Raw genomic sequence first — 230,686 nt, 5'->3', positions numbered from 1 at the left:
GTCGCCACCACGATGCCCGCCAGCGTAGGGTTCCGGGCTTCAATTGGACGACTGTCGCGTCGGCCCGAAGTAGGCTCCTTTCTCGGCATGATCGCCGTGTTTGTTTTCTTTGCGATTTTCGCAGGAGAAGTCTTTGTTTCGGCGGCGGGCTTTGCGAGCTGGTTGAACGTTGCAGCCGAAATCGGCATCGTTGCGCTTCCGATCGGACTTTTGATGATTGCCGGTGAACTCGACCTGTCCGTCGGCGCCGTCATTCCGGCCTCGTCTCTGACCGTGGCAATCATCTCCGGCTACTATGGCGCACCGGACAGCGTTGGTATCGCTGCGGCGCTGATCATGGGCCTTCTCGTCGGTTTCGTGAACGGCTATCTCGTGTTGCGAACAGGCGTTCCGTCGCTCATCGTCACGATCGGCGTCATGTTCGCCGTTATGGGGCTGACCTTGGGTTTCGCGGTCTTGCTGACCGGCTCCACCAGCACTGCCATCGTTCCCCATGAGTTGTCGAAGGCGTTGTTCGGGCAGTTCATCGCGGGCATGTTCCAGGTCACGATCTTCTGGTGGATTCTCTTCGCGGCGCTTCTGGCCTATCTGCTGCACATTTCGCCCTACGGCAATTGGATTTTTGCCATGGGTGGCGACAGGGTCAGCGCCCGCAATGCCGGCATTCCGACCGAGCGCCTGACGATCTCGCTCTTCATGATCAGCAGCTTCTGCGCAGCCTTTGTCGGTGTAAGCCAGGCAATGGTCTACCAGAGCGCCCAAGTCGCGGCGGGCCAATCCTTCATATTCAACTCCATCATGTGCGTGGTGATCGGCGGCGTTCTCCTGACCGGCGGCTTCGGATCGATCATCGGCGTGGTTTTGGGCACCATCACTTTCGCGATGGTCAACCAGGGCATCTTTTTCACGAGCTTCGACCCCAACATGGGCAGCGTGATCATCGGTGCACTTTTGCTGGTTGCTGTTCTGATGAACGACACCTTCCGCAAGATGGCGTTGTCTTACTCCGCAAAGAAAAAGAACTGAGGGGGAAGCTATGTACAGACCCGATTTCAGAAATCTGGTGCGGCGTCCCGAGGCCGGATCGATTCTCAGCCTTATCGTCGTCATCGCCTTCTATGTGATCTTCGGAGGCGTCCAGCTCGGCAATCTCTTCGGCGCGGCAAGCTGGGTGAACTTTGCGGCCAATCTCGGCATCGTTGCGCTTCCCGTCGGCTTGCTCATGATCGCCGGCGAACTGGACATCTCGATCGGTGCGATGATCCCGGCAGGGTCCATGAGCATTGCGGTCATCTCCGGCTACTATGGATTGCCAATCGTCGTCGGCATCGGGGCAGCGCTGGGGATCGGCATTCTGGTCGGCCTGCTGAACGGTATTCTCGCCGTTCGCACCTCGGTACCTTCGCTCATCATCACCCTCGGTACCCTCGTCGCCATGCAAGGCATCGTGCTGACGGCTTCCGTGCTGATCACGGGCAACGCCAGCGTTCCGTTGAATGCTCCCGAATGGGCCAAGATGATCTTCGGCCAACTGCTCGGCGGCAACTATCAGATCATCATTCTCTGGTGGCTGGCGGTGACTGCGATTTATGCAGTGGTTCTCCATCAAACCCGCTTCGGCAACTGGATCTTCGCCATGGGCGGCGACAAGGAAAGCGCGCGCAACGCCGGTATTCCGACACGCCGCCTGACGGTCTGGCTCTTCGTGCTCTCCTCGACCAGCGCATCGTTCGTCGGCATGTGCGGCGCCATCCTGTTCAATTCGGCCCAGGTCTCCGGCGGGATGAACTACATATTCAACGCGGTCGTCTCGGTCGTGGTGGGCGGCGTGCTTCTGACGGGCGGATTTGGTTCGGCCATCGGGATCTTCTTTGGAACGATCACTTTCGCCATCGTCAACCAGGGCATCTACTTCACCAGCATCGACCGCAATTGGTCGAGCCTCATCATCGGCATCATGCTGCTCGTTGCTGTGCTGATGAACAACACTTTCCGTAACATGGCGCTTACCTACGCGCCGAAAAAGAAGTGAGGTCGGGCCAATGAAAACGCCGATCATGGAACTCGAGAACGTCAACAAGTCGTTCGGTCCTATCGATGTCCTCCATAACATCAATCTGCAAGTTCACTCCGGCGAAGTCCTTTGCCTTCTCGGGGACAATGGTGCGGGCAAGTCGACGCTCATCAAGACCTTTGCCGGCGTCTACAAGCCGACCAGCGGTACCGTGAAATTCGAGGGCCAGCCCTTGTCGTTCAACAATCCGCGTGAAGCCGCCGATATGGGCATCGCCACCGTTCATCAATTTGGCGGCACGTTTCCGCTGATGAGTATCGGTCGATCCTTCTTTGTGGGGCGGGAGCCGACGAAAGGGCTCGGTCCCTTCAAGATCTACGATCGCAAGACCGCCAACGAGATTGCCGTCAAAGCGGTTCGCGAATTCGGCATCACCCGGATTGACGATGGCGATCGCCTCATCGGTGGCCTCTCCGGCGGTGAGCGCCAGTCGCTCGCCATCGCCCGCGCGGTCCATTTCGGCGCCCGCGTGCTGATCCTGGATGAGCCGACGGCCGCGCTCGGGGTCAAGGAAGCAGCGCATGTACTGCGCATCGTGCTTGAGGCACGAAAGCGCGGCCTGGCCGTCATCTTCATTACCCACAATGTCATCCACGCGATGACGGTTGGCGATCATTTCGCGGTCCTGATCAAGGGCGAAAAGGCGGCCGACTTCCGCAAGGGTGAGAAAAGCCGCGAAGAAATTACCGATCTCATGGCGGGCGGCGAGGCGATGGCCGAGCTGGAGGCCGAGATCGAAGCCCATGCAAACAGCGGGCACGCCTCGGTAGCCTGAACGCTACCGACACGAGACACGACGACAAACACGAAACCGGCTCACCCGCCCTCGCGGGTGGGATCTCTAAGTGCAACCTTTTTCGGGTAACCATTCATGAAAATCGCTATCGACCCCTTTATGCACCGCCATCTCTCCCTCGAGGACCTGCCCTCGAAGGTGAAGGAACTTGGCTACGATTGGATTGAACTTTCTCCGCGTGGGGATTTCCTTGAGTGGTTCAAGGCGCCGCGCGTGTTTCCCGAACGCATCAAATCGTTCAAACGCGCGTTGAAGGACGCGGACGTCGGCATTGCATCGCTCCTGCCGATGTATCGCTGGGCCTCGAATGACGAGGTCGAGCGCCAAGCCGCGGTCAAGCACTGGAAGCGCGCCATCCAGATTGCGGTCGAGCTGGAAGTGGATGTCATGAACTCGGAATTCGGGCGTGGCCCGCATCCCGACAAGGGCTCCTGCTATTGCTGCCATACCGGCTCGATGATCGAAGCCTGCGAAGACGCCTGGTGGCGCTCGATGGAAGAGCTTGTGCCGATTTTCGAAAAGGAGGGCATCAACCTCCATGTCGAGCCGCATCCGGAGGATTGGTGCGAGACCCTTCAGCCGGCGCTCGACATCATCCGCACGGTCAATTCCAAGAACGTCAAGTTCCTCTATTGCGCGCCTCACACCTTCTATTTCGGGGACGACACCAAGGCGATGCTGCGCGAAGCCAAGGATGTGCTCGCGCATGTCCATGTCGGCGACACGTTTAACCATAAGGCGTCTTCCGGCCTGCGCTACATCCTCAATCCGCCCGGCACGCAGGCGCGTATACATCAGCATCTGAATATCGGTCAGGGAGAAGTCCCCTGGGATGATTTCTTCAGCACCCTCGCAGACATCGGTTTCGACGGCATCATGACGGCCTGCGTCTTTGCCTGGGAAGACAAGGCCGATCACTCCGGCAAGTTCATGCGTTCCGAAATGCAGCGTTACGTCGACAAGTATTGGAGCGCGAAATGAGCCTCAACGTTGGAGTGATCGGCACCGGCATGATTGGGCAGGATCATATCCGCCGCCTGACGAAGGTGCTCTCCGGCGTCAATGTCGTCGCGGTGAACGATATTGATGCCGCTCGCGCAGCCTTGGTCGCGCCTGATGGAGCGACGGTATTCGATACGGCCCGTGAGCTCATTCGGGCCGAAACAGTCGAGGCGGTCGTCGTCTGCTCCTGGGGGCCGGCGCATGAGGAACAGCTTCTGGAATGCATCGCTGTCGGAAAGCCCGTTTTCTGCGAAAAGCCGTTGGTGACGACGGCGGCGGCGGCCCGCCGTGTGATGGACGCTGAAGTCGCCTTCGGCCGGCGTCTTGTTCAAGTCGGTTTCATGCGGCGGTTCGATGCCGATTATCGCCGCTTGAAAGCAACTCTGGACGACGGCGCGCTCGGCGCCCCGTTGATGTTCCACTCGACGCATCGAAACGCCTCTGTCCCAGAGGGACTATATACGTCGGAGATGCCGCTCAACGACACGCTCGTCCACGACGCCGACATTTCGCGTTGGCTGCTCGATGATGAGGTTGCGGGCGTTGAGGTCCGCGTGCCCCGGCGTTCAAGCCGAGGCAAGGAGCTTCGCGATCCAGTCGTGGTGCTCCTGCACATGGCCTCCGGCGCGCTTGTTGATGTCGAGATCTCCGTGAACATTGCCTATGGCTATGACATCCGCGGAGAGGTCAGTTGCGAAGCCGGTACGGTGAGCCTGCCGCTTCGCCCCGCAAGCATTATCCGGGACATCCACGGCGTTCGTCAGGCCGTGCCGATAGATTGGCGCGAACGCTTCATAGAGGCCTACGATCAGGAATTCCGCGAGTGGATCGTCGCGGCGGGGCAGGGGACTGCGACCGGCCCTTCCACATGGGACGGCTATGCCGCGACGCTGGTTGCCGACGCCGCTCTTCGAGCCGTGGAAAGTGGCGCTCTTGAAAAGGTGGATATGGTCACCCGACCGGCTCTCTACGCTTCCAAAAACGATCGGCCCGATCACGGGCAATTTTCGCAACAGCGAATGAAATCAGCGTCCTGAAAGGTTCATACATGCTGAACGGAGAAAGACTTATCGAACGCCCCCTGCGTTGGGGGATGGTAGGCGGCGGCCGCACCGGGCAGGTGGGATACAAACACCGAACCGGCGCGCTGCGCGACGGCACCTATCGGCTGGTGTGCGGTGCCTTCGACCTCGACGCCGAACGCGGTCGCGATTTCGGCGTGAACCTCGGGGTCGATGCCGAGCGCTGCTATGCCGATTACAAGGAGCTGATCGCCAAGGAGACGGCGCGTGAGGACGGCGTCGACGTCGTCTCGATCGCCACGCCGAACTTCACGCACTATGAGATCACCAAGGCCTGCCTCGAAGCCGGCCTTCACGTGATCTGCGAAAAGCCGCTGTTCTTCAGCGTCGCCGAATGCGAGGAGATCGAAAGGCTTGCCGAGGAAAAGGGCCTGATCGTCGGCGTGACCTATGGCTTCACCGGCCACCCGCTGGTGCATCAGATGGCGGCGATGGTTGTCAAGGGCATGCTGGGTGAGATCCGCATCGTCGATCTGCAATACACGCACGGCTTCAACGCGGGCGATGATGTGAATGCGCCCGAAGCCGTGAAGTGGCGCACCAATCCCGCGACCGCCGGCCCGACCTTCGTTCTCGGCGATATCGGCACGCATCTCTATTACCTGTCCGAGGTCGTGCTGCCGCACCTGAAGATCGAAAAGCTTCTGTGTGACCGCAAGGCGTTCATCCCGAGCCGCGCGCCGCTCGAAGACCATGCCACCGTGCTCATGCACTATGACAACGGCGCGCGCGGCCGGCTATGGGTGTCCTCCGTCAACGCTGGCAACATGGGATCGCAGCGTTACCGCTTCGTCGGTTCCAAGGCTTCCGTGGAATGGTCCGACAGCCATCCCGACCAGTTGCTCTATGACGTGCAGGGCGAGCCGAACCGCATCCTGCATCACGGCATGCCTTATCTCGAAAAGGAAAGCCTGGCAGTTGACCGCATGGGTGCGTTGCATACCGAAGGCCTCGGGGACAGTTGGTCGAATATCTACCTTTGGATTGCCCAGGCCATCGACGCCAAGCGACGCGGCGACGAAGCGTTTCTCAGAGATCACCATTATCCGGGCATCAAGGCCGGCACCGAAGGTGTCCGCTGGCTGGAGAATTGCGTGCGTTCGGCTGACGCTGGCTCTGCCTGGATCGATTTCAAGTGATCAACCGGGGGCGCGCTGATCCCTCCCAACTCCTCCCAAGTGCGCCCCCAACCCTCTCGCAACAAGAAAGACAAGGCCATGAAACTTTCCATTTGCACCGATGTGATGGGGAACCTTTCCTTCACGGAGATGCTCGACAAATGCGTCAAACTCGGTGTCGAGGGTATCGAGATGACCGGCGGCGGCTGGTCGCGCGCACCGCATTTCCGCGCCGACGAGCTCCTCGAGGACAGGCAGCTTCTCAAGACAAAGCTGAAGGAGATCGAGGCGCGTGGCCTCGAAATCGCCGCGCTCAACTGCTCGGCAAACCCGCTTGATCCAGGCGACATGGGCAAGCGCCATCGCAGGGAAATGGAGCAGACCATCCGCCTTGCCGGCGAGATCGGCGTGAAGACCATCGTCACCATGTCGGGCCTGCCGGAAGCGGCTCCCGGCGACAACGTTCCCAATTGGCTCGTCTATACCAAGAGCTGGCCCGACGAGATGCCCGAGCGTGACCGCTATCAGTGGGAAGACCGGGCCTTCCCGCTCTGGCATGATCTGGTGAAGCTGGCCAAAGAAGTTGGCGTCGAAAAATACGCGCTCGAAAACTTCTCGGCTATGCTGGTGTGGAATCCCGAGACCCTTTTCCGCCTTCGCAACGAAGTCGGCCCGACGGTCGGGATGAATCTCGATCCGTCCCATCTGATGTGGATGGGTGCGGACCCGATCGCTTCGGCGCGTGCGCTTGGCGGCGCGATCCATCATTGCCACGGCAAGGATACACGCATCGAACGCGGTTTGGCTGACGTCAATGGGCTGCTTGAGCTCAAGGACGTCACCGACGTCGCGAACCGTAGCTGGAACTATGTCGCCGTCGGTGCCGGCCACGATCTGCAGTGGTGGAAGGAGTTCTTCTCCGTCGTTCGCATGGTCGGCTACAATGGTTGGGTCAGCCTCGAAATGGAGGACTTCACCATGTCGATGGACGCTGGCATCCAATCCTCGATCGACGCGCTCCAGGCCACGATCAGCCGATGAAACGACCGTACAAGTTCATCGTCACGATTGAGCTTGTTCCGGGGACGCGGGACGAAATCCTCGCCCGCGCCCCGGACGTACAGGCGAGGACGAGGGCGGAAACCGGTTGCCTCTCCTACGACTGCTTCACCTGCACCGATGACCCCAACCGCTTGGTTTTCGTCGAGGCCTGGAGAGACGAAACCGCCTATGCGGAGCATCTTTTGCAGGAGCACACGCAACGCTTCCTGGAATTCTACGAACCTTTTCACCGCTCCTTTATCTTCGAGACAATCACGGCTGACACCTGAATGCGCAACCCCATCACCATAACCACCGCGCCCTGCTGTTGGGGTGTCGATGATGTGAAAAATCCGCATCTGCCGCACTGGGAAAAAGTGCTGGACGAGGCGCAACAGGCCGGCTTCGGCGGGCTGGAGCTCGGGCCCTATGGCTATCTGCCTCTCGATCTCGGCCTGATCTCCGAGGCGCTGAACAAGCGCGAGCTAACGGTTGTCGCGGGTACCATATTCGATGACCTTGTTTCGACTGGAAATCGCGAGAACCTTTTGCGGCAGACCGATGAAATCTGCGCGCTGATCAGCCATTTGCCGAGGCCTCAGAACCATACGGGCCAACGTTACGCCGCGCCTTACCTCACCGTCATGGATTGGGGCCACGATGAGCGCGACTATGCTGCAGGTCACAGCGATCGGGCTCCTCGCCTCAAAGAGGCTGCATGGAACGGAATGGTCGAAAATATCCGCGCCATCGCCACGCTCGCCCGTGACCGATATGGCATGCGCGCGACCATTCATCCGCACGCCGGTGGCTACATAGAGTTTGCCGACGAGCTGGAGCGTGTCGTCAATGACATCCCCGCCGACCTGGCCGGTCTTTGCCTTGATACAGGGCACATGGTCTATTCCGGCATGGATCCGGTAGCCACCTTGCGCCGCTACTGGGATCGCGTCGACTACATCCATTTCAAGGATATCGACGCCAAAATCTATCAGGAAGTGATGGGCAAGCGCATCCGGTTCTTCGATGCCTACGCCGAAGGTGTCATGTGCCCGATTGGACGCGGATCCATCGATTACACCGCGGTGCGGGCTCTTCTCACCGAACTCGGTTACGGCGGCTACATCACGATCGAGCAGGAGCGCGACCCGCGCAACGCCGGCAGCATCCTCGATGACCTGGCGGCCAGCCGGACGTTTCTAACACAAGTTGGTTTCTAAACAGCGGGGCGTTTCGACATGAAATCACTCGACGTCATCACGATCGGCCGATCCTCGGTCGACCTCTACGGTCTGCAGGTCGGCGGCCGGCTCGAGGACATGGGCTCGTTCAACAAATACATTGGCGGCTCGCCCACCAATATCGCCTGCGGTGCCGCCCGGCTTGGCCTCAAATCCGGCCTCATCACCCGGGTTGGCGATGAGCATATGGGTCGCTTCATCCGTGAACAGTTGACCCGCGAAGGCGTGGATGTCGGCGGTGTCGTCACCGATCCGGAGCGTCTGACGGCGCTCGTACTGCTCGGCATCCGCGACGAGGACACGTTCCCGCTGATCTTCTACCGCGAGAACTGCGCCGACATGGCGCTTTGCGAAGACGACATACGTCGGGATTACATCGCCTCGGCGCGCGCAGTTGTCGTAACCGGCACGCATCTTTCCAATCCCCGGACCGAAGCGGCCGTCCTCAAGGCGCTCGGCTTTGCGCGCGAAAGTGGCGCCAGGGCTGCCCTCGATATCGACTATCGGCCGAACCTCTGGGGTGTCGCCGGTCATGGCGAAGGGGAGAGCCGGTTTGTCGCAAGCCGGGAGGTTACGGAGAAACTTCAGTCGACGCTACATCTTTTCGATCTGATCGTGGGGACGGAGGAAGAATTCCATATCGCCGGCGGAACCGCGGATACCGTCGCGGCACTGAAGGCCGTTCGTGCCGTCTCGTCTGCAACACTCGTCTGCAAGCGCGGCGCCAAGGGCGCCGTGGCTTTCGAGGGCGCCATTCCGGACAATCTCGATGCCGGCATTTCGGGCGAAGGCTTCCCGATCGAGGTCTTCAATGTGCTCGGCGCCGGAGACGGCTTCTTCTCCGGTCTTCTCAAGGGCTGGCTGGATGGCGAAGATTGGCCGACGTCGCTCAAATACGCCAATGCCTGCGGCGCATTCGCCGTATCCCGCCACGGCTGCACGCCGGCCTACCCCTCGCTTGAGGAGTTGGAATTCTTTCTGAAACGCGGGGTCAAGCGCAGCGATTTGCGAAACGATCAAGCCGTCGAACAGATCCATCGGTCGACCAATCGCCACCGCAATCATGGGCAAGATTGGTCGGACTATCGGATCTTCGCCTTCGACCATCGCATTCAGCTTGAGCAGATGCCGGGCTATACACTCGAAAAAGGCGGCGCCTTCAAGGAGCTTTGCCTGCAGGCGGCCGTGCAGGTCCAGGCCGGCCGTCCCGGCTACGGCATCCTCTGCGACAACCGGATCGGCAGAAAGGCGCTGCACGCAGCCTCCGGCGCCGGTCTGTGGATCGGGCGGCCCTGCGAATGGCCGGGTTCGCGGCCTCTGACACTGGAACCCGAACTCGGCAGCGACTATGGCGGCCTGGCCGAATGGGCGCGCGAAAACGTCGTCAAGGTGCTCTGCTTCTGCCATCCCGATGACGACGCCGCAACGCGCGCCGATCAGGAAGCAACCGTGAAGCGCCTGTTCGAGGCATCGCGCCGCAACAATCTGGAGTTCCTGCTCGAGATCATTCCGTCGAAGGTCGGGCCGGTCAATGACGCGACGACCGCGATCCTGATCCGGCAATTCTACGAGATCGGCGTCTTCCCCGATTGGTGGAAGCTCGAGCCGATGAAAACCGCCATCGGCTGGTCCAACGCCATCGCCGCCATCGAAGAGAATGATCGACATACACGCGGCATCGTCGTGCTCGGCCTCGATGCGCCGGAGGCGGAGCTGGCCGCGAGCTTCGAGGTCGCCGCCGGATTTAGTCTGGTCAGGGGCTTTGCCGTCGGCCGAACCATCTTCGGCGACGTCGCACGCGCCTGGATGAATGGTGAAATCAAAGACGCCGCCGCCGTTGAAGAGATGGCAAGGCGCTATCGACGCTTGTCCTCGATCTGGGACGAAGCACGGACGGCCGCACGGGAGAAGGCAGCATGACAAAGACAATCAAGCTTACAGCCGCACAGGCTCTGGTCAAATGGCTCTCGGTCCAGATGACGGAGGATGGCGAGCGCTTCATCGAAGGTGTCTGGGCGATCTTCGGCCACGGCAATGTTGCGGGGCTCGGCGAAGCCCTGCACGGCATCGGCGATGCCTTGCCGACGTGGCGTGGTCAGAATGAACAGACCATGGCCCATGCGGCGATCGCCTATGCCAAGACAAAAAGGCGCAAACGCGCTCATGCCGTGACTTCCTCCATTGGGCCAGGAGCCACCAACATGGTGACGGCGGCGGCGCTCGCGCATGTCAACCGCCTGCCGGTGCTATTCATCCCAGGTGACATCTTTGCTAACCGGCGGCCCGATCCCGTTCTTCAGCAGATCGAGGACTTCGATGACGGCACGGTTAGCGCCAACGATGCCTTTCGGCCTGTCGTGCGCTATTTCGACCGCATTGCCCGGCCCGAACATTTGTTGACCGCGCTGCCGCGCGCCTTCTCGGTCATGACGGATCCGGCCAATTGCGGGCCGGTATGCCTTGCTTTCTGCCAGGATGTGCAGGCGGATGCCTGTGATTATCCCGAAAGCTTCTTTGAGCCCAAGGTTTGGCGTATCCGGCGGCCGGAGCCTGATCCGCGGGAATTGGAAGAAGTTGCTGTCTTGATCGGCGCTGCCAAGAACCCGGTGATCATTTCGGGCGGCGGCGTGCTTTATTCCGACGCGGAAGATACGCTCGCCGCATTCGCGAAACGCCACAACATCCCGTTCGTGGAGACCCAGGCAGGCAAGGGGGCGAACGCATGGGATAACGCCTTCAATTTCGGCTCGCCCGGCGTTACCGGATCCGAATGCGCCAATCGCCTGTCGGAGAAGGCGGACCTCGTGATCGGGGTCGGTACCCGCTTTCAGGATTTCACCACCGGATCATGGGCGCTGTTCAAGAACGAGGGGCGAAAGCTCATCTCCATCAACCTGCATGGCTACGACGCCACTAAACATGGTGCGGCGCCGGTCGTCGGCGACGCACGTGTGACGCTCGAGAAGCTTTCCGTCCTGCTGGGCAACTATCGGGCTCCGTCGTTCGATGCGGAAAGCAGGGTTCAATGGCACGAGACCGTGAAGGCAGTCACGGCGGCGCCGGAAGCCGACCTGGTCAACCATCTTCCCACCGATGCCCAGGTCATCGGTGCCGTTCAACGCGTGGCCACCGACAAGACCGTGGTGATGTGCGCCGCCGGCACCATGCCGGGTGCGCTGCAGGTTCTGTGGCAGTCCGTCAAGGGTGGCTATCACATGGAGTACGGCTATTCCTGCATGGGTTATGAGGTAGCAGGCGCCATGGGCATCAAGCTTGCGGCGCCCGATAAGGAGGTCATCTGCTTTGTCGGAGACGGCTCCTACATGATGGCCAATTCCGAACTGGCGACCGCAGTGATGCGACGCGTTCCCTTCACCGTCGTTCTTACCGACAACCGTGGCTATGGCTGCATCAACCGCCTGCAAATCGAGTGCGGCGGGGCCGAATTCAACAATATGTACAAGGACTCCAACATAGAGGTCATGCCTGAGCTCGATTTCGTCGGTCATGCGCGCTCGATGGGTGCCCAAGCGGAAAAAGCCGCTGACATCGCCGATTTGGAAAAGAAGATCGCCGACGCACGCTTGCGCTCGATACCGACGGTCATCGTCATCGATACGGATGCGGTCCCCGGCACGGGAGCGGGCGGACATTGGTGGGACGTTGCCGTCCCGCAGGCCGGCGGCCCCGAGCGGCTTGAGCGCGCCCGCGAACACTATAATCGAAACGCCCGCGACCAGCGGACCTTCGACTGAGGGCGATCGAGCATGGCCGATCTTTTGCGCAAACCCTTTGGCAGTCATGGCCAAGTCCATGAGATTACGCCTCAATCGGCAGGCTGGCGGTTCGTCGGCCTCTCGCTGTATCGCCTGCGCGCCGGAGGTCGAGTGGATCATGGAGCGGGATGCAAAATGATCAAGCGTGCACTTCCAGCCGTCGTGTCATGGAGATTCGTCTCATGCCGCTGCTGAAGTTTCATCTCCATAAAGGGCGTACGGCTGACGAAGTAGCCTTGCTGCTGGACGCCGCCCATGACGCGATGGTGCAATCATTTGGCGTGCCTCGGGACGACCGTTACCAGGTCGTGTCGGAATACCAGCATCCCTATATGCAGGCCTGCGACACCGGGCTGGGAATCCCGCGGACTGAAAAATTTGTGCTCGTGGAGGTCATCTCGCGACCCCGCGGCCGAGAAGCGAAAGTCGCCTTCTATCAGAACCTATGTTCGGCACTCGCGGACAAATGCGATGTGCCAGCCTCCGACGTGATGGTCTCATTCATCGAGAATTCCGATGAGGATTGGTCGTTCGGTTATGGCCGTGCGCAGTTCCTGACGGGTGAGCTCTGACACAGGAACCTTCATTTCATGAGATCAGCCAATTTTATTGCTAGAGCGGGAGCAGGGCGCAATGAAATTATTTTTAAAATGGTTTTCCGGACTTAAATTCAGATTCAAGGTTGCAGGCGGCTTTCTTGTCATATTGATTTTGGCTGCGATTGTCGGCTCGGTTGGATATTCCGCAATTGTCGACCTGTCATCGCGCTTCAGCATCGTTGGTCGTTCTGCAGAGGTCACCAACGAGATGCAGTCGACATCGCTTCAGCGAGAGCGATATTTGTTCGATCCTGGCATCGAGAGTGCCAGCGCCACGCGCCAGCGGATCAAGGATCTCAACGCGGCGCTCGAAACGCTTTCTGAAGCGGTAAAGAACGATCCGTTGGTCACGGCCAAGGTCGCGGAAGTCAAGGCGACGGTCGATGAGTTCGCTTCCACATTTGACAGAGTGATTGCACAGACAGATCAGCAGCAACAGCGCCTTGCCACGCTTCAGCGAAGCATTTCGGATCTGGAAGCGCTGGCGGCCTCGATCAATGATGCCGTGGGCAAGGAAGAGAGCCGAATCCGGGTCGCAGCAGACGCGGCGAACAAGGAATTGAGCGCCGCCAATGGGCTGCTCGGCAGCGCGGTCAAACTGCAGCAGGGTGCGAACTCGATCAAAAGCATCCAGCAGGAAAGCGGCGGCGCGTTCCTGGGCGATTTTCTTCAGCAGGCGAAAACTGTCGCTGAAAGCATCGTCGCCGAGACGGAAAAACTCAATGGACAGCAAATAGACGGTTTGGACCCGGCGGTGCTTCCGAAACTCGCCCAGGCAGGCAAACTGCTTGAACAGTCGCTGGACGACATTGGCAGCACCGAGGATTTTAAGAGGAAATTCGACGCGCAAACGATCGTCGGAAAAACGGTCAACGAAATCCTCGCTTTGACCCAAAGCATCCAGGCGCAGACCTTTCCGCTGGTGGATGCCGCCATGAACAAGGCATCAGCATCATCGGCGGAGCTTTCCAAATTCAGGGAACTTGCAGTCCAGGCCGAAACGCTCGGCAGATTGGCGCTCGCTGCCCGCGCCGAAATGCTCAACCTGTTCGGTGGGTTCGGCGATACCGATCCGGCGCCGGTCGAGGGGCAGCTTAAGGGCCTCGTCGCGCTGGAAAAGACCATTGCGACTGCCGCAACCGCACTTCCCTCCATTGCCGACGACGTAAAGCAAATCCCTGTCTCGATTACGATCTTTGACAAGGCGTTCAGGGAAATGCTTGTTGCGCAGGCCGATCTGGCAAGGGAGCGGGAACAGCTTGCGAAGCTGACGACTGAGGTCAGTTTGAAAATCGATACGCTCAATGCCGAGCAAATTAATACCGCTCATACGGCAGCCGGTTCTGCCACATTCAAAATCGGGGTCACAGTTCTGCTTGCAATTGCCGGCGGCATCTGCCTTGCCGTCCTGCTCAACTTCGCCATCAGCCGCCCAATCCAATCCATGACGGACGTCATCCGAAAGCTCGCCAGTGGCGAAAACGACGTCCTCATCCCCGGCATTAATCGTGGGGACGAGATCGGCATCATGGCAAAAGCCGTCCAGGTTCTGCGAGCGACCGCAATCGAAAAACTCTCCCTCGAGGATAGGGCCGAACAAAATCGACGCGAAAGCGAGATCGAGCGTAACAACCGCGAGCGTGAAAAATTACTGGAGGCCACGAAGCTTCAAAAGGCCGTCAATGCCTTGGCTGCCGGTCTTAGACGCCTTGCTTCCGGCGATATCTCCATCGACATTGATGAAAAATTCAGTGATGAACTGGATCGGTTGCGCACAGACTTCAATTCGGAGCAGGCCCATCTTCGCGTCGCCTTGTCTGATGTCGAACGAAGCGCCACTTCCATCCGCTCCAACACGCGCGAACTCGATTTGGCGGTGAATGACCTTTCTCGCCGGACGGAAAAGCAGGCGACGTCTCTTGAGGAGACAGCCGCCGCCTTGGAAGAGATCACGGCCACCGTAAGTGCCTCCGCCGACCGCGCCAACGAAGCCGGGCAGATTGCCGCAAAAACATCCGACGCGACGTCGCATGCGCAGGATGTCGTGCGAAACGCGGTTTCTGCCATGGCCAAGATCGAGCAATCGTCGGAAAAAATCCGACAGATCATCTCCGTCATGGACGATATTGCGTTCCAGACGAACCTGCTCGCGCTCAATGCGGGCGTAGAAGCGGCGCGTGCAGGCGAGGCTGGAAACGGCTTCGCGGTTGTGGCGCAGGAAGTCCGCGAACTGGCGGCAAGATCGGCGACGGCCGCCAAGGAGATCACCTCCCTGATCAACACATCCAACGCGGATGTCACTGCCGGCGTCAGCCTTGTTACGGAAAGCGGCGGGACACTCCAGGAGATCGATCGCTACGTCAACGACATGCACCAGCGCGTCAAGGCAATCGCCAGTTCCTCTCAGGAGCAATTTGCCAGCATCTCGTCGGTAAATTCCGCTGTGCGTTCCATGGATCATATGACGCAGCAAAATGCCGCCATGGTGGAAGAAGCCTCGGCCAGCACGGCGGCTTTGTCAGGGGAAGCCGAACGGCTGCATGACCAGTTTGCACGTTTTGAACTTGGCGGAACTGAAAAGAGGAATCTTGAAGACGGGGTGACGGCTGCGTAGCGATTCAAGTCGAACAAGAGACCACGGTTAGGACCTTCGCCGCGCCTCCAACGTGGTCGATCCGAAGTCGGCGGAAAGGACCGCGTCTTTCAGTGCGCGGGAATAGGGATGCTGCGGATTGTCGAGGACGGCGCGCGCCTGGCCCTGCTCGACGATTTCGCCTTTGCGCATGATGATGATCTTGTCGCTGATGTAGTAGGCCGTCGCGAGATCATGGGTGATGTAGATGATCGAAAGCCCCAGCTCGCTTTTCAACTGCCCGAACAAATTGACGATCGACATGCGCAGCGATGCGTCCACCATGGAAACGGGTTCATCGGCGACGAGAAGGCGCGGCTGGGGGATGAGGGCACGCGCAATGGCGGTGCGCTGTAGCTGGCCGCCGGACAGTTCGTGCGGGAAACGGCCTTTCACCTCCGCAAGGCTAAGGCCGACATGCGCCAATGCGGCATCGGCTATCCGCTCGATCTCTTGACGATCCGGTCGCTGCGAGCCTGCCGAAAAGTTGCGGGCCGTTTCGAAGAGATAGCGGTCGACCCGTTTCAGCGGATTGAATGCCTCGAAAGGATTCTGCAGAACAGGCTGCACCTCTCTCATGAAGGCTCGGCGCTCGGCTGCGCCATGGATGGCGACGGCCTTGCCGCGGAAATCCAGCTCGCCTGCGGACGGTGTCGTCTGTCCGAGGATCATCGCCGCGATCGTCGATTTCCCCGAGCCCGACTCTCCGACGATCGACAGGATTTCCGGCTCTTCGCTGAGCTCGAAGCTGACATCCTTGACCGCCGTGATCTGGCGCCGGCCGAGGATGCCGCCCTGCCGGAAGATCTTTGTGACATGCGAGAGGGTAAGAAGAGCGCTCAAACCTGGTCTCCCGTAACGGCAAAACAAGCCACGCGCCGGCCGGGCTCCACTGTCACCAGCGGCGGAACTTTCTGCGTGCAGATATCCATTCGCTTCGGACAGCGCGGATGAAAGCGGCAGCCCTCCGGCGGCATGGCAAGATTGGGAGGACGTCCTTCCAGTGACGGACGCGTCTGGACGTCGCCGATGCGCGGGAGGCTCCCAACCAGATGCTGCGTATAGGGATGGAGCGGCATGTTGAAGAGCTTGCGGGTCGGCGCTTCCTCGACCAGGCGGCCGGCATAGACGATTCCGATGCGGTCAGAGACGGTCGCGTGCACACCCATATCATGCGTGACGAACAGGAAGGACGAACCCATCTCGTGCTGGATTTCGCGGATCATCGAGAGGACATCGCGCTGGACGATGACGTCGAGCGCGGTCGTCGGCTCGTCCGCGATGATAAATTCCGGGGTCAGGATCGTGGCGAGCGCGATGGTCATACGCTGGCGCATGCCGCCGGAGAGTTCGTGGGGATAGGCGTCGAGCAGATTTGGATCGAGCTTCAGCCGCTGCAGATGAGTGGCAACTTTGTCGAAAAACTGCTCCCTGCTGACTTTCATATGCCGGAGTGCGAAATCCGTGAAGGAATGACGGATGCGGCGCACCGGATTGAGCACGTTCATCGAACCCTGCATGATATAAGACAGATGCAGCCAGCGCAGCGCCATGCGCTGCTCCGGCTTCATGGCATAGATATCTTGCGTGCCACCGGCGAAATGGAACGTCACCTTGCCTGAGACGACCCTGAGCGGCGGCCGGATGGCGCCGGCGATGGTCTTGATCAGGGTCGTCTTGCCGCTGCTCGATTCACCGGCAACGCCATAGATTTCGCCGCGCCCGATCGTCAGACTGATATCGTCGACGGCGCGCACCTCGCGATCGACGCCGTAGAGAAAGGCGCGGTAGTAGGCTTTCAGATTCTCGATTTCGACCAGGGCATCCATGGCTAACCTCCCATCCGATTGAGCCGGCTGCGCGGATCGTTGTATTCGTTCATCGACATGGACAGCAGGAACAGCGCCAGGAAGAGGAGCACGATGACGGCAACGGGCGCCGCTACCCACCACCATGTCCCGGCGATAAGCGCCGAATGGGCATTGGCCCAATAGATCATCATGCCCATGGTCGGCGTCTCGATATCGGTGAAGCCGAGCACCGAGAGCGTGATTTCCATGCCGATCGACCAGATCATATTGTTCATCGTCGTGGCGAAGACGATCGGAAGCACATAGGGAAGGTGCTCCTCCACGAGGATTTTCCGCATGCTCATGCCGGAATAGACGCTCTGGGTGGTAAATGGTCTTGTCTTGAGGCTGATTGCGACGGAGCGAATGAGCCTTGCATCGTAGGACCAGCCGAGCGAGGCCATCACCACGATGAGAACGCTCCAGGTCATGCTGTCCTTTAGCACGAAGTAGAACAGGATCAGCAGCGGAAATTGCGGGATAACCATGACGCTGTCGTTGATCGCCATCAGCACCCGGTCGACCGCGCCGCCGGCATAGCCGGCAACGAGACCGACCACCAGCGATATGATGCGCGAGAGAAAGGCGACGCCGATGCCGAAATAAAGCGTGTTGCGCAGCGCAGTGGCGAGCTGCCAGAAGACGTCCTGGCCGCGCGACGTCGTGCCGAGCCAATATTGGCTATCGGGCGGCATGTCTGGCGGCAGAAGATAGATGTCCGTGGGGCCGTATGGCGAGAAATAGGATACGACTATCAGGCCGACGATGACGGCGAAAAGCAGCAGGCCGCTCAAGAACTCCACGTTTTGCCGCGCGAGGTCGCGGATGATCGTAAACATGCTCTATTCCACCTTGATGCGCGGATCGATAAGCGGGCTCAGGACATCGATGATGAAGACGGCCGCCGCGACACCGACGATCGACAATGCGCTGAGGCCGAGGACGAGGCTGTAATCACCGGCATGCACCGCTGAAATCAGCAGGTTGCCGATGCCGGGATAGCCGAACACGATCTCCGTGATCACCGTGCCGTTGAAGATGGCGCCGAGCGACATCGCAAGGCCGGTGAATTGCGGCACCATGGCATTGCGAGCGATATAGGAGCGGAGAATGCGCCTTTTCTGGACGCCGCCGAGCTCGGCAAAGACCACGTAATCCTCGGTGATGATGTTGGAGACCAAAGCGCGCATGCCGATTAGCCAACTGCCGGTGCCGACGAGGATCAGCGAAAGCGCCGGCAGGATCGAATGCTTCAGAATGTCCAGGATCAGAGCCAGGGACAGGTTGAGATTGGTGTTCATCTCATAACCGCCGTTGATCGGCAGGATCGGCCACACGTAACCGAAGAGGATGATCAGCACGAAAGCGAAGATATAGTAGGGGATCGGTTGCATGGCGATGAAGATGAGGCTCACTGCCGTGAGCGCCATATTTTTCCGATAATACCCAGCCAGCGCTCCGACTATATTGCCAAGAATGAATGTGATCAGCGTCGAAACTGTCATGAGCCCAATCGTCCAGGGCAGGGAGCGCAGGATGATTGTGGAGACGGGCGTCGGGAAGGCCGAGAGCGAGGGGCCGAGATCGCCGGTCGCAAGACGGCCCCAGAAATGCAGGTATTGCTGCCATATGGACCCTTCGAGACCGTAAAGCGCACGAAGGGACTGTCGCATCAATTCGACGGCGCGCGGGTCGGACTGACCCATCTGCTGAATCGAGCCGATGCTTTCCTCGACAGGATCGATCGGTGTCAGATGCGTAACGAAGAAGGTCGCGGAAATGCCGATGAAGACCACGAGCAGGAACTGGCCGAACCGCCTCAATAAGAAAACAGGATAAGACGCCATACCGCGGTGTTCCTTGCTGCTGGCACTTGCTTCAAGAAAGTTCGCCGGACCTGCCTAGTGTCCGGCGACAGGTACCTGACGCGGCGGACACCGCGTCAGGGTCGGGAGGATTATGGCTGCGCCGGCTTCAGCTTGACCATCATCAACCGGGAGTTCGCCCAATTGGGAACCGGATCGGTATAAGGATCAGCAATGGTCGGATAGCCTCTCCAGTAGGTGGTATCCATCGACGTGAAGACGTTGTAGGACATCAGCGGAATGGTCGGCATTTCACGGGCCACCAGTTTCAGATAGTCGTTGCCCAGTTCGATGCCCTTGGGATCGTCGGCGCTGACCTTGCGAATGCTCTCGATGATCTTGTCGAGCTCGGGATTGGACCAACGCTGCCAGTTGCGCGGCGGCTGGTTTTCACCCTTCTTGGCAACGAATTCCGAATGCCAGCTATCGAGGAAGAAGGAGAGGTCGGGATCGCCGCCCCAGGTTTCGACGCTCCAGGCGATCGCCACCTGGAAGTCACCCGGCTGGAGTGACGTCTGCCACAGGCTGGTGGACGGAACGGCCTTGGAATCGATGCCGAAAGCGGCCCATTGCTGGGCAATCAGCGTGCCGGCGCGGGTAAAGACCGAGCGGGTATCGCCTTCGACACTCATGCGGATCTTGAACGGTTGGCCATCCGGCGTCATCCATTTGCCGCCAGTTTTCTTGAAGCCCGCCTTTTCCAGAAGCTCGGCTGCCGCTTGGGGATCCGGCTTCCACCAGCCGTAACCGAATGCGGTGTTGATGGCTGCCGGATCGGTCGGGATCTGGTCCTTGAACTTCGGCTGCTTGCGCAAGATATCGGCGATCTGCTGGCCGACCGTCGGATCATAGGGCTTGATCTTACGCTTGCCGGTATCGATCTCGAAGGTCTTGAGCCAGTCCTGCAATGGCGCCTGGTAATCCTTCATGGCGATGGCCGTTGGCGGAACACCGAGCGCCGAAAGGGTAGCCGCGCCACGGTAGCTCGCCATATCCACGGCCTTGATGTCGATAAGCAGCGCGAGTGCCCAGCGCACATCCGGGTTCTGGAAGGTGGGATCCTGCGTGTTGAAGATCACGGCAGGAAGCGTCGGATCGGGATGAGCGAAGGGGAAGCCGGGGAACCAGCTATCGACGGTCTTGGATTTCTCCTTGAGCGTGAACATGCCCTCGGGCGTGTTGTCATGGATAATATCGAGATTGTGCTCGATCTGAGCGATGGTGCGTTTATCCGGCGGGCCCGGATCGACATAGGTGACATATTTCGGCGCCGGCTCGCCGAAGCGGGCAAGCGAGGTGCGCTGCCAGTCGTCGCGCTTCTCCCAGGTGTACCATTTGCCCTGGGGATCATAGGCCTTCAGCTTATAGGCCCCGAGCGAGATGGGATTGGCGAAGTCATACCGGACCGGATCGGCCACCTTCTCGAAAACATGCTTCGGCATGATCCAGGCGCCGTTCCAACGAACGGTGAAGAGCGCGTGAAAGCGGGAATTGGGCTTCTTGAGTTTGAAGACGACGGTGTAGGGATCGGTCGCCTCGACGCTTGCCACCTGCACCGAGAAGGCCGCGCTCCAGATCATCCCGGGATGGTCCATCTGCGTCTTGACGGTATAGACCACATCGTCGGCGGTGAATTCCACGCCGTCGCTCCAATAAAGCCCCTTACGCAGCTTCACGGTCATTTCGGTGAAGTCGGCATTATATTGCGGCTTGTCGGCGGCCAGGGAATTGTCCCAGGTCGAGCCGCCAAGACCTTGTTCGGGATCGATATACCAGAGCGTATCCATGGTCAGTTGCTGCAGGCCGGTCGAAACGCCGCCGCCGCCATTGACCCAGATATTGAACCAGCCGGGATTCTTGATCGTCCCTTCCGGATTTTCGACGATGAGCGTCTCCTTGCGCGGCAAGGAGGTATAGTCATCGGCCTTCGCTGCCGCCATCAGGCCAAGTGTGGCCAGGGCGACGCCGAATGCAAGCTTCTTCCAATGCTGCATGATCTCCTCCCTTTGAGAGCGACGAGAGAGCGGCCGCAGGGACGCCTGGCACGTCGCAGTTTGTCGGTTCGCAGCCGCGTCGGGACTGAGCAAGTCAGGTCCTGGGCTTCTGCGAACCATTCCTCCGGCTCGGTTGCCTCCTCGCAACGCGCGCCGGATATGCCTCGGTCAGGGCCGATAGCCCTGCCGGCAAATGGTCGTCACACCGACAGCCGGATGACGCTGTAGGACAGCGGCTTCAGCGCCGCCCGCAGCCTGCCATCCTCGATTTTTGCGATTTCGACATGGACCGGGACGACCGTTTCCGGCCGCGCGGCGGTGTTGACCGCCTGCAGGTCGCCGTGGGTCATCTCCACCTGCTCGACAATGCGGGCATTTGCAAAGCCGTCCAGGCGGGCGTCGAAATCGAGCGCGGTCTGCGTGTGGCGGTTGACGGCGAAGAAGGTCAGGGTCTTGCCGTCGTCGGAAAGAACGGCTGACGCATCGAGATAAGGAACGTCGTTTGCCTCGTCGCAATCATAGGTCGGACCGTCGGTGATCAGTTGCAGCGCCGATCCACGCCCATATTTCGAGGCGAAATAGAAGGGATAATAGATCGTCTGGCGCCAGGCCGGGCCGCCATCCTCGGTCATGATCGGGGCAATGACGTTGACGAGCTGGGCGATGCAGGCGATGCGCACGCGATCCGAGCGGCGAATGAAGGTGTTGAGAATGCCGCCCACCTGCAGAACGTCTTCGAAATTATAGACGTCTTCCAGCAAATGCGGCGCATCCGGCCATTCATCACGAGCAAGGATCTCCTTGTCCTGCTGATTGGAATGGTACCAGACATTCCACTCATCGAAGGAAATGCCGATCGTCTTCTTCGACCGCTTCTTCGCCTTGATATAATCGATGACGCCACCGATGGTGACGATGTAGCGGTCGAGCTTTTCGGCCTTGGCCAGATAGTTGAGCGTGTTCTTTTCGCGATTGGCGAAATACATGTGCAATGAGATATGATCGGCGCTGTCATAGCACTGGTCCAGAACCTGCGCTTCCCAATCGGGATAGGTCTTCATGTCAGAATTCGACGAGCCACAGACGACCAGTTCCAGAGATTTGTCGAAGCCGCGCATGGCCTTCGCCGTCTCATCGGCCAGCCGGCCATATTCATAGGCTGATTTGTGGCCGACTTGCCAAGGGCCGTCCATCTCGTTGCCGAGGCACCACAATTTGACATCATGGGGATTTGTCCAGCCATGCTTGCGGCGCAGGTCCGACCAATAGGTGCCGCCGGGATGATTGCAATATTCGAGGAAATTGCGAGCTGCATCCAGGCCGCGCGAGCCGAGATTGACGGCAAGCATCGGCTTGGTATTTGCCTTCTTGCACCAGTCGACGAATTCGTTCACGCCGATCTGGTTGCTTTCGCGGGTGCGCCAGGCAAGGTCGAGACGGACCGGGCGCTCCGAGCGCGGGCCTACTCCATCTTCCCAATTATAGGCCGATACGAAGTTGCCGCCGGGATAACGGCAATAGGGCGTATCGAGCTGGCGAACGAGATCGATGACATCGCGCCGGAACCCGTGCTCATCGGCAGTCGGATGTCCGGGCTCGTAAATGCCGCCGTAAATCGCCCTGCCGAGATGTTCGAGGAACGAGCTGTAAAGTCTGGAATCGATGGTCGCGACCTGGAAATCGCGATGGACAATGACGTTCGCCTTCAACGAACCCTCCCATTTATGCATCAGATTTCTTGTTTTCTTGTATCTATCTTGATAGCGATAAATGGCAGTGTCAATTGTGCCGCGCTTTTGATTTTTCCCGTGCAAATTCCTGAAAAATCTATTTAATTACAAGTAGTTCTCCTTGCGGATGGGTGGCTTGGAACGGGAAGAGAATGCGGTTTAATAATCAGGATTTCCGATATCTATCTTCAAACATACAGCCGCATGACGATGTCTCGGCCATAATTTCCAAAGCCGCGGCCGAAAATATTGACCCCGCCGGTGTTGCTGGCATTTTCGGCGATGCCGATGCGGAGCCGGATGGAGGAATGTTGGGCAAGGGCGAGGTCGCTGACCGTGACATTGGAGGCGGCTACGCCGTCGATGAAGGTGCCGCGCGTGGAAATGCGCCAGGTCTTCAGCTTCCCATATTGCGAACCCTCGAGCTTCCACCATGCGGGCGTGAAGGCGCCACGCTTGTCGCCATAGTCGCCCGGTGAGGTCCAGGTTCCAATCGCCATTCCGTTGACCCAGAGCGTGATGTCGGAGGGCCAGTCGGGATTGGTGCCTGGCACTTCAGAAGACAATTCCATCGAAAATTCGATGGCGCGCACGGTCTTGTTCAAGACCTTGGCATTATTGGGGAATTTATACTCGACATGCCCTCTGCCAAACCAGATGAGACCCGCCTGCATGCGTTGTGGATCCAAGAAATAGTCGGGCACGTCGAGAAGGCCGAGCACAGTTTCGGTGGAGCAGAGACCACAGGGCGCATGAATGTCACAGCTCGTATAGAGACCGACCGGCATCGCAACCTCGATGAAGTCGTCCTTCTGAACGGTCGTGTCCTGGAAACTGATCAGAATTTCATTATAAATCGCGGAGCAAATTTTTTGATTGCCCTTGCGTGCCTTGGCAAGACGGGATTCAACCAGTCCCGCCTCTTCCAAGATCTGAATGCCGGTGGCGACCGTTGACTGAGGCAAAGAGAGCGTTCGCGCCATGTCATTAACGTTCATCGGCCCTTTTGAGCAAAGCAACTTGAGGAGTTGTATGCGTACAGGCGCCGAGAGCGCTCTTATAGCATTCTCGTTCTCGCTGGCGTCGATGGTCAAGAACGAGTGTTCCATTACGCTCCCCAGTATTCTTGAAATTACGTTTTATATCTGAAATCTCGATGTATCAAGACTGACTGGCTAAAATTGACTTCAGTGTCAGTGCCGCCGGCTTTTATTTTTTCCAACTATAGGGGCAGCATCTTCAGAAGCTCAATCGACGATTATCCATTGGAAATCTGTTGCTTGATAGACTGCTGACGTTCACAGGCGCCCGCTAGAGGCGCAGGATAGTGGCTCCGATCAGGATGATGAGGAATGCTGGTGGCAAAAGGACGACTGGCAGGAGCCAGATGCCGAAAAGCGAGTCCGCCTGCGCTTGGTCGGGATGAGCGGGATCGTAAAGGATCGGGAGCTTGGAAAATTTGCATCCGCGATATAGCGCTCTTTGGCTCGCCGATCTCATTGTGTCTGCTAGCAGGGGTGAAGTAAAAATCTGACAGAAGGTGAGCTGGATGGTGAAATGGCAAGCTAAAGATTTCGGCCCGGACAGCGTTGTCCTTGACGCTGACAAGCTGTCGCGACCGGTTACCGCTGAAGAGCTGGGAAATCAGCTAGTTCGTATCAATCGACTCTGCACGATTCTGTCGCATGTTCTCGATGCGGCAGACATAGCAGTGACGGATCGGGAACGCCTTTGGTCGGAGATCGAGGGGTTTCAGGATCAAAACTTCGAGGCGTACAAAAGTTTGCTCGCGAGCGAATCCCCCGAAGGAGGCCGGACCAGCCCGCCCAAATAAGCAAATGGCCCGTTGAGATGGGATGCAGCAACGGCTATCTGCTGCTAGACCCCCAGCGGATACTCCGCGAACAACAAGGCATAGCCCCCGCATGATCCCAGATTTCCTCGTCACCCATTCCGGCGGTTTCCATGCCGACGAACTGTTGTCCAGCGTCATCCTGACCCGGCTTTTTCCGCAGGCGCGTCTCATCCGCAGCCGGATGCCGGAATGGACCACCCCCGGCCCAGACCGTATCATCTACGATGTGGGCGGCAGATATGACGCCGCCGCGCGGATCTTCGATCACCATCAGCGCGGCGCGCCGCTGCGGGAGAGTGGCCAACCATACAGTTCGTTCGGTTTGATCTGGAAGCATTATGGCCGTGATTACCTCGCCGCCTCGGGTCTTCCCGAAGCGCATATCGAGGCGGTACATGCCTCCTTCGATGCTAGTTTTGTGCTGCCGGTCGATCTCGTTGACAATGGTGCGCTCAGCCCCTCCGTTGCGGGAGCGCTGGCTGGGCTCACGTTGCCGGCGCTGCTGGAAACCTTAAAGCCCGTTTTTGACGAGGCAAACCCCGAGGCCGAAGATCGCGGGTTCCAAAACGCTCTTGCCATTGCCCGAAGTTTCGTCGAGGCGAGGATAGCCCAAAGCGCCGCAAAGTTGCGGGCCGAGGCGCTCGTGCACCAGGCAATCATAGACGCAGGCAAGGGGCGCATTCTGGAACTCCCAATGGGAATGCCCTTCCGCCCCGCCATCGTGAAGGCGGGCGCCGATCACCTGCTGTTTGTCGTTCACCCGCGCGAAAATGATTGGTGTCTGACCGGCATCCGCCGTGCGGATGAAGGGTTCGAGCTCAGGGCAGACTTGCCTGCCTCTTGGGCTGGCTTGACCGACCGCGATCTGGAAGCGGCTTGCGGCATAGAGGGCGCGAGCTTTTGCCACAGCGGCCGCTTCATCGCCGCCGCCAGGACCCGCGAGGCTGCACTCGCCATGGCCGAGCTGGCGGTGACGGAGGCTGAAGTCGGCGTGACCGGCTGACGCTTGCCAGGCAGATGATGGAGCGGTGCCTAGTCGGCCCGCTCGTTCTGAAAGCCTTACCTGATCGATCTCGTAATCGACCGGCTCCTTGTCCCGCATTTCGCTTTCGCAATTGCCTATGAATTTGCTTTAAAGGGCGGAATGGTAGACTTGACGCAAAGAGACCAATTGTTCGGAGCCTTGCAAGTTCATCACGCCGAGAACATGGAATGGGCAGCGGCGTGACCGCTGCCCATCCCGGATTTCCCAGACCGAAGTCGTCTCAATGCAGAACCGCTAGTCACCGAGATGGAAGGCCATGATTTCCAGCGTCGTGGCCTGACTGGCGGCTGAAGGTGTTGCTTCGATCAGAAGTCTTCCCATTCCTTTACAGCGGCGGCAGTTGCCGTCTTTCCGCCGAAGACGCGGGAGAGCTTGTTGCTGAGGGCGCGGGCCGGAGAGGCAACAGGCTTGGTCGTTTCGCGGACGGCACGCGGGCCGACGGTGTCTTCAAGCCTGAAGTCGGCGATGAGATCCCGCAGCTTTGCGGCCTCCTGCGTAAGATTGGAAGCCGCGGCGGTCGATTGCTCCACCATGGCGGCATTCTGCTGCGTCGTCTGATCCATCGAATTGATCGCCGTGTTAATCTCGGCAAGACCCGTCGACTGCTCCTTTGCGGACACGGCGATCGCATTCATGTGATTGTTGATCTGGCCAATGAAGCCGCCGATGACGTTTAACGCCTCGCCGGTATCGCGCACCAGCTTGACGCCGCTTTGCACTTCGGTGGTCGACGTCTGGATCAGGCCCTTGATCTCCTTTGCCGCCTGCGCCGAGCGCTGAGCAAGCTCGCGCACTTCCTGTGCGACGACCGCAAAGCCCTTGCCTGCTTCGCCTGCTCGGGCTGCCTCCACTCCGGCGTTGAGCGCCAAAAGGTTGGTCTGGAAAGCGATCTCGTCGATAACGCCGATGATGTTGGAGATTTGCTGCGAGCTCTCCTCGATCCGCCGCATCGCCTCCTCGGCATGAGAAACCACTTCGGCGGATTTCTGCGCGCTCTGATTGGCCTGGCTCGCGACAGTGCGGGCTTCTTCCGTCAGCTTTGTCGACGAACCGACGTTGACGACGATCTCGTCGAGTGCGGCGGCGGTTTCTTCGAGTGAGGCGGCCTGTTGTTCCGTCCGTCTGGAGAGATCCTGTGCACCCGACGAGATTTCGCGCGTGCCATTGTTCATGGCGCCAATGCTGTCCGCGATCGTCGAAAGTGCGGCGCCAAGCTGCTGGACCGACTGATTGAAGTCCCGGCGCAGCGGCTCGAAATCCGGTGCGAAGGCCTCATTGATCTGGAAGGCCAGATCGCCGGCGGCAAGCCGTTTCAGACCTGAGGCGAGATTGTCAGAGGCAAAGCGCAATTGTTCGGCTTCACGCTCCGTGCGGCGCTGGAGTTCGGCGCGTTCGGCTTCCTGATGGCCGCGAGAGGCGGTAGCCTCTTCTTCGAGGCGCCGGTTGGCGACTGCATTCTGTTGGAAGACCTTAACGGCTTCATACATGGCGCCTATTTCGTCTCGACGCGTCACGGAGGCGATATCGACATTCATGTCGCCATCAGCGAGCCGGCGCATTGCTGAGGTCATCAGCTTGATAGGCTTGGCAACGCCGATCATCAACGCGATCGCTGATGCAAACAAGACAAGAACAACGCTTGCGCCGACGATCAAAGAGATCGTTTCCGCTGTTGAAACCGAGGCCGCCAGCGCAGCTCTTGCCTCCTGCGTAAAGTGGCGAGCGTTCTGGATCGAGGCGTCCGTTGCCGTGTGAGTGCGCTCCATAACCTGGTTGATATCCACCTCGGAGACGACGCCCAACGCCGCTTCGACTTCTGCCGGGCTCAACGGCGAGCCATTCTTCTTGGCCATGGCTTCGGTCAAAGCGGAGGCACGTTTTGTTATGAGGCCATCATACTCCCGCAAACCATTGCGGATGTCCTTCAAGACATCAGGCTTCAGAGCGATACTGATGGGCTGCTCAAGGCCATCCCATGCCTGTTGGTCGCTGATTTTGGCCTGGCTGAGCGAAGCTTCAACTTCCTTTGCCGTCGTAGCAGAGCCGATTTCATGAGCGGCTGTCCGCATTTCCGCGAGAGATACCGCGGCAGTCTGAATGCCGTTGAGAATCGTTTGTTCACGAGAAACGGCCGCATTCGCCGAACTGATTTCACCGCTGGCGATCTGCTGATTTATGAGAATGCCGATGATCAGTACAATTCCGATACCCGACGAAAGCGCAAGCTTCGTACCGATCTTGAGGTTTGCCAAGAAAGACATATGAATCCTTTGTGTCTTCACCGCCTGCAGCCTCCTCCCTTGAAGCCGGGCGTATTGAATGATTTTCAGTTAGAGACGAAAGAAGAAGTGAGCCTTCACGCGTTCTGCGTGGGCCGCATGTCAGCGTTAATTGAAAGATGCGGCGCATCAGTCACATCGCCCTTCAGAGACGCGCAAAGAGCCTCCAAATAATATGCCGCGTTGCTCAGCATCTCACGCTTGCGCGCCAGCAACTGTAAGAGGTCAGGTGCTTCGGGCGCCGTGGAAAAGGTATCCGAGGCTTGGAAGTCTGGTCGAGCGCGGTTCTGGGCTGGAAATGGAATGAGGTTAGGCACGACGTTCTCCGGGAACGAAGGAGACAGGGGTGCCGTCATCGGCCCTCTGAAGGTAGTGGAGAAAAGCCGCCACAAATCATTTGCGCAGCGCGAATAGGCTTTCGATTATGCCGGAGAGCAGGAGATTGTCCTTGGAAGACAACCGCGTCTCAGCAACTGCGCCTATGCACCCACGAATTGACGCGAACCCTTAACAAAGATTGGATTTTCGTGGATGCGCCTCGGTTCTCACAACCTCAAGTGAACTTTGCTGCTCAATCTGGATATGTTGGCGGAAACTGGACACGATGGCGCGATCCCATGGTGGTAAGAGCGATCATGAAATAGTGCCGCATTTCGCGGCAGTAAAAACTAAAGGATCGCTATGGCGTGACGAGATTCAGTCCGAACTGTCGCCAGGAAGAACCGCTTAGAGACCGGCCTTAACATTCCGTTCTTTCAAGGAGGCGCTACTGGTACTCGCGGTGCAGATTCTTGGTGTTCCAGAGAGTTGGCCGACACAGAGGCACTCGTCGGGCTTTGACGGCCGTCAGAATATCGGATGCCCCCGTGCCGTTTGCTGCTCGGCGGTTTGTTTGCGCCCACGCAGACTTCCGAAATCTCGACGCCGACCAAATAATATCTGGACGAAGTTGCCATTTGACCTGCCATTGCCTTTCAAGCGGTCCACGCACAAACGAATAATCATATGTCAGACAATATCCTGGTGAAATCCTCGCTGCGATTTCATGGCTCAACCTTCGACGATATGGTCGAAATATACACGAAAAACTTCGGTCCCTTTGAGGCCAGCCAGTTGGGCCGGGGGGCAGATTTCCTTTGGCAGGCCGACTTCCATACCGGAGGGGCAGCAACCTTGGTCACCAGTCACTACCAGGTTGAATGGCAAGCACGTCCTCTGGCCGAAATGCCTGAGTGGCTATCGATTGCGGTACCTCGCATCGGAGGCTGGGGCGTAGCGCTTGGTCGCCGAGTGATTGACGTCAAGCCGGGCCAGGTGCTGCTTGTCAATAACAAGCAGCCGGAACGTTTCTTTCTGCAAGGTGCGCCGAATATGTCCGATGTGCTCCGACTGGACTGGGCGGTCATGAAGCAAACGGTTGCAGCAATGTTTGAGATGCCATTGAATGGCTCACTTGATCTGACGCCGATCCTGGATCTGTCCACGTCAGCCGGTCAATTGGTCGGAAATCTCGTGCAAACGATCATTGCGGGTATGCGCTACAACGGACCGCTCATTCAATCTCCGATGGCGATGTCGTATATGGTCAACGCGCTCGCCGATTTGATATTGCGGACGACGCCACATCAGCTATCTCACCTATTGGCCAAGAAGCCCCACCTGGTTGCTCCCCGGCATGTTCGACGTGCCATCGACTTCATGCACGCAAACATTGACCGGCCAATAACGATGCAAATGGTCGCCGAGGCTGTTGGTGTTTCCATTCGCGCGCTGGAAGGGGGCTTTCGGGCTTTCAGGGAAACAACCCCAATGGCTTATCTGCGGGGGATTCGTCTGCAAGCCGCCCGGGCAGATCTTCTGGATCAGTCCAACCGCACGTCGATCAAAGAAATATGCTTGAAGTGGGGCTTCTTCCATTTCGGAAGATTCGCGGTGACCTATCGGCAGACATTTGGAGAAACTCCATCGGAGACGAGGAAGCGCTCAGGAGCTGAAGGCTGAGTAAGCATATGACAATCCACAAACGTCTTTAGACCCGATCTCCGGGCTGGTTCACTCCAGGGGAAAGTGGCAGGCAACCCCATGGTTCGTCGAGGTTTCAGTCAAAAGCGGGCGGCTTTCATGGCAGATATCTCGGGCAAAGGCACAGCGGGTCGAGAATTTGCAGCCCTTGGGAGGGTTGAGCGGGCTTGGAATTTCGCCCTTGAGCAGGATGCGCTCGCGTCTGCCCCCTTTATGCGGCTGCGGAATGGCTGAAAGCAGCGCCTGGGTATAAGGATGGCGCGGGGCGGCGTAGAGCGTGTCGGTCTCGCCGATTTCCACGATGGAACCGAGATACATGACGGCCACGCGGGTCGAAACCTGGCGAACCACGGGAAGATCGTGAGCGATGAACAAATAGGTGAGGTTCAGCCGCTCACGGAGGTCAGCGAACAGATTGATGATCTGCGCCTGTACCGAAACATCGAGTGCGGAGACCGGTTCATCGGCGACGATCAATTGCGGTTCGACCGCCAGCGCCCGCGCAATGCCGATCCGCTGGCGCTGTCCGCCTGAAAATTCATGCGGATAACGATCGAGATATTCAGGCCTCAGACCCACCAAAGTCATGAGTTCGGCAAGGCGATCCTCGACTTCGGAACCAGTGCGGATCGCGTGGACCTTCAGCACTTCGCCGAGGATATCGCGGACCCTGCGGCGCGGATTAAGCGAGGAGGAAGGATCCTGGAAGATCATCTGCATTTTGCGCCGCACTGGCTTCAGCGCCCGCGCATTCGCCTTGCCGATCTCGATGCCCTCGAAGGCGAGGCTGCCGGAAGTCACGTCGTAAAGCCGGGTCATGCAACGACCCAAGGTGGACTTGCCGGAGCCGGATTCGCCGACCAGGCCGAGCGTCTCGCCCGGAAACACGTCGAGGCTGATCTGGTCTACGGCATGCAATATCCGGCCCGAGCCCGGCATCATGGTCTTACCGACGACGAAATTCTTGGTCAGTTGGTGAGCCGAAAGGAGAGGCTTTCGCATTTGCTCGGTGCTCACGCCGCCACCTCCAGGGAAAGAACGGTCCGGCGCAGGGTTTCCCGCTCGTCGCCGTCGAGCACACAGAGCCCGGCCTGATCCTCAAGCCGTCTGAGCGGCGGACGCGCGTTGCACTCAGCGCGGGCAAATCGACAGCGCGGCGCAAAACCGCAGCCCTCGGGTATGTTTTCGGGTGTGGGCGGCATGCCGCCGATCGAGATCAGCCGCTCGGGTCTTGGGCCGGTCAATGGCGGGATCGAGGCCATCAGGCCCCAGGTATAGGGGTGAAGGGGATGGGAAAAGATAGCTTTCGCCGGACCGCTTTCCACGATGCGGCCGGCATACATGACCGCGACCTGATCGGCCACTTCGGCAACGACACCCATATCGTGGGTAATCAGGATGATCGCCGATCCAAAATCCTTGCGCAACCGCAGCAGAAGATCGAGCACCTGCGCCTGGACGGTCACGTCGAGCGCGGTTGTCGGTTCATCGGCGACGATAAGCGCCGGATTGCAGGAGATCGCCATCGCAATGACGGCGCGCTGGCGCATGCCGCCGGAAAGCTGGTGCGGATAGCGCCCGACGGCCTCCGCCGGATTTGCGAAGCCCACCTCCGCCAAAAGTTCGATCGCGCGTTTGCGTGCTGCCCGAGCGGAGAGTTTTTCATGAGCGCGGATCTGCTCTTCTATCTGCCAGCCGATCGTATAGACCGGGGTCAGCGCGGTCATCGGATCCTGCGAGATCAGGCCGATGCCCTTACCGCGAATGCTTCGCATCCGGCTGGCCGGCAGTTCGAGAATGCGCTCGCCTTGAAAGGCAACCGCGCCGTCGACCCTGGTGGTCTTCGCATCGTGAAGGCCGAGGAGCGACAGAAGCGTCACCGATTTTCCAGAGCCGGACTCGCCGACAATGGAGAGGATTTCGCCTTGGCGAACCGAAAAGGAGACGTCGTCCACGGCCTTGACGAGGCCCTTGTCGGTCGCAAACGATACGGTAAGACCCTTGACGTCTAGGAGCAGAGGCTTGTTGGAACCGGTCATCGTCAGCTCCCCCTCACGCGCGGATCGATCAACACGTAGATGATGTCCACGCACGCATTGGCGAGGACGACGAAGAAGGAGGCATACATCACCGTGCCAAGAATCATCGGCAGATCCAGATTAAGCAGCGCCTGATAGGTCAGCCGTCCGACACCGTTGAGGCCGAAGACGACTTCGGTAAGCAATGCGGCGCCGCCAACCAGTGCGCCGAAATCGAGGCCGAACATGGTAACGAACGGGATCAGCGACGTCCGGAGCGCGTGCCTGAGCATTACCCGCGCCGGGCTCAGCCCCTTGGCACGAGCGGTGCGGATATAATCTTCGTGATAGGCTTCCACCAAGTTGGCGCGCAGGACGCGGCCGTAAATCCCGATATAGAGCGTCGCCAATGTGATCCACGGAATGATCAGCGTCTTGAACCAGCCCAGCGGATCTTCGAAAAGCGGCTTGTAGCCGAGTGCGGGCACCCAGGAAAAAAGCCAGGTATCGTGAAGGCGGCTCTGAGAGATCAGATTCATTACCTCGCCAAGCCAGTAGACCGGCATGGAAACGCCGACGAGCGCAAGCATCATCAGCCCGCGATCGAGTAGGCTGCCCCGTGTCATGGTGGCTACGACGCCGGTCACCACGCCGCCCAGGATCCAGAGAACTGCCGCGCCGAAGACGAGCGACAAGGTCACCGGCGCCGCGACGGCGACTTCCGGCACCACGCGCATGCCGCGATTGACGTAAGAGGCCAGATCCTGCGTCACGAAAAGCCGCTTCATCATGATCGCATATTGCACGGGCAGCGGCCGATCGAAGCCGAATTCGGATCGGATGGCCTGGATAGTTTCCTGAGAGGCATTGCGGCCGGCGATGCGGGCAGCCGGGTCGGAGCCGGGCGTCGCAAAGAAGATCAGGAAGACGAGCGCCGAGATGCCGAACATCACGAAGATCATCTGGGTGAGACGCTGGAAGATTGCGACAAACATCCCGCGCCCTCAGACAATCTTGGTGCGTGGGTCGAGCACGTCACGGATGCTGTCGCCGACCACGTTAAGGGAGAGAACGGTGAGCGCGATGACGATGCCGGGCGCGAGCGCCACGGCCGGGCGCGTATATAGCAGCGTCTGCCCATCCTGAATGATTGTTCCCCAGCTCGCATCCGGCGCCTGCACGCCGATCGAAAGAAACGAAAGCGACGACTCGGTGACGATGTTGAGCGCCATCATCAGCGGTATGAAGACGATGAGCATGGTCGACACGTTCGGCAAAATGTCCTTGAGCAGAATGCGCCAGGCTGGAATACCGAGCCCGACCGCCGCGAGCACGAATTCGCTCTCCTTGAGCGCGAGCACCCGGCCGCGGACGGGTCTTGCGACATAGGGCACGTAGATGATGCCGATGATGCCGATCGGCAGGAGCAGACTGTCGGCAGTGATTTCAATCGGGCCGATCACAACGCCCTTCGAAATCATCACGATCGAAAGCGAGATCGCCAGCAGATAGACGGGAAACGCCCAGAGAATGTCGAGAATGCGCGACAGCACGATATCTGCGAGGCCGCCGAAAAAACCCGCAGATATGCCGATGGCTGCGGCCAGCACGAGACAGACGGCCGTCGCAGCCGACGCGATCAGCAGGGAATTCCTTCCGCCATAGAGGAGGCGGGCGGCAACGTCGCGACCCTGCGTATCGGCACCGAGGAAATATTGCGCTCCCCAGGTCGGCCCGATCGGGGTCACGCCGAGGCCCAGCCCCTCGGTAGAGGCCTGCATGATCTTCACCTTTTTGCCATCGACCGTGACCTTGCCGCTCAGGTTGGAGCGGAACGGATCCGTGCCGGCGATATCGGCGGCGTAGAACGGCGCGGCAAGGCTCGACAACACGATCACGAGGAGCAGGAAAACGGCGGCGATCGTTGGCTTGTCGCGTTTCAGGAGCACCCAGGCCCGCCGCCAGGGACCAGCGCCAGTGCGCATCGCAACGACGTCGAGCCTTTCGATCTCGGAAGATGGGGTATCGGCCAAGGCGTTCATCTCGCTTTCCCGCACGGGTCACACACAACAGGCACGCATGCAGGCGGCGGCTCTGATCGCGCCGCCGCCTGATGGTTACTTCACCCAGGATTGGGAGATGACCCAGCGGTTCTGCTTGTTGAAGGCATAATTTCCGAGGCGGGCGGAGGTGAAATTCACGCTCTTCGGCGTGAACAGCGGCGCCAGCGGCGCTTCAGCCATATAGGCCTTGTCGATCTTGGCCCATTCGGCATTGGCGGCTTTCTCATCGGTCAGCGAAAGGGTCATGGCCGCCTTCATCTTGGCGTCGAGGTCCTTATTGCAATAGCCGGCGATATTGATCGAGGAATCGCTGCCTTTGTTGAAGCTGCTGCAGGAGAGCAGCACATTCAGAAAGTCCGACGCGGCCGGATAGTCCATATACCACTGGGTAACGCTGATCTGGACGTTGTTGTTGGTATTCTGAATGTAGGCAAACTCGATATTGGGTGAGATCGCCTTCATTGAGGCATCATAGCCGAGCTCGTTGAGGACGCTCTGAATATAGGTGCCGATGCCGCGTGCAACCGCGTTGTCTTCGGCGATCACGGTCACCTTTTGACCCTTCGTGCCCGATTCCTCGACCAGTTGCTTGGCCTTGTCCATATCTGCCTCCGACCACTTCGGGCCGGGGTCCTTGGTATAGATGCAATCATCGACATGGCCGGGGAAATCGGGCGGCAGGATCTGGCAAGTCGGCTGTGCCAGCACTTCACCCCCGAAGAGCCCGACGAGTGCGTCACGATCGAGCGCATAGTTCAGGGCCTGTCGCGCTTTGATGTTATTAAAGGGCGGTAGATTGACGTTCATCGGCGCGTACCAAAAGGCCGCGAGCGGATCGATGCGAACCTGCTTGGCGTATTTCGAGCCGATCTCAGGCAGGCGATCCGTCGGCGGCGTGTCGAACATCCAGTCCACCTGACCATTGATCACGGCATTGATGCCGGCTTCCTCGGTCATGCCGAACTTATAGTCGATTTCGTCGGCATAGCCGTCCGGCTGCGCATCGACGCTCCATTCCTTGAAATAGGGATTGCGCTTCAACACCATCTTTTCATTCGGGTTGTAGCTTTCGATCATGTAGGCACCGGTTCCCGGTACGGGGCTCGTGCCGGCATCCTTGGCGGGCGTATCGGCTGGGACGATACTCGCATGCGGTACCGCAAGCTTGGCGAAGAACTCCGAATCCGCCGCGGTGAGATTGATGGTGACTGTGCCAGCCTTCTCGTCGGCAATCACACCGCCATCAAGCGTGCAGGTATCACCATCAGCCATGCATTTATCGGCGCCGACGATGCCATTGTAGAAACTGCCCATGGTTGGACCCTTGACCTTGAAGATCCGCTGAAACGAGGCCACGACATCGGCCGGCGTGACGTCCTTGCCGTTCCAGAACTTGATGCCCTTGCGGATCTTGAAGACATAAGTTTTCCCGTCATTCTTGATCTCGGGCATTTCCTCGGCGATAGCGGGCACGATCTTGAAGCCTTCTGTGCCGCCAGCCTGCTTAAACTTGACGAGGCCGTCATAGCTCATCTGGTAGATCTGCCAATACTGGGCGGTGTAGTTGAGCATCGGATCGATGGTGCCGGCCGCCGAAACGGCCGAGAGCGTCATCGTGCCACCGCGATGCTGAGCCATGAGCGCGGCCCGGTCCTCGGCGTGAGCCACCCCCGAAAGCATGGTCTGGGCGAGCAGAAGGCCGGCGAAAGCTGCCCCCGCGCGGAAAAATGTTGTTGTTCGTGTCATCATGATTGTCTGTTCCCTCTTATTATAAATGGTTCGATACCGCTGCTATTTACGACCGGTCCGTTGACAGTCTCTTGCTTTCACGGCGCTTTCTCATTCAGAAATGCGCCAATCTCGGCCATGCAGGCCGCGCGTTCCTCGACATGCGGCATGTGGCTAGACTGTTCAAAGATCCGCCAGCGCACATCCGGGATTTCATCGGCATAGGGTTGCACACAAGCCTCCGTCGCCTCGTCGTAGCGACCAGAGATCAACAGCGTCGGGACATCGATGGTCGAAAGACGACCGACGATCGACCAATCCTTCATCGTGCCGATGACATGGAATTCGTTGGGGCCGTTCATCGTGTAGTAGACGGTCGGGTCCTCGGCTATGGCATCGAAGGTGCGCTTTACCTCCGGCGGCATGGGGACGACGCGGCAGACATGGCGCTCGTTGAAAACGTCTGTTGCCTTGACGTATTCTGGGCTGCCCGTGGTGCCGGCCAGTTCATGCTTGAGCAGCGTGGCCTGCACGTCGGCCGGCAAGGCTTCGCGAAGGCGATTGGCCTCGGAAATCCAGGTTTTCATTGCCGCGGGCGAATTGGCGATCACGAGCGCCTTGAGACCGGCTGGCCGATCGACGGAGAATTCAGCCGACAACATGCCGCCCCAGGATTGTCCGAGCAGGCAATAGGCGTCCCGGATGCCCAGATGGTCGATCAAGTTATGGAGCTCCGCCTTGAAGAAGGCGACCGTCCAGAAATCACCGCCCTTTTCCGGCAGGTGCGTGGACTTGCCATTGCCCACTTGGTCATAGTGGATGACAGCGCGGCCGGTGGCGGCGATATCCTTGAAACTGTCGACATAATCATGCGTGCAGCCAGGCCCGCCATGCGCGACGATCAGCGGCGGCTTACCGGATGCGAGGTCTCCAGTGATCCGGTACCAGCTCCTGTAACTGCCATAGGGCGCATAGCCTTCGATTACCTCCATATTTCGTCTCCTTCTTGTTCGTCTTCCTAATGTCCGCCGTGGGTACGCCTGTCGTTCTTGCAGATGGCGTCCGCGGCCTCTTCGACCGTCATGCCCCAATCCATCGAGATGCGTCTCAAGCGTTTGAAAGCGGCGGCTTCGCCGGCATATCCCTGCTGCATCAATTGCAATACGGCGCGCACCACGATCGGTCGCTGACGCAATCGGTCCTCAAGCGCACGGATATCATCGGCATGGCTGCGGGCTTTCTGGTAGGCATGCGATGCGATCAGCAGCGCGCTATAGGCGCCTGTCGAGCCGATCGGCTTCAGCATATGCGCGTTCGAGCCCTGGGAGAGCACCCATTCGATCCGCCCCGGCGCTTCCGAGCCGATCAACGCGACGAGCGGCATCGGCGAAAAGCCAGATGGCCAGGGAAATTGCTGGTCGTGTCCCATGTCGGCATCGAAGAACACCACATCGGCCTGAGCATCCTGCTCATCGAGCTGCGGCCAGACGGCTTTGACCTGGATGTGCAGCGACTCCAACTGGCGCGTCAGCGCCTCGACGGACGGATGCGGCCGATGCAGGATCACTGCGCGCCACCTCGAAAACATCGGTCGTTCGAAGCGGCTCATTTGACCACCTTCAGTCCCGCGCCCGGCCCATAAACGCTCGGCTTACCGGGAAAAACGGAGCGCACCAGATAGGGATCTGCTTCGACAACAGGGGTTTCGGTGTCGAAAATCTCGAAACCGCCCTCGCTGTCGGACCTGCCGATATATGGCCGCAAACCGGCGTAATGGGTGCGCGGATCAAACGAAATCGGCCCGATGGGCGTATCGAACCGCCGTTGCGTGACCACTTTGCGGATCAAATCCGGATCGTCCGTGCCGGCATCGGCGATCGCCTGGGCCAGGACGGAAACCGCCATATAGGCGAAGGCAAATGGCCCTGTGACCGGCCGGCCGCCACCGCGGCGAGCTGCCAATCGCGCCTTGAAATGCCGATTTTCCTGAGTGTCGAGCCTGTCCAGATAGATGTTGGTGACGATGTGCCCAGCCTTGGCTTGCGAACTCAGGTCGGTGAGATCGATTTCCGAAAGGTTGCAGGCCACGAGCGGCCGGCGTTCGGCGCTAAAATCGACGTTCTCCTCACGCAGTTCCGCATAGGCACGGATGAACGCATGGGCGGAACGGCCAACAAGGTTGGAGAGGATGAAATCCGGCCGCTTCAGGCGGATTTCGGCAATCAGGTGATCGACCTCTTCCGAACCAAGCGGCACGAAGCGCTCTGCCAGCACCTCGCCACCCGCCGCCTCGGTCAGCTCGCGGGCGATGCGGCCAATTTCCCAGCCCCAGATATAGTTCGAGCCGACGATGAACGGCCGCCGGCCGTAACGCGGCAAGACGTAGTCGAACAGCGGCAACAGATGCTGGTTGGGACAGGCGCCCAGATAGATGACGCTGTCACTCGTCTCATAGCCTTCATGCGGAAAGGCGTACCAAAGCAGCGCGCCATGGCGTTCGACGACTGGAAGCACTTCCTTCCGGCTCCAAGACGTGATCGCACCGACGATGTGCCGACATCCCCTCTGGCGGATGGCGACCTCGGCGAGTTCGGCATAGCGTTCCGCACTCCCGGCTGGGTCATCGACACGTGGGTCGAATTGGAAGAAATAGCTGGAATCACCGTTGACTTCGGCGATTGCCGCCAAGGCTCCATCCACGGCATCACGGCCAAGCGTCGCATAAGTGCCCGTCGTCGAATAAAGAAGTGAGAGAGGGACGGGCTTTCGGATCATAGGATGTTCCGCAACCCACCGAATGGGCAGCGGCCGATTGCGCGCCGCTCGAAAGACAAAGGACTATCCTCGTTGGGGGTATTCTTGATCACGCCAAAATCTCGGTTTGAACGCTTGGCACGACCGACCAAACGGCACGAAAAAAGCCCCGTCCGCAGGGTGTGCGGAAAGCGGGGCTCATTTGCCGTTGGCGATCAATGCCATTTCTTGCTTTAACGCTATGACAAGCTCACTTTATAGTCAATTAGAAATCATGCTCATTTTTCAATCATTCGCCTGCGCCCAATCCGGCAATACCGCGCCGCGGCTGGTTAGGCGCTGGGATATGGGGCGCCATCTTCCCGGGCAATCCTCAAAGCAAGGTTAACTGGGAACATTGAGACGGCGTTAACTTACATGCCATGATGAAAATGGGCCTGTCGCATGTTTTGTTGGCTATAGCATCATTGTTAAGCTTCTGGTGCTACCGCTATCCAGAAGACAAATGTTGGCGTTCAATATGCAAACTATTGATATCGAGGCAATTACTCAAAAAGCAAATTCCAGCCTACAGGAAGCGTGGCATCTTGGATGTACGGGCCGCTCGGTTGAGGCACTTACACTTGCCAGCCAAATTCATGCCGATGCCAAGTCGCGGGGCGACGATCGCATTGCCGCCCAATGCGACACGGATATAGCCTGGTATTGTTTGCAGATTGGCAAGGCCGAACTCGGGATAACGCATGTCCGCAGGGCGGTAGACTTCTGGAAATTGAGTGGGGAGCCCATCCAGGAAGCCTATGCCCGGGCGTATCTCGGATGGTTGTTTCTGGAATTGGGCTTGCCCGAGGAAGCGATCGAAGAGGCTACCCGCGCGTTGGATTTGGCCGACAGGACTGAAGACCTAAAGGTGCAAAGCCTGGCCACCAACGTCATTGGAATTATCTTCTGGTACAACAAGCAACCCGACCGGGCGATTCTGATGAGCGAGAGATCCGTCGAGCTCGCCAGGTCGATCGGTGACAAGACCTATGAATGCTGGTGGCTTATCAATCTTGGCGGTGCCCATTCGGAAGGCGGATATATCGCGCAAGCGCGCGGCGAGCCGGAAGTGGGACACCAGATGCTGATGAGAGCGCTGGAGCTGACGGAAGAGGCGCTCCACATATCAATCGAGATCGGCGATAGCTGGGCCGCTCGCATTTGTCTCGGCAACGAAGCCGATTACTACAGCCATCTGGGCGAGCATGACAAAGCGCTTCAGTGCATGGTCCGCTATGAGGCGTTTCAGGAGAACAGCTATGTTCGCGACCGGCAGCAATATCTCTACACTTTAGGCCAGGTCCATATCAATTGCGGGAACTTTGTAGACGCCCGATCGCTGTTGCTCGAGGCGCTGGATCTGATCGGCGACGGCGGCAGTTTCGATTCCTATATCCAGATCTATCTTTATCTGTCGCAGGCTTATGAAGGGCTGGGGCAGTTTGACCTGGCGCTGGAGACGCATAAGAAGTTCCACCAGGCATATTTGCAAAACAGCGCCGAGAGAACCCAACAGCGCGCGCGTCTCGCCGAAATCTATTATGAAACCAAACGGCTTAAGGAAGTCGCGGAGACAGAGTCGAAGCGCGCCGAAACGCTGGAGGCCTCCTATCAGAAATTGCAGGAGGAAACTGATATCCTTGCCAGCGCCGTTTATCTGGATGGGCTGACTGGGCTCTATAACCGCAAATATCTCGACAGCCGCTTCAAGGAGCTAGCGTCCGAGACGCGCCCATATTCCATCGCGATGCTGGATGTAGACCACTTCAAGTCGATCAATGACAACTTTTCCCATATGATCGGGGACCAGGTGCTTAGCGCCATTGGAACCATATTGCGCAACCAGTTGCGGATCACCGATCAGGCGATCCGCTTTGGCGGCGAGGAGTTCGTTGTTCTGCTGGCGGGCCCTCCCGGAGGGGCGGCCGATGTTTGCGAGAGGCTGCGTTCGACGATTGAACGCTGGGACTGGGCGCAGATCTGCAACGGGCTGTGCGTCACGATCAGCATAGGCGTCGCCGGTAGCCTGTCCGCCAATTCTCCGAACGAGATTTTGGAGATCGCCGATCAGAATCTCTATGCGGCGAAAAAGGGCGGTCGCAACCGGGTTGTTTCGTAGCGAGCGTGCCGTCCAGCGACGTCTCTGTCTGGTAAACGCTGCAAGCATCTAGCTGTGTTGCTGCCCCGTAACCAAAGGCGTACGGGGCAGTTTCTTTGCTCGGCTAACTATTCAAATCCCGCCAAAGCCGCACCGGATTAGAATTCCTCCCAATTGGTAGCCGCGACCGCCAGGTTGCCTTGCGTCGCGTAGGCCTTGGCGAGTTTGGCTCCCAGCGCCCGTGCAGGAGATGCCGTGGGCATGTCGCTTTGCTTAGCTGAGCGAGCCCGGGATACCGATGCCTTGCCGATGTTGAATTCACTGAGCATTGCAGCGATGCGACCGACCTCCAGCGTGAGTGCATGGCTGGCGGCGGTGGATTCCTCTACCATCGCGGCATTCTGCTGCGTGCCCTGATCCATCGAGTTGACGGCTGTATTAATTTCCTGCAGGGCGGTTGCTTGCTCTGTGGATGCTCGAACGATCGCGCCGATATGCCGATCAATCTCCTTGACCTCGTCAGCGATGACCGTAAGCGCTTCTCCGGTTTCTCCAACAAGAGTCACGCCCGCCTTTACCTGCTCGCCCGAATTGTTGATCAGTTCTTTGATCTCCTTTGCGGCCTTGGCCGAGCGCTGGGCGAGTTCGCGAACCTCCTGCGCGACGACGGCAAAACCTTTACCCGCGTCGCCGGCGCGAGCCGCTTCGACACCGGCATTCAGCGCCAGCAAGTTCGTCTGGAAGGCGATTTCGTCGATCACCCCGATAATATTCGAGATTTCCCGCGAAGAGCCGTCGATTGCACCCATTGCGGCGACCGCTTGCCTCACGATGTCACCGGATTTTTCGGCGCCGATACGAGCCTTGGCAACCAGTTGTCCAGCCTCCTCAGCACGCCGGCTGGAATCCTTGACCGTGGTGGTGATTTCCTCAAGCGCAGCAGCGGTCTCCTCGATGGAGGCTGCCTGCTGCTCGGTACGCTTGGAAAGATCATCCGCAGCGGACCGAATTTCCTGTGAACCGGAGTTGATCTGTGAAGCGGCACCATTGATCTGCTCGATCGTCGCCGACAACTGGTCAAGAGCGTTGTTGAAGTTGTCACGCAGAGCGTGATACGCCGCCGGCAGGTCGTCATCGATCCGGTAGCTGATGTCCTTGGCGGCGATCGCTGCCATCGCTTTGCCGAAGCTGTTGCAGACGAGCTGGCGCTCCGCGTCGATCGCCTCGGCCTGAGCCTTCTGCTTCGCGATTTCCGCTTCATCGATGTAGACCGAAATCGCCAAGTCCATGTCCAACATCACGGCCTTGACGAGACTGGCAAGTGCCTTGCCGAAGTCCGCACTCTTCATTGTTTTTCGTGAGAATATCCCGCCTTTGGGGAAGATTTCCTCGACGGCGCTCTTGATCAGATGGTCGATAATGATGGCGTAGCCGCCAATGTACCATTGTGGCTCCAGGCCGATGCGGGCATGTACAGTGCCGATCGTACGAACCTTGCCGACATATTCCTCATTGAAATTGCCATCGGCGATATTGTGCCAATGGCCCATCTGCGCACCCTTCGCCCGGGCGATGTTCTCCTCCGTGGAGAAAAAGCGGCTGACCTCTGGGCTCTTGCGCAATTGCGCATAGAACTTGTCCAGACCATGGGGCAGTTCGCGTTCGATCAAAGTTTTTAGGGATCGGATGCCAGCGCGACCGTCCTGATCGAGCTGCATGAAGTCGAGGCGACGCTCGACGTTCTGACGCCGGGTCTTCGCGCCGGCGGCGTCACCGTTGCCTGCGGAATTGGAGCTGTTGTTGGCATGCATGGAGCGACTCGACATTCTCGACCTCGAAAACAATGGGCTTAAACCGCGATTGGGCACATACCTCAATCACATCGAAACCCGTCGTCATGTCGGCGCTGGCGTCCATCCGCCCTTTCGATAAGCCCCAAATTTGGGCGATTTCCTTTATTTGGCGTTAACCAAAGTCAGATCCTCAAGGCACATCGCTAAAGTCTTCGTATATCGGATATTTTCTGCGCTTTTCGGATGGGATGATTTGGCGAATGCAGGGACGCAGCGGCATATCTCTATGCGGCGCTAAGCGCACTCCGAAGAGGAGGCGGGATCGGGAAGGTCCGTCGCCTCAGTTTATGAGGTTCCGGCGAATCGCTTCGGCGACCGCATGGGCGCGATTGGCCGCACCGAGTTTTTTCGTCGCGCTTTTCAGATAGCTATTGATGGTTTCCGGTCGATAATCCGAAGCATCGGCGATTTCCTCACTCGTCAACCCTTTGCTGGCGAGTTCAAGGCTTCGCAACTCACCGTTCGTCAGACGAAGGACGCCGGCGGCGAAGCGATCCATCAAAGGCTTCGTGATTACCCGATGCAGCGGTTCGGCAAAGAAGAGGAGCAAATCCCGCTCGCTTGCTGTGAATTGTTTTTCTCTTGTGAAGCAGACGCCGCCGTAGACGACGCCATCTCTCGCCAATGGCACCTGCAAGCGTTGCCCGATCCTGTAAGCCCGCAGCAAATATTGAAGGCGTTGCGAGGGGGGCGAGATGTCAAAAGCTTCTTCGTCACTCAGCGGCGTCGTTCGGTTCAGCGACTGGATGACCAGCGGGTCCGACAGACCGAGCTTTTCTCCGAAGTAAGTATCGATAAAAGCAGGCGGCATATCCGTATCGATGGAATGGCCTCGTCCAATTTGATACCCGGCGAGATCCAGCCCGCCGACAGCGATGTGGCGGAAATCGACCGCCTTCCTGAGCTGTTCCAGCAGTTCGCTGTCGCGTAGCTGTCTATGGGCGGGAACCTCGGAGAGATCCTTGAAATCGCCCAGGTATTTTATTGCAACACAACCCATCGTCATCTCGTCTTTTGCGCGCTGCCCAATTTTGACGTCGAGAAGTTAATGTCATGTTAAAGTTTGCAAGTTTAGGCGCTGCCCAGATCGCCGATCACGAACGTCTCTTACGTAAATTCAGCGGCCATGATCTCAAGTTCATGCCACAGACTGTCGGCAAATCCGCGCAGGACGAGGAGTTCGTAGCAATCCTCGCTGGTGCGGGCGAGGTTGGCGCCGATATGGCCGATCAGCGTCATCACGGCATGGTTGATGGGGAATTGATTGTCATGCAGGTCCACGCCCGTACCCTTTGCCAGGAGCTGACGCACCTGCGGACCCCTGATACGGATCCGGCTGCGTCCATGCGTTTGGTCCACCAGATAGGCGACGGTCGCCAGACGATCGGCGATGACATCAACATCAACAGCGCCATCGGCGACCAACAACCATTGTCCGGGACCGGAGTTTCTGAGGCTCAGACCTTCTGTTTGCCCGATTGCCGCCAGAATGCCGACCTCGGCAACTGCGCCGGGGCGGGCCAATAGCTGCAGGATCACACCGTCGGTGACCGCCTCCAGTGCCAGACCCCCGAGCACCTTTGGTTCCCCGGCGGGAAGTGCCGGGCGGCGGATGAGTTCAAATTCGGTCATGGCTGCCTCAGATGCCGCGCGTTCAGACATGGAGTTTCTCGTTTGCAGGATCGACAAAGACCGGGCTGACGAGGCGGCCGGCGGTAAATTCGTTGCGCAGGCCGTTCCAGATCTGCACCTCTTCGCCATGGCGGGATGCGCCGCCCTTGACGAGGGCCAGGCCGATGGTGGAACCGACATGGGGCGAGAAGCAGCTCGAAGACACATAACCTTGGTCGCTTTCGAGCGAGGCCGCTGCGTCCTTCTTCAGAATATGTGCACCCGTCCTGAAGCTGATCGCCGGATCGAGCGGCACGACGCCGACCAGTTGCGGACGATCCGGATTGACTAGCCCCTCGCGCGCGACCATGTGCTTGCCGATGAAATCCGGCTTGGCCATGGACACCATCCTGCCGAAGCCGAGGTCGGCTGGGACCACGGTACCGTTGATCTCGTTATGGGTGACGTGCCCTTTCTCGATGCGCAGGACAGCCAGCGCCTCGATACCATAGGCACAAATTCCGTGGGCAGCGCCTGCCTGCATGACGAGATTGGCAACGCTCTCGCCGAAATCTGCCGGCACGGCCAATTCATAGGCCAGCTCTCCGGAAAACGATATGCGGAACAGCCGGCCTTTCAAGCGTCCGCCAAGCAGCGAAACCTCTTTTGCCGCCAGATATGGGAAGGCTTCATTGGACATGTCGTCATCGACGAGTTGCTGCAGCACGGCCCGCGACTTGGGGCCAGCGACCGCCATCTGCGCCCATTGGTCGGTGACCGACGCCAGCCGCACGTCGAGTTCCGGCCAAAGCGCCTGGGCGCAGAATTCGAGATGGTTCATGACACCTGCGGCATAGGCCGTGGTCGTCGTCATGAAATAGCGGTCCTCGGCAAGTCGGCTGGTCGTTCCGTCATCATATATAAAGCCGTCTTCGCGCAGCATCAGCCCGTACCGAGCCTTACCGACCGGCAGCGTCAGAAAACCGTTGCAATAGACGCGATTAAGGAATTCCGCAGCGTCCGGCCCGCACACTTCGATCTTGCCGAGCATGGAGACATCGCAGATGCCGACATGCAGCCGGATATTTTTCACCTCGCGGTCGACGCTTTCGCGCCAGCCATTTTCCCCCGCCCGCGGGAACCAGGCGGAGCGATACCAAAGACCCGTTTCGACGAAGGTCGCGCCGTTTTTCGCCGCCCAATCGTGCAGTGGCGACTTGCGCACCGGCTGGAAATGCTTCCCGTGCGAGGCCCCCGCCAGGGCGCCGAAGGAAACGGGCGTATAGAAGGGACGGAAGGTCGTGGTGCCGACCTCGGCCGGCGAAACACGCCGCGCCTCGGAGAGGAGGCCGATGGCGTTGATGTTGGAAAGCTTGCCCTGATCGGTCGCCATGCCGTTGGTCGTATAGCGCTTGGCAAGCTCCACGTGACCATAGCCTTCCTGCACCGCAAGGCCGAGATCCTTCAGATGCACGTCGTTCTGATAATCGACGAAAGCCTTGCCGGTGATGCCGGGAATAGACCAGAGCGGTTTGGCCGGCGCTGGCACGGTTTCACGCTCGACGACCGGGATCTCGCTGACAGAATGGGAAAAGCCGAGGTCCGACAGTGCTGCGGCCGCAGCCTTCTGTCCCGACGCCATGGAGGCATGCAGCCCAAAGACACCTGCGGCCGAGCCCGCAAGCGCCAGATCCGCCAAGTCGTCGGGGGCGAGGAGAGCGGAATGGTCGTCGGACCAGCGCGGCTTGCCGCCGCGATGGCAGGCAAGGTGGATGATCGGCGAGAAGCCGCCTGACATGGCGAGACTGTCGATCGCGAGCCGCTCCGACTGCCCTTCGCGCCAGATGTCGATCGCTTCGACTGCCTTGCCGCCATGCACGTTCGAGACGAAGCCGCCCCGCACCAGCCGGGCCTTGCCGGTATAGGCGATATTCGCATCGCGACGGCTGTCGATGACCGCTGCCACCTCCATGCCGGCAGCTTCCAGATCAGCGGCGAGCGCATAGCCGCTGTCATTGCTGGTGAAAACCGCCGTCTTCCTGCCCGGCGCAACGGCATAGTGATTGAGATAGCTGCGCATGGCGCCGGCCATCATGACGCCCGGAATGTCGTTGCCGCCGAAGACCAGCGGGCGCTCTTCGGCACCCGTTGCCAGAATGGCCTTTTTTGCCGCAATGCGCCACAGGCGCTCGACCGGCAGATTTGCCAGAGGCACGGCAACATGTTTCTGCACACGCTCCACGGCCCCGAAAACCTGGCCGTCATACCAGCCGAATACCGTCGTGCGCGGGAGAAGCTGGACATTGGAAAGGCTCTCCAGTTCCGCAACCACGCCTGCGGCAAAGGACGATGCCGGCTGTTCGCCGATCAGCGCCGTTTCGCTCAAGGCGTAGCCGCCAAGCGCCGCATTTTCATCGACCAGGATCACCCGCGCTCCGGCCCGGCCCGCGGCAAGCGCCGCCATAAGGCCCGCGGCCCCAGCGCCGATCACCAGCAGATCGCAATGCGCCCAGCATTTCTCATAGGCATCCGGATCCGCTTCATAGGAGGCCCTGCCGAGACCTGCCGCCTTGCGGATGAAGGGTTCGTAGACCTTCTCCCAGAATTTGCCCGGCCACATGAAGGTCTTGTAGTAGAAGCCGGCAGACAAAAAGGGTGAAAGCAGGCCATTGACCGCACCGATATCATGCTCCAGCGAGGGCCAGCGGTTCTGGCTCTTCGCTTCCAGGCCCTCATAGAGATCCTGCATGGTGGCGCGTGTATTGGGCTCGGTCCGCCCGCCGCGGCCGATGGTCATCAGCGCATTGGGTTCGGCCGCGCCAGCCGTCAGGATGCCGCGCGGGCGGTGATATTTGAAACTGCGCCCAACCAGTTGCCGACCGTTGGCCAGCAAGGCCGAAGCAAGCGTATCCCCCACCAGACCCGTCATCGGCTTGCCGTCAAAGGTGAAGGAAAGCGCCTTCTCCCGTTTGATCAGGCCGCCTTTCGAAAGACGAAAGGAGGTCATGCAAGCACCTCCTTTCGTTCAGCAGCATCACGGCAATCATGGATCTCATGCGTGGCCGTATCGCGCGAAACGACGAGCCAGCGGCGGCACCCGGAGGTGTGGTGCCAATATTCCTGGTAAGCGCCACGCGGATTGTCGCGCAGATAGACATAATCGAACCAGAGGTCCGCTCCGGCGTCGGCGGCAGGGCGCGGCAGGGCGGCGCCTTTCACAGTGAATTCTTCCTTCGGGCGAAGCCCGCAGTGAGGGCAGGGAATACGGCTGGCCATGTCGTGTCGCTTTCGGAAAAATCAGTGAAGGTTCGGCTGGGCGCCCTGGCCCTTTTCATCGATCATGTAGCCGCGCTGGAAGCGGTCGAGGCGGAACGCTCTCGCCGTCTCGTGCGGCTCGTCGCGGGCAATCAGGTGGGCAAAGCAATAGCCCGATGCGGGCGTCGCTTTGAAACCGCCGTAGCACCAGCCGGAGTTCAGATAGAGATTATCGAGATGCACCTTGTCGATGATCGGCGAGCCATCCATCGACATGTCCATGATGCCGCCCCAGGACCGCAGCACGCGGATGCGCGAGAGCGCCGGGATCATGGCCTTGCCGGCTTCCGCGACATGCTCGACTGTGGCCAGGTTGCCGCGTTGCGCATAGGAGTTGTAGCCGTCGATATCGCCGCCGAACACCAGGCCGCCCTTGTCGGATTGCGAGACATAGAAATGTCCGGCGCCGAAGGTGACAACGCCATCGATGAATGGTTTCAGGCCCTCGGAAACGAAGGCCTGCAGCACGTGGCTCTCGATCGGCAGCTTCAGTCCGGCCATCTCCGCCACGCGTGACGAATTGCCGGCAGCAGCAAGCGCGAGCTTGTTGCAGGCGATGAAGCCGCGGCTGGTTTCCACCCCGACCGCCCTACCGTTTTCAAGGCGGATATCCGTCACCTCGCAATTCTGGATAATATCGACGCCATGGCTGTCGGCGCCGCGGGCGTAACCCCAGGCGACAGCGTCATGGCGTACCGTGCCGCCACGCCGCTGCAGCAAGCCGCCCTGGACCGGGAAGCGGGCATTCTCGTAGTCGAGAAAGGGCAGCATGGTGCGAACTGCCGCGCGGTCCAGCAGCTCGGCATCGACGCCATGCAGGCGCATGGCGTTGCCGCGCCGCGTATAGGCATCGCGTTGGGCGTCGGAATGAAAGAGATTGAGAACGCCGCGCTGCGAGACCATGGCGTTAAAGTTGAAGTCCTGCTCCAGACCTTCCCATAGCTTCAGCGAGAACTCATAGAAGGGATTGTTGCCGGGCAGCAGATAGTTGGAGCGGATGATCGTGGTGTTTCGCCCGACATTGCCCGAGCCGATATAGCCCTTTTCCAGCACGGCGACATTTCTGATTCCGAAGGTCTTCGACAGGTAGTAGGCCGTCGCCAGGCCATGTCCGCCGCCACCGACGATGATCACGTCATAATGGGGTTTCGGCTCTGGCTGCCGCCAGTGAGCGGCCCAATTCCTGTTGCCACGAAGACCATTGAGGAAGATCGAAAGTGCCGAATACCGCATCCGTGTCCGCTCGATTTGTGAGACTGAAGGAAGGCTAGGCCAGGAATGCGATCAACAATTGCAGAATTAGGCCATTTCAGGATAAATTGAAGACATGCGTGATAACAGCTCGTCCTCCACCCAACGCTACGGCTTCGCGCTGACCCCGAATTTCGCGCTGATGTCCTACGCATCGGCGACCGAGCCCTTGCGTGCTGCAAACCTGATTGCCCAGACCGGCCTCTATGAGGTCATCCCGCTTTCGGTCGACGGCAGGGCTGTCGCGTCCTCCTCCGGGTTTGCAATTCCCTGCGAAGACATTTCGGTCATCGGTGCGAGCTGCCACACGATCTTTGTCGTTGCCGGCGGCAATCCCGGCGACTGGAAGGATGCCGCAGGCCTGCATCCCGTGCTTCGCAGACTGGCTCGCCAGGGCGTGCGCATCGGCGGAATTTCCAGCGGCTCCTATCTTCTTGCCGCCGCCGGCCTGATGGATGGGCGCGATTTCACCATCCATTGGGAGCATGCCCCGGCCATGCGCGAGGCCTTTCCCCATCTCTCCCCGCGGCAGGCGCGCTATGTGCTGGATGGCGACCGCATCACCTGCGGCGGCGGCGTGGCTCCGCTAGACATGATGCATGCCCTGATCGAAGGCAGGCTGGGAACGGCCTTTGCGAGACGGGTCAGCGACTGGTATCTCCATACGGCCGTAGCGGAGCCGACAGCACCGCAGCGCGGCTCTTCGAGCGAGCGGTTCGGCACGCATCATCCGGCCCTGATCACGGTTCTGGAAAAGATGGAAGCCACCATAGAACAGCCAATGGATCGCCGGACGATGGCAAAGCTCGTCGGACTGAGCCCGCGTCACCTCGACCGGCTGTTTGCCGAACAGCTTGGTGTCAGCTTCCATGACAGCTATCATCGGATTCGGCTCGATCATGCCCGCCGGCTGCTTGAACAAAGCCCTCTGTCAATCTCCGAACTGGCTTTCGCCACTGGTTTCTCCAGCGCTTCGCATTTTTCGAGAGCCTTCAGACAACATTTTGGGCTGACGCCAAAATCCGCTAGAGCAATCCGCCGGACGCCGTAGAAAGCGATCCGCAGGCAGACAGGGAAGAGAAATAATGGCCAAGAACACCCAAAAAGAAGCGGCAGCAAGCAAGACTGCTCTCGCACAGAATCCGCATGCTGTCCGCGAGCCGCGCGAAAACAATCTCGAGATGGCGATTGGTCATGAGGTCCGCGCCTACCGCAAGAAGCTCGGTATCACCGTGACCGATCTGGCGGCGGCAACCGATATGTCGGTGGGGATGCTGTCAAAAATCGAAAATGGCAATATTTCGCCTTCGCTATCAACTTTGCAGGCGCTTTCCAAGGCACTCGGCGTACCGCTCACGGCATTCTTCCGACGCTTTGAGGAGCCGCGTACCGCGATTTTCGTCAAGGCAGGTGAGGGCGTCAACATCGAGCGCCGCGGTACGCGCGCTGGCCATCAATACAGTCTTCTCGGCCATATCGACAACAATAGCAGCGGCGTTACGGTCGAGCCCTATCTGATCACGCTCACCACGGAATCAGACGTCTTTCCAACCTTTCAGCATGAGGGAATGGAGTTCCTCTATATGCTGGCGGGCGAGGTCGTTTATCGGCACGCGGACACGCTCTACTCCATGCAGCCGGGTGACAGCCTTTTCTTCGATGCTGACGCGCCGCATGGGCCGGAGGAATTGGTCAAATTGCCGGCCCGTTATCTTTCGATCATCTCCTATCCGCAAAAAGCGAACCATGAGTAATTTTGCTTAAAAAGAAAAATTTATTCTTTTAGGTTGAAATGCGGCATACCGTATGATAGCCCTCCATTGGCAAACGAATGGAGGGTGTTGGAAGTTATGTGCGGCATTGTTGGATTGTTTTTGAAAGACCGGACGCTCGAGCCGAAACTCGGCGAGATGCTGTCCGATATGCTGATAACAATGACCGACCGCGGGCCTGATTCCGCCGGCATTGCGATCTACGGCGCCCCATCCGAAGGAAGGACGAAGCTTACGCTGCAGTCGGCATCGCCGGAGACTGCCTTCGCCGGGCTTCGGGGCGAATTGGAGAGCGCCGGCCTGTCCGCGACCGTCACCGTCAAAAGCACGCACGCGGTCGTCGAAACCAATGGCAGCGCTGGCGAGCTGCGTGCGTTTCTGGCGGCCAGTCACCCGGATATCCGCGTCATGGGCTCCGGCGACAGCGTCGAAATCTACAAGGAAACTGGCCTTCCGAAGGAAGTGGTGGAGCGCTTCAACGTTCGCGCCATGAGCGGTTCGCACGGCATCGGCCATACCCGCATGGCCACGGAATCGGCTGTAACCACACTGGGCGCTCATCCCTTTTCGACCGGGGCTGACCAATGCCTCGTGCACAACGGCTCGCTCTCCAATCACAACAATCTTCGCCGCGAACTCATTCGGGAAGGCATGACCTTCGAAACGCAGAATGACTCCGAAGTGGCGGCTGCCTACCTGACAGCGGAAATGGCGAAGGGCAAAGACCTCGGCGAGGCCCTGACCGGCGCGCTCGACGACCTCGACGGCTTTTTTACGTTCGTCGTCGGCACGAAGTCCGGCTTCGGCGTCGTGCGTGATCCGATCGCTTGCAAGCCTGCGGTCATGGCCGAGACAGATCAATACGTCGCCTTCGGATCGGAGTACCGCGCGCTCGTCAATTTGCCAGGCATCGAGAGCGCACGCGTCTGGGAGCCGGAACCGGCCACCGTCTATTTCTGGGATCACGAAAAGGCCGCCTGAAGCCCCGCCCTTCACGACAAGAAAGTTTTAGCTCCATGCCTGTCTTCGATCTTTCTCACACGCCGCTGCGCGAACTCAACAGCGCCCTGCACAATCTCGGTGCCGGCGCCAACGACACCGCCTTCGAGGTGGTCAATCCGCGCGGCAGCCATGCGGTTGCCGTCGGCATCGATGCTCCCGTCACCGTCGAGGTCAGGGGCTCGGTCGGCTATTACTGCGCCGGCATGAATGATGGCGGCACGGTCACGGTCCATGGCTCAGCCGGTCCGGGCGTTGCCGAAAACATGATGTCCGGCACCGTCGTGATCGAAGGCGATGCCAGCCAGTATGCGGGCGCCACCGGCCGCGGCGGTTTGCTCGTCATCAAGGGCAACGCCGCCTCGCGCTGCGGCATCTCGATGAAGGGCATCGACATCGTCGTTCACGGTTCCATCGGGCACATGTCCGCCTTCATGGGCCAGTCCGGTCATCTCGTCGTTCTCGGCGATGCCGGAGAGGCGCTCGGCGACAGCCTCTACGAAGCCAAGCTTTTCGTGCGCGGGTCCGTCAAGAGCCTGGGAACCGACTGCATCGAAAAGGAGATGCGGCCCGAGCATCTCGAAAAGCTTTCTGAGCTTCTCGACAAGGCAGGCGTCAGCGGCGTCCGACCGGAAGAATTCAAGCGCTACGGCTCCGCCCGCAAGCTCTACAACTTCAATATCGACAACGCTGACGCGTACTGAGGCGAGGAAAAATCATGAGCTATCACAACCCGTTCACCCCTCCGCGTAAGTCCGCAACCTTCGACGACTACACGCTTGCTGAAATTCGCCGGGCTGCGGCGACCGGTATCTACGACATCCGCGGCGCCGGCACCAAGCGCAAGGTTCCGCATTTCGACGACCTGCTGTTTCTCGGCGCCTCGATCTCGCGTTACCCGCTGGAAGGCTATCGCGAGAAGTGCGATACTTCCGTGGTGCTTGGCACGCGGTTTGCCAAGAAGCCGATCCACCTCAAGACACCAATCACGATCGCCGGCATGAGTTTTGGTGCGCTGTCGGGCAATGCCAAGGAAGCCCTCGGACGCGGCGCGACGATTGCCGGCACATCGACCACTACGGGCGACGGCGGCATGACAGACGAGGAGCGCGGCCACAGCCAGACGCTAGTCTACCAGTACCTGCCGTCGCGCTATGGCATGAACCCGAAGGACCTGCGCCGGGCCGATGCGATCGAAGTGGTCGTAGGCCAGGGCGCCAAGCCGGGCGGCGGCGGCATGCTGCTCGGCCAGAAGATTTCGGATCGCGTCGCAAACATGCGCAACCTGCCCAAGGGCATCGACCAGCGCTCGGCGTGCCGCCACCCGGACTGGACCGGTCCCGACGACCTGGAAATCAAAATCCTCGAATTGCGCGAGATCACCGACTGGGAAAAGCCGATCTATGTGAAGGTCGGCGGCGCCCGGCCCTATTACGATACGGCACTGGCCGTGAAGGCCGGCGCCGACGTGGTGGTGCTGGACGGCATGCAGGGCGGCACGGCGGCGACCCAAGATGTCTTCATCGAAAATGTCGGGATGCCGACGCTCGCCTGTATTCGTCCGGCAGTCCAGGCTCTGCAGGACCTCGGCATGCACCGCAAGGTGCAACTGATCGTCTCCGGCGGCATCCGCTCCGGCGCCGATGTCGCCAAGGCCCTGGCGCTTGGTGCGGATGCTGTTGCCATCGGCACGGCAGCCCTCGTCGCTATCGGCGACAACGACCCGAAGTGGGAGGAGGAATATCGCAAGCTCGGCACGACCGCAGGAGCCTATGACGACTGGCACGAAGGCAAGGATCCCGCCGGGATCACCACCCAGGATCCGGAACTTGCCGCCCGTCTCGACCCGGTCGCGGCCGGCCGGCGCCTCGCCAACTACCTCAAGGTCATGACCCTCGAGGCGCAGACGATTGCCCGCGCCTGCGGCAAGAACAAGCTTCACAACCTTGAGCCGGAAGACCTCTGCGCGCTGACCATGGAAGCAGCGGCCATGGCCCAGGTGCCGCTCGCCGGCACCAACTGGTACCCGGGTAAGGGCGGGTTCTAACACCGAATGGCCGTGTCCTGCTCCCAGGGATGCGGCCATTTTCCTTTCAACATGTGTCTCAATCCATAAAAACAGGGGAACTACGTGACACAGGATCTTTCAAACTTCGCCGCCGAGCGCGGCATAAAATATTTTATGATCAGCTACACCGACCTGTTCGGCGCCCAGCGCGCCAAGCTCGTGCCGGCTGAAGCGATCGTCGACATGCAGAAGGATGGTGCCGGCTTTGCCGGTTTCGCCACCTGGCTCGACCTGACGCCGGCTCATCCGGATCTCTTCGCGATCCCCGACGCATCCTCCGTTATCCAGCTTCCGTGGAAGAAGGATGTTGCCTGGGTCGCGGCCGATTGCGTCATGGAAGACCAGCCGGTCGCCCAGGCGCCGCGGGTGGTGCTGAAGAAACTGGTCGCGGAAGCAGCGGAAATGGGGCTTCGCGTGAAGACCGGCGTCGAGCCGGAGTTTTTCCTGATCTCGGCGGACGGCGAGAAGATCTCCGACGAATTCGACAATGCGGAAAAGCCCTGTTACGACCAGCAGGCCCTGATGCGCCGCTATGACGTCATCGCTGAAATCTGCGACCATATGCTGGCGCTCGGCTGGAAGCCCTACCAGAACGACCATGAAGACGCCAACGGCCAGTTCGAGATGAACTGGGAATACGACGACGCCCTGAAGACGGCCGACAAGCATTCCTTCTTCAAATTCATGGTCAAGTCGGTTGCGGAAAAGCATGGCCTGCGCGCCACCTTCATGCCCAAGCCGTTCAAGGGCCTGACCGGCAATGGCTGCCATGCCCATATCTCGGTCTGGGACCTCGACGGCAAGGTCAATGCCTTTGCCGACAGGGAAATGCCGTTCGGCCTTTCCGCCAAGGGCAAGACCTTCCTCGGCGGCATCATGAAACACGCCTCGGCGCTTGCCGCTGTCACCAATCCGACGGTGAATTCCTATAAGCGGATCAACGCGCCCCGCACGATTTCCGGTGCGACTTGGGCGCCGAACACCGTGACCTGGACCGGCAACAACCGCACCCACATGGTTCGCGTACCTGGCCCCGGCCGCTTCGAGCTTCGCCTGCCCGACGGCGCCGTCAATCCCTATCTGCTGCAGGCCATCATCATCGCGGCCGGCCTGAGCGGTCTCAAGAGCAACGCCGATCCGGGCGCGCATTATGACATCGACATGTACAAGGACGGTCACACGGTCACGGATGCGCCCAAGCTGCCGCTCAACCTCCTCGACGCGCTGCGGGCCTATGAAGAAGACGAAGGGCTCCAGACCGCGCTCGGCAAGGAGTTTTCCGCGGCCTATCTCAAGCTCAAGCATGGCGAATGGAACGCCTATTGCTCGCAGTTCACGAGCTGGGAACACCAGACCACACTCGACGTCTGATCCGTCCCTCCCAGGGCGCAACTGGTCCCGGAGCGATCCGGGACTTTCTTTTTCCCGTGATATGAAGGACCTCCTCCGATGAAATTCGTGCTGACCGTTGCCTGCCCAACCACCCGTGGCATCGTCGCGGCGATCTCCGGCTATCTCGCGAGCCAGGGTTGCTACATCATCGACAGCTCGCAGTTTGACGACCTGGAGAACGGTCTGTTTTTCATGCGCATTTCCTTCCTGTCCGAAGAAGGCAGCGACCGGCCGGAGCTTGCCGAAGGCTTTGCGCCGATCGCCGACAAGTTCAGCATGACCTTCGACATCCATGACGCCGAGGAGCGCATGAAGGTCGTCCTTATGGTCTCGCGCTTCGGCCACTGCCTGAACGACCTGCTCTATCGCTGGCGTATCGGCGCCCTGCCGATCGACATCGTCGCGGTCGTGTCGAACCATCTCGACTATCAGAAACTGGTGGTCAACCACGACATTCCTTTCTTCCATGTGCCGGTCACCAAGGCCAACAAGCCGGACGCGGAAGCTCGGCTGCTGCAGATCGTGCAGGACACTAAGGCCGACCTAGTGGTGCTTGCCCGCTACATGCAGGTCCTGTCGGATGCGCTCTGCCGGGAGATGTCCGGTCGGATCATCAATATCCACCACTCCTTCCTGCCGAGCTTCAAGGGCGCCAACCCCTACAAGCAGGCCTACGAGCGTGGCGTGAAGCTGATCGGCGCGACGGCGCACTACGTCACCGCCGATCTCGACGAGGGTCCTATCATCGAACAGGACGTCGCTCGCATCACCCATGCGCAGTCGGCGGAGGATTATGTCTCGATCGGCCGCGACGTGGAAAGCCAGGTGCTGGCACGGGCCATCCATGCCCACATCCACCACCGCATCTTCATCAACGGCAACCGCACGGTCGTCTTCCCGGCAAGCCCCGGCTCCTATGCCTCCGAGCGCATGGGGTGACGGCTACGGTGGTCGACGGAAAAGCGATGGCTGCTTCTCTCAGCCATCGCCGAAAGGCCCTGGTACATGGCGTTCCCGAGGGTCATACCTTGCCGGCAAGCGTCGGCTCGCTCGGCACCGTCCCCTCGCATGTCACCCTGCCGATCGCCTGTGGTAAGATTGTAAGGGTGAAATAAGGATCATCCGCGTCCGTCCGAAGGCGAATGCACTGAAATGATGGCTCTGGTTTATTCCAGAGCCATCAGTCGCCCGGTCGAGGCCGCTGAATGGAGCGACGGAAAACCGCCCCTGGTTACAGTTTGCCCTTCCAGGGCACGAGGAAAGCTTCCAGAAAGCGAATGGCGGCCGAGAAGGCGAAGGCGCAGATTGCGATGATGCCAATGCCCACGAAGACGACGTCGGTCGCCAGGAACTGCGACGCTGACATGATCATGAAGCCGATCCCGCGTGTGGAAGCGATCAATTCGGCTGCGACCAGCGTGCCCCAGCCGACGCCAAGCGCAATTCGGATGCCGGTGAGAATCTCGGGCAGGGCGGACGGCAGCACGATGTCGATGAAGAGCTGCAGCCGGCTTGCACCCAGCGAACGCGCTGCATTGACGCGCTCGATCGGGAGCGAACGAACGCCCGCCTGCGCCGAGAGGCAGATCGGCGCGAACATCGCAAGCACAAGCAGCGTGATCTTCGACGTCTCGCCGATGCCGAGCCAGATGATCATCAGCGGCAGGTAGGAGAGGGGCGGCAGCGGCCAGTAGAACTCGATCGGTGCATCCAGCACCCCCTTTGCCCAGCGGTTCAAACCCATGAGCAATCCGAGTGGAATGCCGGCGGAGATGGCGATGAAGGCTGCGACCACGATGCGGAACAGGCTTGCAAAGACATGCTCGGAAAGCGACGCTCCGGCATAACCGTCGCGATAGATGACACCGATTTGCGTCAGCACTTCGCCCGGACGCGGCAGGAAGAGGTGGGAAACAACACCGAGCGCGGATACGAGCCACCACAACAGCAATATGGCCAGGGCGGTAACAGTGCTGATCAAGACCGTGGGCCTCTCCCCGGCACCGAAGCTCGCCATCTTCACCAGCTTGACCTGGCGATCCTCTCTGTACGCCGCAACCGGCGAGGCTTGGACTATATCGCTCATGCGGCACTCCTGAAATCTTCGCTGCTATGGAGGATGGCGCGGATCTCCTCGCGCAGCTCGGCAAATTCCGGCGACGCCTTGATGGCGCGGGCATCGCCGGTTTCGGCAAAGCGGCGGACGAAATCGAGATCGAAGCGCGCAACGACGCGTCCCGGCCGAGGTGACATGACCAGGACCTGCGTGCCAAGGAACAAGGCCTCTTCGATCGAATGCGTGATGAAGAAAACCTTCTTTGCCGTCTTATTCCAGACGGAAACCAGCAGCTCCTGCATCTGCTCGCGTGTCAGGCTGTCGAGCGCGCCAAATGGTTCGTCCATCAGCAGGATGTCGGGATTGGTCGCGAGCGCGCGTGCGATACCGACCCGCTGCCGCATGCCGCCCGATAGCTCATAGGGAAAGGCGCCGGCGAATTCGTCGAGACCGACGAGCCGCAGCAGTTCCAAGGCACGCGCTTGCCGTTCCTTCCGGTTGACGCCGGCGAATTTCAGGCCGAGCGCGACATTGTCGGCAACGGACTTCCATGGCAGCAGCGAGTCTTTCTGAAAGACGACGCCGCGATCGGCACCCGGCCGTGCGACTGCGCGGCCATCGAGTGTTATCCGGCCATCGGAAAGCGGAAGGAAACCGGCAATCGCGTTGAGAAGGGTGGATTTGCCGCATCCCGAGGCTCCGAGTGCGACGACGAAGCCGCGTTCGGGAATATCGAAGGAAACGCGATCGAGCGCGTGGACGGTCCGCCCGTCACGGGCTGCGAAGAAAACGCTGGCGTGATCGACTTTAAGCATGTTGGCGCTCGCGGGTTCGACGCCGGCGCGACTGTCGCGCCGGCGTCAGGGAGGATCAGTTGCTGACGCTGGCGAGTGCGTCTGCGGTTACGAAGGCTCCATAATTCGCCAGCACGTCGGACACCTTGCCCTGCTCCTTCAGGAACGATGCCGTGTCCTTGAGGATCTTGCCGGCCCCCGCCTTTTCCCCGCCGCCGAGCCAAGCATCCGATGCCTGGACCTCGGGCGTGAGCAACGTCAGGTTCTTCAGGGCCGAGGCCTGCTGCTCGGGCGTTCCGCCGAGGAGTTTGGCGAGCGACTTGGCGTTATCACTATCGGGACCCCAGGCGGCCTTATCTGAGGCGAAGGACGCGTAGTATTTGTTGATGACCGAAGCGAAACCCTTCAGGAATTGCGGGTTGTCGGCGGCAAATTTCGAAGTCGCGACCCATGCCGAGAAGGTCGGCGCGCCCTTGTTCGCCACATCCTTGGAGGTCACGAGGACCTTTCCGTTCTTCTTGAGTTCGGTCAGAGCCGGATCCCAGACGAAACCGCCATCGATGTCGCCGCGGTTATAGCTGGCGACGATCTCGGGCTGAGGGATTGCGAAAACCTGGACGTCCTTCTCGGTCAGGCCCAGCGATTTGATGAGCGCCAGGAGCTGATAGTGGTCGGTGGAGACAGGCGCGGCGGCAAGCTTCTTGCCTTTCAGGTCGTTCAGGCTTTCGATCCCGGAACCGTTGCGCACGACAAGAGCCTCGTCGATGCCCGAGATGGATGCGAGATAGAAGGCCTTGACCTCGAGGCCGCGCGATACCGCAGCCGCAAACGGGCTGGAGCCGACATAACCGACCTGAACGTCGCCGGAGGCAATGGCGGCGAAAATCTCGGCGCCCGAATTGAACCTGCGGAAGTCGATGTCGTATCCCGTATCCTTGGCGAATTCGCCGTTTGCGATCGCAACGGAAGAGGGCAAGGCATCGGTCTGATAGCCGACGACGACCTTCTTGTCCGCCGCTTCGGCAACGATCGCCGTTGTAAGAGTGCCGACGCCGACAGCGATCGCCGCAATCAAGTTCCTGAAATTCATTTTGAGCCCCTTTGTTCAGGGCCGCACGGCCCTTGATATCACCGTCAAAAGGGTAACGGCAAAAAGCGGGCTATCGGGAGAAATAACAAACTATATTTATAGACTATAGGGACAATTGTTTGCGTGATTCTGCCGCTCGTGCGATCCGCAGAGCGGCAAAGAGATGCGGGCTTGCAGTGCTTTAGGGAGAAGCCTTGATGCTCAAGTCGCGACACGGACGATCAGCTTGCCAAAATTCCCTCCTTCCAGAAGACCAAAAAAAGCCGAGGGAGCGTTTTCGAGCCCGTCCACGATGTCTTCCTTATATTTGAGCCGGCCGTCGGCGATCCATGTTCCGGCCTCGCGATAGAAGTCAGGGCGCTGGTCGGCGAATTCGCGCTGGATGAAGCCTCGTATGGTGAGGCTTTTGCGCAGAATGGCTCGCATCACGGCGGGGAGTTGATCATGTCCGCTCGAGGCGGAAGCGGTTTCGTTGTAGTGTGCGATCAGCCCGCAGACCGGAACGCGCGCAAAGTCGTTGAGCAGAGGAAAGACCGCGCTCCAGACGTGGCCGCCGACATTCTCGAAGTAGACATCGATCCCCTTCGGACAGACGGCGGCGAGTTCTGCCGCAAAATCATCAGAACGATGGTCTACCACCGCGTCGAAGCCGAGTTCTTCGCGCACATATTCGCACTTCTCGCGCCCACCTGCTATTCCGACAGCCCGCGCCCCGAAAATTCTGGCGATCTGGCCGACGGCGGAGCCAACAGCACCACTCGCCGCAGCGACGACCAGCGTTTCGCCGGCTTTCGGTTTGCCGATATTGCGAAGCCCTGCATAGGCCGTGAAGCCAGGCATTCCGAGAATGCCGAGTGCGGTCGTGATCGGCGCCGCCTCGGGATCGAGCTTGCGCAATGCGGTACCGTCTGAAATCGCATAGCTCTGCCAGCCGGAATGCGAAAGGACGATATCCCCTGGCTTGAATGTTGCATTGCGGCTGCTGACGACCCGGGCAACCGTTCCACCTTCCATCACGTCGCCGATTTCGACCGGCTTGGCATAGGACTTTGCATCGTCCATGCGGCCCCGCATATAGGGGTCGAGGGAAAGATAAAGAATTTGGAGAAGCACTTCGCCCTCGGCGAGATCCCGGAGCGTTTCTTGCTCGACCCGGAAATTCGCCGCTACGGGCTTTCCGGATGGGCGTGATGCAAGGACGATGCGTGTGGTAACGGGCAGGCTGGCCATGATCATGTTTCCTCGCTCTGACTTTCGCTTGTAGGCAAAATATGAGGTTCGTTCGAGGACGGGCAAGACCACTTTCGCAGCGCCGATCAAGGACGATATGCAGGGCGGGCGCCGATCGCGATTTCAGAATAGCGCTTTCGGTGGCTCGATGGTGACAAAATCTGGGATGAAATAACCGAGCTTCATGTAGATGCGGGCTTCGTACGCCGCGACGATGAAGGCGTCTCTCGCAAGCTCAGCAGTGGATTTGCCTTCGACTGCGGCGCGACAGATCATCAACGCATCTTCATAAGCCTGATCTTCTTCGGCGGGCCAATCCGTCGACAGACAATCGAGTGCTTCCAAACTGCTCCTGATCGTTCGAAACTCGCCGATCCGGTGTAGTTCCAGGCTTACGGGCTCCTGCCATGTTTCATGCGTTAACATGATCTACCTCTGGCGCTAAAACGGCAACAAAGGGATTTTTGTTCCTATGGGTCGCCAAGATGTGAAGGTGAGTCTGGCTCGTACTCCCAACGATCATCCTGATGGCTATTCAAAAACTGTTTCCGTTTACAGGTGGTCTCGATGCGATCGAAAACACAGCCTTTCAACATGGCCTGCTTGTTTCTGAGTTGAGCTTGTGATCACTCCTTTCTATGTTGATGAACTTATCCGTATGATTTCCAACGGCTTCACGAAGCTCGGGAAGGATCGAAATTCCACAATGGCGCGATCGGCCGAAATGCAAGATAGAACCCGCATGAAGAATGGGCAGCAGGATGAATCCCAAACACCCTCGTCATCGATGGGCCAGTCGCTGCAAGAGCGGCGGAGATCCTTGACGATCGGGCTGTTGCGCGCCCGTGAAGCGGTGATGAGTCACTTCCGGCCGATCTTGGCGGCGCATGACGTAACCGAGCAGCAGTGGCGGGTCATCCGCGTGCTGTTTGAAGCGGGTACACTCGATGCAAGCGAAGTGGCGGACAAGGCTTCTATCCTGGCGCCGAGCCTGACGCGTATGATTCGCTCGTTGGAGGAGCGCGGTTTCATCACGAAGCATAAGGACAAGGCTGACGGTCGACGGGTTTTGATGCGGATCACGCCCGCAGGGCGGGCATTGATCGATGCGGTCATGCCGGAGAGCTTGAAGGTCTATGCCGATATAGGCGAGCGCTTCGGTCCGCAGCGAGTCGAACAATTGTTGGATATGCTGGACGAGCTGGCGGCGCTGAAGCTCGAAGGAGATGCGGGCGGCGAAGAGTGAGCGCTTCAAGCATCGCACAGGCTCCCTTAATTAATGTGTTAAATAAATAGTTGACGATCTGCCTGGGCTGCTGCAGTCTCAAACCATGCTGACACTGTTGGGAGGCAGAGTTGGACCTGTTGCAGAACCGCAGCCTCGTGGATCGGGCTTGGTCACCGACGCCTTACGATCAATGGGTGGATGAGCTTCAAAGCATCTGTGGGAATTTCAACGCGCATACGATGAGCCGCGGCGACAGGGTGGTCGGCACGGCGAGCCGGATCGACGTGTGCGGCATGGAGTTCGCCCATGTTTCAAATGATCTCGACTATGTTCACCGCGATTGGGACGATATTCGCCGCGATGCCAACGAGCATCTGTTCCTGATCCTGCAGCTCGAAGGTGCCTGCGGGGTGGAACATTCCGGCCAACAGAACATCCTCGATGTCGGCGAATGTATTCTCGTGGACTCCACGCGACCGACGACATTCTATTTCCGCGGCCATTTCTCCAATCATCTGTCCCTGCACCTGCCGCGGCAATTGATGTATTCGGACAGCAGGATCGATTTCGATGTGGCGCGGAAACTGATTGCTTCCGATCCGATGGCGATGATGCTGCGCGCGCTGATCGCCAAGATGATGACGACGCCGGACAACGAAGCAGCCTCACCGTTCCTTCGCCAACTCATGTTCGATACGACGCGCCAGGCGTTTCTGTCGACGGGTATTCAGACGGCGAGCCTGAATTCGCTGCACGATAGCGCCAGCAAACGTATGCAAATGGTCGATATTCTCATCGACAAGCATCTGACCGACAGCGATCTGAATGCCAAGTGGCTCGCGACAAGGCTTGGCGTGTCGATCCGCACCCTGCAACAGGATTTCCAGGGCATGGGCATGACTTGCACGACCGTCATCCGCGACAAGCGGCTGCGCTTCGCACGCGAAAAGATCGAGCAGCTCAAGGAGCAGCGCAACCAGACGACCATCGCCGAAGTCGCCTATTCGGCCGGATTCAACGACATTTCCTATTTCAATCGGAGCTTCAAAGAGCTATTCGATTGTGCGCCGAGCGAATTGCTTCGCTCTGCCGAACCCGCCTATAAATTGGACTGAGGCGTACTCTGCGCTCCAGTCCAAGACGAGGCGCGTTTCTCCCCAAGACGAGTTTTGGGGCAACGGCCATAGTCCTCCCGAAAGTCACGGGAGGAGAATGTCGTGAAGCAGTATACCCTGCTTATCGGTGGCGAACCTGTTGCCACGTCCCATCATGCACCGGTCGCAAATCCGTCGAATGGCGAGGTGGTCGGTCATATGCCGCTTGCCGGCGAAGCAGATCTCGATCAGGCCGTTGCGGCCGCCGCCACCGCCTTCAAGACGTGGTCGCAAGTTTCGAGCGAAGAGCGCGCCAAGGCTTGCCGCGACATGGCGGAGAAGATCGACGAACATGCCGAGGAACTTGCCCAGATCCTCACGCGGGAGCAGGGCAAGCCGCTCAATGGTCTCGGCTCGCGCTTCGAGATCGGTGCTGCGCTCGCCTGGACCCGCCATACCGCCGAACTCGACCTGCCGGTCGAGATTCTGCAGGACGATAATGAAGGTCGTGTCGAGCTGCATCGCAAGCCGATCGGCGTCGTCGGTTCGATCACGCCCTGGAACTGGCCCGTGATGATCGCTTGCTGGCATATCGTTCCGGCCGTGCGTGCCGGCAATACCGTCGTCATCAAGCCGTCGCCCCTGACGCCGCTTTCGACGATCCGCCTCGTCGAGATCATGAATGAGGTCCTGCCGCGTGGTGTCGTCAACGTCATCACCGGCGAAAACAGCATCGGCGCAGCGCTTTCCGCCCATCCGGGCGTCGCCAAGATGATCTTCACCGGCTCGACGGAAACTGGCAAGAAGGTCATGGCCTCGGCAGTCGCGACCCTGAAGCGGCTGACGCTGGAGCTCGGCGGCAATGATGCCGGCATCGTCCTGCCCGATGCCGATCCCAAGGCTATCGTCGAAGGTCTCTTCTGGGGCGCCTTCATCAATAACGGTCAGACCTGCGCGGCGCTGAAGCGTCTCTATGTGCACGACAGCATCTATGAAGAGGTCTGCCACGGCCTTGCTGATTACGCTTCCAAGATCGTCGTCGGTGATGGCCTGGACGAAGCGAGCATCCTTGGGCCGATACAGAACGAGATGCAATTCAACAAGGTGCGCGAACTGGTCGAGGATGCGCGTGCCCGTGGCGGCCGCATCCTGACCGGCGGTGCGCCAATGGATCGCCCGGGCTATTTCTATCCGATCACGCTCGTTGCCGATGTCGACCATGGCGTGCGGCTGGTCGATGAGGAGCAATTCGGTCCGGCCCTGCCGATCATCCGCTACAGCGACATCGACGAGGTCGTCGCCCGCGCCAATCAGAACCCGGCCGGTCTCGGCGGTTCCGTCTGGTCCTCCGATGCGGAGAAGGCGAAGCGCTATGCCGTGCAGCTCGAATGCGGTTCGGTCTGGATCAACAAGCACGGCACGATCCAGCCGAACGCACCTTTCGGCGGCGTGAAGCAGTCCGGCATCGGCGTCGAGTTCGGCGTGGAAGGACTGAAGGAATTCACGACAATCCAGACGGTGTTGAGCTGAGCCATGACGACTTACGATTATATCATCGTCGGTGGCGGCTCTTCGGGCTGCGTGCTGGCAAATCGGCTTTCGGAAAATCCGGCGCATAAGGTGCTGCTGATCGAGTCCGGGCGTCGGGATTCCGATCCCTGGATCCATATCCCCGCGACCTTCTTCAAGGTGCTGGGCAAGGGCATCGATATTCATCCCTATGCCTCGAACCCTGACAAGGGTTTGAATGGCCGGCCGAGCATCGTGCCGCAAGGCAATGTGCTGGGTGGCGGCAGCTCGGTGAATGCGATGATCTATATTCGCGGCCATCGCAACGACTACGATACCTGGTCGCAGATGGGCTGCCAGGGCTGGTCCTACGAGGATGTGCTTCCGGCCTTCCGCTCGCTGGAAAACAACGAGCGGCTGAACGGCGAATACCACGGCAGCAAGGGCAGCTTGCGCGTTTCCGATCCCCGCCACCGCCATCCGCTAAGCGAGGCCTTCGTCAAGGCGGCGACTGAGATCGGCATTCCTCATAATAACGATTTCAACGGCGCGGATCAGGCCGGCGTCGGCTTCTACCAAAGCACGACCTATGGCGGCCGACGCTGGAGTTCGGCCCAAGCCTTCCTACGCGAGGCGGAGAAGCGGCCGAACCTGACCGTGCTGACGGAGCGCAAGGTCGCCCGCATCCTGTTCGAGGGGCAGAAGGCCGTCGGCGTCGAGCTGCTCGACGGTACGATATTCAAGGCATCCCGCGAGATCGCGCTCACCGCCGGCGCCATCGCAACGCCGAAGATCCTGCAATTGTCCGGCATCGGCGATGGCGGGCATCTCTCCTCACTCGGCATCAAGGTCGTGGCGGACCTGCCCGGTGTAGGGAGCAATTATCAGGATCATCTGGAAGTTCCGGTGCAGGGTGAGACGCGGGAGCCGATTTCGATCCTCGGTCATGACAAGGGCCTTCGGGCTGCCGGTCACATGCTGCGCTATCTGACCTCGCATCGTGGGCTGTTGTCGTCGAACGTCGTCGAGTGCGGCGGTTTCGTCGACACCGCCGGCACAGGGCAGCCGGATGTGCAGTTCCACGTTCTGCCGGTCCTGATCGGCTTCGTCGACCGCGATCCGGAGCCAGGTCACGGCCTCAGCATCGGACCATGTTATCTGCGGCCGCGCTCGCGCGGTTGGATACGGCTGAAGAGCGCCAATCCGAACGAGCAGACGGATTTCAACGCCAATCTGCTTTCCGATCCCGCCGATCTTGAAACTTTGGTGCGTGGTGTCGAAACGGCGATCCGCATTCTCGATGCGCCGGCCCTTGCCAAGCTGGTCAAGCGCCGGGTGCTGCCGAAGCCGGGGGTCGAGAAGGATCCCGAAGCACTGCGCGATTACATCCGTCAATCCTGCAAGACCGTGTTCCATCCGGCTGGAACGGCGCTCATGGGCCGGGCGGACGATCGCATGGCCGTTGTCGGGCCGGACCTGAAGGTGCGTGGGATCGAGGGGCTGCGCGTCTGTGATGCCTCGGTCATGCCGACCCTTGTGTCGGGCAACACCAATGCCCCGACGATGATGATCGCGGTAAAGGCTGCTGCCTTCATGACAGGAAAGGCGATTTCCGGCTGAGCCGGAAATTGGGGAAGCAAAGAGCCCGTGGGGAGCGGGACAACAAACTGGAGGAGACAATGCCTATCAATCTGAGAGGGCTGGCAATCGGCCTTTTGCTGACGCTGGTTTCTGCGTTCAGCGCGCATGCGGCCGCATCCTGCGGCGATAATAGCGGCAAGCCGGCAACGGGCGAGCCGATCGTCATCGGCGCCATCACCGGCAAGACCGGACCCGACGATTTTTCCAATTCCACCAAGGCGGCGAAGGCCTATTTCGATTGCCTGAACGCCAATGGCGGCATCAAGGGCCGACCGGTTAAATATCTGGTCGAGGACGATCAGTGGAACCCGGAGATCGCCGCGCAACTGGCGGCAAAGCTCGTCAACGACCAGAAGGCCGTGCTGATGGTCGGCAATTCCAGCTATGTCGAGTGCGGTGCGAACGCCGATTTCTACAAGAAATCGGGCATTCTTGTCGTCGCCGGCGTCGGCGTGCCGCGTGAGTGCTATTTTGCTGAAAATTATGCGCCGACCAATGCCGGACCGCGCGTCTCTATGCTCGGCGCGATGGGCTATGCGCTCGACAAGCTGAATGCCAAGTCGGTCGTCTGCATCGGCCCGAACATTCCGAATGTCGGCACCTGGTCCTGCGACGGCGTGATGCTGCTCGCCAAGGAAAAGGGTTTTGCCGCGCAGACGATCCTGATGGATCCGGGCTCGGCCGACGCCACGTCGATCATCCTGCAGGCGGCTTCGAGCAAGCCTGATGTCATCGTGCTCGGCCTGTCGAAGGGCGTGACCGTGCCGCTGCTGACGGCTGCCGAAGAGCAGGGCCTCAATCAGACGATCACCTTCCTCAGCGCCGCCTCTGCCTATGATCTTTCGGTTCCATCGACCATCGGCTCGGGTTGGAACGGCAAGTTTTATGTCAACATGGAATTCAATGATCTCGAGGCAACGACGCCGGACAATCAGAACTGGCTCGCCGTCATGGACCAGTACGGCCAGAAGTCGGACCCGCGCGACACCTTTGCCCAGGCCGGTTATCTCGCGGCGCGTATCACCGAAAAGGCGCTGATGACGCTCGATCCAGGCAAGATCGATCGCGAGACCGCCTCTGCCGCCGTGCGCCGGATCAAGGACTTCAAGAGCGATATCTTCTGCGCTCCCTGGTACTTCGGCGATGGCCAGCCGCGCCACAACGCCAATTCGACGACGCGCATGGCCGTTGCCGAGGGCGGAAAGTGGAAGGTCGTCTCCGATTGCGCACCCTCGCCCGATCCGGAGCTGAAGGACATCCGCGCCTTCGAAAAGTCCGCCGGCATCAACTGAGCCCTGACGCTTGCCATCGGTTCCGCGGCAAAACCGCGGGGCCGAACGACCCCACGCATCGGCCCGAAAATCGGGATCGATTTTCGGAAAACTCGATGCGTTGATCTAAAGTGTTACGGCGTCCTTTGCGCGTCTGGAAAGACGCGCTGCGCCGTAGAGGATCGATCCATGAACCTTCTACCCTTCGTCATTTCCGGACTGGGCATTGGCGCCGTCTATGCGCTGTCCGGCGTCGGACTTGTCGTCCTGTTTCGGGCGACCGGCGTACTCAACTTCGCATTCGGTGCCATCGGCGCTATCGGTGCGCATTGCGCCTGGCAATTGCTGGAGTGGAAGATGCCGCTCGCCGTCGCCATCCTCACCGCCGTTGCCGTCTCGACGGCGATCAGCTTTCTCTATGGCCGGATATTCGCGCCCATGCTGTCGCATCGCGATATCGTCGTGCGCGCCGTCGGCACCTTGGCGCCTGCGCTGATCCTGATCGCGATTATGGGCGTCATCTGGGGCGAGTTGCCGCGTCGCCTGCAGTTTCCGACCGACCAGATGTTCGTGTCGCTTTTCGCTGTGCGCCTCACCTTCACGCGCATCATCGCCATCATCCTCGCCGTCGTCATGGTCGTTGCCATTACGCTGCTTTTGACCCGCACGCGCCTGGGCCTCGATATGCGCGCGCTTGCCAATGATCGCGATCTCAGCGCCGTCCTCGGCGTGCGCATCCTCTACACGGAGACCGCTGCCTGGATCATGACCGGCATCTTCTCGGGCTTTGCCGGCCTGTTGCTGGCCGATCTCGTCCGGCTGCAGGGAACCTTTCTGACTTTGCTGGTCATACCCGCAATCGCGGCTGCGATCCTCGGCCAGTTGCAGTCGCTGTGGCAAACGGCCGTTGCTGGCATTCTGATCGGCATCGCCGAAGCCGTGCTGACGCCGATCGCCTGGATATCGCCCTATCGCGCAGCGGCACCGTTTGTCATCGCGCTTATCGCAGTCACCATCCTGGGAGGCACCGCGAAAGTCGCGTTGAAGGATCGATGAGCATTCAGCAGCAAACAATTGACCCAACCGCCGAAGGCATATCGATGGTGCGCCTGCCCAAGCAGCTTCTTCATGTGCCCGTGACGATGTTGGCCCTTTCGATCCTCGTCGCCTGCCTTGCCAATTCCTTCTGGCTGTCCGCCGCAACCTCTGCCATCGCACTCTCGCTCTCGGTTGCCGGGCTCGCTATTCTTTATGGTCAGCTTGGTCTTGTCTCCCTTTGCCAATTCGCGCTTGTCGGTGTCGGCGGCTGGGTGACGCTTCGCGTCGGGCACGCTTTTCATCCGCCCTTCGAAGTCAGCCTGCTTGCGGGCGGTGTCGTCGCTTCGGTGGTGGGACTGGCATTCGGTGTGCCGGCACTGCGCCTGCGTGGCCTCTATCTCGCGCTCGTGACGCTGATGCTGGCCGGCGCCTTCCAGATCGTCATCAGTGCCTGGGGCTTCCCCGATGGCGGCCTCGGTTTCCTGGGCCGGGCGGATGGTTCTGGCCGCGCGATGCTGGCAAGGCCGGCAATCGCCGATGGAGAAGTCTCCTATTTCCTCTATGTCTGTGCGGTAGCGGCAATCGGCCTTTTGATCGCGCAGTGGCATAAGCTCGCCCGTCCCGGCCGCGCTTGGGCGCTTATCCGCAAGGGCGAGACGGTTGCTGTTGCAAGCGGCGTCAATGTGCTGATCTACAAGGCCTGGGCATTCGCATTGAGCGGCTTTCTCGCCGGCCTTGCTGGCGGTTTGCTGGCGGGCAATGTCGGTCAGCTCGACGGGCGCGCCTTCGGCGCCTTCGAAAGCCTCAATCTCTTCGCCCTTGCCATCGTCGGCGGTGTCTTCAATTGGTACGGCGCCGTCATTGCGGGCCTGCTGCTGCGTGCCGTGCCAGCGTTGCTCACCGATCTCGGCATTGACGGTTATGTCACGATCGGGATCTTCGGCGTCGCCTTGTTCCATGCCCTCGCGACCGCGCCGACGGGCGTTGCCGGTCAGATATCGGCTCTTATTGCCCGGCTGAATGCCGCTCTTTCCCGGGGGAGGGCACGATGATCAAGATCGACAATCTCATCGTCCAATTCGGTGGTATCAGGCCGATCAATGAACTCAGCGCCATGCTGACGGCGCCTGTCGCCGGCCTCATCGGCCCGAATGGTGCGGGCAAGACGACGTTGCTCAACGTACTCTCCGGGTTCGTGAAACCCATCCACGGCACAGTCTCGCTTGGCGAGCGGGCGTTGCTGCCGCTGACGCCACTGCAGCGGGTGCGTGCCGGCTTGCGCCGTTCATTCCAGACGGAGCAGGTGGTTGAGGATCTGACAGTTGCCGGTAACATCGCCGCAATCGCCGATCATGTCGTTAGCACCGGGTATCATGCCCGTGCGATCGACCAGGCTCTTACCTTTGTCGGCCTAACGGATGTTGCCGATCGGCTCGGCCAATCCCTCAATCTTTTCCAGCGCCGCCTCGTCGAGCTGGCAAAATGCGTGGTCGGCGAGCCGAAACTCATTCTGCTCGATGAACCGGCCGCGGGTCTGACAGAAGAGGAAGGCAAGGCCTTTCGCGAAATGGTGCTGCGCATTCCGGCGGAGTTCCGGGCGCAGGTGCTGATCATCGACCATGACGTCGATCTCATCCGGTCCATGTGCGGCGAAACCATGGTGCTCGATTACGGCAAGCTCCTGGCGCTCGGCCCAACGCAGACCGTGCTGGCCGATCCGAATGTCCGGCGCGCCTATCTGGGGGAGTTCTGACATGGACATCACATCCGAAGTCAGCGTCGAAAATCTCGTCGTCGAGCGCGGCGGCAAGCGCGTCATTCATGACGTTTCCTTTTCGGTCGCGGCCGGGAAGATCACGACGTTGCTTGGCGCCAACGGGTCCGGCAAGTCGAGCACGGTCATGGCCATGGCGGGCGTCCTGCCGCGTGGCGGTTCCGTGCGCCTGGGCATCACAGCGTTCGAAGGGTTTTCGCCCGACCGCATTCGCCGGGCTGGTCTTGCGCTCGTGCCGGAAGGGCATCGCGTACTCGGGCAGCTTTCCGTGGAGGACAATATTCTCGTGGCGGCGCTTGAGGGATCGGCTGCTGCGCGGCGGGAAGGTCTGGCGCATGCCTATGAAATCTTTCCGGAACTTTCGGAGCGGCGGCGCCAGTCGGCGTCGGATCTTTCCGGCGGTCAGAAGCAGATGGTGGCTATGGCGCAGGCCTTCATTGCCAAACCCCGTTTCATGATCGTCGACGAACTATCGCTCGGCCTGGCACCGGCCGTCGTCAAGCGGCTTGCCGAGGCGCTGAAAATCGCCGCCCGCCGCGGCATCGGCGTCCTGCTGATCGAGCAGTTTGCCAATCTCGCGCTCGATCTGGCCGATCAGGCTCTTGTTTTGGAGCGCGGGCGCCTCGTCTTTTCCGGCACCGCCGCGACGCTCAAGGCCCAGCCGGACATTCTGCATGGCGCTTATCTGGCAAGCTGAAGCGACGAAAATATCTCGCCTTTTTGGGGACAGCAATCATGGCCGCAGCACTTCATCGGCATGTCGACAGCGCCAGCGGTCGAGCGTTTGCGGGGCTGGCACGCAATCTCTTCGGCAATGTCCGGCTCGATTTCGGCACCGCAGATGAAGAAAAGAGCCGGCTGATCTCGGCCATGTTGGGCACTTGCCGGCTGACACGGCTGGAGGCGGATCGGCATGTCGTGTTCGGCGATTGTGTGATGGCGGCACCTGATAATCCTGACGCGATCAAGCTGATCGTGCAGACGGAAGGCAGCGCCTCGCTCGCACAGGGCGGATTGCATGCCCCGGTCTCGCGGAATGCGCTTGTCATCTACGACCCCAGCCACCCCTATATGCTGACGAACAGCACGCCGGTTCGCCAATTGCTGTTGCAATTGCCGCGCCACGCGCTGCCCCATGCGGCCGTGGAACGATTGGCACAGCCTTTCACTGTCCATGCCGAGCAAGACGGCATGTGCCGAATTTTGCTCTCGCTCATGGACTCGACCTTCCATGAGATCGATCATCTTGACGAGGCTCGGCGTTCGAGTGTCGGCCAGACCATGATCGAGCTCGTGCGCACCATGATTGGCGCCGATCAGCAACAGGCTAGGCCGGTTGCCAATCCGCTGGGTGTGCTGCTGCAGCGGATCAAGGATTTCATCGATATCAATCTCGAATGGCCGGATCTGACGGTAACGATGATCGCGCGCCGCATGGGCTGCTCGGTACGTTACGTCTACCGTGCATTCGAGGTCGAGTGCCTGACTCCTTCGGATTACATCTGGGATCTGCGCGTGCAGAAAGCTGCGGCACAGTTGCAGGACGCCGACGGCTATGCGGGAGAAATATCCGAGATTGCCTTTGCTCTCGGCTTTTCCTCCAGCGCGCATTTTTCGCGCGCGTTCCGCCATCGCTACGGTGTTTCGCCGTCACAATGGCGCAAGGCCAGGATGTCCTAGACGGATAAGGTGGCCCGGCCAAAGCCGAGCCACCTTGTTCCTCATCGCATGGATTCGGCCACTCTCAGCGTATCCGTGAACTGCTCGAAACGCCGGATCTTGCCTCCCACCACGCCCCAGACATGCACGACACGGGCTTTGAAGGCCTTTCCGGTCTGCTTGTTCGTGCCGCTATAACCTCCGACGGCAACGACCTCGTCACCGGCGTCGAGAAGACGTTCGAGCGTGAAGGTGTATCCGTCGAAGGTCTGCCCGAGCGCCTGAAAGACGTTCTTGAAGATTTCCTGTGGGCCGACATAGGTGCCGGCGCAGGGAAAGCCATCCATCTCCGTCCAGCGGCAATCGGAGGCGATGTCGGCGAGCATGCCATCCACGTCGCGGCGGTCGTTGGCGTCGTAATGCGCCTTTACGATATCGAATGCTTTGCGCATGGCGTCCTCACACAGGTTCTTGGCCGGGCAGGTAATAGGTCATCGACGCCTTGCGAATGAAGGCGCCGGCCGGGCTGTTCTGGATGCGGCCGTCGCCGGTAATGCCAAGGAATTTGCCTGTCGAACGCATATCATTGAAATTATAGAAGAAAGTGGATGCGACCGCGATCTTGAATTCGCGGAAAGTGAAGATGTAGAGGTTGTCGTCGAACTTATAGGTCGTGGTGAGATCAACGTCGCCGTGGCCGCGCTGCACGCCGACGAGGCATTGCCAAGCATAGCGCTGAGACGAGAGATAGGTGTGCTCGTAGACGTGGTTGGGACTGTAGGTGAAATGTGCCCTCAGCCCGATCAGATCGCGGCTCTCATGCGGCACCGGCCCGCTCGCCGCACCGCCCTCGATGACACCGGGTCGGAAGATCTGCGCGACCTGCGGCTCGCCGACAGAATCCTGGAGATCGCGAACGATGGAGTAGATGGAAAGCGCGCGGCGCGTTTCAGTGTTGAGGATCAGCGTCTCGGCCTCCTTGGGGCGACCGGCAAAGATGATCTCGACGAAATAGGTCTTCGGCGCGACTTCGATCACCTCAGATAGATCGGTGCCACCGTCCTTGCCATCGGACCATTTGACTTCACTCTTGGCGAAGGCAAGCTCAAGCGTGCGACCATCGTCGAACGAGATCCTGTGAGAAGAGCCGGTCAGAGCTTCCGTTGCAGGCAGCCGGTTCGTATCGATGCCATAGGCGAATTCGTCGTAGGTTTTCCAGTCCTTGGGATTCTGGTTCATCAGTGTCTCCTCCCTGTTATTCTGCAAATGCCAAGGTCGGTAGATCGACCGTGCCGGCGCCGCCGTCGACGGTTAGGACCGCCCCATTGATCATCGATGCTTCGCCCGAAGCCAGGAAGCAGACGGCATTGGCGACATCCTCGGCGGTCGCCGGCCGGCCAAGCGGTACGTCCTTGGTGACGAGCGCGTAGGCCTCCTCGATGCTGCTCAGCTTGTATTTCTCGACGATGAATTCCATCTGCTCGTCGGCCATGGCTGTCGTGACCCAGCCGGGGCAGACGCTGTTGGTGCGCACGCCCTTGCGGCCATAGTCGCGGGCCAGAGATTTCGCGAGGCCGATGCAGCCATGCTTCATGGTGACGTAGCCCGCCGCATCCGGCCCGGCGAAGAGCCCGGCGATCGAGGCGAGAACGACGATGTTGCCCCGGCTCCTGATGAGATGCGGCAGGGATTCACGGGCGCTGACGAAGGCGGTGTTGAGATTGAGGCGGACGGCGAGGTCCCATGTTTCGTCCGACATGCTGACCGTCGGCCCAACGCCGTGACCGCCGGCATTGGCAATGAGGATATCGAGGCCTCCGAAGGTTTCCACGACCTTTTCGACAGCCGCTTTCATGGCGGCGCTATCGGCCGCATCAGCCACGACGACGGCAGCGCCGATCTCTTCGGCAACGGCGCGAAGCGGTTCAGGACGGCGACCTACGAGCGCGACGTTGCCGCCTTCCTGCCGGATGCGGCGCGCGACCGCCGCGCCGATGCCCGTGCCGCCGCCGGTGATCAAGGCGGTCTTGTTCTTGAAACGCATGTTTCCTCCTCCTGGCTTTCCGGCTCATGATGACCGATGTGTCCGGAGGCGTCGCGTCCAGCTCTGCAGTCTGTTTTGACTGAGCGTGCACAATGCAGCCCGCGCGGGGAATTCCCACGATTGGAAGCAGCCAAACGTGCAATGTCCGGGGAGGTTGGCTTCGGGAAATCAGTAGACTTTTGCATCCGCCGGAGGCTTGGCGGCATCCGCCTTCTTGAAGTCGTCGAGGAGCTTGGTGGTTGCGTTGGCAAGCAGGGTGACGTCGTTGCCGATCGCGACGAAGGTCGCGCCAAGTTTGAGATAGCGTTTCGCAAGCGAGAGGTCGCCGATCAGGATGCCGGCCGCCTTGCCATGCGACTGGATCTTCGCAAGCGCCTTTTCGACTTCTGCCTGCACTTCAGGTGCGCCCGGCTTGCCGAGATAGCCCATATCAGCGGCGAGATCGGCGGGGCCGATGAAGATTCCATCGACGCCCTCGGTCGAGGCGATGTCATCGAGCGCGGCAAGCCCGGCGCGGTTTTCCACCTGCAGGAGCAGACAGATCTCGTCATTCGCCGTCGGCAGATAGTCCGGAATACGGTTAAAGGCGGAAGCGCGGGCAAGGGCAGCACCGACACCGCGCACGCCATGCGGCGGATATCGCACTGCCCTGACCATGGCTTCGGCCATCTCCTTGCTGTCGACCATCGGGATCAGCAGGGTCTGAGCGCCGATATCGAGCATCTGCTTGATGATCCAGGTCTCGCCGATCGGCGGGCGGATCACCGCATGGCTGGCAGTGCCCTTCATCGCCTGCAATTGCGAGACGAGAAGCGGCACATCATTCGGCGCATGCTCGGCGTCGAGCAGCAGCCAGTCGTATCCGGCGCCGGCGCAGATCTCGACGGTGTAGGCATTGGCAAGCGCCTGCCAGAGGCCGATCTGCGCCCGCCCTTCCTTCAGGGCCTGTTTGAAAAGATTCTTGGGCGCCGGCATGCTTCACTCCTTCACGCAAAGAACAGGCTGACCGAGCCGTAGGGACCGAAATCGGCATTGATCGTGTCGCCGTGCCGCGCCTCGATCGGGCGAATGAAAGAGCCGGCAAGCACGATCTGGCCGGCTTCGATGCCATCGCCATATTGCGACAGTCGATTGGCAAGCCAGGCGATGCCGCGTGCGGGCTGGTTGAGCACGCCGGCGCCAAGGCCGGTTTCCTCGACCTCGGCATTGCGGCTGACGATCGCGCCCATCCAGCGCATGTCGATCTGGTCCGGCCGCACGGCGCGACCACCGGTGACGATGCCGGCATTGGCGGCGTTGTCGGAGATGGTGTCGACGATGGTGCGCGCCTTCTTCGTCTCCGGATCGACCCGGAGGATACGGGTATCCAGGATTTCGAGGGCAGGCGTCACGTAGTCGGTAGCGTTGAGCACATCGAAGATCGAGATATCAGGCCCCTTGAGCGGCGCCTTCATCACGAAGGCGATCTCGGCCTCGATGCGCGGCTGGATGAAGCGATCGGCCGGTACGGTCGCACCATCCTCGAAGACCATATCGTCGAAGAGCACGCCGGAATCGGGAATATTGATGTTGAGGGCATATTGCATCGCCTTCGACGTCAGCCCGATCTTCCAGCCGATCGGCTTGCGGCCGCTCGCAATCTTCTTTTGCACCCAGGCGCTTTGGACGGCATAGGAATCGTCCATGGTCATTTGCGGGTGCTTGAGCGAGAGGAGACCGGTCTGGACGCGGGTTCGCTCGGCTTGATCGAGGCTTTCGGCGGCTGCCTGGATTTCGTCATGGGACAGCATCAGAGCACCTCGTCGGCGATCGTGTTCTTCAGGATACCGAGGCCGTCGGCTTCGACTTCGACGACATCGCCGGGTTTCAGCCAGATCGGCGGATCGAAGCGGGCGCCGGCGCCGGTCGGCGTGCCCGTGACGATGACGTCGCCGGGGACGAGCGTGGTGAAGGTAGAGATGTAGTTGATGATCTTGCGGAAGGAGAAGATCATCCGGCTCGTGTGGTCGCTCTGGCGCACTTCGCCATTGACGCGGGTCTTAAGCTCGATGTCTTCAAGCTGTGCTGCATCGGTGAAGGGGATCAGCCAAGGCCCGATCGCGCCGGTGCGATCGAAGTTCTTGCCCTGGGTGACGTTGAATTTCGCATGGCGCACCCAGTCGCGGATCGTGCCTTCATTGCAGAGCGACAAAGCCGCGATATGGGGGAAGGCGTCGGCTTCGGCGATCCGGCGACCACCCTTGCCGATGACGATGACGATCTCGCCTTCATAGTCTAGCTGCGGGCTTTCCGGCGGTCGGATCAAGGGCTGATCGTGCCCGGTGAACGACCGCGGAAAGCGGATGAAGAGGGAAGGGTTGGAAGGGGCCGCCTGCCCATCCTTGTATTCCTCGTTGCGATCGGGGAAGTTGACCCCGACGCAAATGATCTTTTCCGGCGACGGAATGGGAATTTCGAAGCGGATGTCGTCCAGCGCGAAATCCGGCTTCAGCGCTTTGGCTTCCTCGGCGAGTTGAGCGAGGCGACCGGCCTCGATAACTTCGCGGAGCGTCGGCCATGTCGCGCCATGGCGAGCAGAGAGGTCGACGACACCATCGGTCTTGACGAGGCCATATTTCAGGGTGCCGTGGTGAGAAAAGCTGGCGAGGCGGGGCCGTTCGGTCAAAATGGTCTCCTATGTCAAACTGCGGGCAATCTCGGTGATCACCGTGAAGGCCATGTCGGCGTCATCGCGGGTCATCTCGAACTGGCCTGCCTGGAAGCGAATAGCGATACGCCCGTCGACGCGTGTTTGCGTGAGATAGATGCGGCCATCGTCGTTGATGGCGTTGACCAGCGCAATATTGTGCCGGTCGACGTCCTCACCGCCTTTGTGGCGGAAGGAGAAGAGCGAGAGCACCGGTTCGCTAACGAGTTCGAAATCCGGTTCGGCGGCAAGTCGTTTTGCCAGTTCTTCCGACCAGGCCACATGGTTGCGGATCATCGTGCGCAGCCCTTCAAGCCCGTGATAGCGCATGAGAAACCAGAGTTTCAGCGCGCGAAAACGACGGCCGAGCGGCACGGACCATTCGGAGTAGTCGATGATGCCGTCATGGCCATGCGTCTTCAAATATTCCGGCTGAATGGCGAGCGTGCGTACCTGGTCTTCCGGACTGCGGATGAACTGTACCGAGCAATCGAAATTGGCACCGAGCCATTTGTGAGGGTTGAAGACGATGGAGTCCGCAGCCTCGACACCATCCCAAAGCCTGCGGAACTCCGGGCAAATCATCGCGGAGCCGGCCCAGGCGGCATCGACATGCAGGTAGAGCCCGTGCGCCTTCACGACTTCAGCAACGGCGCGGATCGGGTCGCAGGCGCCGATCGAGGTACCGCCCGTGCAGGCGATGACGCCGGCCGGAATATGGCCGGCGGCAAGGTCGGCCTTGATCGCGGCATCGAGCGCTTCAGGGTCCATGCCATTGAGCGGACCCTTGGTGGGAATGCGCACGAGATTCGCCTCGCCGATGCCCGCTATCCAGATCGCCCGGTCAATGGAGGTGTGCACCTGTTTGGAGGCATAGACGCGTACGGCCTTGTGCGCTGAAAGCCCGTCGCTGTTGCCCTTCCAGCCGAGAGCTTTTTCGCGCATCACCAGCACGGCTGCGAGCGTCGCAGTTGAGGCGGAATCCTGGATGACACCGGCAAAACCATCCGGAAGTCCCATAGCTTGTCGCAGCCAGTCGACCACGCGAGTTTCAAGCTCCGTCGCCGCCGGCGATGTCTGCCACAGCATGCACTGCGCGGCGATGGAGGTGACGAGATAGTCTGCGATCACCGAGACTGGTGCGGCATTTGCCGGGAAATAGGCGAAGAAGCGAGGATGCTGCCAGTGCGTCAGACCATCCGGAATGATGCGCTCGAAATCGGCAAAGATCGCCTCCATGGCCTCGCCCGCTTCCGGTGCCGCATCAGCGATTTGCCGGGCGATGTCGCCAGGCTTCGTCTGCGCCCGTACCGGCCGCTCGCGCAGGCCCGCGCGATAATCGGTGCCCCAGTCGGCGACTTTTCGAGACCAATGACGGAATTCTTCGCTGTCCATATATCATTCCCTATTTGGTACTGCGTTGTCTCGGCGCTGTGCCATCCCCTGCGCAATGTTCCACGGCGAGCAGCCGGCTCTTTCAATTGCTGCAGCCTCGCCGTGAGACTAAAGCTGGGATGGGTCATGCTTATCTCGGGCCTTCCTTGGCCTCAGCCGACGCCGCCGAGGCAGACATATTTGATTTCGGTGAACTCCTCGATGCCGTAGCGCGATCCCTCCCGGCCGAGGCCGGAGAGTTTGACGCCGCCGAAGGGGGCTTCGGCCGTCGAGATCAGGCCGGTATTGACGCCGACCATGCCGTATTCGAGCGCTTCTGCGACGCGGAAGACGCGGGCGAGGTCCTTGGCATAAAAATAGGAGGCAAGACCGAATTCGGTGTCATTGGCCTGGGCAATGACATCGGCCTCATCCTTGAAGCGGAAGAGCGGAGCCACCGGTCCGAAGGTCTCTTCCTTGGCGACAGCCATCGCCGGCGTGACATTGGTAAGCACCGTCGCCTCATAGAAGCGTCCGCCGAGCGGATGGCGATGACCGCCGGCAACGACGCGGCCGCCCTTGGAAAGCGCATCGGCAACATGCTCCTCGACCTTGGCAAGGGCTGCTTCGTCGATCAGCGGGCCGAGATTGATGCCTTCGTCGAAACCATTGCCGGTCTTCAGTGCGCCGACCGCCTTGGAGAGTTTTTCGGCAAAGGCATCATAGACACCGTCCTGCACATAGAGGCGGTTGGCGCAGACGCAGGTCTGGCCGTTGTTGCGGAACTTGGCGATCAACGCGCCTTCGACGGCCGCATCGAGATCGGCATCGTCAAAGACGATGAAGGGCGCATTGCCGCCGAGCTCCAGGCCGAGTTTCTTGATAGTCGGCGCGCTCTGCTTGTAGAGCTCGGCGCCGACTTCGGTCGAGCCGGTGAAGGTGAGCTTGCGCACGATGGGGCTTGCGGTCATCTCGCCGCCGATGGCGCGGGCCGAGCCGGTCAATACACTGAACAAGCCCTTGGGCAGGCCGGCGCGTTCGGCAAGGACCGCAATCGCGATCGCCGAAAATGGCGTCTGCGAGGCCGGCTTCAACACCATGGCGCAGCCGGCGGCAAAGGCAGGACCGGCCTTGCGGGTGATCATCGCATTCGGGAAGTTCCAGGGAGTGATCGCCGCAACGACGCCGATCGGCTGCTTCATCACCAGAATGCGCTTGTCCTTCTGGTGGCCGGGAATGATGTCGCCATAGACGCGACGGGCTTCTTCGGCAAACCATTCGATGAAGCTGGCGCCATAGGCGATCTCGCCCTTGGCCTCGGGCAGCGGCTTGCCCTGTTCGGCCGTCAGGATGCGGCCGAGATCATCCTGGTTTTCCATCATCAGCTCGAACCAGCGCTTGAGGATGCCGGAGCGTTCCTTGGCGGTGCGGGCGGCCCATTCCTTCTGGGCAGCTTCGGCCGCGGCAATCGCCTTTTTGGTCTCGGCAGCCCCCAGATTGGGAACGTGGCCGATGATCTCACCGGTCGCCGGATTGTCGACCTTGATTGCGTTGTCACCTGCCTCGATCCAGTCGCCACCGACCAATGCGGCCTGCCGGAACAATGTTGCGTCTTTTAAATGCATGACGGCCTCCTCGCATCGCGAAGGTTGATGAGGAACGGACGTTTTCGCCCGCTCTCAAAGGTAACGCTTAGGGCGCGATAATCGGCTGGGCCTTCAAGTCAGGCTCGGCTACTTTAGCACCGGCGAACAGACTGCCATGTTCGAACCAGGATTTGGGAGCGGGTGCGCCCCACAGCGTCTGGCGCTGCGGGTCCTTGAGGTCCCACTTGATCGGTTCCAGATCGGGATCGACGGTCTGATAGTCCGAGCAATAGATCTCGATGCGATGGCCGTCCGGATCGAGGATGTAGAGGAAGAAGGCGTTGGAGATGCCGTGACGTCCCGGACCGCGCTCGATATTGGCAACCCAGCCGGTGGTCGCCATCAGGTCGAGAAGGTCGATGATGTTGAGCGGCGTCGGCACCCAGAAGGCGGTGTGGTGCAGGCGCGGGCCACGGCCGTTGGTGAAAGCGATATCATGGACGCCGCCCTTGCGATGCGTCCATGCGGCCCAGAGGCGGCCGGTTTCCTCGTCCTCGGTATATTCGGTCACACGGAAGCCGAGTTCGTTATAGAAGGCGACGCTCTCATCGACATTGGTCGAAAAGCAGTTGAAGTGGTCGATGCGCAGCGGCTTCACGCCCTTGTAGAGGGCATATTTCTGATGGATCGGCGGCAGGCGATCCATCTTCGAATAGAATTCGAGCGGGATGCCGTGGGGGTCGCGGGTGCGGAAGGTCCGCGCCTGGTAGGGACGCTCGACCCATTCGACCGGCAGGTCCTTGCCCTTGAAGAAATGCGCCGCCTTGTCGAGGTCCTCGTCGCCGAAGACCTTGAAGCCGAGATCGCGGGCTTCAGCCTTGTCGGATTTCTTGAGCACGATGCAGTGGTGGCCGCGTTCCTCCATTGCCCGCAGGTAAATCGTGTCGGAGGTCTCGTCCGTCACCTGCAGGCCGAGCGTGTCGACATAGAAGGCACGGGACTTGGCAAGATCGGTGACACCGAATTCGACATGGCTGAGGCGCACGATGTTGAAGGGCGGATAGAGATTGGGTTTCGGCAGGGGCATTTGTTCCTCCTCTTTATGCGTATTGGCGGCTCAGCCGCCGAGTTTCTGGATGGCGTGCGGCTTGGTGGCGAAGGCGATGTTCTTGGTTTCCATGTAGAAATCGAAAGACCAGTCGCCGCCGTCGCGGCCGATGCCGGAGCTCTTGACCCCACCGAAGGGGGTTGGCAGGTGGCGCACATTTTCCGAATTCACCCAGATCATGCCGGCTTCGAGATGGTCGGTGAAACGGAAGGCGCGAGTGACGTCCGACGTCCAGAGATAGCCGGTCAGGCCATATTGGACGTCGTTGGCAAGGGCGAGCGCATCGGACTCATCCTTGAAGGGGATGGCAGTCAGCACCGGCCCGAAGATCTCTTCCTGGGCGATACGCATCTGGTTGTTGGCACCGGTGAACAGGGTGGGGGAGACATAGCAACCGCCGCCCGGGCCGTTGAGTTTCTCGCCGCCGGCCGCAAGTGTTGCACCTTCGGATCTGCCGATCTGGATATATTCCAGCACCTTCTGTTCATGCACGGGATGAATGAGCGGGCCTACCACCGTTTCCGGATCGAGCGGATGGCCGACCTTGATGCGCTTGGCCTTCTCGGCGACGATCGCAGTGAACTTGTCGTAGACGCTGTCTTCGACCAGCAGGCGCGAGGAGGAGGTGCAGCGCTCGCCGTTCAGCGAATAGATCATGAAGACGGCGGCATCGGCTGCGCGCTCCAGGTCGGCATCGGCGAAGACGATGACCGGGTTCTTGCCCCCAAGCTCGAAATGCACGCGCTTCAGCGTGTCGGCGCCCTGCTTCATGATCATCGAGCCGGTGCGGCTTTCGCCGACGAAGCCGATCGCCTTGATCAGCGGATGCTCCGTCAGTGCGCGACCGGCATCCTCGCCGAAGCCGTTGACGAGATTCCAGACACCCTTCGGCAGGCCGGCTTCCTCAGCGATTTCCACCAGCAAGCGGGCAGTCAGCGGCGAGAATTCGGCCGGCTTATGGACGATGGTGCAGCCGGCGGCGAGCGCCGGCGCGATCTTCCAGGTTGACAGCATAAAAGGTGTATTCCAGGGCGTGATGATGCCGACCGGGCCGATCGGCGTCCTAGTCGTCAGGTTGACCTGACTATCGGTACGCAGTGACTTGCCATCCCGGGCTTCTGGTGCGCGGTCGGCGAAAAAGCGGAAGTTCTCCGCCCCGCGCAAGGCGGCCTTGGCCATGAATTTCAGGGACTGCCCGGTATCCATGCATTCGACGAAGGCGATCTCCTCGGCGCGGGCGACGATCGCGTCGGCAATCTTGCGCAGGAGCTTCTTGCGCGCATCGCCCGGCAGGGCAGCCCATTCGGCGAAGGCAGATCTCGCGGCCTTTGCGGCGCGGTCGATATCGGCGGCCTTGCCGCGGGCAACGGTGGCGAGCGGCTTCAAATCGACAGGCGAGATGGTCTCGAAGGTGGAACCATCATCACCCGGCACATCCTCGCCATTGATGCGGTTGAGTACGCCGCGATCCTTGAACCGGGCGAGAAAGCTTTCGGCCTTCGCGATGTTTTCCTGCAGTTTGGACATCGTCTATTCCTTTGGTGTTACGTCGTCCCGCGAAGGGGTGTCACTTGCCGCGTAGCCGCGGATGGATGGCGTTCTTCTTCCAGCTCAGCTCCGCGTCGATCTCGCGGATTTCCAGTGAGAGGGCGAAATGCGGCGTCTCGAAGAGAGGGGCGAGAACGTCGATTGCCGCGGCAAAGATCGCTTCGCCGGCCCGCTTCTTTTCGTCATCTGTGCGGCCTTTCCCGATGCGGAAGTTCAGATCGACGAAGGCGTTCTCGGGCAGCTTGTCGGCAATTGCGTAGTGATCGGCGCGAAAGGCGCGCACCCGCACGGCACCAACCTCGAAGAGGCCGGTTTCCAGAACCGTCTTCAACAGCAGCTCGCAGAGCGCACCAATGTCGGCGCGCCCCTCCAGATTGGCCGAATATTCTATGGCGAGATGTGGCATGGGTCCTCCCTGTCGCCGTCTCATAATTAACATGTTAAATATATGGGCGGCTGTCAAGCGGCTTTCGACGATTACGATTGCGGGAGTGGATGACGCATAGACTTCGGCGGCTCTTAGCCCCCGAAGCTGCCGGCCTGCGTCGGTACGTGTACGTAGTTACGATCGAAGTAGAGCAAGGCGTGACCATCCTTGCGCGAGCGAATGTCCACCACTTCGCCAATGAAGATATTATGCGTGCCGATGAGGCGCGACTCGACCAGCCGGCAGTCGAAGGAGACGATCGCGTCGGCGAGCGCCTGGTTGCCGGAGCGCAGGTCCGTCCACTCGGCGGCCGCATAGCGAGCTTCCATGTCGGATTGCTGGCCCGCAAAATAGCCGGCGAGTTCCCTGTGCTCGCCGGTCAGCACGTTGACGCAGAAACGACGGTTCTCAACGAAGAGCCCGCTCTGCGCCGAGCGGCTGTTCATGCAGATCAGAAGCGTCGGCGGTTCATCCGTGACGCTGCACATGGCGGTGGCGGTGAAACCACCGCGCCCGGCGGGTCCGTTGGTGGTGATGACGTTGACCGGGGCGCAGACCCTGGCCATCGCATTGCGGAACTCGATTTTCGAGACTTGCTCCTCCATGGCCGTGCCTCATTCAGCCGCGTTGCGGGTGAGGATTGTTCTGTCGATCGGCGGCAACCACGTATCGCCGGTCCAGCCGTTTTCGTCGTAGTCGCTCATGCAGCGATCGACGAGCGCTTCCATCTCCTTGAGACGCCCGCCGCGCTCCGCGCCCTTCAGCACCTGCAGCCGGACCTCCTCCGGCGCGCCGGCGTAGTTGAGTTCGTAAAGAGCGTGGCGTCCACCGAATTCGGTGCCGGTCGCGTCCCAAAGCAGTTTCATGATCTTGATGCGTTCGATATGGCCGATGTCGTTCGAGCCGCGGACATATTGCGCGAGATAGCGGTCGATCTCCGGATTGCCGAAGTCCTTGGCCGAGGAGGGAAGATAGATCAGACCAGAGGCGACAACCTTGCGCACGGTTTCGATGACTCTGGGGTAGGCCTCCGACATGAAGGTGCGGTAGGAAAGCGCGGCCTCCATGTTCGGCAGCACCGCGCCGTTCGCCCAGGACTGCGGATTGTAGGCCATGGCATTGGAGAAGGACCAGAACATGTGGCGAAGCGCGATGACTTCGCCGAGCGCGGCCTGATTGCCACGGAAGGCATCGCCGCCGGTGGCGCGCAATGCCTTGGCGAGCAGGCCGGCCAGGAAGTCGAGCTTGACGGCAAAGCGCGTGCAACCCTGGAAGCAGTAGCCGTGCATGAAGCCGGAGGCCGGATGGAACGACAGGATCTTGGCGGCATCGCGAAGGACAAGCACGTCCTCCCAGGGCACGAACACATTGTCGAGCACCAGGATCGCATCGTTTTCGTCGAAGCGCGAGGATAAGGGATAGTCGAAAGGCTGACCGACGGTGTTGGCGGTTTGTTCGTAGGAGACGCGGCAGAACATCTTTATGCCAGGCGCATTCATCGGCACGATGAACATCACCGACAATGAAGGGTCTTCCGTCACCGTCGCCGAGCTTTGGGCGAGAAAATTATAGTGGGTGAGCGCCGAGGAGGTTGCCACCACCTTGGCACCGGAAACGTATATGCCGGCATCGGTTTCCTTGGTGATGTGGACGAAGACATCTTTGACGGCATCGGCGGGCTTGTGGCGATCGATCGGCGGATTGACGATCGCGTGGTTCATGAAAAGAACGGATTCCTGCGCGCGCTTGTGCCAGGAAAGCGCATTGTCCTTGAATGGTCCGTACCAGTCGGCATTGGCACCGAGCGTGTTCATGAGGGCGGCCTTATAGTCGGCGGTGCGGCCCATCCAGCCATAGGACATGCGCGCCCAGTCGGCGATGGCGCCCTGCTGGGCGACGAGCTCGGCAGAGGATTTCGCGACCCGGAAATATTTGTGGGTGTAGCCGCCCGAGCCGGTATCGGTCGGTGAGGTCAGACGCTCCTTCGTCTTTTCGTCATGCAGGGCGTCGTACATCCGCGCGATGGAGCGAGCGGAATTGCGCATCGACGGATGAGCGGTGACATCGGCAATTCGCTCGCCGTTGATATAGACCTCACGCCCGTCGCGCAGGCTGGCGAGATATTCGGCGCCGGTAAATGGACGGGTGCTGTCCCCGCGGTGGTCTTCAGCTCGCATGTCGCGTTCCTCCCCTGAAATGTTGATAAAAGCTAGATCGGGAGAGCCGGCGGGACCATGGACAAAGAGGGCAATTCGCTTGTACTTTTTGCGGCATGGTTGCGAGAAATGATATTCCATCCTTCTTCGTCTACGGCGAGCCCGCCCGTGAACTCGACGTCGGTTTCCTCCACGTCGAGACGGTTATGGACCGAAAAAGCGAGCATTTCGGCCATGTCGCTCCACATCAACACCCACTGATGGGACAAATAACCTATTGGTTCGAGGGTGGAGGCACCTACCGGATCGAGGACGAGACTTGGAATTTTTCGGCTCCGGCCATCAGTTTTGTGCCGAGCCGTGTGGTGCACGGCTTCGATGTCGGCGAACAGTCGGACGCTATTGTCGTCTCGGTCTCCGACGATCTTCTGCGAGCCATGGCTCCCCAGGTGGATCTCAGCCTCGACGTGCCGATGCTGCTCAAGGGGGAGAGCGCCGATCCCACATGGACAAGGATGGGTTTGCTTCTCACGATGATTGCTGATGAATACCGCGCCGGTGCAAGTGCCAGCGAGAAGGTGCTTGTCAGTTTAGTGTCGGTCGTGCTGTCGCTGATGGCACGCCTCGGCGGAGCAGGCGGCCTCGATACGGCGTCACCGACCGTGGCATTGGGAATGGCACTGCGCCGGGCTATTGACCAGCACTACAAGAAGGATTGGCCGGTCGGGCGCTATGTCGATCTGCTGGCGACGACGCCACATTTGCTCGACAAGGCGGCGCGTGAAGTCTTTGGGCATACCGTCAAGGAAACGCTGCTTGATCGAAGACTGCTTGAGGCCAAGCGGTTGTTGAAGTTTACCATCCGTCCGGTCGAGGATATCGGCCGCGAGGTCGGGTTCGAGGATCCCGCTTATTTCTCCCGTTTCTTCCGAAAACGCACCGGCGAAGCGCCGGCCGCCTGGCGCCGGCGACATCTGCAGCCGGAGACCGGCCTGTCGGTGGACCTCAGGGTCGCAGCCCTTCAGCCCGTTACCTGATGATCGAGCCTGTCACCGCTGGGAGAGCCCCTCGGCAAGCTCCAGGGACTCCGCAACATAGCGCGCCAGACGCTCCTTCGCTTCCGATGCGGTCACGCGGCTGCTGGCCCAGCCAATATAGGTAAGGCTGCGTAGCAGCAGAAAGAGGGGAAGGGTTTCGAGCGCCGCATCCGACAGCGGCCGTCGCCTGCGATATCCCTCGATAAGCGATGCGCTGATCAGCTCGAAATCCGGCTCCCGCCGATTTCTGAGGAGTGCCGTGGCGATATCGAACATGCGCCAGCCGTAGCCGGCATCATCGAAATCGATCAGCTCGACATGATCGGGACCCACAAGAACATTTTCGCGGACGAGATCCGCATGGATAAGCCCATAATCGAGCCCGGATCGTGCCGCCGATCTCAGGCTGTCGACGAGTAGCGGCCGGAGTGTGGCAAGCCGATTTGCCGCCTCTGGCGCCAGCCCGGGACAATCCCAGAAACGCCCCCAGAGGGGGCTTTCCCCGAGTAAACCGTCGAAATCCCATGCAGGCCGCACAAACGACGGCGGTGGTGTCCAGCGGTCGGAGATATTGTGAAGCTCAGCCATTGCCTCGCCGAGATGGCCGAAGATCGCTTCAAGGCGCAGACGCGAGTGGTGAAGCGGCGTGCCGGAACGGCCCAGCTCTTCGCCATCCATCCAGCTTACGATATCGGCCTGCTGGGTGAAAAAGTACGGCGTAGCGGCCAGGGTCACCAGATTGCGCCCGTCAATGGTCGGGATCGGGGCTGGCACGCGTAGTCCGCCAGCCTTCAAAGCCGCCATCCATTGCAGTTCGGAGGCGAGAGCGCGGTCGTCATGATAACCGGGACGATGCAGCCGCAAGACCGCGGGCGTGCCATCGGCCATCCGGATTCTGAATACCGCATTCTCGCGGAATTTCAGCAGTTCCGGCGTTTGGTCCGCCAGTCCCCAATGGACGAGCGCTTCCTTGGCTCTTGCACAGAGATCATCCGCAGGCGCGGCAAAGTCGTGTTCGGCCATGGGGCAGCTCACAGGCCTGCCAGCACGTCATCGAAGATCGACAACATGAAGTCGGCATTGTCCTTCGAAAACGGCATGGGCGGGCGGATCTTGGTAGCGCATTGGTGAATGCCGATTTTGCCCATCAGCACACCGCGTTCACGCATGGCGTTGACGATCCGAGTCGCCTCAGCGACGGCCGGCTCCTTCGTCTGCCTGTCCAGCACGAATTCGGTGCCCATGAAGAGACCGCTGCCGCGCACGTCGCCGATGATCGAATGCTTCTGCGCGAGCTGCTTGAAGGCACCACGCGTATATTCGCCGACATTGCGGGCATTCTCGATGAGGTTCTCGTCCTCGATGACATCAAGCACTGCCATGGCCGCCGCACAGGAGACCGGGTTGCCGCCGAAGGTGTTGAAGTAGCGGAACGCCTTTCGGAAGGCATTTATCGTATCGACATTGGCAATGACGCCGCCGACCGGATGGCCGTTGGCCATCGGCTTGCCGAGCGTCACGATGTCGGGAACGATGCCGGCGTGCTGATGGCCCCACATATGCGAGCCGGTGCGGCCGAAACCGGGCTGCACCTCGTCGGTCATGACGAGACCGCCGGCCTTGCGCACGGCTGAGACCGTCTTGTCCAGAAAGCCTGGCGGCAGATCCGGAAAACCTTCATTGGCGAAGAACGGATCGATGATGATGGCCGAAAAGCCGTGTGGGCTGTCCTGAAGCGAGGCGATCGCCTTCTCGACCTCGGCCGCGAAGGCCGTCGCGAAGGCATCGCCGCCTTCGCCGCCGAGGGGGCGATAGCTGTCCGGCGCCGGCACATGTCGGACATGACCTCCGAAGCCGCCGACCGGCGGCATGCGGGTCGATAGCTGCGACACGGCAGTCGTGTTGCCGTGATAAGTATGGTTCGTGGCGATGACGCCCGTCTTGCCGGTTACGGCCTGTGCCATGCGCAGCGCCACATCGTTCGCTTCGCTGCCCGTGCAGGTCAGGATCGCAGCATTCAGGCTCTTGTCGAAGGTGGCGGTCAGCCGCTCGACATAATCGAGAATGCCTTCATGCAGGTAGCGCGTATGCGTGTTCAGCATCGAGGCCTGCCGCGTGATCGCCTCGACTACGTGGGGATGGCAATGGCCGACATGCGGCACATTGTTGTAGCAATCGAGATACTTGCGGCCATCGGCGTCCCAAAGCCAGACGCCTTCCCCGCGCACCAGATGCACAGGGTCGTCGTAGAAGAGCGACATGTTCCGGCCTAAAAGCCGTTCGCGACGCGCGATCAGGGCTGCATTGTCGGACATGATCAGCCCCTCGCCGCGGCAAGACCTGCGTCGAGCGCGGTCAGGATGGTCTGAACATTCTCGGCCGTCACGATGAGCGGCGGCGACATGATGACGTTGGCGCCCGATGTGCGGATCAAGACGCCAGCGTCATAGGTTGCGTCCTGAACCTTCTGGATGACGTCTTTGGCGGCACTGCTCTTCTTCTTCCGGTCGCTGACGAGCTCGAGGGCGCACATCAGGCCCTTGCCGCGCACGTCGCCCACTAGCTCATGCTTGTCCTGCAGCCTCTTTAGCCCGGCCAGCAGCTCTTCGCCACGTGCCGCGGCATTGGCGGCGACGTTGAGGCGCCTGGTTTCCTTCAATGTGGCAAGGGCTGCGGCGGCACCGACCGGGTGGCCGGAATAGGTGTAGCCGTGGCCGATGCTGCCGACCGGGCTCTTATTGCTTTCGAAGACCTGTACCACCTTGTCCGCGATCATCACGGCGCCGAAGGGGAAATAGCCGTTGGTGATGGCCTTTGCCGTCGACATCAGATCCGGCTGCACGCCCCAGAGACGCGATCCGGTCCAGGCGCCTGTGCGGCCGAAAGCGGTGATGACTTCGTCGGCGATCAGCAGGATGCCGTGTCGATCGCAGATCTCGCGCATCAGCGGCAGGAAAGTCTCGTGCGGAACGATGACGCCGCCGGCGCCAAGCACCGGTTCAACGACCAGCGCCGCGATGGTATCGGCGCCCTGGAAGGCGATTTCATCCTCGAAGAGCCTGCCGATCGCAGCCGCAATCTCCGCACCGTCGGTGGTGTTGAACGGGTTGCGATAGGTAAAGGGAGCGGGCAGGTGAATGACGCCTGGAAGCAGCGGCTCGTAATTGCGGCGGAAATTCTGGTTGCCGTTGACGGAGGCACCACCGAAATGCGTGCCGTGATAACCCTTCTTCAGCGCAACGAACTTGGTGCGCTCCGGCTCGCCGTTGATCTTGTGGTACTGGCGCGCCAGCCGCAGGCAGGTCTCGACCGAATCCGAGCCGCCCGAGGTGAAGAAGGAGCGGCTCAACCCATCCGGCTTGAACCATTCGGCGAACTCGTAGGAGAGTTCGATCAGCGGCGAGTTCGTCGTGCCGCGGAAGGTCGAATAATAGGGCAGCTCGTCAAGCTGGTCGCGGATTGCCTTTTTCACCGGCTCGCAGGAATAGCCGAGATTGACGTTCCAGAGGCCGCCGACTGCGTCCAGCACCTTCCTGCCCTGAATATCGACGATTTCGACGCCTTCGCCGGCATTGATGATGCGCGGCGGGTTGGCCTGCATTTCCGCAGGGTGGGCCATCGGATGCCAGAGGTGGCGGGCGTTGTTTTCGATGATGAAATTGGTTTCACGCATGTCGATTCCTCTTGGTTCAGAGCCCCAGCATGGCAAGTGCGCGGGCATAGCTTTCAGCGGGCCGGGTCACGTCGAAATGCACGTGAGGCAGGTTCACGGCTTCGGCGCCTTCGATGTTTTTCCTCTGATCGTCGACGAAGACGCAGGCCTCGCGCGGCAAATCGAGCTCGGCAAGAACGAGCTCATAGGCGCGCGGATCGGGCTTGAGGATCTTGGTGTAAGTGGCATCGACAATGACGTCGAAGAGCTCAATCAGCGGAAAGCGCTGGCGGAATTCGACGCCGTAGAAGAGGTCGAGCTCGTTTGACAGGATTGCCAGCTTGAGACCTGCCTCCTTCGCACGCAGGATGGCGTCGCGCGCTTCCGGGCGCAGAACAAGCTCCGGCTCGGCGCCGCGCGCGCGGCGTACGAAGGTCTGCATATCCGTCCAGTTTTCGCCGACTAGCTTGCCGACTTCGCCGGCGCGCCTGAGCCAATAGTCGCGTTCGGTGATTTCGCGGTTCTGCATCGCAACCCAGAGCGCGTCCGTGGTCGTATCGAATGGCCCGAGCCAGGTCAGCGATCCCTTGGGAAGGTCGAGCGTGCGTTCGGTAATATCATGCGTTTCGAAAAGGGTGCGGGTAACGACGCCGCCGAAGTCGAGGATAAGCGCGCGGTCTTGTGTCATGGCCGTCCCCCCGGAATGACGCCCTCGGCGACCCATTGGTCGAAGATGGCGAGTGCTGCCGCCGAAAAGGCCGGCGCGTTGATATGGGCATCGACCTCCTGCAGGGTGACAGAAGACGGTACGGCGCGGCGCATCTCATCGAGGAAGGCGTCCAAGCCCTCCGGATCATGCAGCGGCTCATCCGGCTTGTCCCATTCCTGCAGCCCTTCGGTCGGCAGGAGGAAGGCGACCTTTGCTTCGGCGTGTTTCAGTTTTTCCCCGATCAATCGGGCGACTTCCCGTCTGCCTTCTGGCGACGTGGTCACCGATCCGATCAGCCGGTTGTGGGCGTGATAGGGACGATCGGCAAAAATTTCCGGCAGGGCCTGCCACGCCTGAAGATCGACCATGTCGACAGCGCCGGGGGCGACGATCTGCGGAATGCCGGCGCGTCCGGCATTTTCCAGCCTGTCCGGCCCGGAAGTGACGACAGTGCCGTAGTGATGGTTGCTGACTTCCTGAATGCAGAAATCGAAAACGGCGGCAAAGTCGCCCTGGGAAGCGATGGCTTCATAGGCGCGTCCACCCATGCCGGTGGCATGGAATACGGCGACGTCATAGCCGCGCTTTTCCAGTTCAGGCCGCAGATATTTCATATATTTCAGGCAGGACGAGCCGAGCGAGGTCATGCCGACTAGCGGCCGTTTGCGATCGGGTCTGCTTCCGTGCTTTGCCGCACCGACGACCGCGCCGCAGGCTTGCGAGAGGACAGAACGGCAGATGCTGTTGAGGCCGTAGAGACCACCGGCCCATAGGATCATCATCAAGTCGGGCGCAATGCGTTCGGGCGGGATAAGGTGAGAATAGGCGATGGTCGAAACCACGAATTTCGGGACGCCGAGCGGCAGGACGGCGGCGACATCCAGCGCCAGATCCGTCCCCATGGAGCCGCCGAGCACGATGACGCCGTCGACCAATCCGTCTTCGTAGAGGCGCCGGGTCAGCGCCGCCGCGCCCTTTGCCATGGCGGCCATGGCGCTGTTTTCATCGCCGCTTTCGGCGATTGCCTCGATTGTAGTTTCAGCGGCCTTGGCGACGTCATGCTTGGAATAATCAGGACTATAGGGCGGATCGCCGAGAATGCTGACATCGACCATGATTGGCTGGCCGCCGGCTTCCGCGATGACGGACGCCATGAATTGCAGTTCGTCACATTTGGTGTCACCGGTTCCGATGACAAGTATCTTTGGCGAGGGAGCCTCCGGGCTCATCAATCTGTCCTCCTGATTTTTGCAATGGTTCCCATGGGTCTTTCCGACCCGTAATATTTTTCTGAGATCGCATTGGCCGCAGCGACTGCCTGCGCGCCAAATTCGTGGATGGCTACCTTCGTCGTGCGTGAGAGCGGGGCGGCGACCGCCACGCAGCCGATGGGATGGCCATTGGGCGTGCGGACCGGCGCGGCCGCGCTGATGACGCCGGCCTCTAAACCCTGATGACTGATGGAAAAGCCGCGTGCTGCCGTCTCATCGAGCATCGCACGCACCAGCAGGGGATCGACGATGGTATGGTCCGTAAATTTCTCGAGCGGCTTTTGGAGAGCCGCGTCGATCTCTGAGCGTGGAGAGAAGGCCAGAAAGGCAAGACCGGACGCCGTGGCATGAAAGGGCAGGAGGCTGCCGACATCGATGATGATGCGGTGGGCGCGGGGCGAATCCTCCACATGGATGGTCGAAAGCCGCCCTCCCGAAAATTCCGAAAGGTGTACCGTCTCAGTCGATGTTTCGGCGAGCGACTTGATGAACGGGATGGCGACCCGCAGGAAGGGAAAGCGTGCTTCCCGGATACGGGCGAGGCGAACGGGCGCCGAGCCGATGCGATAGCGGCGCGTATCCTGATCCTGCTCCACGAAGCCGTGCCTTTCCAGCTCCACCAGAAAGCGTCGCGCTGTTGCCTTGTCCAGCGCGCACAGGCGGGCGATGTCGGTCAGGCCCGCCTCCTTGTCCAGCCGTGACAGGGTATCCAGCAATGAAAGCGCCTTTCCGATCGTGCTCATCGTTCCTCCTCTTGGGTGGTCGGGTTCTGATTTCCTGTGTCCGGCCGAAGCTTTCCCTCAAATCAGGTCGCCGACCTTGCGCCGCGGCACGATAGCAGCGACCCAAGATACTTAACATGCGAAATAACTTGACAGAGGCCGGGAATGTTTGCAAGTCTATATTTGAAGCTGCGGTTCAAATAATGAACCATAAGCGCTGACGGCGGCAAAATCAACAAAAGCCCAAACCCCGCTCGTCAGTCCGGTTCTGGTGGAGGTCGCCTGCGCGCAATCGCAGCGATGATCGGATATTCTCAACAAGGGGAACGAACGAAGATGAATACGCAAAATTCGCAGGGCGCGGCTGAAAACCAGTTGCGCAAAAACAGTCTCGGCGTAGGTGCCGTCACCTTTCTGGTGGTTTCGGCCGCAGCGCCGCTGACCGCCGTTGCTGGCGGCGTGCCGCTTTCGATGATGCTTGGCAACGGGCCGGGGATACCGCTCACCTTCCTGCTGGTGACAGGCATTCTGCTGCTGTTTGCTGTTGGTTACGTCGCCATGGCGCGCCATATCCGCAATGCCGGCGCCTTTTATGCCTATACGGCCCAGGGTCTTGGCGGCCTCATGGGCGGCGCGGCCGCGCTGATCGCCATTCTCGCTTATAATGCCATGCAGGTCGGCGTTCTCGGCCTTTTCGGCGCAGCGACCAAGGGTTTCTTTGCCGAGCAGCTCGGCCTTGACCTTCCCTGGTGGGTCTGGAGCTTCGTCGGTATCGCCTTCGTCGCCGTTTTTGGCTACCGCCGCGTCGATCTATCGGCCAAGGTGCTGACGGTGCTCGTCATTCTCGAATATCTGGTCGTCCTCGTCATCGACGCCGCGATCTTCGTCAAGGGCGGCGACGCCGGCCTTTCCGCTGCGTCGTTTACGCCGACGGCCTTCTGGAGCGGAACTCCGGCCATCGGCCTCTTGTTCTGCTTTGCCGCCTTCATCGGCTTTGAAGCGACGACCATTTATAGCGAAGAGGCCCGTGAGCCGGAAAAGACCGTGCCGCGCGCGACCTATATCTCCGTTCTCATCATCGGCCTCTTCTATATGCTGACCTCCTGGCTGATGGTGGATGGCGCCGGCGTCGATAAGCTGGTTCCGGCGTTACAGGGTCTTGCCGATCCGACCACGTTCCTCTTCGGCCTTGCCGAGCGCTATGTCGGCCACTGGATCACCGTCGTGATGAGCGTTCTCTTCATCACCAGCCTGTTTGCCGGCATTCTCGCCTTCCACAATGGCGTGGCGCGTTACATGTATGTCGCGGGTCGCGAGGGTCTGCTGCCGAAGTCGGTCGGCGTCACGCATCCGGTCTTCCAGAGCCCGCATGTCGGCTCGATCATCCAGACCGTCATTGCCGTGCTCGTCGTCGCACTCTTTGCAGCGACGGGTCAGGATCCGGTGCTGGCACTCTTCTCCTGGCTCACCAATGTCGCCACGCTTGCAATCATCCTGCTAATGGCGTTCACGGCCTTCTCGATCGTGGTGTTCTTCAGCCGCAATCCGGGGCTTGAGCGCAATGTGCTTGTCATCAAGGTGCTGCCGATCGTGACAGGACTGATCCTGCTGGCGCTCGTCTACTACATCTCGGCGAATTTTGGTGCGATCGCTGGCGCCAATGGCGTTCTTGCCGTGTTGCTGCCAGGCCTGGTGCTGATCGCGGCGATCATCGGATTCATCGCCGCGGCGCGCCTGAAGTCGTCGGATGCGGCAGGTTACGCCCGCCTCGGTGCCGGTCAGGAAGCCTGAAGCAGTTCCAATCGCGGTGGCGGGGAAACCCGCCACCCTCTTTGTGAGACAATGAGATGCAAGACAAGATCGACCAGCTCCGGACACTATCCGTTTCCCCGCAGGCATTGTTCATCGGCGGCGCATGGCGCCAGCCGGTCAGCAGCACCACGATGGATGTCATTTCCCCGATCGATGGAACGAGGCTGACCACCATCGCCGATGCCGGTAAGGAGGATGTCGATCTTGCGGTCAAGGCTGCACGGCATGCTTTCGAAAAGGGTAGCTGGTCGAAGGCGGCGCCGGCGGAACGCAAGAAGGTGCTGCTGAAGATTGCCGAGCTGATCGAAAAGAATGCGCTTGACCTCGCCGTGCTCGGCGTACGCGATAACGGCACGGAAATCTCGATGGCGCTGAAGGCCGAGCCCGGCAGTGCCGCAGGCACCTTCCGTTATTATGCCGAGGCGATCGACAAGGTTTATGGCGAAATCGCTCCGACGGCGGAGAATATTCTGGGTCTCGTTCATCGCGAGCCGATCGGCGTCGTCGCTGCCATCGTGCCGTGGAATTTCCCGATGATGATCGGCGCCTGGAAGATCGCCCCCGCACTCGCTGCCGGCAATTCCGTCGTGCTGAAGCCCGCCGAAGGCGCATCGCTGACGCTTCTCAAGCTTGCCGAAATTTGCGCCGAAGCTGGATTGCCAGAAGGCGTGTTCAATGTCGTCACCGGGCGCGGCGCGGTCTGCGGCGAGGCCCTGGGGCTGCACATGGATATCGACGTGCTCGCCTTCACCGGTTCCGGCTCGATCGGGAGGCGTCTCTTGGAGTATTCCGCGCGTTCAAACCTGAAGAGGGTCTATCTCGAACTCGGCGGCAAATCTCCGAACATCGTCTTTGCGGATGTGCCGGATATGGATGAAGCGGCCAAGGTCTCGGCCTATGGGATATTCCGAAATGCGGGGCAGGTTTGCGTCGCAGGATCGCGGCTGCTTGTGGAGAAATCGATCCATCAGGCGTTTGCGGAGAAACTCGTAGGGGTCGCGGAGACGATGAAGGTCGGCGATCCTCTGCAGTTCTCTACCGAGATCGGCGCGGTTTCCAGCGAAGCGCAGCTCGGCAAAGATCTTGGCTATGTCGAGCAAGCTCTCTTCGAAGGAGCTTTTTTGCGCACGGGCGGCAAGCGCATTCTGGGGGCGATGGGGGGCTTCTACATGCAGCCCACTGTCTTCGATATCAGGCCCGACATGACGCTGGCGAGGGAGGAGGTCTTCGGCCCCATTCTGTCGATCATACCCTTTGAGAGCGAGGCCGAAGCTTTGGAGATTGCCAACGCCACCGACTATGGTCTCGCCTCGGCGGTATGGACCTCGAACCTTTCGCGAGCGCACCGCATGATCCGCAACATCCGCGCCGGCGTGGTGCATGTGAATACCTACGGCGGGGCTGACAACACCGTACCCCTCGGTGGCGTCAAGCAGTCAGGCAACGGTCACGATAAGTCTTTGCATGCGCTCGATAAATACGTCGATCTCAAGACTGCTTGGATCAAACTCTAAGGTTCACGCAGGAAAGATGCTGTCGGGCATTGGGTTGGTGCCCGACAGCGCGCAACAGATTGGAGTCCACCGTCATTCCTCGACTCCTGAGAAGTGAATGACAAAGGACTTTGACCAAAGTCAGCCCGGAAGTTTTCCTAAGAAAAAACCCGGACTGATCGGGGCAAGGTTACACAGCGAGGCCTACCCCCACTTCATCTCGCCCTTTGCGACCTTGGCGCCCAATTCGAGCGAGCTGGCGTCGCCCAGATGGGGATAACGCTTGGTCATTGCGGCGATCAAAGCCGCACTGTCCGTGGCCTTCACTTCCTCTTCATGGAAGGCGACAAGATAGTCGCGCGTAAACTTGACGGCATCGAGACCTTGCGGAGCACCCTCGGCCTGATGAGCGGGGACCACGATCTTCGGCTTACGAGCCGCCAATGCGTCGAGCGCCTTGATCCAGGCTTCCCGCTTTTCAGGCGTGGCCTCGTCGGCGACCCAGACGTGGATCCCGGAGGAAATCAGCACGCCCCCGAACACAGCCTTGATGGAAGGGACCCAGAGATAGCGGCGATCGTGCATGTCAGGGACTTCGACAATTTCGATCTTCTCGCCGTCGAGTTCGAGCGCACTCAGATCCGACGCAGTGGGAATGACGACGTCCGACAGCTTTTGCGGACCATTTTCCTTCAGTTGCGGTCCCCAGACCGCGAGCTTGCCTTCGACATTGGCATGGATGGCCGCGACGGTGACGGGCTTCGCGATGACCTTGGCATCCGGGAAGGCTTCGACGATTGGCCGGAGGCTGAAATAGTAATCGGGATCGTTGCAACTCACATAGATGGTGCTCAGATGCTTGCCGGTCGCCTTGATGGCGTCCGCGACGGCGCGGCCATCCGAAAGCGTGAAGCCGCCGTCGATGAGAATGGCTTCCTTCTTGCCGGTTAGCAACACCGGCGTGCGGCGGAACCCGGTCTCGGACGCCTGAAAATATTGCCACTTGATCTTCGAGCTTGCGGCCCGGGAAACGCTGAGGGGGACAAGCGAAATGGCGCCGGCGGCCAAGGAAAGTTTGAGTGCATCGCGTCTGGTAAACATACAGGTTCCTTTGTGGTTAGTAAGATCAAGCGGCTTGGAGATGCGCCATGAGGTTGTCATAGCTGCCGAAGAGGGCACTGGCGTTCAGCAGACGCTGGTGTCCGTTTCCTTCGACGACGAGGGCTGGGACGCCGTTGGCGCCATGTTGGCGGAAGAGGCCCTGGCCTTGAGCAATGAGTTGCCGATTGGCGTCGAGCAATTCGACCGAGCCTTCGGTCAAGAGACGGGCGGCTTCGCTCAATCCTTCGGATTCGAACAAGCCTGCCAGAACCGGCACGCTGGTAATGTCCAATCCCTTCACATAGCGGGCATGCTGGATGAGACGCAGCGCATCGAGGCGTCTGCGGTGGTCCGCAAGGCCAGCCGCCGTGATTGCCAGTGTCGCCGGACCCGAGTCGAACAGCGAGCCCGGCCTGTTCAAGACCTTCGATCGATAGTCCTCAGAAAAGGGCTGGCCGCTCAAGCGTTCGATCCGTTGATCGTTGGACCAGGCATAGGCTGCCAATGACGCATCCATCTCACGGGCACCCCCACCCGTGAACAAGCCCGTCGGCAGGAGCTCGAGCTCGACACCCGCCAGATGCAACCGCTCGATCACCGGGCTTGCGCCATAGCACCAGCCACATAGGGGATCGAAGAGATAGACGGCAGAGAATTCCTGCATGGATCGTAGTCCTCCGTTGACGGGGCCGATCATCTCAGCGGTTGCGGTGTAAGGAAATATCGGTCAATCATACAGACTGTACGAACAGATCAGACAATAGCATGAGCGAACTCCTTAATCTCAACAGGTTGATCTTCTTCACATCCGTGGTGGAAACCGGATCATTCACCGCCGCTGCTGAACGGCTTGGCGTCGCCAAGGCCGTGGTCAGCCATCAGGTGGCACGTCTGGAGGATGAGCTTGGCGTGTCGTTGCTGATGCGAACGACCCGGCGGCTGCATGCGACGGAAGAGGGGCGAGTGTTCTATGACCGGTGCGCCATCATTCTGCGGGAAGCGGAAGCCGCTTATGGAGAGATGTCGCTTCACGCCATCGAACCCACCGGCACGCTGACGCTGACGGCACCCTTGGATTACGGTGAGGCAGTCGTAGCGCCTGTGGTTGCCACCTACCGGGAGCGATTTCCGCAGATGCGTGTCGATCTCATATTCGATGACAATGTCATCGATCTCGCCAATGGGCAGTTGGACCTGGCGATCCGGGTTGGCTGGCTGACGGATATGAGCAATAAGGCCCGACGCCTGGGCACGTTCCAGCAGTATCTGGTGGCAACGCCAAAGTTGGCGGCGAGTTTTCCCAAGGTCTCGAAGCCGGCCGATGTAGCGGCGCTTCCCTGGATCGAGAACGCGGTCCTGCGCCAGCCTTTACGTTGGATGTTTTCTCGCGAGGGCTATTCCTCCGAGATCGTCGAGGCGAATTCGGCCGTGCGTACCGACAAGACGCCATCGGCCTATGCCTGCGTGAAGGCTGGTATTGGTGTTTCCGTCTTTCCTGACTACATGGTCGTCGACGATATCGCAGCCGGGCGTTTGAGCCGATTGCTGCCTGACTGGACCTTGCCCGCCGGCGGGATCCATGCCGTGCTGCCGATGGCTCGTTTCCGTCCCGCCAAGGTACGGCGGTTCATCGAGATGATGCAGGCCGCCGAGCGGCGTCGGGGATCTACGCCCAAATAGGCTGCTTGCCGCCGCTGGATTATATGCCGAAAACGACGGCCCCTCCCGTCAGGCCTGCGCCCGCGGCCGTCAGCAGCAGCTTTTCCCCCGAAACGAACGGCCTGGCTCGATGTGAGACCGACAGGGAAAGAGCGATCGTCGCCGCCGACGAATTTCCGTAGGTTTCGATCGTCCGCACAGTTTTTGCCGGATCGATGCCGAGCCTGTCGGTAACGGCATCGAAAATGCGGGCATTGGCCTGATGCGGCACGAAGCGGTCGATCGCTGCCGCATCCAGATCGGCGGCAGCAAGCGCGCGGGTGCTGCTGGTCGCCATCATGTCCACCGCTTGGGTAAACATTTCGCGGCCGTCACGCATCGTCATCAGGAAATCCTCCGTCGCCATGCCCGGTGCGAAGGGCCTGTTGCTGCCGCCGGCCGGAATGGAGATCAGATCGTAGCGGCTTCCGTCTGAGGCGAGACCCACACCAAGAATGCCCTTCTCCGTATCGCCTGACGGCGCCAAGACGACGGCGCCGGCAGCATCCGCGAAGAGAACGGCGCTAGCCCGTTCGGCCGGGTTGATCCGCCGGCTGAGAATATTGGCCGCCACCACTAGGACCGGCCGTCCCTGCGTGCGGACAAAGCCGTCGGCAAGCGTCAGCGCGTAGAGGAAGCCGGAACATGCGCCGGCCAGATCGATCGCGCCGCTATTTCGAAGGCCGAGGCGATGTGCCAGCAGGGGGGCAGAAGGTGGCAGGAGATGATCGGGTGTCGACGTGGCGAGCAGGGTCAAAGCGATGTCGTCACGCGCGATGCCGCAGTCGCCGAGGGCAGCTTCGCCGGCCTTTGCGGCAAGTCCGCTCAGCGTCTCAGCATCGTCAACCCAGTGGCGCGCGCGGATGCCGGTCCGGCGCTCGATCCAGCCGGGTTCCAGGCCGAGTCTCGCTTCAATCTCGGCATTTTCGACGCGCCGATCGGGCACGGCATGGCCGACGCCCGCGAGAGAAGATGAGCGCGCCTCCCTCATAGCCGCCCAGCCGCAAGAAGGCCTGCCGCTTCATCGATGGCGTCATAGGACCGGTCAAGGTCAGCGGCGGTAATGCAGTAAGGTGGCATCAGATAGATGACGTTGCCGAGCGGACGGATCAACAGACGTCGCTCGCGGAAGAAGGCGCGAAGGCGAGGCCCGACCTCCGAGAGATATCCGCCTTCCGGCACGACGAGATCGAGCGCGGCGATCGTGCCGCTCTGGCGAATATTGTCAAACCGCGGATCACCTTGAAAGCGGGAAAGCCCCGCGCTTTGGCGCTCTGCGAGCTTGGCGATGCGCTCACCCACGGGTTCCGTCCTCCAGATATTCAGGTTGGCCACCGCTGCCGCGCAGGCGATAGGGTTGGCGGTATAGGAACTGGAATGGAAGAAGGTCTTGCGCCGGTCCGCCGAGAGATGCGCATCGAATATCTCGCGAGTGCAGAGCGTTGCGGCCAGTGGCAGCGTGCCGCCCGTCAAGCCCTTGGATGTGCAGAGTATATCAGGGGTTATAGATGCCTGTTCGCAGGCAAACCGACTGCCCGTCCGGCCCCAGCCCGTCATCACCTCGTCGGCGATCATCAGAGCGCCGTATCGCTCGGCGATGCGCTTCAGCTCGGTGAGCAGTGAGGCTCGATAGATTTTCATCCCACCCGCTCCGAGAATGAGCGGTTCGATGAGAAGCGCCGCCACCTCGCCTGACCGGCAGGCATCTTCGAACGCATCGAGCGTGGCCTGCTCCTCGCCGATCGTCGGAAAGGGCAGCCTGTCGACCTCGAAAAGCAGCGGCTCGTAAGCGGCGTTGAACACGCCGCGCTCTCCGACGGACATCGTACCGATCGTATCGCCGTGATAGCTGTGCTCCATCACCACGATGCGGCTGCGCGGCTTTTGCGTGTTATGGAAAAAGCCGAGCGCCATCTTCAACGCCACCTCGACCGCGGTGGAGCCGCTGTCGGAATAGAAGACGTGCTTGAGCCCAGCGGGTGCGATCTCGATCAAGCCTCTGGCCAGCTCTTCGGCCGGTTCATGGGAATATTCGGCGAAGATGATCTGGTCGTAGGTTTCGCAGGCTCGTCGGATCGCATCCATGATCACGGGATGACGGTGGCCGTGGGTAATCACCCACCACGAGGAGATCGCATCCAGAATGGCGGTGCCATCTTCGTCTACAAGGTGGGCACCTTCGGTTTTTGCAATACGCTTCATCGCCGGCTCGAGCGCGTGCTGCGTAAAGGGATGCCATACGGGCGAAGACGTCATACCGGCTCCTTGCGGAAGAGATCGATGTCGAAATTTTCGCTAAAGGCCTGCCGCAGAAGCTCCGGCGTGAGCGTATCGAGTTTTGGAAGCCGTCCGAGTGAACGGACTCGCCCCAGCTTTGCGATGATGCTTTCCGTTTCCGCCTGTTTATCGCCGATGAAAGCGACGCCGAAAACTGGAATGGACCGGGCGCGCAGCGCCTCCAGTGACAGCAATGTGTGATTGATGGTTCCGAGGCCCGTGCGGGCGCAAAGGACGACAGGTATTTTCCAGCGGGCAAAGACGTCTGCAAACACGGCCTCTTCGGTGAGCGGCACCAGCAATCCACCTGCGCCTTCGATGATCAGCGGCGCATCGGTACTGGGCGGAATAAGGGCTTCGGCCTCTATCCGGACCCCGTCGATCCTGGCTGCAAGATGCGGCGAAGCCGGTGTCCGCAGCCGGTAGGCTTCCGGCATGATGCGCGCAGGCGGGATCCGACCGAGCCGCTGCACCGTCTCACTGTCCGTTTCGTCTTCGAGACCGGCTTGGATCGGCTTCCAATAATAAGCGCCGAGCGCATCGGTCAGGGCCGCCGAGAAAACGGTCTTGCCGATCCCCGTGTCGGTTCCAGTGACCACAAACCTTAGCGTCACGGCTTTTCCTCCGCGATGACGGCGGCGAGGCGCGCGAACATGTGCGATATTGTCGTCCTATCGACATTCAGGGTGATGGCAATTCTGAGCCTCGCCGTGCCTTCGGGTACGGTCGGTGGCCGGATCGCGCGGATGTCGAAGCCTTCGTAGCGCATCCGCGCTGCGATCCGCATCGATAGGGCGTTATCACCGATCGGAACCGGCAGGATCTGCGAGCCGCTACCGTCGGCGCCAAGTGCGGCAGCAAGTTCTGCGTTGGCGAATGTCTGCAATGCTTCCAGAGAGGCCCGGCGCTCGGGTTCGTCGGCAAGAACCTTCAACGCCTCGCGTACGCCGGCAGCCATCAGCGGCGATGGCGCGGTCGAGTAGATGAAACCGCGTGCCCGGTTGACGAGATAGTCGCATAGCACCGCACGGCCGCCGATCAGCGCGCCGCTACTACCAAGCGCCTTGCCGCAAGTATGGAGAACGACGATGTTCTCGCGGCTTTCGAGACCGGAAGCGAATCCACGCCCGCCGGGTCCGAAAACGCCCGTCGCATGGGCCTCGTCAATCACCAGAAGGCCGTCATGCCGGTCGGCCAGTTCGGCGAGCTCGGTCAGCGGAGCCCGATCGCCATCCATCGAATAGAGGCTCTCGACGGCAATCCATGGATGGCCGGCGCCGCCCGCAGCGCGCCATTTCTGAATGGCCTCGGCAAAGGCCTGGACGTCATTGTGCTGCACGGAGACCGATGGTGCCTTGCTTGCCGAAATCCCTTCATGCACGCTCGCATGTACCAATGCGTCATGAACAATCAGATCATCCCGTTGCGGCAGGGTCGAAAAGAGCGCGACATTGGCGGCATAGCCGCTGCCAAAGTAGAGGCAGCGTTCCACGCCGAAATAGACGGCGGCCTCGGCTTCGAGCACCTCATGCTCCGGATGGTTGCCGCGCAGCAATCGCGAGCCACCGGCACCGACCGGCACGCCCCGTTCGATCGCTGCGGTGATGGCAGCCTTGAGGCGCGGAGAATTGGCGAGTGCCAGATAGTCGTTCGAGGTGAAGTCGACGCCCCCTTGCGGCAGCAAGGTCCGATACCGTCCCTTGCGCTCGAGCCCGTTCAATGTCCGTCCATAGCGCGCGAGGCCCGCGCCTGTCATGCATTCGGCTCCAGTTCCATGGGCTTCAAGCCGAGGCGGCGGAAAAGGCCGGTGTCGTGGTCCTCCCCCGGATTGTCGGTGGTCAGCAACGTATCGCCGACGAAGATGGAATTGGCTCCGGCGAAGAAACAGAGCGCCTGCGTCTCATCGCTCATTTCCGTCCGACCGGCTGACAGGCGCACATGGGATTGCGGCATCAGAATTCGCGCAAGCGCAATGGTGCGGATGAACGCGATGGGATCGATCGGCGCGGCATCGGCGAGTTTTGACCCAGGAATCGGAATGAGCATGTTGATGGGCACGCTTTCCGGCGGCGAGGGGAGGTTGGCGAGCGTCACCAGCATGGAAATGCGGTCGTCAGCCGTTTCCCCCATGCCAAGGATGCCGCCGGCGCAGACCTTGATCCCGGCGTCGCGCACATTCGAAAGCGTTTCCAGACGGTCGGCAAAGGTGCGGGTGGTGATGATCTCGCTGTAAAAGCGCTCGGAAGTATCGATATTGTGGTTGTAATAGTCGAGGCCGGCATCTGCGAGTTCCGCGCTCTGCCCGGGCGACAGCATGCCCAGTGTCATGCAGGTCTCCATGCCGAGCGCCTTGACGCCGCGAACCATCGCAACGATCGCCTCCATGTCACGTTCTTTCGGGCTGCGCCACGCAGCGCCCATGCAATAACGCGTTGCACCTCCCTCTTTGGCCTTGGCCGCCTCGGCGACAACCCGCTCGACCTCCATGAGCTTCGACGCTTTGAGCCCTGTGGGATAGTGTGCCGATTGGCTGCAGTAGCCGCAGTCCTCGGCGCAGCCGCCGGTCTTGATCGAAAGAAGCCGGCTCATTTGTACGGCATTGGGATCGAAATTCTCCCGATGCACGCTATGCGCACGGAACAAAAGATCATTGAACGGAAAATTATAGATTTTTTCTGCTTCGAAAAAGCTCCATTTCTCCGTTGATGCAACCAGTTTTGGATCGTTTTCAGCGACTTCGTGCGGCATCTCCGGCAAATTCCTTCTCCCTGCAGAATAGTTATCGATAGAATGTTCCTGATTATCTATAATTTCTCGATGCGAACTACTGCAAGCACTCATACGGCGAAGGTTGTCGGTCGTTCAACAATTCATGAGAGTGTGGTTACCGGGGCCGGCGATGGTTTGTCCTCCCTTTGCCGGCAAAGCAGTTCGTCTCGGAGACTACGGCTTCATGTGCCGTGCCGCCTTATATTCCACGCCACCGGCGCGAAATGATTGCGACATCAGGGCGCGCGATCATTCATGGTGCGGCTCAGGCAAGCGAAATGATTGCCTCGATCTCGACTTGTGCCCCTTTGGGCAGCGAGCTGACCTCATAGCAGGCTCGGGCTGGAAAAGGATTTCGGAAGAAGGTTGCGTATATCTTGTTGATGTCAGCGAACCGGGAAAGGTCCGTGAGCAGGACGGTCGTCTTGACCGTCTTCTCGATGCTCGATCCCGCCGCTTTCGCGATCGCCGCAATGTTTTTCAAGCATTGTTCCGCTTGTTCGACAGGATCGTCAGAAACGAACTCTCCGGTGGCCGGATTGATCGGAGCTGCCCCGAGACGAAGAGCAGATCGCCCACCTTGATTGCCTGCGAAAACGGGCCGATTGCGCCCGGAGCTTCAGACGTCGTTATTGCCTCGATCAATGATGCCTCCATCCTGTCTTGCGTTGAATAATGGCTCAGCGGTAACGGCTGATTGCCAGATCGGCTGCGTCGATTTCCGGCTTGCGCCCACTGACCAAATCGCTGATCAGACGCGCAGAGCCGCAGCTCATGGTCCAGCCGAGCGTGCCGTGGCCGGTGTTGAGGAAAAGGCCGGCAATCTTCGTCGGGCCGATCACCGGCGTCCCGTCCGGCGTCATGGGCCTCAGCCCGGACCAGAATGACGCCTTCCGCAGATTGCCGCCTGGGAAAAGGTCGGTTACCGAATGGTCGAGCGTCCGCCGGCGGGCATCGCCAAGATCGTTGGTATAGCCCGAGATTTCAGCCATGCCGCCGACGCGGATACGATCGCCGAGGCGGGTAATCGCAATTTTGTAGGTTTCGTCCATCACGGTCGATTCCGGTGCCCGTGATGCATCGATGATCGGGATCGTCAGTGAGTAGCCCTTGACCGGATAGACGGAAAGCCGGATGCCAAAGGGCCTCAGCAGCAGTGGCGAATAGCTGCCGAGTGCGACGACGATCGCATCGGCGCTCATATGCCCGCGGTCGGTCATGACGCCGCGAACCTTGCCGCTCTGGACATCGAGCCCCTTGATCGCCGTTCCGTATTGGAACCGGACGCCGAGTTCGCTTGCCCTTGCGGCGAGGGCATTGGTGAACTTGAAGCAATCGCCGGTCTCGTCCTTAGGCGTCAGCAGACCGCCGACGATCTTTTCGCGGACATGGCGGAGCGCCGGCTCCACGCGAATGCATCCGTCGCGGTCGAGTACCTCATAGGGAATACCGTCGGCCGCAAGAGCCTTGACGTCCTTTGCCGATGCATCGAGTTGTTGCTGCGTTCGGAACAACTGCAGCGTACCCTGCATGCGCTCGTCATAGGCGATGCCGGTCTCCTTGCGGACCTCGGCCAGCGAGATGCGGCTGTAGTCGGCAAGGCGCAGCATCCGGCTCTTGTTGATCGCATAGCGTTCCGACGTGCAATTGGACAGCATCTTGACGAGCCAGGACAGCATGGCGCGATCGAGCCGTGGACGCAGGATGAGCGGAGCATGTTCCATGAACAGCCACTTCATCGCTTTCATCGGGATGCCTGGTGCGGCCCAGGGCGAGCAGTAACCGAACGAGACTTCACCTGCGTTTGCGAAACTCGTTTCCAGGGCGGGTCCTTCCTGACGGTCGACGACGGTGACCTCGTGTCCTGCCTTGGCGAGTTGGTAGGCGCTGGTTACGCCGATGACGCCGGCGCCGAGTACGATGACTTTCATAGTTTCCTCGATGGTGGTCTGTTGCTCAGCGATACCGACGTTCGTAGCGACGGCCGAGGCTGGTCAGGAGTTCATAGGAGATGGTGCCGGCGGCTTCGGCGACGTCCTCAAGCGTCTGGTGAGGGCCGAGGACTTCGACGAGGCTGCCAAGCGAAAGCGTGCCGGAGGGGAGGGCGGTGATATCCACGGTAATGCTGTCCATCGAGACACGGCCGACAATCGGCAGACGAACGCCACCATAGAAAACGGCTCCTCGATCACTGAGACTGCGCGGCAGCCCATCGGCATAACCTGCGGCGATCGTGGCGAGCCTGCTCTCGGCAGAAGTCACGCGGGCGCCGCCATATCCGACGCGCGTGCCCGCCGGAACTGTTCTCGTCTGGATCACGGCGACATCGAGCCTGACGATCGGCTCCATTGGATTGGCTTTGCCACGAGTGGGCGCTCCGCCGTAAAGCGCGATGCCGAGACGGGCCAGAACCCCGTGATACTCGCTGCCTAGAAAAACGCCTCCCGAATTGGCGAAGCAGACATCAAGGCCGGGAAATTCGGTCGCGACAAGACGCATTTCCGCGAGCTGATCGGCATTCTGCCTGTTGTCCGCCTCGTCGGCGCAGGCGAGATGGCTCATGATGAAAAGGACTTCGATGTTGCTGCAGCTCTTGAGATCGGTTGCGAGTGCGCTTCTTTCTTCCGGCGAGATGCCCAAACGCGACATGCCGGTGTCGAACTGCAAAACGGCGGGAAGAACGCGTCCGAGCTTCTGAGCCGTCGACGACCACCGCCGGAACTGCTCAAGCGAGTTGAGAACCGGAACGATGTCGGCCTCGGCACAGCTAATCTCCGATCCCGGCTGCAGTCCGTTCAGCACGAATATTCGCGTGTCGTTTGGGACAAAGGGCCTGAGTTGGATCGCCTCCGAAAAGTGTGCAACAAAGAAATGCCGGCAGCCTTGCGCATAAAGGGCCTTGGAGACTTGTTCGGCGCCAAGACCATACGCATCAGCCTTGACGACGGCTGCGGCTTTTGCGGGCGCGACCGTCGCCGAAAGCTTCCGGTAATTTCGGCACAATGCGGGAAGGTCGATGGTCAGATAGCCGGAAGCTCCGATACCGGCTTCGGTCTGCTGATAGTCTACATGCAGAGTCTGATGATCCATATGCAACCCCCTCGTCATGCCTGAAGATATTGAAATATTCTTTGAATATCCCGCCTATTGCTGATTGTTTGTTTCAATGCATGATATTCAGTCAAATAATCTGCGAAAAAATGGAATATTCTGCATGACAGCGATTGACGCGATCGACCGCAATCTCCTCCGCCTGCTGCGATTGAATGCACGCATGACCAATGCGCACTTGGCGCAGGAAGTCGGCTTGTCCCCTTCTGCCTGCCTGCGGCGGATCAAATTGCTCGAGGAGGCTGGCATCATCCGCGGCTATACGGCCCTGGTGAACAGCGGCAGTTCCGAGGATACGATCGCGGTGATCATCAACATCACATTGGAACGGCAGACCGAGGAACACCTCGACCGCTTCGAAGCCGCGGTGCGAAAACATCCCGAAATTCGCGAATGTTTCCTGATGACCGGCGGCTCGGACTATCTACTGAGGGTGGAGGTGGCAGGCGCGGGTGAGTTCGAGAGAATTCATAAGGAAATTCTCTCGACGTTGCCCGGCGTCCTGAGAATTCATTCCAGCTTTTCAATTCGAAACGTCCTGGCTACCCGGACCAGGGGGCGACGTTGATCCCGATTTGGCAAGTCGGCTGACTGATTATCTGGTAAGCAAAATCGCCAGTTCCGCCCGCTTCATCCTGGAACTTGTTCCGCCGCTGCGCCGCAGATCATATTCGTCGTGCAGAGGGGGAATGTCCTGAACATCCCTTATTCGAAGACGTTGTGCCCAACGCCATTGAATGTCCGAGCCAGTCAGGCACTTTTGCTGACGTGCAATAAACTCAAGCCGGTAGTGAATTTTTTTGCACAGTCGCGATCGCTATATCGATGGTAGACAGTATAGCATCATCGCTTTTAAAGGCGAATTCGCCAGCTTGGTAATTAAAAAATAGAGAGATGAATAGGCGACTTAGATAGAGGCTATGTCGTCGTGAGAATAACCGCGCTCTTATGCGGGAACTGCGGCGCAATTGGAATCCTGCCCGCGGAGGAATGGGCAAGAGAGACTTAACCCAGGAGGAGACAGACTATGAGCAGGAACAGAGGCGTCGTCTACATGCGGCCCGGCAAGGTCGAGGTCCGCGACATCGACGACCCCAAGCTGGAGGCGCCGGACGGTCGCCGTATCGAGCATGGCGTGATCCTCAAAGTGATTTCCACGAACATCTGCGGCTCAGACCAGCACATGGTGCGCGGCCGCACGACGGCAATGCCTGGTTTGGTGCTCGGCCACGAGATCACGGGGGAGATCATTGAAAAGGGTATCGATGTCGAAATGCTGGAGATCGGCGACATCGTCTCCGTGCCGTTCAACGTGGCCTGCGGGCGCTGCCGCTGCTGCAAGTCACAGGACACCGGTGTCTGCCTTACTGTTAACCCTTCGCGCGCTGGTGGCGCCTACGGTTATGTCGACATGGGCGGCTGGATCGGCGGGCAGGCGCGCTACGTCATGGTGCCCTATGCGGATTTCAATTTGCTGAAGTTCCCCGATCGCGACAAGGCGATGGCTAAGATCCGCGATCTTACTATGCTGTCCGACATCCTGCCGACAGGTTTCCATGGCGCGGTGCGCGCGGGCGTCGGTGTCGGCTCTACGGTCTATGTGGCGGGCGCCGGTCCAGTCGGCCTTGCCGCTGCCGCTTCGGCGCGCATCCTGGGGGCGGCCGTTGTCATGATTGGCGACTTCAACAAGGATCGCCTGCAGCATGCTGCCAATGTCGGCTTCGAACCCATCGATCTCTCCAAAAGCGACAAGCTAGGTGACATGATCGCCCAAGTGGTCGGCACGAACGAAGTGGACAGTGCGATTGATGCGGTCGGCTTCGAGGCGCGCGGCCATGCGGGCGGCGAGCAGCCAGCGATCGTGCTCAACCAGATGATGGAGATCACACGCGCAGCAGGCTCGATTGGCATTCCAGGGCTCTATGTGACGGAAGATCCTGGCGCTGTCGACAACGCGGCAAAACACGGCAACCTGTCATTGCGCTTTGGTCTCGGTTGGGCGAAAGCGCAGTCCTTCCACACTGGTCAGACGCCGGTGTTGAAGTACAACCGTCAGCTCATGCAGGCGATTCTGCACGACCGGCTGCCGATCGCCGATATCGTCAATGCGAAGATCATTGCACTCGACGATGCCGCTCAGGGTTACGAGAGTTTTGACCAGGGCGCGGCGACCAAATTCGTCCTCGACCCGCATGGAGACCTGCTGAGGGCTGCCTGAAGTAAAACAGATTGCCACGGCGGAACATTGTCCGTCTGCGATATGAGCCAGGAAGCAGGCTTTGCGTGGCACGATGATATGGAAGCTCAGGCCTAGTCTGAGCTTCTATTCAAAGCAGTCGACTACATCCTCATTTGGTTGAGCTAGGTCGATGCTGCGACGTTTGACCTGGGGTCGCACGCCTGCCGTCAGTGATTTGTGTAACACGCATCGGCCGTGAGATTTGTGCCGCCGGACAAGGACATTAGTAAATCTGGCACGACGGTGATGAATTGATAGGTGATTTTTACTTGCGAGAAGCCTGCCAAGCCATGGCAAGTGGCGTCGTGATCGAGCGTGACCGATGCGTCGTCCAGCCCTACGAACCAGCCGGTAGCCGTACTGCGTGCGAAGGCTGCCGCCTTCGACGCACTGTAAGTCCCGCCATCTTCGCATTCCGTCTGCGGAATGCCCATGCATCGCGCCGTTGCAATCGCCGTGTCATGGAGGGCATGGCTCGTCCAGAGCAATCGGCCGAGCTCGATCATGCCGAACAGCATGAGGAAAAAGACTGGCGCAACCAGCGCGAACTCCACCGCACTAGCGCCGGAACGCGACTGCCAAATTTTTCGGATAGCGCGCTTCATTGTGTCCGCACGATCGCGCTGGCGTCAATAAAGTCGCCTTTCACAAGGCCGTAGCCGGAGAACAACGGCGTATAGGCCTGTTTTACCATGACGGAGACAAACCGGCCCGCCCGCCCGCCATCGGGGCAGGACGAACCACAGGATTGCTGCGAGCCCCAATCAAGCGACGACGCGCTGCCGCTCGGACAGTAACAAGCATCGGCTTGGCTGACGTTGCCGCTGATCACAATTTTCGCACCATTGTAGTTGGCGACTGCGCCGTTATTCACATTTACTGATGCCTGCGTATCGCCCGCCGCGTATTCGCTGGCGATCATGGTGGCGATTTTCGTTGCCAGATCGCTGCCATCCTTGCCATCGACCAGATCAGCATTGACCATCGCATAGCTGGCACTGTCGGAAACCGTAGCTTCTAGCTGAAAGCGCGAGAATATGAGCATGCCGAGATCAAGGCTGCCAGCCAAGATGAGGATGAAAACTGGCGCAATCAGTGCAAATTCGACTGCTGCATTACCCGAGATATCTCGCAGAAAATGTCTTAGGCCGGCTCGAAGCTGGAGAGCTTTTTTCCCGGCTACATGGATGAAAATCATTGAACCAATTCCACCTCGCTACTGGTAGCCGACAGAGTGCATTCCGACATCGTCTGTGAACCACCGGACAATGAAATACTTGCGCCAATCAATTGCAGGCAGCCGGTTGCGGCATCACCGATCTGGCCGCCGCCGCCGAAATCGATCAGCCCTTTTGGAAAATAGAACGCGCCGGAAATCTTACCTCTGCCGCCGGAGGTGATTTCCGCGTCTGCATAAGATTTCGATGATTGCGGGCCGATAACCGCAAGATTGGCGTAGGTGCCGCTCTGCGGGGCAGAAAGTGTGATGGCATTGCCGCCAGTCAAACAGAATGCCTTTCCTTTGCATTCCCAATCGGAGGGCGTTTCGGTCCCCGAAATGACGATCGTGACATTTGTCCCGGAAACGGCGATGGAATCGCTGCAGCTAGCGCCCCCGGTATTGACCGAGAAATATCCGTCGACCGTGTAGACCCCGGCACCCAGCCTGGCGCCGCCCGCGAGGTTGACGCTGCCCGATATGTCGTGCTGTGCGCTTGCGGGAAACGTGATGCAGCTACCACCGCCGCCGCCATTGATGTCGCCGTCGGCGCGGAAAACACCCTTGCCCGTACTGGCATCCGCCATATAGGTGGTCGAGCCGCCACCCACGCCCATCGCGTTGTCGCCGCTGGACTGGCCGATGGTATAGCTGTTGGCCGTTCCGGCTCCGAGCTTCAGGCTAGCGCCATCGCCCGTGTAGAAGCCGGCGTCCAATATGAAGGTGCTGGGTCCGTCGATGACGGTTTTTCCTGAACTGCACAGGCTGTAGCGCGCATCGCCGCAATTGGTATCGCCCATCCCGAAGTGAAAGGAACCGGCGCCGAATGTCAGATCGGCGCCGTAAACGCCTCCTGCAACATTGTAGGTGCCGTCCCCGAATACCAGCTTCGTGCCGAAATCATTCTGGATCTTGCCCGAGAAGTTGTAGGTCGTGCTTTTGCTGCCCGAAATATTGAAATTTACCTGAACGTTGCCGTGAACCAGCAGGGAGCCGATATTCACCTCAGACCCGGAGCAGGTGATGTCCCATTTGGTTGTCCAATATTGATTGTAGTTCGCAGGATCGTAGCTGCAGTCGATGGATGTTATGGCGTCTGCGGTTTGCTTTGGGGTCGCGTTGCCGCCAAACTCAATGTTGGTACCCGTGCTCACGGAGACCTTCTTTGGCCACGACGCCTTGCGGATGGTATCGAAGCGTGCGGTAAGTTCGGCTACTCCGGAATTTCCCGAGAGAGGATCCTCTGTGTATTGCTTGGTGACGGGCGCCGCACTTCCATCTGCCTGCACGAGGTTGGTAGACCAAGGGCAAGGCTGCGACGTACCGCCGTAATAGGTCGTACCCTTATTGGTGATCTTCGTTCCGCAGGGGGCGACGACATCACTGTTGGAGTTTACGTAGCACTTGCTTGCGCTGACCTGCACGCCGCCCGAGAGAGTGACGCCCGATCCGGATTTGTCCAAGGCGATGATGCAGCCGCTCTCCGCCGAACCTATGGATGAATAAGCTTCAGCCCCGATTTCGAGCTTTGAACTGACGCCGAGAACGGGTGCGAGAAAAAGTGTGTTCGCGGTGGAGATGGTGGCATGCACCGCCTGAACGCGCGCGTCCTTCGGAGAGGTTGTCAGCGAAACGGAAACGCTGCCGGCATCGACACCGTTGAGCTTCGCCACGGCAAGCGCTGCCGCTTTCATCTCGTCTTCCGAACTCGTATCACTATAGGCGAGCGCGCCGGCATAGGAGGCAAGATCCGCCGTGCGCTGGTTTTCGTTGCGCACCAGAAGCCCGTATCCGTACTCCACGGAGAGAGCAGCAAAGCCGATAACAATCGGCAGGCATAAGGCTGCCATGATCGCGATACCGCCGTCCCGGTTCCGGCAAAGCGACCGCAGTTGATGCAGCGCGATTTTCATTGACTCGTCTCCGTTTGAACGATGAGCTTCAAAAAGTCGGGCAGGAGGTACAATCGCAGGTGTTGAGCGGTGGAGATTTTCGCTTGCGCTGACTAACTGTCGGGTATTTCTTAACAAAACCCTTTGTTTCTGCTGCGCCGCACCATTGCCGGCGCGATGCGGATAATTATGCCGAAAACGGATAGAATTTCTCGAAGGCCCGGCCATGCAGCATCGATAGGGCCAGTCATCACCTCGCCTTCGCGGGGCGAGACGCTGGACGCGCGAACCGGCTCCCCTCAGGGCGCACCGACCGTCTATCGCTCTGCCGGCGAGGTGTCGAACTCATTCCTGCAGGGAATGACCTCTTGTACATAATGAGATAGTCCGTTCACCGACGCAGCGATATCGTGCTGAAAAACTGCTAACTTTAGGAAGATCGGCGCCGATGTTGAATGATCCGAAATCGCATGGACTGTGGGAAACATCAGCGCCGCCCGCCCCGATCACGGAAGAGCTGAACGATGATGCTCACGCAGACGTAGTCATTGTCGGCGGAGGCTACACAGGATTTTCGGCGGCGATCCATCTTGCAAAACTCGGGATAAAATCGGTTCTGCTTGAAGCGGTGGAGGTCGGGTTTGGTGGCTCCGGAAGAAATGTCGGGCTCATCAATGGCGGCATGTGGGTGATGCCCGACGACATACCCGGCGTCCTCGGTCCAGAATATGGAGAGAGATGTCTTAAGCTCCTATCGGATGCGCCTGTACTCGTTCGCCAGGTTATTGAAGAGCATGAAATCTCATGCCAGTTGGAAAAGAATGGGACGCTTCACCTCGGCGTCGGGCGCAAGGGTCTGGAAGAGCTCGACACCCGTCACCGCCAATGGACCGCGAGAGGAGCGCCGCTTCAACTTCTCGATAGCGATGAGACACGGCGCCGTACCGGCTCGGCCGTGTATTCCGGCGCACTTTTCGATCCGAGGGCCGGTACGCTTCAACCTCTTGCTTATGTGCGTGGCCTGGCACGGGCCGCGATCACGTCAGGCGTCAAAGTCTATACGAAGAGCCCTGTCTTGGCGGTAGAGCGCCGGGCAGATGATTGGCGGGTGGCGACGCGTCGGGGTTCCGTGACTTGCAAATGGATCGTCGTAGCGACTGACGCATATTCGACCGGGCCGTGGAAAATCGTGCGCGAGGAACAGGTTCATCTCCCCTATTTTAATTTCGCCACGAAGCCGCTTTCCGACAATGTGCGTAAAACGATCCTTCCGAATAGGGAAGGATGCTGGGATACGAAGGAAGTTCTCTCGTCTTTTAGAATGGACCAGCGTGGCCGGCTTGTTTTCGGCAGCGTCGGAGCGCTTCGTAACACGGGACATGCAATTCACGAGTCCTGGGCAAAGCGGTCATTGAAACGGGTTTTTCCCCAGCTTGGCGACGTCGAATTCGAAAGTGCCTGGTACGGGAAAATTGGCATGACCTCGGACGCAGTTCCGCGGTTCCATAAGTTTGAAAACAATGTGGTGGGCTTCAGCGGATATAACGGACGAGGCATTGCGCCTGGAACGACCTTCGGAAAGGTCTTGGCGTCTTACATTGCCGGCAATATCGATGATGCAGGCTTGCCACTGCCGATTACCGAACCAAAGTCCGATCCCTTGCGCATGGCGAAGGAGGCGTACTACGAAATGGGCGCGCAGGTAGCACATCTGGCAGGAGCGCGCTTGTAGGAGGGCATGGGTGCAAGTACCGCGAAGATTTTTGCCTTCACTGCCACTGCTCGCTGCTTTTGAAGCGGCGGCTCGTACCGGGAGCGTAACCGCGGCAGCCAAGGAGCTCAATCTCACCCAGAGTGCCGTTAGCCGGCAGATTCGCGCTCTGGAGGAGCAACTCGGTGTGGAGCTCTTTCATCGAGAGCGCCAGACGATCAAGCTCACCGTCGGAGGTGAGGGCTATGCGCGCGAGATCCGGGACGCGCTGCGTAAGATCAGCAGCGCATCGTTGAACCTGCGGGCAAACCCGTATGGAGGGACGCTGAACCTTGCAATATTGCCAACATTCGGCACCCGATGGTTGGCGCCCAGACTACCGGACTTTCTCGCTGAAAATCCTGGAATTACCGTCAATCTCGTCACAAAGATCACGGCGTTCGATTTTCGGTTGGAGCCGGTGGACGCTGCGATTCATTTCGGCGCCGCGGAATGGCCAAGCGGCGAGCTTGCGTTGCTTCGCCAAGAAATCGTCGTTCCAGCATGCAGTCCGAAGCTGCGTGAACAATACAATTTTACCGAGCCCTCGGACATCCGAGCAGCGCCATTGCTCCATCTGACCAGCCGCCCTGATGCTTGGGAACGCTGGATGATGATGAACGGGGTTACGCCGGATTCGGTTCACGGCATGCTGTTCGATCAGTTCGCAACGGCAACCCAAGCCGCAATAGCAGGCGTGGGGGTGGCGTTGCTACCAAAGTTCCTCATTGAAGAGGAACTCTCTCAAGGCAAGCTGGTCTATGCTCTCGATCTCCAGATGAAGAGCGCCGAGGCGTACTATCTGGTATGGCCTACCGACCGCGCCTCGCACCCGCCGCTGCTTGCCTTCAAGAAGTGGATATTGGCGCAGACCGCCGCCGATCGATGAAAGTTCATTCCTCATTGGAATAACATCTGACCTATTGCTTGATAGAAATACAAGCACATCGAAGCGAATACTCCTCAACAATCATGATCTCGGAGAATGACCGAGCTCGTAGCAGATTAGAGGAGGCCATCATGGCGATCGACCACGTGCACCCAGATGATGTTCGAACCCGTTTTTCGCGGGCCATGTCGGAGATGTACCGCACGGAGGTGCCGCAATACGGAACTCTCATGGATCTGGTCGCTGACGTGAACGAAGACACGCTCGCGAACGATCCGGGGCTCCACGACGCGCTTGTTCGCAATGACGAGCTCGATCGCCTGAGCGTCGAACGCCATGGAGCTATTCGCCTTGGCACGGCGGATGAGCTTTTCAATATTCGCCGGGTGTTCGCCGTCATGGGCATGTATCCGGTCGGCTATTATGATTTGTCGGTGGCGGGCATACCCGTTCATTCGACCGCTTTTCGGCCTGTAGACGACGAGGCTCTTCGCCGCAATCCGTTCCGGGTCTTCACCTCCCTGCTGCGCCTGGAACTGATAGCCGACGAAGCATTGCGTGCTGAGGCAGCGGAAATCCTTTCTCGCCGCAAGATCTTTACCGACCGTGCCCTTTTCCTGGTCGATAAGGCGGAAATGGACGGCGGACTTGCCAGCGAAGATGCGGATGAGTTCGTCCGGGAGGTCTTGGAAACGTTCCGTTGGCACAGCGATGCCACCGTCACCCTCGCCACCTACAAGCGCCTGCATGATGCTCATCGGTTGATCGCGGATGTCGTCAGCTTCAAAGGGCCGCATATCAACCACCTCACGCCTCGGACGCTTGATATCGATGCTGTTCAGGAAGGCATGCCCAAGCGCGGCATCAGTCCGAAAGCAGTCATCGAGGGTCCGCCGCGTCGACGGTGCGCCATTCTTCTCCGCCAGACGAGCTTCAAGGCACTTGAGGAGAACATCAAATTCAAACCAGCCGCAGATGGTGGTTCGTCCGGAACGCACACGGCGCGGTTCGGCGAGATCGAGCAGCGAGGCGTAGCCCTGACGGCCAAGGGCAGGAAGCTGTATGACGAGCTTCTTGCGTCTGTTCGTAGTGACGTTCAAGTGGCGTCGACCGGTGGCAACTCGGGAGATTACAACAGCCAGCTCGTCGAAACGTTCAGGCAGTTTCCCGACGAGTGGCGTGAGTTGCGCACGAAGGGCTTGGCGTTCTTCCGGTATTCCGCGACCGAAACCGGATTGAACAACGTCGCCGGTGGTCGCCTTCCGTCGAACTTGGATGCGCTGATCGACGCCGGATACGTCAGATTCGATCCGATCGTCTACGAGGATTTCCTTCCGGTCAGCGCTGCGGGGATCTTCCAGTCCAACCTCGGCACCGATGTGCAACAGAACTATTCGGAGAGCTCGAACCGGGTAGCGTTCGAACAAAGTCTGGGTGCCGCCGTCCAAAACGAACTGGATCTTTACGCCGATGCCGAACGACGCTCGCTCGACCTAGCCTACGAAGTCCTGGGGCTTGGGCAGCCGGCCCAACGCCTTATCGCGTAGGGCGGCAGCAAAGCCACGCAATCGATGCGCAACAATACAGTTTCAATGTAAAAGAGAAAAAGGGAAGCAAATGTCGACAGCTCTCGCTCACCAGACAGCCGGCACATCCATTCAGTCGCTGCAGGCCGAAACACACCAGCTCTTGAGTGAACTCGGCGTCACCCCCCAAGCCTATGCGGATGGCGAGATCCGTGCTCGCACGCCCATCACCGGCGAGACCGTTGGCAATGTCAAGTATATCCCGGCCAGCGAAGCATCCGCCCGCGTCGCCAAAGCCCATGAGGCCTTCCTCGTTTGGCGGAATGTGCCGGCTCCCAAGAGGGGCGAGCTCGTTCGACTTCTCGGCGAGGAGTTGCGGGCCAACAAGCAGGCACTCGGACGTCTGGTTTCCATCGAGGTCGGCAAGATCACATCCGAAGGTCTGGGCGAAGTCCAGGAGATGATCGATATCTGCGACTTTGCCGTCGGTCTCTCCCGTCAGCTATACGGCCTGACGATCGCGACGGAACGCGCCGATCACCGGATGATGGAGACCTGGCATCCGCTTGGCGTGATCGGTATCATTACCGCCTTCAACTTTCCCGTTGCCGTCTGGGCGTGGAACGCGGCACTCGCGCTCGTCTGCGGCAATAGCGTCGTCTGGAAGCCCTCCGAAAAGACCATGCTGACTGCGCTCGCGACCGAGGCAATCTTCAACCGGGCGCTGGAACGCTTCAAGGCTGAAGGGGGAGAAGCCCCCGAAGGACTCGCGCAGATTCTCGTCGGTAACCGCGAGGTCGGCGAGATACTCGTGGACGATCACCGGGTTCCGCTGGTGTCCGCGACGGGTTCCACCGCCATGGGGCGGGCCGTCGGCCCCAAGCTTGCCAATCGCTTCGCGCGGGCAATTCTCGAACTCGGCGGCAACAATGCCGCCATCGTTACTCCCACCGCCGATCTGGATCTGACGCTGCGCGGCGTCGCGTTTGCGGCAATGGGAACGGCGGGGCAGCGCTGCACGAGCCTCCGGCGCCTTTTTGTGCACGAGAACGTATACGACCAGCTCGTCGATCGGCTGAAGAAGGCATACTCCTCCGTCACGGTCGGCAACCCGCTGGATGGCAATCTCGTGGGACCGCTCATCGACAAGGCCGCCTTCGATGCCATGCAGGCCGCGCTTCAATCCGCCAAGAATCTGGGCGGCGAGGTATCGGGCGGAACGCGGCACGATGTCGGCCAGGAAAACGCCTATTACGTTCGGCCTGCCCTCGTCGAAATGCCCCAGCAGCATGGGCCGGTCGAGAACGAGACCTTCGCACCCATCCTCTACGTCATGAAGTACCGCGACTTCGATGAGGTCTTGAAGCTTCACAACGCCGTCCCACAAGGACTTTCCTCGTCGATCTTCACCAATGACATGCGCGAGGCGGAACTCTTCATCTCGGCACGCGGATCAGACTGCGGTATCGCCAACGTCAACATCGGTCCTTCCGGTGCAGAAATCGGTGGCGCTTTCGGTGGCGAAAAGGAAACCGGTGGCGGCCGCGAGTCCGGATCGGACGCGTGGAAGGCCTACATGCGCAGGGCTACCAACACCATCAATTATGGCCGCACCTTGCCACTCGCCCAGGGCGTCAAGTTCGACGTCGAGTGAGGGGCCGCGATGAACAGCGTAGCTCAGACCACAAGCTTCAGGCCCGCGGACCGGCTGTCGCAGATCGGTGTGTCGGAAATCCTCAAAATAACGGGGCTAGCGAACGAACTTAAGCGTCAAGGACGCGACGTGATCGTCCTTGGCGCCGGCGAGCCCGACTTCGATACGCCGGAAAACATCAAGGAGGCGGCGGTCCGGGCGATCGCCGCCGGCCAGACCAAATATACGGCTCTCGACGGGACAGCCGAACTCAAAGCTGCGATACGTCACAAATTCAAGACCGAGAATGGCCTGGAATTTGAGCAGAGCGAGATCACTGTCGCGGCCGGTGCGAAACAAGTGATCTATAACGCGATGATGGCCACGCTCGATCCGGGCGATGAGGTGATCATTCCTACGCCGTTTTGGGTGACCTACGCTGATATAGTGATCATTGCTGGCGGCAAGCCAGTTCTTGTTCCATGCAAGGAAGAGAACGGGTTTCGTCTTTCTCCGGAAGACCTCGAAGCAGCCATCACGCCGAAGACCCGCTGGCTGATGCTCAACTCGCCGTCAAACCCGTCTGGTGCGGCCTACTCCGAGGCCCAATATCGTCCGATCCTCGACGTTTTGTTGAAGCATCCGCAGGTGTGGCTGATGGTCGACGATATGTATGAGCACATTGTTTACGGCGACTTTCGGTTCGTTACGCCGGCGGCGATCAAGCCAGAGCTTAGAAACCGCACGCTCACTATCAACGGTGTCTCCAAGGCCTATGCAATGACCGGCTGGCGGATCGGATATGCAGGCGGCCCCGCGGCGCTCATCAAGTCCATGGCGGTGGTCCAGAGCCAGTCGACGTCCTGCCCATCCTCGATCAGTCAAGCCGCTGCCGTTGAAGCTTTGACCGGGCCGCAGGACATCCTCCTTCAGCGTCGCAAGTCCTTCGAGGAGCGCCGTGACCTGGTCGTGAAGGCTCTAAACAATATCGAAGGCATCACCTGCCGGGTTCCGGAAGGCGCATTCTATACATTCTCGAGCATCGCCGGGCTTGTCGGTCGAAAGACGCCGGAGGGACGAGTGGTCGAAAGCGATTCCGTTTTCGCTGACTACCTCCTTCGAAGCGCAGATGTGGCGGTCGTTCCGGGTTCGGCATTCGGTCTCGCCCCATATTTCCGCATATCCTATGCGACCTCGCTTGCGGAACTCGAAGACGCTTGCAAACGAATTGGTGCTGCCGTCGCGAAACTTCGACCTGAAGGCCGGTAACTCCATACCGAGCCTTCAGACAGGTCTCCGGTCCTTCTGGCTGCCGCACGACGACGGCCGTCAGGCCTTCCCCGAGATCCGGATGCGGCACGCCGATGATAGCATCGCGCGGCCATTCGCTGTCAGATGAAAATGACTGCGAAGGGTGCGGGGGTCCCGTTTGGCAATCACCAAAGGTCCGTCGTTTGCGTCTAAGACATTGAGATCGCGCAGCACGAGAGCATGCTCGACACCAAGTCGCTTCGAAAACGCTCGACTGTCCGAGGCGATGTCGAGCGCACAAGCGACGAGCAGTGCGCCCTGCAGTACGGTGAGGTGCCTGTTCACCTGAACGAGATTTTCGACCAGATCGAAAAATATCTGCGGCTCGGTCGCGATGTCGCTCAAGATGCCTCGCGGCTCCGTAACGACACCATGATCGATTTCGACGTTGGCGTGTCGCTTTCCTCGCCGGCGCTGGCGAGCGGTACCAGAACGTTCAGCTCCGGATAATAGCCGGCGATGCTGCCACGCGGAATATCGTAGGGGACGAGCCGGAAGTCCGCTGCTTTCCGCTCCACGCCGTCGTTGTATTCGCCGATGACATCCACGCGCTCGCCACCCGCGGCGCCCAGAGCAGCCAGATCGTCGGGGTTGATGAAAATTACCTGCCGTTCGCCATAGACACCGCGATAGCGGTCGTCGAGACCATAGACCGTAGTGTTGTACTGGTCGTGCGAGCGGAATGTCTGAAGCGCGAAGCGTCCGCCGCCTTTGCGCGCCCGTTGATGGACGGTTTCCTCCGGCAGGCTGCCGGAAGAGAAGGTCGCCTTGCCGGCTGTCGTATTCCACACGCGATGCGCCGCACTGTTGCGCAGATGAAAGCCGCGTGGCTTGCGCAGACGCTCGTTATAGCGCTCAAAACCGGGAATCGTCGCCTCGATGTGGTCGCGGATACGATCGTAATCGTTGGCGAGCCGATCCCAGTCCACATGTGCGTCGCCGACGGTCGCGGCCGCAATGCCGGCGATAATCGCGACTTCCGACAGTAGGTGCGGCGACGCAGGGCGGTTGATGCCGGCCGAGCCATGAACCATGCTCATGGAATCCTCGACGCTTATGAGCTGGGACTGCCCGTCCGCGTTCAGATCCATTTCCGTGCGCCCGAGGCAGGGGAGAATGAAGGTAATTTCGCCGGGCATAAGGTGCGAATGGTTCGGTTTGGTCGCGATATGAACCGTAAGCTTCAGGTGACGGAGTGCCTTCTCCACGAGCGCGCTATCGGGCGTCGCTCGGGCGAAATTGCCACCGAGGCCGATGAACGCCCGGGCCGATCCGTCGAGCATTGCGCCAATCGCCGCCAGGACATTGTGTCCGTGTTCCCGCGGTACCGCGAAGCCGAACTCCTTCTCCAGGGCAGCAAGAAAATCCTCCGGCGGCTTTTCGTTGATGCCGACGGTGCGGTCGCCTTGAACATTGGAATGGCCGCGCACCGGGCAAAGACCGGCACCGGGTTTGCCGATATTGCCGCGCAGGAACATGAAATTGGCGATTTCGCGGATCGTCGCGACGGAATGCACATGTTGCGTCACACCCATCGCCCAGGTGCAAATGACGCGTTCGGCATTGATGTAGACGGCCGCGGCCTGCTCGATCTCTGCGCGGCTCAGACCGGATTGGTCCTCGATGTCGGCCCAGCTCGTTGCCTCCACCGCGGCGCGATAGTCTGCAAAGCCGGCGGCATGCTCGGCCAGAAAGGCCTGATCCAGTATTGAGGGAAGGCCGTCGGCGATTGCCGCATCGTCGGCCGCAAAGACGGCCTTGCTCATGCCGCGCACGGCAGCCATGTCGCCGCCGAGCTGCGGTTGAAAATAATGGCTGGCGATCTCGGTCGATCCGCCACGCAGCATCTCTACCTTGTCCTGCGGATCGGAAAAGCGCTCCAAGCCCTTCTCGCGGACCGGGTTGAACACGACGACCCGAGCGCCGCGCATCGCTGCGCGTCGGAGATCGCCGAGCATGCGCGGATGGTTGGTGCCCGGATTCTGCCCGATCACGAAGATTGCGTCCGCTTCCTCGAAATCTTCTAGGAGCACCGTTCCCTTGCCGACGCCGACTGCCTGCTTCAAGGCGACGCCGCTCGCCTCGTGGCACATGTTGGAGCAATCGGGAAAATTGTTGGTGCCGTAGAGCCGCACGAAGAGCTGATAGAGGAAGGCTGCCTCGTTGCTCGCACGCCCCGACGTATAGAATTCGGCGCGATTGGGGTTGTCGAGGCCTTTCAGCACCGAGCCGATTTCGGCAAAAGCTTCCTCCCAGGCCACCGGCAGATAGCGGTCGCTTGCCGCATCGTACCGCATCGGATGAGTCAGGCGGCCGTTCAGTTCAAGCTCATAGTCGCTGAGGCGCCGCAGCTCCGAAACGGTATGGGCGGCGAAGAAAGTAGGGTTTGCACGCTTCTCCGTCGCCTCCCATGCCACCGCTTTGACGCCGTTCTCGCAAAATTCGAACGAGGAACCGTGTTCTGGATCGCCCCAGGCGCAGCCCGGGCAATCGAAACCATCAGGTTGATTGGCGCGCAGCATCGCGCGTGCACCCGAAAGCGGTGCCCCGCTTTGCAACAGCCGCTTGCCGCAGCTCTTCAGCGCGCCCCAACCGCCGGCCGCCGATGATTTTTTTCCAATAAAATCAGTGCTCATGACGCATCTATTTGCTGCGGCGCAGCAAAGGTCAAGATTACTTACCTAATGGCTTGATAGAATTTTCCTATCGGTGATCGCAAGCGTGCTTCTGGGGTTAGACAACCACGTCGCACACTCGCGCCTTCAAGGCTCGGATGCTGTCAACACTCTTGACTGGCGTGCGCCTAACAACAGGACGACAGCGGCAAAGAGAGCGACCAAGGAAGCAACGTGGAGCACGGTTCGAAAGCCGTAGGCCTGTGCGATGATCCCCACCGCCGGGCCTGCGAGCACGCCGCTAATCATCAGAGTATTCCAGTAAATTGCGGTGGCACGCGCCGGACGGCCTTCGGCGTAGGACTGCACAAAACTGATGCCAAGACTTGCATAGAGCCCGTAGTAGAGCCCCTCCATTGCCGCACCGGCCACCATTTGCGGAAAAGTCTGGACCGACGCCAGAACCTGGATGGCGACAACGGCTAGCAGCGTCGTGGCCATCAAGGGCTTCCGAATCCCAAACCGGGCCATCAGAAACGGAGTTGAAAAAATCGCGATTACTTCGACGAACGTTTTTACGGTGAAGGCCGTCCCGGGCGCATAGCCGGGCAGCCCGACCTCCTGCACGTAGAAGAGAGGCAAAGTCGAAAACGTCAGGGAGTGCGCGGACGACAGGCAGAACACAAATGTTGCAGCCAGCCAAAGTCTGGGATTTGCGTTACCGCCCTCACGGTTTTCCGGGACGCTTTCCTTGGGCTTGGCCGTAGCATTTTGTGGCTTCACACACCACCAAAGCGCCAACCAGACGAGCCCGAGCAAGACGCAGCATCTGAAGACCGCAGCCTTGCCGAATTGATCTGCGACGAGAAAGGAGACCGCCGGTCCGACCATCCAGGCCGTGGATGTCGTGGCACGCATGAAGGCGTTAAGCCGGCGATTTTCGATCTGGTGCTTCGCGGCCAAACCGCCGCCAAGGCTGAACATCGTCGATACGGCGCTGGTGCTCACCCCGAACCCGATCACGCCGAAGGTCAGCACCGTCCAGAGAGACGGAACGATTGACAAAGAAAGGTTCGCCGAGAGGTAGCCGGCCAAGGCGATCCCGATCAGCGGAAAGGCATTTTTTCCACGGTCGATACGACCGGCAAACTGACGATTGATAGCAATCGCCAAACACGACAGGGCGCCCGCATAGATGCTGATCGTCCACGGGGGCTGTTTCAGACCTTCGACGATGAAGAAGCCCATGAATGGCGCGATCATCGCGTTGCAGACTGTTCCCACGAACAACAGGAGCAGAAAGGGAAGCAGAGCTTTTAAATGAGGGTGAGCCATGAGGACCAATGCGAGCTGGTGGGACGCTCTGCATCGCACGGCTTAAAGTTCTAGGCAATCGCGATGCTTCGGCAGCTTTCGCCTATCCGTAAATCAAATGGCTGAGCTCCAATTATTTGCGAGGATCGGCGATGAGGTAAGGTTCGGACATGCGTTGCTTGCTGTCATCGCAACTGTTTCTTATGGCGTTATACGTTCGATTTCTGACTGACATTCGCCGACTTTAAGCCTGATAGCAGTATTGGTTCCGTCCGGCCGCACTGAATTATCGATATTCGAATGGGCTCAGGATGCTGACAATCCTTGTTCCCGCTGGGTTTTTTATTCCATTGCTATTCAGCCCCCGAGAGGCGAAATGAGTGTTGAAGCCGCGCCCGATACAGACGGGCAGCCATTGTTGTTTGATATCGCCGCTTTTGACTCACCGCAGCAGGGATTCGAGCGGTTATGTGAGCTGATTGTCGACATCTGTGACGCGACGATGCTGGGCGAGCCGGAGAATTTCCGCTTCGCCGCCAGTACGTTGCATCTTGGCAGCGCGTTGTTGCTGGAAAGTCGGTCGAGCGCCTTGCGCTATAACAGGACGCCTGAGCACGTCGCGCGAGGCCTCGACCATTTTCAGCTCGTCATGTATCTCGGCGGTGGCGCTGAATTCATCGCTGGCGAACACACCTTTCTGCAGCGAGCGGGCGATGTCTCGCTGATCAATATGAGCAAACCCCTCCTGACGCGCGAAATTCCGGGGGATGACGGCGTCGTCCAGGTCTTGAGCTTCATGCTTCCTCGGCCCCTGCTTGCGCCTCTGTTCGCTGCGATCGAAAACGTTCCGACGATCGTCGTCGCGAGGCGCGAGGCGGCTTTTGGAACGTTGCTCGGCGAACATATGCTGACGCTGCGGCGTTGCGCGACGCAGCTCACGCAGGCGGAGCGCCAAGCAGCGGCGCAATCGCTGGCGCAACTCGCGGCCGGTGGCATGGAGTGGCGCGCTGACAACGCCGACCCTCTGCCACGCTTATCGCAGGAAGCGCTGCGAACCCGGATCAAACGGCATATCGAGGAGAATCTCGGCACGGACTCGCTCGACGTGCCGAGCCTGTGCCGCCGCTTCGCCTTGTCGCGCGCAAGCCTCTATCGCCTGTTCGCACCGCAGAGCCCGGCGAGCTACATTCAGCAGCGCCGGCTGCACCGCGCCTTCGCCATCCTCGTTACGCCAGCGTTCCGTCCTTGGCGGGTCATCGACGTCGCCATCGAATGCCAGTTCAGCTCGGACGCGACCTTCATCCGCGCCTTTCGTCGCGAGTTTGGCATCACGCCCGGCGAGGCGCGAGAGCGCTCGCTGCGGACCTCCAACGCGCCTCGCGACGATCACCCGGCCGAGCCGCATCCCGATGCCGAATCGGCGCGCTGGGTGGCTCAGCTCACGGGCGCCATGCCGCAACTTTCGACGCTTCGCGGCGACCGCAAGCCGTAGCGGGCGGACAGACGGGCCAATTGCCTCCGCAATAATTCGAAGCACGAATCCAACAAAAAGGCGCCCGAGCGGGCGCCTTCAAAAGGTGGTTTCCGGCGCGCGCGATCAGTTGGCGGCACCCATGCCGGCCTGCACCTCGACGATCGCCTGATTGACCAGATCGATCGCGTTGAGGCGGTGGCCCCCCTTGTTGGTCGCGCCTTTCTGCAGCGATGATTTCGCCGCAAGCAGCGAGCTGAGTGCTGACTGCATATAGGGCTGATTGGCGCCCCATTGGGCTTCAGCATGGCTCGGTTGCAGGACGATCACCGCGCTCGAAGCAAAGGCCATTCCAAGGCAAAAGGCGATCGCCGTACGGCGCGGCAGTAAAGACAAAGATTTCATCAACGACTCCATTAAATCTAAATTTCGTGGCGAGAGATCAATCACTTACGTCGCGCAAGATACGTGGGCGGTAATGAAGGGCAATCACTGGAGCGCATATTTGTGAGGCCAGCAACGAAATTGATACGCTCAGAAAACTTCGCTGAGACGCTTGGCAAATACTTGATGTATTATCGCTCAACCGAAGGCCGGCGATGCGCGTATTTACCCAAGAAGGTTTTAATATCGTCGGGCTGAGCCGCCTTCCCTCGGCGCTTCGCGGCGAACGGAAACATTAGCCGTTCGCCTAGAGGAATGAGACGGCGTGCAAGGCGCGATGGGACATACGGCAAAGCCGCCGTTCCCATCTTCCGCTAGCGTCCATGCTTTCCAACGCAAGGAGATCAGCGTGAACGGGATCGGCATGGCTATTTTTGGAGCGCTAGGCGCAATGTTTTTGCTGAGCGCGGCCCCTGCTTTCGCGGAGGACCAGGTCGGTCTGTTTTATCGTTGCGACGACGGCACGGCCTTGACGGCAAGCTTCCTGAATTCAAGCAACGAGGCCCTCATCACGACAGGCGGGCGCAGCTACCGCTTGCCGCAGGCGAGATCCGGTTCAGGCGCGCGCTACACGGATGGCAGCGTGATTTTCTGGATCAAGGGCAGAGACGCGCAACTGGAAGCGCCCGGTCGATCGACCAACTGCCACACGCGATAAGTTCAAGCATCAATCGAGAAGTTGAAATCACCGCGCCTCTGCGAAGCTGCGGGGCATTTGACATGGGTTGAACACATGACCGCAAGCCTGCTTTCCTACGCCAACGACAAGGATCATTTCGCTAAGCGCATGGCCATTCGTGGCATCGAAACTGCACTTGGCCGCTGCGCGGTGGAAAAAGTCTTTGAACGCTGGCGCGTCGATGTTCACGGTGTTTCTCAACATCCATTCGGTCGCATACTGGAAATGTATGGCATCGACTTCCGCATCAAGGGCGAGTGGCCGCTGCGTGAGATACCCGATGGCCCGATCGTGATGGTCGCCAATCATCCCTTCGGCGTGGCCGATGGCATGGCGCTCGGCGCCATTGCCGAACATTTCGGCCGGCCTTATCGGGTAATCGTCAACGAGCGCATGATGAAGGTGCCGGAATTTCGGCCCTATATCCTGCCGATCTCTTTCGATGAGACTGCCGAGGCGATGGAGGTTAATCTCTCCACCCGCAATGAGGCGATCAGGCTGCTGCGCGACGGCGTCACGATCGGCATTTTCCCCTCCGGCGGCGTGGCAACAGCGCCGCGCGGCTTCGGGCCGGCCGAGGAACTACCGTGGAAGATGTTCCTGGCGAAACTCATTCAGATGGGCAAGGCGAATGTGCTGCCGATCTTTATCGAAGGGCAGAACAGCCTGCTTTTTCAAATGATGAGCCGCGTATCGCCGACGGTGCGCCTGGCACTGCTGTTCAACGAATTCCACCGCCTGTCGCAGCGATCCATCACCGCTCGCGTCGATTGCCTGATGCCCTGGAGCGAGCTTGCCGCCATCCGCGATCGCAAGGCCGTCATGGATCATATCCAAGAAAGGGTTATCGCCATGCGGCCCTATGACCGGCGGCGCCTGTCTCCGGCTGCGCTGCGGGCCCAGCAACAACACTGGCTCTGGCGTGAAGGCGGCATCAGCACCGGATGGGAGATAACTGGCATTTCCAAGTGAAACCATCAGTGGCCGGGAGGTCACGACGGGGGCTTCGCGATATCTAACGACATTATGTCGACATTTATGCAAATTTAACCTCATTAGTAGCAGTATTTGGCATTGCTTGCTGGGGTTACAAAAATGTGGGCTGTTTTAGCGGCGAAGTTCAATTGGACGATCAGTAGAAAGATCCCGGTGTTGATGGTGGGGGTTACCGTGCTAGCTTGCGGCACCGTGGCTGGTTACGCGGGCCTGACGTCATTCTCCACCGCTAGAAGCCTGATCGGAACCCACCTGGAATATGTTGCCAGTACCAAGCGGAATATACTGGCAACCAAGCTGGATATGTCCAAGCTCGATATCGAGGGTCTGGCCGTCAATCCGGCGCTGGTGAAATCATTCGACAACATGATTACCGGCTACAAGATCCTGCCGCAGGAACAGGCAGCCGCCTTGTCCAAACTCAAGGCCTCAGGCGAAGATCTCAAGGGCGGCGCGACGCCGAAGGCGCAATTCTATCTGGATGCCTACAAGCAGATCGACGTCTGGCTGAAATCCCTGGGTTCCGAGCATGGCTACTCCAACATTCTGCTCATCAACGCAAAAGGGGAACTCATATACAGCACCGGGACGGATCCGCTCGGCGCGGTTGCGCCCGATAGCCCGATCGCTCAAGCCGTACGACTATCTCAGGGCCAGCGGCGGGCGGTGATGACGGATTTCTCCCCGCCGTCGAAAGAAGGACCGGGCTTGGCCTTTTTTGCGATCGGGGTCGCCAACGCGATGATCCCCGACGAGCGTGGGGGCACGCTAGTCGTCGCCGTCAGCACGAATGTCATCGATGCGATCATGCATGACAGCGCCGGCTTCAGTGCGCAGGGCGAAGCGCTTTTTGCGGGAAGCGACGGCCTGGCGCGCTCGACATCGCGTTTCTCCGGCAGCAGCAACGCATCGTCGGCGATCGACAAGAGCCTCCTCGCCCCGAAAGCCTCATTCAGCGTCTATCGCGATCAGGAAGTCCTCGCAGCGTCCGAGCCGCTGTCATGGGGTGGACAGAACTGGTCGATCATTGCGGTCGAGCCGACGACGGCGGTCTTTGCGCCGGCGGTAGACATGCTGTGGAAAATCCTCGCCATCACTGCGGCGACAGCGCTTTTCACGCTGTTGCTGGCCGTTGTCGCATCCCGCTCCATTTCCGGGCCGATCGTCCGGCTGGTGGCGGAAATGAAAAGGCTGGCCTCCGGGGACACCAGCGGTGATGTGGAAGGAACGACCCGCATCGACGAGGTCGGGGACATGTCCCGAGCGGTTCTCGTCTTCAAGGACAATGCCGTTGCCAAGAGGGTTGCAGAAGAGGACGCGCGAAGAACCGAAGCCGAGGCGGAAAGCGAACGCAAGGTCATGGAGGCCGACCGGCTTGACAGGTCTCGTATTCAGGCCGGTGTCGTCGCTGAAATCGGCAGCAGCCTGTCCGCCCTTGCCAACGGCACCTTATCCCACAAGATCGCCATGAAATTCCCGGCGGACTATCAGCAGCTGAAGGATGACTTCAATGAAGCGGTGACGCAGCTCAGTCATACCGTGCTGACCGTTTCTACCCAAGCAAAGTCGATTTCTTCGATTGCCGATGAGATGAGCGGCGCGATGGACACGCTTGCCACACGAACGGAGCATCAAGCCATCGTTCTCGAAGGCGCCGTCAACACGCTGCATGCGGTCTCCACGGACGTCAATCGAACCGCCGAGGCGGCTAACAAGGCCAATACAATCGTTGCCGAGGCGCACTCGGCCGCCTCCTCTTCCGACGAGATCGTGTCCCAGGCGATTGCCGGCATGGGCCAAATCGAGGATTCCTCGCGGCAGATCGCCAGCATCGTCAACGTCATCGACGAAATTGCCTTCCAGACCAACCTTCTGGCATTGAATGCCGGTGTGGAGGCCTCGCGCGCCGGTGACGCCGGAAAGGGTTTTGCCGTCGTCGCTTCCGAAGTCCGCGCCCTGGCGCAGCGCTCCGCCGACGCCGCGAAGGAGATCAAGGAATTGATCAATACCTCGTCGCGGCGTGTCGAGCGAGGAACTCAGCTTGTCAGTTCCACCGGTGAGCTGCTGAAGACAATCGCCGGCCAAATCGATCTCATCAAGTCGGTCGTCTCGAATATCGCCTCGACTGCATCCAATCAGGCGAAGCATCTCGGCGCATTCGGTGCGACGATCAAGGAAATCGACATGTCGACGCAACAGACGGCGGCAATGGCGGAGGAATCGACGGCGGCTTGCAGGTCCTTGGCGGAGGAAGCGACCCATCTGCTGCATCTTATCAGCCAGTTCGATCTCGATGAGAATGCCGTGCAGGCCGAGCAAGGCGCTCGTGCCAAGGTCGCTTAATTGCTATCTCTGAGGATGTGCATGCGCCGAAGATAGCCGGACATAACCGAATAGGCCGAGGACAAGCTCGGCCTAAAAGGTGCCCGGGCACCATTGCGGTAGCTCGGGCAACACTTTGATCTCGCCTTTGCAGCCGTTCCGAGGTCGACAGTATTTTGCGTCCATTTAACGGGCTCGTCGAACATCGGGCTGCGCCCGTGCAAGCTGCACCCATACCCAACTTTTATTCGGGTCCCGCCGGCGGAAGCTATGGTCTGAGGCCAAGCCTTCGCCTGTTTGGATGCGGCTGCGCGTCGAAAAACGGCGCCGCAGCGGCGAAAATCAAAAATAAGGCTTGACTATGTCGACGGGTAGTCGACAATATAATCCAGTCGACATGCAGCCGACAGAAATTGAACGAGATCCAGCAGACCGAGGACGGGTTCAACTTTTTGCTTGACTTTGTCGACATTAGAACGACTAATTATAAAGTCGACATTAGAACGACAATTGATTGGCCGAAGATGCCAACGGGTGGGAACTGCGCTTAGCGCGCTAAAAATAGGGTGAGGCGATGAAATCGAGCACTGGGGGAATGCGTTTCCCGCTGCCAATGCCTGTCGATCAAAAGTCGAAAGGCGACGCTTTCTTTAGCTCTGTGATGACCTTGTTTTTGCGTCGCAGACGAGCCGTGTGGCCACTTTCTTAAAGCTGACGACTTTCGTTCGACCGTGCCATCCCACGGTTCGAACTGAATGAATGGGTCGCTTACGGGCTTAAGCCCCCGCGACGCGTCCCGGGCAACTGAAAATCAGGGTCACATCCAACAGAGGACTGAAGGTAATGAAGAATATCTTGAAACTAGCCGTCGCCTTGGCGTCATTGACCGCAGCGGGTACTCAGATCGCTGCTGCAGCCCCTGGCGATACGTTGAAGGCCGTTCAGGGGCGCGGCTATGTCAATTGCACGTCGAGCGATGGCAACTTCGAAGGCTTCGCGGAAGTCGATGCCCAAGGCAAATGGCATGGCCTGGATATCGATTATTGCCGCGCTGTCGCGACCGCGATCTTTGGTTCTGATGACAAACTCAAACTCATCCCCGTGAGCTGGGCCCAGCGCTTTCCGGCGCTTCAGTCCGGCGATCTCGATCTCGTCATCAAGGCGAGCGGCTGGTTGATGAGCCGCGACACCGAACTTGGCCTTCAATTCAGCATGCCCTACTTCATTGGCGTCACAACGTTCCTGGCCCACAAGGACCTGAACGCAAAGTCGATGGCTGACCTGCAGGGTGGGACCGTATGTCTCGCTGGCGGCACGAGCACGGAAAAGCTCATCAGCGACTACATCAAGCAGAACAAATACGACGTCAAAATCGTAACGTTCGAAAAGAACACAGAGGCAGCGGCGGCGTATTTTGCAAACCGTTGCGACTCCTATGCCGAATGGGGTCCTATCGTCGCCGCCACCCGTGCGACTTCGGCCGACCCTGACAATCACGTCATTCTGTCCGATTCCATTTCGCTGGAGCCGGAAGCTGTCGTGATGCGCCAGGGGGATGACTCTTGGGTGGACCTCGTCAACTGGGTCATCGCCGTTCAGCGCATCGCCGAAGAAAACGGCGTCAACAGCACCAATGTCGACCAGATGAAGGCCAATCCTCCGAATACGGTCGTCGGCAAACTGCTCGGCGCCACGCCTGGCATCGGCACCCGTCTCGGCCTCAAGGATGACTGGGCCTACAATGTCATCCAGAAGCTCGGCAATGCCGAGGAAATGTACAACCGCAACTTCGGCACGGAATCCCGCTACAAGTTGCCGCGCGCTTTGAACTCGCCCTGGAACAAGGGCGGCGTGTTCTTCGCTCCGGTTCTCGACTGATCGCACGAATGTCCCGCCGGCCAAGGTCGGCGGGACATAGGCCTATGACAAAATCCCAACATGCCCTTGGGGGGATCGCAGTGATGACCACATTGATCGGAAACCGCAGATACCGCAATGTCGCCTTGCAGCTAGCATTTGTCACGACAATCGCTGCAATCGTGATTGTGGGTGTCGTGACGACGCGGCATAACCTGCAGGTGCAGGGGGTCTCCATGGGATGGGACTTCCTGAACTATACCACGGGATCGACCATCTCCTTCAGCCTGATTGATTACGACATCAACTCGACGTTCGCGCGGGCGCTTCTGGTCGGTTTCGTCAATACGATTTTTCTGGGCGTCATTTCCGTTTCCCTGGCGGTGATACTCGGCACGATCATCGGCACGGCGCGCCTGTCCAGGCATAAGCTCGTCAATTTGATAGCAGCGTCCTATGTTCAGGTCTTCCGGAATATTCCGCTGATATTGCAGGCATTTTTCTGGTATTCCCTGATCACCCATCTGCCTTCGCCCCGTTCGGCGATCGCTTTGCCCGGCGGTATTTATATTGCCAATCGCGGCATTTCCTTCCCCTGGCTGAACGTGGAGCCCTGGCATGTGGTCTTCGCGGCGGCTGCTTTGGCGGCTGGACTCATGCTGACTGTCCGCTCCCTCCGGCGTTCGGCACGTTCAGCCGCTTTTCTTTGGCTTGCAGGCGGCGTGGCTTGTGCCGCCGTTGCCATAATCTTCGGCCGGCTCGACGGTTTGCCGTTGGTCGATGTACCGCACGTCCAGGGACTTCGTCTTGCGGGAGGTGTCATGATGGTACCGGAGCTCAGCGCCGCCATCGTTGCCATTTCGCTGTTTGGCGCATCCTATGTCGCGGAAATCGTCCGTGCCGGCTTTCTGGCAATTCCAATCGGACTGACGGAAGCCGGGCAGGCCCTTGGCCTGCGCAACTGGCATATTTTCTGGCGCATCCGGCTGCCTCTGATGATCCGCAAAATACTGCCGACCATGACCAACCAGATCATCTGGCTGATGAAAGCCACAACGATCGGCATAGCGATCGGCTTCTCGGATTACTTCGGTGTCATCGCCAATTCGATCAATCACTCCGGGCAGACCCTGACGCTGATCTTCCTGCTCATCATCGGGTTCTGGGCAATCAACATGTCCATCGCCTTTGTCATGAACACCATCAATCGTGCAATCGCACTGCCGGGGCGTTAGAAATGAAAGCGGAAACCACATTGACCGCCATCGATCTGTCGTCAACACCGTCGGGCAGGTGGATTGCCGACCTTCGACGCGACTATTTTTCGACACCGGGCCAAGCCTTGGTGACACTCGTTTGCCTGACGCTGGTTGGAATTTTGGTCTGGTCATTCGTCAGTTGGGCCTTCCTTCATTCCGTTTGGACTGGAACGCCCGAGGACTGCCACAAGGCCAGCGGCGCATGTTGGGCTGTTGTCACCGACCGCTATCGTCTCATCCTGTTCGGTCTCTACCCATATGAGGAGCAATGGCGCTCTGCCTTGGCTTGTCTTGCTATCCTGGCAACCGTCATTCTCTCCTGTATTCCCCTGTTCTGGTCGGCAAAGCTGCTGCCTGTCATCTGGCTCGTTGGATACGGCACCTTCTATTATTTGATGAGGGGCGGGATCCTCGGCTTGCCGGTCGTCCTTGAGACGCAGTGGGGTGGCCTGGCGCTCACGACATTCGTCTTCTCTTCCACCGTCGTGATCGGCATGCCGCTGGCAATCATCCTGGCATTGCTCCGCAGATCGAAATTGCCGGTGATTTCGTCGGTAACCGCACTCTTCATCGATGGCGTGCGCTCGCTGCCGCTGCTGTCCATTCTTTTCACGGCTGCCATTATCCTTCCCTTTGCGCTGCCGAGCTTCCTGGTTGGGGATAAGCTTTACCGGGTCATTCTCGGCGCAGCGGTTTTCTTTGCTGTCTATCAGGCGGAAATCATCCGGAGCGGCATTCAGTCCCTGCCGGCGGGCCAGGAGGAAGCAGCCGTCGCGCTTGGCCTGAACTATTGGCAGACAATCTCGCGGATTATCCTGCCGCAGGCATTCCGTCTTGCATTGCCGCCGACGATCAACCAAGTCGTTATCGCGTTCATGGAAACGTCGCTCATCGTTATCCTCGGCTTCTTCGAGGTCACGGCATCGGGCAATGCATCCTTTTCGGCGGGCGGCTGGAACACGTTCTATGCGGAGGTCTATTTCTTCGTCGCGCTGATTTACTTCACCTTCACTTTCTCGCTCTCGCGATATGGCGCCTATCTGGAGCGATCGCTCAAGACATCGTCGCGTTGATGGCGCATAGGAGCATGGAGCACGCGCGATGCTGATCGGCTATACGGACAGATATTCGGCGCGGGCTGGCGATACCATTGAGGTCAAGGTTTCGAGCAGCTTCCGCTGCGATTATCGGGCCGATCTGGTCCGCCTCTATTCGGCGGATCCGAACCCAAAAGGGCCGGGCATGGATGCACGTCCTGTACCCGCAGCCTTCGAGGGAACATATCCCTCCGTTGAGAAATCCGCTTACCCGGGCTCCTACGCCCTGATACCGCTTGCCGGGCTGGACGATATTCGCGGCGCCACGGTCTCGATCCGGTTCCAGCCGCGGCTGGAGAAGGATCGCCCGCAAACGATGCTTTCGCTGAAGGCCGCCAATGGTCGAGCGGTTTCCGTCAGCATCGAAGCGGATGGTCCGACCGTCGATTTCGACGGCACTGTTACACCCGTCGCCTGTCGGCTCGAACTCGGCGTCTGGTATGAATTACGGCTCGGTTTGACGGCTGCCGACGTCAGGCTGGCCTTTTATGTGGTCGCCACGGGAGAGCGGATTGCTCATGCCTCTGTGGCCCGGCCCGACAATGACGGGATATTCGCCGAGCTGTCGCTCGCGGCCCGGAGGAGAGGGGATGACGCCTCCTTTATGGCGCACTTCTTCAATGGGCGGCTCGAAAACCCTGCGATCACCCGTGGTCTTCATTTGCCGGACGCCCTCGGGCCGCTTCCGGCGGATGACGGCGCGGTCCTCGCCTCCTGGGATTTCGCGCAGGGCATCCCCACCGACACGATCCGGGATCGGGGGCCGAAATCGCTCGACGGCAAGCTGGTAAATCTGCCCGCCCGTGCAGTGCGAGGATCGCGGTGGACCGGCGCGGAGATGTGCTGGCGGCATGCGCCGGACGAATATGCCGCCATTCATTTCCATGAAGACGACCTGCATGATTGCGGCTGGGAAACAGATTTCCGCTTCGATATTCCCTCTGATCTCCAAAGCGGCGTCTACGGGATAAGGCTCCGCTGCGAAGGGGCTGAAGACATCATTCCGTTTTTTGTCCGTCCCGCTGCTGGCGGCAAAAATGCGAAGATCGCCGTTCTCTTTTCTACATTCACCTACCAAGCCTATTGCAACTATCCGAGGACGAATTACGGCCCGGCCTATATCGCTCGGCGCGAGGCCTGGGGCGGCTATCCGCATCATCCGGCCCAATTTCCCCAGTTCGGGCGTTCGCTCTATGACGTGCATCCCGACGATAGTGGGGTGATGTTCAGTTCAGCCCTGCGGCCACAGCTTTTGATGCGGCCCGGCTTCTTCGCCTATCTGGACGACAAAGGATCGGGGCTGCGGCATTTTCCGGCCGATATGCACCTCATTGCGTGGTGCGCGGCAAAAGACATCGCGGTCGACGTGGTGACGGATCACGATCTCGACGCGGAGGGCGTCGCAGCACTGGCCGGTTACGATCTGGTGCTGACGGTGAGCCATCCGGAATACCATACCGGCCGCTCGCTCGACGCGATCCAGGATTTCATCCGGGATGGCGGCAATTTCGGCTATCTCGGCGGCAACGGCTTCTATTGGCGCGTCGCAACGAGCGCGGCGTTTCCCGGCGCGATCGAAATGCGCCGCTGCGAAAGCGGCGTCAGAATGTGGCAAGCCGAGACCGGAGAATTTTACCATGCCTTCGACGGGCACTATGGCGGCCTCTGGCTGAAGAACGACCGGCCGCCCCAGAGGCTCGTCGGCATCGGAATGTCGGCACAGGGTCCGTTCGACGCCTCGTACTATCGCCGCACCGCTGCCTCGCGCACTCCGAACTTCGCCTGGCTGTTCGAGGGCATCGAGGAGGAGATTATCGGCGACTTCGGTTTTTCCGGCGGCGGCGCGGCGGGCTTCGAACTGGACTGCGTTGATCCCTCCCTCGGCACACCGGTCGAAACCGTCGTGCTCGCATCGTCCGAGGGACACTCGGCCGAATATAGTTGTGTGCCGGAAAGGATCTGGAACCCGGACGTCCATACGCGCGAATGGCAAGCGGAGCAGATCAGAGCAGATCTTTGTTTCCTGCCGATGAAAGGGGGAAACTTCGTGTTTTCAACCGGGTCGATCATGTTCTGCGGAAGCCTGCCCGCGAACGGATACGACAACAACGTCTCGCGGCTTCTGGAGAATCTCGTGCGACGTTGCGTGTAGCCAGTTTCGAGGCGTGATCCGCCTCGTATTCGTCGGCACGATGCCGACGGCCGTTTGACGAACCGCCGGTCTCACCCCGTACTCGTCCGAAGCCGCTCGAAAGTTCGGCAAAAATGAGGATATGATGAGCCTTTCAAATTCGATCAAGGACAAGGACCTCGCGTCCCACCTGCATCCGTTCACCAATCTGGCCCGCCATCAGGACGTCGGGCCTTTCGTGATCGAGCGGGGCGAAGGCATCTACGTGTTCGACGATCAGGGGCGCAGATACATCGAAGCCATGTCGGGGCTTTGGAGTGCCGGTCTGGGATTTGGCGAGAAGCGGCTGGTTCATGCTGCGACACGGCAATTGGAGAAATTGCCCTACTACCACAGCTTCACACACAAGGCGCATGCGCCTGCCATCGAACTGGCGTCAAAGCTTGCGGAGCTTGCCCCGGGCAATCTCAACCATGTCCATTTCACCAATTCCGGCTCCGAAGCGAACGACACCGTCGTCAAGATGGTCTGGTACATCAACAATGCTCTCGGGCGGCCCCAGAAAAAGAAATTCCTGGCGCGCCAGCATGGCTATCACGGATCGACGGTGGCCTCCGCGAGCCTGACGGGCCTACCGGCAAGCCACCGGGATTTCGATCTCCCTGCGATACCCGTTCGGCATCTCACCGCGCCTTACTTTTATCGCTTCGGGCTTCCCGGCGAAACCGAAATGGAGTTCTCCGCGCGGTTGGCGCGGCAACTCGAGGATACGATCCTCGCCGAGGGGCCGGAGACGATCGCCGCTTTCATCGGCGAACCTCTGATCGCTGCCGGTGGGGTCATTCCCGCACCGGCAGGTTATTGGAGCTACGTCCAAGACCTCTGCCGGCGTTACGACATCCTCCTCGTCGCTGATGAGATTATCACGGCTTTCGGTCGCCTCGGAACCATGTTCGGTTCGGAATATTATGGCTTCCAGCCGGATATAATGGTGCTGTCCAAACAATTGACGTCCTCCTACCAGCCACTGGCGGCAATCGTAATCTCCGATGCGCTGAACGAGGTGCTTGTCGAAAACAGCGGCAAGATTGGCACTTTCGCCCACGGCTTCACGACGACGGGACATCCCGTCGCCACGGCGGTCGCGCTGGAAAATATTGCCATCATCGAGGAGCGCGGCCTTGTCGCCCATGCGCGCGATCTCGGCGAGCGGCTGCAGGCCGGGTTACGGCAATTCTCCTCTCACCCGTTGGTAGGGGATGTTCGCGGAGCCGGCCTTGTCAGCGGTGTCGAGCTGGTCGCCGACAAGCACACAAAGGCAGCTTTTGAGCGCCGCGGCGATCTCGGCGCTTACGTTTTCCGACGTGCCCACGAGCACGGGCTGATCATTAGAAGCATCTACGACACCATCGCTTTCTGTCCGCCGCTGATCACGACGGACGAACAGCTCGATGTGCTTCTGGACGCCTTTTCGAGAACGCTCGACGCCGCCGCAAAGTGGGTCGAGACGGAAGGGCTGAAGTGACGAACCGAAATCATGGAGCTGGCGACTCCACACCTCGCCATCAAGCAGAGAAAGGGAGCAAATATGAACAGCAAGCAGCCGTCGACGGCCGTTGAGGTCGTCAATCTTGGGAAATCCTATGGAAGCTACCAAGTGCTTTTCGATGTGAACCTCAAAGTGGCGAGGGGGGAGAAGATCGTCATCTGCGGGCCTTCCGGTTCCGGCAAGTCGACCTTGATCCGGTGCTTGAACAAGCTGGAGGATCATCAGTCCGGTACCATCCGTGTTCTCGGCACCGAATTGAACGACGATATCGAGAACATCAATGAGATCCGCCGCGAGGTCGGCATGGTCTTCCAGCACTTCAACCTGTTTCCCCACCTGACTGTGCTCGAGAACTGCATCCTTGCACCCATGCTGGTCCGCAAGCAGGACCGCAAGACGGCGGAAGCGCAGGCGATGACCTATCTCGAGCGGGTCAAGATTCCGCAAAAGGCCGGCGCCTATCCGGGCGAATTGTCCGGTGGCCAGCAGCAACGTGTCGCGATTGCGCGGGCGCTCTGCATGAAGCCGGAGATCATGTTGTTCGATGAGCCGACATCGGCACTCGATCCTGAGATGATTTCCGAAGTGCTCGACGTGATGGCCGAACTCGCCCAAGGCGGCATGACCATGCTGTGCGTCACGCACGAAATGGGCTTTGCCCGCAAGGTCGCGGACCGCGTGGTCTTCATGGATAAGGGCAGCATCGTCGAAGAGGCGTCGCCCTCCGAGTTCTTCGACAATCCGAAGCACGAGCGTTCGAAAGCCTTTCTCAGCCAGATTCTGGGGCATTGAGGAGATACGAAGGAGCGCAGCCAGCATGAAACCGAACATCCTCCTGGTGATGTGCGATCAATTGACGGCGATCGCGCTCTCCACCTATGGCAATACCGTCTGCAGGACGCCCAACCTTGACGCGCTTGCCGCGCAGGGCTCGGTGTTCGAGAACGCCTATTGCAACTATCCGCTTTGTGCGCCTTCGCGTTTTGCGCTGATGAGCGGAAGGCTACCATCGCGGATCGGTGCATACGATAATGCCGCCGAGTTCCCCGCCGCGGTTCCGACCATTGCGCATTACCTGCGCGACGCCGGCTACTACACCTGCATTTCGGGGAAGATGCATTTCGTTGGGCCAGACCAGCATCACGGCTATGAAGACCGCCTGACCACGGAAATCTATCCCGCCGATTTCAGTTGGGTGCCGCCAAAAACCTACGACGAGCTTGAGGACGAGGAGACGGTCGCGAAGGGTAAGGTGCCGTTCGGGGTTTCCAGCGTCGAAACCATTGCCGACGCGGCGCCGCTCGCGCGCTCACAGCAGATCGACTACGATGACGAGGTGGCGCGGCGGGCCACCCAACATATTTACGACTGGCGGCGATATGGCGATGGCCGTCCGCTGTTCATGACGGTTTCCTTTACCCAGCCGCACGACCCCTATGTCATCACGAGGGAATTCTGGGACCTCTATTCGGACGAGGCTATCGATCTGCCGCGAACGCCGAAGATCGCGCTGGAGGATATGGACCCCCACAGCCGATCCCTTTACTTCCACTACAGCCTCGACAAATTCGATGTGACGGACGAGGTCTATCGCCGGGCGCGGCGGGGCTACTACGGCATGATCAGCTATGTCGACCGCAAGCTCGGCGAGCTGCGTCAGACGCTTGATGATGCCGGCATGGCCGACGACACCGTGATCATCTTCACGTCCGACCATGGCGATATGATCGGCGAGCGTGGGCTTTGGTTCAAGAAGAACCTGTTCGAACCGGCGATCCGGGTGCCCCTGATCATCTTCCGTCCGGGCGCCAAACAGCTTTCGCGGATCTCGGCGCCAGTGTCGCTGATCGATCTTCTGCCGACATTCGTGGACATCGCGACTGGCTCGACCGAGGCCATCATCACCGAACATGAGGGAAGCAGCCTGCTGCCGTTGCTCGACCGGGACCAGCCGGGTCGCATCGCCATGGCCGAACATATCGATGGCGGCACGAAAGCGCCGCGCGTCATGCTGAGGCGCGGGGCGCAGAAGATTGTCGTGTCCGAAGCCTATCCGACGCAGTTCTATGACTTGTCTGTCGATCCCTGCGAAATGCGCAATCTGGCGGACGAGCCTTCAAGGCAAGCCGATGTTGCCCCGCTCATGGACATAGTCCGACAGACATGGGACCTCGGCCGCTTGCGCGAGGACGTCATGCGTAGCCAACGCGTCCGTCAGTTCGTGAACCAGGCGATGCAGAAGGGCAAAGCGCGGGAATGGGAGCATTATCCGGAGCCCATCCGGGAACACACCAAATTCGTTCGCACGGGCGAACGCTTCCCCGATGTCGAGCGGCGCTCTTATTTGCCCTATGGCGACTACTGACATGTTCGCCGAGCCCATGAACTCGACCAGTTGCTCGGCGCTTGCCGTTTCGGAACCGCGCGGCTTGTGGGACCGCATGCGCCAGCACCAGCCCGACCATACCAAAAGGGGCGGACGACGTTCGCCCACAGCAGAGAGGCAGAAATGAAATTTGATCGGAAACTTGAACTCCTCCTGGTTCATTGCCAGGGGGAGATTGGAAATGTCCTGGTCGCGGGCGCGCCGGATATTCCCGGGGCGACCATGCTCGATAAAATGAATTACATCAACACGGTGGATGACAGCCTTCGCCGTTTCGTGACATTCGAGCCCCGCGCCAATGTCGCAATGACGGTCAATCTTCTCTTCCCGCCAACCCGTCCGGACGCCGATGCCGGCTTTATCGTGCTCCAGGCCGATCGCGCCCATCCGATGTCGGGGAGCAACAGCATATGTGTCGTCACCGCGCTTCTTGAAAGCGGTCGTGTGTCGATGGTGGAGCCGGAGACCATTGTCAGGCTCGACACGCCCGCGGGGCTCATCACCGCAAGAGCAAGGTGCGAGAAGGGCCGATGCGTGTCGGTCAGCATCGATAATGTCCCGAGCTTTGCCGAAAAGCTGGATCAGGAAATCGACACGCCGAAATGGGGGCGTATCAAAGTCGATATTTCGTTTGGGGGCGTCTATTACGGCCTGGTCGATGTGGAGCAGATCGGCTTGACCATTGCGCCCGAAAACGCGCGCGCACTAGCGGAGGCCGGTATCGAGCTCAAGGCATTGTTGGCCGAGCAGGTGAGTGTCAAGCATCCGACGCTGCCAGGGATCGATGAGATCGCCTACGTCATGTTCCGCAGTCGTGAGCCGGACGGCGCAATTCGTACATGCACAACGCTCAAGCCGGGCCGCGTCGACCGATCGCCCTGCGGCACGGGCAGTTCTGCCAACCTCGCAACCCTGCACGCTCGTGGACTGGTTTCCGTTGGTGAGACGCGGATTTCCCGCTCGATCATCGGCGGTGAATTCCGTGTCGAAGCGATCGGCGAGACAGAGATTGGCGGGAAGAAGGCCGTCGTGCCGCGGATTTCCGGGCAGGGTTTCGTCTATGGGAGCCAGATTCTACGCCTGTCCGAAGACGATCCTATTGCGAAGGGGTTCGCGCTTTCCGACACATGGGGGCCTCAAGTCGGCCTGCTGGGCTGAGCCCGCTCGTCAGATCCATCCGTGCGCCGGATATTTCCGTCTACCGACGGGAGTATCCGGCGTGTTGTTTCGGACGCGCTATTTTCGAAGGTAGGAAAGCACCATTTCAACCGCCTGCTCACGCTGACGCGCAATGGTCTGGTCACTGCTTAGGTCTTCCTCGAGCACGATCGAGAGCGTGTGGATGTTCGAGAAGTAAAAATAACCCAGCGCCGAGATCGAAATATAGAGATGCTTCAGATCAATGTTCGACCGAAACAGCCCCTTATCCTGTCCCTTGCGAATGATCTCGTCCAGTTTGTTTAGCAATGGGGTATAGAGCGACTTGATGCTCACCGCCTGCTTCAGGAAGCGCGCGTTTTGCACATTCTCATGGGTCAGCATGCGCACGATCCGGGGATTCTTGGCGAAGGTGTCAAATGTCGACTCGGTAAGCCTTCGCATCGACTCGATCGGATCGAGATCATCGAGCTCGATTTCGTGCTGTGACGCCCTGAGCTTCTCGTAGGTGTCCGAGAGGCTGGCGATATAAAGCTCTTCCTTGCTGTTGAAATACTTATAGATCAGGCTCTTGTTGGTTTGCGATTGCTCTGCGATCGCATCGATGCGGGCGCCATCAAAGCCGCGCTCCGTGAACTCGTCGATGGCAGTATCGATAATTCGCTGCCTGGTCACGAGTGGATTGCGGATTCTCTTTTTCTTGGGCGCTTCGTTTGCTGGCATGTGCATTCTGATATCCGCTCGATATTCTGACTGGCCCGAACTGAACAATCGCCGTTGCGTACTCGTTCACACCTGCCGCGGGGCAAGGACCTTTCGTAGCCCAAAGAGACCCACTTCGCAAATCGCATAAATCCGCGTTCCCGCGCCGACGGAGCGGGGCAATCAAGCCATTGATATTGATGAGCAATTTTCTGCGTCAACCCCGCAATTGGCCATTGACTGGCCTCTTAAAACGGGCTAGCTGTCTCCTTAATAAACTAAATAGTTCTATAGCGAATGGCGATCGGCCAGTCAATCGGTAGCAGCGGCACGGCTGCTGGCGAACGACCTCGCATGTCCAATCGCTCCCAATCGCCTCAAGGCGCGAGAACGCAGGAGACAGCAATGAACAATGCACGCATAGGCGTGGACATCGGCGGTACCTTCACCGACTTGGTTCTTTTCGGTGATGGCGGAGAGACCTTTTTCACCAAAGTGCCGTCGACCCCTGCAAAACCCGAGGAAGCGGTTCTGACAGGCATCCGCCAGATTGCCGCGTCGGCGGGATTGAACGTCGACAGGGTCGTGGAGGTCGTCCACGGCACCACGGTCGGTTCGAACACGCTTCTGCAGAAGGTCGGTGCCAAGACCGGGTTGATCACCACCAAGGGCTTTCGGGACGTCCTGGAGATCGGCCGCGTCCGCACACCGACCATGTTCGACCTGAGCTGGGAGAAGGCCGTTCCGCTGATCGCCCGCCGCTATCGCATGGAGGTCGATGAGCGCTCGACCGCAGACGGACGCATCTTAAAGCCGCTCAACGAGAGCGAGATTATCGAAATCGGTCGGTTCTTCGAAAGTGAAGGCGTCGAATCCGTCGCGATCTGCTTCATCAATTCCTACCGCAATCCCGAGAACGAGACCCGGGCGCTGGAGATCATGCGCGCCAATTTCCCCGATATGTGGGTCACGGCTTCGGTCTCCGTTCTGCCCGAAATTCGCGAATATGAGCGGACCTCCACGACGGCGGTAAACGCCTATGTTCTGCCGTCGCTGCGGGCCTATTTCGAACGGCTCGAGAATGGCCTTCGTGAAATCGGCGTATCCGCTCCGCTCCTGATCAGCAATTCGAATGGCGGCCTTTCGAGCGCGAAAATGGCGCAGGAAAAGCCCGTTTTCTTCATTTCCTCCGGCCGCTCCGCCGGCGTGGTCGGCGCCGGCCGGCTGGGCGAGGTGATGGCCGAAAAGGATCTCGTCGTCTTCGATATGGGGGGAACGACAGCCTCGGCATCGCTCATTCATAAAGGCGAGCTCTCGCGGGCCAATGAATACGAGTTTCGCGCCGGCATTTCGACGCCCAGCCGCTTTATCAAGGCAGGCGGCTATCTGATGCGCGTCCCGACGGTGGATGTCGCCGAAGTCGGCAGCGGCGCAGGCTCCATCGCCCGCATCGACGAGGGCGGACTGCTGCATGTGGGGCCGATCTCGGCCGGCGCCGACCCCGGGCCGGTTTGCTATGGAATTGGCGGAACCGCGGCCACGGTCACGGATGCGAATGTGGTCCTCGGTTTCCTGCCCCCGGCATTGGCCGGCGGTACGATGAAGCTTGACGTCGATGGCGCTCGGGCCGCGATCAAGCGTGATCTCGCCGACCCTCTGAAGCTTTCCGTCGAAGACGCCGCGTTTGGCATTCGCGAAGTCGTGAATATCAACATGGCTCGTACGATCAAGGCGGTCACGGTCGAACGTGGTGTCGATCCGCGTGATTTTGCAATCCTGGCCTTTGGCGGCTCCGGTCCGGTTCACGCCTGCGATCTTGCGAGGACCCTCGGCATCTCCCGCGTGATTTTTCCGAAGTCGCCGGGCGTCTTCACCGCGACGGGCATGCTGGCCGCCAAGGTCGAACGCTATTTCCTGCGCAGTCTCAACGGCATGCTGGACCAGTTGCCGGTTGCGCGGGTCAACGAACTCCTCCGGGACATGCGCGCCGAAGCGATCACCTCCCTCAGGGAGGAGGGCTACAGCGAAGCTCAGGTCGAGTGCGGCTTCGAGGCCGACCTCCGTTTCAAAGGCCAGGATTTCGAACTGCCGATCGCCTTGCCGGAAACCGTTACGGATGCGCATCGCGATTCGCTTCGGGCTGCGTTCCGGGATGCCTATAGGGCGATCTATGGCTATGCGTCCGATGACGGCGTGGAAATCGTCAACATCCGTCTCAATGCGAGCGGCAACACCGGCAATCGCCTGACCTTCAAGCCACATGCGCCGGATGACGCCGTAGCTGAAGTGGCGACTCGCAGGATCTACTTTTCGCGGACCGATGGCTGGATCGACACGCCGATCTATCAGCGCAGCACTTTCAAAGGCGGCGTCAGCGGCCCGCTCATCATCCAGAGCCCAGACACAACCATCGTCATCCCGCCGCGCGCGAAAGCCGATCTCGATGCGTTCGGCAATGTCGTAGCAACGCTCTCTTGAGTCCCTCAGAAGGAACCGCTTCATGGCTCAGAAACACAACGATCCCATCACTTTTGCCGTCATCAAGAACGCGCTCGATACGATTGTCGACGACATGGCCTTTGCCGTGATGCGCACGGCACGCTCGCCGATCGTGCGCGACGTTCTCGATTATTCCGTCACGCTTTGCGACCGCCAAGGCCGCATCCTGTCGCAAGCCAAGACCGTTGCGCTTCACCTCGGTGCCGTGCCGGATGCCATGGCGGTTATCATGGCGCGCTACGCCGACGATATGGCGCCGGGCGACATGATCATCTTCAACGATCCCTATGAAGGCGGAATGCATCTGCCTGACATCTTCATGATCAGGCCGATCTTTCACCGGGATACGCTGCGGGGCTTCTCGGTCGTGATCGCGCATCACTGCGATGTCGGCGGACGCGTGCCCGGATCCAACGCCGCCGACTCCACAGAGATCTTCCAGGAGGGGCTCCGGATAGCCCCTATGAAGCTCTACGATAAGGGCGTTCTCAACGATACGCTCATGCGTATCATTACCAAGAATGTGCGCCTGCCCGAGCTCGTTCTCGGCGACCTCGAAGCACAATTTGCGACTTGCAACCTCGGTGAACGCGAGCTTCTGCGTCTAATCGAGCGTTACGGCGCCGACGAGCTCGATGGCTATTTCGACGATCTGATCGATTATGGCGAGCAGCTTACAAGGGCGGCAATCCGGGCATGGCCGGATGGGGATTATTTCTTCGAGGACTTCATCGACGGTGACGGGTTCTCGACCGATGCTATCCCGATAAGGGTGAAGCTGACGGTGAGTGGCGATCATCTGAACGTCGATTTCGCCGGCTCCTCTCCCCAGGTCAAGGGGGCGATCAATTCGACGCTCTCCTTCGTCAAATCGGCGACCTATCTTTCGGTCCGCTGCGCGCTCGACGAGGAAGTGCCCAACAATGCAGGCGTCTACCGTTGCATCACGATTTCGGCGCCGGAGGGATCCATTCTCAATCCCTTGATGCCGGCTGCGGTGGCGGCCCGTGCTCTCACGGGATATCGCGTCGTTGATACCGTCCTCGGTGCTCTCTCGCAAATCGCGCCGCGCAAGATCATGGCCGCCGGCGAAGGCGGCAACACGGTGCTGGCTTTCGGCGGCTGGGACAAGACGACGCGCGAACCCTTCGTTCTGGTCGACATGATCAACGGCGCCTGGGGCGGCCGTTGGAACAAGGATGGCGTCGAGGGCGTGACCAACCCCTCGCAGAACATGTCGAACCTGCCGGTCGAAACACTCGAAGTCCGCTATCCCATGATGATGGACGAATACAGCCTGCGCCCGAATTCCTGCGGAGCAGGAGAGTATCGCGGCGGTCTCGGTCTTATTCGGCAATATCGCCTTCTGGCCGAGGAAGCGGTCCTGCAGATCCGCGCCGACCGCCACGATCATCCGCCCTATGGCCTGTTCGGCGGCAAACCGGCGGCGCCGTGTGTCAATATCCTCGATCCCGAGGGCGAGAATACCAGGCTGCCGGCAAAGATCACCCGGACGATCGGACGCAACGTGGTGGTTCGGCACGAACAGGCCGGCGGTGGCGGTTATGGCAATCCACTTAAGCGATCGCTCGATCTCATCCGCGACGACCTCTGGAATGGGAAGATTACCCCCGCTTTCGCAGCGGAGCATCACGGCGTCGTTTTCGCCGCCGACGGTATCACCATCGACATAACGGCGACGCAGGTGCGCCGAGCCGGGGAGGCTGCGTGATGACGCAATACGATCTTACCCGCTTCGCCATCAATCAGATCACCACACCGAAATGGTCGATGCCTCAGGCGATCGAGGGCTATTCCCGCCATGGCGTAAGCGGAATTGCGGTCTGGCGCAATTTTTTGGATGACTATGGCGTCGAGGCGACCGTCAAACATCTCCGCGACGCGGGGATGTGGGTTGCGTCGCTATGCACCAGCGCCTGGGTCAACGAAAGTGACCCGGCCCTCTACAGGAAGACGATCGAGGAAAACCGCCGTATCATCGACCAGGCGGCCGCTATTGGCGCGCCCTGTGTCGTCATGGTCATGGGCGGTCTTCCCAAGGGCGACAAGGATCTTGGCGCGCAGCGCCGCCGCATCCACGATGCACTTGCCGAGCTGGCGCCCTATGCTGCGTCCTCGGGCGTTAAGCTCGGACTTGAGCCGTTGCATCCGATGTATTGCGGCGACCGCAGCGCCATGAATCTCATCACCGATGTGAATGACATGATCGACGAGTTCGGCACCGATGCCACCAGCCTCGTCGCGGATGTCTATCACTGCTGGTGGGATCCGGCATTCGAACGCGAACTGCGGCGCGCCGGGAAAGACCGGATCAACACGTTCCATCTCTGCGATTGGCTGGTGCCGACGAGAAATCTGCGCGACCGCGGCATGGTCGGCGATGGCGTCATCGACATCCCGCGCATCCGTGGCTGGCTCGATGACATCGGCTATGAGGGACCCTTCGAGCTGGAGATCTTCTCCGAACTCGACTGGTGGCAGCGCGACCCGGACGAGACCGTTCGGATCGCGGTCGAGCGTTGCGGTCCGTTTGTGGGGCCGCTCGTCCGCAATGGCTCAATCAAGTCGGGTTCCGCACAATGAAGAAAATACGCAATTCAGAGGAAATCCTGTCGCAAGGCGACATAGCCTCCAGACGAGTCGTGATCGAGATAGCCGACCGCACGCTTGACAGGCTGGACAGCTATCGGCGGATCAGAAGCATCATGCGCATGGAAGGCAGCGTCCTTCAAATCGGCACCCGGTCATGGGACTTGTCCCGGAAGCGCAACGTCTACCTCTTCGGTGCCGGCAAGGCCTGCAATCATATGGCGATGGCGGTCGATCATGTGCTGGGCGATTATCTAACGCGCGGCATCGCCATCGTGAAGATCCACGAGGAAACGGATCGGTTCAACAAAACCGAGGTGTTTGTCGGAGGCCATCCTCTGCCGAATGAGGAAGGACACCGGGCATCGAGGAAGATTATCGAGATCGTCGATCAGGCTGGCCCCGACGATCTCTTCATCGCTGTGATCAGCGGTGGCAGCTCGGCGCTCATGTCTTGCCCGATCGAGGGCATCTCCCTGCAGGACGAGATCGATACCACCGATGTTCTTCTGAAATCCGGCGCGGGAATTTACGAAATCAATGCGGTCCGCCGTCATATCTCGGCGCTGAACGGTGGAATGCTGGCAAAGCGTATTCAGGATGTCGGCGCCGAACTCATCGGTTTCGGCATTAGCGACGCCGTCGGTTCCCCGGCCACGGGCGACATTGCTGTCCCCTATGCCGCCTACAAGAGCACGCCGATCGGCCCCGATGCGACGACCCTGGACGATGCGCGCGCCACCATTGTCAACTTCGATGTGGCGGATCGCCTGCCCAAAAGCGTCGTCGATTACTTGATGAATGCAGGCCCCGAAAAGGAAACGCCCAAAGTATTCCCCGACAACACCTACTTCCTGCTCAACACGCTGCCGGATTCCTGCATCTACGCCAAGGAAGTCTGCGAAGAGATGGGCATTCCGGCGATCATCGTATCGTCCTTCCTCGAAGGCGAAAGTCGCGATGCCGGCACCTTCTTTGCCTCGATGGCGCGCGAGATCCAGACCTATGGCAATCCGGTCAAAGCGCCCTGTGTGCTTCTCAGCTCGGGCGAAGTGACGACGCAGATCCTGGATAATAGCGTGATCAGGGGGCACGGCGGCCCCGGCCAGGAAATGGCTGTGAGTTTTGCCATTACCGCTGCCAAGACCAAAGGCGCCTGCCTGCTGTCGATTGACAGCGAAGGCACCGACGGCACCGCCAAAGTCGCCGGCGGCATCACCGATTCCACCAGCTTCCGGAGCGCGGCAGACAAGGGGATCAGCCTCTATCAAGCGCTGCGCGAGCACAGCTGCTTCGAGGCGCTCAACGCCGTCGGCTCGACGGTCTTCACCGGCAATACGGGCACCAATCTGTGCGACCTGAATATCGTCTACGTTCCTGAACTGAAGGGTGCGTAAGATGGAAGACAGGATCACATCCATCCGGGCACAGCAGATCATCGACTGCAAATGCCGCCCTGCCGTCGAGGTGGAGATACACACCGAAAGCGGGGCAATCGGCCGGGGCGCTGCGCCGACCGGTACTTCCGTGGGCATGTATGAAGCATTTGTCCTGCGCGACGGCGACCCCAGGACCTACAAGGGACTGAGCGTCCATAAGGCGGTCGACAATGCGGTGAACCTCATCGGTCCCGCGCTGATCGGAATGAACGTATTCGACCAGCGCGCCATCGATGAGAAGATGATCGCGCTCGATGGTACTCCGGACAAGAGGAATCTCGGCGGCAATACCATTTACTCGGTGTCCATCGCCGCTTTCCGTGCGGCGGCCGATGCGCGCCGGATACCGCTTTACGATCACATTGCCGGCAGCGGGATCAAGACCGTGCCTGTGCCCTGTTTCAACGTGATCAATGGCGGGCGGTACGATGGGTTCACTCAGGCGTTCAACGAATTCCTGATCGTCCCCTATGGCACTGACAGCGTCGACTATTCGATCGAAATGGCAGTGAGCGTTTTCGAGAAGCTTGCCGACATATTGAAGGATCATCTGGGGCATAAGCCGCAGGTAGCGAGCTCCTACGGCTATGCGGCACCCTCGGACGACCCTGAGGTGGTGCTCGGGCTTATGCAGAAGGCCATCGACCAATGCGGACTGGCCGGCCGGATCGCCTTCGCGCTCGATTGTGCCTCAAGCGAGATGTTCGACCGGGAAACCGGCACTTACCTCCTGAAAGGCAAGCGGGTTTCATCGGACGATCTGATTGCGTATGCGAAGTCGCTGACCGAGAAATTCAACCTGGTTTTCATCGAGGACCTGCTCGATGAAAATGATTGGGCGGGCTACAGCAAGGCTGTTCGGGCATTGGACCGCACCATCGTCCTGGGTGATGACCTGACGGTGACCAACCTGGCGCTGCTTCGACGGGCTCATGAGACGCGGGCCGTGGACGGTTTTGTCCTCAAGCCAAATCAGGTCGGCACGGTCACGGAAGCAATGGATGCTTACCGCTTCGCCGAGGAGCACGGGATGATCGCCGTGCCGTCCGGACGCTCCGGCGGAGTGGTCGATGATGTCGTGATGGATTTCTCCGTCGGCCTGCAGGTCCCATTCCAGAAGAACGGTGCGCCCCGCTCGGGCGAGCGCATTGAAAAGCTGAACTTCCTGATGCGCGCAAATGCGAGAAGCCCCGGCTGCAGCCTCTACGACATATCGCCACTTCTCAAATTCTGACGCGGCGTTCGCGCCCGCGGCAGCAAACTGCATGAAATGCTCAACGCCTCTCAGAAAAGGTTGCCCCAATGTATCCTAAGATCGACTTTCTCTATCTTTCAGAGCCGGACATGATCGCCGCCGGCGTGCTTGACGCCGAACGTTGCGTGACCGTCTGCGAAGAGACCTTCAGCCTGCTTGGCGAGGGTGACTATCTGATGGGCGGCGCCAATCACAATAATCACGGCATGAACATCGTTTTCCCGAAGGAGACGAAGTTTCCGAATATGCCGGTCGCAGGGCCGGACCGCCGTTTCGCCGCGATGCCCGGCTACCTCGGTGGACGCTTCGATGTATGCGGCAACAAATGGTATGGCTCCAACCACGCCAACGCCGAAAAGGGATTGCCGCGTTCCATCCTGACGATGATGATCAATGATAAGGATACCGGCGCGCCGCTGGCGCTGCTGTCGGCGAATCTTCTGAGCGCGGCGCGCACGGGCGCCGTGCCTGGCGTGGCGGCGAAGCACCTTGCTAACGCCGATGCGAAGATCGTGTCGGTCGTCGGCTGTGGTCCGATCAACAAGGCCTGTTTCACGGCGATCATGACTCAGCTCAAGGCGGTCGAGAAGGTTGTCTGCTTCGACCTCTTCCTGGACAAGGCAAACGAGTTTGCCCGCTGGGCCGAAGGAAAATACGGCGTCACAGCCGTTGGCGTGGACGAAACCGAGGCCGGTTTTCGCGACGCCGATGTGATCACCGTCGCCGCCTCGCGCCTGAAGCCGCTTCATTTCAAGGACGAATGGATCAAGGACGGCGCAACCATTCTCGTGTCAGGCCCGGTCAATACCGACGAATCCTTCCTCACCGGATGCAAGATCGTCTACGACCATACGCCGTTACAAGAGGCCTATGTCGAGGATGCAATCGCGTCGGGCAACAAGGATGCCTATTACAGCGGCGTCATCGGCGGCCCGTTTTATCGGCTGATCGATGCTGGCAAACTGCCTCCGCTGAAAGAGTCGACCGGCCTTGGCGATGTCGTCAACCGCAAGAAGCCGGGTCGTGAGAGCGCGACCGAGCGGGTGATTTTTATCGCCTGCGGTATGGCGGTTTTCGACATTAGCTGGGGCTTCGAAATGTATCAGAGCGCCAAGGAAAAAGGCATCGGCCAATCGCTCAATCTCTGGGACAAACCAAGCCTGTCTTGATGAAGACGCGCCGGCCGCGACAGACCGTCGTGGCCGGCTTTTCAGGCATGCATCATGTCTGATCGAGTTCCCATGAGATTGTTGCGCTCGGCGTCAGAAGCGGGTGGAACGATAGGGGGACAGATCCAACCCCGGAGTTCGGCCGGCGATGAGATCGGATACGATCCTGCCGGTCGTTGCGCCAAGGGTCATTCCCACCTGTCCGTGGCCGAATGCCAGAACGACGTTGTCATGGTTTGGCGCGCGGTCGATAACGGGCAGAGTGTCGGGCATGAATGGCCTCGGCCCCATCCATTGTTGTCCACCCGAGATGTCGAGCCCCGGCAAAATACCGACAGCCTTGCGCGCAATGATGTTGGCGCGCTCGAAGTTCGGACGCGGATCGACGCCGGCAACCTCTATGGTTCCTCCAATTCGCAAACCGCTTTCCATCGGCGTCAGCACGAAGCCGCCATTGGCGTAAAGCACGGCGCGGTTAAGCGTTACCCCCGGGTTCGGCAGGTGATGGTGATATCCCTGAAGCGCCGCAATGGGTACCTTGATGCGCAGATTGCGCGCGAGCTTGCCGCTCCAGGCGCCGGCACAGATTGCCAGACGGCGAACCTGCAGCCTTTCTCCACCTGCGAGATGAACGGCCACTGCCTTTTTGCCATCCGTCTCGATGCGCTCGACGGAGGCAGTACGAAGCTTTCCGCCACGCGAGACGTAGAACTTGGTAAGCCGCTGTTGCACCAGCCCTGGATCGGAGAACTGCAACCACCCTTCCAGCAGCACCCCGCATGAAATCGGGCCGTCGAGAGCCGGTTCGAGTGATCGCAATTCCTCACCTGTGAGGAACCTGTGATTGAAGCCATGCTGCCGACGAAGGTCCCACGAAAACTGATCGGCTTCGTAATCGGCCTTGGAGTTGAAGGCCATGATGTTCTCTGCCGGCACAAGATTGTCGGATATGCCGACTTGCGCAAACAATGCCTTATAGTCGTCCTCGGCCCGGTGCGTCAGAGGCGCCATCGCTTTGGCAATCTCAAGAACTCGCTTTCGCCGTCCGGACCAAAGGAAACGCAGCAGCCAGGGCATCTGCGTAATCATCTCCCTTGGGCGCACGAATAGCGGGCTTTCCGGATCGAGCAGCCATTTCGGTATTTTGGTGATGACCCCGGGCTTGGAAATGGGAACCACCTCTCCCACGGCAAGAAGGCCGCAATTGCCGTAGCTTGCGCCTTCGGTTGCAATTCCACGATCGACGAGTTCGACCGAAAAACCCTCATTTTGCAAAGCAATGGCCGTACATATGCCTATGATACCACCGCCAATGATCGTCACATCGCTCACGGGCTATGCCTCTTCAACTTGCTTTGGAGGCTGCCGCATGGGGAGTTGATATGACGCCGCCGACCGCCCAGTTGCCTCTATCGACTTCACTGAAAACGATCTGCACGTCCTTGATCCCGCAGCCCGCGATCCGAGCGAGTTCCTTCGTGAAAACCTCGGCAATTTCATTCTTTTGCTGCTGGCTACGGCCACTTAACATTTCGACTCTGACGACGGGCATGGGGATCTCCGGTTTTTCTCTTTGCAGGTAGTCGAACGGCTCTCATCAAACCGCTTCCGCTTCCGCTGGCACTTGTCCAGGACCGCGCTTGACTGCTGAAAAAGATATTGCATATCTAATGTCGACATTCCATAGGCAATATGCAAGGATTTGAAAATTGCGCATCACACAGGATGCTCAAATCTGCAGAAAGGCTTGCGCGCATGATTTCCGGAAAGACGAAGATTTTCTATATGCTGGCGGATCCGATCGGACACGTCAGGACGCCCGAGGTGATCAATCCGGTCTTCGCTGCGCGGGGCATCGATGCTGTGATGGTGCCAATTCACTATACGCCAGAGGATTTCGTGCTCGGCTGGTCGGCGATGAAGCGGACAAAGAATCTGGGCGGAATCGTCGTCAGCGTACCGCTAAAAGAGCAGGCGCTTGAGCTTGCTGACGAAGCCGATGATGTTGCCAGCGAGCTGGGGGCCGCCAACGTGATCAGGAGAACCGACGACGGCCGGATGATCGCGACAAATTTGGATGGGCGAGGCTTCCTTCGCGGCGTGCTGAATGAAGGGGTTGATGCCCGCGATCGAAGAGTATTGTTGGTCGGGGCCGGTGGTGCCGGGAAAGCGATTGCATTCAGTCTGGCAAAAACCGGTTGCCGTTCCCTTCGGGTAAGCGACGTCGATGGCGCGCGCGCTCAGGCGCTGGTCCACGAGATCAGCAGGCGTTATCCCGATTTCGATGTCACCGCCTCGGGCAACCATCTCGCTGATATCGATTTGCTGATCAACGCCACGCCATGCGGCCTATATCCGGACAAGGACCCGTTGCCGGTCGACGTCTCAGAACTGCGGCCGGACATCATGGTCGCCGACATCATTATGAAGCCGCGCGAAACGCCGCTGCTGAAAGCCGCCCAAGCGGCCGGTTGCGAAATCCGCTATGGCGCAGGCATGCTCGACTCGCAGATTGACCTGATGGTCAGCTATTTTGGATATTAGAAACGCATCGGAGCGGCGGTCTATTTCCCATAATCGAGAGAGAGCTTGGCCGTCAGATTCTGGTTCAGGAACTCCATGAACCGGCCTCTGAACTGAACGGCATGCAAATGCGCCTGATGTTCCGCGGCGTCGGCATTTTGTTCCTCGATGGCGGCAACCATCGCCGTATGCCCTTCCGCCAGCTCTTCGACGGAGAGGTTCGGATCCAGCGATTGATATTTGAAATGAAAGAACAAGAGGCGTCGCCCCTCTTGCAGGAGGCGGCGATATGAATCGGCGAAGTAGGAGTTTCTGCAGGCGTAGGCAATGGACATATGAAATTCGAAGTTCTTCTCGATCATTCCGATGCAATCACCGGAGATCAACGCCTTCTGGGCCTCGACCTCGTAGTTTTTCTGGGCGGCACGGATCTTTGTGAAGTCCGCACTCGTGCGATGTAGTGCTGCAAGGCGCGTCACCACGCGCTGCAAAAGATCCAGGGCATCCAGGAATTCCGGCATTTTGTCGAATTCCATCGGCGTTACGATCGTGCTGCGGTTCGGCAGAATTTGAACCAGTCCTTCGCCTGAAAGCCGGACCAAGGCTTCCCGAATGGGCGATCGCGACAGGTCGAAGCGCTCGCTGAGACTTATCTCATCCAGAGGAGCGCCAGGAGCGATATGAACGCGCAGGATATCATCGCGGAGCTTTTGGTAGACACGAGAGCTGCCCGTCTCCTTGGGCGTTTCGGCTTTTTGATCGGTGCGCTGTTCTCGCATCCTGTACTCCTAAATCGCTGCCTCGCGTTTCGCGGTGGTCACCTGTTGTCAATGACCTGACTCTGCGCCGCACGCAACGTTTTTTGCCTGCTGAAGCAGGCCGAGTTATTTGTCGACATTAAAACTACAATTCTTGCGGTCAACAGGTTTCGGCATTGGAACAGGAAAACAAGCCGAAACTTTTGTCAGACCGACAGCCAAACGGGAAGGGCGGGATCGACATAACCCTTGCATGCGGCATCCACACACCGCTCCAAGCTTCCGAAATGGAAGCCCTTGTTGACCACGGCCGGGCCGTAGTGGGCATATTTTCCCGAGTTCGTCAGGATATTTCTGACTTCACGCGCCACAACAGGTTCGCCGATCAGACACCAGCAGGTATCATTCATGAACTTGCCGCCGAAGTCGGAGATTGTCTTCACATAACCTGCAGCCTTTGCCTTTTCGAACACGTCGCGTCCGCAGGTGATGATGAGACTGACGCCGTCAGCCTTTTTTCTGCCGGCGCATAGTTTGGAAAGTCGCTCGCATTCCGTCAGCGAAAAGTGGGGATTGCCGAGGGAAACGAGGTCCACGTCTGGTGTGACGGCGTTGTTCAACTCGTGCCAGGTTTCCGTCAATTCCTCGACACTGACGATATGGCTTCTGCAATCGGAAGCTCCCGTTGCTTCCTCGACAGTCCCGGCTTCCGGAGTAATGCTTACGATATGGAACATCGCCGCCGCGGAGGTGGTCGCAAAAGCTGCGCCGAACGCCTTGAGGTCATCACGCGAAATCGCCAGGTCTTCCAGCCCGCAAATCACAGGTATGTCGTTCGTAGCAATCTTTCCGATATGGTATCCCAGCGCAGGGTAATAGGAATCGTCCGGTTCGAGCGGCCGTGGGACATCGATCCTGAGCGTCGCAAGGCGCTTGGATTCCACATGGCAGTCGGCGTTCGGCGCGCGTCCCGTGATGGCGACCAGAATGTCGAGGTAGTCGGGATATTTCATCGTCCGCGCGCCCAGGACGGAATTTGCGAAGGCGACCGCGTTTGACTCCGCCCACGCGATCTGCTGGCCGAATACCGGCGCGCCGTCGAGCAGATAGGGAGCGCAGGTGTAGGTCGGCTTGACGCCCATCTTCACATAGGTTTCCGCCAGCTCGTCAGATGGGAGGCCCATTTTGTCGTCGACTCCGAGGTGTTTCCATTGGCGGCGGTCGACGCAAAGGGCGTTCATAGACGAAGGCACCCTGACACGACCTCCCAAATCGAGGAGCCTTTTGGCGAATTCCAACCCTGCCGGGCCGTGATAGAAACATCCGTCGATATGCGCCATGTCGATATCGATGAGGCTGTTGGCACCTTCGAGCTGGGCGGTGCGTATGATGATCCGCATCGCGACCTTTCCAGCCTCCCCATACGCCCCGGCAAGGAAATGGCGATCGTTTTCCGTGAGATCGAAGCCATCTAGGTCGAGGTGTGGCAAGTCATCCCCGCCGGACACCGAAGATGGTGGAGTATCGAGGACCTCGACTGAACCGTGCCGCACGACCGCGTGGGAGGCGCTTGCCAGCGACGCGAAATCCTCGGGTTTGAGGCAAACAACTGGAATCCCCTTGTCGAAAAGCTCCTTGGCTATGATGACGCCAAGGGTGAGGATCGTCTCCCTGTGCTGGAAAATGAGGGCTTTCGGGGCGTGCCCGTTCATCAGGAGCTCGAATATCGCAAGGCTCCCGGCGCATGATCCCCGTCCGCTGGGAATGGCCAGTACCTTTCCGCATACGCTTTTGCCATTAAGGGGATGATGGGTGTCGATGACCTCTCCCGTTTTCGGGTTCACCCCTCCCATGAAGCTAAGGCCGATATTCGCGAACAGAACCTCGCCAGCTTGCGCCCCCTGCACGAGACATTCTCCCAACATCCTGCACCTTCCTTCCCTGTTTTCTCGGTCGGACGCTTCTTGTCGTAGTCCATCACCGCAGACGCGTTGGATAGCGTTCGGCATGTTAATTTTTATGCTTGACTTTGTCGACATCAAGACGACATAAATATTCAGTCGACATCGAGACGACAGAATTCAGCCGCCCGCTGGTCCGTAAGATCCGATGTCTTCGGCCGCTTCCTGTCGAGTACGACACCGCGCCGGGAGCGCGTACTAGTCGCACGTGCCCAATTATTGAAACCGGAGACACCCAATGAAACTTTCAGGCGTCATGCCCGCTCTCGTCACGCCGTTCGACAAGAACAACAGGATCGACTTCAAGGCCTTCGAGAAGCTTCTCGCCCATTTGCGCGAAGCGGGGGTGACCGGTTGGGTTCCGAATGGCTCGACCGGGGAATATTTCAGCCAGTCCAACGAAGAGCGGCGCGATGTTCTGAAGTTCGTCCGCGATTTTGCCAAGCTAGGTGAAATCCTGATTGCCGGGACCAATGCGCCTGCCACCCGCGAGGTGATCGAGCAGACGGCGATGGCCAAGGATATCGGCTACGACACTGTCCTGCTCGCACCGCCCTTCTACACCCGCCCGACCCAGGAAGAGCTCATCAAGCATTACGAAACGGTGCTCGATGCGGTCGATGTCAATCTGGTCCTCTACAGCTATCCGGCAAAGGACGGTTCCGACATCAGCTTCGAACTGATGGACCATTTCGCTGACAATCCGCGCGTCATTGGCATCAAGGAAAGCTCCGGCGTGCTGCAGCGCGCCGTCGACATCGCCAGCCGCTACGAGGGCAAGATCCAGCTCGTCAGCGGCTCGGACGACATTGCGCTCGACTTTATGTTCTGGGGCGCCGAATCCTGGATTTGCGGCCCGTCCAACTGCATGGCCAAGGCATGCTGCGATCTCGACCGCACCTATAAGGCGGGAGACATCGGCAAGGCCCGCGAGATGATGAAGACGCTCTACCGCGCCATGAACATCCTCGAGTCAGGCAAGTTCGTCCAGAAGATCAAATATGGCTGCGAATTGCAGGGCATGCCCGTCGGCGAATGCCGCGCGCCGCTCGGCCCGCTCACCGATGCCGAGAAGGCGGAATTCAGGGCGGCGATGCAACCGATCCTGAATTGGTAACCGACGTTGCGGAGTGGCGTGCCGCCGCTCCGCGATTTCATTGGTATTCGGGGGAGATTTGAGATGCGCTTCAAGAAAGTCCTGTCCGTGGTCGATTGCCATGCCGAGGGCGAAAGCGGCAAAGTCATCGTCGGCGGAGTCGGCCAGGTGCCGGGCAAGACGATGTTCGACAAGAAGCTCCATCTCGAAGCCCAGATGGACGACATCCGCAAGATGGTCCTGTTCGAACCGCGCGGCGCCGTCTGGCACAACGCCAACATCGTCCTGCCGTCGAACCACCCGGATGCGGATATGGGCTACGTCATCCTCGAGACTACCGAGTACCCTGCCATGTCCGGGTCGAATACGATGTGCGTGGCGACGGTTCTTCTGGAAACGGGGATCCTGCCGATGCAAGAACCCGTCACCAATCTGACATTGGAGTCGCCGGCCGGTCTGATCCGCGTTCGGTGCGAATGCTCGGACGGTAAGGTGACGAGCGTCCGCCTCGTGAACCAGCCGGCGTTCTGCTACCACATCGACCGTTACATCGAGGTCGCCGGGCTCGGCAGCGTGCGCGTCGACATCGTCTATGGCGGGATGACCTACACCATGGTCGATGCCGCCGATCTCGGCTTTGCGATCGATCCATCCGAAGCGCGCGATCTCTGCGAAGTTGGCCAGAAGCTGAAGTTCGCGGCCGCCGAACAGCTCGCCGTCGAGCATCCCGAAAACCCCGCCATTCCGGGGATCACCAATACCGAATTCATGGGGCCGTTGCGGCGCGAGAACGGGCAACTCGTCTCAAGAAATTGCGTCGTCGTTTCGCCGGGCCGCTGCGACCGCTCGCCCTGCGGCACGGGCTCGTCCGCAAGGCTCGCATTGCTGCATGCCAAGGGTCTTATGAAGGAGGGAGAAACCCTCATCCATGAATCGATCACGGGCAGCAGATTTATCTGCACCATCGACGGACTGGCGAAAGTCGGCCGTTACGATGCCGTCGTTCCCGCCATCGCAGGACAGGCTTGGATCACCGGCTTATACCAGATGGGCATGGATCCGACGGACCCCTATCAGCAGGGTTTCACGGTGGCTGACACCTGGATGACCACCGTCTGAGAAAGCCTCCCGGAGAGAGTTGAGAATATGAAGTCGGAACGGAACCTTGTGGTGGTCGGAGCGGGTATCATCGGCGTTGCCATCGCCTATGAGCTTCAGCGCCGCGGCAAGTCAGTGATCATTGTCGACCGGGACGAGCCGGGCCGGGGCGCTTCGTTCGGCAACATGGCCTCCATCGCCGTCACCGAGTTCATGCCCGCGTCGCGCCCCGCCATCTGGAAACAGATGCCGAAATGGCTGCTCGATCCGGAAGGGCCGGTGAGGGTACGGCCGTCCTACATGCCGAAACTCACGCCTTGGTTCGCGCGCTTCCTGGCCGCGAGCAGGCGATCCAAGCTGAGGCAGCTCGAAGGGCAGGGAGCCGCACTATGCAAGCGTGTCTACGAGGATTTGCTTCCGCTCCTTCGAGACACGGGCCTGTCTGACATGCTGTCGGAGGAAGGGTGCCTCGCGCTCTACGCCAACGATGCCGAACTTGCCACCGACCGCGATCATATCGAAATTCTCGAACGCTTCGGTTTTGTGCACAGGCATCTCGGGCGCGATGATGTCCGCGCGCTGGAGCCGGAGATCAGTGATCGGATCACTAGGGCAGTCCTGTTCCCCGACAATCGCTCCATTCGCGATCCTTACAAGCTGGTGGTCGGCATATTCGACAAGTTCAAGGAACTTGGCGGGAAATTCATCAAGGGCGACGTCGCTGGATTCGACCGTTCGGCTTCGGGTGTGGATGCCGTCAGGCTCGGAGATGGCCGTGCCATCGGCACGGACCAGCTCGCGCTCTGCGCCGGAGCCTTCACGGCGCGCATATCGAAACAGTTCGGAGAGCCGATCCCGCTTGAGACCGAGCGCGGATACCATACGCAAATCATGTCCCCCGGACTTGGTCTTCGTCATTCGATCATCTGGCCTGCAAAAGCCTTCATGGTGACCCCGACCGCCGGTGGCCTGCGTGTCGGCGGGACCGTCGAGATGGCAGGGCTGGATGCTTTGCCGGACTACCAGCGTGCCAAAGTACTGGTTAAGCGCGCTCGCGAAGCTCTCCCCGGCCTGAAAGTGGGAGGCACCAGTGAGTGGATGGGACATCGTCCCGCGCTGCCCGACACGGTTCCGATCATTGGTCGCTCTGCCAAGATCACCAACCTCCTCTACGCCACCGGCCACGGGCATCTTGGCTTGACCTATGCGGCGACCACGGCCCGCATCATCGGCGATCTTGCCACGGGCACGCCGCCGCCGCTCGACATCAGGCCTTATCGCGTCGACCGCTTCTGACACGTTCAACACGGGAGAAACACCAATGCGCACGGAACTCTATATCGACGGCCAATGGACGCGCCCCCTCAAAGGCGGCACCTTCCCGATTGTCAACCCGGCGACCGAAGAGGTCGTTCATCATGGCCCACTAGGCACGGCGGAAGATGTCGAGCTTGCCGTCCGGGCGGCGCGGCGCGCATTCGATCAGGGTCCCTGGCCAAAGATGCCCGGCACCGAACGGGCAAAATATCTTCGGGCGATCGGCGCCGGTATCCGCGATCGGTTGCAGGAACTGGCACGGCTGGAAACCATAGACAACGGCAAGCCTTTGCCGGAAGCCGAGTGGGACATCGCCGACGCTGCCGGTTGCTTTGATTTCTATGCCGACCTCGCAGAGGGTCTCGACAAAAAGCCGGAGGAAGCAATCACGCTCGCCGACGGCCGTTTCGTCTCCAAGGCGGTCAAGGAGCCCGTCGGCGTGGCCGCCGCCATCATTCCCTGGAACTTCCCGCTGCTGATGGCCGCCTGGAAGGTCGCGCCGGCGCTGGCTGCGGGTTGCACCATGGTGCTCAAGCCTGCCGAACTGACCTCGCTGACGGCGCTCGAACTCGGCGCGATCGCACAAGCTGCCGACCTGCCGCCGGGCGTCCTCAACATCGTGACGGGTGCAGGTTCGGTGGCCGGCCAGGCGATGGTCGACCACCCCGATGTCGACAAGCTCGCCTTCACCGGTTCGGGACCTGTCGGCTCACGGATCATGCAGGCGGCGGCGCGCGACATCAAGCGCGTCAGCCTTGAGCTTGGCGGCAAGTCGCCCTTCATCGTCTTTGATGATTCCGACATCGACGCGGCGGTCGAATGGGTCATGTTCGGCATCTTCTGGAATCAGGGCGAGGTCTGCTCGGCGACGTCGCGTGTGCTCGTCCAGGAAGGCATTTACGACCGGTTCATGGACCGCCTCGTCGAGGAGACGAAGAAGATCAAGATCGGCGATGGCCAGGAACCAGGCGTGCTGCTCGGGCCGATGGTGTCGGAGAAGCAGATGAACCAGGTACTGGCCGCAATCGAGAACGCTCGCACTGATGGTGCGAAGGTCACGGTTGGCGGCGGGCGTCCCGCGGGTTTCAACAAGGGATACTATGTCGAGCCGACCGTCCTCACCGACGTGCCTCTCGACAGCGATGCCTGGAAGGAGGAAATCTTCGGCCCGGTCGTCTGCGTAAGAGCGTTCAAGTCGGAAGATGAAGCCGTGGCGCTTGCCAATGACAGCAGGTTTGGTCTCGCCGCTGCCGTCATGTCGAAGGACGACGCCCGCGCCGACCGCGTCGCGGCGGCCCTGCGTGCCGGCATTGTCTGGATCAATTGCTCGCAACCGACGTTCACCGAGGCGCCATGGGGCGGCTACAAACAGTCGGGCATTGGCCGCGAGCTGGGTCGCTGGGGCCTCGAAAACTATCTCGAAACCAAGCAGATCACCCGTTTCGTCAGCGAAGAGCCATGGGGCTGGTACATCAAGTGAATTGGGAGAAGGCATGGTTATGGACAATCCGCTAGCTCGCATGAATGTCCTGGTCACCGGAGCATCCGGCGGCTTGGGCCAAGCCATCGTCGAACGCTTGGCGGCTGAAGGCGCGACGCCGATCATCCATTTCGCTCGGAATGAGGCAGCCGCCCATGCGCTGCTCGAAAGGATCGGTGGCAAAGGACACGTGGTTCAGGGAGATCTCTCCTCGCGAGAAGGTCCGGAAGAACTATGGAGCAAGGCAGTGCATGCCGCGCGACGTATTCATGCCGTGGTGAATGCAGCGGGCATCCGCACGGAGGTCGCCCTGACCGACAGCCTGGAGACTTGGCATTCCGCCTGGCAAGGCGAATTCCAGGTCAACCTGTTCGCCGCTGCCGACCTCAGCCGCAACGCCATATTGCATTTCAAGCAAAATGGCGGCGGACGGATCGTCAATATCGCCAGCCGCGCGGGTCAGCGCGGCTATTCGGCCGACGCGATGGCCTATGGCGCATCGAAGGCGGCGCTGATCAATCTCACCAAGTCCATCGCGCGGAGTTTCGGCGGGGACGGCGTGACGGCCATCGCGATAGCTCCCGGTTGGATACGGACCGACATGGCCGAGGACTTCATCGCCAAGAACGGCGAGGCGGCCGCCGTCGCCGACATTCCCATCGGCGCTATGGCGTTGCCGGAGGAAGTCGCGGAACTGACCGCCTTTGTTCTCCGGCCGTCCCAGCGCTCACTCAACGGCGCAACGCTCGACGTCAATGGCGGCAGCTACATTCGATAGGGGGATAGAAAATGCAGCGATTTGAAAACAAGGTTGCGATCGTAACGGGTGCAGGTGGAGGCATCGGCTCGGCGATCGCCAAGCGGCTGGCAAGCGAGGGCGCCTATGTCGTGGTCACCGACATGAACGGTGATGCCGCCAGCACTGTCGTCGCGGAAATTGAGGCAGCCCATGGAGAGGCGATAGCCATCGTGGCGGACATCGCCAACGGCGAGTCCTGCCGCGAACTCATCGCGGAGGTTATCGGTAGGAAGGGGCATATCGACATTCTTTGCAACAATGCCGGGATCAACCGCCGTGGCAATCTGCTTTCCGTTACGGAGGAGGATTGGCGGCTGAGCTTCGCGGTGAACATCGATTCCATGTTCCATCTCTGCAAAGCCGTGATCCCGCACATGATCGAGGCGGGTGGTGGGGCAATCGTCAACACGGCCTCGCAATGGGGTCTCCATCCCGCGCCGAATCACATTGCCTATAACGTCACCAAGGCCGCTGTTGCCTCCTTCACCCAGAATCTCGCACGCGACTACGCGCCCCACAAAATCCGGGTCAACGCCGTCTGCCCGGGTGAAATTCACACCCCGATGCTGGAGGCCGGCGTCATTCGTTCGGGCCGCACCATCGCCGATCTGGACAGGCTGGTTCCCTTCGGCCGGATCGGCAGGCCGGAAGAAGTGGCGGCGCTCGTCGCCTTCCTCGCCTCGAACGAAGCGGAGTTTATGTGCGGCTCATTGGTGGAGATAACAGGCGCACAGGCAGTTGCGTAAGCTTCTACTGAGGCGATGGCGGCCCGTTCAGAAGGGCCGCCGGAGATGTACGCCGGCTGTTCCTGGAACGATGACCGTCGAGAAAAGGCGCTCAATCGGCCACAGAGTTGACGACGCGGCAAAGGTTGTCGCTCATGCTGGGAGCAACCTGTCCTTGCGGCACCATGAAAAGAGCATCGACGCGGCTGCCCTTGCCGCTCTTCCTGACGACGACTCGCAAAGTCTGCGGACGTCCGGATCCGGTCGTTTCCTGTTGGGCCGTCAGCGTGCCGAGTTGTTTCTCGGCATTCACATCGACAAAGCCTTCCGCCAGGACCGCTCGGGATACTTTGTCAAAGGCAACAGTGGGGTTGACCGATGGGAATTCCATCCAGGTCTTGTAGGTCACAGCGGTTACGAGAGGAACGCCGCTGCTTTGATAATGCTGCGAGCATGGACTGGCATGGGCGGAGCTGAGGGAGATAGTGGCAAAGGCGAAAGCGTACAGAATTGTCTTATGCAAAGCGAAACGTCCTCTGTTGATAATCCGACGCGGCCTGGCCGTCGTTTGCGGCATGCTGTCCAGCAATGATGGGACCTCTATTGGAGTCGGGATATTCGCATAACGTGGCGCCGTGGCCGATTACAGTGGATTTCCGAAATCTAAACGCAAGTGCACTTGTTATGGACGATCCTGCACCGCATGCGATCGGCTATTTTCAATTGCCCGGCACACCGAACGGCAATGTCCAACCCGAAGGCCGATTGACATGGTCTTGACGATGGGGAGCGGCGTGTTTCAGCGCGGCGCCGGCGCGAATGTTCTCCAGCGTCTCGCCGGGGGTGTGGCCGAATTCGGTCTTGAACAGACGATAGAAGTATTTCTCGTTCGAGAAGCCGTGCCTCCAGGCGATCTCGGCGATATGCGCCTGTGGCCGGCTGGGGTCTGCCAGCACTTGGTGGGCGCGACGCAGCCTGCGGCGCTGTATTTGCCGCATGACACCGCCGCTGCCTTCGAACAATTGGTAGAGTTTTGCCCGCGACAGGCCGACCTCCCGGCAGATCCGATCGGGCGTCAGATCGACATCCAGCAAATGCGTATCGATGTAGCGCAGGATCCGCTCACGCAGCGCATTTCGGATCGGACCGTTCGCCTCAACCAAGGCATCCGGTGTCGGGGAGACTGCGGCGGTCAGAAGCTGCAGGGTCGATTGAACGACATAGGGAATCTCATGCTCGGTAAGGCTTGCGAGGTTTCGCAACAGCGAAAGCAGATGGTCGCCAAGAAGACGAGCGACGCCACCCTGCAGCGTCTGCCCGTGCAAAAGCGCGGTCCGGTGCGGCAGGAGATCTCTCGGCACCACCAAAGAGATCACGTCGCCAGCCTCAACCAGGCCTTCGTTCACCTGAGCGGCGTCAAGGACGAACAGATCCCCCGCCGCTTTTATGGGTTGAGGCGTGTTCCATCGACACAAAAATCGGCCACTCACCATCAAGGTGAACCGAAAAAAATCCTGACCGTCGGTCCGTATGTGCCGCCCGCTTCGATTGATTTCATAAGCCGAAGACCGGGTCCGATTGAGCCACCGTCTCCCGGACAAGATAAGAGGACCGAGAGCAGCGCCGGTTGCTTCGGCGTTGAACGCAATGGAATCATCGCTCCGCAAGATGCAATCGCAGTGATTGTCTCTGACCCAAGCGTGAAACCGATCTTTTTCAGGAAAGTCGAGCGTCGAGAAACTGAACATCAGCGTGGAATATGTCTGCGCCATTGAACTATGCATTGACCTTTAAGCGATACATAGAGCAACCGCAAAATGTGGCAATAGGTCATAAACTAAACGTTATGCGTGCTTATGCGAGGCCGTCATTACAAAACCCTATTGCCCCAAACGTCGTCGACATTGAAAAGCCTGTTTGATGTCAAATCAATTTCTCGTTAGACGCAGATGGGGGCCTAACCGCGACAAAATCAGAGAATTGGGTAGGGCAAGTTGACCGAAATTTTGACGCTTAAACTCGAGGCGACGTCACTCACAACGAGTGAAGTCTCCGAATGGCTTACTGGCGAAAAGCAGGACAATTTCTATCGGCCTCTCAGTACCGACAGCCGCGGTCTTTTCTCATTTGGTGTTCATGGCGTTGGCGAGCTGGTGGGCTGGGTGGGGGCAAGCTCAACGGACCGCGCCTTTTCCGTCACGATCGAGAATGATGACTTCATGTTTTTCCTCGAGCATGGAACCTGCTACGATTTGGCAACAGGCGGCATAAGGCATGCTATCACGCCCTGCACGGGACTGCTGACGACGGCCGACCGCTATTCCGCGGTGAATATTCACGCAGGCTCCGTTGCCGAAGGATTCTGCGTCCCGAGGAGCGCGGTACACGCGGCCCTGACCAGCACCTTCGAACGTCTGCCGCCTGTCGATTTCGAATTCGTTCCCCTGCAGGACCTGACGGCGGGACCGGCGGCGCATCTTTTCAAGCTCATGCGGTTCTTCCGAGATGAGATTTGCGCCGATCAAAACCTAGAGATTTCTCCCATTGCCCTGACCAGCTTCCAAGAGATGTTCTGTCTGCTGATGGTGCAGAATCTGCCCCATACGCTTTCGGACACCGGATCGCGGGTGCAGACAATTGCCCCTCGCCAGCTTCGAAGAGCGCTGGAGTTCGCCAGAGCACATATCGCAATGCCGATCACGATCACGGATATGGCAGCGGCAGCGGGTGTCAGCGTGCGGGCGCTGCAGATCAATTTTCGACGATTTTTGAATGTCACCCCAATGGCTTACCTAAGGCAGCTCCGTCTTGATGGCGCACGCCAAGATCTGTTGACTGCCATGCCATCCGCGACGGTCAGTGAAATCGCGCGCCGCTGGGGGTTTATACATCAGGGCCGCTTCTCTCAGGAGTATCGTGCTGCTTTTGGCGTCCTGCCGAAATACGATCTCGGACGCAGTTATGAGAAGAATCGGCGTGCGGCGTCATAAAGCACACGTCGATACCGGTTCGATATCAGCGCGTGTTCGCGGCTCCTCATGATGGACAAATCGAGGGCGGCGGATCTGCCGGCTAGAGCAATTCCAGGAAAACTGTGCAGCGGTTTTCCGTCCGGAATGCGTAAGAACAAAGAGATAGAGCGGGAAAGCTACTCCGTGAAACGCTGAACCGCTCTAGAGAAACTGAACTCTCTGGGCAATTGCATCGGCTATTTCGCTCGGGCTGAATTCCCACGCATCCAGGTACCCGTCAGTTCCAAGATCGCTCTCCGCGTCGCCATGGTCGAGGCGAACATACATAACGCGATCATGCGCTCTTTGAGCAGCAATTTGCTGAATAGTGTTCCATTCGATACCGCACCAAGTCTTGGACTGATGGTCGGAGCCGATGAATATGACGATCAGCTTGGAACGGTTCTGGTAGATGTCCCGCAGCAGAAGGTCTGTTGTCGGCCTCGCCAGTTGTCCCTGGTAATTGTAGTCATAAAAGTAAGAGTGGGGGCCGATGTTCTTTTCAAGCTGAGTTGCAACTTTTGCAACCAGGCCCGTTGCTTCAGCGGGAAACGACAAACCGACATCGAAGCGATGCGAGTTTATGTTTATCGCGCGCCCCACGGGGTTCGTCCAGGAGGGTAGGGTAATTCCCAGCCGCTGCAGTTCCTTGGGTAAATTCGTATCCTTAACCGCCCAATGCGTGCGGTTCATTTCCCAATCGCCAAGGTCGAGGATAAAATGCTTATCCGTCATGTCCTGCCAGCTCAGAAACTTTGGAAGAGGTTGGATCTCATAGTCGATGTGAACCAGCTTCTGGCGAATGGCAATGTCTCGGATAATGCCAAAATGTGGAGCGCGCTCACGGAAAGTTTCGTGAGCAAATATGGTCGGCAGCCTCATGAGCTGTAGCTGCGACGCCTCTGTCGTTACGTCAAATCTATCGGCTATCGCTTTTTCTGTGTACTCAAAGATGCTGATGCATCTGCTTAAATCGATTTCAAATGGCGTTCCGTCCCACGGTTCTTCTCTGCTGGAGACGATCAGATTATACATGCCGCCCTCCCTCAATTTAGCGATCCCGCTACTCCATAATAAATAAACCTCTAGGGTCTGAAAGTCACCAACTACCAAAGCTTGAGGTTGAGACCGCGCAGCTTTTCTGTCGTGCGGGCGCAAGGATTGGAACGCACGATCATGCTTCACAACTGCATAGCGATTTTTTCAGTCCCACCAGCCTCGCTGGTCCTTACACCGGGCTGCAGACACTCTCTGGGTCGTCATTGCGTGATCGGCCAGGGCAAGAAAAAGCGGGTCATCGTCGGTGTTTGCTTGCGAGCGTGGAACAATTGTCTTCTGGCGCAGTTCGGGGACCCGGGGATTGAAGAAGATGAAGCGCCAGTGGTGGGATGATCCAGTAAAGGTCGGAACCTCCGTTCCGGGCAGGTATCTCATTATCAACAGCACCGAAAGTGCAGCTCAGTACATGTTCGAAGAGTGGCCCGGCGACCGCAGCACGATGGCTTTTCAGGCGACGGTCCAAGCCCTCTTCGATGCCCATGACGGAAAGCTGCCGATTGGTGCTGCGCGCGCCGCCTTCACGACGGCAGTCGAAAACGCCGGACTACGCTTTGCTGCTGAATGATTGGGCTTTGCTGCTGAATGATTGGTCAAAATCTGAGAAGAGCACCAAAAAAAGCCGTTAGCAGGGACAGGGCTCTGCCAACGGCAATAGGAAATGACACCACCTTGGGCACGGTAGTGGCCAGGCGTGTCCCTGGCGGCTGACCGAACTCGCTAGTCTGAGTATTGTTCCCGCCGCGGATCGCGATTTTATAAATCGGAAAAAATCGCGCGAAACCTCAGCTCGTCAGGCGAGGGCTTCTGATGATTTTCAGGAAGAGCGCGTTCATTGCGTCGGCGATGCCCTGCGTCGGATTGACTTCGAAATAGAGACCCGGCGAAGCGCAACTTTGCAGGCGCGTCGGGATTTGCGATTGAAACGGGGCGATCCAGGTATTGTACCAATTGTTTGCCGGCAGCGGCAGATAGGTCGTGTATAGAATGGCAATCTTGACGTTCTGATCCTTCAGCGGCTGACAGAAGGAGGTGTCGATCGGTTCCTGGCACCGGTTGCCGGTCAAGGGCTTCGTGCAGGTGTATGGTTTTTGGCTGTCACCAACCCCGTCCGTTACGAAGAAGAGAACCTTTTCGCGATCGGTGCTGCTTGTGCCGCCGCCGCCCGTGCCCATATTGCTCTTCATCTGGGTGAGCGCGTTGTCGAAGCTGGTCGTCTGATCGTTGTTATAGCCTTGATAGGGAATGGTCATCAGATCGACGTTGTCGGTATAGCTTTTGACCTGCGCCATGTCGGACGACAGGCCGGATACTGTCGTTAGCTGTGCTTTCTCCGCTTGCGTGCCGAACGTATAGACTGCCATTCTGTATTGATCGGGCGTCGAGCGGCTGGTGGTCGCCGTCTCCGTCAGCTTCTGCGTTGCCTGGCGCACCACGTCGATGCGCATACTCACCCCAAGCTTCTTCGCCAGATTGTAGTAGTTGTTCGTCGTATCCATGTTGTGGCAGGCAAAGGCGCACTTGTCGCTGGTATTCTTTTGCATCGTCGCGACGTCGGTCGGGGTCGCTCCCACGCCCATGGACGGGGTATTGTCGAGCAGCATGTAAAAATCGATGAAGGTGGCGGTCTGGTATTGCGCGGTGGCTGCCCCGGCGATCGGAATGGTCTTGTCGCCAAGGATCTGCAGAAACGACGTTGGAACAGTCGCATGGAACGTGACGTTTGACGTTACGATATTGGCTGCCTTCGTTACGGAGACGTCGACATCCACCGGAACACCCTTCCAATCGCTCGCGAGCTGGCCGAAGAAGAGCTTGCGTGCGTCGTCCTGCCCGATTGTCACGACGCCGTCTCCAGACATGGCCATGGCCGCCGCTACGCCGCTTGAGGATTCCGCGATCGCTCCGAGCGCCGCCGCATCGGCAGCCGCATAGAGCTGGCTGCGCAAGCTGAGCGCGTTCGAGATATCGACCGCCAAGCCCGCCGCACCGATCAAAGGTACGGCGAGGAGTGCTGTTATCGTGCCGAAATTGCCGGATTTGCTCCGCGCGAAGCGAAGGAGTGTATGAAGCATCTAATAACTACCCCAGGCTAGACGACGCAGTTCATTCGCGTTCGACCCGCCATCATGGCAGTTTCAAATCCGTATATCGCTAACTTATAAAGCTGCGTTTAAAGTATAGTACTAAGAAAGAATGAACAGTTTCGGCAAATACGATCGACGCTCTGCTGCGATCTTCGATAACACTTCGAGGAAGTCTTCGTCGACCGCTCGCTCAGAGGTACTAGGCACTTGCCCGCAATAGATCGACACTCACCGGTTTGCCGAGATGAAACCCTTGAACCCGGTCAATGCTGAGGCTCTGAAGGACAGACATCTGCGCCTCGGTCTCCACACCTTCCACCAGAATGGTGTTTCCCCGGTTGCGTATCAGGGCGACCATGTCTTGTAACATCGTCAGCCCGCGCTCGTCCGAACAATCATGCAGGAAGGTTCGGTCAACCTTGACGGTGTCGAACTCGATCGCCCGGAGCCATGACAATCCGGCATAGCCGGAGCCGAAGTCATCCAACCAAATCTCGACGCCGAGCGCCTGGAGATCGGCGACACACTGCAGCACCTCGGGTTGCATCTCCATATCCAAGCCCTCGGTGACTTCCAATGCAAGCCGGGACCCCGAGACGCCAGTTTCTTCGAGGATCGCTGCAACGCTCGAGGCGAAGCCGGGAGATCTTAGCTGCACCGGAGAGACATTCACGCTCACCGTGGCCATGCGGTCGGACGCCAGGATATCCTGACATGCGGTTTTGATCGCCCAGCGACCCAATTCGACAATAGATCCGGTCCGCTCGGCGATCGGAATAAAGACGCTTGGCGGCACGGAGGTTCCATCGGGCATGCGCAGCCGCATCAAAGCCTCGGCGGCTTTCATCTGCCCGTCCCTGAGATCGAATATTGGTTGATAGACCAGCGATACCAGTCTCCGATCGATGGCTGCGGCCAGCAGCGGCACCAATTTTCCGGCATCCTCGTTCGGACGCCGCAGCACCGGATCAAAGATTCGAACGCAATTGCGGCCGGAGGCTTTTGCACTGTAGAGCGCAAGGTCGGCCTCACGCACAAGCCATTCCACCTTTGCGGCGGATCGCTCGCTGATAAAAGCAACGCCGACACTTACCGTTACGAACTGCGTGTCGTCCGGCCGCTCTTCATGTCGGATTGCGAGCGCCTCGACTTGGTGCCGAATTTTGCCCGCTATATAGATCGCTTCATCCTGCGCTTTCAAAGGCATGACGACGATGAACTCCTCGCCGCCATAACGACCAATGATGCCTCCGTGGCGCTCAACCAGCTTCTGAAGCGTCGTGGCAATGACCGTCAGGCAGCGGTCGCCTTCCTGATGGCCGTACCGGTCGTTGAAACGCTTGAAGAAGTCGACGTCGATCAGGATGACGGAAAATTCGCGGCCCTTATCTTTCCAGGCGCTCCAGCACTCATCCAGCCGCCGATCGATCGCGCGTCTGTTCTCGATGCCGGTGAGGTAATCCGTGTGTGAAAGACGCAGCAATGCCTTTCCGCGCTCTGCCGCTTCCCAATGTTGGTGGCGCGCTTCCACCGCATTCAGGAAAACGTTGTAGCGCTCGACATTCAGGCGCCAGTTCACGAAAGACGTGAACACGAAGCACGAGACGTAAAATAGTCCGAAAGCGAGCTGGTAAGCCGGCGTCGATGGAAACGAACTGTAGAGAGCCGCAAAAAACACGGCCAATACCGTGCCGGACGTCAGGACGGACAGGCGAAACGAGAAGCTGAAGAACAGGTTCGCGCCCATCATGAAAATCGCGCCGAAGATCATGTAGTATGACATGCTCGTCGCATATTCTGTGGCGATAGCCGGATAAAGCCAGCCGGCATAGCCGAAGATCAGCGCCAATGCGCAAGTGCTGTCCAACCAGACGGTCTTTGCCTTCGTCAACCGCAAAGTCTCAAAGGCCAGCAGCGCAATAGCCGCAACGACAAACCGCATGAGGATTGTCAGCGGCGCAACATCGGGAATAAGCCAGCTATCGGGAGCGGCAAAGACCAGATAGACGACGACTGCCATCCACAATCCCTTGCGCGTGCCTTCCCGGCGGACGGCTTCGTTTTCCGATGCGTAGGCGGCCCTCATCTCCAAAGCAAAGCCACGGCGTTTTTCTGTCGGGACAGCGCCGTCTACAAATGGGGCCTTTGCGGAAATTTCGGATGCGGTCTGCTCTGTAGATAACTGCTCATAGAACATGCGGCGATGCCTCCCGAGCATTGCTGCCGATAAACCTGCGTTCACCGCTTCCAAAAGTTCCGTCCGTGTCAATCACGAAATTTAGCTCGTACTGCTAGAAATACCCTCTTGACGTGCAGAATCCAATCGCGTTCTGTCGTCCACATATTTATGCTTAACATTGCGTCAACGGAGTTCATAATGGCACAAGGCTTTAAGTTCGACGGCGAGAGTCTCATTGCACCTGGACAAATTTTTCGCCCGACTAAGCCAGACGACCTTCCATCATCAGACCAGATGGTAATCGCCAAGGCGGAACTTGCTCTCACGCTCGACTTATCGCTTCAACAATTCCGATCCGAAGTGGATCCTCATGCGATTGTCAGCCGGCTATCGCAGGCGTTGCATCAGATCCGCCGGCGGTTTCACGCCAGCATATGGAGCGAAATCGTCTTCCTTGCGCAGAACCATCCCGTTGCACAGTTTCTGCTTCAGGATCCGTTCACGAAATGGTCATTCGATAAACCGCGGGGCTATTCCGGTGACGCGCATCTGCTCGACTTCATTTATGGTCATGCCATCGTGGAGGCGGAAATCGCAGCATCCACCGCGCTGGGCAGAGCGATATATGAATACACCAAAAACGCGTCCTCATCCGTCGCGGTGAGAGAACGCCGCGACATCCTCGCACAACGGGTGGATGAGCACGCCAAGGATCGACCCGGCTCGGCCGAAGTCTTGGCGATGGCATCGGGCCATCTTCGCGAAGCGACGCTGTCGACTGCGCTTAGGGAAGGAAAAATCAGGCGCTGGATTGCGCTCGATCAGGACCCGCTGAGCGTGGGGACGGTTGCGCGCGATTTTGCCGGAACATGCGTCGAAGCGGTGGACGGCACGGTCAAGAGCCTGCTTTCCAACAAGCACGCTTTCGGACATTTCGATTACATCTACGCTGCGGGTCTCTACGATTACCTCACGCTTCCGGTTGCCGCCAAACTGACGCGCAAATGTGTTGAAATGCTCAAGCCCGGCGGCTCCTTCCTGTTCGCGAACTTCTCGCAGGAAATCGAAGTCGACGGCTACATGGAAGCATTCATGAGTTGGCCTCTGCTCCTGCGTTCGGAAAACGACATGCAAATGATTGCCGATGCAAGCGCTAGCAAGGCAGAGACAGATGTATCCATCTGGTTTGGAAAGAACCGCAACATCATCTATTGCGAAATTACGAGGGTAAAGTAACTCGGCAGCCGTTTTTGCCTCTCGCTATGTCGCGCTGCATAAACGGCCGCCAACTGAGACCACTCGCAATGAGGGGCAGGAGCTAGCTAGCTACCTTGGCTAGCTTGCCCCTTCATCATGCAAGGCGCGATGCGCCTCGATTTCCCCCAGGTGATCCAGCACCCACATAGCGAGCTGCAACAGGGGCGCTGAAAGCGAGCGGCCGAGATCCGTCAGGCTGTATTCGACCTGCGGCGGTATGGTCGGATAGACCTTGCGCGTCACCATGCCATCGCGCTCCAGCGCCTTCAAAGTGCGGGTGAGCATCTGCTGGGAAATGCCGCCGATCAGCCGTTTCAGTTCGTTGAAGCGGCGCGGCTGATCGGCCAGCATGGTGATTGCCATGATCGTCCACTTGTCGCCCATGCGGCCGAGGATCTCATTGACTTTCCGGCAACTGGGGTCCGTGCCGGGCATAGTTGGCGGGGTGGGCATATGCATGTGACTAGGCCTCGAAAATATGCGTTCTTGCGACATTGCAGTCATCATATCATATCTGGTCAGTAAAACATACCGCCATCAAGGAGTAAGTTATGACTGACAGAAAAACGATTGCCCTCTTCGGCGCCGGCACCGGGCTCGGAAGCTCGCTGGCCATGCGGTTCGGTCGCGAAGGCTATCGCGTAGCACTTGTCGCTCGCCGCGCCGGCCCGCTCGATGAGCGTGTGGCCGAGCTCGCCCAGGCCGGCATCGAGGCCGCGGCATTTCCGGCCGATCTCACCGATGTCGATGGCATCGCACCACTGGTGCGCTCCATCGAGGATCGGTTCGGCTCGATCGATGTCGCCGTCTACGCGCCCGTGCCCTCCGATGCGGCTTTTGTGCCGGCGGCGGAACTCGACGCGGCAAGGCTGCGGTCGATGGCCGATATCTTCACCTTCGCGCCGGTCGAGGTGTCGCATGCAGTGCTGCCCGGCATGCTCGCGCGCGGCGACGGCGCGGTCGTCATCGTCGGCGGGCTGACGGCAGTGGTCACGATGCCGGGCATGAGCGGCGTCGGACCGCTGATGGCGGCGGCGCGCAACTACGTCTTCACCCTCAATGCTGAGGTCGCGGAGAGGGGCGTCTATGCTGGTACGGTGAATATCGGCGCGTTCCTCGATCGCTCTACCGGTCTTCGCGCCATGACATCCAATGGCGTGCCGCTCGATCCGAAATATCTGGTGCTCGATCCCGACGATGTCGCCGAGGAGATCTGGGGTCTCGTCACCAGACGCGACCGGGCCGAGATCATCCTCCCGCCGCTGCCGCAGGGTTGATGGGAAGGCGCCATGCTGCAGATCGACCTTTTTACCGAAATCACCTGCCCCTGGTGCATCATCGGGCAACACCGGCTCGACAAGGTGCTGGCCGAGCGCTTCCCCGGCCTTGCCGTCGATATCAGGCATCATCCGGTGCTGCTCATGCCGGATGCGCCGGCGTCCGGGCTTTACATTCCCGACCTGCTGCGCGCACGCTACGGCATCACCGAGCCAAAGGCCGCGTTCGCGCGGCCCGAGGCCGAGGCGCAGGCCTCCGGGCTGGCGCTCGACCTCTGCCGGCAGCTTTGGGCCTATCCGACGCAATCGGCACATGCGCTCATCCTTGCTGCCCGCGAACGCGGCACACAGCATAGGCTCGCATTAGCGATCTCCAGCGCTTATTTCCTCGGCGCGCGGAATATCGCCGATGCCGACGTGCTCGCCGATATCGCGGTGGACCACGGGTTCGAGCGCGCCGAAGTCCACGCGATCGCTTGCGACCCCGCCTGGTGCAGGCGCGTCGAACAGGAGGCGGCGAGATCAGTGGCCGCGGGCGTTCGGTCAGTACCCCACTTCGTCTTCGCCGGACGTATCGCGATCAATGGCGGCCGCAGCGAAGATGAAATTGCCTTATCGATAAAAGAGGCAGTGGCGACCGGCTAAGCGGCAGCGTGTGGTCTGCCCAGACCGGCATTTCCCACGAGCTCGTCAAACAACCCTCAAAGGCGGGCGTTCGGGGCAAAGCTCAACCGGCAAGGCACCTCTAGGCCCGCTTGATCCCTCCCCACCGCAAGTCTTTGCCATCTGGCGCAGCGCTGGTAGCAATATGCAATCCCCTCACCAAAGAGGTAAGGGGATTCGCTTTCCTTCATTTCATCCGCGGACGTCCGGTAGTCATCTCCACGCCGAGAGGGAGAATGGAGCGATTTCCTGGCCGCCGAGCACGAAGTCGTGCTTTTCCGGGATCGTCCAGGCGTCCGGCCCGTAATTGAAGGCGAATGTGAGATTGCCTGCACGACGAAGGCGGATGAAATCGGGCAGGGTAGCGGTCGGCAGATCGAGCCCGGCGGCAAGGTGCGACATCAGATTGTCGAGGAGTTCGCCGTCGGCCCAGCAGGCCAAATAGACGTATCTCCCCTTCGACACCAGCGCTGGGCTGCCATCGTCGAACGCTGCCACGACATCCGCTCCCGCCGCTGTCTCAAGATATTCGCGCCATCTTGTCGCCCGGCCGCTGATCGCGCCCGACAAAGAGGCGCTAAGCCCCGGCCGTAAGGAAGCCACCTGCGTGATCCTGATACCGGTAAGCTCGCCGATCGGCCCGGGCGGGAGATTGGCGGGAATCTGGAAGTTGCGGTCCCGCGATCCGGTCCGCGGACCGAAAAGCACTGTTCCATCCGCCTGCTCGAATGCCGCCAATGCCGCGTCGGAGACGTGCATGAGGCAGGGAACGAGAACCAGCTTGTAGCCCGTGAGGGACGCGCCGGGGCGGACGAAATCGACGTTAAGGCCAAGCTTCCTGACCGCCTCGTACCAGCGGAAGGCAAGTTCTTCGTAGCGAAAATCCTTGCCCTGCGGCTGAATGACCGTGGACCAATAGGTCTCATAATCATAGACGATGGCGACGGGCGCCCGCGCCGGCTTCTGCAAGGGGCCAACGGTATCGATCTCATGGCCGGCGATTGCGGCTTCCTTGCCTCCGGGCGAGAGCTCGTCGAGGCCAGGAAGGTTCAGGCCGGCATGCATCTGCTCCTGCGCGAACGGCGCCTGACGCCAACGGAAGTAGCTGACAACCTCGGCCCCGTGGGCAAGGCCCTCCCAGGTCCAAAGACGAACCATCCCCGGTTTGGGGACAGGGTTCCATGGTGCCCAGTTCACAGGCCCCGGTTGCTGTTCCATGATCCAGAACCGGCCATTGCCGACGCCGCGGTACAGATCGTGATGGAAGGCGGCGATGTCGGGGTGGGATGTTTCCGCCCAGCGCACGCGCTCTTCCTCGCTGAACGGAAATTTCTCCACGAAGCCGATTGGATAGGAATCCCAGGAAGCGAGGTCCAGGTTTTCGCCAACCTTCCAATGATCGAAATCGTTGACGAAGCCCATGAAGTTATGGGTTATCCAGCGATCCGGGGAGTGCTTTCTGATGATATCGCACTGCATTCGGTCATAGGCGGCGATCTGATCGGACTGGAAGCGCCAGAAATCGAGCCGGACGGCAGGGTTCGCCTCCGTCACTGTCAGATTGGGCAGCGCGACGTCGTCGAAGCTTTGAACTTCCATCGACCAGAAGACGGAACCCCAGGCCTCGTTCAGTTGCTGCGGTGACTGATAGCGAAGGCGAAGCCAGCGGCGAAACGCCTTCAGGTCTTGGGCGCCCCAGGAAAAGCTCGTATCGTGGCAGCCATATTCATTGTCGGTCTGCCAGCCGGCGAGACCAGGGTGCGAACCGTATCGCTGCGCGACCGCTTCGACGATACGCGCCGATTCCTTCCACCAGACTTCCGACGAGAAGCTGTAGTGACGACGAGAGCCGAAGCCCCGCACTCTACCCTCTTCGTCCACCGGAGCGATCTCGGGATATTCGTCCATCAGCCATTTCGGCGGCGTGGCGGTCGGCGTGCCAAGCACAATTTTCAGGCCGGCCGCAGCCAGCGTGTCCATCGCCCGGTCGAGCCAGCCGAAGTCGAAGGAGCCGCGTGAGGGCTCGAGGCGCGACCAGGCGAATTCGCCGATGCGCACATAGGAGATTCCAAGCGCCCGCATACGGCGCGCGTCTTTTTCCCACCAGCTTTCGGGCCAGTGTTCTGGGTAATAGCAAACGCCGAGCATTATTTCGTCAGGTCCCCGTTGAGGATAGCGTTGCCGGCATCATCGAACAGATGGCAGGCAGCCGCCGGAATATGGATGGAGAATTCGTCGCCCGGCTTGGCCTTCGCGAGGCCATCCGCCTTCACAGCAATCTCGGCGCCGTCGGCAAGGGTGATATAGAACATCGTTTCCGATCCCAGATATTCGGCAAGACGCACCTTGCCCTGAAGCGTGGCGTCTCCGCCTTCGTTGCGATCGAGATGTTCGGGACGGACCCCGAGCGTGACCGACTGCCCTTCCCTGACCGAACCGCCGCCTAGCGTAATCGACTGACCGCCGGGGAGGTCGACCTTGACACCGCCTTCCGCGGGCGATGCCTTGGTCTTGATGAAGTTCATTTTCGGCGAGCCGATGAAGCCGGCGACAAAGATGTTCTTCGGCCGGTGATAGAGCTCCAGCGGCGATCCGACCTGTTCGATCAACCCGCCTTGAAGCACGACGATCTTGTCGGCCATGGTCATGGCCTCGACCTGATCGTGGGTGACGTAGATCATCGTCGTCTTGAGATCCTGATGCAGCTTGCTGATTTCCGTGCGCATCTGGACCCTGAGCGATGCGTCGAGATTGGACAGCGGCTCATCGAAGAGAAACACTTGCGGATTGCGCACGATGGCGCGGCCGATGGCGACGCGCTGACGCTGGCCGCCGGATAGCTGGGAAGGCTTCCTGCTGAGCATCGGTTTCAATTGCAGCATCTCGGCGGCAGCGCTCGTCCGGCGCGAGACCTCTTCCTTGGAGTGGCCGGTCATACGCAGGCCAAAGCCGATATTCTCGGCCACGGTCATATGCGGATAAAGGGCATAGCTCTGGAAGACCATGGCAACCCCACGCTCCGAGGGACCAACCTTGGTCATGTCGTTGCCGCTGATCCTCAGCCCACCGGAGGAAATATCTTCCAGCCCGGCAATCATGCGCAGAAGCGTGGACTTGCCGCAGCCGGACGGCCCGACGAAGACACAGAACTCGCCATCTTCGATGGTAAGGTCGACGCCCTTGATGACACTGGCGGCGCCGAACTGCTTCGTCACGCGGTTGAGCGTTACATTTCCCATGAGGCTTAACCTCCCTTCACGGGCTGGAATTCAAGAAGGAGCCCGCTCTCGGGCTTGAGCATCGGCAGCGGCAATCCGACATGTCTCAGCGTATCGAGACTGAAGGTCAGTTCTCCGTTTAGGAGCTTTTGCTGGCCTTCCGAGATCCGGATGAATTCCGGCTCTGCGGGATGCATCGCCGTCACGCGCCACAGCACATCGCTATTATCGCTGACAGGCAAGCGGACGGGTGCGGGCTGCTCGCCGACCATTTGCGGGCCCTGGACGACGAAAGCGACGATGCGGTCGGTATCTGCAGCGCCCCAGACATAACGCCCGTCGAGCGGCGGCAGACGAAATTGCTTGCCGGCTGCATGCAGAAGCGGCCGCAGGCTCTTATGAAGCGCGATCCAGCGTTCCAGTTCCTGCTTCTCTTCAGCGTCGAGCGTCAGTGGATTGAGTTCCACGCCCAGGTGATAGGCGAGCGCGACCAGCGCGCGGAAAGCAAGGCTCAACTTGCGGCCGGTCTGGTGGTTCGGAGATGCGGCGATATGTGCGCCGAGAAGCTCCGGGGGAACGAATTGCGACGCCCCATGCTGTATTTCAAGCCGCTCGAAGGCGTCGGTGCAATCCGATGTCCAAACGCGGTGCGTGTATCTGAGGACGCCATAGTCGATACGCCCGCCGCCCGAGGCGCAGCTTTCTATCTCGACTGCGGGAAAGGCTTGCCGGACCCTGTTCATCAGGGCGTAGACGGCTCGCGTCTGCCTCGCGGTGCGCGCGCGCCCATCTGTGCCGCCGGCATGGGTCAGATCGCGATTCATGTCCCACTTGATGTAGGCGATTGCGTGCTGCGAAAGCACCGCTTCCATGCGTTGGAAGAGATAATCGCTGACCTCCGGGCGCGTCAGATCCAGCACAAGCTGGTTTCGCGACAGCAGAAGCGGGCGTCCTTCGACTTGCAGAGCCCAATCGGGATGGGCGCGAAACAGTTCGGACTCCGGGTTCACGTTCTCGGGTTCGAACCAGAGGCCGAACTCCATGCCGAGGGACGTCACGTGGTCGACGAGTGGCTTCAGCCCGTTCGGGTATTTTCGCTCGTCTATGAACCAGTCACCAAGGCTGGTCGTATCGTCGTCCCGCTTGCCGAACCATCCGTCATCGAGGACGAAACGCTCGATGCCGACAGCCGCCGCTGCATCCGCCTGGGCTTTCAAGGACTCCATGCGGTGATCGAAGTAGTTGCCTTCCCAGGTGTTCAGCGTCACCGGCCGGGGCTTCATCTCGCCGCCCGGCCAGGCAATCACGCTCTCTCTGACGAAGGCATGGAAAGCCTCGCTGTCAGGACCGGCAAAAGCTGTCGGGCTGTCATAGGCTTCGCCCGGTGCGAGGCGCATTTCACCCGGTTCGAAGAGTTCGCCGAGATGCACCAGCCGGCGTCCATCGTCTAGTGTGTCGATCGCCATCTGGTGATTGCCGCTCCAGCCGAGATGGAATCCCATCCGCTCGCCGCCGCACTCGAGGAAGATGATGGGAAAGCGGTCATGCGAGGTTCGCCCCCTCCGGCTTTCCTGCATCCAGAGCCCGTTGGGGAGTTGCGATTGGCGCGTCTGGAACTCCCGGCCCCACATTCCCGTAAAGCTGGTCAGCTCTGACGCGCCGGCCGGCATCAGGAAACTCGCCGCCATGCAGCGATCCAGCGTATAATCGCTGGAGCCGCGGTTGATCAGTGATGTCGAAATCGACAAAACCTCAGTCGCGCTGCCCTTCAGGCATATCTGCAGGCCGATTTCCGCGACGGGATCTTCAGCCTTCAGGATGACGCCGGCGTCGATCTCTTCAGTCTGCCAGTTCTGGAATTCCAGCGTGAACATACGCCCATCGCGATGCCCGCAAATCGCCGGCCATCCGAAGAATCCGAGTCCGCCGACCGGCAGCAGCACATTCGAAGGCACGGCCACGTCCATGCCGTTGACACGGCTCGAACGCGGCACATCGGGCCAGAATTCCGGGGCAAGCGCCCCGCGGCCGAAGCCCAGGATCTCGGGCATGCCGCGCTCCGGCAGGCCGAGAGCGAGGCAAATGGCCCCCGCTTTTACAACTACAGTCTTTTTCATCCCTTGGTCGCTCCGAGAGTGAGGCCCGCAATGAAGTGCCTCTGCATGAAGAAGAACATCAGAACTGGCGGCATCGCGGCGACGATCGAACCCGCCGACACCAGATGCCATGCTGCAACCCATTGTCCGTTCAACGCGTTCAGTCCGGCGGTAACGGGCATTGCGGCCTGGCCCTGGACAAGCACGGTCGCCCAGAAATAGTCGTTCCAGACGAAGGTAAAGATCAAGACTGACAGCGCCGCAATGGCCGGGCGCATCAAAGGCAGTACGATGTGGATGAATATCCGCCACTCGGAGACGCCCTCGACCCGCGCCGATTCGATCAGCGAAAAGGGCAGCCCCTTGATGAAGTTGCGCATGAACAAGGTGCAGAAGCCGGTCTGGAAAGCGACGTGGAACAACACAAGCCCGGTTACGGTGTCGTAGAGGCCCATCTTGAGCGTCAAGTCGCGAACAGGGACCATCAGGATCTGGAACGGAATGAAGTTGCCGGCAACGAAGACGAAGAACAGGAACAGGCTTCCCTTGAACCGGTAGACGGCCAGCGCGAAGCCGCAGAGGCATGAGAGACCGACCGCGCCGATAACCGTCGGGATGGTGATCTTGAAGGAATTGAGGATGTAGTGGCCGATCGGCGAATCCCGAAAGACGGCGGTATAGTTCTCGACACCGGCAAAGCCCGAGGGAATGCCAAAATAATTGCCAGCGGCCAGATCCCCCGATGGGCGGATCGACGTGACCGCAACGCCGATCAGGGGAAGAAGCCAGATGATGAGGGCGATCGGCAGAAGAACCTGATAGGCGGCCGACACCCATGGGCCCGATTTCTGGACAGGAGTTGGAAACATCAGGAATTCCTTTCCTGTCTCAGCATGCGAATAAGGAAGAATGTGATGAAGACCATCATGATGAGGAAGAGCACGACCGCGATGGCGGCTCCATAACCCATGCGGAAGCCGTATTCGGAAAGCGCTTCTTCGTACATGTAATAGGAAAGGACGCGGCTCGAACCGTAAGGTCCGCCCGCCGTCATGACAGAAACGAGGTCAAAGGATCGAAGCGCCCCGATGACGGTCACCACCACTGCAATGAAGGTGGCCGGCCGAAGCTGTGGCAGGACGATGTTCCAGAACAGATGCCAGCCCTTGGCGCCATCCATGCGCCCGGCTTCAATCTGCTCCGGATTGATGTTGTTGAGGCCCGTCAGGTAGAGGATCATGCAATAGGCGATCTGCGGCCAGAGGCCGGCGGCGATGATGCCGTAGGTCACCAGGCGCTCGTCTGCGAGAATGGCAACCTGCGTCCCCGTCAAGGCCTGGATCAGCGCAGAGAATAGCCCGAAATTAGGAGCGTAAAACCACGTAAAAATCAGGCCGACGACCACCTGGCTGATCACGAATGGAAAGAAGAACAGTGATTTGTAAAGGCGAATGCCGGTGACGGTCTGGTTCAGGAACAATGCCGCAGCCAAGCCAGCCGGGACCGCCAGCAGATAGAGAACGAGCCATATGACGTTGTTCTCCAGCGACGTATAGAAGGCGTCGTCGGAGAGGAGTTCGACATAGTTCCCAAGACCGATCCAGGTTTTGGGTCCCAGACCATCCCAGTCATGGAAACTGATCCATACGGATTGGAATACCGGGACGATCACATAGACCAGAAACATCAGGGCGCCTGGCGCAAGAAAAAGCCAAGGTGCAAATGTCCGCTGATTGCGTTTCCAGAACCCCGGTAGAGCGGGACTGCTCGTGCCCATCGTCTGCTCCTATACAAATGCGACGAAAAACGCTGCCGGACGGAATTAACATCCGGCAGCGCGGTATCTTCAGAACGAGTTATTTGTAAGCGTGAGCCCGGATCTTATCGAGGCGAGCCAGGATCGCATCGAGTTTGTCAGGCTTGACCATGAATTCCTGGAAGCCTTCCATGCCGGCCTTCGCCATATCGGCCGGGGCGTCGCGGTCGTAGAACTGCGCGAGAGCGTGGGCGTTCGCCAGCATCTCGAAACCAGCCTTCAGGAACTTATCGTCCGGCACGGTCGACTTGTTGTTGATCGGTAGCTGACCGAGCGTCTCGTTGATTTTCGTCTGGGCTTCAGGCGAGGCGAGATAGGCGAGGAACTTCTTGGCGTCTTCCTTGTTCTTCGCACCCGACGGAATGTGGAACGTGTCGGTCGGAGCCTCTTCAGAGACCGGCACCCCTGCGGTAATCTGCGGGAACGGAAGGAAGCCGATCTGGTCTTGCTTCAGTCCGCCATCCTTCATCGGGGCGACGGCGAAATTGCCCATCAGATACATGGCCGCCTTGCCTTGAACGAATTGCGGCATGGCGTCCTGCCAGTCGAGAGCTGCATGGTTCTCGATGAAATAGCCCGGCTTCACCAGTTCTGCCCACTTGGTGAATACGGCTTTGACCCTCGGATCGGTGTAAGGCACCTTGCCGGCGGTCAGATCCATGTGGAATTCATAGCCGTTGACGCGCAGGTCGAGATAGTCGAACCAGCCGGCGGTCGGCCACAGGGCCTTCGTGCCGATCGTAAACGGTGTGATGCCTGCGCTTTTCAGCTTGGCGCATGCGGCCACCAGCTCGTCCCAGGTCTTTGGCGGCGTAATGCCTTTATCCTTGAAGATATCGGCGCGGTAATAGATGCCCCACTGATAGTTGGTGTAGGGAACGCCCCACTGCTTTCCGTCGATCGTCATCGATGCGGCAGCAGACTTCAACTGGTCGTTCAGGCCGTTCGCTGCCCAAACGTCGCTGACATCGGCAAAGAGACCCGCTTTGACGAAGGGCGCCATGCGGTTGCCAGCATACCATGCCACGACGTCAGGCGCGTCGGCGGTCAGGAAGTTGCGGATCGCGGACTTGTAGCCTTCGTGGTCGAAATTGTTCCACTTAACCTTGATGTCCGGATTCTTCGCCTGAAAATCCGCAATCAGTTGTTCCATCGCCTTCTTCGGCGCCGGATCCGACTGGTCGGAATTGAGAACGATTTCGCCAGCGCATGCCGCCGATGCGACGAGCATGTAGCTGAATGCTATAGAGCCGATATTCTTCAATAGGGTCAATTGATCCTCCACAGACCTCATGGGCGTTGGCCGCCCGCGCACACGTCACTCCCGTGTACGGTGGTTGATATTCATCATCCAAATTCGTAGAGCTCTACCGCCATACGGAAGATCGCTTCCGGTTTTCTAAGATCGAGACCCCGCCAGAGCATCTTCCAATGTTGATCGAAGACGAGTCAGTTCCAGTTCACGATGGCCCGACGCGCCATCCGCTTGTCGTTTTCGGCGATCATCGCTTTTGCGCTGGAGAAAGGCTGGAGGTGCGGCGCATGAGCGGTCCGCACATGCACAGCCAGGTGGAGCTCAACTACGTCCTCGATGGACGCATCACATATTGGTTCGACGGCCGCAGGCTCCAGATTTCGCAGGGGCAGCTCTGCCTTTTCTGGGGAATGATCCCGCACCAAGTCGTCGAGGTGACGGAGCCTGCGAACTTCGTCTGCCTCTATGTCCCCATGTCCGTGCTCGTCAACATGCGTAGCATGGGGAGCTTTCGGGATGCTGTCTTCCGCGGCGGCCTGATAGAGGCGCAAAGCGTCAGGCCGCACGACCGCGAAGTGCTTCTCAGATGGCGCGATGAGCTGCTGTCGGGCGATCCGGAGCTGGAACAGATTGTCCGCGACGAGCTGGTCGCTCGCATACGGCGGATTGCGCGGGAGGGCTGGCTGGACTTGCGCGAGCAGGGGTCGGCAATTGCTGCATCGCGTAACCAAGATCCTGACCGACTGCCAAAGGTCGAGAAAATGATCCGCTTCATTGCCGAACATGCATTGGGCGAGATATCGGCCATCGATGTCGGATTGGCGGCCGGACTGCATCCAAACTACGCCATGTCGGTATTCAAGAAGACGGTCGGTCTTACCGTCAATCAGGCCATAACGCGCCATCGGCTGGATACGGCCCAATCCCTGCTGATCTCAAGCGACCTTCCGGTGGCCGCCGTCGCGTTCGAATCGGGATTTGGCTCGCTGTCCCGCTTCTATGAGGCCTTCGAAGAGCGTTTTTCGACAACTCCGGCGAGATATCGGAGCGGCTTCGGTCTGGTGAGCGCGAAGCCTGCTCCGGCCGCCTAGCTGTTCGAGGAGGCTGCCTCAGATCGAGCGGACAAATTCCGGCAGGGCCTCGAAGAGATCGGCGACGAGGCCGTAATCGGCGATCTGGAAGATCGGGGCCTCTTCGTCCTTGTTGATGGCGACGATGACCTTACTATCCTTCATGCCGGCGAGATGCTGGATGGCCCCGGAAATGCCGCAGGCGATATAAAGCTGCGGTGCGACGACCTTGCCGGTCTGGCCGACCTGCCAGTCGTTCGGGGCATAGCCGGCATCGACGGCCGCGCGGCTTGCGCCGACGGCAGCCCCGAGCTTGTCGGCGACGGGAAGGATGACTTCCTTGAACTTTTCTGCCGAACCGAGCGCCCGGCCACCGGAGATGATGATCTTTGCAGACGTCAGTTCCGGACGGTCCGAGGTCGACAATGCATCGGCGACGAAGCTGGACAGGCCGGGATTGGCGACCGCCGGGATTGCTTCGATCGTGGCCGAACCACCGTCTGCGGCAGAGGCGAAGGAAGCGGTGCGCACGGTAATCACGCGTCTGGCATCGGTCGACTGCACCGTCTGAATGGCATTGCCGGCATAGATCGGCCGCTTGAAGGTATCGGCGGAGACCACTTCGATGATCTCCGAGACCTGGGCGACATCCAGCAAAGCGGCAACCCGCGGCATGACATTCTTGCCGACCGAGGTGGCCGCCGTCAGGATGGTGTCATAGGAGCCGGCGAGCGCCACGATCAGATCGGCAAGCGGTTCGGCGAGATTGTTGGCGAGGCTGGCATCGTCGGCAACCAGAACCTTGGAGACGCCGGCAAGCTTGGCTGCCTGTTCGGCCGCAGTGTTGGCGCCCGCGCCGGCGACGAGGATGTGCACGTCGCTTCCCGTTCCCTGGGCAATCTGGGTCGCCGCCGTGAGCGCCTTGGCGGTCTGGTCGGAAAGGTGGTTGCTGTCATGATCAGCCAGAAGAAGAATGGCCATGGGTCTTATCCTTTCCTGTCTTTAAAGCACGCCGGCTTCGGTCTTGAGCTTCTCGACCAGCTCGGCCACCGACTTGACCTTGACGCCCGCCTTGCGGCCCGACGGCTCCTCGGTCTTCAACACCTTCAGACGCGGTTCGGTGGAGACGCCGAAGTCGGCAGGTGCCTTCTTGTCGAGCGGCTTCTTCTTTGCCTTCATGATGTTCGGCAGCGAGGCATAACGCGGCTCGTTGAGGCGCAGGTCCGTGGTCACCACCGCCGGCAGCTTGACCTCGATCGTCTGCAGGCCGCCATCGACCTCGCGGGTGACAGTCGCCTTGCCGTCCCCGATCTCGATCTTCGAGGCGAAGGTTGCCTGCGCCGAGCCCAAGAGGGCCGCCAGCATCTGGCCGGTCTGGTTGCTATCATCATCGATCGCCTGCTTGCCGACGATGATCAGGCCTGGCTGTTCGGCATCGGCGATACCCTTGAGGATCTTCGCCACCGCCAGCGGCTCGACTTGATCCTCGGTCTCGACCAGGATGGCACGATCGGCACCCATGGCGAGCGCCGTCCTCAGCGTCTCCTCGGCCTTGGCCGGACCGATCGATACCACCACCACCTCTTCGGCCTTGCCGGCTTCCTTCAGCCGCAGCGCTTCCTCGACCGAGATCTCGTCGAACGGGTTCATCGACATCTTCACATTCGCAAGCTCGACACCCGTGCCATCCGCCTTCACGCGGATCTTCACGTTGTAATCAACCACCCGCTTCACCGGGACGAGAATCTTCATCACATATTTCCTTATGCGAGCGTGTAGGCGGTCTTGACCGAGGTATAGAATTCCGCTGCGTATCGGCCCTGTTCACGCGGCCCATAGGACGAGCCTTTTCGTCCGCCGAATGGTACGTGGAAGTCGACACCGGCGGTTGGAAGGTTGACCATCACCATTCCGGCCTCCGAGTTTCGTTTGAAATGGGTCGCATATTTCAGGCTGGTCGTCGCAATGCCGGAGGACAGGCCGAAATTGGTGTCATTTGCGACCGCAAGTGCCTCCTCGTAGTCCTTCACCCTGATGACTGCAGCGACAGGGCCAAATATTTCTTCGCGCGCAATCCGCATCTGATTGGTGGCTTCGGTGAACAAGGCCGGCTGCAGATAGAAGCCGGGCGTGCTTCGTTCCAGTTGCTCGCCACCGAATGCAAGCTTTGCGCCTTCCCGACGGCCGATATCGATGTATTCCACATCCTGCTTCAATTGGCTTTCGTCGACGACCGGGCCGATATGAGTGCCGCCCTTGAGGGCATCATCAATAACGAGTCCCTTCATGCGTTCCGTCAACGCGGCGACAAAGCGGTCATGGATGCCTTCCGTCACGATCAGGCGGGAGGACGCGGTGCATCGCTGGCCTGTCGAGAAAAAGGAAGAGTTGGCGGCTGCTTCGACGGTGACGGAAAGGTCTGCATCGTCCAAAACCACAAACGGATTTTTGCCGCCCATCTCGAGCTGGAACTTCCTGTTATGCTCGATAGACGACAATGCGACGCGTTTGCCGGTCCCTACCGATCCGGTAAATGTCAGAGCGTTCACGTCGGGGCTGTCGAGCATGGTTTGCCCAACCACGCTGCCGCGGCCCATGACCAGATTGATGACACCGGCTGGCGCGCCGGCACGATGAATGATGTCGACGAGCGCCCAGGCGCAACCCGGCACTAGGTCGGCCGGTTTCAAGACGACGGTGTTGCCGTAAGCTAGTGCCGGAGCGATTTTCCAAGCGGGAATCGCAATTGGAAAGTTCCAGGGTGTAATCACCCCGACGACACCAACCGGTTCACGGGTGATCTCGACACCGATGCCGGGCCGAACCGAAGGAAGGATTTCGCCTGAAAGCCGCAGCACTTCACCGGCAAAGAAATCGAAGATCTGTCCCGCGCGGGTCACCTCTCCAATCGCCTCGGGAAGAGTCTTGCCTTCCTCTTGGGCGAGGAGCCGGCCAAGTTCTTCCTTCCGGGCCACGATTTCGTCGCCCGTCTTCTTCAAGACGGCATGACGCTCCAGGATCGGCGAACGCGACCAGGCTGGGAACGCCGTCTTTGCCGCAGCGATCGCGGCCCTGGTATCATCAGCGCTCGCGCGTGCGTATTCCCCGACACTCTCGTTGGTGTTGGATGGGTTGATGTTCGCAGACGCGTCGCCCGCAACCCATTCACCGGCAATCAGATTCTTGTGCAGCATGGAGATGGTTCCGTTCAATGCAGTCCGAGATAGGCCTTGCGGACTTCCTGGTTGTCGAGAAGGGAGGCGCTCTCGCCGGAAAGATGGATCTTCCCGTTCACCATGACATAGGCTCGCTGCGAGAGCTTGAGCGCATGATTGGCATTTTGCTCGACCAGAAAGATCGTCTTGCCCATGGATGCGATCTCGCGCAGCACCTCGAATACGCGCTTCACTACGAGAGGCGCCAGTCCGAGCGAGGGCTCGTCGAATAGGATCAATTCGGGGCGAGCCATCATTGCCCGGGCAATTGCGAGCATCTGTTGTTCACCGCCCGACATCGTACCGGCTGTCTGGTTGCGACGTTCCTTGAGGCGAGGAAAGAGTTCGAACATGGTCGTTCGATCGTCCTCGAAATAGGCCATTCCGATGGGTGTCGTGCCCATCATCATGTTCTCTTCCACGGTCATTTCCTGATAGATCTGGCGACCTTCCGGAACGAGCGCGATGCCGCGGCGGGAAATCCTGTTCGTCGGTATGCGCGAGATGTCCTCGCCGCGATGTAAAATCCTGCCGGAAGAGGCCCGCGGCGCGCCGAAAATCGATGACAGCAATGTCGTTTTGCCTGCGCCGTTTGCGCCGATCAGGCTGACGATCTCGCCCTCGAAGATGTTGACGTCAACCGCTTTCAGGGCTTCGACCGGGCCGTAATGAGCATGGACGGCGACAAATTCCAGAAGCGGTATCTTTATACCGGCAGGCTGGCTCATGCTTGCACCTCCTCTTCACTGATACCCAGATAGGCCGCAACCACAGCGGGATCGTTGGCGACATGCGCGGGCGTGCCGTCGGAGATGACCTCTCCGTGGTCGAGTACGACGATATGGTTGGAAATGCGCATGACCAGGCTCATGTCGTGCTCGATGACGAGAACTGTTTGGCCGTGTTCGTTGCAGAGCCGTTGGATGACCTCGGACAGATCCCGTGTTTCGGAGGGATTGAGGCCGGCGGCGGGCTCGTCGAGGCAGATCAGCCTCGGCGCAGTGCACATCGCCCGAGCGATCTCAAGGCGCCGCTGGCGACCGTAAGGAAGTTCGGCCGCGAGGCGATTGGCATCCTCGACTAGGCTCATCTGCTCGAGCCAATAGTAGGCGCGATCCACCGCTTCGCGTTCGGCTCTCCGGAACCCCGGGGTGAAAAAGACGCCGCTCAGAAGATTGTTGCGTGTCGCAAGGTGCTGAGCGACGAGGAGGTTTTCGACGACCGACATCTCCTTGAACAGACGGATGTTCTGAAATGTCCTCGCGATGCCGGCGCGCGTTACGAGATGCGAGCCGCCGGAAATCGGTTTTGTAACCAGCTCGCCGACGTCCTCTGCACCATTAGTTCCGTTCAGGACGATCCGGCCCTCGCTTGCGCGATAGAACCCGGTAATGCAGTTGAACATCGTCGTTTTGCCGGCTCCGTTGGGGCCGATCAGCGCCGTAATCGAACCTCGTTCGACGCGGAAGCTGACATTGCGGTTGGCGATGATGCCGCCAAAACGCATCGTGACATTTTGAACGTCCAGTATGGGCTCACTCATCGTCTCGCCTCCAATTGGGTCTGGAGGGGCATTTCGGCGCTGCTCGCTTCCATCCTGGTGCTCGGGAAGAATGCCGGGCGTTTGATCCGAACCAGGCCGCGCGGCTTCCAAATCATCATCACGACCATGAGGACGCCGAACACCAGAACGCGATATTCCGCGAACTCTCGCAGCATTTCCGGCAGGACGGTCAGCACGAGAGCGGCAAGGATGACGCCGATGGTTGATCCAAGGCCGCCAAGGACAACGATGGCAAGGATGAGGGCCGATTCGAAGAAGGTGAAGGACGTCGGATTGACGAAGCCTTGGTGGACGGCGAAGAAGACACCGGCAAGCCCGCCAGTCGATGCGCCGAGCATGAAGGCGGTGAGCTTCGTGAAGACGTGGTTTACCCCCAGAGAGCGGCAGGCGATCTCATCTTCGCGCAGCGCTTCCCACATGCGCCCAAGCGGCATGACGCGAAGCCGCTCGACTACATAGATGACCATGCAGACGGCAAGGAAAAGTACGAGGTAGATGAACCAGAATTTGTAGTCCGCGCTGTAAGGAATGCCCAAATATTCATGCAGCGGAACGCCGCCTTGTTTTGCGGTGCGGGTGAATTCCAGGCCGAGGATTGTCGGCGGCGGAACGGGAGCGCCGTTTGGACCTCCGGTGAAATCGCCCCAATTGTTCAATATGAGACGGATGATCTCGCCAAACCCCAGCGTCACGATGGCAAGATAGTCGCCGTGCATCTTCAGCACGGGAAACGCAAGGATCATCCCGCAGAGGCCGGCAAGGAACGGGGCTATGATCAAAGCCGTCCAGAATCCGAAGCCGACATATTGCGAGCCAAGCGCAAGCAGGTAAGCGCCGACTGCGTAAAAGGCCACAAATCCAAGATCGAGCAGACCTGCGAGACCTACGACGATATTCAATCCCAGGCCGAGCAGGCAGTAGATCAGCGCCAGTATGGCGACGCCGAGAAAGTACTTGTCCGCGACGAAGGGGAGGCTCAGTCCTGCAAGGAACAGGACAGCGAGAAGCAGCACCGGCGATTTTTCCTTGCCGGTCATGACCGTGACGCCGGCATTATTTCCGGCAAAGCGTTGCCTGAATCCCTTGCCCAATCTGCTGGACTGGAAAACCGAGATCGCAAGACGTCCAAGCGTGACGATTGCCGCCAATGTGACCGCCCGCATCAGTTGGTTTTGGAAGGAGAAGCCCTCCAGAACCAGTCCGGAGATCGGGCCGAACAGAACGATGCAAACGGTAAATGTGAGAAGCGCTTCCTTGGCAAGCGCAACTAGCCTGTGGGGTTTCATGTTGCCTGGCTCCTCATTTAGACTTTCTGGATTTCCGGGCGGCCCAGAAGGCCGGAGGGACGGAAAAACAGCAGGATGATGAGCAGCGCGAAGGCAAAGACGTCCTTGTAGTCGGTACTGACGTAACCGGCGAAAAGGGCTTCTGTTAATCCAAGCAGCACTCCGCCCAGCACAGCACCCGGCAGCGATCCGATCCCGCCGAGAACCGCGGCGGTGAATGCCTTGATACCCATGACGAAGCCGATGAAGAAATTGAAAGAGCCATAGTTGAAGGTGACCAGCGTACCGCCGACAGCGGCAGTCGCCGCACCGATGACGAAGATTGTGGAGATGATGCGGTCGGTATTGACGCCCAGAACGGCAGAGATGCGGATATTCTGCTGGGTCGCACGGCATTCGCGCCCAATTCGCGTGTAGTTGATCACGTAGGTCAGAATTCCCATGGCGATCAATGAGGCGAACAGGATCACGGTCTGCATATAGGTTATCTGAGCAAAATGGGTGTCATCGCCGAAGCGGAACGCGCCTTGAATGAGGGTCGGCACTCCCTGGTCTCGCGCACCCTGAGCGATCTGGACGTAGCTCTGCAGCATGAGCGAAATTCCGATCGCCGAGATGAGTGGCGCGAGCTTGGTCGAGCCGCGCAGCGGCCGATAGGCGACACGTTCAATCGTCCAGCCATAGACGGCGGTGATGGCGCAGCTAATGACGAGCACCGTGATCAGCGCGAACGGAACGGATTGAACGCCGAAGAAGCTGAGCACCGCCAGGACGATAGCGGCAATGTAGGCAGAGACCATGTAGACGTCGCCATGGGCGAAGTTGATCATGCGGATGACACCATAGACCATGGTGTATCCCACGGCGATCAGGCCGTAGATCGTCCCCAGCGTAATGCCGTTGAACAACTGTTGAACCAGGATGTAAAAGTCCATGGCGAACCCTCTTATGTTTTTTAGGGCATGGATGAGCGCGCCGGACCGATGACCCGGCGCGCAGGCAAAGCTGCCTTACTTCACGAGAACGGGGGTTCCCTTGTCGTCGAAGTTGTAGAAGACGAACTTGAAGTCCTTGATGTCGCCCTTCTTATCCCACGTGACCTTGCCGATTGCGGAATCAACGGTGTTCGTGCGCAGCCAAGCGGCCTGAGCCTTCAGGTCTTCGCCGGCCTTGAGTGCGGCAACGATTGCCTGAGCGTTCGCGTAGCCATAGAGGACATAGTTTGCCGGGGTGATGTTCGCCTTCTTCAGCGCATCCTGAACGCCCTTCGTGGAGGGGTCTTCCAGCGGATCGGGTGTCGCCGAGTAGTAGACATTCTTCAGGTTCGCCGGGCCGCCGGCGGCGGAGACAAGTTCCGCCTGCGCGAAGGCGTCACCGGTGACGAATACGACATCGACGCCCTGTTCCTTAAGCTGGCGAACAAGCGGCCCGCCTTCCGGGATGAGGCCGCCAAAGTAGACCGCGTTTGCGCCGGAGCTCTTGATCTTGGTGACAAGCGCGTTGAAGTCGCGCTCCCCGCGCGTCAAGCCTTCATAAAGGACCGGCTTGATGCCGCGTGCTTCGATGGTCTTCTTGACTGCATCCACCAGGCCCTGACCGTAGGTGTCCTTGTCGTGGATGAGAGCGATCTTGTCACGCTTCAGCGTATCCAGAATGAAGCTGCCGGCGACGACCGCCTGCTGGTCGTCACGACCGCAGCCACGGAACAGATTGTCAAAACCGCGATCGGTGACCGTCGGGTTGGTCGAGGACGGCGTCATTTCCAGAATGCCGGCATCGTTATAGACCTCGGATGCCGGGATTGTGCTGGACGAGCAGAAATGTCCGATCACGGCGTTTACCTTGTCCTGATCGACGAAGCGGTTGGCAACCGCGACGGCCTGCTTGGGTTCGCAGGCGTCATCGCCCTTCACCAGCTCGATCTTTTTGCCGTTGATGCCGCCGGCAGCATTTACGTCATTGATATAGGCCGACACCCCGTTGAACACCTGTTCGCCGAAGGTGGCGTTTGCGCCCGTGAATGGTCCGGCGACGCCGATCTTGATCGTGTCTGCCGCCAAGGCGTTGGAGAAGAGCAGGGCGGACGTGAGCATGGTCGCCGTCAAGAGCCTGGAAATCGATTTCATGGAATTTTCCCTCTGGTTGAAGCTACTTCGTTCAGGTTGATCAGATGCGGGTTCAGCCCGCATTCGCATGTTATTGAATCGAGGAACTGCCTAATTTTATTAGCTAATTCTCGCTTTTTGGAGTTCGGGGCTTGGCGCTTTTCGCAGCGTTTTTAGCCCTCTTCCCAGTTGACAGTTATATGATAAGTGACATATACGAAGAACGTCAAGCGGAAATGTTGCGGCACCGCTTGTCGTGGAGGAGAATGCGCAGACGCACGGCCGCATGGTTGCGGTCTCAACCGGATCTGACGCTTCGGGCGGAAGACAAAAGTGGGGAACAAGCTGGTGAACAACGCACCACGAAACTGCCGGGTCGGCGTCGACATCGGCGGCACCTTTACCGATATCGCGCTCGATCTGGGTGGCGCGCTTCACTCGACGAAGGTTTTGACGGATTACACGGCGCCCGAGCGCGCGATCCTGAAGGGTGTGAGGGCTGTCGCCGACATGGCGGGCATTGCGCTTTCAGAGATAGACATTCTCATTCACGGCACGACCCTTGCCACCAATGCGCTGATCGAGCGGCGCGGCGCGAAGACTGCCTTCGTGACGACGGAGGGTTTTCGTGATGTGCTGGAAATGCGCACGGAGAACCGTTTCGAGCAATATGACCTCAATATTTCCCTGCCGCCGGCCCTCATTGCGCGCGCCGATCGCTTCGTGGTGCGTGAGCGCATCGATGCGTCGGGCAAGGTTCTCCTGGTGCTGGACGAGGCCTCTGTGGCGGCTGTGGTCGAAAAGATCGCGGATGGCGGCTATGAGAGCGTCGCCATCGGCTTCATCCACGCTTATGTGAATGGCGCGCATGAGGTTGCCGTCCGCGACGCCATCCTGAAGCGTCTTCCGAATGTCTCGGTGTCGATCTCATCCGAGGTCTCGCCGCAGATGCGCGAGTTCGAGCGCTTCAATACGGTTTGTGCCAACGCCTATGTAAAGCCGGCGATCAAATCCTACCTCGATCGCCTCGTCGTCTCGCTGAAGGATATCGGCGTCGGTTGCCCGGTTTTCATGATCCATTCCGGCGGCGGCATCGTGTCCGTCGAAAGCGCCTCGGAATTTCCGGTGCGTCTGGTCGAATCCGGCCCGGCCGGCGGCGCGATCTTCGCGGCTGATATCGCCCGTCATCACGGTCTCGACGCGGTTCTTTCCTTCGACATGGGCGGCACCACCGCCAAGATCTGCCTGATCGAGAACCAGGTTCCCAAGACGGCCAAGACTTTCGAGGTCGCGCGCACCTATCGTTTCCGCAAGGGTTCGGGCATGCCGATTTCCATCCCGGTCGTCGAAATGGTGGAGATCGGTGCGGGTGGCGGTTCTATCGCCTCCGTTGACGGCATGCGGCAAATCCGCGTCGGACCGCATTCGGCAGCGTCCGAACCTGGCCCTGCCTGCTATCAGCGCGGCGGCAAGAACCCCACGGTGACAGATGCCGACCTTATCCTCGGCAAGCTCGATCCGGAAAATTTCGCCGGCGGCGCCATCCGTCTTTCCATCGATGCGAGCCGCAGGGCGATGAGCGACGATATCGGATCGGTCATCGCGCTCGATCCGGAAGCGGCGGCTTACGGAACCTGCGAGATGGTGGATGAGAACATGGCCAATGCCGGCCGTGTTCACACCGTCGAGAACGGCAAGGACATTTCCGATTTTACGATGATCACCTTCGGCGGCGCGGGGCCGCTGCATGCGGCGCGCCTGTGCGAGAAGATGGGCATTTCCACTTTCCTTGTGCCTCCCGGCGCTGGCGTGGGCTCCGCCATCGGCTTTCTCAAAGCGCCGTTCGGCTACGAGTCCGTGCGCAGCGCCGTCTTCAATCTTTCGAGCTTCGATTTCGCCGAAGCCAACCGGTTGCTGGAATCCATGAAGGCCGAAGCCCTCGGCTTCGTTGAAGGTGGTCTCGACAAGGGCGCACCGACCATCGAGCGCACCCTGTTCATGCGTTATGCGGGGCAGGGCTGGGACATTCCGGTGGCGCTTGAAGACGACCGGTTTGATGCGGCCAGCGCCAAAAAGACCACCGCTCTGTTCGAAAGGGAGTACGAGCGCTTCTTCGGCCGTGCCATCGAAGGCCTCGATATCGAGATCGTAAGCTGGTCGGTCAAGGCAAGCTCGCCGCTTCCGCCGGTTGACCGCGTTCCGCCGATCGCTGAAGGCAGCGTCGTCAAGTCGAGCCAAACCCGCCGCCTGTTCGAAGCTTCGCAGGGCTCTTATCTCGAAGCTGGCATTCACGAGCGCACGAGCCTGAAGCCCGGCGACGTGGTCAAGGGCCCCGCTGTCATCGTGGAGCGCGAAACCTCCGCAGTTCTCACCTCTTCCTTCAAGGCAATCGTCCAGAACGATGGCTGCCTCCTCGTAACGCGGCTTTGAGGATAGCTACATGAACCAATCCATGATCGATATCCATATGCAGGTCATGTGGAACCGCTTGATCTCCGTCGTCGAGGAACAGGCGCAGACGCTGATCCGCACGGCCTTCTCCACCTCTGTCCGCGAAGCGGGCGACCTGTCCGCCGGCGTCTTTGACCTAGATGGTCGCATGCTGGCGCAGGCCGTCACCGGCACGCCGGGCCATGTCAACGCAATGGCGGAATCCGTCGCCCATTTCATCCGTGATATCGGCCCGGAGAACATCTTTGAAGGTGATGTCTACATCACCAACGATCCGTGGAAGGGAACCGGTCATCTGCACGACATCACCGTCGTGACGCCCTCGTTCCACCACGGCAAGCTGGTCGGCTATTTCGCCTCCACCGCCCACGTTGTCGATGTTGGGGGACGAGGCTTCGGGCCGGATGCGCGCGAGGTCTATGAAGAGGGTATCTTTATCCCGATCATGAAGTTCTTCGAGCGCGGAGAGCTCAACCGGACACTGATCCACATTGTCCGCAACAATGTCCGTGAAAGCGACAAAGTGGTCGGCGACTTTCATGCGCTCGCTGCCTGCAACGAGACCGGCCATCGCCGGCTCATCGACATGCTGACGGAATTCAATCTGGAAGATCTGTCGATGATCGGCGGCTTCATCCTCAAGCACAGCCGCGAGGCCACGCTGGAGCGGTTGAGAAACCTTCCGCACGGTTCATGGAACTACAGCCTCGATCTCGACGGCTATGACGAGCCGGTGCATCTGGCCGCAAAATTGACCATCGGCCCGGATGGCGTCGTAGTGGATTTCGATGGCACATCGGGCATGAGCAAGTTCGGCATCAACGTGCCGCTGGTCTATGCGAAGGCCTATGCCTGCTACGGCATCAAATGCGTCGTCGCGCCGGAAATTCCGAATAACGCGGCCTCCCTCGCTCCGTTTGACGTCGTTGCGCCGGAAGGCTGTATCCTCAACGCCAAGCGCCCGGCTCCGGTCGCTGTCCGTCACGTGCTCGGGCATTTCGTCCCCGATCTCGTTCTGGGGGCGCTTCATCAGGCGCTTCCCGGACAAGTGCCTGCCGAAGGTGCAAGCGCCCTCTGGAACTTGCATATGAGCGTGCGACCTGTTTCCGATCAGATCGGCGGCAAGGGTGCCGAAATCCTGATGTTCAATTCCGGCGGGTCCGGCGCACGCACCTCGCTGGACGGGCTCAACGCAACGGCCTTCCCGAGCGGCGTCCATACCATGCCGATCGAGGCGACCGAAAATGTCGGCCCGGTCATCGTCTGGCGCAAGGAGCTGCGCGAGGGTTCCGGCGGCGCAGGCGCTCAGCGGGGTGGTCTCGGTCAGATGATCGAGATCGAAGCGGCCGAAGGTTACAGCTTCCGCTTCTCGGCGATGTTCGACCGGCTAAACCATCCGGCCCGCGGCCGCGACGGCGGACTCGACGGCGCATCGGGCGGCGTTTCGCTTGACGACGGCACGATGCTGAAGGGCAAGGGCCTGCAATTCGTGCCGGAAGGCCGGCGCCTCGTTCTGTCGCTGCCGGGCGGTGGCGGCTATGGCGATCCTGCCGAGCGCCCGGCCGAGGCCGTCGAGCACGATCTCAAGCACGGCTATATCACCAAAGAACAGGCCGCAGCCTACGGCAACGGCGGCACCCGGGGAGAGCAGGCATGAACATGATTGCATTCGAAAGCAGCCGCACGGCCACCATCAAGTCGTCGCCGTCTATGGCGGTTTCCCTCGCCGCCAAGGCGATGCGGGCAAGGGGCGAGCATGTCGTCGATCTCTCGCTCGGAGAACCGGATTTCGATACTCCCGCCCACGTAGTCGAAGCCGCGATCGAGGCTATGCGCAAAGGGATCACCCGCTATACGGCCCCGGACGGCCTGCCGGAACTGCGCCAAGCAATCGTTGCCAAGTTCAAGCGCGAGAACGGCCTGGACTACGCAATGGACGAGATTTCCATCGGCAACGGAGCCAAACAGATCCTCTTTAACGCCTTCCTCGGCACGCTCGAGCCGGGCGATGAAGTGGTCGTTCCCGCACCCTATTGGGTTTCCTACACCGACATCGTCATTCTGCATGGCGGGACGCCCAAGGTTGTCCCTTGCGGAGTGGAAGACGCCTTCAAGATCACGCCGGAACGGCTGGAGGCGGCAATCACCCCCAAGACACGTTGGTTCCTGTTCAACTCGCCGTCCAATCCTACAGGCGCAATCTACACGGCGGAGGAACTGAAAGCGCTCGGCGACGTATTGGCGCGCCATCCGCGCGTTGCGATCATGTCCGACGAAATCTACGAGCATATCGTCTGCGGCGATGTGCCGTTTACGTCCTTCGCCGTGGCGTGTCCGGCTCTCAAGGACCGTACCTTGATCATCAATGGGGTCTCCAAAGCCTATGCCATGACGGGCTGGCGGCTCGGTTATGCCGCAGGCCCGAAGGATCTCACCAAGGTGCTGAATAAGCTTCAGTCTCAGAGTACAACATGTCCTTCTTCGATCACGCAATACGCAGCCGCGGCCGCGCTGAACGGTCCGCAGGATTTCGTGAGGAAGGCTGTCGAGGAATACAAGGCGCGGGGCGATCTCGTTGCGCGGGGCTTCGGCGCCATTCCCGGACTTGAAGTGCGCGCGCCGGAGGGAGCATTTTATCTCTTCCCCAAATGTGCTCCCTATATCGGCAAGACGGCGCCTGACGGGACGAAAATCACCAACGACACGGCGTTGGCATCCTACCTCCTCACGGAGGGCAAAGTCGCCACCGTGCCGGGCGCTGCTTTCGGCGTCGAACCCTATATTCGCCTGTCTTTCGCAACGTCTCGCGAAAACCTCTCCCTTGCCATCGAACGGACAGCGGACGCGCTGGCCAAGCTTCGCTAATCAGGACGAATTCTCATGACCGACTACAAACGCACGCTTCTGACCGGCGCCGCCGGCGCTCTTGGAACACAGCTCCGCAAATCCGGAACGAAGCTCGGCAAGATCGTCCGACTTTCCGCGCGCAATTCCTGCGAAAACCTCGAGCCGCATGAAGAGGATTTTCCAGCAGACCTCGCTGATTTCGATGCGGTTTCCAGGGCCGTCGAGGGCTGTGAAGCCATCATCCACATGGGTGGCCAGGGCTTGGAAGCACCCTGGAAGACCATTCTCGATGCCAATATCGTCGGCAGTTACAACATCTACGAGGCGGCGCGGCAGCACGGCGTCAAGCGCATCATCTATGCCAGCTCCGTTCACGCCATCGGCTTTTACGATCGGACGGAAACCATCGACGGCAACGTGCCGACCCGCCCCGATAGCCTTTATGGCGTGTCGAAGACGTTCGTCGAGAATCTCGGCCGGTATTATTTCGACAAGTTCGGCATCGAAACCGTGAGCCTGCGCATCGGCTCGTCCTTCCCGGAGCCGACCGACCGACGCCATCTCATCACCTGGCTTTCCTATCGCGATTGCCGCCAGCTCGTCGAAAAGAGCCTGTCGGCCGAGCGCGTCGGTTTCATGGTTGCCTATGGAATGTCCAACAATAGCCGAGCGTTCTGGGATAACCGCACGGCTGCATCCCTTGGTTACAAGCCGGAAGACAGCGCCGACGACTACGCGGAAAAAGTGTTCGCAAAGACCAAGCAAGGCGATCCGAACGATCCCGCGGTGCGCTTCCAGGGCGGCAGCTTCGCGGCGGCTGGCCACTATGAAGACGAGCATAAGTGAGGCGAGCCGATGCAAGCTTCCAGATCGGCATATGACGTGATCATCGTCGGGGGCGCAGTCGTCGGCAGCTCCGCAGCCTATTTTCTCGCGACCAATCCCGACTTCAAAGGATCGATCCTCGTGATTGAAAAGGACTGGACCTATCAGCGCTCGGCAACGGCGCTGTCGTCCAGCTCGATCCGGCACCAGTTCTCGAATGCGATCAACGTTAAGGTCTCGCAGTTCGGCACGGAATTCATCCGCAATTTCAAGGAAAATGTCGCCGTCGATGACGACACCCCCGAAATCGGCTTCCACGAAGCGGGCTATCTTTTCCTGGCCGAAGACGAGCGTGGCGAACAGGTCCTGCGCCGTAATCATGAAACACAAATCTCCTGCGGGGCGGAAGTAACGCTTCTCGATCCGGAAGGCTTGGGCCGGCGATTTCCCTGGCTTAATCTCGAAGGATTGACGCTCGGCAGCACCGGTGAGCGCGGCGAAGGCTGGTTCGACAGCGTCGGTCTGCTGCAGGGCTTTCGAAAGAAAGCGCGCTCGCTCGGCGTCGAGTACATCGAAGACGAAGTCGTTGCTGTTGACAGGGAAGGAGACCGCGTCGTTTCCGTATCGACGAAGAGCGGCCAGACGATCGCCTGCGGCATGATGGTCAATACGTCCGGTACCAACGGCAAGAAGGTCGCGCGGATGGCCGGGCTCGACGTCCCCGTGGAGCCACGCCGTCGCTCTCTCTTCGTTGTCGACTGCCGCACGCCCTTGGAGGGTAAAGTTGGCCTGACCATCGATCCGACCGGCGTTTTCTTCCGCCCGGAAGGCAAGTTCTATCTGATGGGCACCTATCCGAAACACGATCCGGAAGTGGACCCGAACGATTTCGACGTCATGCATGACGAGTTCGACGAGGAAATCTGGCCGATCCTTGCAAACCGCGTGCCTGCCTTCGAAGCGATCAAGGTGGTCAACTCCTGGGCCGGTCACTACGACTATTGCACCCTCGATCACAACGTTGTTCTCGGTCCCCACACGGACGTCAAAAACTTTCTCTTCGCCAACGGCTTTTCGGGCCACGGTTTGCAACAGTCGCCTGCGATGGGCCGGGGCCTGTCGGAGCTCATCACCTATGGGGGGTTCAAGACGCTCGATCTTGCGCCTTTCGGCTACGAACGGGTGGTAGCGAACCGACCCTTCCTCGAAGACGCCGTCATTTAACGAACAAGATAAGGGAACCCCATGAGGTACGAAACTTCAAAGCGCAGCGGCGGCCAGGTCCTGGTCGATGCCCTGCGGATCCACGGCGTCGATCGCGTGTTCGGTGTGCCGGGCGAAAGCTATCTTGCCGCGCTCGATGCTTTTTATGACGCAGAAGGTGCCATCGAATTCGTCATCTGCCGTCAGGAGGGCGGGGCGTCCTATATGGCGGAAGCCTATGGCAAGATGACGGGCAAGCCCGGCATCTGCTTCGTCACCCGCGGCCCGGGCGCAACGAACGCTTCCATCGGCGTGCACACTGCCTTCCAGGACTCCACGCCGATGATCCTGTTCATCGGCCAGGTGGCGCGTGACCAGATGGAACGTGAAGCCTTTCAGGAGATCGATTACCGGCGCATGTTCGGTCAGATGGCGAAGTGGGTGGTTGAGATCGAGGATGCGGCCCGCATTCCCGAATTGATCAGCCAGGCATTCCATCGCGCTGTCAACGGGCGCCCCGGCCCGGTGGTTGTGGCACTGCCGGAAGACATGCTGACCGACATGGTCGACGTTGCCGACACGCCGGCCTACCGGCGCGTCGAGGCCTATGCCGGCGAGCCGCAATTGCAGGAATTGCAGGCACTCCTGTCCAAGGCCAAGCGTCCGATGGCCATCGTCGGTGGCGGCGGCTGGACGCAGCAGGCGGTGGCGGATCTGAAAAGCTTCTCGGAAACTTTCAGCCTGCCGATCGCAGCCTCCTTCCGCTGCCAGGACCTCTTCGATAACACGCATGCGAATTATGCCGGCGACCTCGGGCTGGCGGCGGGGCCGAACCTGATTCAGCACGTTAAAGACTGTGACCTGCTGATCTCGATCGGTGCCCGTCTCGGCGAAATGACCACCGGCGCCTATAGTTTGATCGACATTCCGGTTCCGAGGCAGACGCTTGTCCATATTCACCCCGGTGCGGAAGAACTGGGTCGCGTCTACCACGCGACATTGCCGATCAACGCCAGTGTCGCGGGCTTCCTGTCCCAGGCGGTGAAGCTCAAGCCTGCAGCGGCACCCGCCTGGACCGATTGGACGGCGGCGGCGCATGCCGACTATCTGGAAAACCTCAAGCATCCGCAGGTTCCGGGTCCTGTCCAGATGGGCGCTGTAATGGAATGGCTGCGCGGCCATCTGAAGCCGGACGCGATCCTGACGATGGGGGCAGGCAATTATACCGCCTGGGCGCACCGCTTCTATCAGTACCGTACCTTCCGAACCCAGCTTGGTCCGACCAATGGCTCGATGGGTTACGGTGTCCCGGCTGCGGTCGCCGCGAAGATCACTGATCCTTCGCGAACTGTCGTGGCCTTCGCCGGCGATGGATGTTTCTTGATGAACGGACAGGAGCTGGCGACCGCCATGCAATATGACGCACGCGTCATCTTCCTCGTCATCAACAACGGCATGTACGGAACAATTCGCATGCATCAGGAGCGCAACTATCCCGGCCGTGTGTCAGGCACCCGGCTGACGAACCCGGATTTTGCCTCGCTGGCCCGGTCCTATGGGCTGCACGGCGAAACCGTGGAGGTGACGGAGGATTTCGCCGGCGCCTTCGAACGCTGCGAAGCATCGGGCAAGCCGAGCCTGATCGAAATCCGGATCGATCCGGAAGCGCTGACGCCGAAGATGAGCCTTACGCAAATTCGCGATCAGGCAATCGCACAGGGCAAATAAAAAGACGATGCGCCGCCCGGCAAACGGGCGGCGCAGGCCACTTTTTCTCCGCTACTGCTCCGTTTCGCTGCTCACAGGCTCATCGAGCAGCGCGCGATAGCGATTGAGGCTTTCTTCCAGATGGGTTGCCAGCGCACTTTTTGCCGCCTTGGGATCGCCCTGAGTAATGGCGGACAAAATAGCGGCGTGTTCCTTGTTGATCTTCTTCAGATAGGTGCCGTAGTTGCGCGCGGATTGACGATGCTTCAGCAGCAGATCGAAATTGATCCTCTCGATCACCGCTTCCAGAAAGTTTGGGAAATGTGGATTGCGGGTGGCGCGGGCAATGGCGAGGTGAAATTCGAAATCAGCGCGCGCTTCGACTTCCGCATCTTCCGTTGCAAGCGTTTCAAGCCGATCATAGGCGCGTGCAATCTCGGCAAGAGCTTCCGGCGTACGCCGCGTAGCGGCGAGCGCAACGGACTGCATCTCCACACCAAGCCGGAGTTCGAGGATCTGCATGGCCGAGCGGATGTCCTCGATGCGGCCGATCTCGAAATTGAGGGCCTTGGCATCCTTTTCGCTCACATAGACGCCGGCGCCCTGACGCGCCGTGACCCGGCCTCCCACCTTCAGGGAGGTGAGCGCCTCGCGAATGACGGTCCGGGAAACGCCGAACTCTTCGCAAAGCTGCGCGCTTGACGGAATCTTCTCGCCGGGCGCATAAAGACCGGAATCGATGCGCTCACTGAGTTTCGCAACAACGATTTCCGCGAGATTTCCCCGTTGCGTGATGATCGACACCTGATTTGCTCCGATTTTCCTGGGCCGAATTTAGCACATATCACATATCATGCCACATTTGATCGCGGCATGGTCGTGCTAATCTGCAATTATTTCATTCAGCACTTCAAACGGATGCGAGATTCTTTTGTGATCTATCTGCTTGACTTGAGACCGGCATGAATAACCTGTGGCCATCAGCATGTTGGTTTTATCCTCGGCTTCAATCTCGCGTTTCCAGCTCATTGCATAAAGCCGCTCCGAGATGGCGCGGTTGCGCGCTTCATGGCCGAAGGTGCCTGCCATGCCACAGCAGCCGACGTCAGCCGTCTGAAGTTCGATGCCTAACCTTCCGAACACCGCTTTCCATTGCCCCAGGGAAGCGGGCGCGTTCGTGCGTTCCGTACAATGGGCCAGCAATCGGAACCTCTTGCCTTCGGCGGTCGATGGCAGGGCGCCGAGCCTGTCGACATTGGCCGTTAGCCATTCCTGCGGCAAGAGGACGGTTGCCTTCAGCTTCGCACCGACCGCGCTTTTGTATTCGCTGCGATAGGCAAGTGTCATCGACGGATCGAGGCCGACGAGAGGCACGCCGCTATCGGACAGGCGATTGAAATAAACGGCGGATTGCCCTGCAGTCCTCTCAAAGCGGCCGAGATAGCCATGGACATGCAACGCCTTGCCGTTGGTATGATGGGCGGCGAGAAAGGGCGACAGGCCCATTTTCCGCGCCAGTTTTATCGCAGCGACGGCAACTTGCGGGTCGAAATGCTCCGTGAAGCTATCGGGAACGAAAATGACGCTCCGTTTCCGTTCGTCAGGCGACAAGGCTTCGATCCGGCTGGGGGTCGCGATCGGCACGCCCAGGCGGGCAGCCTCTCGCGCCAGGGAGAGGCGTGGAAGCAGCGGCAGCGCCGTCAGCCCGGCGACATGCATCAGCTTCTGGCCCACAAGCGTTCCCACGAATAGGTTGTATGCGGGACGCATCCGAACCATCAAGGGCAGAGTGGTCTCGATGGTCGCGACGAGCAGATCCTTCATGGGGCGCAGGTAGCGTCCGTAATAAAGCTCCAAAAACTTGGAACGAAACGATGGGACGCTGACCTTGACGGGGCATTGGCCGGCGCAGGCCTTACAGGCCAGGCACGTGTCCATCGCAGCGCGCACCTCATGCGAGAAGTCATCCCGGTTTTTGGGATTGAGTGAGTTCAAGGCGCGCCGGGCGAGATCAAAAACGGGATTGGCGCCGCGCGCCCGCTCTGCTTCCCTGCGCGGATCGACGCCCTTCTCGGCAAGGAGCCGCAGCCATTCCCGCATCAGTGCGGCACGGCCTTTTGGAGAGAAGCGTCGGTCGCCTGTCGCCTTATAGGAAGGGCACATCGGGCTTGCTTCGTCAAAGTCGAAACAGGCGCCGTTGCCGTTGCAATAGGCGGCATTGTCGAAGGCGGCGCGGATCTCGTTGCCGAGAACGCGGTCGACGCTGCCGCGAAGCGGCACCTCGTCTATTTTCAGAAGCGGTTCGTTTGAAGGCGCCGCGATCTTGCCGGGATTAAGCCGGTTCTCCGGATCGAATGCCCGCTTGATCTCCTGCAGGCAGGGATAGAGGTCGCCAAAGAATTCCGGCACATATTCCGAACGCACGCCCTTGCCGTGTTCGCCCCAAAGGACGCCGCCATATTTGCGGGTGAGCGCCACCACTGCGTTGCTGATGTTGCGCACCAATGGGACATGATCTGCGCGGGTTAGGTCGAGCGCCGGTCGCACATGCAACACGCCGGCGTCGACATGGCCGAACATGCCGTATGAAAGGCCCGCACCGTCCAGCAATGCACGGAACTCGCGAATATAGGCCGCGAGGTTTTCAGGGGGAACAGCCGTATCTTCGACGAAGGGCACGGGCCGGACCGGCCCTTCCACATTGCCGAGCAGGCCGACGGCGCGCTTGCGCATCGACCATATCGCTTCGATCTCGGCATGGCTCCGCACCACCGTGTAACCTCTTCGGCGTGCATTTGCACCGGTATCGATAGCTGCGGTTATCTCGGATAACTTGCGTTCAAGCTCGTCCTCATCATCGGCGAGAACTTCCGCGATATTGATCCCGTTTGCCGGTCCGATTGCATCATCGGGGAAAAACCGGGCAATGCTGTTCCAGACAATGTCGCTCTTGGCGAGCTTCAAGACCGTCTCGTCGATCGTTTCTACCGAAGCGACTTTGAGCGCCGCCAGGGTCCGGGCATCCTCCAGCGCCGTATTGAAATCGCCATATCTGATGTTGATCAGCGCGGCGTGGGCCGGAAGCGGCAAAAGATTGAGCTCCGCCTCGGCGATCATCGCCAATGTTCCCTCCGAGCCGCAGAGAATGGCGTTGAGGTCGAAACGCCCGTCGGGATGCCGTATGTGGGCGAGATCGTAACCGGTCATATAGCGATTGAGGTTCGGAAAGACCTCGGCGATCCGGTCGTGCTTTTCTCTAGCGATCCGGTCGACCGTCCTGTGGATCTCCCCGATCCGGTCCTGGCGCGCTGCAGCCTCGGCGAGCGCGGCCGCATCCAGTGGGCGCGACCACCATTCGGAGCCGTCGACGAGTACGATACGCAGGCCGAGCACATGGTTGCTGGTCTTTCCATAGAGGCAGGAGCCCTGGCCGCAGGCATCGGTGGAGACCATGCCGCCGATGGTGGCGCGGTTGGAGGTGGAAAGCTCAGGCGCAAAGAAGAGGCCGTATGGCTTTAAGGCGCGATTCAACTGATCCTTGACGACGCCGGCCTGGACGCGAGCAACCCTTCGGACCGGATCTATGTCCAGTATGCTGTTCATATGCCGCGAACAGTCGACCACAACGCCCGATGTCAGCGATTGTCCGTTGGTGCCGGTGCCGCCGCCTCGCGGTGCAATCGCGATCGTGCGGAAGGCCGGTTCCGAGAGGACGGTTGCGACAATTTTCAGATCTTCGGCGCCCTTCGGAAAAAGAATGGCTGCGGGCTCGACCTGATAGATGGAATTGTCGGTCGCAAAAACCGTCCGCGCCGCGGCGCCGGTTTCTATGTCACCGTTGAAGCCTGCTTCAATGAGCCGTTCGAAGAAACTGGCCGGGGGCAGGGGCGTGACGAAATTCGCCCGCAGACGTGGAATCATCGGAAAACCTTTATAAAGCGCTTGAGCTTTGTCAAAGTTGGCATATAAGTGATAACATACAAATTAGGTGACGCAACGCAAAACAACGAGGTGGAACTTGAAGAACCAAACCGCAATCATCGTCGGTGGCGCATCTGGTCTCGGGCTGACGACAGCGAAGCTTATGATCTCTCATGGTGCAACCAAAATCGGCCTGATCGACCGCAATGAACAATTGCTGGCTTCGTCCGCGCAGGTGCTGCGTGCTCTCGGCGCAGAGGTGGCGACGGCGGTCGCCGACATCTCCCGCGCCGAAACGGCGCATCGGGGTTTCAACGAAATCGTCGGGCAGCTTGGTCGCATCCATGTCCTCGTCAACAGTGCCGCGATTTATCCGCGTCGGCCGATTCTCGAAATCACCGATGAGGAGTGGGATCTCGAAAACGCCATCAACGTCAAGGGCACCTATCACATGATGGTAGCTGCCGTACTTCATATGCGCCAGCATGTGAATGCTCCGGAAGTGACGGGACGCATCGTCAACGTCACCTCGGTCGACGCCTTCAAGGCACATCCCCAGAATGCCCACTATGCCGCGACCAAGGCAGCCGTGGTCAGCCTGACCAAATCTTTCGCTCAGGAATGCGCCAAGGATCAGATTCTCGTCAATTCGGTTGCGCCGGCCGGCTTTGCGACCGATCGCGCCAAGGAACTTGGCTTCCTGCCGGAACTGGCCAAGGCCAGCGCGCTTGGCCGCGCAGCCGAGCCGGTCGAAATGGCGGAGTGGATCGTCATGATGGCATCAAGCCGCAACACCTATGCCACCGGTGAAAACGTCGTCATCAGCGGAGGCTACATCTATGTCTGATGTCTATCGCACCGTGGTCGTAACCGGAGCGACCAGCGGTATCGGCAAGGCGATTGTCGTCGCTCTTAGGCAACGCGGATTCACGGTCTATGCCGTCGGCCGCAACGAAGATGTGCTCAAGCAACTCTCCGAGACCAGCGGTGCGATCCCGATCAAGGCGGATGTGCGCGATACGCAGAGGATCGCCGAAGCGCTGAATGGTATAGAGGTCGATATCCTCATCAACAATGCCGGCATCCTGTCGACCCGCGCATCCTTCCAAGAGATCGATCCCGACGAGATCGACGCGATGATCGATGTTAACCTGAAGGCGCCGATGCGTCTCACAAGGGCGGTTGTGTCTGGCATGGTGGAACGCAGGCGCGGTCATTTGATTTTCATCGGCTCGATCGCGGGGCGGGCCGCTTTCCCGAATTCATCGGCCTATGGCGCCTCCAAAGCCGGCTTGAGCCTGTTCTGCGACAATCTTCGTCTTGATTTGCTCGGGACATCGGTGCGCGTCAGCGAGATCGTCCCCGGACGTGTCGAGACCTCGCTTTACCGCACCTCTATTCCGGATGGTCAGGCGAATGCCGTGCTCTATGACGGCTATCGCTCCATTCAGCCTGAAAACATTGCTCGCGTGGTCGAAAATATCATCGATCTGCCGATCTTCGTCGACGTCTCGCGTGTCGAGGTCTATCCGACGGATCAAGCAGCGGGCGGGGGAACCATGGTCAAATTCCAGCAGTGAGAGCAGACGTATCTCCTTGATTTCTGTTCGGTATCTGGAGGGGAACCGATGGCAGACAACACTGCAATTGAAAGGGCGGCGCCCATGCTTTCGCCCCATGAGGACCGGGCGTTTGTGCTTGAGGAGGTACATGCCCGGCCGTTCAGGCCGATCGAAACGCCGGCACGTCTTTTGCATTTCGCGTTTCTTTCAGCGGGAGCCGAACGGGACACTGAGCGCGAAGCGCTTTCGCTTTACTGCCAGGAAAACGGCCACGACGCCATTCCGGCCAATGCCAGACATCATCGCGTGTCGTTTGGCGATATTCATCTTCGTTGGGAACGGCACAGCGAATTTGCGACCTATTGCTGGTATTACAAGCATCCCGCCCAGGCAGATTTTGCTGCGGAACCGGCAACTCTTGCTCCGCAGATGTATGCCATTCTCCAGCCAGGCCCGCACCTCGTCGCCATCGACCTGCACATAGTTGATGTGTCTTCGGCGCCCGATATCGATGCAATGTTCGCAAAGGAGTCCCTTTGCGTCATGACCGCCGAAAAAGGGGGCGTAATAGTTGCCACGGATTTCAAGCCGGACGCCGGCGGCTTCGTCAAAATTCTCGTGGTCAACAATGGCGTGCCCGCCATGCGGATTGGTGCGCTTGCCCAGAGACTGCTTGAACTCGAAACCTATCGAGTCCTCGCTCTATTATGTCTGCCCGAAGCTCAACGTCTGGAGCCGTCCGTGCGCCAGATCGAGCGTTCACTGGTCGATGCAACGCAGGAAATGACGCAAACCGTCTCGCTGGAAGACAACGAAAGCTTGCTGGATAAGCTCGTCGTGCTTGCAGCACGCCTTGAAGCAGGTGCGGCGAAATCCCTGTTCCGCTTTGGAGCAAGCCGCGCCTATCAGAATATTGTTCTCGGAAGGATCACCGCAATCGGTTTCGAACCGGTGCCGGATCGCGAAACCTTTCAGGCATTCCTCAATCGGCGCATGGCGCCGGCGCTTCAAACATGCTTTTCGCTTGAGGAAAGGCAGGTCAACCTTTCGCGGAAGCTGGCGCGCGCGACCCAATTGTTGCGAGCGAAAGTCGATGTGGCGATGGAGCGACAGAACAGGGACATTCTGCAGACGATGAGCGAACGCGCTCAGCTTCAGCTACGTCTCCAGCAGACGGTGGAGGGGCTTTCGATTGCGGCTGTCAGCTATTACGTCGTTGGGCTGCTTGGCTATTTCCTTAAAGGTCTGGCGCATGGAGTCCATGCATTCGATGCGGAACTGGCAATGGGCTTGGCAAGCCCGATAGCTGTCATCTTCGTGGCGACCCTCATCCGCCAGCGCACGAAACACTTCCATTCATCCAGCAATTCTCACAATTACAGCACTCGCTGAGGGTCACATCATGCGCCGCAAGATCGAAAATCAGCCGAACGAAGTCTCAGACCTTGCCGACAATTATGGGCCAATTGCCATCAAGGCGGTGCTTGCCGCCTTCAGCGTGAAGATGCCAAAAGCTGAAAAGACCAACACGGCAGAAGATGATTTTCCACGGCACCCGGACTTTCATGGCTATGAGGTAGACTAACCTTCGTCTTCCCTGCAGAGCGCCGGAAGAACGCCGTTTTATTGCGCGAATGAACGTAGGTGTTCGTAAGTGCTGGCGCTCAGTCGGATGCCATCGCGCTCTGACGCTGCTCGTGTCCTATACCTTCGGTCTGACGGCAGTCGTGTTCCGCCGGACTGCCGGACCAATTCAATCAGATGGGCAACCCGGCTTGCAAATGCGTTATTGTTTCCGCACGTCGGATCAATAAGGATCAGAGCCTGCCCGGTTTTCGGGGTTTCTGCACCGGGATGAGTCGAGAAATCGACCTCCGTTGAAAATTGACCACCCGTTAGCCCAGATGCCAGAACCTCCACCATGAGTGAAAGGGCGAAGCCCTTGTGGCCGCCGAACGGAAGAAGAGAACCGCCCGCAAGAATTCTTTTCGGGTCTTCGCTCAAGAGGCCCTCGGCATCGACTCCGGTGCCCGGCGGAACGTTATGGCCCTCACGCGCCGCGATCCGCAGATCGCCATTCGACATTGCGCTGGTCGCGAAATCGAAAACGAAGGGATCAGCGCCAGCAACCGGTGTTGCAAAGGCGATGGGGTTGGTTCCCATGATCGGCTTCGCACTTCCCGGAGGCGCAACGCATGCCAGTCCGGACACCATCGAAAGTGCGACGAAACCCTTTCTAGCAAAGGGTTCAAGATCTTGCCAAAGCGCACTGAAATGATGCGAGTTCCGGATCGCGAGGACTGCCGCGCCGTATCTTGAAGCCTTTTCGATCAACAGCGGCGTGGCAGCCGCTAGTGCCGGTTGAGCAAAGCCGTTCCTGGCGTCGACGCGAATGAAGGCCTCGCCGCCATTTTCGATGGTAGGCAATGCCTTACCATCCACCCAGCCGCTCCCAAGCGTAGCAACATAGCCAGGGATACGAAACACGCCATGGCTCATGCTGCCGTCGCGTTCACATCCGGCACAGTTTTCAGCCAGGATCGCCGCATTCGCCTCGGAGACGCCGAAGCGAACGAAGATCTTGACCAACAGCAATTTCAGATCGCCAAAGCTGATACGGATGGAGTCTTCTGGATTTTCTATCATCCGATTAATCCTTCGAGACTGGCGTATGGCTCGACATATATCAATGGCAAGATTTGCCTCCTAGATATCAATGGGCCAAGTGTCCGAGAGGCGATAACCCGCTTGAAATGGGTCGCTAGGATCGACCATTAGCTGTTTCGTACCGATCACCCATGCCCGGCCTGAAATGATCGGATTGATGCCGAGCTTGCCGTTGATGTCAACTTCACTGTCGATGCTGCAATGGAATTCCGTATCGAGCAACGAGGTGCCCACGAACTTGTCGCCTGGCTTCATTTGGCCCTTTGCATGGAGAATTGCCATTCGCGCCGAGCATCCGGTCCCGCAAGGGGAACGGTCGATCTTACCCGGACGTATGGCGACGGCATTCTTGCCCCAAAGCACGCCGTCCTTCATGACCACAGGATCGGTGATTTGGCAGAATGAGATGTGGCCCCAGTCGTTCGCTGGATGCTTGAAGCCAAGCTGTTCGTTCGCGGCTTCTGTGATCTTTACGCCAAACCGGGCGATATCTCGAGCCTGGTCGGGCTGGAGCTGCAATCCCAGCGACGCCGCGTCGACGATGACGAAGCTGTCGCCGCCATAGGCGGTGTCTACAGTCAAGGTGCCAATTCCTTCGACTTCGAGCTTGGCATCGAGCTTATCGGCGAAGGAAGGAACATTCCGCACACGGATACGCTCGGCCTTGCCATTGCGGCACTCTGCCTCAACCTCGATCAAGCCGCCTGGCGGTTCCAGCACCATGCGCGTGATCGGTTCCTGCATCGGGATAATGCCGGTATCGAGAAGGACGGTTGAGACGCACATGGAGTTTGAGCCCGACATGGGTGGGGTATCGGCCGGCTCCATGATGATCCAGCCCATCTGCGCCTTCGGGTTCTTTGGTGGGACAAGAAGGTTCACATGTCTGAAGACTCCCCCGCGAGGCTCGTTCAGGACGAAGTTCCGCAGCGTTTCGTCCTCAGCGATCCAACGAGCCTGATCCCAGACGGTTGCGCCCGGCGGTGGGGCGACGCCGCCGACGATAACATCGCCGACCTCGCCTTCGGCGTGGCAGCTAACAACGTGCACAACCTTTGACGTTCGCATCTTCGTTCCCCATGGATTATGTCACATTCGCATCAATTTCGGATAACGTATACGATCTACGAAAGGCGAGTCAAGGCTGGCTTATGGAAGATGGCGTACGGAAGCATCTGCGACGTTGGACGTCCCGACAAATGCGGAAGCCTTGAGAACAAAAGTGGCCTACGATATTGCTCGCCTATCGAGAACCAAGGACGCGAACCGGGAATGCCGTTTAACTCAGAGCAGGCTACGAATTTGGGAAGCGTCCCAACGGCTTCGGACGTAATCGTCAAGTTCATCCGCGATTCCATCATTGATGGGACGCTCGACGAGGGTGAGCCGATCCGCCAGGACGAAGTCGCCCGCATGTTCAACGTCTCCAAAATCCCTGTTCGGGAAGCGTTGAAGCGCCTGGAGGCCGAAGGTCTCGTCGCTTTCCAGAGAAATCGCGGAGCGGTGGTGACGCCGACCTCCGAGCCGGAGCTCGTCCAGATTTTTGAGGTACGCGCGATCCTGGAATCCAGCGCGATAAAACTTTCAATTCCTCAAATGACAGAGGAGACTTACGCACAGGCGCAAGCATATTGCGACGCGTTTGCTCAGGAAACGGACATCGGACGATGGGCCGAGCTCAATTGGCGTTTTCATTCACGGCTCTATGATGATGCCCACAGGCCGTACATGGTGAACATGATACGGTCGGTGAATGATCGGATCGAACGCTACTTGCGGATTCAGCTCACGCTTTCGAACGGGCATCAAGTTGCCGACGATGAACATCGTCAGATCCTCGAACTTTGCCGCAAGCGGGACGTCGAGGGTGCCGGCAGCCTTGTCTACGCCCACATTATGCGAGCGTGCCAATCCCTAATGGAACACCTTCCTAAGGGCACCGCGTCGGCTCCCGCAACTAAGCGACCCTGAGGCGGACTTCTCCGCGGCGGACGGCGTTCGCCTCGCGATCACGCGTGTTCAGCCATCTCAGCCAGCATCTCTCGAAAATCGCTCCGGCGTTCCCGCCCGGCTGCCGATTCCCTGCGCGTCGGTGCAACGACGGAGAAATTCTGGATCTTTGGCGAAATTCGTTGTTCTGGCAATAGTTTGGAATGTACATTAGAGTACATAAAACAATCAAAGATGAAAATTTAATAGACATAGATGTACATTTTTCTTGTTACGCCGATCCGCTTTTGCTAGAAGCTCTCCCAATCCGCTCGATGGGATGACGGGACGCGTGAGAACGCCGCTGGGGAAGGCCCTCGTCCATCGATGCACGACCGCTGTGAGTTTCCAAAAGAGGAGACGTGATGCGATGCCCATGAAAATCACCGGAAGCGGCGCGTTGTCCGATGACGCTTCAAATGATCTGCCGATGCCAAATCGTCGGCGAGGAGAATGACGCAATCTCCATCGGCTCAGGGCCGGCGTCACGCGCGGCTTTCAATCGATCGATAGACAGATGGGTTAACCTTCGGGACAGGTTCTGCGGCACCCTGTTCCTATCGACTGCCGCTAAGAATAGAGGGAACTCAATGAAGTATTTGCTTGCATCTACATGTCTCGCCGTCGGCTATTTGGGCCTGTCGCTGCCTGCCTCTGCCGCCGGCTGTGGCACCGTCACCCTTGCTTTGCACAATGTTCAAAGCGCGGAAGTCCTGACGTATGTCGATAAGTTCATCTTGGAGAACGGTTACGGTTGCAGCGTGGAAACGATGCCCGGCGACACCGTGCCGTCGACGACGTCCATGGTTGAAAAGAGCGAACCAGACGTCTCGTCGGAGACCTGGGTTGATCTTCTGCCGGAAATCGTTCCCCGCGGCCTGAAGGACCAAAAGATCATCGAGGCGGCAAAGGCGCTGCCGGACGGTGGTGTTCAGGGCTGGTGGATTCCGAAATACGTTGCCGAGGCACATCCGGATATCAAGACGATCGACGATGCGCTCAAGCATCCCGAACTCTTTCCCGATCCTGAAGACTCGAGCAAGGGTGTGATCTTCAACGGAGCCCAGGGCTGGGGCGCAACCGTCGTTACCGCACAGCTCTTCAAGGCTTACAACGCAACCGACAAGGGGTTCAACCTCCTCGACCCCGGCTCCGCGGCCGGTCTCGATGGTGCGATAGCAAAGGCTTACGAACGCAAGGAAGGTTTCATCACCTATTACTGGGCTCCGACTGCGTTGCTCGGAAAGTACGATATGGTGATGTTGAAGTTCACCGTTCCGCAGGATGCTGCCGAGTGGAAGCGTTGTATCACCAATCTTCAGTGCCCGGATCCCAAGCCGGCCGCTTGGCCCGTCGACAACGTCTACACCGTTCTGACGAAGAAGTTTGCCGACAGCGCCCCGCCGGAAGTCCTCGAATACTTCAAGACGCGCGGTTGGAGCAATGCGACCGTCGGCAAGGTGATGGCCTGGGAGACGGAAAACCAGGCAACCGGCGACGAAGGTTCCAAGCATTTCCTCAAGGAAAACAAGGATATCTGGACCAAGTGGGTTCCTGCCGACGTAGCAAAGAAGGTTGAAGCTGCTTTGTAAGTCGTAAGCGAGGGCGCGCGACGCTTCGCGCGCCCTAACTTATCGCCCACCGGCTTAAAGCCTATTTGCCTTTCCGAGGCATTGGCGTATCACGCTCTTGCGCGGCAAGTTTCCTTATCCAGTCTCGAACTGTCTCCGCCGCCACCGAAAGTTCACGGTTACTGTTCCAGGTAAGGTAGTAGCCGCCGGGCGCTGGTATGACGAGATCGGTGAAGCGGACGAGTTCGCCCTTTTCCACGAGCGGCCCGACCAACCGATGCCAGCCGACCACCAGCCCCTGGTCTGCCATGGCAGCCTGCAGCGCCACGCTGAATTTGCCGAAGCGTCTCACATTTGCAGAGCTTGAGGCGACGCCTGCGCGCACCAATACCTCCTCCCAGCCCATCCAATCAGGTTCGACCCATTCGACGTTCAACAACGGAAGGTCACTCAGATCGGCGGTCGTTGCGCCTTGATGCCTTTCTGCAAATGCTGCGCTGCAGACAGGATAGAGGCAATCGTCAAACAAAAACTCCGCCGTCTCGTCGATCCATGCGCCAAGGCCATAGCGGATTCTGAGCTCCACTTCGGCCCGGCGAAAATTCTTGACGTTATCGGAGATCAGGTGATCGACGGTTATTTCTTCAAAGGTCCGCCAGAAGTCCGGCATTCGCGGTACGAGCCACATCGTAGCGAAGACGTCGCTGCAGGCGATCGTCACGTTTCGAGCCTTGTCTCCACGTCGAATGGAATTGATGACATCTGAGGCGCGGGCAAATCCGGTCGCCAGGGCGTTGTATAACTCTTCGGCAGGCGCTGTCAGCGTCACTCCTCTCGCCTTGCGGGCAAACAGCAATACGCCAACATCGTCCTCCATGGCCTTGATCTGCCTGCTCACCGCCCCAGGCGTGACGTTCAACTCGGCGGCAGCCAGCGTGAAACTTCCATGTCGTGCAGCGGCTTCGAAAGCTGCCAGCGCCGTAAGGGAAGGAAGGCCGTAAAAGCGACGAACCAATTGTTTTTCTCCACTGTGGAACCGACACGATACGCCATCGATACCCCGAGAGCGATGGGAAAGGTTGCTTCTCCAAATCATTGGTGGGGTTAGGTTTCCATCGGAAGATGCCGCGGCCGGATTGAGATTAACTCAAAGCATTGCTGAGTTTTAAGTGCGTTGTCTTCAACCCACACATGCCGTTCTCATGGCTGAAGAGCACGCCAATGGTCGGCGTCGCCCAAAGCCTCAAACAAGCAATAGTGGGTGAAGATGAGCCTGAACGAACCTGCAGCCACAAATCAGATTTCGGCGTCTTTGCCGGATCGCATGAGCGGTGTCGAGCTAGTTGGCCACGGTGGATTTGATAAGCTTCAATACCGGGAAGATATTCCGGTTCCGAGGCCAGGGCCTAGTGAAGTACTGATCCGTGTTGCCGCCGCTAGCGTCAACAATACCGATATCAACACACGGATCGGATGGTATTCGAAGGCGGTAAGTACCGGAACGGAAACCGGCGCGACAGAAGGTTTCCAGTCTGCCAAAGATCTCGACGCCAGTTGGTCCGGCACGCCAATGACATTTCCGCGAATTCAGGGTGCGGATTGCTGCGGCCGCATCGTTGCCGTTGGCGAGGGAGTGAACGCGGAACGCCTGGGCGAGCGCGTTCTCGTTCGCAATATGCTGCGGACTTATGTTGAATACCGGCCCTACGAATGTTGGACCTTCGGCTCCGAATGCGACGGCGGATTCGCTCAATATGCGAAGGCGCCGTCTGCGGAAAGCTACAAGGTCGACTGCGATTGGAGCGATGTCGAACTCGCGTCCATACCCTGTGCCTATTCCACGGCGGAGGGCATGCTTCATCGCGCTAACGTAAGCTATGGCGAACGTATTCTGATCACAGGCGCTTCGGGTGGTGTTGGATCCGCGGCGATCCAACTGGCAAAGCGACGTGGCGCCTTTGTCACTGCGGTTGCCGGGCGCGATAAGGCCGATCAATTGCTCGCGCTGGGGGCCGACGAGGTTCTTCCCCGCGGCGAGAATATCGTCGAGAAGCTCGGGAAGGATTCGGTGGATGTCGCTCTCGACGTCACGGCTGGTCCGTCTTTCGGCGAGCTTCTGGAGGTCCTCAAAAGAGGCGGGCGATACGTCGTTGCAGGAGCTATTGCCGGCCCCATTGTCGAGCTCGACGTCAGGACCCTTTACCTCAAGGATCTGTCGTTCTTCGGATGCACATTTCAGGACGACGTCGTGTTCAAGAACCTCGTCGGTTACATCGAGCGTGGCGAGATAAAGCCAGTCATCGCAAAGACATATCCGCTCAAAGACATCGTTCGGGCTCAACAGGACTTTCTGTCGAAAAGTCTCGTCGGAAAGCTCGTGCTCGTCATTCCGTGATTGAAGGATGGACCATGAAAGATTTGAAGATTGCCAAGATCGATGTTTTCAAGGTGGACCTGCCGTATGCGGGCGGAGTTTACCGCCTGTCCGGAGGGCGGGAATATCGAAGTTTCGATGCGACGCTCGTCCGCATTACGGCCAACAATGGCCTCGAAGGATGGGGCGAGAGCACGCCATTCGGATCGACCTGGATTGCCTCCCATGCGCTCGGCGTGCGAGCGGGGATCGCGGAAATCGCGCCGAGCCTCATCGGGCTCGATCCGAGACGTGTCGATCGGATCAACGATGCAATGGATGGAGCACTTGTCGGTCATCTTCACGCGAAGACGGCGATCGATGTGGCGTGCTGGGACGTGTTTGGAAAGGCGGTGGACCTGCCGGTATGCGATCTGCTTGGTGGCCGCACCGATGTCGCCATGCCCGTAATCTCTTCGATCTACATGGGTGATCCCGAGGACATGCGCCATCGGGTCGCACAGCATCGCGCGATGGGCTATATCGCCCATTCGGTAAAAATCGGAGACGAGCCGGCGATGGACGCCGCGCGCATTGCGGCATCGCTTGCTGATAAGAAGCCGGGCGAATTCTTTATCGTGGATGCGAACGGCGGCATGACCGTCGAGACGGCGCTTCGGATGCTGAGATTGCTGCCCGATGGCCTCGATTTCGTCCTCGAGGCACCATGCACTACCTGGCGCGAATGCATTTCACTCAGGCGTCGAACCGATGTTCCCATCATCTTCGACGAACTCGCTACGGACGATGCTACGATTGCACATATCGTCGGCGACGATGCGGCAGAAGGGATCGGGCTGAAAATCTCGAAGAATGGCGGACTGACCCGGGGCAGGCGTCACCGAGACATCTGCGTAGCGGCCGGTCTTACAGTGAGCGTTCAGGAAACGACGGGTTCCGACATCGCCTTTGCCGCCATCGTGCATATGGGCCAGACAGTCCCTGAGAAGAACTTAAGATGCGTGCTTGAATGCCGCGATATCGTATCGATCAAAACTGCTGATGGCCCCTTCGAAGTCGTAGACGGCCGCGTGAGAGCGCCGAGCCTTCCGGGACTCGGAATAACACCGCGCCTTGAGGTGCTGGGTGAGCCGATAGCGAGCTATTGTTAGAGTAGAACCCGCGGGCGACGGCATTTCCATGCCGCCGCCCCTGATCCCAAGGCTCAATAGCTTGAGCCGTTGCTTTCTTTCGTCCGGCAATCAGGCCCAGGTATCTCCCACGGTGAAGCCCTCGATGAAGGGATCGTCATTGTCCACGACGATCGTGTTGATGCCATAGATCCAGCTCGTTCCGCTGACTGTCGGCACCACTGCGTTCCGGTCGCCGATCTTGGCCTCTTCGACGAGCCTGCCGGTATAGATGTTTCCGAGAATTCCCTGATGGCGGAAATCCTGGTTTAGCGGCAGTTCGCCCTTGGCATGAAGCACCGCCATCTTTGCGCATGTGCCGGTGCCGCATGGGCAACGATCCAGCGCACCCGTCCAAGTAGCCGGATTGTCCCATGAGAATTCCCCGGATGCCATGGTGACGGTGTTCTTCCAGTCCGCACGCGGATCGTCTGTTGGGCCGGAGAGTTGCGAAATGGTGATGCCGACGCCAGGATAATCCGGATGCGACACCGGCAATTGTTCGATGGCGGCTTCCCTGATCATGGCCGAAATTCTTGCAATCTCTCTGCCATGCTCCGGCTTGAGCTCCAGCCCGCGGAACTGGCGAACATCCGCAATGGCATAGAACATCCCGCCCCATCCGACGTCCACGGTCACCTTGCCAAGGTGCGGCACGTCGATGACTGCGTCCAGATGCGCGGCAAAGGCGGGCACGTTTTTGAACGTGACGCTCTTCACCTTGCCGTTCTCGCATTGCGCGCTCACCCGGATAAGACCTGCGGGCGCCTCGAGAACCAGCTCCGTGACCGGCTCCTTCATCGGCAGCATCCCCATTTCCAGAAGCACGGTCACAACCGAAATCGTGTTTCCGCCCGACATGACGGGATATTCGATCTGCTCCATGATGATGTAGCCGGCCTGAGCCTCCGGATGGGTCGGCGGCACGATGATGTTGCAGCAATGGGCAGAATATCCACGCGGCTCGCGCAACAACAGTTTGCGCAATTGATCGTCATTGCTCTCGAGCCACTTCATCTTTTCGTAGACCGAATTGCCGGGGATATGGGGTATGCCTCCGGTGACAACACGCATGGGCGTGCCGGCATGCGTATCGATCGCCTGGATGGTGCGTTTGAATGCCATTTTCTTGTTCCTGTACTCTCGGGGTTCGATGGTTCGCGACGATTGGACGGAAGTCTCAGCCAGGGAGCTCCGATCTCTTTTTTGCTAGTTGCGCTCTGCCTGCAGCGACGCAAATCGACTGATGGACTCAAAGACGGTGCGCGGAATCTTAAGCTCCGCCGTCGGGGAGGGCGGGAAAGGAATTCCAGTGACACCGGGAATGAAGACACCGTGATCGTGAAGACGAATGGTCTGCGCGTGAGCACGACGAATGCGCTCGTCTCCGAGACCTGGCATGATCGCAATAATGCTAAGGCCGACAGCGGGAGACGCATTCCCTGATCTGAAATCGGGAGTGTCCAGCGACCATGGCCCTCCGGAGAGGCCCGCGGAAAGCATCTCGACGAACAATGCCACGTTCCCTCCCTTGCGGCCGCCGAACGGCAGCAATGCTCCGGTCAGTGCCTTGGTGGCGTCTTGTGTCGGCTCGCCGTTTTCGTCGACAGCCCAACCGTCGGGGATCGGCTGACCCTGTTCGGCCGCTTGAACAATGTTGACGAAGGCGGTTGCGCTGGAAGCCTGGTCGATGACCAAGGGAAGGGTCTGGTCGCCAAGTGGAAAACCGAATGCCATGGGGTTCGTGCTGTAGACGGCCGCTCCGCCTGGCTTGGGTACCACCATTGCGTTCGCGTTTGTTGCAGCTAGCCCGATAAGACCTTCCCCGGCCAGCCTTCGAACGTAGTATCCGAGCTCTCCCGCGGTGTAGCTGTTGGTCTGCGTAAACACCGCGATGCCTAATGTGCGGGCGGTTTCAACCAGATCCGCAAAGGCAAGGTCAAAGCCGAGCTGGGCAATTCCGCCGTCGGCATCCGAAACCATGAATGCAGGGAAACTCCGTTGCAGACTAGGTTGCGAGTCGCCCTTGATCCGGCCTTCGGCGAAGGCATTGAGGTAATCCACGAAATGCGGGAAGCCCAGCGTTGCGGGACCAAAAAGCGCAGCCGACAATGTTGCGTCGACGAGGGAACGGGCGCTCGCCTGCGACGCACCGGCCGCTACGCAGGCGCGCATTGCGAGTTCTTCTGCTTCCGGCCTACGGAGCGAGACCTCTTCTGCCATATCAAATCTCCAATCCTATCTTTCGACCTTCGTAAAATGCGTAGGGAGCTTGTCGCGGGGCCGCGCAATCGCCGATCTGACGAATGGTGACGCCCAAAGCCGACAGACCTGGCATCAGCCAATCCGCGGGAAGATTTGTCGTCGCCATGACCAGCGTATCCGCCTCGAGAAAGCGATGTTCGCCGGTATTGTGATCCACGAGCGTTGCGCCGTCCCCCTTCCACTCGACCACGCTGGATTCGACAATCCACTGGACGCCGAGTTTGCGCAGCGCCTGCCGCATGGGGACGTCGGCTGCCGTTCGCTGAAGCTCTTTGCCGACGAAAGGATCCGGGGTGACGATGGTGACCAAATGACCGTCTTCGGCCAGCTTCCAGGCCGTGCCGCATGCCCTCCAGCCGCCGCCCTCGTCCAGAAGAAGAACGTGTTTTCCGGGTCTGACCTGCTTTGCCATCACGCCTTCGATGGTAAAAACGCCGCCCTTCTCGATACCGGGCAAGGTCTCAACAGTCGGCAGCGCCTTCTGGAAGCCAGTTTCCGGCGAATAGGATCCCGTGGCCACAACGACCACATCCAACTCGGCCGCATTGATTTCCTCAGCTTCCACGTAGGTATTAAGCCGGACTTCGACGCCGAGGCTTTTGAGCTGGCGCTCGTACCATGCCAGGAGATCTAGTATCTGTGCCCGGCGTGGCTGAAGTCCCGCCAGCAGGAAGTTGCCGCCCAGGTGATTGGACGCCTCGGCGAGTATGACTTTATGGCCTCGCTCTGCGGCCACTCTCGCCGCCTCCAGCCCAGCCGGGCCTCCGCCGATGACAAGAACCCGTTTGGGGGCGTCTGTTTTTGTGAAGCGATCGCCGTTCCACTCGGACTCGCGGCCGGCAGAGGGATTGATCAGACAGCTTATCCAGTAGTCACGTGAGCGGCGGCCCCAACACATCTGATTGCACGAAATGCAGCCACGAATGTCCTCAGGGCGACCTTCGCCGGCTTTCCTGGCCAGATGAGGATCGGCGATCTGGCCTCGCACGATCGAGACCAGGTCGCAGGCGCCCTCTCCCAGCACCGTCTCTGCATTTTCAGGTGTCCGGATGTGGCTTTCTGCCGTGACGACCGCTTTCTTCACGACCTTTTTCAAAGTCGATGCCAGATCGGCCCCGAGCTTTTCAGGATAGATGAAAGTCGGCATCAGCTTGTAGAAGTCGAGATAGCCGCCCGATCCGCAGGTGACGTAGTCTATCAGGCCGAGCTCGTCATGGAGTTTGACGATCTCGGCGAGCTCCTCGCGTGAAAGAGCTGCCTTTACGTCAGGCTCGTCGCTGACGGCGATGCCGACGATGAAGTCAGGCCCGCAGGTCTCACGAATCCTGGAGAGTATTTCCCGAGACATCCGTGTGCGATTTTCCAGCGACCCTCCCCATTGGTCGCCTCGGCGGTTGCTCCAGGGCGTCCAGAATTGATCGACCATCCCGAGATAGGCCGCCCAGACCTCCACTCCATCGAAGCCCGCCTCGCGACATCGCCGTGCAGCCTGCACGAAGCCATCGATGGTTTCCCATATCTCGTTTTCGGTCATCGGGTGCGATCCGTCGCTATCGTGATAGCTCGGCAAGCCGGAAGGCGACCAATGAGGATGGAAGGAATTATCGGAGTCGCCGTGCGCGCCGACATGGTAGAGCTGCTGAATGGCAACGGCGCCGTTGTCTTTGATCGCCCGGACGACCTTGGCGAAATGCGGAATAACGGCGTCGTCCGAATGCCGGAAGTTGTGATGCGTCAGGACCGCGGACGCATGCACCGGCATCGGCTCGACGACAATCATCGCAGCGCCGCCGATCGCCCGCTCGGCATAATATGCCGCATGGCGTTCGGTCGGCAGACCCTCCAAGGCGAGGTTTGAGGTGTGCGCGCCGAAGACAATTCGGTTTCGAAGGGTACGGGAACCAATCTTTAGAGGCGCGAACAGGCGAGGAAACGTCTGGGACATGGTGTTGGCTGCCAAGATGAGTATCGTTGGTTACGATGCGCTATGCGCTGCGATGCCCTTTCGGACATGCCGAATGCCCGCCCAGATCGCGAAGACTGCCACGGGAACGGTAAACAGCAGGCCGGCCTTTGCCAGATGGACGTCGAAGCCAAGTTCGCCGGCCGCCTCCAGGCACACCTTTGTCAGGCTGATGGCGTAGTAGGTGATTGCGATGACCGAAAAGCCCTCGACCGCCTGCTGAATGTGAACCTGCACGCGTGCACGCTCTTCCATCGAGCTTAGGAGCGATGCGTTCTGGTCCTCAAGCTGCACTTGGACGGTCGTCCGCAGGAGGTCGCCTGCAAGGCTAACCCGCTCACCCACTTCGGAAAGACGCCGCTCCGTTGCATGGACGAAGCGAACGGCGGGCTGAAAGCGGCGGTCGATGAAAGTGCAGATACGCTGTCTGTCCTCCACTCGTTCTTCGCGCAGCTCAATCATCCTGCTTGCGACAATTTCGGCGTAGGCCTTTGTGGCTCCAAATCGTTGTTTTGCCTTTGCCGTCAGCTTCAAGACATCGGAAGATAGCTTCGTCACTTCCGACAGAAGCGCCTTGTCCACCTTTATTTCGCTCTGCATGTGCTCAATCAGAACGGTGAGGCGCCTGTCAAAATCCGAAAGTTGTTTGACCGTCTCACGCGCCACCGGCATGCCGAGCAGCGCCATCATCCGGTAGGTTTCAATTTCCAGCAGCCGCCTCACCATGCGACCCGTACGGTAGGCATTGAGGTTGCGGTTATAGACGCGAAATTCCACGAATCCGTCATCATCGAGACGGAAGCTCGAATAGACCTCCGCGTCGCCGCCGCCCACTTTCGATGCGACGTAGTCGACCCCGGGTTTTGGACGCGGCGCCTCCTTTTCGTCTCGCACCGGGACACGCACGGCAGCGATCACCTTGCCTTCTACGAAGCGAATGCAGTCGTAAAACGGCTTCGGCAATGCAGTCGGCTGGTCGATCGATGCCGGTGAGACGTAGGTCAACGTCACAAACTCGGTATGCGCCTCCCATTTCAGTCGTCCGTCGCCACATTTTCCTATGCCGTGGCTTCCCTGGCCCGTGATTGCAACATCATCGAGTTCCAGCAGTTCTGATGGGATGGGAGGAGCTGCGTTCTCCGAAACGATGGCGACGTGCCAGACATCGGTGTCGCCATCGAAATAAAGTGAAGGTCTTGCGTGGAGTTCCTGATGGAGTTCCCTGCGCAATGGATGTTCGGCGCCGACAAGCATCTGGTTGACCCTTTTCAAACAATGGATCAGCGCGCCATGGCGACCACGTCCCTTTGTCGTTCTTGACCTTGTGAACTGACCATCGCACAAGCGAGCTGGCGCAGCGTCACCACGCCGACAGGCTCGGAAGAGGCGCCTAGCACCGTCACATCACCATCCGGAACGGATGCGAGCAAGCGCACGGCTTCTTCCACCGTCGTCCCCGCGTGCACGGTAAGGCCGCTGGATGCTGTCGCGCCACGAAGAGGTGACATGATCGCCTCCACCTGGACGACGCGCCCGCGGTTTACTTCCTTGACGAAGTTGGCGACATAGTCGTCGGCCGGACGCAGGACGATATCCTGGCTGGTTCCTTGCTGAATGATCTCGCCGTCGCGCAGAATTGCGATTTGATCACCGAGACGCAGAGCCTCGTCGAGATCGTGGGTGATGAAGACGATCGTTTTTTTGATCTCCTTCTGGATGTCGAGAAGGACAGTCTGCATGTCCGTTCGGATCAATGGATCAAGAGCCGAATAAGCCTCGTCCATGAGCAGCACCGGTGCATCGTTCGAAAGAGCGCGTGCGAGCCCGACGCGTTGCTGCATCCCGCCCGAGAGCTGATTGGGATACTTGTCTTCAAATCCCTTCAGGCCCACTCGCTCCAGCCATCGCATGGCGACGTCGACGGCTTTCGAACGGGCGATCCCTTGGACCTCCAACCCGAAGACGGTGTTGTCGAGGACGCTACGATGCGGCAGAAGTGCGAACTTCTGAAACACCATCGCCGTCTGGTGCCGGCGGAACTCGCGAAGCTGGGTTTCGTCCATTTTGACAACGTCGACACCATCGACCAGCACTTCGCCCGCTGTCGGATCGATCAGACGGTTTATGTGGCGAATGAGCGTTGACTTGCCTGAGCCGGAGAGGCCCATGATGACCTGGATACAGCCCGATGGGATCTCGATATTGATGTCTTTCAGACCCAATATATGCCCGTGCGCCCGGTTGAGCTCGGCCTTGGTCATGCCCTTCTGAGCAGCCTCGATATGGGCTGCCGCATTGGGACCGAAGATCTTGTAAAGGTGTCGGATCCTGATACCGCCGAAATGATGATCAGCCATGAACGGTCTCCCGGTGCTTCTGGAGTCTTTTGCCGTATGCCTGGCTGACCCGGTCAAAGATGATGGCGATGCCAACGATGGCAAGTCCATTGAAGATACCCAAGGTGAAGTATTGATTTGCGATTGCCTTGAGCACGGGTTGGCCGAGGCCTTGCACGCCGATCATCGAGGCGATGACGACCATTGCCAGCGCCATCATGATGGTCTGATTGATCCCGGCCATGATTGTCGGCAAGGCAAGCGGCAACTGCACCTTGAAGAGCTTCTGTGATCGGTTGGTTCCGAATGCGTCGGCAGCTTCCAGGACATCCTTATCGACAAGCCGGATACCAAGGTCGGTGAGCCTGATCATCGGCGGAATAGCGTAGATGACGACTGCGATGAGGCCGGGTACGCGTCCGATGCCAAGAAGCATCACCACGGGGATGAGATACACGAAACTCGGCATGGTCTGCATGATATCGAGGATCGGGCTGACCAGCTTCTGAATGCGGTCGGAGCGCGACATCAGAATGCCGATAGGCAGACCTATGGCGATCGAGAGTACGGTGCAGACGAAAATCATCGAGATCGTGCGCATCGTGTCCTGCCACATGTCGAAATAACCGATCAGCAACAGCGTCACGAGACAGCCCAGGACGATCTTGAAATTGCGGCTCGCAAGCCACGCGACCGCCAGGATCAAGAGCGTGATGATCGGCCACGGGGTTTGGGTCATGAATTTCTCGGCCGCCATCAAGAAATGCTGCAGCGGCGTGAAAAAGCCCTCGATCGTGTCTCCGTAGGCTCTCGTGAATGCGCGAAAATTGTCGTCGATGAGCTTCTTGAGATCACGAAGCGCATCGTCGTTCATGTGAGGGAAGGTGTAAAACCAGTCCATGCGGTTCCCCTTTTCTTAAAGAAGCCGTGCCAGTCTTTTTATGTTGTACGGCGGTGAGGAGCGGCGCGCCGTGCGCGCCGCTTGTTTACGGGCGGCTAGAGAGCGGCCTCGATCTTCTTGGCGGCGTCCGGAGTGACCCACTTCGTCCAGACGTCTTTGTTTTCCTTCAGGAAGTGCTTGGCGCCATCTTCGCCGCTTGCCTGATTGTCCGTCATCCAGGCCATCAGACCGTTGACGGTCTGGTTGCTCCAAGAGCGCTTCTTGAGATAGTCCATGACTTCGGGGCTGACCTTCTCGGAAAAGGTCTTGGCAACCAGCGTGACGACATGGTCGGTCGGCCAGGCATTCGGCTTGGGATCGGCGCAGTCAGCCACTGTATTGCAGCGCTTCCACTCCGCAGGATCGTTCGGCACGCCTGCATCGAGCTTCACCATCGCGTATTTGCCGAGCAATGCCGTTGGCGCCCAGTAATAACCTACCCAGCCTTCTTTGCGCTCATAGGCTTTTGCAATCGAACCATCGAGGCCTGCCGCAGAGCCGGTATCGACCAGAGTGAAGCCTGCCTTGTCCGCATTGAAGGCCTTGTAATATTGCGATGTGACGATCGTGCCGCCCCAACCCTGGGGGCCATTGAAGATAGCGCCCTTCTTGGCGTCTTCAGGATCTGGGAACAATTCGGGGTGCTTCAGCATATCAGGAATGGTCTTGATGTCCGGATGTGCGTCGGCAACATACTTCGGGATCCACCATCCCTGCACGCCGCCATCGGGAAGCGGGGATCCGACCTGAACGATCCTCCCTTCGTCGGTACCCTTCTTGACGACGTCTGGCAGCAGGTCGATCCAGGCTTCCGGCGCAATATCGGGTTCACCCTTCTCCGCCATGGAGGTGATCGTCGGAACGGTGTCACCAACGGTGATATCCGCTTCGCATCCATAGCCTTCATTCAGGATGATCTTATCGAGATTGGAGAGGACTTCCGCGCTTTGCCAGTTCATGCTGGCGATCGTGATGTTGCCACATTCGGCGGCACTCGCAATGGAAGCTCCGCCTACCAGTCCAAACAACATGCAGGTCGATGCCAATAGCTTTTTCATTATCGTTCCCTCAGTTTAGCGGCTTGTCTTAGGGGCGGGGCGCCGCAAACCCGCATTCAGGCTATCAGGAAATCTGTCCCATTTTTATTGATTTTGCGAATGCTGCGGACAAACCATTTTGTACCGCGGTATCGAAGCCGGAAGCGCGCATTTCCTCGATCGCTGCTGCAGTTGTGCCGCGATAATCGAGAAAGGTGCGAACGATGTCGTCGGGATTTTCATCCCGCTTTTGCAGCAAGCCACCCGTGCCGACCAGAACAGCGTTAACGGCGCGGTGCGCGACTTTTGGTTCCAGCCCGCGCGCGATCGCATCCTTCAGCATGGCAGCGGCGAGCAGGGCGGGGAATGCCGGCCCCGCGCCCGAAAGACCGGTCAGATAGTCGATGTCGCCTTCGCTTGCGACCTCGTCCTGCATTCCGCAGGCGTCGAATATGGCTCGAACAGCGGCCTTGTCTTCACCTGTCGCATGCTGCGTGGCGATCCATGGTGTATAGGAAAGCGCCACTTCCGCGGCTGCGTTGGGAAGTGCACGGACAACGCGCGGAGTATTGTGGTGATGGCAAAGCGCGGCGAGGGAGACACCGGCCATAACAGAGATCACCAACTTGCCTTTGGCATCGATACGCAATTGCCTCCAGTCGGCAGGTCGCACGGAAAGAAAAATGATATCGGAACGGTCTGCCAACTCTTGATTGTCGACGGTCCAGAAAGCTTGCGAAAACCTGTCCGGCCGCGTGCTTCGATAGGAGAGGGCAAGATCTTCGTCGCCGACGACGCCAGCGCTTACCAAAGACTCTGCAATCGCCCCGCCAAGCCAGCCTGCACCTCCAACGATACCGATCTTTCCTAAACCGCTCATTCTTGCCCGCCGTTAGTCTGGCTTGTAACCGTGCCGCGCAAAGAAGCGGTCCAGCTCTCTCTGCTGCGGCACCTGGCCAGTATAGATTGCGATATATTCAGGTATGCGCTTCATACGCAGACCGATTTCCTCGTTGGACTGCATCGAGATGTAGCCGATCTGCACCAGATAGGTTGTTCTCGCGCGCACGTCTGCGGCGGCGGCTTCATAGCCGAACCGCATGAACATCCGCGTAAGCGCCTCTACTCTTGCCTGGTCCGCGCGCTGAACCTCTTCGAGAATTTCCGACGATTGCAGTGCCCAACTGCGCACTGCGAACTCGAACTGCGAGTCGAAAAGGTCCTTATTCAGCCAGCAATCGAAAACATTGAGCATGGCTTCCGCCAAGGATTCTGCATATGCCTCCGACTGCTTGATAATGTTGCCGGTGTTCTTGTCTCTCCATCTTGCAAGCAAAGCGCCCAGCAGCTCCTCCCGATCCTTGAAGAACCAGTAGAAGCTGGTGCGGGAAAGCTTGAGCTTCTTTGCCAGCGGCAGGATTTTGACCGCATCAACTCCGGCGTCGATCAGCGAGCTGTATGCCGCCTCCAGCCAGCCTTCCTGCGATCCGCGCCAACCACTGTCGTTCAAACTCTGGTCCATGACCTATCTCCTATCAAATTGCGAAGGCCGACACAAGGAAAATGTACATCAGTGTCGAAATTAGAGACTAAAATGTTTTCCGCATTGACACGTATGTACATTTGCGCATAGCGTCATTGTGATGTTTCTAATCCGGAGCCCGACATATGTCGAACGATCCTCTTCTTCAGCCCTATAAATTAAAGCATCTGACGCTGCGAAACCGCATCATCGTGACGTCCCACGAGCCGGCTTATCCCGAAGACGGAATGCCGAAGGAACGGTATCGGGCTTACACGGTGGAGCGGGCGAAGGGCGGAGTGGCCTTGACGATGACGGCAGGATCCGCGGCCGTTTCGCGCGACAGTCCGCCGGTCTTCAACAACCTGCTCGCTTATAAGGACGAGATTGTTCCCTGGATCCGCGAAATGACCGATGCCGTTCACGAAGAGGGCGCGGCGATCATGATTCAGCTCACCCATCTCGGGCGCCGCACGCGTTGGGACAAGGGCGATTGGCTGCCGGTCGTGGCTCCATCGCATCACCGCGAGGCGTCCCACCGTGCCTTTCCCAAAAAGATTGAAGACTGGGATATCGAGCGCATCATCAAGGACTTTGCGGATGCCGCCGAACGCATGAAAGCGGGCGGTATGGACGGGGTGGAGCTGGAGGCCTATGGCCATCTGATCGATCAGTTCGCGTCTCCGCTCACCAACGAACTCGACGCTCCCTATGGCGGCCCGCTGGAAAATCGGATGCGCTTCTGTTTCGATGTCTTCAAGGCGATGCGTGAACGCGTTGGCGACGACTTCATTCTCGGCATTCGCTACACCGCCGACGAATGTCTTCCCGGCGGGACCGGCAAGGCAGAGGGTATCGAGATTTCCAAGCGGCTGCGCGATAGCGGTCTGGTCGACTACCTGAACGTCATCCGTGGCCACATCGACACCGATCCGGGCCTGACCGATGTCATTCCAATTCAGGGCATGGCCAATTCGCCGCATCTCGATTTTGCCGGTGAGATACGCGCCGCGACGAACTTCCCGACATTCCACGCCGCAAAAATTCCGGACGTTGCCACCGCCCGCCATGCCATCGCGGCCGGAAAAGTGGACATGGTCGGAATGACCCGCGCTCATATGACCGATCCGCATATCGTGCGGAAGATCATCGAAAAGCGCGAGGAAGACATTCGGCCGTGCGTCGGCGCAAACTACTGTCTCGACCGCATCTACCAGGGCGGCATGGCATTTTGTATCCACAACGCCGCGACCGGCCGCGAGCAGACCATGCCTCATATCGTGTCGAAGGCTGACACCCGGAAGAAGGTCGTCATCGTCGGCGCCGGTCCTGCCGGTCTCGAGGCCGCCCGCGTCGCCGGGGAACGCGGCCATGACGTCGTCGTTTTCGAGGCGGCGAACAATCCGGGCGGCCAGATCCGGCTTACCGCGCAGAGCGAACGCCGACGAGAGATGATCAGCATTATCGACTGGCGCATGAGCCAGTGCGAGAAGTATGACGTCAAGTTCCACTTCAATACCTGGGCGGAAGCGGAAACGGTTGCTGCGGAGAATCCGGACGTCGTCATCATCGCGACGGGCGGCCTGCCGCATACGGAGGTATTGTCAAAGGGCAACGAACTCGTCGTGTCCTCGTGGGACATCATCTCCGGCGACGTGAAACCCGGCACGAACGTTTTGATCTTCGATGACGCCGGCGATCATGCGGGATTGCAGGCTGCCGAATTCCTGGCAAAGGCTGGCGCGAAGGTCGAGATCATGACGCCCGACCGCTCCTTCGCGCCGGAAGTCATGGCGATGAACCTCGTTCCTTACATGCGCTCGCTGCAGAAGCTCGATGTCACCTTTACCGTGACGTTCCGATTGGAGTCGGCTGAGAAGAATGGCAACCAGATCGTCGCCCATGTCGGAAGCGACTATGGTGGTGTCTCCAAGCAGCGTGTCGTCGACCAGATCGTCGTCAATCATGGCACCATTCCACTGGACGAACTGTATTTCGAGCTGAAGCCGCTCTCCAGTAACTTCGGCGAAATATCGCACGATGAGCTTCTCGCAGGAAAACCCCAGTCCGTCGTTCGCAATCCGGAAGGAAAGTTCCAGTTGTTCCGGATCGGTGACGCCGTCGCGGCTCGCAACACGCATGCAGCGATCTACGATGGCCTTCGGATCGCGAAGGACATCTAGCGCGGGAGGACGGTTGGTCGATCCGGCGGGAGGGGATGGAATGAGCCAAAGAAATGAGGACCTGCAGCACTTCATCGACGCTGCTTTCGTAGCCTTCGACAAATGTGTGAAGGATCCGCAGGGTCGCCGCTCGATCGCGGAAATCTTTTCGGCGCTGGAACGTCCAGGCATGCAAAGGGAAGGGAATGGCAGCCGTCTTCCGATCTGCGCGTTCCTTGCCGACGCCTTGTCCGTCCACACGTCCGATCCTGCTCTTCGGCGCATAATGGAGCTTTTTCGGCGAGTTGAACCTCTGCTCGAGTGGAGACAGCGAACCAAGTATGATGCCGCCACGGCCAGCGAGAATTTCCTTGATGGCCACGCCAATGCGATGATCATTGGCCCGGGCGGTTTGGAAATTCGCAACGACCTCTGGTTCGGAGTAACCCTCTTGGCGCCCAGAGTTCGCTATCCGGATCACAATCACCCTCCTGAAGAAACCTATCTCGTGCTGTCTGATGGCGAGTTCCGGCAAGAGGACGGGGATTGGTTTTCGCCCGGTATCGGCGGGTCGTTCTATAATATCCCCGGTATCAAACATGCCATGAGATCGGTCGACACGCCTCTCTTCGCCTTCTGGGTGTTGCTTGCCGAACGACCGCACTGAACGGCACCAATCTTCGGAACAATGAAAGGGGTTCGCCATGAAGATTCTCGTCCCGGTGAAGCGGGTGGTTGATTACAACGTGAAGATCCGTGTGAAGGCGGATGGCACGGGTGTCGAGCTTGCGAATGTGAAGATGTCGATGAACCCGTTCGACGAGATCTCGGTCGAGGAAGCGCTGCGGCTGAAGGAAGCCGGCAAGGCCGAAGAAGTGGTGGTGGTGTCGATCGGCCCGGCCAAGGCCGAGGAGACGCTGAGGACGGCGCTCGCCATGGGGGCGGATCGTGCCATCCTGGTCGAGACCGACGATCAAGTCGAGCCGCTGGCAGTGGCGAAGATCCTGAAAGGCGTGGCCGATGCCGAACAGCCGGGGCTGATCATCGTCGGCAAGCAGGCGATCGATGATGACTCGAACCAGACCGGCCAGATGCTGGCGGCCTTGCTGGGATCGGCGCAGGCAACCTTTGCCTCGAAGATCGAGATCGGCGATGGCAAGGCGACTGTCACCCGCGAGGTCGATGGTGGCCTGCAGACGATCGAGGTCAAGCTGCCGGCGGTGGTCACGACGGACCTGCGCCTCAACGAGCCGCGTTATGCCTCGCTGCCGAACATCATGAAGGCGAAGAAGAAGCCGCTCGACAAGAAGAGCCCGGCCGATTTCGGCGTCTCCACCGAGCCGCGCCTGAAGGTGCTGAAGACCGAGGAGCCGTCGGGCCGCAAGGCGGGCGTCAAGGTCAAGTCGGTGGCCGAGCTGGTCGAAAAACTCAAGACCGAAGCCGGCGTGCTTTAATCCAGTCCGAACGAGGAGTTAGACACCATGGCCATTCTTCTTCTGGCTGATCATGACAGCAACCATCTTTCCGACCAGACCGCCAAGGCGCTGACGGCGGCAAGGCAGATCGGTGGCGAAGTCCATGTGCTTGTCGCCGGCGCTGGCGCCAACACTGCGGCCGAGCAGGCAGCCAAGCTTGCCGGCGTCTCCAAGGTGCTGCTAGCCGACGATGCCAGCCTCGCCAACAATCTGGCCGAGCCGCTCGCAGCCCTCATCGTGGCGCTGGCCGGCTCCTATGACACCATCCTGACGGCGGCCACTTCGGTCGGCAAAAACGTCATGCCGCGGGTTGCCGCTTTGCTCGATGTCGCCCAGGTCTCGGAAATCATCGAAGTCGTCTCCGCCGATACCTTCAAGCGGCCGATCTATGCCGGCAATGCCATCCAGACGGTGCAGTCGACCGATGCCAGACGCGTGATCACCGTGCGCACCGCTTCCTTCGCCTCTGCCGCAGACGGTGGTTCGGCCACGATCGAAGCAATCCCGGCGGTCGCCAATCCCGGCCTGTCCAGCTTCGTCGCCGATGCGCTGTCGGCGTCCGACCGTCCGGAACTCACCTCGGCGAAGATCATCATCTCCGGTGGCCGCGCGTTGGGGTCGGCGGAAAAGTTCAAGGAAGTCATCCTTCCCGTCGCCGACAAGCTCGGGGCGGCCGTCGGCGCAAGCCGCGCGGCCGTCGATGCCGGCTATGCCCCGAACGACTGGCAGGTCGGCCAGACCGGCAAGGTGGTGGCACCACAGCTCTATATCGCCTGCGGCATATCCGGTGCCATCCAGCATCTCGCCGGCATGAAGGATAGTAAGGTCATCGTCGCCATCAACAAGGACGAGGAGGCACCGATCTTCCAGATCGCCGACTACGGCCTCGTCGCCGATCTCTTCGAGGCCCTGCCGGAACTCGAAAAGGCGCTGTGATATCGCAATGACCGACGCAAGCGAGCTGCCAGAACGCGAGAGCATGGAATTCGACGTTGTGATCGTCGGAGCGGGGCCGGCTGGTCTTGCGGCGGCGATCCATCTGAAGCAGGTCAATCCGGATCTGACCGTCGTCGTGCTCGAGAAGGGCGCGGAAGTCGGCGCCCATATCCTGTCGGGCGCCGTCGTCGATCCCATCGGCATCGACCGGCTGCTGCCCGGCTGGCGGGAGGAGGACGGCCATCCCTTCAAGACCAAGGTGACGGACGATCACTTCCTGGTGCTCGGACCGGCCGGCTCCGTCCGCCTGCCGAACGCGCTGATGCCGCCGCTGATGAACAACCACGGCAATTATATCGTCTCGCTCGGCAACGTCTGTCGCTGGCTCGCCGAAAAGGCGGAAGCGCTCGGCGTCGAGATCTATCCCGGCTTTGCCGCCACCGAAGTGCTTTACAATGACGAAGGTGCCGTCATCGGTGTTGCCACCGGCGACATGGGTATCGACAAGAACGGCGAGCCCGGCCCGAACTATACCCGTGGCATGGCGCTGCTCGGCAAATACGTGCTGATCGGCGAAGGCGTGCGCGGTTCGCTCGCTAAGCAGCTGATTGCCAGGTTCAAGCTCGATGAGGGACGTGACGTGCCGAAGTTCGGCATCGGCCTCAAGGAACTCTGGCAGGTGAAGCCCGAGTACCACAAACAGGGCCTGGTGCAGCATTCCTTCGGCTGGCCTTTGGACATGAAGACCGGCGGCGGCTCGTTCCTCTATCACCTCGAAGACAATCTCGTCGCCGTCGGCTTCGTCGTGCACCTCAATTACAAGAACCCCTATCTCTATCCCTTCGAGGAATTCCAGCGTTTCAAGACGCACCCGGCGATCCGCTCCACCTTCGAGGGCGGCAAGCGTCTCTCCTATGGGGCACGCGCCATCACCGAAGGCGGCTGGCAATCGGTGCCGAAGCTTTCCTTCCCCGGGGGCGCGCTGATCGGCTGTTCGGCCGGCTTCGTCAACGTGCCGCGCATCAAGGGCAGCCACAATGCGGTGCTGTCGGGCATGCTGGCGGCCGACAAGATCGCCGCGGCGATCGCCGCCGGCCGCGCCAATGACGAAGTGATCGAGATCGAGAACGAATGGCGCAGCACCGACATCGGCCGCGACTTGAAGAAGGTCCGCAACGTCAAGCCGCTGTGGTCGAAGTTCGGCACGGCGATAGGCGTGGCGCTTGGCGGTCTCGACATGTGGACGAACACGCTGTTCGGCTTTTCCTTCTTCGGCACGCTGAAACACGGCAAGACCGATGCGCAGTCACTGGAGCCGGCCTCGCAGCACAAGCCGATTTCCTATCCGAAGCCGGACGGCGTTCTGACCTTCGATCGTCTCTCGTCGGTGTTCCTGTCGAACACCAATCATGAGGAAGACCAGCCGGTGCATCTCAAGGTCAAGGACATGGACCTGCAGAAGCGTTCCGAGCACGACATCTATGCCGGCCCGTCGACGCGCTACTGTCCGG

The 230,686-nt window shown here is 59.5% G+C and carries 198 protein-coding genes and 1 pseudogene; 96 read left to right on the top strand and 103 right to left on the bottom strand.

Features of this window, described 5'->3' with window-relative positions; translation table 11 throughout:
- Positions 1-12: 12 nt before the first annotated feature.
- The 13 genes from ACXHXG_RS13970 (at position 13) to ACXHXG_RS13910 (ending at position 15,343) form a co-directional block, all read left to right on the top strand.
- On the top strand, positions 13-1,026 hold the full coding sequence (locus ACXHXG_RS13970; protein WP_445945049.1) for an ABC transporter permease: 1,014 nt from the start codon (positions 13-15) through the stop codon (positions 1,024-1,026).
- Between the two features lie 10 nt (positions 1,027-1,036).
- Positions 1,037-2,032, top strand: coding sequence for an ABC transporter permease (locus ACXHXG_RS13965; RefSeq protein WP_457899639.1), 996 nt, complete (start codon positions 1,037-1,039; stop codon positions 2,030-2,032).
- Positions 2,033-2,042: 10 nt separating this feature from the next.
- Positions 2,043-2,849: an ATP-binding cassette domain-containing protein gene (locus ACXHXG_RS13960; RefSeq protein ID WP_104825976.1), complete on the top strand. Its 807-nt coding sequence runs from the start codon at positions 2,043-2,045 to the stop codon at positions 2,847-2,849.
- A 96-nt stretch (positions 2,850-2,945) separates the two neighbouring features.
- Complete coding sequence (locus ACXHXG_RS13955; RefSeq protein ID WP_457899638.1) at positions 2,946-3,851, top strand: sugar phosphate isomerase/epimerase family protein; 906 nt, start codon at positions 2,946-2,948, stop codon at positions 3,849-3,851.
- Positions 3,848-4,909: a Gfo/Idh/MocA family oxidoreductase gene (locus ACXHXG_RS13950; protein WP_457899637.1), complete on the top strand. Its 1,062-nt coding sequence runs from the start codon at positions 3,848-3,850 to the stop codon at positions 4,907-4,909. Before ACXHXG_RS13955 ends, ACXHXG_RS13950 begins: the two co-directional genes overlap by 4 nt.
- An 11-nt stretch (positions 4,910-4,920) precedes the next feature.
- On the top strand, positions 4,921-6,093 hold the full coding sequence (locus tag ACXHXG_RS13945) for a Gfo/Idh/MocA family protein (RefSeq protein WP_457899636.1): 1,173 nt from the start codon (positions 4,921-4,923) through the stop codon (positions 6,091-6,093).
- 78 nt (positions 6,094-6,171) lie between these two features.
- Positions 6,172-7,113 carry a sugar phosphate isomerase/epimerase family protein gene (locus ACXHXG_RS13940; RefSeq protein ID WP_457899635.1) on the top strand — a complete coding sequence of 314 codons (942 nt, stop codon included), beginning with the start codon at positions 6,172-6,174 and terminating at the stop codon, positions 7,111-7,113.
- Positions 7,110-7,403 carry a putative quinol monooxygenase gene (locus tag ACXHXG_RS13935; protein WP_283053041.1) on the top strand — a complete coding sequence of 98 codons (294 nt, stop codon included), beginning with the start codon at positions 7,110-7,112 and terminating at the stop codon, positions 7,401-7,403. The genes ACXHXG_RS13940 and ACXHXG_RS13935 overlap by 4 nt, the downstream gene beginning before the upstream one ends.
- Positions 7,404-8,333, top strand: a complete 930-nt coding sequence (locus ACXHXG_RS13930) for a TIM barrel protein (protein WP_457899634.1) — start codon at positions 7,404-7,406, stop codon at positions 8,331-8,333.
- 18 nt (positions 8,334-8,351) lie between these two features.
- A complete protein-coding gene (locus ACXHXG_RS13925) occupies positions 8,352-10,274 on the top strand; it encodes a bifunctional 5-dehydro-2-deoxygluconokinase/5-dehydro-2-deoxyphosphogluconate aldolase (protein ID WP_457899633.1) in 1,923 nt (640 codons plus the stop codon).
- Positions 10,271-12,109, top strand: a complete 1,839-nt coding sequence (gene iolD, locus ACXHXG_RS13920; protein ID WP_457899632.1) for a 3D-(3,5/4)-trihydroxycyclohexane-1,2-dione acylhydrolase (decyclizing) — start codon at positions 10,271-10,273, stop codon at positions 12,107-12,109. The genes ACXHXG_RS13925 and iolD overlap by 4 nt, the downstream gene beginning before the upstream one ends.
- A 203-nt stretch (positions 12,110-12,312) precedes the next feature.
- Entirely contained in the window at positions 12,313-12,702 is a 390-nt protein-coding gene (locus ACXHXG_RS13915; RefSeq protein ID WP_283053049.1) for a tautomerase family protein, read from the top strand.
- 61 nt (positions 12,703-12,763) lie between these two features.
- Entirely contained in the window at positions 12,764-15,343 is a 2,580-nt protein-coding gene (locus tag ACXHXG_RS13910; RefSeq protein WP_457899631.1) for a methyl-accepting chemotaxis protein, read from the top strand.
- A gap of 27 nt (positions 15,344-15,370) precedes the next feature.
- Here ACXHXG_RS13910 and ACXHXG_RS13905 read toward each other — a convergent pair whose 3' ends face one another.
- The 7 genes from ACXHXG_RS13905 to ACXHXG_RS13875 form a co-directional block, all read right to left on the bottom strand.
- Entirely contained in the window at positions 15,371-16,204 is an 834-nt protein-coding gene (locus ACXHXG_RS13905) for an ABC transporter ATP-binding protein (RefSeq protein ID WP_260304595.1), read from the bottom strand.
- Entirely contained in the window at positions 16,201-17,190 is a 990-nt protein-coding gene (locus ACXHXG_RS13900; RefSeq protein WP_104825988.1) for an ABC transporter ATP-binding protein, read from the bottom strand. The genes ACXHXG_RS13905 and ACXHXG_RS13900 overlap by 4 nt, the downstream gene beginning before the upstream one ends.
- A gap of 2 nt (positions 17,191-17,192) precedes the next feature.
- Complete coding sequence (locus ACXHXG_RS13895; protein ID WP_104825989.1) at positions 17,193-18,050, bottom strand: ABC transporter permease; 858 nt, start codon at positions 18,048-18,050, stop codon at positions 17,193-17,195.
- A gap of 3 nt (positions 18,051-18,053) precedes the next feature.
- Positions 18,054-19,058, bottom strand: a complete 1,005-nt coding sequence (locus ACXHXG_RS13890; protein ID WP_457899630.1) for an ABC transporter permease — start codon at positions 19,056-19,058, stop codon at positions 18,054-18,056.
- A gap of 110 nt (positions 19,059-19,168) precedes the next feature.
- Entirely contained in the window at positions 19,169-21,070 is a 1,902-nt protein-coding gene (locus tag ACXHXG_RS13885) for an ABC transporter substrate-binding protein (RefSeq protein WP_457899629.1), read from the bottom strand.
- A 200-nt stretch (positions 21,071-21,270) separates the two neighbouring features.
- Positions 21,271-22,779, bottom strand: a complete 1,509-nt coding sequence (arfA, locus tag ACXHXG_RS13880; protein ID WP_457899628.1) for an arabinosylfuranosidase ArfA — start codon at positions 22,777-22,779, stop codon at positions 21,271-21,273.
- Between the two features lie 209 nt (positions 22,780-22,988).
- On the bottom strand, positions 22,989-23,909 hold the full coding sequence (locus ACXHXG_RS13875) for an ArsR/SmtB family transcription factor (protein ID WP_457899627.1): 921 nt from the start codon (positions 23,907-23,909) through the stop codon (positions 22,989-22,991).
- A gap of 440 nt (positions 23,910-24,349) precedes the next feature.
- On the opposite strand from ACXHXG_RS13875, the gene ACXHXG_RS13870 reads away from it, so the two are divergent.
- Together ACXHXG_RS13870 and ACXHXG_RS13865 are read left to right on the top strand one after the other, a co-directional pair.
- The gene (locus ACXHXG_RS13870) at positions 24,350-24,634 is read left to right on the top strand and encodes a hypothetical protein (RefSeq protein WP_104825994.1); all 285 of its coding nucleotides are present in this window, start codon (positions 24,350-24,352) and stop codon (positions 24,632-24,634) included.
- A gap of 91 nt (positions 24,635-24,725) precedes the next feature.
- A complete protein-coding gene (locus ACXHXG_RS13865) occupies positions 24,726-25,658 on the top strand; it encodes an MYG1 family protein (RefSeq protein WP_457899626.1) in 933 nt (310 codons plus the stop codon).
- A 347-nt stretch (positions 25,659-26,005) separates the two neighbouring features.
- On the opposite strand, the gene ACXHXG_RS13860 is transcribed toward ACXHXG_RS13865, so the two are convergent.
- Entirely contained in the window at positions 26,006-27,961 is a 1,956-nt protein-coding gene (locus ACXHXG_RS13860; RefSeq protein WP_457899625.1) for a methyl-accepting chemotaxis protein, read from the bottom strand.
- A 95-nt stretch (positions 27,962-28,056) separates the two neighbouring features.
- Positions 28,057-28,335, bottom strand: coding sequence for a hypothetical protein (locus ACXHXG_RS13855; protein ID WP_457899624.1), 279 nt, complete (start codon positions 28,333-28,335; stop codon positions 28,057-28,059).
- Between the two features lie 649 nt (positions 28,336-28,984).
- Between ACXHXG_RS13855 and ACXHXG_RS13850 the strand changes: the two genes are divergently transcribed.
- The gene (locus ACXHXG_RS13850; RefSeq protein WP_104825997.1) at positions 28,985-29,980 is read left to right on the top strand and encodes an AraC family transcriptional regulator; all 996 of its coding nucleotides are present in this window, start codon (positions 28,985-28,987) and stop codon (positions 29,978-29,980) included.
- A 51-nt stretch (positions 29,981-30,031) separates the two neighbouring features.
- On the opposite strand, the gene ACXHXG_RS13845 is transcribed toward ACXHXG_RS13850, so the two are convergent.
- The 8 genes from ACXHXG_RS13845 to ACXHXG_RS13810 form a co-directional block, all read right to left on the bottom strand.
- Entirely contained in the window at positions 30,032-31,003 is a 972-nt protein-coding gene (locus tag ACXHXG_RS13845) for an ABC transporter ATP-binding protein (RefSeq protein ID WP_104827815.1), read from the bottom strand.
- Between the two features lie 11 nt (positions 31,004-31,014).
- The gene (locus ACXHXG_RS13840) at positions 31,015-32,040 is read right to left on the bottom strand and encodes an ABC transporter ATP-binding protein (protein WP_457899623.1); all 1,026 of its coding nucleotides are present in this window, start codon (positions 32,038-32,040) and stop codon (positions 31,015-31,017) included.
- A 2-nt stretch (positions 32,041-32,042) separates the two neighbouring features.
- The gene (locus ACXHXG_RS13835; protein WP_285169693.1) at positions 32,043-33,014 is read right to left on the bottom strand and encodes an ABC transporter permease; all 972 of its coding nucleotides are present in this window, start codon (positions 33,012-33,014) and stop codon (positions 32,043-32,045) included.
- Between the two features lie 9 nt (positions 33,015-33,023).
- Positions 33,024-34,061 (bottom strand): ABC transporter permease, encoded by a 1,038-nt coding sequence (locus ACXHXG_RS13830; RefSeq protein ID WP_457899622.1) that lies wholly within the window; start codon positions 34,059-34,061, stop codon positions 33,024-33,026.
- 75 nt (positions 34,062-34,136) lie between these two features.
- A complete protein-coding gene (locus tag ACXHXG_RS13825; protein ID WP_457899621.1) occupies positions 34,137-35,831 on the bottom strand; it encodes an ABC transporter substrate-binding protein in 1,695 nt (564 codons plus the stop codon).
- A 77-nt stretch (positions 35,832-35,908) separates the two neighbouring features.
- Positions 35,909-36,802, bottom strand: a complete 894-nt coding sequence (locus ACXHXG_RS13820; RefSeq protein WP_457899620.1) for a proline iminopeptidase-family hydrolase — start codon at positions 36,800-36,802, stop codon at positions 35,909-35,911.
- Between the two features lie 26 nt (positions 36,803-36,828).
- A complete protein-coding gene (locus ACXHXG_RS13815) occupies positions 36,829-37,419 on the bottom strand; it encodes an ANTAR domain-containing response regulator (protein ID WP_104826002.1) in 591 nt (196 codons plus the stop codon).
- Complete coding sequence (locus ACXHXG_RS13810) at positions 37,416-38,585, bottom strand: transporter substrate-binding protein (protein ID WP_457899619.1); 1,170 nt, start codon at positions 38,583-38,585, stop codon at positions 37,416-37,418. The genes ACXHXG_RS13815 and ACXHXG_RS13810 overlap by 4 nt, the downstream gene beginning before the upstream one ends.
- 484 nt (positions 38,586-39,069) lie before the next feature.
- Between ACXHXG_RS13810 and ACXHXG_RS13805 the strand changes: the two genes are divergently transcribed.
- The gene (locus ACXHXG_RS13805; RefSeq protein ID WP_283054328.1) at positions 39,070-40,725 is read left to right on the top strand and encodes a diguanylate cyclase; all 1,656 of its coding nucleotides are present in this window, start codon (positions 39,070-39,072) and stop codon (positions 40,723-40,725) included.
- A gap of 137 nt (positions 40,726-40,862) precedes the next feature.
- On the opposite strand, the gene ACXHXG_RS13800 is transcribed toward ACXHXG_RS13805, so the two are convergent.
- From ACXHXG_RS13800 to ACXHXG_RS13775, 6 genes are all read right to left on the bottom strand, one after another.
- Positions 40,863-42,530 carry a globin-coupled sensor protein gene (locus tag ACXHXG_RS13800; RefSeq protein WP_457899618.1) on the bottom strand — a complete coding sequence of 556 codons (1,668 nt, stop codon included), beginning with the start codon at positions 42,528-42,530 and terminating at the stop codon, positions 40,863-40,865.
- Between the two features lie 307 nt (positions 42,531-42,837).
- On the bottom strand, positions 42,838-43,557 hold the full coding sequence (locus ACXHXG_RS13795; protein WP_457899617.1) for a helix-turn-helix transcriptional regulator: 720 nt from the start codon (positions 43,555-43,557) through the stop codon (positions 42,838-42,840).
- 107 nt (positions 43,558-43,664) lie between these two features.
- A complete protein-coding gene (locus ACXHXG_RS13790) occupies positions 43,665-44,189 on the bottom strand; it encodes a sarcosine oxidase subunit gamma (protein ID WP_457899616.1) in 525 nt (174 codons plus the stop codon).
- A 22-nt stretch (positions 44,190-44,211) separates the two neighbouring features.
- Positions 44,212-47,175 carry a sarcosine oxidase subunit alpha family protein gene (locus ACXHXG_RS13785; RefSeq protein WP_457899615.1) on the bottom strand — a complete coding sequence of 988 codons (2,964 nt, stop codon included), beginning with the start codon at positions 47,173-47,175 and terminating at the stop codon, positions 44,212-44,214.
- Complete coding sequence (locus ACXHXG_RS13780; protein ID WP_104826009.1) at positions 47,172-47,444, bottom strand: sarcosine oxidase subunit delta; 273 nt, start codon at positions 47,442-47,444, stop codon at positions 47,172-47,174. Before ACXHXG_RS13780 ends, ACXHXG_RS13785 begins: the two co-directional genes overlap by 4 nt.
- A 21-nt stretch (positions 47,445-47,465) precedes the next feature.
- Positions 47,466-48,716 (bottom strand): sarcosine oxidase subunit beta family protein, encoded by a 1,251-nt coding sequence (locus ACXHXG_RS13775; RefSeq protein ID WP_457899614.1) that lies wholly within the window; start codon positions 48,714-48,716, stop codon positions 47,466-47,468.
- A 94-nt stretch (positions 48,717-48,810) separates the two neighbouring features.
- Between ACXHXG_RS13775 and ACXHXG_RS13770 the strand changes: the two genes are divergently transcribed.
- From ACXHXG_RS13770 to ACXHXG_RS13735, 8 genes are all read left to right on the top strand, one after another.
- Complete coding sequence (locus ACXHXG_RS13770; RefSeq protein ID WP_104826011.1) at positions 48,811-49,785, top strand: GlxA family transcriptional regulator; 975 nt, start codon at positions 48,811-48,813, stop codon at positions 49,783-49,785.
- A gap of 34 nt (positions 49,786-49,819) precedes the next feature.
- The gene (locus ACXHXG_RS13765; RefSeq protein ID WP_457899613.1) at positions 49,820-50,488 is read left to right on the top strand and encodes a helix-turn-helix domain-containing protein; all 669 of its coding nucleotides are present in this window, start codon (positions 49,820-49,822) and stop codon (positions 50,486-50,488) included.
- A 96-nt stretch (positions 50,489-50,584) separates the two neighbouring features.
- The gene (locus tag ACXHXG_RS13760) at positions 50,585-51,487 is read left to right on the top strand and encodes a class II glutamine amidotransferase (protein WP_104826013.1); all 903 of its coding nucleotides are present in this window, start codon (positions 50,585-50,587) and stop codon (positions 51,485-51,487) included.
- A gap of 35 nt (positions 51,488-51,522) precedes the next feature.
- A complete protein-coding gene (locus tag ACXHXG_RS13755; RefSeq protein WP_285169685.1) occupies positions 51,523-52,209 on the top strand; it encodes a GXGXG domain-containing protein in 687 nt (228 codons plus the stop codon).
- Positions 52,210-52,223: 14 nt separating this feature from the next.
- Positions 52,224-53,552: an FMN-binding glutamate synthase family protein gene (locus ACXHXG_RS13750; RefSeq protein ID WP_104826015.1), complete on the top strand. Its 1,329-nt coding sequence runs from the start codon at positions 52,224-52,226 to the stop codon at positions 53,550-53,552.
- 84 nt (positions 53,553-53,636) lie between these two features.
- Positions 53,637-54,944: a type III glutamate--ammonia ligase gene (gene glnT, locus ACXHXG_RS13745; protein ID WP_457899612.1), complete on the top strand. Its 1,308-nt coding sequence runs from the start codon at positions 53,637-53,639 to the stop codon at positions 54,942-54,944.
- 78 nt (positions 54,945-55,022) lie between these two features.
- Positions 55,023-55,904: a formyltetrahydrofolate deformylase gene (purU, locus tag ACXHXG_RS13740; RefSeq protein ID WP_457899611.1), complete on the top strand. Its 882-nt coding sequence runs from the start codon at positions 55,023-55,025 to the stop codon at positions 55,902-55,904.
- Between the two features lie 26 nt (positions 55,905-55,930).
- On the top strand, positions 55,931-56,080 hold the full coding sequence (locus ACXHXG_RS13735; RefSeq protein ID WP_457899610.1) for a hypothetical protein: 150 nt from the start codon (positions 55,931-55,933) through the stop codon (positions 56,078-56,080).
- A gap of 116 nt (positions 56,081-56,196) precedes the next feature.
- Here the strand turns inward: ACXHXG_RS13735 and ACXHXG_RS13730 are convergent, their stop codons facing one another.
- The 5 genes from ACXHXG_RS13730 to ACXHXG_RS13710 all read right to left on the bottom strand — a co-directional run bounded on the left by ACXHXG_RS13730 (position 56,197) and on the right by ACXHXG_RS13710 (position 60,561).
- Positions 56,197-57,051 carry an ABC transporter permease subunit gene (locus ACXHXG_RS13730; RefSeq protein ID WP_104826018.1) on the bottom strand — a complete coding sequence of 285 codons (855 nt, stop codon included), beginning with the start codon at positions 57,049-57,051 and terminating at the stop codon, positions 56,197-56,199.
- Positions 57,048-57,836 carry a taurine ABC transporter ATP-binding protein gene (locus tag ACXHXG_RS13725; protein ID WP_457899609.1) on the bottom strand — a complete coding sequence of 263 codons (789 nt, stop codon included), beginning with the start codon at positions 57,834-57,836 and terminating at the stop codon, positions 57,048-57,050. Before ACXHXG_RS13725 ends, ACXHXG_RS13730 begins: the two co-directional genes overlap by 4 nt.
- A 55-nt stretch (positions 57,837-57,891) precedes the next feature.
- Complete coding sequence (gene tauA, locus ACXHXG_RS13720) at positions 57,892-58,905, bottom strand: taurine ABC transporter substrate-binding protein (RefSeq protein WP_457899608.1); 1,014 nt, start codon at positions 58,903-58,905, stop codon at positions 57,892-57,894.
- Between the two features lie 201 nt (positions 58,906-59,106).
- Positions 59,107-60,135, bottom strand: a complete 1,029-nt coding sequence (locus ACXHXG_RS13715; protein ID WP_283053099.1) for an NADP-dependent oxidoreductase — start codon at positions 60,133-60,135, stop codon at positions 59,107-59,109.
- A 123-nt stretch (positions 60,136-60,258) separates the two neighbouring features.
- On the bottom strand, positions 60,259-60,561 hold the full coding sequence (locus tag ACXHXG_RS13710; protein WP_457899607.1) for a DUF982 domain-containing protein: 303 nt from the start codon (positions 60,559-60,561) through the stop codon (positions 60,259-60,261).
- Positions 60,562-60,859: 298 nt separating this feature from the next.
- On the opposite strand from ACXHXG_RS13710, the gene hpaR reads away from it, so the two are divergent.
- From hpaR to ACXHXG_RS13660, 10 genes are all read left to right on the top strand, one after another.
- Complete coding sequence (hpaR, locus tag ACXHXG_RS13705; protein ID WP_285169683.1) at positions 60,860-61,381, top strand: homoprotocatechuate degradation operon regulator HpaR; 522 nt, start codon at positions 60,860-60,862, stop codon at positions 61,379-61,381.
- Positions 61,382-61,491: 110 nt separating this feature from the next.
- A complete protein-coding gene (locus tag ACXHXG_RS13700) occupies positions 61,492-62,478 on the top strand; it encodes a helix-turn-helix domain-containing protein (protein WP_457899606.1) in 987 nt (328 codons plus the stop codon).
- 102 nt (positions 62,479-62,580) lie between these two features.
- On the top strand, positions 62,581-63,987 hold the full coding sequence (locus ACXHXG_RS13695) for an aldehyde dehydrogenase family protein (protein WP_283053104.1): 1,407 nt from the start codon (positions 62,581-62,583) through the stop codon (positions 63,985-63,987).
- Positions 63,988-63,990: 3 nt separating this feature from the next.
- Positions 63,991-65,586 carry a GMC family oxidoreductase gene (locus ACXHXG_RS13690; protein ID WP_457899605.1) on the top strand — a complete coding sequence of 532 codons (1,596 nt, stop codon included), beginning with the start codon at positions 63,991-63,993 and terminating at the stop codon, positions 65,584-65,586.
- A gap of 59 nt (positions 65,587-65,645) precedes the next feature.
- Positions 65,646-66,899, top strand: coding sequence for an ABC transporter substrate-binding protein (locus tag ACXHXG_RS13685; RefSeq protein ID WP_457899604.1), 1,254 nt, complete (start codon positions 65,646-65,648; stop codon positions 66,897-66,899).
- Positions 66,900-67,067: 168 nt separating this feature from the next.
- Positions 67,068-67,934, top strand: coding sequence for a branched-chain amino acid ABC transporter permease (locus ACXHXG_RS13680; RefSeq protein WP_457899603.1), 867 nt, complete (start codon positions 67,068-67,070; stop codon positions 67,932-67,934).
- A complete protein-coding gene (locus ACXHXG_RS13675; protein WP_457899602.1) occupies positions 67,931-68,968 on the top strand; it encodes a branched-chain amino acid ABC transporter permease in 1,038 nt (345 codons plus the stop codon). Before ACXHXG_RS13680 ends, ACXHXG_RS13675 begins: the two co-directional genes overlap by 4 nt.
- Positions 68,965-69,669 (top strand): ABC transporter ATP-binding protein, encoded by a 705-nt coding sequence (locus ACXHXG_RS13670; RefSeq protein WP_283053112.1) that lies wholly within the window; start codon positions 68,965-68,967, stop codon positions 69,667-69,669. The genes ACXHXG_RS13675 and ACXHXG_RS13670 overlap by 4 nt, the downstream gene beginning before the upstream one ends.
- Before the next feature lies 1 nt (position 69,670).
- Positions 69,671-70,387 (top strand): ABC transporter ATP-binding protein, encoded by a 717-nt coding sequence (locus ACXHXG_RS13665; protein WP_283053114.1) that lies wholly within the window; start codon positions 69,671-69,673, stop codon positions 70,385-70,387.
- 38 nt (positions 70,388-70,425) lie between these two features.
- Positions 70,426-71,370 (top strand): AraC-like ligand-binding domain-containing protein, encoded by a 945-nt coding sequence (locus ACXHXG_RS13660; protein WP_457899601.1) that lies wholly within the window; start codon positions 70,426-70,428, stop codon positions 71,368-71,370.
- Between the two features lie 41 nt (positions 71,371-71,411).
- Here the strand turns inward: ACXHXG_RS13660 and ACXHXG_RS13655 are convergent, their stop codons facing one another.
- The 13 genes from ACXHXG_RS13655 to ACXHXG_RS13595 form a co-directional block, all read right to left on the bottom strand.
- Positions 71,412-71,801 (bottom strand): nuclear transport factor 2 family protein, encoded by a 390-nt coding sequence (locus ACXHXG_RS13655; protein ID WP_104826032.1) that lies wholly within the window; start codon positions 71,799-71,801, stop codon positions 71,412-71,414.
- Positions 71,802-71,808: 7 nt separating this feature from the next.
- Positions 71,809-72,588: a MoaF C-terminal domain-containing protein gene (locus ACXHXG_RS13650; protein WP_104826033.1), complete on the bottom strand. Its 780-nt coding sequence runs from the start codon at positions 72,586-72,588 to the stop codon at positions 71,809-71,811.
- A 16-nt stretch (positions 72,589-72,604) separates the two neighbouring features.
- Positions 72,605-73,393: an SDR family NAD(P)-dependent oxidoreductase gene (locus ACXHXG_RS13645; protein WP_285169672.1), complete on the bottom strand. Its 789-nt coding sequence runs from the start codon at positions 73,391-73,393 to the stop codon at positions 72,605-72,607.
- 168 nt (positions 73,394-73,561) lie between these two features.
- Entirely contained in the window at positions 73,562-74,368 is an 807-nt protein-coding gene (gene hpaI, locus ACXHXG_RS13640) for a 4-hydroxy-2-oxoheptanedioate aldolase (RefSeq protein ID WP_457899600.1), read from the bottom strand.
- Between the two features lie 11 nt (positions 74,369-74,379).
- Entirely contained in the window at positions 74,380-75,183 is an 804-nt protein-coding gene (gene hpaH, locus ACXHXG_RS13635) for a 2-oxo-hept-4-ene-1,7-dioate hydratase (protein ID WP_457899599.1), read from the bottom strand.
- Entirely contained in the window at positions 75,183-76,013 is an 831-nt protein-coding gene (locus tag ACXHXG_RS13630) for a fumarylacetoacetate hydrolase family protein (protein WP_457900003.1), read from the bottom strand. The genes hpaH and ACXHXG_RS13630 overlap by 1 nt, the downstream gene beginning before the upstream one ends.
- Before the next feature lie 54 nt (positions 76,014-76,067).
- Positions 76,068-77,474: a pyridoxal phosphate-dependent decarboxylase family protein gene (locus ACXHXG_RS13625; RefSeq protein WP_457899598.1), complete on the bottom strand. Its 1,407-nt coding sequence runs from the start codon at positions 77,472-77,474 to the stop codon at positions 76,068-76,070.
- 152 nt (positions 77,475-77,626) lie between these two features.
- Positions 77,627-79,078 carry an NADP-dependent succinate-semialdehyde dehydrogenase gene (gabD, locus tag ACXHXG_RS13620; protein WP_457899597.1) on the bottom strand — a complete coding sequence of 484 codons (1,452 nt, stop codon included), beginning with the start codon at positions 79,076-79,078 and terminating at the stop codon, positions 77,627-77,629.
- Between the two features lie 67 nt (positions 79,079-79,145).
- Positions 79,146-80,126 (bottom strand): 3,4-dihydroxyphenylacetate 2,3-dioxygenase, encoded by a 981-nt coding sequence (gene hpaD, locus ACXHXG_RS13615; protein WP_457899596.1) that lies wholly within the window; start codon positions 80,124-80,126, stop codon positions 79,146-79,148.
- Positions 80,127-80,156: 30 nt separating this feature from the next.
- Positions 80,157-81,674, bottom strand: a complete 1,518-nt coding sequence (gene hpaE, locus ACXHXG_RS13610; protein WP_457899595.1) for a 5-carboxymethyl-2-hydroxymuconate semialdehyde dehydrogenase — start codon at positions 81,672-81,674, stop codon at positions 80,157-80,159.
- Positions 81,675-81,714: 40 nt separating this feature from the next.
- Positions 81,715-82,101 (bottom strand): 5-carboxymethyl-2-hydroxymuconate Delta-isomerase, encoded by a 387-nt coding sequence (locus ACXHXG_RS13605; protein ID WP_104826042.1) that lies wholly within the window; start codon positions 82,099-82,101, stop codon positions 81,715-81,717.
- Positions 82,102-82,214: 113 nt separating this feature from the next.
- Entirely contained in the window at positions 82,215-82,727 is a 513-nt protein-coding gene (locus ACXHXG_RS13600) for a flavin reductase (RefSeq protein WP_457899594.1), read from the bottom strand.
- Positions 82,728-82,736: 9 nt separating this feature from the next.
- Positions 82,737-84,299 (bottom strand): 4-hydroxyphenylacetate 3-hydroxylase N-terminal domain-containing protein, encoded by a 1,563-nt coding sequence (locus tag ACXHXG_RS13595; protein ID WP_457899593.1) that lies wholly within the window; start codon positions 84,297-84,299, stop codon positions 82,737-82,739.
- 95 nt (positions 84,300-84,394) lie between these two features.
- Here ACXHXG_RS13595 and ACXHXG_RS13590 point away from each other — a divergent pair, with 95 nt between their 5' ends.
- The gene (locus tag ACXHXG_RS13590; protein ID WP_457899592.1) at positions 84,395-85,315 is read left to right on the top strand and encodes a helix-turn-helix domain-containing protein; all 921 of its coding nucleotides are present in this window, start codon (positions 84,395-84,397) and stop codon (positions 85,313-85,315) included.
- 12 nt (positions 85,316-85,327) lie between these two features.
- On the opposite strand, the gene ACXHXG_RS13585 is transcribed toward ACXHXG_RS13590, so the two are convergent.
- Genes ACXHXG_RS13585 through ACXHXG_RS13560 form a run of 6 tightly spaced genes read right to left on the bottom strand, consistent with a single transcriptional unit; the run spans position 85,328 to position 91,690 of the window.
- Positions 85,328-86,338, bottom strand: a complete 1,011-nt coding sequence (locus tag ACXHXG_RS13585) for a phosphotransferase enzyme family protein (RefSeq protein WP_457899591.1) — start codon at positions 86,336-86,338, stop codon at positions 85,328-85,330.
- A gap of 8 nt (positions 86,339-86,346) precedes the next feature.
- On the bottom strand, positions 86,347-87,630 hold the full coding sequence (locus tag ACXHXG_RS13580; RefSeq protein ID WP_457899590.1) for an aspartate aminotransferase family protein: 1,284 nt from the start codon (positions 87,628-87,630) through the stop codon (positions 86,347-86,349).
- A gap of 2 nt (positions 87,631-87,632) precedes the next feature.
- Positions 87,633-88,988, bottom strand: coding sequence for an aspartate aminotransferase family protein (locus ACXHXG_RS13575; protein WP_457899589.1), 1,356 nt, complete (start codon positions 88,986-88,988; stop codon positions 87,633-87,635).
- 16 nt (positions 88,989-89,004) lie between these two features.
- Positions 89,005-89,655 (bottom strand): HAD family hydrolase, encoded by a 651-nt coding sequence (locus ACXHXG_RS13570; RefSeq protein WP_104826049.1) that lies wholly within the window; start codon positions 89,653-89,655, stop codon positions 89,005-89,007.
- Positions 89,652-90,905, bottom strand: a complete 1,254-nt coding sequence (locus ACXHXG_RS13565; RefSeq protein WP_457899588.1) for a Tm-1-like ATP-binding domain-containing protein — start codon at positions 90,903-90,905, stop codon at positions 89,652-89,654. Before ACXHXG_RS13565 ends, ACXHXG_RS13570 begins: the two co-directional genes overlap by 4 nt.
- On the bottom strand, positions 90,905-91,690 hold the full coding sequence (locus tag ACXHXG_RS13560) for an IclR family transcriptional regulator (protein WP_260304620.1): 786 nt from the start codon (positions 91,688-91,690) through the stop codon (positions 90,905-90,907). Before ACXHXG_RS13560 ends, ACXHXG_RS13565 begins: the two co-directional genes overlap by 1 nt.
- A gap of 315 nt (positions 91,691-92,005) precedes the next feature.
- Here ACXHXG_RS13560 and ACXHXG_RS13555 point away from each other — a divergent pair, with 315 nt between their 5' ends.
- On the top strand, positions 92,006-93,460 hold the full coding sequence (locus ACXHXG_RS13555) for an APC family permease (protein ID WP_260304621.1): 1,455 nt from the start codon (positions 92,006-92,008) through the stop codon (positions 93,458-93,460).
- Positions 93,461-93,516: 56 nt separating this feature from the next.
- The gene (locus ACXHXG_RS13550; protein ID WP_260304622.1) at positions 93,517-94,995 is read left to right on the top strand and encodes an aldehyde dehydrogenase; all 1,479 of its coding nucleotides are present in this window, start codon (positions 93,517-93,519) and stop codon (positions 94,993-94,995) included.
- A gap of 183 nt (positions 94,996-95,178) precedes the next feature.
- Here the strand turns inward: ACXHXG_RS13550 and ACXHXG_RS13545 are convergent, their stop codons facing one another.
- Together ACXHXG_RS13545 and ACXHXG_RS13540 are read right to left on the bottom strand one after the other, a co-directional pair.
- Positions 95,179-96,075: an MBL fold metallo-hydrolase gene (locus ACXHXG_RS13545; protein ID WP_457899587.1), complete on the bottom strand. Its 897-nt coding sequence runs from the start codon at positions 96,073-96,075 to the stop codon at positions 95,179-95,181.
- 25 nt (positions 96,076-96,100) lie between these two features.
- Positions 96,101-96,739 (bottom strand): DsbA family protein, encoded by a 639-nt coding sequence (locus tag ACXHXG_RS13540; RefSeq protein ID WP_457899586.1) that lies wholly within the window; start codon positions 96,737-96,739, stop codon positions 96,101-96,103.
- A gap of 101 nt (positions 96,740-96,840) precedes the next feature.
- On the opposite strand from ACXHXG_RS13540, the gene ACXHXG_RS13535 reads away from it, so the two are divergent.
- Positions 96,841-97,755, top strand: coding sequence for a LysR family transcriptional regulator (locus ACXHXG_RS13535; RefSeq protein ID WP_457899585.1), 915 nt, complete (start codon positions 96,841-96,843; stop codon positions 97,753-97,755).
- 19 nt (positions 97,756-97,774) lie between these two features.
- On the opposite strand, the gene ACXHXG_RS13530 is transcribed toward ACXHXG_RS13535, so the two are convergent.
- The 8 genes and pseudogenes from ACXHXG_RS13530 to alr all read right to left on the bottom strand — a co-directional run bounded on the left by ACXHXG_RS13530 (position 97,775) and on the right by alr (position 105,909).
- Complete coding sequence (locus ACXHXG_RS13530) at positions 97,775-98,764, bottom strand: beta-ketoacyl-ACP synthase III (RefSeq protein ID WP_457899584.1); 990 nt, start codon at positions 98,762-98,764, stop codon at positions 97,775-97,777.
- Positions 98,761-100,029, bottom strand: a complete 1,269-nt coding sequence (locus ACXHXG_RS13525) for an adenosylmethionine--8-amino-7-oxononanoate transaminase (protein ID WP_457899583.1) — start codon at positions 100,027-100,029, stop codon at positions 98,761-98,763. The genes ACXHXG_RS13530 and ACXHXG_RS13525 overlap by 4 nt, the downstream gene beginning before the upstream one ends.
- Positions 100,026-100,664, bottom strand: a complete 639-nt coding sequence (bioD, locus tag ACXHXG_RS13520) for a dethiobiotin synthase (RefSeq protein ID WP_457899582.1) — start codon at positions 100,662-100,664, stop codon at positions 100,026-100,028. The genes ACXHXG_RS13525 and bioD overlap by 4 nt, the downstream gene beginning before the upstream one ends.
- Positions 100,661-101,806: an 8-amino-7-oxononanoate synthase gene (locus ACXHXG_RS13515; protein ID WP_285168889.1), complete on the bottom strand. Its 1,146-nt coding sequence runs from the start codon at positions 101,804-101,806 to the stop codon at positions 100,661-100,663. Before ACXHXG_RS13515 ends, bioD begins: the two co-directional genes overlap by 4 nt.
- Positions 101,803-102,798, bottom strand: coding sequence for a biotin synthase BioB (gene bioB, locus ACXHXG_RS13510; RefSeq protein ID WP_285168888.1), 996 nt, complete (start codon positions 102,796-102,798; stop codon positions 101,803-101,805). The genes ACXHXG_RS13515 and bioB overlap by 4 nt, the downstream gene beginning before the upstream one ends.
- Positions 102,799-103,084: 286 nt before the next feature.
- A pseudogene (locus ACXHXG_RS13505) lies at positions 103,085-103,464 on the bottom strand (Rid family detoxifying hydrolase).
- 35 nt (positions 103,465-103,499) lie between these two features.
- The gene (locus ACXHXG_RS13500; RefSeq protein WP_457899581.1) at positions 103,500-104,750 is read right to left on the bottom strand and encodes a D-amino acid dehydrogenase; all 1,251 of its coding nucleotides are present in this window, start codon (positions 104,748-104,750) and stop codon (positions 103,500-103,502) included.
- A 25-nt stretch (positions 104,751-104,775) separates the two neighbouring features.
- Positions 104,776-105,909 (bottom strand): alanine racemase, encoded by a 1,134-nt coding sequence (gene alr / locus ACXHXG_RS13495; protein WP_457899580.1) that lies wholly within the window; start codon positions 105,907-105,909, stop codon positions 104,776-104,778.
- A 124-nt stretch (positions 105,910-106,033) separates the two neighbouring features.
- Between alr and ACXHXG_RS13490 the strand changes: the two genes are divergently transcribed.
- Entirely contained in the window at positions 106,034-106,498 is a 465-nt protein-coding gene (locus tag ACXHXG_RS13490; protein WP_285168884.1) for an Lrp/AsnC family transcriptional regulator, read from the top strand.
- 459 nt (positions 106,499-106,957) lie between these two features.
- Positions 106,958-108,148 carry a formaldehyde dehydrogenase, glutathione-independent gene (fdhA, locus tag ACXHXG_RS13485; RefSeq protein WP_104826064.1) on the top strand — a complete coding sequence of 397 codons (1,191 nt, stop codon included), beginning with the start codon at positions 106,958-106,960 and terminating at the stop codon, positions 108,146-108,148.
- Between the two features lie 188 nt (positions 108,149-108,336).
- Here the strand turns inward: fdhA and ACXHXG_RS13480 are convergent, their stop codons facing one another.
- From ACXHXG_RS13480 to ACXHXG_RS13470, 3 genes are read right to left on the bottom strand one after another with little or no spacing between them, the layout of a single operon-like run.
- Positions 108,337-108,774, bottom strand: coding sequence for a TadE/TadG family type IV pilus assembly protein (locus ACXHXG_RS13480; RefSeq protein WP_260304635.1), 438 nt, complete (start codon positions 108,772-108,774; stop codon positions 108,337-108,339).
- Positions 108,771-109,367, bottom strand: coding sequence for a TadE/TadG family type IV pilus assembly protein (locus tag ACXHXG_RS13475; RefSeq protein WP_104826066.1), 597 nt, complete (start codon positions 109,365-109,367; stop codon positions 108,771-108,773). The genes ACXHXG_RS13480 and ACXHXG_RS13475 overlap by 4 nt, the downstream gene beginning before the upstream one ends.
- Positions 109,364-111,301 (bottom strand): pilus assembly protein TadG-related protein, encoded by a 1,938-nt coding sequence (locus ACXHXG_RS13470; protein ID WP_245464141.1) that lies wholly within the window; start codon positions 111,299-111,301, stop codon positions 109,364-109,366. Before ACXHXG_RS13470 ends, ACXHXG_RS13475 begins: the two co-directional genes overlap by 4 nt.
- 427 nt (positions 111,302-111,728) lie before the next feature.
- On the opposite strand from ACXHXG_RS13470, the gene ACXHXG_RS13465 reads away from it, so the two are divergent.
- From ACXHXG_RS13465 to ACXHXG_RS13445, 5 genes are all read left to right on the top strand, one after another.
- The gene (locus ACXHXG_RS13465; RefSeq protein WP_457899579.1) at positions 111,729-113,012 is read left to right on the top strand and encodes an NAD(P)/FAD-dependent oxidoreductase; all 1,284 of its coding nucleotides are present in this window, start codon (positions 111,729-111,731) and stop codon (positions 113,010-113,012) included.
- A 10-nt stretch (positions 113,013-113,022) separates the two neighbouring features.
- Positions 113,023-113,919: a LysR family transcriptional regulator gene (locus ACXHXG_RS13460; RefSeq protein ID WP_104826068.1), complete on the top strand. Its 897-nt coding sequence runs from the start codon at positions 113,023-113,025 to the stop codon at positions 113,917-113,919.
- Positions 113,920-114,050: 131 nt separating this feature from the next.
- Positions 114,051-115,466: a 2-oxoadipate dioxygenase/decarboxylase HglS gene (hglS, locus tag ACXHXG_RS13455; RefSeq protein ID WP_457899578.1), complete on the top strand. Its 1,416-nt coding sequence runs from the start codon at positions 114,051-114,053 to the stop codon at positions 115,464-115,466.
- A 70-nt stretch (positions 115,467-115,536) separates the two neighbouring features.
- Positions 115,537-117,099 (top strand): L-piperidine-6-carboxylate dehydrogenase, encoded by a 1,563-nt coding sequence (gene amaB, locus ACXHXG_RS13450; protein ID WP_457899577.1) that lies wholly within the window; start codon positions 115,537-115,539, stop codon positions 117,097-117,099.
- 9 nt (positions 117,100-117,108) lie between these two features.
- Positions 117,109-118,347 (top strand): pyridoxal phosphate-dependent aminotransferase, encoded by a 1,239-nt coding sequence (locus ACXHXG_RS13445; RefSeq protein ID WP_457899576.1) that lies wholly within the window; start codon positions 117,109-117,111, stop codon positions 118,345-118,347.
- Between the two features lie 60 nt (positions 118,348-118,407).
- On the opposite strand, the gene ACXHXG_RS13440 is transcribed toward ACXHXG_RS13445, so the two are convergent.
- The 3 genes from ACXHXG_RS13440 to ACXHXG_RS13430 all read right to left on the bottom strand — a co-directional run bounded on the left by ACXHXG_RS13440 (position 118,408) and on the right by ACXHXG_RS13430 (position 122,339).
- Positions 118,408-118,734 carry a hypothetical protein gene (locus ACXHXG_RS13440; RefSeq protein ID WP_457899575.1) on the bottom strand — a complete coding sequence of 109 codons (327 nt, stop codon included), beginning with the start codon at positions 118,732-118,734 and terminating at the stop codon, positions 118,408-118,410.
- The gene (locus tag ACXHXG_RS13435; protein ID WP_457899574.1) at positions 118,731-121,025 is read right to left on the bottom strand and encodes an FdhF/YdeP family oxidoreductase; all 2,295 of its coding nucleotides are present in this window, start codon (positions 121,023-121,025) and stop codon (positions 118,731-118,733) included. The genes ACXHXG_RS13440 and ACXHXG_RS13435 overlap by 4 nt, the downstream gene beginning before the upstream one ends.
- A gap of 126 nt (positions 121,026-121,151) precedes the next feature.
- Positions 121,152-122,339 (bottom strand): MFS transporter, encoded by a 1,188-nt coding sequence (locus ACXHXG_RS13430; RefSeq protein WP_457899573.1) that lies wholly within the window; start codon positions 122,337-122,339, stop codon positions 121,152-121,154.
- A gap of 355 nt (positions 122,340-122,694) precedes the next feature.
- Here ACXHXG_RS13430 and ACXHXG_RS13425 point away from each other — a divergent pair, with 355 nt between their 5' ends.
- Complete coding sequence (locus ACXHXG_RS13425; protein WP_457899572.1) at positions 122,695-123,810, top strand: AraC family transcriptional regulator; 1,116 nt, start codon at positions 122,695-122,697, stop codon at positions 123,808-123,810.
- Between the two features lie 105 nt (positions 123,811-123,915).
- Here ACXHXG_RS13425 and ACXHXG_RS13420 read toward each other — a convergent pair whose 3' ends face one another.
- The gene (locus tag ACXHXG_RS13420; RefSeq protein ID WP_104826074.1) at positions 123,916-124,194 is read right to left on the bottom strand and encodes a hypothetical protein; all 279 of its coding nucleotides are present in this window, start codon (positions 124,192-124,194) and stop codon (positions 123,916-123,918) included.
- A 430-nt stretch (positions 124,195-124,624) separates the two neighbouring features.
- Here ACXHXG_RS13420 and ACXHXG_RS13415 point away from each other — a divergent pair, with 430 nt between their 5' ends.
- The 11 genes from ACXHXG_RS13415 to ACXHXG_RS13365 all read left to right on the top strand — a co-directional run bounded on the left by ACXHXG_RS13415 (position 124,625) and on the right by ACXHXG_RS13365 (position 139,667).
- Positions 124,625-124,891 carry an MliC family protein gene (locus ACXHXG_RS13415; protein WP_457899571.1) on the top strand — a complete coding sequence of 89 codons (267 nt, stop codon included), beginning with the start codon at positions 124,625-124,627 and terminating at the stop codon, positions 124,889-124,891.
- Between the two features lie 75 nt (positions 124,892-124,966).
- Complete coding sequence (locus ACXHXG_RS13410; RefSeq protein ID WP_457899570.1) at positions 124,967-125,884, top strand: lysophospholipid acyltransferase family protein; 918 nt, start codon at positions 124,967-124,969, stop codon at positions 125,882-125,884.
- 123 nt (positions 125,885-126,007) lie between these two features.
- On the top strand, positions 126,008-128,251 hold the full coding sequence (locus ACXHXG_RS13405; RefSeq protein ID WP_457899569.1) for a methyl-accepting chemotaxis protein: 2,244 nt from the start codon (positions 126,008-126,010) through the stop codon (positions 128,249-128,251).
- A gap of 822 nt (positions 128,252-129,073) precedes the next feature.
- Positions 129,074-130,108, top strand: a complete 1,035-nt coding sequence (locus ACXHXG_RS13400; RefSeq protein ID WP_260304648.1) for an amino acid ABC transporter substrate-binding protein — start codon at positions 129,074-129,076, stop codon at positions 130,106-130,108.
- Between the two features lie 83 nt (positions 130,109-130,191).
- Positions 130,192-131,322, top strand: coding sequence for an ABC transporter permease subunit (locus ACXHXG_RS13395; protein ID WP_104826080.1), 1,131 nt, complete (start codon positions 130,192-130,194; stop codon positions 131,320-131,322).
- A gap of 2 nt (positions 131,323-131,324) precedes the next feature.
- The gene (locus tag ACXHXG_RS13390; RefSeq protein WP_104826081.1) at positions 131,325-132,419 is read left to right on the top strand and encodes an amino acid ABC transporter permease; all 1,095 of its coding nucleotides are present in this window, start codon (positions 131,325-131,327) and stop codon (positions 132,417-132,419) included.
- 28 nt (positions 132,420-132,447) lie between these two features.
- The gene (locus tag ACXHXG_RS13385; protein ID WP_457899568.1) at positions 132,448-134,595 is read left to right on the top strand and encodes a N,N-dimethylformamidase beta subunit family domain-containing protein; all 2,148 of its coding nucleotides are present in this window, start codon (positions 132,448-132,450) and stop codon (positions 134,593-134,595) included.
- 121 nt (positions 134,596-134,716) lie between these two features.
- Positions 134,717-136,099, top strand: coding sequence for an aspartate aminotransferase family protein (locus ACXHXG_RS13380; protein ID WP_457899567.1), 1,383 nt, complete (start codon positions 134,717-134,719; stop codon positions 136,097-136,099).
- A 63-nt stretch (positions 136,100-136,162) separates the two neighbouring features.
- Positions 136,163-136,915, top strand: coding sequence for an amino acid ABC transporter ATP-binding protein (locus tag ACXHXG_RS13375; RefSeq protein WP_260304652.1), 753 nt, complete (start codon positions 136,163-136,165; stop codon positions 136,913-136,915).
- Between the two features lie 25 nt (positions 136,916-136,940).
- A complete protein-coding gene (gene betC / locus ACXHXG_RS13370; RefSeq protein WP_457899566.1) occupies positions 136,941-138,488 on the top strand; it encodes a choline-sulfatase in 1,548 nt (515 codons plus the stop codon).
- 144 nt (positions 138,489-138,632) lie between these two features.
- On the top strand, positions 138,633-139,667 hold the full coding sequence (locus tag ACXHXG_RS13365) for a proline racemase family protein (protein WP_457899565.1): 1,035 nt from the start codon (positions 138,633-138,635) through the stop codon (positions 139,665-139,667).
- A 78-nt stretch (positions 139,668-139,745) separates the two neighbouring features.
- Here ACXHXG_RS13365 and ACXHXG_RS13360 read toward each other — a convergent pair whose 3' ends face one another.
- A complete protein-coding gene (locus ACXHXG_RS13360; RefSeq protein WP_457899564.1) occupies positions 139,746-140,396 on the bottom strand; it encodes a TetR/AcrR family transcriptional regulator in 651 nt (216 codons plus the stop codon).
- Positions 140,397-140,774: 378 nt separating this feature from the next.
- Between ACXHXG_RS13360 and ACXHXG_RS13355 the strand changes: the two genes are divergently transcribed.
- From ACXHXG_RS13355 to ACXHXG_RS13330, 6 genes are all read left to right on the top strand, one after another.
- Positions 140,775-142,847, top strand: a complete 2,073-nt coding sequence (locus ACXHXG_RS13355) for a hydantoinase/oxoprolinase family protein (protein WP_457899563.1) — start codon at positions 140,775-140,777, stop codon at positions 142,845-142,847.
- A 22-nt stretch (positions 142,848-142,869) separates the two neighbouring features.
- Complete coding sequence (locus ACXHXG_RS13350) at positions 142,870-144,600, top strand: hydantoinase B/oxoprolinase family protein (protein WP_457899562.1); 1,731 nt, start codon at positions 142,870-142,872, stop codon at positions 144,598-144,600.
- Positions 144,600-145,472 (top strand): sugar phosphate isomerase/epimerase family protein, encoded by an 873-nt coding sequence (locus ACXHXG_RS13345; protein WP_260304658.1) that lies wholly within the window; start codon positions 144,600-144,602, stop codon positions 145,470-145,472. The genes ACXHXG_RS13350 and ACXHXG_RS13345 overlap by 1 nt, the downstream gene beginning before the upstream one ends.
- Positions 145,469-146,875 carry a glycerate kinase type-2 family protein gene (locus ACXHXG_RS13340; RefSeq protein ID WP_104826090.1) on the top strand — a complete coding sequence of 469 codons (1,407 nt, stop codon included), beginning with the start codon at positions 145,469-145,471 and terminating at the stop codon, positions 146,873-146,875. Before ACXHXG_RS13345 ends, ACXHXG_RS13340 begins: the two co-directional genes overlap by 4 nt.
- A gap of 1 nt (position 146,876) precedes the next feature.
- Positions 146,877-148,151, top strand: a complete 1,275-nt coding sequence (gene eno, locus ACXHXG_RS13335) for a phosphopyruvate hydratase (protein ID WP_457899561.1) — start codon at positions 146,877-146,879, stop codon at positions 148,149-148,151.
- A 68-nt stretch (positions 148,152-148,219) separates the two neighbouring features.
- Positions 148,220-149,341 (top strand): tyramine oxidase subunit B, encoded by a 1,122-nt coding sequence (locus ACXHXG_RS13330; protein ID WP_457899560.1) that lies wholly within the window; start codon positions 148,220-148,222, stop codon positions 149,339-149,341.
- 93 nt (positions 149,342-149,434) lie between these two features.
- On the opposite strand, the gene ACXHXG_RS13325 is transcribed toward ACXHXG_RS13330, so the two are convergent.
- Both ACXHXG_RS13325 and ACXHXG_RS13320 read right to left on the bottom strand, forming a co-directional pair.
- Positions 149,435-150,673, bottom strand: coding sequence for an NAD(P)/FAD-dependent oxidoreductase (locus ACXHXG_RS13325; protein WP_457899559.1), 1,239 nt, complete (start codon positions 150,671-150,673; stop codon positions 149,435-149,437).
- A gap of 13 nt (positions 150,674-150,686) precedes the next feature.
- A complete protein-coding gene (locus ACXHXG_RS13320) occupies positions 150,687-150,893 on the bottom strand; it encodes a tautomerase family protein (protein WP_285168859.1) in 207 nt (68 codons plus the stop codon).
- 140 nt (positions 150,894-151,033) lie between these two features.
- Between ACXHXG_RS13320 and ACXHXG_RS13315 the strand changes: the two genes are divergently transcribed.
- Positions 151,034-151,885 carry a shikimate dehydrogenase family protein gene (locus tag ACXHXG_RS13315; protein ID WP_457899558.1) on the top strand — a complete coding sequence of 284 codons (852 nt, stop codon included), beginning with the start codon at positions 151,034-151,036 and terminating at the stop codon, positions 151,883-151,885.
- 20 nt (positions 151,886-151,905) lie between these two features.
- On the opposite strand, the gene ACXHXG_RS13310 is transcribed toward ACXHXG_RS13315, so the two are convergent.
- Positions 151,906-152,643 (bottom strand): GntR family transcriptional regulator, encoded by a 738-nt coding sequence (locus ACXHXG_RS13310; RefSeq protein WP_104826095.1) that lies wholly within the window; start codon positions 152,641-152,643, stop codon positions 151,906-151,908.
- Between the two features lie 185 nt (positions 152,644-152,828).
- Entirely contained in the window at positions 152,829-154,547 is a 1,719-nt protein-coding gene (lhpI, locus tag ACXHXG_RS13305) for a cis-3-hydroxy-L-proline dehydratase (protein WP_457899557.1), read from the bottom strand.
- Between the two features lie 274 nt (positions 154,548-154,821).
- On the opposite strand from lhpI, the gene dapA reads away from it, so the two are divergent.
- The 6 genes from dapA to ACXHXG_RS13275 all read left to right on the top strand — a co-directional run bounded on the left by dapA (position 154,822) and on the right by ACXHXG_RS13275 (position 161,119).
- Entirely contained in the window at positions 154,822-155,700 is an 879-nt protein-coding gene (dapA, locus tag ACXHXG_RS13300; RefSeq protein WP_457899556.1) for a 4-hydroxy-tetrahydrodipicolinate synthase, read from the top strand.
- Between the two features lie 63 nt (positions 155,701-155,763).
- Complete coding sequence (locus ACXHXG_RS13295) at positions 155,764-156,798, top strand: proline racemase family protein (RefSeq protein ID WP_457899555.1); 1,035 nt, start codon at positions 155,764-155,766, stop codon at positions 156,796-156,798.
- Positions 156,799-156,825: 27 nt separating this feature from the next.
- Positions 156,826-158,073 (top strand): NAD(P)/FAD-dependent oxidoreductase, encoded by a 1,248-nt coding sequence (locus ACXHXG_RS13290; RefSeq protein ID WP_457899554.1) that lies wholly within the window; start codon positions 156,826-156,828, stop codon positions 158,071-158,073.
- 25 nt (positions 158,074-158,098) lie between these two features.
- The gene (locus tag ACXHXG_RS13285; protein WP_457899553.1) at positions 158,099-159,574 is read left to right on the top strand and encodes an aldehyde dehydrogenase family protein; all 1,476 of its coding nucleotides are present in this window, start codon (positions 158,099-158,101) and stop codon (positions 159,572-159,574) included.
- A 19-nt stretch (positions 159,575-159,593) separates the two neighbouring features.
- The gene (locus tag ACXHXG_RS13280; RefSeq protein WP_457900002.1) at positions 159,594-160,352 is read left to right on the top strand and encodes an SDR family NAD(P)-dependent oxidoreductase; all 759 of its coding nucleotides are present in this window, start codon (positions 159,594-159,596) and stop codon (positions 160,350-160,352) included.
- A gap of 11 nt (positions 160,353-160,363) precedes the next feature.
- Positions 160,364-161,119, top strand: a complete 756-nt coding sequence (locus ACXHXG_RS13275; RefSeq protein ID WP_457899552.1) for an SDR family NAD(P)-dependent oxidoreductase — start codon at positions 160,364-160,366, stop codon at positions 161,117-161,119.
- A gap of 91 nt (positions 161,120-161,210) precedes the next feature.
- Here the strand turns inward: ACXHXG_RS13275 and ACXHXG_RS13270 are convergent, their stop codons facing one another.
- Both ACXHXG_RS13270 and ACXHXG_RS13265 read right to left on the bottom strand, forming a co-directional pair.
- Positions 161,211-161,621, bottom strand: a complete 411-nt coding sequence (locus tag ACXHXG_RS13270) for a hypothetical protein (RefSeq protein WP_260304670.1) — start codon at positions 161,619-161,621, stop codon at positions 161,211-161,213.
- Between the two features lie 196 nt (positions 161,622-161,817).
- Entirely contained in the window at positions 161,818-162,846 is a 1,029-nt protein-coding gene (locus ACXHXG_RS13265; RefSeq protein WP_457900001.1) for a helix-turn-helix domain-containing protein, read from the bottom strand.
- Positions 162,847-163,092: 246 nt separating this feature from the next.
- On the opposite strand from ACXHXG_RS13265, the gene ACXHXG_RS13260 reads away from it, so the two are divergent.
- Positions 163,093-164,088 carry a helix-turn-helix transcriptional regulator gene (locus ACXHXG_RS13260; protein WP_457899551.1) on the top strand — a complete coding sequence of 332 codons (996 nt, stop codon included), beginning with the start codon at positions 163,093-163,095 and terminating at the stop codon, positions 164,086-164,088.
- 183 nt (positions 164,089-164,271) lie between these two features.
- On the opposite strand, the gene ACXHXG_RS13255 is transcribed toward ACXHXG_RS13260, so the two are convergent.
- The gene (locus ACXHXG_RS13255) at positions 164,272-165,144 is read right to left on the bottom strand and encodes a TIR domain-containing protein (RefSeq protein WP_260304671.1); all 873 of its coding nucleotides are present in this window, start codon (positions 165,142-165,144) and stop codon (positions 164,272-164,274) included.
- Positions 165,145-165,478: 334 nt separating this feature from the next.
- Here ACXHXG_RS13255 and ACXHXG_RS13250 point away from each other — a divergent pair, with 334 nt between their 5' ends.
- On the top strand, positions 165,479-165,733 hold the full coding sequence (locus ACXHXG_RS13250; RefSeq protein WP_245464217.1) for a DUF982 domain-containing protein: 255 nt from the start codon (positions 165,479-165,481) through the stop codon (positions 165,731-165,733).
- A 217-nt stretch (positions 165,734-165,950) separates the two neighbouring features.
- Here the strand turns inward: ACXHXG_RS13250 and ACXHXG_RS13245 are convergent, their stop codons facing one another.
- Together ACXHXG_RS13245 and ACXHXG_RS13240 are read right to left on the bottom strand one after the other, a co-directional pair.
- A complete protein-coding gene (locus ACXHXG_RS13245) occupies positions 165,951-167,240 on the bottom strand; it encodes a TadE/TadG family type IV pilus assembly protein (protein ID WP_457899550.1) in 1,290 nt (429 codons plus the stop codon).
- Between the two features lie 211 nt (positions 167,241-167,451).
- A complete protein-coding gene (locus ACXHXG_RS13240) occupies positions 167,452-169,338 on the bottom strand; it encodes a putative bifunctional diguanylate cyclase/phosphodiesterase (RefSeq protein ID WP_457900000.1) in 1,887 nt (628 codons plus the stop codon).
- A gap of 291 nt (positions 169,339-169,629) precedes the next feature.
- Between ACXHXG_RS13240 and ACXHXG_RS13235 the strand changes: the two genes are divergently transcribed.
- A complete protein-coding gene (locus ACXHXG_RS13235; protein ID WP_104826108.1) occupies positions 169,630-170,667 on the top strand; it encodes a class I SAM-dependent methyltransferase in 1,038 nt (345 codons plus the stop codon).
- A gap of 99 nt (positions 170,668-170,766) precedes the next feature.
- Here the strand turns inward: ACXHXG_RS13235 and ACXHXG_RS13230 are convergent, their stop codons facing one another.
- Positions 170,767-171,147: a winged helix-turn-helix transcriptional regulator gene (locus tag ACXHXG_RS13230; RefSeq protein ID WP_104826109.1), complete on the bottom strand. Its 381-nt coding sequence runs from the start codon at positions 171,145-171,147 to the stop codon at positions 170,767-170,769.
- Between the two features lie 92 nt (positions 171,148-171,239).
- Here ACXHXG_RS13230 and ACXHXG_RS13225 point away from each other — a divergent pair, with 92 nt between their 5' ends.
- Both ACXHXG_RS13225 and ACXHXG_RS13220 read left to right on the top strand, forming a co-directional pair.
- Positions 171,240-171,965 (top strand): SDR family NAD(P)-dependent oxidoreductase, encoded by a 726-nt coding sequence (locus ACXHXG_RS13225; protein ID WP_457899549.1) that lies wholly within the window; start codon positions 171,240-171,242, stop codon positions 171,963-171,965.
- Positions 171,966-171,977: 12 nt separating this feature from the next.
- Positions 171,978-172,610 carry a DsbA family oxidoreductase gene (locus tag ACXHXG_RS13220; protein WP_457899548.1) on the top strand — a complete coding sequence of 211 codons (633 nt, stop codon included), beginning with the start codon at positions 171,978-171,980 and terminating at the stop codon, positions 172,608-172,610.
- A gap of 231 nt (positions 172,611-172,841) precedes the next feature.
- On the opposite strand, the gene ACXHXG_RS13215 is transcribed toward ACXHXG_RS13220, so the two are convergent.
- From ACXHXG_RS13215 to ACXHXG_RS13190, 6 genes are all read right to left on the bottom strand, one after another.
- Entirely contained in the window at positions 172,842-174,776 is a 1,935-nt protein-coding gene (locus tag ACXHXG_RS13215; protein ID WP_260304674.1) for a beta-galactosidase, read from the bottom strand.
- Positions 174,776-175,867 (bottom strand): ABC transporter ATP-binding protein, encoded by a 1,092-nt coding sequence (locus ACXHXG_RS13210; RefSeq protein WP_457899547.1) that lies wholly within the window; start codon positions 175,865-175,867, stop codon positions 174,776-174,778. The genes ACXHXG_RS13215 and ACXHXG_RS13210 overlap by 1 nt, the downstream gene beginning before the upstream one ends.
- Before the next feature lie 5 nt (positions 175,868-175,872).
- Positions 175,873-177,963: an alpha-galactosidase gene (locus ACXHXG_RS13205; protein ID WP_457899546.1), complete on the bottom strand. Its 2,091-nt coding sequence runs from the start codon at positions 177,961-177,963 to the stop codon at positions 175,873-175,875.
- Positions 177,960-178,811: a carbohydrate ABC transporter permease gene (locus tag ACXHXG_RS13200; protein ID WP_104826115.1), complete on the bottom strand. Its 852-nt coding sequence runs from the start codon at positions 178,809-178,811 to the stop codon at positions 177,960-177,962. The genes ACXHXG_RS13205 and ACXHXG_RS13200 overlap by 4 nt, the downstream gene beginning before the upstream one ends.
- The gene (locus tag ACXHXG_RS13195) at positions 178,811-179,719 is read right to left on the bottom strand and encodes a carbohydrate ABC transporter permease (RefSeq protein WP_104826116.1); all 909 of its coding nucleotides are present in this window, start codon (positions 179,717-179,719) and stop codon (positions 178,811-178,813) included. Before ACXHXG_RS13195 ends, ACXHXG_RS13200 begins: the two co-directional genes overlap by 1 nt.
- Before the next feature lie 79 nt (positions 179,720-179,798).
- Complete coding sequence (locus ACXHXG_RS13190; protein ID WP_457899999.1) at positions 179,799-180,989, bottom strand: ABC transporter substrate-binding protein; 1,191 nt, start codon at positions 180,987-180,989, stop codon at positions 179,799-179,801.
- A gap of 200 nt (positions 180,990-181,189) precedes the next feature.
- Between ACXHXG_RS13190 and ACXHXG_RS13185 the strand changes: the two genes are divergently transcribed.
- Entirely contained in the window at positions 181,190-182,104 is a 915-nt protein-coding gene (locus ACXHXG_RS13185; protein ID WP_285168845.1) for a helix-turn-helix domain-containing protein, read from the top strand.
- 18 nt (positions 182,105-182,122) lie between these two features.
- Here the strand turns inward: ACXHXG_RS13185 and ACXHXG_RS13180 are convergent, their stop codons facing one another.
- The 8 genes from ACXHXG_RS13180 to ACXHXG_RS13145 form a co-directional block, all read right to left on the bottom strand.
- On the bottom strand, positions 182,123-183,064 hold the full coding sequence (locus ACXHXG_RS13180; RefSeq protein WP_457899545.1) for an electron transfer flavoprotein subunit alpha/FixB family protein: 942 nt from the start codon (positions 183,062-183,064) through the stop codon (positions 182,123-182,125).
- A 21-nt stretch (positions 183,065-183,085) separates the two neighbouring features.
- On the bottom strand, positions 183,086-183,835 hold the full coding sequence (locus ACXHXG_RS13175) for an electron transfer flavoprotein subunit beta/FixA family protein (RefSeq protein ID WP_457899544.1): 750 nt from the start codon (positions 183,833-183,835) through the stop codon (positions 183,086-183,088).
- Between the two features lie 11 nt (positions 183,836-183,846).
- Positions 183,847-185,277, bottom strand: coding sequence for an aldehyde dehydrogenase family protein (locus ACXHXG_RS13170; protein ID WP_457899543.1), 1,431 nt, complete (start codon positions 185,275-185,277; stop codon positions 183,847-183,849).
- Positions 185,278-185,291: 14 nt separating this feature from the next.
- Complete coding sequence (locus ACXHXG_RS13165; protein WP_457899542.1) at positions 185,292-186,026, bottom strand: ABC transporter ATP-binding protein; 735 nt, start codon at positions 186,024-186,026, stop codon at positions 185,292-185,294.
- Entirely contained in the window at positions 186,023-186,841 is an 819-nt protein-coding gene (locus ACXHXG_RS13160) for an ABC transporter ATP-binding protein (protein ID WP_457899541.1), read from the bottom strand. Before ACXHXG_RS13160 ends, ACXHXG_RS13165 begins: the two co-directional genes overlap by 4 nt.
- Positions 186,838-188,148: a high-affinity branched-chain amino acid ABC transporter permease LivM gene (livM, locus tag ACXHXG_RS13155; protein ID WP_457899540.1), complete on the bottom strand. Its 1,311-nt coding sequence runs from the start codon at positions 188,146-188,148 to the stop codon at positions 186,838-186,840. Before livM ends, ACXHXG_RS13160 begins: the two co-directional genes overlap by 4 nt.
- 17 nt (positions 188,149-188,165) lie before the next feature.
- Complete coding sequence (locus tag ACXHXG_RS13150; RefSeq protein ID WP_104826124.1) at positions 188,166-189,083, bottom strand: ABC transporter permease subunit; 918 nt, start codon at positions 189,081-189,083, stop codon at positions 188,166-188,168.
- A gap of 75 nt (positions 189,084-189,158) precedes the next feature.
- Positions 189,159-190,274 carry an ABC transporter substrate-binding protein gene (locus tag ACXHXG_RS13145; protein WP_104826125.1) on the bottom strand — a complete coding sequence of 372 codons (1,116 nt, stop codon included), beginning with the start codon at positions 190,272-190,274 and terminating at the stop codon, positions 189,159-189,161.
- Positions 190,275-190,601: 327 nt separating this feature from the next.
- On the opposite strand from ACXHXG_RS13145, the gene ACXHXG_RS13140 reads away from it, so the two are divergent.
- From ACXHXG_RS13140 to ACXHXG_RS13115, 6 genes are read left to right on the top strand one after another with little or no spacing between them, the layout of a single operon-like run.
- On the top strand, positions 190,602-192,683 hold the full coding sequence (locus ACXHXG_RS13140) for a hydantoinase/oxoprolinase family protein (RefSeq protein WP_457899539.1): 2,082 nt from the start codon (positions 190,602-190,604) through the stop codon (positions 192,681-192,683).
- A gap of 10 nt (positions 192,684-192,693) precedes the next feature.
- Positions 192,694-194,361 carry a hydantoinase B/oxoprolinase family protein gene (locus ACXHXG_RS13135; RefSeq protein WP_457899538.1) on the top strand — a complete coding sequence of 556 codons (1,668 nt, stop codon included), beginning with the start codon at positions 192,694-192,696 and terminating at the stop codon, positions 194,359-194,361.
- On the top strand, positions 194,358-195,569 hold the full coding sequence (locus ACXHXG_RS13130) for a pyridoxal phosphate-dependent aminotransferase (RefSeq protein ID WP_457899537.1): 1,212 nt from the start codon (positions 194,358-194,360) through the stop codon (positions 195,567-195,569). The genes ACXHXG_RS13135 and ACXHXG_RS13130 overlap by 4 nt, the downstream gene beginning before the upstream one ends.
- A 15-nt stretch (positions 195,570-195,584) precedes the next feature.
- A complete protein-coding gene (locus ACXHXG_RS13125) occupies positions 195,585-196,397 on the top strand; it encodes an NAD-dependent epimerase/dehydratase family protein (RefSeq protein WP_104826127.1) in 813 nt (270 codons plus the stop codon).
- A gap of 9 nt (positions 196,398-196,406) precedes the next feature.
- Positions 196,407-197,600 carry an NAD(P)/FAD-dependent oxidoreductase gene (locus ACXHXG_RS13120; protein ID WP_457899536.1) on the top strand — a complete coding sequence of 398 codons (1,194 nt, stop codon included), beginning with the start codon at positions 196,407-196,409 and terminating at the stop codon, positions 197,598-197,600.
- Positions 197,601-197,621: 21 nt separating this feature from the next.
- Entirely contained in the window at positions 197,622-199,307 is a 1,686-nt protein-coding gene (locus ACXHXG_RS13115; RefSeq protein WP_457899535.1) for a thiamine pyrophosphate-binding protein, read from the top strand.
- Between the two features lie 51 nt (positions 199,308-199,358).
- Here ACXHXG_RS13115 and ACXHXG_RS13110 read toward each other — a convergent pair whose 3' ends face one another.
- Together ACXHXG_RS13110 and ydiJ are read right to left on the bottom strand one after the other, a co-directional pair.
- Positions 199,359-200,090 (bottom strand): FadR/GntR family transcriptional regulator, encoded by a 732-nt coding sequence (locus tag ACXHXG_RS13110; RefSeq protein ID WP_104826130.1) that lies wholly within the window; start codon positions 200,088-200,090, stop codon positions 199,359-199,361.
- 78 nt (positions 200,091-200,168) lie between these two features.
- Positions 200,169-203,207 carry a D-2-hydroxyglutarate dehydrogenase YdiJ gene (gene ydiJ / locus ACXHXG_RS13105; RefSeq protein WP_457899534.1) on the bottom strand — a complete coding sequence of 1,013 codons (3,039 nt, stop codon included), beginning with the start codon at positions 203,205-203,207 and terminating at the stop codon, positions 200,169-200,171.
- Between the two features lie 97 nt (positions 203,208-203,304).
- Between ydiJ and ACXHXG_RS13100 the strand changes: the two genes are divergently transcribed.
- From ACXHXG_RS13100 to ACXHXG_RS13085, 4 genes are read left to right on the top strand one after another with little or no spacing between them, the layout of a single operon-like run.
- The gene (locus ACXHXG_RS13100) at positions 203,305-204,054 is read left to right on the top strand and encodes an SDR family NAD(P)-dependent oxidoreductase (RefSeq protein ID WP_260304692.1); all 750 of its coding nucleotides are present in this window, start codon (positions 203,305-203,307) and stop codon (positions 204,052-204,054) included.
- Positions 204,047-204,787, top strand: a complete 741-nt coding sequence (locus ACXHXG_RS13095) for an SDR family oxidoreductase (RefSeq protein WP_260304693.1) — start codon at positions 204,047-204,049, stop codon at positions 204,785-204,787. The genes ACXHXG_RS13100 and ACXHXG_RS13095 overlap by 8 nt, the downstream gene beginning before the upstream one ends.
- Positions 204,788-204,835: 48 nt before the next feature.
- A complete protein-coding gene (locus ACXHXG_RS13090) occupies positions 204,836-206,161 on the top strand; it encodes a DUF3422 domain-containing protein (protein ID WP_260304694.1) in 1,326 nt (441 codons plus the stop codon).
- A 10-nt stretch (positions 206,162-206,171) separates the two neighbouring features.
- A complete protein-coding gene (locus ACXHXG_RS13085) occupies positions 206,172-206,354 on the top strand; it encodes a hypothetical protein (RefSeq protein ID WP_260304695.1) in 183 nt (60 codons plus the stop codon).
- Positions 206,355-206,392: 38 nt separating this feature from the next.
- Here ACXHXG_RS13085 and ACXHXG_RS13080 read toward each other — a convergent pair whose 3' ends face one another.
- Complete coding sequence (locus ACXHXG_RS13080; RefSeq protein WP_260304696.1) at positions 206,393-207,415, bottom strand: Ldh family oxidoreductase; 1,023 nt, start codon at positions 207,413-207,415, stop codon at positions 206,393-206,395.
- A 60-nt stretch (positions 207,416-207,475) separates the two neighbouring features.
- Positions 207,476-208,504 carry a trans-3-hydroxy-L-proline dehydratase gene (locus ACXHXG_RS13075; RefSeq protein WP_457899533.1) on the bottom strand — a complete coding sequence of 343 codons (1,029 nt, stop codon included), beginning with the start codon at positions 208,502-208,504 and terminating at the stop codon, positions 207,476-207,478.
- 204 nt (positions 208,505-208,708) lie between these two features.
- On the opposite strand from ACXHXG_RS13075, the gene ACXHXG_RS13070 reads away from it, so the two are divergent.
- Positions 208,709-209,407 (top strand): GntR family transcriptional regulator, encoded by a 699-nt coding sequence (locus ACXHXG_RS13070; protein WP_457899532.1) that lies wholly within the window; start codon positions 208,709-208,711, stop codon positions 209,405-209,407.
- 608 nt (positions 209,408-210,015) lie between these two features.
- Positions 210,016-211,017: a glycine betaine ABC transporter substrate-binding protein gene (locus ACXHXG_RS13065; protein WP_283053240.1), complete on the top strand. Its 1,002-nt coding sequence runs from the start codon at positions 210,016-210,018 to the stop codon at positions 211,015-211,017.
- A 61-nt stretch (positions 211,018-211,078) separates the two neighbouring features.
- Here the strand turns inward: ACXHXG_RS13065 and ACXHXG_RS13060 are convergent, their stop codons facing one another.
- A complete protein-coding gene (locus ACXHXG_RS13060) occupies positions 211,079-212,011 on the bottom strand; it encodes a LysR substrate-binding domain-containing protein (RefSeq protein WP_457899531.1) in 933 nt (310 codons plus the stop codon).
- 252 nt (positions 212,012-212,263) lie between these two features.
- Here ACXHXG_RS13060 and ACXHXG_RS13055 point away from each other — a divergent pair, with 252 nt between their 5' ends.
- Positions 212,264-213,391 (top strand): alcohol dehydrogenase family protein, encoded by a 1,128-nt coding sequence (locus ACXHXG_RS13055; RefSeq protein WP_457899530.1) that lies wholly within the window; start codon positions 212,264-212,266, stop codon positions 213,389-213,391.
- Between the two features lie 14 nt (positions 213,392-213,405).
- On the top strand, positions 213,406-214,521 hold the full coding sequence (locus ACXHXG_RS13050; RefSeq protein ID WP_457899529.1) for a mandelate racemase/muconate lactonizing enzyme family protein: 1,116 nt from the start codon (positions 213,406-213,408) through the stop codon (positions 214,519-214,521).
- A 90-nt stretch (positions 214,522-214,611) separates the two neighbouring features.
- Here the strand turns inward: ACXHXG_RS13050 and ACXHXG_RS13045 are convergent, their stop codons facing one another.
- From ACXHXG_RS13045 to ACXHXG_RS13005, 9 genes are all read right to left on the bottom strand, one after another.
- Entirely contained in the window at positions 214,612-215,664 is a 1,053-nt protein-coding gene (locus ACXHXG_RS13045) for a proline racemase family protein (RefSeq protein WP_457899528.1), read from the bottom strand.
- A gap of 84 nt (positions 215,665-215,748) precedes the next feature.
- Positions 215,749-216,762, bottom strand: coding sequence for an Ldh family oxidoreductase (locus tag ACXHXG_RS13040; protein ID WP_457899527.1), 1,014 nt, complete (start codon positions 216,760-216,762; stop codon positions 215,749-215,751).
- Position 216,763: 1 nt separating this feature from the next.
- On the bottom strand, positions 216,764-218,749 hold the full coding sequence (locus tag ACXHXG_RS13035) for an oxidoreductase (RefSeq protein WP_457899998.1): 1,986 nt from the start codon (positions 218,747-218,749) through the stop codon (positions 216,764-216,766).
- Positions 218,750-218,779: 30 nt separating this feature from the next.
- The gene (locus ACXHXG_RS13030; RefSeq protein WP_457899526.1) at positions 218,780-220,021 is read right to left on the bottom strand and encodes a DUF3422 domain-containing protein; all 1,242 of its coding nucleotides are present in this window, start codon (positions 220,019-220,021) and stop codon (positions 218,780-218,782) included.
- A 26-nt stretch (positions 220,022-220,047) separates the two neighbouring features.
- Entirely contained in the window at positions 220,048-221,124 is a 1,077-nt protein-coding gene (locus tag ACXHXG_RS13025; protein ID WP_457899525.1) for a quaternary amine ABC transporter ATP-binding protein, read from the bottom strand.
- On the bottom strand, positions 221,117-222,004 hold the full coding sequence (locus ACXHXG_RS13020; RefSeq protein ID WP_104826146.1) for an ABC transporter permease: 888 nt from the start codon (positions 222,002-222,004) through the stop codon (positions 221,117-221,119). The genes ACXHXG_RS13025 and ACXHXG_RS13020 overlap by 8 nt, the downstream gene beginning before the upstream one ends.
- Positions 222,005-222,099: 95 nt before the next feature.
- A complete protein-coding gene (locus ACXHXG_RS13015) occupies positions 222,100-223,101 on the bottom strand; it encodes an ABC transporter substrate-binding protein (RefSeq protein ID WP_104826147.1) in 1,002 nt (333 codons plus the stop codon).
- Between the two features lie 64 nt (positions 223,102-223,165).
- Positions 223,166-223,960, bottom strand: coding sequence for a pyrroline-5-carboxylate reductase family protein (locus ACXHXG_RS13010; protein WP_104826148.1), 795 nt, complete (start codon positions 223,958-223,960; stop codon positions 223,166-223,168).
- A 12-nt stretch (positions 223,961-223,972) separates the two neighbouring features.
- Positions 223,973-224,602, bottom strand: coding sequence for a TetR/AcrR family transcriptional regulator (locus ACXHXG_RS13005; protein ID WP_104826149.1), 630 nt, complete (start codon positions 224,600-224,602; stop codon positions 223,973-223,975).
- Between the two features lie 146 nt (positions 224,603-224,748).
- Here ACXHXG_RS13005 and ACXHXG_RS13000 point away from each other — a divergent pair, with 146 nt between their 5' ends.
- From ACXHXG_RS13000 to ACXHXG_RS12980, 5 genes are all read left to right on the top strand, one after another.
- A complete protein-coding gene (locus tag ACXHXG_RS13000) occupies positions 224,749-226,785 on the top strand; it encodes an oxidoreductase (RefSeq protein WP_457899524.1) in 2,037 nt (678 codons plus the stop codon).
- A gap of 40 nt (positions 226,786-226,825) precedes the next feature.
- Positions 226,826-227,431 carry a dimethylsulfoniopropionate lyase gene (locus ACXHXG_RS12995; RefSeq protein WP_457899997.1) on the top strand — a complete coding sequence of 202 codons (606 nt, stop codon included), beginning with the start codon at positions 226,826-226,828 and terminating at the stop codon, positions 227,429-227,431.
- A 37-nt stretch (positions 227,432-227,468) separates the two neighbouring features.
- Positions 227,469-228,218 carry an electron transfer flavoprotein subunit beta/FixA family protein gene (locus ACXHXG_RS12990; protein ID WP_457899523.1) on the top strand — a complete coding sequence of 250 codons (750 nt, stop codon included), beginning with the start codon at positions 227,469-227,471 and terminating at the stop codon, positions 228,216-228,218.
- Positions 228,219-228,245: 27 nt separating this feature from the next.
- A complete protein-coding gene (locus tag ACXHXG_RS12985; protein WP_457899522.1) occupies positions 228,246-229,175 on the top strand; it encodes an electron transfer flavoprotein subunit alpha/FixB family protein in 930 nt (309 codons plus the stop codon).
- Positions 229,176-229,182: 7 nt separating this feature from the next.
- The coding region (locus ACXHXG_RS12980; protein WP_457899521.1) for an electron transfer flavoprotein-ubiquinone oxidoreductase at positions 229,183-230,686 on the top strand (1,504 nt) is incomplete at its 3' end.

This window comes from Rhizobium sp. LEGMi-198b (assembly GCF_054114205.1).
Note: the sequence above shows the minus strand (reverse complement) of the source record. Positions and strands in the feature narration are given on the sequence as shown.

Coding starts and splice junctions, on each gene's coding strand:
- ACXHXG_RS13970 (WP_445945049.1), top strand. CDS start 13: ATGCCCGCCAGCGTAGGGTTCCGGGCTTCAATTGGACGACTGTCGCGT.
- ACXHXG_RS13965 (WP_457899639.1), top strand. CDS start 1,037: ATGTACAGACCCGATTTCAGAAATCTGGTGCGGCGTCCCGAGGCCGGA.
- ACXHXG_RS13960 (WP_104825976.1), top strand. CDS start 2,043: ATGAAAACGCCGATCATGGAACTCGAGAACGTCAACAAGTCGTTCGGT.
- ACXHXG_RS13955 (WP_457899638.1), top strand. CDS start 2,946: ATGAAAATCGCTATCGACCCCTTTATGCACCGCCATCTCTCCCTCGAG.
- ACXHXG_RS13950 (WP_457899637.1), top strand. CDS start 3,848: ATGAGCCTCAACGTTGGAGTGATCGGCACCGGCATGATTGGGCAGGAT.
- ACXHXG_RS13945 (WP_457899636.1), top strand. CDS start 4,921: ATGCTGAACGGAGAAAGACTTATCGAACGCCCCCTGCGTTGGGGGATG.
- ACXHXG_RS13940 (WP_457899635.1), top strand. CDS start 6,172: ATGAAACTTTCCATTTGCACCGATGTGATGGGGAACCTTTCCTTCACG.
- ACXHXG_RS13935 (WP_283053041.1), top strand. CDS start 7,110: ATGAAACGACCGTACAAGTTCATCGTCACGATTGAGCTTGTTCCGGGG.
- ACXHXG_RS13930 (WP_457899634.1), top strand. CDS start 7,404: ATGCGCAACCCCATCACCATAACCACCGCGCCCTGCTGTTGGGGTGTC.
- ACXHXG_RS13925 (WP_457899633.1), top strand. CDS start 8,352: ATGAAATCACTCGACGTCATCACGATCGGCCGATCCTCGGTCGACCTC.
- iolD (WP_457899632.1), top strand. CDS start 10,271: ATGACAAAGACAATCAAGCTTACAGCCGCACAGGCTCTGGTCAAATGG.
- ACXHXG_RS13915 (WP_283053049.1), top strand. CDS start 12,313: ATGCCGCTGCTGAAGTTTCATCTCCATAAAGGGCGTACGGCTGACGAA.
- ACXHXG_RS13910 (WP_457899631.1), top strand. CDS start 12,764: ATGAAATTATTTTTAAAATGGTTTTCCGGACTTAAATTCAGATTCAAG.
- ACXHXG_RS13900 (WP_104825988.1), bottom strand. CDS start 17,190: ATGGATGCCCTGGTCGAAATCGAGAATCTGAAAGCCTACTACCGCGCC.
- ACXHXG_RS13895 (WP_104825989.1), bottom strand. CDS start 18,050: ATGTTTACGATCATCCGCGACCTCGCGCGGCAAAACGTGGAGTTCTTG.
- ACXHXG_RS13890 (WP_457899630.1), bottom strand. CDS start 19,058: ATGGCGTCTTATCCTGTTTTCTTATTGAGGCGGTTCGGCCAGTTCCTG.
- ACXHXG_RS13885 (WP_457899629.1), bottom strand. CDS start 21,070: ATGCAGCATTGGAAGAAGCTTGCATTCGGCGTCGCCCTGGCCACACTT.
- ACXHXG_RS13875 (WP_457899627.1), bottom strand. CDS start 23,909: ATGGAACACTCGTTCTTGACCATCGACGCCAGCGAGAACGAGAATGCT.
- ACXHXG_RS13870 (WP_104825994.1), top strand. CDS start 24,350: ATGGTGAAATGGCAAGCTAAAGATTTCGGCCCGGACAGCGTTGTCCTT.
- ACXHXG_RS13865 (WP_457899626.1), top strand. CDS start 24,726: ATGATCCCAGATTTCCTCGTCACCCATTCCGGCGGTTTCCATGCCGAC.
- ACXHXG_RS13860 (WP_457899625.1), bottom strand. CDS start 27,961: ATGTCTTTCTTGGCAAACCTCAAGATCGGTACGAAGCTTGCGCTTTCG.
- ACXHXG_RS13855 (WP_457899624.1), bottom strand. CDS start 28,335: ATGACGGCACCCCTGTCTCCTTCGTTCCCGGAGAACGTCGTGCCTAAC.
- ACXHXG_RS13850 (WP_104825997.1), top strand. CDS start 28,985: ATGTCAGACAATATCCTGGTGAAATCCTCGCTGCGATTTCATGGCTCA.
- ACXHXG_RS13845 (WP_104827815.1), bottom strand. CDS start 31,003: ATGCGAAAGCCTCTCCTTTCGGCTCACCAACTGACCAAGAATTTCGTC.
- ACXHXG_RS13840 (WP_457899623.1), bottom strand. CDS start 32,040: ATGACCGGTTCCAACAAGCCTCTGCTCCTAGACGTCAAGGGTCTTACC.
- ACXHXG_RS13835 (WP_285169693.1), bottom strand. CDS start 33,014: ATGTTTGTCGCAATCTTCCAGCGTCTCACCCAGATGATCTTCGTGATG.
- ACXHXG_RS13830 (WP_457899622.1), bottom strand. CDS start 34,061: ATGAACGCCTTGGCCGATACCCCATCTTCCGAGATCGAAAGGCTCGAC.
- ACXHXG_RS13825 (WP_457899621.1), bottom strand. CDS start 35,831: ATGATGACACGAACAACAACATTTTTCCGCGCGGGGGCAGCTTTCGCC.
- ACXHXG_RS13820 (WP_457899620.1), bottom strand. CDS start 36,802: ATGGAGGTAATCGAAGGCTATGCGCCCTATGGCAGTTACAGGAGCTGG.
- ACXHXG_RS13815 (WP_104826002.1), bottom strand. CDS start 37,419: ATGAGCCGCTTCGAACGACCGATGTTTTCGAGGTGGCGCGCAGTGATC.
- ACXHXG_RS13810 (WP_457899619.1), bottom strand. CDS start 38,585: ATGATCCGAAAGCCCGTCCCTCTCTCACTTCTTTATTCGACGACGGGC.
- ACXHXG_RS13805 (WP_283054328.1), top strand. CDS start 39,070: ATGTTGGCGTTCAATATGCAAACTATTGATATCGAGGCAATTACTCAA.
- ACXHXG_RS13800 (WP_457899618.1), bottom strand. CDS start 42,530: ATGTCGAGTCGCTCCATGCATGCCAACAACAGCTCCAATTCCGCAGGC.
- ACXHXG_RS13795 (WP_457899617.1), bottom strand. CDS start 43,557: ATGGGTTGTGTTGCAATAAAATACCTGGGCGATTTCAAGGATCTCTCC.
- ACXHXG_RS13790 (WP_457899616.1), bottom strand. CDS start 44,189: ATGACCGAATTTGAACTCATCCGCCGCCCGGCACTTCCCGCCGGGGAA.
- ACXHXG_RS13785 (WP_457899615.1), bottom strand. CDS start 47,175: ATGACCTCCTTTCGTCTTTCGAAAGGCGGCCTGATCAAACGGGAGAAG.
- ACXHXG_RS13780 (WP_104826009.1), bottom strand. CDS start 47,444: ATGGCCAGCCGTATTCCCTGCCCTCACTGCGGGCTTCGCCCGAAGGAA.
- ACXHXG_RS13775 (WP_457899614.1), bottom strand. CDS start 48,716: ATGCGGTATTCGGCACTTTCGATCTTCCTCAATGGTCTTCGTGGCAAC.
- ACXHXG_RS13770 (WP_104826011.1), top strand. CDS start 48,811: ATGCGTGATAACAGCTCGTCCTCCACCCAACGCTACGGCTTCGCGCTG.
- ACXHXG_RS13765 (WP_457899613.1), top strand. CDS start 49,820: ATGGCCAAGAACACCCAAAAAGAAGCGGCAGCAAGCAAGACTGCTCTC.
- ACXHXG_RS13760 (WP_104826013.1), top strand. CDS start 50,585: ATGTGCGGCATTGTTGGATTGTTTTTGAAAGACCGGACGCTCGAGCCG.
- ACXHXG_RS13755 (WP_285169685.1), top strand. CDS start 51,523: ATGCCTGTCTTCGATCTTTCTCACACGCCGCTGCGCGAACTCAACAGC.
- ACXHXG_RS13750 (WP_104826015.1), top strand. CDS start 52,224: ATGAGCTATCACAACCCGTTCACCCCTCCGCGTAAGTCCGCAACCTTC.
- purU (WP_457899611.1), top strand. CDS start 55,023: ATGAAATTCGTGCTGACCGTTGCCTGCCCAACCACCCGTGGCATCGTC.
- ACXHXG_RS13735 (WP_457899610.1), top strand. CDS start 55,931: ATGGCTGCTTCTCTCAGCCATCGCCGAAAGGCCCTGGTACATGGCGTT.
- ACXHXG_RS13730 (WP_104826018.1), bottom strand. CDS start 57,051: ATGAGCGATATAGTCCAAGCCTCGCCGGTTGCGGCGTACAGAGAGGAT.
- ACXHXG_RS13725 (WP_457899609.1), bottom strand. CDS start 57,836: ATGCTTAAAGTCGATCACGCCAGCGTTTTCTTCGCAGCCCGTGACGGG.
- tauA (WP_457899608.1), bottom strand. CDS start 58,905: ATGAATTTCAGGAACTTGATTGCGGCGATCGCTGTCGGCGTCGGCACT.
- ACXHXG_RS13715 (WP_283053099.1), bottom strand. CDS start 60,135: ATGGCCAGCCTGCCCGTTACCACACGCATCGTCCTTGCATCACGCCCA.
- ACXHXG_RS13710 (WP_457899607.1), bottom strand. CDS start 60,561: ATGTTAACGCATGAAACATGGCAGGAGCCCGTAAGCCTGGAACTACAC.
- hpaR (WP_285169683.1), top strand. CDS start 60,860: ATGCAAGATAGAACCCGCATGAAGAATGGGCAGCAGGATGAATCCCAA.
- ACXHXG_RS13690 (WP_457899605.1), top strand. CDS start 63,991: ATGACGACTTACGATTATATCATCGTCGGTGGCGGCTCTTCGGGCTGC.
- ACXHXG_RS13685 (WP_457899604.1), top strand. CDS start 65,646: ATGCCTATCAATCTGAGAGGGCTGGCAATCGGCCTTTTGCTGACGCTG.
- ACXHXG_RS13680 (WP_457899603.1), top strand. CDS start 67,068: ATGAACCTTCTACCCTTCGTCATTTCCGGACTGGGCATTGGCGCCGTC.
- ACXHXG_RS13675 (WP_457899602.1), top strand. CDS start 67,931: ATGAGCATTCAGCAGCAAACAATTGACCCAACCGCCGAAGGCATATCG.
- ACXHXG_RS13670 (WP_283053112.1), top strand. CDS start 68,965: ATGATCAAGATCGACAATCTCATCGTCCAATTCGGTGGTATCAGGCCG.
- ACXHXG_RS13665 (WP_283053114.1), top strand. CDS start 69,671: ATGGACATCACATCCGAAGTCAGCGTCGAAAATCTCGTCGTCGAGCGC.
- ACXHXG_RS13660 (WP_457899601.1), top strand. CDS start 70,426: ATGGCCGCAGCACTTCATCGGCATGTCGACAGCGCCAGCGGTCGAGCG.
- ACXHXG_RS13655 (WP_104826032.1), bottom strand. CDS start 71,801: ATGCGCAAAGCATTCGATATCGTAAAGGCGCATTACGACGCCAACGAC.
- ACXHXG_RS13650 (WP_104826033.1), bottom strand. CDS start 72,588: ATGAACCAGAATCCCAAGGACTGGAAAACCTACGACGAATTCGCCTAT.
- ACXHXG_RS13645 (WP_285169672.1), bottom strand. CDS start 73,393: ATGCGTTTCAAGAACAAGACCGCCTTGATCACCGGCGGCGGCACGGGC.
- hpaI (WP_457899600.1), bottom strand. CDS start 74,368: ATGCCGGCGCCCAAGAATCTTTTCAAACAGGCCCTGAAGGAAGGGCGG.
- hpaH (WP_457899599.1), bottom strand. CDS start 75,183: ATGCTGTCCCATGACGAAATCCAGGCAGCCGCCGAAAGCCTCGATCAA.
- ACXHXG_RS13625 (WP_457899598.1), bottom strand. CDS start 77,474: ATGGACAGCGAAGAATTCCGTCATTGGTCTCGAAAAGTCGCCGACTGG.
- gabD (WP_457899597.1), bottom strand. CDS start 79,078: ATGCATTTAAAAGACGCAACATTGTTCCGGCAGGCCGCATTGGTCGGT.
- hpaD (WP_457899596.1), bottom strand. CDS start 80,126: ATGCCCCTGCCGAAACCCAATCTCTATCCGCCCTTCAACATCGTGCGC.
- hpaE (WP_457899595.1), bottom strand. CDS start 81,674: ATGTCCAAACTGCAGGAAAACATCGCGAAGGCCGAAAGCTTTCTCGCC.
- ACXHXG_RS13605 (WP_104826042.1), bottom strand. CDS start 82,101: ATGCCACATCTCGCCATAGAATATTCGGCCAATCTGGAGGGGCGCGCC.
- ACXHXG_RS13600 (WP_457899594.1), bottom strand. CDS start 82,727: ATGGAGGAGCAAGTCTCGAAAATCGAGTTCCGCAATGCGATGGCCAGG.
- ACXHXG_RS13595 (WP_457899593.1), bottom strand. CDS start 84,299: ATGCGAGCTGAAGACCACCGCGGGGACAGCACCCGTCCATTTACCGGC.
- ACXHXG_RS13590 (WP_457899592.1), top strand. CDS start 84,395: ATGGTTGCGAGAAATGATATTCCATCCTTCTTCGTCTACGGCGAGCCC.
- ACXHXG_RS13585 (WP_457899591.1), bottom strand. CDS start 86,338: ATGGCCGAACACGACTTTGCCGCGCCTGCGGATGATCTCTGTGCAAGA.
- ACXHXG_RS13580 (WP_457899590.1), bottom strand. CDS start 87,630: ATGTCCGACAATGCAGCCCTGATCGCGCGTCGCGAACGGCTTTTAGGC.
- ACXHXG_RS13575 (WP_457899589.1), bottom strand. CDS start 88,988: ATGCGTGAAACCAATTTCATCATCGAAAACAACGCCCGCCACCTCTGG.
- ACXHXG_RS13570 (WP_104826049.1), bottom strand. CDS start 89,655: ATGACACAAGACCGCGCGCTTATCCTCGACTTCGGCGGCGTCGTTACC.
- ACXHXG_RS13565 (WP_457899588.1), bottom strand. CDS start 90,905: ATGAGCCCGGAGGCTCCCTCGCCAAAGATACTTGTCATCGGAACCGGT.
- ACXHXG_RS13560 (WP_260304620.1), bottom strand. CDS start 91,690: ATGAGCACGATCGGAAAGGCGCTTTCATTGCTGGATACCCTGTCACGG.
- ACXHXG_RS13555 (WP_260304621.1), top strand. CDS start 92,006: ATGAATACGCAAAATTCGCAGGGCGCGGCTGAAAACCAGTTGCGCAAA.
- ACXHXG_RS13550 (WP_260304622.1), top strand. CDS start 93,517: ATGCAAGACAAGATCGACCAGCTCCGGACACTATCCGTTTCCCCGCAG.
- ACXHXG_RS13545 (WP_457899587.1), bottom strand. CDS start 96,075: ATGTTTACCAGACGCGATGCACTCAAACTTTCCTTGGCCGCCGGCGCC.
- ACXHXG_RS13540 (WP_457899586.1), bottom strand. CDS start 96,739: ATGCAGGAATTCTCTGCCGTCTATCTCTTCGATCCCCTATGTGGCTGG.
- ACXHXG_RS13535 (WP_457899585.1), top strand. CDS start 96,841: ATGAGCGAACTCCTTAATCTCAACAGGTTGATCTTCTTCACATCCGTG.
- ACXHXG_RS13530 (WP_457899584.1), bottom strand. CDS start 98,764: ATGAGGGAGGCGCGCTCATCTTCTCTCGCGGGCGTCGGCCATGCCGTG.
- ACXHXG_RS13525 (WP_457899583.1), bottom strand. CDS start 100,029: ATGACGTCTTCGCCCGTATGGCATCCCTTTACGCAGCACGCGCTCGAG.
- ACXHXG_RS13515 (WP_285168889.1), bottom strand. CDS start 101,806: ATGACAGGCGCGGGCCTCGCGCGCTATGGACGGACATTGAACGGGCTC.
- bioB (WP_285168888.1), bottom strand. CDS start 102,798: ATGCCGCACGAAGTCGCTGAAAACGATCCAAAACTGGTTGCATCAACG.
- ACXHXG_RS13500 (WP_457899581.1), bottom strand. CDS start 104,750: ATGAAAGTCATCGTACTCGGCGCCGGCGTCATCGGCGTAACCAGCGCC.
- alr (WP_457899580.1), bottom strand. CDS start 105,909: ATGGATCATCAGACTCTGCATGTAGACTATCAGCAGACCGAAGCCGGT.
- ACXHXG_RS13490 (WP_285168884.1), top strand. CDS start 106,034: ATGACAGCGATTGACGCGATCGACCGCAATCTCCTCCGCCTGCTGCGA.
- fdhA (WP_104826064.1), top strand. CDS start 106,958: ATGAGCAGGAACAGAGGCGTCGTCTACATGCGGCCCGGCAAGGTCGAG.
- ACXHXG_RS13480 (WP_260304635.1), bottom strand. CDS start 108,774: ATGAAGCGCGCTATCCGAAAAATTTGGCAGTCGCGTTCCGGCGCTAGT.
- ACXHXG_RS13475 (WP_104826066.1), bottom strand. CDS start 109,367: ATGATTTTCATCCATGTAGCCGGGAAAAAAGCTCTCCAGCTTCGAGCC.
- ACXHXG_RS13470 (WP_245464141.1), bottom strand. CDS start 111,301: ATGAAAATCGCGCTGCATCAACTGCGGTCGCTTTGCCGGAACCGGGAC.
- ACXHXG_RS13465 (WP_457899579.1), top strand. CDS start 111,729: ATGTTGAATGATCCGAAATCGCATGGACTGTGGGAAACATCAGCGCCG.
- hglS (WP_457899578.1), top strand. CDS start 114,051: ATGGCGATCGACCACGTGCACCCAGATGATGTTCGAACCCGTTTTTCG.
- amaB (WP_457899577.1), top strand. CDS start 115,537: ATGTCGACAGCTCTCGCTCACCAGACAGCCGGCACATCCATTCAGTCG.
- ACXHXG_RS13445 (WP_457899576.1), top strand. CDS start 117,109: ATGAACAGCGTAGCTCAGACCACAAGCTTCAGGCCCGCGGACCGGCTG.
- ACXHXG_RS13435 (WP_457899574.1), bottom strand. CDS start 121,025: ATGAGCACTGATTTTATTGGAAAAAAATCATCGGCGGCCGGCGGTTGG.
- ACXHXG_RS13430 (WP_457899573.1), bottom strand. CDS start 122,339: ATGGCTCACCCTCATTTAAAAGCTCTGCTTCCCTTTCTGCTCCTGTTG.
- ACXHXG_RS13425 (WP_457899572.1), top strand. CDS start 122,695: ATGAGTGTTGAAGCCGCGCCCGATACAGACGGGCAGCCATTGTTGTTT.
- ACXHXG_RS13420 (WP_104826074.1), bottom strand. CDS start 124,194: ATGAAATCTTTGTCTTTACTGCCGCGCCGTACGGCGATCGCCTTTTGC.
- ACXHXG_RS13415 (WP_457899571.1), top strand. CDS start 124,625: ATGTTTTTGCTGAGCGCGGCCCCTGCTTTCGCGGAGGACCAGGTCGGT.
- ACXHXG_RS13410 (WP_457899570.1), top strand. CDS start 124,967: ATGACCGCAAGCCTGCTTTCCTACGCCAACGACAAGGATCATTTCGCT.
- ACXHXG_RS13405 (WP_457899569.1), top strand. CDS start 126,008: ATGTGGGCTGTTTTAGCGGCGAAGTTCAATTGGACGATCAGTAGAAAG.
- ACXHXG_RS13400 (WP_260304648.1), top strand. CDS start 129,074: ATGAAGAATATCTTGAAACTAGCCGTCGCCTTGGCGTCATTGACCGCA.
- ACXHXG_RS13395 (WP_104826080.1), top strand. CDS start 130,192: ATGACCACATTGATCGGAAACCGCAGATACCGCAATGTCGCCTTGCAG.
- ACXHXG_RS13390 (WP_104826081.1), top strand. CDS start 131,325: ATGAAAGCGGAAACCACATTGACCGCCATCGATCTGTCGTCAACACCG.
- ACXHXG_RS13385 (WP_457899568.1), top strand. CDS start 132,448: ATGCTGATCGGCTATACGGACAGATATTCGGCGCGGGCTGGCGATACC.
- ACXHXG_RS13380 (WP_457899567.1), top strand. CDS start 134,717: ATGATGAGCCTTTCAAATTCGATCAAGGACAAGGACCTCGCGTCCCAC.
- ACXHXG_RS13375 (WP_260304652.1), top strand. CDS start 136,163: ATGAACAGCAAGCAGCCGTCGACGGCCGTTGAGGTCGTCAATCTTGGG.
- betC (WP_457899566.1), top strand. CDS start 136,941: ATGAAACCGAACATCCTCCTGGTGATGTGCGATCAATTGACGGCGATC.
- ACXHXG_RS13365 (WP_457899565.1), top strand. CDS start 138,633: ATGAAATTTGATCGGAAACTTGAACTCCTCCTGGTTCATTGCCAGGGG.
- ACXHXG_RS13360 (WP_457899564.1), bottom strand. CDS start 140,396: ATGCACATGCCAGCAAACGAAGCGCCCAAGAAAAAGAGAATCCGCAAT.
- ACXHXG_RS13355 (WP_457899563.1), top strand. CDS start 140,775: ATGAACAATGCACGCATAGGCGTGGACATCGGCGGTACCTTCACCGAC.
- ACXHXG_RS13350 (WP_457899562.1), top strand. CDS start 142,870: ATGGCTCAGAAACACAACGATCCCATCACTTTTGCCGTCATCAAGAAC.
- ACXHXG_RS13345 (WP_260304658.1), top strand. CDS start 144,600: ATGACGCAATACGATCTTACCCGCTTCGCCATCAATCAGATCACCACA.
- ACXHXG_RS13340 (WP_104826090.1), top strand. CDS start 145,469: ATGAAGAAAATACGCAATTCAGAGGAAATCCTGTCGCAAGGCGACATA.
- eno (WP_457899561.1), top strand. CDS start 146,877: ATGGAAGACAGGATCACATCCATCCGGGCACAGCAGATCATCGACTGC.
- ACXHXG_RS13330 (WP_457899560.1), top strand. CDS start 148,220: ATGTATCCTAAGATCGACTTTCTCTATCTTTCAGAGCCGGACATGATC.
- ACXHXG_RS13320 (WP_285168859.1), bottom strand. CDS start 150,893: ATGCCCGTCGTCAGAGTCGAAATGTTAAGTGGCCGTAGCCAGCAGCAA.
- ACXHXG_RS13315 (WP_457899558.1), top strand. CDS start 151,034: ATGCAAGGATTTGAAAATTGCGCATCACACAGGATGCTCAAATCTGCA.
- ACXHXG_RS13310 (WP_104826095.1), bottom strand. CDS start 152,643: ATGCGAGAACAGCGCACCGATCAAAAAGCCGAAACGCCCAAGGAGACG.
- lhpI (WP_457899557.1), bottom strand. CDS start 154,547: ATGTTGGGAGAATGTCTCGTGCAGGGGGCGCAAGCTGGCGAGGTTCTG.
- dapA (WP_457899556.1), top strand. CDS start 154,822: ATGAAACTTTCAGGCGTCATGCCCGCTCTCGTCACGCCGTTCGACAAG.
- ACXHXG_RS13295 (WP_457899555.1), top strand. CDS start 155,764: ATGCGCTTCAAGAAAGTCCTGTCCGTGGTCGATTGCCATGCCGAGGGC.
- ACXHXG_RS13290 (WP_457899554.1), top strand. CDS start 156,826: ATGAAGTCGGAACGGAACCTTGTGGTGGTCGGAGCGGGTATCATCGGC.
- ACXHXG_RS13285 (WP_457899553.1), top strand. CDS start 158,099: ATGCGCACGGAACTCTATATCGACGGCCAATGGACGCGCCCCCTCAAA.
- ACXHXG_RS13280 (WP_457900002.1), top strand. CDS start 159,594: ATGGACAATCCGCTAGCTCGCATGAATGTCCTGGTCACCGGAGCATCC.
- ACXHXG_RS13275 (WP_457899552.1), top strand. CDS start 160,364: ATGCAGCGATTTGAAAACAAGGTTGCGATCGTAACGGGTGCAGGTGGA.
- ACXHXG_RS13265 (WP_457900001.1), bottom strand. CDS start 162,846: ATGTTCAGTTTCTCGACGCTCGACTTTCCTGAAAAAGATCGGTTTCAC.
- ACXHXG_RS13255 (WP_260304671.1), bottom strand. CDS start 165,144: ATGTATAATCTGATCGTCTCCAGCAGAGAAGAACCGTGGGACGGAACG.
- ACXHXG_RS13250 (WP_245464217.1), top strand. CDS start 165,479: ATGAAGCGCCAGTGGTGGGATGATCCAGTAAAGGTCGGAACCTCCGTT.
- ACXHXG_RS13245 (WP_457899550.1), bottom strand. CDS start 167,240: ATGCTTCATACACTCCTTCGCTTCGCGCGGAGCAAATCCGGCAATTTC.
- ACXHXG_RS13240 (WP_457900000.1), bottom strand. CDS start 169,338: ATGAGGGCCGCCTACGCATCGGAAAACGAAGCCGTCCGCCGGGAAGGC.
- ACXHXG_RS13235 (WP_104826108.1), top strand. CDS start 169,630: ATGGCACAAGGCTTTAAGTTCGACGGCGAGAGTCTCATTGCACCTGGA.
- ACXHXG_RS13230 (WP_104826109.1), bottom strand. CDS start 171,147: ATGCATATGCCCACCCCGCCAACTATGCCCGGCACGGACCCCAGTTGC.
- ACXHXG_RS13225 (WP_457899549.1), top strand. CDS start 171,240: ATGACTGACAGAAAAACGATTGCCCTCTTCGGCGCCGGCACCGGGCTC.
- ACXHXG_RS13220 (WP_457899548.1), top strand. CDS start 171,978: ATGCTGCAGATCGACCTTTTTACCGAAATCACCTGCCCCTGGTGCATC.
- ACXHXG_RS13215 (WP_260304674.1), bottom strand. CDS start 174,776: ATGCTCGGCGTTTGCTATTACCCAGAACACTGGCCCGAAAGCTGGTGG.
- ACXHXG_RS13210 (WP_457899547.1), bottom strand. CDS start 175,867: ATGGGAAATGTAACGCTCAACCGCGTGACGAAGCAGTTCGGCGCCGCC.
- ACXHXG_RS13205 (WP_457899546.1), bottom strand. CDS start 177,963: ATGAAAAAGACTGTAGTTGTAAAAGCGGGGGCCATTTGCCTCGCTCTC.
- ACXHXG_RS13200 (WP_104826115.1), bottom strand. CDS start 178,811: ATGTTTCCAACTCCTGTCCAGAAATCGGGCCCATGGGTGTCGGCCGCC.
- ACXHXG_RS13195 (WP_104826116.1), bottom strand. CDS start 179,719: ATGGGCACGAGCAGTCCCGCTCTACCGGGGTTCTGGAAACGCAATCAG.
- ACXHXG_RS13190 (WP_457899999.1), bottom strand. CDS start 180,989: ATGCTCGTCGCATCGGCGGCATGCGCTGGCGAAATCGTTCTCAATTCC.
- ACXHXG_RS13185 (WP_285168845.1), top strand. CDS start 181,190: ATGTTGATCGAAGACGAGTCAGTTCCAGTTCACGATGGCCCGACGCGC.
- ACXHXG_RS13180 (WP_457899545.1), bottom strand. CDS start 183,064: ATGGCCATTCTTCTTCTGGCTGATCATGACAGCAACCACCTTTCCGAC.
- ACXHXG_RS13175 (WP_457899544.1), bottom strand. CDS start 183,835: ATGAAGATTCTCGTCCCGGTGAAGCGGGTGGTTGATTACAACGTGAAG.
- ACXHXG_RS13170 (WP_457899543.1), bottom strand. CDS start 185,277: ATGCTGCACAAGAATCTGATTGCCGGTGAATGGGTTGCGGGCGACGCG.
- ACXHXG_RS13165 (WP_457899542.1), bottom strand. CDS start 186,026: ATGAGCCAGCCTGCCGGTATAAAGATACCGCTTCTGGAATTTGTCGCC.
- ACXHXG_RS13160 (WP_457899541.1), bottom strand. CDS start 186,841: ATGAGTGAGCCCATACTGGACGTTCAAAATGTCACGATGCGTTTTGGC.
- livM (WP_457899540.1), bottom strand. CDS start 188,148: ATGAAACCCCACAGGCTAGTTGCGCTTGCCAAGGAAGCGCTTCTCACA.
- ACXHXG_RS13150 (WP_104826124.1), bottom strand. CDS start 189,083: ATGGACTTTTACATCCTGGTTCAACAGTTGTTCAACGGCATTACGCTG.
- ACXHXG_RS13145 (WP_104826125.1), bottom strand. CDS start 190,274: ATGAAATCGATTTCCAGGCTCTTGACGGCGACCATGCTCACGTCCGCC.
- ACXHXG_RS13135 (WP_457899538.1), top strand. CDS start 192,694: ATGAACCAATCCATGATCGATATCCATATGCAGGTCATGTGGAACCGC.
- ACXHXG_RS13130 (WP_457899537.1), top strand. CDS start 194,358: ATGAACATGATTGCATTCGAAAGCAGCCGCACGGCCACCATCAAGTCG.
- ACXHXG_RS13125 (WP_104826127.1), top strand. CDS start 195,585: ATGACCGACTACAAACGCACGCTTCTGACCGGCGCCGCCGGCGCTCTT.
- ACXHXG_RS13120 (WP_457899536.1), top strand. CDS start 196,407: ATGCAAGCTTCCAGATCGGCATATGACGTGATCATCGTCGGGGGCGCA.
- ACXHXG_RS13115 (WP_457899535.1), top strand. CDS start 197,622: ATGAGGTACGAAACTTCAAAGCGCAGCGGCGGCCAGGTCCTGGTCGAT.
- ydiJ (WP_457899534.1), bottom strand. CDS start 203,207: ATGATTCCACGTCTGCGGGCGAATTTCGTCACGCCCCTGCCCCCGGCC.
- ACXHXG_RS13095 (WP_260304693.1), top strand. CDS start 204,047: ATGTCTGATGTCTATCGCACCGTGGTCGTAACCGGAGCGACCAGCGGT.
- ACXHXG_RS13090 (WP_260304694.1), top strand. CDS start 204,836: ATGGCAGACAACACTGCAATTGAAAGGGCGGCGCCCATGCTTTCGCCC.
- ACXHXG_RS13085 (WP_260304695.1), top strand. CDS start 206,172: ATGCGCCGCAAGATCGAAAATCAGCCGAACGAAGTCTCAGACCTTGCC.
- ACXHXG_RS13080 (WP_260304696.1), bottom strand. CDS start 207,415: ATGATAGAAAATCCAGAAGACTCCATCCGTATCAGCTTTGGCGATCTG.
- ACXHXG_RS13075 (WP_457899533.1), bottom strand. CDS start 208,504: ATGCGAACGTCAAAGGTTGTGCACGTTGTTAGCTGCCACGCCGAAGGC.
- ACXHXG_RS13070 (WP_457899532.1), top strand. CDS start 208,709: ATGCCGTTTAACTCAGAGCAGGCTACGAATTTGGGAAGCGTCCCAACG.
- ACXHXG_RS13065 (WP_283053240.1), top strand. CDS start 210,016: ATGAAGTATTTGCTTGCATCTACATGTCTCGCCGTCGGCTATTTGGGC.
- ACXHXG_RS13055 (WP_457899530.1), top strand. CDS start 212,264: ATGAGCCTGAACGAACCTGCAGCCACAAATCAGATTTCGGCGTCTTTG.
- ACXHXG_RS13050 (WP_457899529.1), top strand. CDS start 213,406: ATGAAAGATTTGAAGATTGCCAAGATCGATGTTTTCAAGGTGGACCTG.
- ACXHXG_RS13045 (WP_457899528.1), bottom strand. CDS start 215,664: ATGGCATTCAAACGCACCATCCAGGCGATCGATACGCATGCCGGCACG.
- ACXHXG_RS13040 (WP_457899527.1), bottom strand. CDS start 216,762: ATGGCAGAAGAGGTCTCGCTCCGTAGGCCGGAAGCAGAAGAACTCGCA.
- ACXHXG_RS13035 (WP_457899998.1), bottom strand. CDS start 218,749: ATGTCCCAGACGTTTCCTCGCCTGTTCGCGCCTCTAAAGATTGGTTCC.
- ACXHXG_RS13030 (WP_457899526.1), bottom strand. CDS start 220,021: ATGCTTGTCGGCGCCGAACATCCATTGCGCAGGGAACTCCATCAGGAA.
- ACXHXG_RS13025 (WP_457899525.1), bottom strand. CDS start 221,124: ATGGCTGATCATCATTTCGGCGGTATCAGGATCCGACACCTTTACAAG.
- ACXHXG_RS13020 (WP_104826146.1), bottom strand. CDS start 222,004: ATGGACTGGTTTTACACCTTCCCTCACATGAACGACGATGCGCTTCGT.
- ACXHXG_RS13015 (WP_104826147.1), bottom strand. CDS start 223,101: ATGAAAAAGCTATTGGCATCGACCTGCATGTTGTTTGGACTGGTAGGC.
- ACXHXG_RS13010 (WP_104826148.1), bottom strand. CDS start 223,960: ATGAGCGGTTTAGGAAAGATCGGTATCGTTGGAGGTGCAGGCTGGCTT.
- ACXHXG_RS13005 (WP_104826149.1), bottom strand. CDS start 224,602: ATGGACCAGAGTTTGAACGACAGTGGTTGGCGCGGATCGCAGGAAGGC.
- ACXHXG_RS13000 (WP_457899524.1), top strand. CDS start 224,749: ATGTCGAACGATCCTCTTCTTCAGCCCTATAAATTAAAGCATCTGACG.
- ACXHXG_RS12995 (WP_457899997.1), top strand. CDS start 226,826: ATGAGCCAAAGAAATGAGGACCTGCAGCACTTCATCGACGCTGCTTTC.
- ACXHXG_RS12990 (WP_457899523.1), top strand. CDS start 227,469: ATGAAGATTCTCGTCCCGGTGAAGCGGGTGGTTGATTACAACGTGAAG.
- ACXHXG_RS12985 (WP_457899522.1), top strand. CDS start 228,246: ATGGCCATTCTTCTTCTGGCTGATCATGACAGCAACCATCTTTCCGAC.